General features: G+C 66.8%; 160 protein-coding genes and 4 pseudogenes (1 of these 164 only partly in view). 81 read left to right on the top strand and 83 right to left on the bottom strand.

Annotation, left to right across the window (positions count from 1 at the left end; genetic code table 11):
* The first annotated feature begins 548 nt into the window (after window positions 1-548).
* Window positions 549-986, top strand: a complete 438-nt coding sequence (locus tag IPI67_21070; GenBank protein MBK7582675.1) for a prolipoprotein diacylglyceryl transferase — start codon at window positions 549-551, stop codon at window positions 984-986.
* 8 nt (window positions 987-994) lie between these two features.
* Window positions 995-1,255 (top strand): hypothetical protein, encoded by a 261-nt coding sequence (locus IPI67_21065; protein MBK7582674.1) that lies wholly within the window; start codon window positions 995-997, stop codon window positions 1,253-1,255.
* A 497-nt stretch (window positions 1,256-1,752) separates the two neighbouring features.
* On the opposite strand, the gene IPI67_21060 is transcribed toward IPI67_21065, so the two are convergent.
* Window positions 1,753-1,959 carry a hypothetical protein gene (locus IPI67_21060; protein ID MBK7582673.1) on the bottom strand — a complete coding sequence of 69 codons (207 nt, stop codon included), beginning with the start codon at window positions 1,957-1,959 and terminating at the stop codon, window positions 1,753-1,755.
* 250 nt (window positions 1,960-2,209) lie between these two features.
* Between IPI67_21060 and IPI67_21055 the strand changes: the two genes are divergently transcribed.
* From IPI67_21055 to IPI67_21005, 11 genes and pseudogenes are all read left to right on the top strand, one after another.
* Entirely contained in the window at window positions 2,210-2,833 is a 624-nt protein-coding gene (locus tag IPI67_21055) for a hypothetical protein (protein MBK7582672.1), read from the top strand.
* A gap of 195 nt (window positions 2,834-3,028) precedes the next feature.
* Window positions 3,029-3,331, top strand: a complete 303-nt coding sequence (locus IPI67_21050) for a hypothetical protein (protein MBK7582671.1) — start codon at window positions 3,029-3,031, stop codon at window positions 3,329-3,331.
* On the top strand, window positions 3,306-3,875 hold the full coding sequence (locus IPI67_21045) for a hypothetical protein (protein MBK7582670.1): 570 nt from the start codon (window positions 3,306-3,308) through the stop codon (window positions 3,873-3,875). The genes IPI67_21050 and IPI67_21045 overlap by 26 nt, the downstream gene beginning before the upstream one ends.
* Before the next feature lie 109 nt (window positions 3,876-3,984).
* Entirely contained in the window at window positions 3,985-4,284 is a 300-nt protein-coding gene (locus tag IPI67_21040) for a hypothetical protein (protein ID MBK7582669.1), read from the top strand.
* A 14-nt stretch (window positions 4,285-4,298) separates the two neighbouring features.
* Entirely contained in the window at window positions 4,299-4,568 is a 270-nt protein-coding gene (locus IPI67_21035) for a hypothetical protein (protein ID MBK7582668.1), read from the top strand.
* Window positions 4,569-4,727: 159 nt separating this feature from the next.
* On the top strand, window positions 4,728-5,420 hold the full coding sequence (locus IPI67_21030; GenBank protein ID MBK7582667.1) for a hypothetical protein: 693 nt from the start codon (window positions 4,728-4,730) through the stop codon (window positions 5,418-5,420).
* Window positions 5,421-6,372: 952 nt separating this feature from the next.
* Window positions 6,373-6,639, top strand: a pseudogene (locus IPI67_21025) (tyrosine-type recombinase/integrase).
* Window positions 6,640-6,880: 241 nt separating this feature from the next.
* Entirely contained in the window at window positions 6,881-7,222 is a 342-nt protein-coding gene (locus IPI67_21020; GenBank protein ID MBK7582666.1) for a hypothetical protein, read from the top strand.
* Window positions 7,223-7,881: 659 nt separating this feature from the next.
* Window positions 7,882-8,169 (top strand): hypothetical protein, encoded by a 288-nt coding sequence (locus IPI67_21015; GenBank protein ID MBK7582665.1) that lies wholly within the window; start codon window positions 7,882-7,884, stop codon window positions 8,167-8,169.
* 192 nt (window positions 8,170-8,361) lie between these two features.
* A complete protein-coding gene (locus tag IPI67_21010) occupies window positions 8,362-8,961 on the top strand; it encodes a DMP19 family protein (protein ID MBK7582664.1) in 600 nt (199 codons plus the stop codon).
* A gap of 1,044 nt (window positions 8,962-10,005) precedes the next feature.
* Window positions 10,006-10,815, top strand: a complete 810-nt coding sequence (locus tag IPI67_21005; GenBank protein MBK7582663.1) for a hypothetical protein — start codon at window positions 10,006-10,008, stop codon at window positions 10,813-10,815.
* Between the two features lie 220 nt (window positions 10,816-11,035).
* On the opposite strand, the gene IPI67_21000 is transcribed toward IPI67_21005, so the two are convergent.
* Complete coding sequence (locus tag IPI67_21000; GenBank protein MBK7582662.1) at window positions 11,036-11,263, bottom strand: hypothetical protein; 228 nt, start codon at window positions 11,261-11,263, stop codon at window positions 11,036-11,038.
* Window positions 11,264-11,815: 552 nt separating this feature from the next.
* Here IPI67_21000 and IPI67_20995 point away from each other — a divergent pair.
* The 5 genes from IPI67_20995 (at window position 11,816) to IPI67_20975 (ending at window position 14,612) form a co-directional block, all read left to right on the top strand.
* On the top strand, window positions 11,816-12,022 hold the full coding sequence (locus IPI67_20995) for a type II toxin-antitoxin system HicB family antitoxin (GenBank protein MBK7582661.1): 207 nt from the start codon (window positions 11,816-11,818) through the stop codon (window positions 12,020-12,022).
* Between the two features lie 2 nt (window positions 12,023-12,024).
* Window positions 12,025-12,237, top strand: a complete 213-nt coding sequence (locus IPI67_20990) for a type II toxin-antitoxin system HicA family toxin (GenBank protein ID MBK7582660.1) — start codon at window positions 12,025-12,027, stop codon at window positions 12,235-12,237.
* Between the two features lie 1,112 nt (window positions 12,238-13,349).
* On the top strand, window positions 13,350-13,829 hold the full coding sequence (locus tag IPI67_20985; GenBank protein ID MBK7582659.1) for a hypothetical protein: 480 nt from the start codon (window positions 13,350-13,352) through the stop codon (window positions 13,827-13,829).
* A gap of 242 nt (window positions 13,830-14,071) precedes the next feature.
* Complete coding sequence (locus IPI67_20980) at window positions 14,072-14,311, top strand: addiction module protein (GenBank protein MBK7582658.1); 240 nt, start codon at window positions 14,072-14,074, stop codon at window positions 14,309-14,311.
* Complete coding sequence (locus tag IPI67_20975) at window positions 14,304-14,612, top strand: hypothetical protein (GenBank protein ID MBK7582657.1); 309 nt, start codon at window positions 14,304-14,306, stop codon at window positions 14,610-14,612. The genes IPI67_20980 and IPI67_20975 overlap by 8 nt, the downstream gene beginning before the upstream one ends.
* A 228-nt stretch (window positions 14,613-14,840) precedes the next feature.
* Here the strand turns inward: IPI67_20975 and IPI67_20970 are convergent, their stop codons facing one another.
* The gene (locus IPI67_20970; GenBank protein MBK7582656.1) at window positions 14,841-15,920 is read right to left on the bottom strand and encodes a hypothetical protein; all 1,080 of its coding nucleotides are present in this window, start codon (window positions 15,918-15,920) and stop codon (window positions 14,841-14,843) included.
* 945 nt (window positions 15,921-16,865) lie between these two features.
* Window positions 16,866-17,990: an IS110 family transposase gene (locus IPI67_20965; GenBank protein ID MBK7582655.1), complete on the bottom strand. Its 1,125-nt coding sequence runs from the start codon at window positions 17,988-17,990 to the stop codon at window positions 16,866-16,868.
* 105 nt (window positions 17,991-18,095) lie between these two features.
* Here IPI67_20965 and IPI67_20960 point away from each other — a divergent pair, with 105 nt between their 5' ends.
* Window positions 18,096-18,452, top strand: a complete 357-nt coding sequence (locus IPI67_20960) for a DUF2750 domain-containing protein (protein MBK7582654.1) — start codon at window positions 18,096-18,098, stop codon at window positions 18,450-18,452.
* A 224-nt stretch (window positions 18,453-18,676) separates the two neighbouring features.
* Window positions 18,677-18,997 carry a hypothetical protein gene (locus IPI67_20955; protein MBK7582653.1) on the top strand — a complete coding sequence of 107 codons (321 nt, stop codon included), beginning with the start codon at window positions 18,677-18,679 and terminating at the stop codon, window positions 18,995-18,997.
* 43 nt (window positions 18,998-19,040) lie between these two features.
* On the opposite strand, the gene IPI67_20950 is transcribed toward IPI67_20955, so the two are convergent.
* Complete coding sequence (locus tag IPI67_20950) at window positions 19,041-20,306, bottom strand: IS110 family transposase (GenBank protein MBK7582652.1); 1,266 nt, start codon at window positions 20,304-20,306, stop codon at window positions 19,041-19,043.
* 710 nt (window positions 20,307-21,016) lie between these two features.
* Between IPI67_20950 and tnpB (IPI67_20945) the strand changes: the two genes are divergently transcribed.
* The 5 genes from tnpB (IPI67_20945) (at window position 21,017) to IPI67_20925 (ending at window position 25,397) form a co-directional block, all read left to right on the top strand.
* Entirely contained in the window at window positions 21,017-21,385 is a 369-nt protein-coding gene (tnpB, locus tag IPI67_20945) for an IS66 family insertion sequence element accessory protein TnpB (protein MBK7582651.1), read from the top strand.
* A 201-nt stretch (window positions 21,386-21,586) separates the two neighbouring features.
* Window positions 21,587-22,327 (top strand): transposase, encoded by a 741-nt coding sequence (locus IPI67_20940; protein ID MBK7582650.1) that lies wholly within the window; start codon window positions 21,587-21,589, stop codon window positions 22,325-22,327.
* Between the two features lie 818 nt (window positions 22,328-23,145).
* On the top strand, window positions 23,146-23,331 hold the full coding sequence (locus IPI67_20935) for a type II toxin-antitoxin system HicA family toxin (GenBank protein ID MBK7582649.1): 186 nt from the start codon (window positions 23,146-23,148) through the stop codon (window positions 23,329-23,331).
* A complete protein-coding gene (locus IPI67_20930; protein MBK7582648.1) occupies window positions 23,328-23,540 on the top strand; it encodes a type II toxin-antitoxin system HicB family antitoxin in 213 nt (70 codons plus the stop codon). Before IPI67_20935 ends, IPI67_20930 begins: the two co-directional genes overlap by 4 nt.
* 381 nt (window positions 23,541-23,921) lie before the next feature.
* A complete protein-coding gene (locus tag IPI67_20925; protein ID MBK7582647.1) occupies window positions 23,922-25,397 on the top strand; it encodes a hypothetical protein in 1,476 nt (491 codons plus the stop codon).
* 802 nt (window positions 25,398-26,199) lie between these two features.
* On the opposite strand, the gene IPI67_20920 is transcribed toward IPI67_20925, so the two are convergent.
* Together IPI67_20920 and IPI67_20915 are read right to left on the bottom strand one after the other, a co-directional pair.
* Window positions 26,200-27,162, bottom strand: a complete 963-nt coding sequence (locus IPI67_20920; GenBank protein ID MBK7582646.1) for a hypothetical protein — start codon at window positions 27,160-27,162, stop codon at window positions 26,200-26,202.
* Between the two features lie 500 nt (window positions 27,163-27,662).
* Entirely contained in the window at window positions 27,663-28,787 is a 1,125-nt protein-coding gene (locus IPI67_20915; GenBank protein MBK7582645.1) for an IS110 family transposase, read from the bottom strand.
* A 191-nt stretch (window positions 28,788-28,978) separates the two neighbouring features.
* Here IPI67_20915 and IPI67_20910 point away from each other — a divergent pair, with 191 nt between their 5' ends.
* Window positions 28,979-29,794: a hypothetical protein gene (locus IPI67_20910; protein ID MBK7582644.1), complete on the top strand. Its 816-nt coding sequence runs from the start codon at window positions 28,979-28,981 to the stop codon at window positions 29,792-29,794.
* 477 nt (window positions 29,795-30,271) lie between these two features.
* Here the strand turns inward: IPI67_20910 and IPI67_20905 are convergent, their stop codons facing one another.
* The 7 genes and pseudogenes from IPI67_20905 to IPI67_20875 all read right to left on the bottom strand — a co-directional run bounded on the left by IPI67_20905 (window position 30,272) and on the right by IPI67_20875 (window position 33,888).
* Window positions 30,272-31,213, bottom strand: coding sequence for an IS21 family transposase (locus IPI67_20905; GenBank protein ID MBK7582643.1), 942 nt, complete (start codon window positions 31,211-31,213; stop codon window positions 30,272-30,274).
* A complete protein-coding gene (locus tag IPI67_20900) occupies window positions 31,213-31,500 on the bottom strand; it encodes a hypothetical protein (protein ID MBK7582642.1) in 288 nt (95 codons plus the stop codon). Before IPI67_20900 ends, IPI67_20905 begins: the two co-directional genes overlap by 1 nt.
* A gap of 640 nt (window positions 31,501-32,140) precedes the next feature.
* Window positions 32,141-32,608 (bottom strand): annotated as a pseudogene (locus IPI67_20895) (transposase).
* 99 nt (window positions 32,609-32,707) lie between these two features.
* The gene (locus tag IPI67_20890) at window positions 32,708-32,932 is read right to left on the bottom strand and encodes a type II toxin-antitoxin system HicA family toxin (GenBank protein MBK7582641.1); all 225 of its coding nucleotides are present in this window, start codon (window positions 32,930-32,932) and stop codon (window positions 32,708-32,710) included.
* Window positions 32,933-33,142, bottom strand: a complete 210-nt coding sequence (locus IPI67_20885; GenBank protein MBK7582640.1) for a type II toxin-antitoxin system HicB family antitoxin — start codon at window positions 33,140-33,142, stop codon at window positions 32,933-32,935.
* Between the two features lie 210 nt (window positions 33,143-33,352).
* Window positions 33,353-33,661, bottom strand: coding sequence for a type II toxin-antitoxin system RelE/ParE family toxin (locus tag IPI67_20880; GenBank protein MBK7582639.1), 309 nt, complete (start codon window positions 33,659-33,661; stop codon window positions 33,353-33,355).
* Window positions 33,658-33,888 carry a hypothetical protein gene (locus IPI67_20875; protein ID MBK7582638.1) on the bottom strand — a complete coding sequence of 77 codons (231 nt, stop codon included), beginning with the start codon at window positions 33,886-33,888 and terminating at the stop codon, window positions 33,658-33,660. Before IPI67_20875 ends, IPI67_20880 begins: the two co-directional genes overlap by 4 nt.
* A 1,419-nt stretch (window positions 33,889-35,307) precedes the next feature.
* Between IPI67_20875 and IPI67_20870 the strand changes: the two genes are divergently transcribed.
* The 3 genes from IPI67_20870 (at window position 35,308) to IPI67_20860 (ending at window position 36,317) form a co-directional block, all read left to right on the top strand.
* Entirely contained in the window at window positions 35,308-35,475 is a 168-nt protein-coding gene (locus IPI67_20870) for a hypothetical protein (GenBank protein ID MBK7582637.1), read from the top strand.
* 288 nt (window positions 35,476-35,763) lie between these two features.
* Window positions 35,764-35,994 carry a hypothetical protein gene (locus tag IPI67_20865; GenBank protein ID MBK7582636.1) on the top strand — a complete coding sequence of 77 codons (231 nt, stop codon included), beginning with the start codon at window positions 35,764-35,766 and terminating at the stop codon, window positions 35,992-35,994.
* A complete protein-coding gene (locus IPI67_20860; protein MBK7582635.1) occupies window positions 35,994-36,317 on the top strand; it encodes a type II toxin-antitoxin system RelE/ParE family toxin in 324 nt (107 codons plus the stop codon). The genes IPI67_20865 and IPI67_20860 overlap by 1 nt, the downstream gene beginning before the upstream one ends.
* Before the next feature lie 27 nt (window positions 36,318-36,344).
* Here IPI67_20860 and IPI67_20855 read toward each other — a convergent pair whose 3' ends face one another.
* From IPI67_20855 to tnpB (IPI67_20840), 4 genes and pseudogenes are all read right to left on the bottom strand, one after another.
* Complete coding sequence (locus IPI67_20855) at window positions 36,345-37,610, bottom strand: IS110 family transposase (GenBank protein MBK7582634.1); 1,266 nt, start codon at window positions 37,608-37,610, stop codon at window positions 36,345-36,347.
* 311 nt (window positions 37,611-37,921) lie between these two features.
* A pseudogene (locus tag IPI67_20850) lies at window positions 37,922-38,566 on the bottom strand (transposase).
* Window positions 38,520-39,446 (bottom strand): transposase, encoded by a 927-nt coding sequence (locus IPI67_20845; protein ID MBK7582633.1) that lies wholly within the window; start codon window positions 39,444-39,446, stop codon window positions 38,520-38,522. Before IPI67_20845 ends, IPI67_20850 begins: the two are co-directional and overlap by 47 nt.
* A gap of 13 nt (window positions 39,447-39,459) precedes the next feature.
* Window positions 39,460-39,828, bottom strand: coding sequence for an IS66 family insertion sequence element accessory protein TnpB (gene tnpB / locus IPI67_20840; GenBank protein MBK7582632.1), 369 nt, complete (start codon window positions 39,826-39,828; stop codon window positions 39,460-39,462).
* Window positions 39,829-40,501: 673 nt separating this feature from the next.
* Between tnpB (IPI67_20840) and IPI67_20835 the strand changes: the two genes are divergently transcribed.
* The 3 genes from IPI67_20835 to IPI67_20825 all read left to right on the top strand — a co-directional run bounded on the left by IPI67_20835 (window position 40,502) and on the right by IPI67_20825 (window position 41,482).
* On the top strand, window positions 40,502-40,771 hold the full coding sequence (locus IPI67_20835) for a hypothetical protein (GenBank protein MBK7582631.1): 270 nt from the start codon (window positions 40,502-40,504) through the stop codon (window positions 40,769-40,771).
* A 161-nt stretch (window positions 40,772-40,932) separates the two neighbouring features.
* On the top strand, window positions 40,933-41,175 hold the full coding sequence (locus tag IPI67_20830) for an addiction module protein (GenBank protein MBK7582630.1): 243 nt from the start codon (window positions 40,933-40,935) through the stop codon (window positions 41,173-41,175).
* Entirely contained in the window at window positions 41,162-41,482 is a 321-nt protein-coding gene (locus IPI67_20825; protein ID MBK7582629.1) for a type II toxin-antitoxin system RelE/ParE family toxin, read from the top strand. Before IPI67_20830 ends, IPI67_20825 begins: the two co-directional genes overlap by 14 nt.
* Before the next feature lie 579 nt (window positions 41,483-42,061).
* On the opposite strand, the gene IPI67_20820 is transcribed toward IPI67_20825, so the two are convergent.
* On the bottom strand, window positions 42,062-42,529 hold the full coding sequence (locus IPI67_20820) for a transposase (protein MBK7582628.1): 468 nt from the start codon (window positions 42,527-42,529) through the stop codon (window positions 42,062-42,064).
* Window positions 42,530-42,727: 198 nt separating this feature from the next.
* Between IPI67_20820 and IPI67_20815 the strand changes: the two genes are divergently transcribed.
* The 5 genes and pseudogenes from IPI67_20815 to IPI67_20795 all read left to right on the top strand — a co-directional run bounded on the left by IPI67_20815 (window position 42,728) and on the right by IPI67_20795 (window position 45,948).
* Window positions 42,728-43,000, top strand: a complete 273-nt coding sequence (locus tag IPI67_20815) for a BrnT family toxin (protein MBK7582627.1) — start codon at window positions 42,728-42,730, stop codon at window positions 42,998-43,000.
* The gene (locus IPI67_20810) at window positions 42,981-43,193 is read left to right on the top strand and encodes a hypothetical protein (GenBank protein ID MBK7582626.1); all 213 of its coding nucleotides are present in this window, start codon (window positions 42,981-42,983) and stop codon (window positions 43,191-43,193) included. The genes IPI67_20815 and IPI67_20810 overlap by 20 nt, the downstream gene beginning before the upstream one ends.
* A gap of 365 nt (window positions 43,194-43,558) precedes the next feature.
* Window positions 43,559-45,079, top strand: a complete 1,521-nt coding sequence (locus tag IPI67_20805; protein MBK7582625.1) for a hypothetical protein — start codon at window positions 43,559-43,561, stop codon at window positions 45,077-45,079.
* Between the two features lie 316 nt (window positions 45,080-45,395).
* Window positions 45,396-45,665, top strand: a pseudogene (locus IPI67_20800) (BrnT family toxin).
* On the top strand, window positions 45,658-45,948 hold the full coding sequence (locus IPI67_20795) for a helix-turn-helix domain-containing protein (GenBank protein MBK7582624.1): 291 nt from the start codon (window positions 45,658-45,660) through the stop codon (window positions 45,946-45,948). The pseudogene IPI67_20800 and the gene IPI67_20795 overlap by 8 nt, the downstream one beginning before the upstream one ends.
* Before the next feature lie 493 nt (window positions 45,949-46,441).
* Here the strand turns inward: IPI67_20795 and IPI67_20790 are convergent, their stop codons facing one another.
* The 4 genes from IPI67_20790 to IPI67_20775 form a co-directional block, all read right to left on the bottom strand.
* On the bottom strand, window positions 46,442-46,636 hold the full coding sequence (locus tag IPI67_20790; GenBank protein ID MBK7582623.1) for a hypothetical protein: 195 nt from the start codon (window positions 46,634-46,636) through the stop codon (window positions 46,442-46,444).
* A 119-nt stretch (window positions 46,637-46,755) separates the two neighbouring features.
* Complete coding sequence (locus IPI67_20785; protein MBK7582622.1) at window positions 46,756-47,067, bottom strand: hypothetical protein; 312 nt, start codon at window positions 47,065-47,067, stop codon at window positions 46,756-46,758.
* Window positions 47,051-47,314, bottom strand: coding sequence for a type II toxin-antitoxin system RelE/ParE family toxin (locus tag IPI67_20780; protein MBK7582621.1), 264 nt, complete (start codon window positions 47,312-47,314; stop codon window positions 47,051-47,053). The genes IPI67_20785 and IPI67_20780 overlap by 17 nt, the downstream gene beginning before the upstream one ends.
* A gap of 155 nt (window positions 47,315-47,469) precedes the next feature.
* Window positions 47,470-48,111 (bottom strand): glutathione S-transferase N-terminal domain-containing protein, encoded by a 642-nt coding sequence (locus IPI67_20775; protein ID MBK7582620.1) that lies wholly within the window; start codon window positions 48,109-48,111, stop codon window positions 47,470-47,472.
* A 172-nt stretch (window positions 48,112-48,283) separates the two neighbouring features.
* Here IPI67_20775 and IPI67_20770 point away from each other — a divergent pair, with 172 nt between their 5' ends.
* Together IPI67_20770 and IPI67_20765 are read left to right on the top strand one after the other, a co-directional pair.
* Window positions 48,284-48,802, top strand: a complete 519-nt coding sequence (locus tag IPI67_20770) for a GNAT family N-acetyltransferase (protein MBK7582619.1) — start codon at window positions 48,284-48,286, stop codon at window positions 48,800-48,802.
* Window positions 48,803-48,816: 14 nt separating this feature from the next.
* The gene (locus IPI67_20765; protein MBK7582618.1) at window positions 48,817-50,310 is read left to right on the top strand and encodes a hypothetical protein; all 1,494 of its coding nucleotides are present in this window, start codon (window positions 48,817-48,819) and stop codon (window positions 50,308-50,310) included.
* A gap of 1 nt (window position 50,311) precedes the next feature.
* Here IPI67_20765 and IPI67_20760 read toward each other — a convergent pair whose 3' ends face one another.
* From IPI67_20760 to IPI67_20740, 5 genes are all read right to left on the bottom strand, one after another.
* The gene (locus tag IPI67_20760) at window positions 50,312-50,857 is read right to left on the bottom strand and encodes a hypothetical protein (protein MBK7582617.1); all 546 of its coding nucleotides are present in this window, start codon (window positions 50,855-50,857) and stop codon (window positions 50,312-50,314) included.
* A gap of 146 nt (window positions 50,858-51,003) precedes the next feature.
* Window positions 51,004-52,005, bottom strand: a complete 1,002-nt coding sequence (locus IPI67_20755; protein MBK7582616.1) for an iron ABC transporter permease — start codon at window positions 52,003-52,005, stop codon at window positions 51,004-51,006.
* Window positions 52,006-52,095: 90 nt separating this feature from the next.
* Window positions 52,096-52,896, bottom strand: a complete 801-nt coding sequence (locus tag IPI67_20750) for a type III pantothenate kinase (GenBank protein MBK7582615.1) — start codon at window positions 52,894-52,896, stop codon at window positions 52,096-52,098.
* A gap of 70 nt (window positions 52,897-52,966) precedes the next feature.
* A complete protein-coding gene (locus tag IPI67_20745) occupies window positions 52,967-55,204 on the bottom strand; it encodes a peptidylprolyl isomerase (GenBank protein MBK7582614.1) in 2,238 nt (745 codons plus the stop codon).
* Window positions 55,201-55,683 carry a YdcF family protein gene (locus IPI67_20740; protein ID MBK7582613.1) on the bottom strand — a complete coding sequence of 161 codons (483 nt, stop codon included), beginning with the start codon at window positions 55,681-55,683 and terminating at the stop codon, window positions 55,201-55,203. The genes IPI67_20745 and IPI67_20740 overlap by 4 nt, the downstream gene beginning before the upstream one ends.
* 72 nt (window positions 55,684-55,755) lie before the next feature.
* On the opposite strand from IPI67_20740, the gene IPI67_20735 reads away from it, so the two are divergent.
* Both IPI67_20735 and pcnB read left to right on the top strand, forming a co-directional pair.
* Complete coding sequence (locus IPI67_20735; protein MBK7582612.1) at window positions 55,756-57,684, top strand: hypothetical protein; 1,929 nt, start codon at window positions 55,756-55,758, stop codon at window positions 57,682-57,684.
* A gap of 220 nt (window positions 57,685-57,904) precedes the next feature.
* Window positions 57,905-59,131: a polynucleotide adenylyltransferase PcnB gene (gene pcnB, locus IPI67_20730; GenBank protein MBK7582611.1), complete on the top strand. Its 1,227-nt coding sequence runs from the start codon at window positions 57,905-57,907 to the stop codon at window positions 59,129-59,131.
* Window positions 59,132-59,190: 59 nt separating this feature from the next.
* Here pcnB and IPI67_20725 read toward each other — a convergent pair whose 3' ends face one another.
* From IPI67_20725 to IPI67_20690, 8 genes are all read right to left on the bottom strand, one after another.
* Window positions 59,191-60,282 (bottom strand): FHA domain-containing protein, encoded by a 1,092-nt coding sequence (locus IPI67_20725; protein MBK7582610.1) that lies wholly within the window; start codon window positions 60,280-60,282, stop codon window positions 59,191-59,193.
* A 50-nt stretch (window positions 60,283-60,332) separates the two neighbouring features.
* Window positions 60,333-60,977 carry a signal peptidase I gene (lepB, locus tag IPI67_20720; GenBank protein ID MBK7582609.1) on the bottom strand — a complete coding sequence of 215 codons (645 nt, stop codon included), beginning with the start codon at window positions 60,975-60,977 and terminating at the stop codon, window positions 60,333-60,335.
* A 51-nt stretch (window positions 60,978-61,028) separates the two neighbouring features.
* On the bottom strand, window positions 61,029-61,808 hold the full coding sequence (locus tag IPI67_20715) for a trypsin-like serine protease (GenBank protein MBK7582608.1): 780 nt from the start codon (window positions 61,806-61,808) through the stop codon (window positions 61,029-61,031).
* Between the two features lie 81 nt (window positions 61,809-61,889).
* Window positions 61,890-62,411, bottom strand: coding sequence for a hypothetical protein (locus tag IPI67_20710; GenBank protein ID MBK7582607.1), 522 nt, complete (start codon window positions 62,409-62,411; stop codon window positions 61,890-61,892).
* A gap of 196 nt (window positions 62,412-62,607) precedes the next feature.
* Window positions 62,608-63,696, bottom strand: coding sequence for a glutamate 5-kinase (gene proB, locus IPI67_20705; protein ID MBK7582606.1), 1,089 nt, complete (start codon window positions 63,694-63,696; stop codon window positions 62,608-62,610).
* A 36-nt stretch (window positions 63,697-63,732) separates the two neighbouring features.
* A complete protein-coding gene (locus tag IPI67_20700) occupies window positions 63,733-64,668 on the bottom strand; it encodes a hypothetical protein (protein ID MBK7582605.1) in 936 nt (311 codons plus the stop codon).
* Window positions 64,665-67,169, bottom strand: a complete 2,505-nt coding sequence (gene sppA / locus IPI67_20695) for a signal peptide peptidase SppA (GenBank protein ID MBK7582604.1) — start codon at window positions 67,167-67,169, stop codon at window positions 64,665-64,667. The genes IPI67_20700 and sppA overlap by 4 nt, the downstream gene beginning before the upstream one ends.
* Window positions 67,166-68,296: a UTP--glucose-1-phosphate uridylyltransferase gene (locus IPI67_20690; GenBank protein ID MBK7582603.1), complete on the bottom strand. Its 1,131-nt coding sequence runs from the start codon at window positions 68,294-68,296 to the stop codon at window positions 67,166-67,168. The genes sppA and IPI67_20690 overlap by 4 nt, the downstream gene beginning before the upstream one ends.
* Window positions 68,297-68,351: 55 nt before the next feature.
* On the opposite strand from IPI67_20690, the gene IPI67_20685 reads away from it, so the two are divergent.
* On the top strand, window positions 68,352-68,675 hold the full coding sequence (locus IPI67_20685) for a YXWGXW repeat-containing protein (protein ID MBK7582602.1): 324 nt from the start codon (window positions 68,352-68,354) through the stop codon (window positions 68,673-68,675).
* 57 nt (window positions 68,676-68,732) lie between these two features.
* Here IPI67_20685 and IPI67_20680 read toward each other — a convergent pair whose 3' ends face one another.
* On the bottom strand, window positions 68,733-69,149 hold the full coding sequence (locus IPI67_20680; GenBank protein ID MBK7582601.1) for a GFA family protein: 417 nt from the start codon (window positions 69,147-69,149) through the stop codon (window positions 68,733-68,735).
* A 107-nt stretch (window positions 69,150-69,256) separates the two neighbouring features.
* Here IPI67_20680 and IPI67_20675 point away from each other — a divergent pair, with 107 nt between their 5' ends.
* Genes IPI67_20675 through IPI67_20665 form a run of 3 tightly spaced genes read left to right on the top strand, consistent with a single transcriptional unit; the run spans window position 69,257 to window position 72,965 of the window.
* Window positions 69,257-69,970 (top strand): SDR family oxidoreductase, encoded by a 714-nt coding sequence (locus IPI67_20675; GenBank protein MBK7582600.1) that lies wholly within the window; start codon window positions 69,257-69,259, stop codon window positions 69,968-69,970.
* A 42-nt stretch (window positions 69,971-70,012) separates the two neighbouring features.
* The gene (locus IPI67_20670; GenBank protein MBK7582599.1) at window positions 70,013-71,659 is read left to right on the top strand and encodes a hypothetical protein; all 1,647 of its coding nucleotides are present in this window, start codon (window positions 70,013-70,015) and stop codon (window positions 71,657-71,659) included.
* 4 nt (window positions 71,660-71,663) lie between these two features.
* Window positions 71,664-72,965, top strand: coding sequence for a hypothetical protein (locus tag IPI67_20665; GenBank protein MBK7582598.1), 1,302 nt, complete (start codon window positions 71,664-71,666; stop codon window positions 72,963-72,965).
* Between the two features lie 56 nt (window positions 72,966-73,021).
* Here the strand turns inward: IPI67_20665 and IPI67_20660 are convergent, their stop codons facing one another.
* Window positions 73,022-74,689, bottom strand: a complete 1,668-nt coding sequence (locus IPI67_20660) for a serine/threonine protein kinase (protein MBK7582597.1) — start codon at window positions 74,687-74,689, stop codon at window positions 73,022-73,024.
* A gap of 277 nt (window positions 74,690-74,966) precedes the next feature.
* Between IPI67_20660 and IPI67_20655 the strand changes: the two genes are divergently transcribed.
* From IPI67_20655 to IPI67_20645, 3 genes are all read left to right on the top strand, one after another.
* Window positions 74,967-75,671 (top strand): US12 family protein, encoded by a 705-nt coding sequence (locus tag IPI67_20655; GenBank protein ID MBK7582596.1) that lies wholly within the window; start codon window positions 74,967-74,969, stop codon window positions 75,669-75,671.
* Between the two features lie 129 nt (window positions 75,672-75,800).
* Window positions 75,801-76,760 carry a hypothetical protein gene (locus tag IPI67_20650; GenBank protein ID MBK7582595.1) on the top strand — a complete coding sequence of 320 codons (960 nt, stop codon included), beginning with the start codon at window positions 75,801-75,803 and terminating at the stop codon, window positions 76,758-76,760.
* 68 nt (window positions 76,761-76,828) lie between these two features.
* Window positions 76,829-77,275, top strand: a complete 447-nt coding sequence (locus IPI67_20645; protein MBK7582594.1) for a hypothetical protein — start codon at window positions 76,829-76,831, stop codon at window positions 77,273-77,275.
* A 24-nt stretch (window positions 77,276-77,299) separates the two neighbouring features.
* Here IPI67_20645 and IPI67_20640 read toward each other — a convergent pair whose 3' ends face one another.
* The 4 genes from IPI67_20640 to IPI67_20625 are packed head-to-tail and all read right to left on the bottom strand — an operon-like array spanning window position 77,300 to window position 80,731.
* Window positions 77,300-78,235, bottom strand: a complete 936-nt coding sequence (locus tag IPI67_20640) for a discoidin domain-containing protein (protein ID MBK7582593.1) — start codon at window positions 78,233-78,235, stop codon at window positions 77,300-77,302.
* Window positions 78,236-78,238: 3 nt separating this feature from the next.
* Window positions 78,239-78,922 carry a hypothetical protein gene (locus IPI67_20635; GenBank protein ID MBK7582592.1) on the bottom strand — a complete coding sequence of 228 codons (684 nt, stop codon included), beginning with the start codon at window positions 78,920-78,922 and terminating at the stop codon, window positions 78,239-78,241.
* Entirely contained in the window at window positions 78,885-79,880 is a 996-nt protein-coding gene (locus IPI67_20630; protein ID MBK7582591.1) for a sugar kinase, read from the bottom strand. Before IPI67_20630 ends, IPI67_20635 begins: the two co-directional genes overlap by 38 nt.
* Window positions 79,877-80,731 carry an NTP transferase domain-containing protein gene (locus IPI67_20625; GenBank protein MBK7582590.1) on the bottom strand — a complete coding sequence of 285 codons (855 nt, stop codon included), beginning with the start codon at window positions 80,729-80,731 and terminating at the stop codon, window positions 79,877-79,879. Before IPI67_20625 ends, IPI67_20630 begins: the two co-directional genes overlap by 4 nt.
* Before the next feature lie 18 nt (window positions 80,732-80,749).
* On the opposite strand from IPI67_20625, the gene IPI67_20620 reads away from it, so the two are divergent.
* From IPI67_20620 to IPI67_20610, 3 genes are all read left to right on the top strand, one after another.
* Window positions 80,750-82,054 carry a hypothetical protein gene (locus tag IPI67_20620; GenBank protein ID MBK7582589.1) on the top strand — a complete coding sequence of 435 codons (1,305 nt, stop codon included), beginning with the start codon at window positions 80,750-80,752 and terminating at the stop codon, window positions 82,052-82,054.
* Between the two features lie 94 nt (window positions 82,055-82,148).
* The gene (locus tag IPI67_20615) at window positions 82,149-83,651 is read left to right on the top strand and encodes a flippase-like domain-containing protein (GenBank protein MBK7582588.1); all 1,503 of its coding nucleotides are present in this window, start codon (window positions 82,149-82,151) and stop codon (window positions 83,649-83,651) included.
* The gene (locus IPI67_20610) at window positions 83,644-85,110 is read left to right on the top strand and encodes a GMC family oxidoreductase (GenBank protein ID MBK7582587.1); all 1,467 of its coding nucleotides are present in this window, start codon (window positions 83,644-83,646) and stop codon (window positions 85,108-85,110) included. The genes IPI67_20615 and IPI67_20610 overlap by 8 nt, the downstream gene beginning before the upstream one ends.
* A gap of 33 nt (window positions 85,111-85,143) precedes the next feature.
* On the opposite strand, the gene IPI67_20605 is transcribed toward IPI67_20610, so the two are convergent.
* The 3 genes from IPI67_20605 to IPI67_20595 all read right to left on the bottom strand — a co-directional run bounded on the left by IPI67_20605 (window position 85,144) and on the right by IPI67_20595 (window position 88,540).
* Window positions 85,144-86,082, bottom strand: coding sequence for an NAD-dependent epimerase/dehydratase family protein (locus tag IPI67_20605; GenBank protein MBK7582586.1), 939 nt, complete (start codon window positions 86,080-86,082; stop codon window positions 85,144-85,146).
* Entirely contained in the window at window positions 86,079-86,675 is a 597-nt protein-coding gene (locus IPI67_20600) for an SIS domain-containing protein (protein MBK7582585.1), read from the bottom strand. Before IPI67_20600 ends, IPI67_20605 begins: the two co-directional genes overlap by 4 nt.
* A gap of 275 nt (window positions 86,676-86,950) precedes the next feature.
* Window positions 86,951-88,540 carry a hypothetical protein gene (locus IPI67_20595; GenBank protein MBK7582584.1) on the bottom strand — a complete coding sequence of 530 codons (1,590 nt, stop codon included), beginning with the start codon at window positions 88,538-88,540 and terminating at the stop codon, window positions 86,951-86,953.
* A gap of 112 nt (window positions 88,541-88,652) precedes the next feature.
* On the opposite strand from IPI67_20595, the gene IPI67_20590 reads away from it, so the two are divergent.
* Window positions 88,653-89,564, top strand: a complete 912-nt coding sequence (locus IPI67_20590) for a hypothetical protein (GenBank protein ID MBK7582583.1) — start codon at window positions 88,653-88,655, stop codon at window positions 89,562-89,564.
* Window positions 89,561-91,273, top strand: coding sequence for a glycosyltransferase family 39 protein (locus IPI67_20585; protein ID MBK7582582.1), 1,713 nt, complete (start codon window positions 89,561-89,563; stop codon window positions 91,271-91,273). Before IPI67_20590 ends, IPI67_20585 begins: the two co-directional genes overlap by 4 nt.
* Before the next feature lie 43 nt (window positions 91,274-91,316).
* On the opposite strand, the gene IPI67_20580 is transcribed toward IPI67_20585, so the two are convergent.
* Window positions 91,317-91,661 (bottom strand): polymer-forming cytoskeletal protein, encoded by a 345-nt coding sequence (locus IPI67_20580; protein ID MBK7582581.1) that lies wholly within the window; start codon window positions 91,659-91,661, stop codon window positions 91,317-91,319.
* Window positions 91,662-91,958: 297 nt separating this feature from the next.
* Here IPI67_20580 and IPI67_20575 point away from each other — a divergent pair, with 297 nt between their 5' ends.
* Window positions 91,959-93,251, top strand: a complete 1,293-nt coding sequence (locus tag IPI67_20575) for a hypothetical protein (GenBank protein ID MBK7582580.1) — start codon at window positions 91,959-91,961, stop codon at window positions 93,249-93,251.
* Window positions 93,252-93,254: 3 nt separating this feature from the next.
* Here the strand turns inward: IPI67_20575 and IPI67_20570 are convergent, their stop codons facing one another.
* The gene (locus tag IPI67_20570; GenBank protein MBK7582579.1) at window positions 93,255-94,139 is read right to left on the bottom strand and encodes a hypothetical protein; all 885 of its coding nucleotides are present in this window, start codon (window positions 94,137-94,139) and stop codon (window positions 93,255-93,257) included.
* Here IPI67_20570 and IPI67_20565 point away from each other — a divergent pair.
* Together IPI67_20565 and IPI67_20560 are read left to right on the top strand one after the other, a co-directional pair.
* Window positions 94,125-94,730: an MBL fold metallo-hydrolase gene (locus IPI67_20565; protein ID MBK7582578.1), complete on the top strand. Its 606-nt coding sequence runs from the start codon at window positions 94,125-94,127 to the stop codon at window positions 94,728-94,730. The genes IPI67_20570 and IPI67_20565 overlap by 15 nt on opposite strands.
* A 24-nt stretch (window positions 94,731-94,754) precedes the next feature.
* Window positions 94,755-96,617: a hypothetical protein gene (locus IPI67_20560; GenBank protein ID MBK7582577.1), complete on the top strand. Its 1,863-nt coding sequence runs from the start codon at window positions 94,755-94,757 to the stop codon at window positions 96,615-96,617.
* Here IPI67_20560 and moaA read toward each other — a convergent pair.
* Window positions 96,602-97,624, bottom strand: coding sequence for a GTP 3',8-cyclase MoaA (gene moaA, locus IPI67_20555; protein ID MBK7582576.1), 1,023 nt, complete (start codon window positions 97,622-97,624; stop codon window positions 96,602-96,604). The genes IPI67_20560 and moaA overlap by 16 nt on opposite strands.
* Before the next feature lie 26 nt (window positions 97,625-97,650).
* Window positions 97,651-99,054: a DUF4403 family protein gene (locus IPI67_20550; protein MBK7582575.1), complete on the bottom strand. Its 1,404-nt coding sequence runs from the start codon at window positions 99,052-99,054 to the stop codon at window positions 97,651-97,653.
* Window positions 99,055-99,099: 45 nt separating this feature from the next.
* Between IPI67_20550 and moaC the strand changes: the two genes are divergently transcribed.
* From moaC to IPI67_20535, 3 genes are read left to right on the top strand one after another with little or no spacing between them, the layout of a single operon-like run.
* On the top strand, window positions 99,100-99,987 hold the full coding sequence (gene moaC / locus IPI67_20545) for a cyclic pyranopterin monophosphate synthase MoaC (GenBank protein MBK7582574.1): 888 nt from the start codon (window positions 99,100-99,102) through the stop codon (window positions 99,985-99,987).
* On the top strand, window positions 99,984-100,433 hold the full coding sequence (locus IPI67_20540; protein ID MBK7582573.1) for a molybdenum cofactor biosynthesis protein MoaE: 450 nt from the start codon (window positions 99,984-99,986) through the stop codon (window positions 100,431-100,433). The genes moaC and IPI67_20540 overlap by 4 nt, the downstream gene beginning before the upstream one ends.
* 57 nt (window positions 100,434-100,490) lie before the next feature.
* Entirely contained in the window at window positions 100,491-101,756 is a 1,266-nt protein-coding gene (locus IPI67_20535; GenBank protein MBK7582572.1) for a serine/threonine-protein phosphatase, read from the top strand.
* On the opposite strand, the gene IPI67_20530 is transcribed toward IPI67_20535, so the two are convergent.
* A complete protein-coding gene (locus IPI67_20530; protein ID MBK7582571.1) occupies window positions 101,724-102,335 on the bottom strand; it encodes an NTP transferase domain-containing protein in 612 nt (203 codons plus the stop codon). The genes IPI67_20535 and IPI67_20530 overlap by 33 nt on opposite strands.
* Window positions 102,335-103,525 carry a molybdopterin molybdotransferase MoeA gene (locus IPI67_20525; protein MBK7582570.1) on the bottom strand — a complete coding sequence of 397 codons (1,191 nt, stop codon included), beginning with the start codon at window positions 103,523-103,525 and terminating at the stop codon, window positions 102,335-102,337. The genes IPI67_20530 and IPI67_20525 overlap by 1 nt, the downstream gene beginning before the upstream one ends.
* A 282-nt stretch (window positions 103,526-103,807) precedes the next feature.
* Between IPI67_20525 and IPI67_20520 the strand changes: the two genes are divergently transcribed.
* Window positions 103,808-105,052 (top strand): hypothetical protein, encoded by a 1,245-nt coding sequence (locus tag IPI67_20520; protein ID MBK7582569.1) that lies wholly within the window; start codon window positions 103,808-103,810, stop codon window positions 105,050-105,052.
* Window positions 105,053-105,060: 8 nt separating this feature from the next.
* Entirely contained in the window at window positions 105,061-105,636 is a 576-nt protein-coding gene (locus tag IPI67_20515) for a hypothetical protein (protein ID MBK7582568.1), read from the top strand.
* Window positions 105,637-105,640: 4 nt separating this feature from the next.
* Here the strand turns inward: IPI67_20515 and ppk1 are convergent, their stop codons facing one another.
* Window positions 105,641-107,887 carry a polyphosphate kinase 1 gene (gene ppk1 / locus IPI67_20510; GenBank protein MBK7582567.1) on the bottom strand — a complete coding sequence of 749 codons (2,247 nt, stop codon included), beginning with the start codon at window positions 107,885-107,887 and terminating at the stop codon, window positions 105,641-105,643.
* Between the two features lie 82 nt (window positions 107,888-107,969).
* Here ppk1 and IPI67_20505 point away from each other — a divergent pair, with 82 nt between their 5' ends.
* The 3 genes from IPI67_20505 to IPI67_20495 all read left to right on the top strand — a co-directional run bounded on the left by IPI67_20505 (window position 107,970) and on the right by IPI67_20495 (window position 112,384).
* Window positions 107,970-109,226: a hypothetical protein gene (locus IPI67_20505; GenBank protein ID MBK7582566.1), complete on the top strand. Its 1,257-nt coding sequence runs from the start codon at window positions 107,970-107,972 to the stop codon at window positions 109,224-109,226.
* A gap of 103 nt (window positions 109,227-109,329) precedes the next feature.
* Window positions 109,330-111,417 (top strand): serine protein kinase, encoded by a 2,088-nt coding sequence (locus tag IPI67_20500; GenBank protein MBK7582565.1) that lies wholly within the window; start codon window positions 109,330-109,332, stop codon window positions 111,415-111,417.
* A 136-nt stretch (window positions 111,418-111,553) separates the two neighbouring features.
* Window positions 111,554-112,384 (top strand): hypothetical protein, encoded by an 831-nt coding sequence (locus tag IPI67_20495; GenBank protein MBK7582564.1) that lies wholly within the window; start codon window positions 111,554-111,556, stop codon window positions 112,382-112,384.
* Window positions 112,385-112,387: 3 nt separating this feature from the next.
* On the opposite strand, the gene msrB is transcribed toward IPI67_20495, so the two are convergent.
* Entirely contained in the window at window positions 112,388-112,786 is a 399-nt protein-coding gene (gene msrB / locus IPI67_20490) for a peptide-methionine (R)-S-oxide reductase MsrB (protein MBK7582563.1), read from the bottom strand.
* 53 nt (window positions 112,787-112,839) lie between these two features.
* On the bottom strand, window positions 112,840-113,322 hold the full coding sequence (locus tag IPI67_20485) for a hypothetical protein (GenBank protein MBK7582562.1): 483 nt from the start codon (window positions 113,320-113,322) through the stop codon (window positions 112,840-112,842).
* Between the two features lie 99 nt (window positions 113,323-113,421).
* Here IPI67_20485 and IPI67_20480 point away from each other — a divergent pair, with 99 nt between their 5' ends.
* On the top strand, window positions 113,422-113,691 hold the full coding sequence (locus IPI67_20480) for a hypothetical protein (protein MBK7582561.1): 270 nt from the start codon (window positions 113,422-113,424) through the stop codon (window positions 113,689-113,691).
* Between the two features lie 28 nt (window positions 113,692-113,719).
* Here the strand turns inward: IPI67_20480 and IPI67_20475 are convergent, their stop codons facing one another.
* Window positions 113,720-114,820, bottom strand: a complete 1,101-nt coding sequence (locus tag IPI67_20475; GenBank protein ID MBK7582560.1) for an alpha/beta hydrolase — start codon at window positions 114,818-114,820, stop codon at window positions 113,720-113,722.
* A gap of 185 nt (window positions 114,821-115,005) precedes the next feature.
* Between IPI67_20475 and IPI67_20470 the strand changes: the two genes are divergently transcribed.
* The 5 genes from IPI67_20470 to IPI67_20450 are packed head-to-tail and all read left to right on the top strand — an operon-like array spanning window position 115,006 to window position 123,100.
* Complete coding sequence (locus tag IPI67_20470; protein MBK7582559.1) at window positions 115,006-115,953, top strand: hypothetical protein; 948 nt, start codon at window positions 115,006-115,008, stop codon at window positions 115,951-115,953.
* A 12-nt stretch (window positions 115,954-115,965) separates the two neighbouring features.
* A complete protein-coding gene (locus IPI67_20465) occupies window positions 115,966-120,423 on the top strand; it encodes a sigma 54-interacting transcriptional regulator (protein ID MBK7582558.1) in 4,458 nt (1,485 codons plus the stop codon).
* A gap of 40 nt (window positions 120,424-120,463) precedes the next feature.
* Window positions 120,464-121,021: a peroxiredoxin gene (locus tag IPI67_20460; GenBank protein MBK7582557.1), complete on the top strand. Its 558-nt coding sequence runs from the start codon at window positions 120,464-120,466 to the stop codon at window positions 121,019-121,021.
* 7 nt (window positions 121,022-121,028) lie between these two features.
* On the top strand, window positions 121,029-121,568 hold the full coding sequence (locus IPI67_20455; protein ID MBK7582556.1) for a hypothetical protein: 540 nt from the start codon (window positions 121,029-121,031) through the stop codon (window positions 121,566-121,568).
* Window positions 121,565-123,100 carry a GMC family oxidoreductase gene (locus tag IPI67_20450; protein ID MBK7582555.1) on the top strand — a complete coding sequence of 512 codons (1,536 nt, stop codon included), beginning with the start codon at window positions 121,565-121,567 and terminating at the stop codon, window positions 123,098-123,100. Before IPI67_20455 ends, IPI67_20450 begins: the two co-directional genes overlap by 4 nt.
* Before the next feature lie 9 nt (window positions 123,101-123,109).
* Here IPI67_20450 and IPI67_20445 read toward each other — a convergent pair whose 3' ends face one another.
* From IPI67_20445 to IPI67_20395, 11 genes are all read right to left on the bottom strand, one after another.
* The gene (locus IPI67_20445) at window positions 123,110-123,727 is read right to left on the bottom strand and encodes a DsbA family protein (GenBank protein ID MBK7582554.1); all 618 of its coding nucleotides are present in this window, start codon (window positions 123,725-123,727) and stop codon (window positions 123,110-123,112) included.
* 26 nt (window positions 123,728-123,753) lie between these two features.
* On the bottom strand, window positions 123,754-124,119 hold the full coding sequence (locus IPI67_20440; GenBank protein ID MBK7582553.1) for a hypothetical protein: 366 nt from the start codon (window positions 124,117-124,119) through the stop codon (window positions 123,754-123,756).
* Window positions 124,120-124,186: 67 nt separating this feature from the next.
* Complete coding sequence (locus IPI67_20435) at window positions 124,187-126,142, bottom strand: sigma 54-interacting transcriptional regulator (protein MBK7582552.1); 1,956 nt, start codon at window positions 126,140-126,142, stop codon at window positions 124,187-124,189.
* A gap of 68 nt (window positions 126,143-126,210) precedes the next feature.
* Window positions 126,211-127,995, bottom strand: a complete 1,785-nt coding sequence (locus IPI67_20430) for a hypothetical protein (protein ID MBK7582551.1) — start codon at window positions 127,993-127,995, stop codon at window positions 126,211-126,213.
* 169 nt (window positions 127,996-128,164) lie between these two features.
* Window positions 128,165-129,313 carry an FAD-binding oxidoreductase gene (locus IPI67_20425; protein ID MBK7582550.1) on the bottom strand — a complete coding sequence of 383 codons (1,149 nt, stop codon included), beginning with the start codon at window positions 129,311-129,313 and terminating at the stop codon, window positions 128,165-128,167.
* A 2-nt stretch (window positions 129,314-129,315) separates the two neighbouring features.
* On the bottom strand, window positions 129,316-130,143 hold the full coding sequence (locus IPI67_20420; GenBank protein ID MBK7582549.1) for a 3'(2'),5'-bisphosphate nucleotidase CysQ: 828 nt from the start codon (window positions 130,141-130,143) through the stop codon (window positions 129,316-129,318).
* Window positions 130,140-131,084 (bottom strand): aldo/keto reductase, encoded by a 945-nt coding sequence (locus IPI67_20415; GenBank protein MBK7582548.1) that lies wholly within the window; start codon window positions 131,082-131,084, stop codon window positions 130,140-130,142. Before IPI67_20415 ends, IPI67_20420 begins: the two co-directional genes overlap by 4 nt.
* 125 nt (window positions 131,085-131,209) lie before the next feature.
* Window positions 131,210-131,950, bottom strand: coding sequence for an ABC transporter ATP-binding protein (locus IPI67_20410; protein MBK7582547.1), 741 nt, complete (start codon window positions 131,948-131,950; stop codon window positions 131,210-131,212).
* Entirely contained in the window at window positions 131,947-132,591 is a 645-nt protein-coding gene (locus tag IPI67_20405) for a hypothetical protein (GenBank protein ID MBK7582546.1), read from the bottom strand. Before IPI67_20405 ends, IPI67_20410 begins: the two co-directional genes overlap by 4 nt.
* Complete coding sequence (locus tag IPI67_20400; protein ID MBK7582545.1) at window positions 132,588-133,418, bottom strand: energy-coupling factor ABC transporter permease; 831 nt, start codon at window positions 133,416-133,418, stop codon at window positions 132,588-132,590. Before IPI67_20400 ends, IPI67_20405 begins: the two co-directional genes overlap by 4 nt.
* A 17-nt stretch (window positions 133,419-133,435) precedes the next feature.
* On the bottom strand, window positions 133,436-135,466 hold the full coding sequence (locus IPI67_20395) for a hypothetical protein (protein ID MBK7582544.1): 2,031 nt from the start codon (window positions 135,464-135,466) through the stop codon (window positions 133,436-133,438).
* A 36-nt stretch (window positions 135,467-135,502) separates the two neighbouring features.
* Here IPI67_20395 and IPI67_20390 point away from each other — a divergent pair, with 36 nt between their 5' ends.
* Window positions 135,503-136,132: a tRNA (guanine-N7)-methyltransferase gene (locus IPI67_20390; GenBank protein ID MBK7582543.1), complete on the top strand. Its 630-nt coding sequence runs from the start codon at window positions 135,503-135,505 to the stop codon at window positions 136,130-136,132.
* Window positions 136,133-136,298: 166 nt separating this feature from the next.
* Window positions 136,299-136,811, top strand: coding sequence for a hypothetical protein (locus tag IPI67_20385; GenBank protein ID MBK7582542.1), 513 nt, complete (start codon window positions 136,299-136,301; stop codon window positions 136,809-136,811).
* Between the two features lie 71 nt (window positions 136,812-136,882).
* Here IPI67_20385 and IPI67_20380 read toward each other — a convergent pair whose 3' ends face one another.
* A complete protein-coding gene (locus tag IPI67_20380) occupies window positions 136,883-137,059 on the bottom strand; it encodes a YdcH family protein (protein ID MBK7582541.1) in 177 nt (58 codons plus the stop codon).
* Between the two features lie 198 nt (window positions 137,060-137,257).
* Between IPI67_20380 and IPI67_20375 the strand changes: the two genes are divergently transcribed.
* A complete protein-coding gene (locus tag IPI67_20375; protein MBK7582540.1) occupies window positions 137,258-138,436 on the top strand; it encodes a hypothetical protein in 1,179 nt (392 codons plus the stop codon).
* Window positions 138,437-138,863: 427 nt separating this feature from the next.
* Here IPI67_20375 and IPI67_20370 read toward each other — a convergent pair whose 3' ends face one another.
* Window positions 138,864-140,210 carry a hypothetical protein gene (locus IPI67_20370; GenBank protein MBK7582539.1) on the bottom strand — a complete coding sequence of 449 codons (1,347 nt, stop codon included), beginning with the start codon at window positions 140,208-140,210 and terminating at the stop codon, window positions 138,864-138,866.
* A gap of 76 nt (window positions 140,211-140,286) precedes the next feature.
* Between IPI67_20370 and IPI67_20365 the strand changes: the two genes are divergently transcribed.
* Entirely contained in the window at window positions 140,287-141,210 is a 924-nt protein-coding gene (locus IPI67_20365; protein MBK7582538.1) for a ribose-phosphate pyrophosphokinase, read from the top strand.
* Between the two features lie 93 nt (window positions 141,211-141,303).
* Here IPI67_20365 and IPI67_20360 read toward each other — a convergent pair whose 3' ends face one another.
* The 7 genes from IPI67_20360 to IPI67_20330 are packed head-to-tail and all read right to left on the bottom strand — an operon-like array spanning window position 141,304 to window position 153,813.
* The gene (locus IPI67_20360) at window positions 141,304-143,742 is read right to left on the bottom strand and encodes a cytochrome c3 family protein (protein MBK7582537.1); all 2,439 of its coding nucleotides are present in this window, start codon (window positions 143,740-143,742) and stop codon (window positions 141,304-141,306) included.
* 9 nt (window positions 143,743-143,751) lie between these two features.
* A complete protein-coding gene (locus tag IPI67_20355) occupies window positions 143,752-145,398 on the bottom strand; it encodes a NapC/NirT family cytochrome c (protein MBK7582536.1) in 1,647 nt (548 codons plus the stop codon).
* Window positions 145,399-145,410: 12 nt separating this feature from the next.
* Complete coding sequence (locus IPI67_20350; protein ID MBK7582535.1) at window positions 145,411-147,597, bottom strand: cytochrome c3 family protein; 2,187 nt, start codon at window positions 147,595-147,597, stop codon at window positions 145,411-145,413.
* Window positions 147,594-148,304 carry an NAD(P)-binding protein gene (locus IPI67_20345; protein ID MBK7582534.1) on the bottom strand — a complete coding sequence of 237 codons (711 nt, stop codon included), beginning with the start codon at window positions 148,302-148,304 and terminating at the stop codon, window positions 147,594-147,596. The genes IPI67_20350 and IPI67_20345 overlap by 4 nt, the downstream gene beginning before the upstream one ends.
* 49 nt (window positions 148,305-148,353) lie before the next feature.
* Complete coding sequence (locus tag IPI67_20340; GenBank protein ID MBK7582533.1) at window positions 148,354-151,452, bottom strand: efflux RND transporter permease subunit; 3,099 nt, start codon at window positions 151,450-151,452, stop codon at window positions 148,354-148,356.
* Between the two features lie 4 nt (window positions 151,453-151,456).
* The gene (locus tag IPI67_20335) at window positions 151,457-152,566 is read right to left on the bottom strand and encodes an efflux RND transporter periplasmic adaptor subunit (protein MBK7582532.1); all 1,110 of its coding nucleotides are present in this window, start codon (window positions 152,564-152,566) and stop codon (window positions 151,457-151,459) included.
* Window positions 152,563-153,813 carry a TolC family protein gene (locus IPI67_20330; GenBank protein MBK7582531.1) on the bottom strand — a complete coding sequence of 417 codons (1,251 nt, stop codon included), beginning with the start codon at window positions 153,811-153,813 and terminating at the stop codon, window positions 152,563-152,565. The genes IPI67_20335 and IPI67_20330 overlap by 4 nt, the downstream gene beginning before the upstream one ends.
* Window positions 153,814-154,011: 198 nt before the next feature.
* On the opposite strand from IPI67_20330, the gene IPI67_20325 reads away from it, so the two are divergent.
* The 3 genes from IPI67_20325 to IPI67_20315 all read left to right on the top strand — a co-directional run bounded on the left by IPI67_20325 (window position 154,012) and on the right by IPI67_20315 (window position 155,466).
* Entirely contained in the window at window positions 154,012-154,863 is an 852-nt protein-coding gene (locus IPI67_20325) for a putative metal-binding motif-containing protein (GenBank protein MBK7582530.1), read from the top strand.
* A 61-nt stretch (window positions 154,864-154,924) separates the two neighbouring features.
* A complete protein-coding gene (locus IPI67_20320) occupies window positions 154,925-155,179 on the top strand; it encodes a type II toxin-antitoxin system prevent-host-death family antitoxin (GenBank protein ID MBK7582529.1) in 255 nt (84 codons plus the stop codon).
* Complete coding sequence (locus tag IPI67_20315) at window positions 155,176-155,466, top strand: hypothetical protein (GenBank protein ID MBK7582528.1); 291 nt, start codon at window positions 155,176-155,178, stop codon at window positions 155,464-155,466. Before IPI67_20320 ends, IPI67_20315 begins: the two co-directional genes overlap by 4 nt.
* A gap of 6 nt (window positions 155,467-155,472) precedes the next feature.
* On the opposite strand, the gene IPI67_20310 is transcribed toward IPI67_20315, so the two are convergent.
* From IPI67_20310 to IPI67_20300, 3 genes are all read right to left on the bottom strand, one after another.
* On the bottom strand, window positions 155,473-155,691 hold the full coding sequence (locus IPI67_20310; protein MBK7582527.1) for a hypothetical protein: 219 nt from the start codon (window positions 155,689-155,691) through the stop codon (window positions 155,473-155,475).
* 240 nt (window positions 155,692-155,931) lie between these two features.
* Window positions 155,932-156,336 carry a type II toxin-antitoxin system VapC family toxin gene (locus IPI67_20305; GenBank protein ID MBK7582526.1) on the bottom strand — a complete coding sequence of 135 codons (405 nt, stop codon included), beginning with the start codon at window positions 156,334-156,336 and terminating at the stop codon, window positions 155,932-155,934.
* Entirely contained in the window at window positions 156,336-156,590 is a 255-nt protein-coding gene (locus IPI67_20300) for a CopG family transcriptional regulator (GenBank protein MBK7582525.1), read from the bottom strand. Before IPI67_20300 ends, IPI67_20305 begins: the two co-directional genes overlap by 1 nt.
* A gap of 1,029 nt (window positions 156,591-157,619) precedes the next feature.
* On the opposite strand from IPI67_20300, the gene IPI67_20295 reads away from it, so the two are divergent.
* The 3 genes from IPI67_20295 to IPI67_20285 all read left to right on the top strand — a co-directional run bounded on the left by IPI67_20295 (window position 157,620) and on the right by IPI67_20285 (window position 159,482).
* Window positions 157,620-158,108, top strand: a complete 489-nt coding sequence (locus tag IPI67_20295; GenBank protein MBK7582524.1) for a hypothetical protein — start codon at window positions 157,620-157,622, stop codon at window positions 158,106-158,108.
* Between the two features lie 147 nt (window positions 158,109-158,255).
* On the top strand, window positions 158,256-158,432 hold the full coding sequence (locus IPI67_20290; protein MBK7582523.1) for a hypothetical protein: 177 nt from the start codon (window positions 158,256-158,258) through the stop codon (window positions 158,430-158,432).
* A 654-nt stretch (window positions 158,433-159,086) separates the two neighbouring features.
* A complete protein-coding gene (locus IPI67_20285) occupies window positions 159,087-159,482 on the top strand; it encodes a helix-turn-helix domain-containing protein (GenBank protein MBK7582522.1) in 396 nt (131 codons plus the stop codon).
* Window positions 159,483-159,968: 486 nt separating this feature from the next.
* Here the strand turns inward: IPI67_20285 and IPI67_20280 are convergent, their stop codons facing one another.
* From IPI67_20280 to IPI67_20265, 4 genes are all read right to left on the bottom strand, one after another.
* On the bottom strand, window positions 159,969-160,343 hold the full coding sequence (locus IPI67_20280; protein MBK7582521.1) for a hypothetical protein: 375 nt from the start codon (window positions 160,341-160,343) through the stop codon (window positions 159,969-159,971).
* Between the two features lie 277 nt (window positions 160,344-160,620).
* On the bottom strand, window positions 160,621-161,136 hold the full coding sequence (locus tag IPI67_20275) for a hypothetical protein (GenBank protein ID MBK7582520.1): 516 nt from the start codon (window positions 161,134-161,136) through the stop codon (window positions 160,621-160,623).
* A gap of 11 nt (window positions 161,137-161,147) precedes the next feature.
* Complete coding sequence (locus IPI67_20270; protein ID MBK7582519.1) at window positions 161,148-162,053, bottom strand: hypothetical protein; 906 nt, start codon at window positions 162,051-162,053, stop codon at window positions 161,148-161,150.
* On the bottom strand, window positions 162,050-163,141 hold the full coding sequence (locus IPI67_20265; protein ID MBK7582518.1) for a hypothetical protein: 1,092 nt from the start codon (window positions 163,139-163,141) through the stop codon (window positions 162,050-162,052). The genes IPI67_20270 and IPI67_20265 overlap by 4 nt, the downstream gene beginning before the upstream one ends.
* A 674-nt stretch (window positions 163,142-163,815) precedes the next feature.
* Here IPI67_20265 and IPI67_20260 point away from each other — a divergent pair.
* Entirely contained in the window at window positions 163,816-165,594 is a 1,779-nt protein-coding gene (locus IPI67_20260; GenBank protein ID MBK7582517.1) for a transposase, read from the top strand.
* Here the strand turns inward: IPI67_20260 and IPI67_20255 are convergent.
* Window positions 165,494-165,850 carry the 3' portion of a zinc ribbon domain-containing protein gene (locus IPI67_20255; protein ID MBK7582516.1) on the bottom strand. It continues 309 nt past the right edge of the window, so only the last 357 of its 666 coding nucleotides appear in the window; its start codon lies off the right edge, out of view; it ends in the stop codon at window positions 165,494-165,496. The genes IPI67_20260 and IPI67_20255 overlap by 101 nt on opposite strands.

Here is a 165,850-nt window from a genome sequence, read left to right as displayed (position 1 = left end):
CAGCGCGTTCAGTTACCGGGGCCAGGTCACCCTGTCGCCGCTGCCCACCACAGCTGACGGCGCGATGCTCTGCCTGTCCATCGTCGTCGGTTGGTACCTGACCTCGGCCTGCCGGAGCGACGGCTCGCCTCGGGCAAGATGGCCAACTGTTACTTCGTCACCGCGCTGGCCGCGCTCGTTGGCGCGCTGTTGCTCACGTCGCAGACGAACCCGCAAGAGTTCAGCGAGTTTTCGCGACCTGTTTGCGCCCGGCGCGGCGGCCCTGGCCTACGGCGGCTTCCTCGGCGCGGCTTCGTGGGTTCCTTTCATCTACTCTCCGCTCCCAGCGCATCCGGCTCTTGCCGTGGGCGGACGTCGCATGCCCGGCCTGGCGGCGGGCTCGTGATCACCGCATCGGTTGCTACCTGTTCGGCTGCGACTTCGGAACGCCGCTGCCTGCCGGCGCGCCGAAGTGGCTCACGAGCCTGGGTACGTTTCCGCGCGCTGGGCGGAGGGCACGCTGCTCGAGGGCGCGGGCTCACCCGCGTGGATTCAACACGTGAACCACCGTGGCCTGGCCGGACGCCGACTCTCGCTGCTGGTACCCGACCCAGCTCTACGAAAGCTGGCTGGCGCGGTGCTGCTCGTCGTGGCGTTCGTCGTGCGGAAACACCAGCGCTTGGCGCCAGGTCTTCCTCGCGTTCACCCTCGGCTACGGTTTTCTGCGTTTCATCGTGGAGGTCATGCGGGACGATCTCGAGCGCGGAGAGTTCGGACCGTTCATTCCGGTGCACGTCTTCCTGCCCGCGTCGCTGCTGATTTTTGCCGCCGCCTACATTTCGGGCCCGGCCAGGAGCTGGCACAACCTCAAGCTGCGCCGGGCCACCGAGCTGCTCGCCATCGCGCCGGCGGTCGCGCTCTATTTCCGTGCTTCGACCGGCCAGCTTCGCGCAGTCGTCGTCGATGCAGCTGTCCACCTCGCAGTGGATCGGACTCTGACCGAGTAGCCGCGGCCGTGGGCTGGTACGCGCTCGAAGAGGCAGCAAAACAACACCCTGAAGCGGCTATGAGCCCGGCCCGGGCGCCGTCGTGGAAGAAGATGATGCGGACGACGACGCGGACGCGGGACGCTGCGCCCACCAAGTCGAAAGCAGCCGACCCGGACGAAGCAGCGGTGGATGAACCCGCCGCCGAGAAGGCCGCCAAGAAGAAGCGCAAGAAGCGCAAGCAGGCCGCGCCCGCTCCCGAAGAGACCCCGAGCGACGACGACGCGTGACAATGCGACGCCCGTGCGCCAACCCCCGCTGAGCCGCCCCCGCGCGCGACGGTCGTGGTCAGCCGAGTCCTCGAACTGATAGTGCAGCGCTTCGGCGCCGCCGAGGTTCACGCTCAGGCGATGCGGTTCGAGGTCACACACTGCGAAGGCCGCAGCGGGCCTGCCGGGCGCATCGTCGTCGAGGTTCTCGGTCAGGCTCTGCAGCGTGGACGTACCGGGATGCCGCGAATGACGTCGAGGTGGTTCCAGTGTGCGTGCCCGTTGAAGACCGCAACGACCTTCCCGCTCGCCTCGATGATGCGCCTGAGCCTCCGCCGCCCGCCACCCGGCAGATGTGCGGCGCCCGCTCGAACCAGCGATTTCCGGTGAGATCTTGCTCGCTCGCCGGGTGGTGCATCAACACGACCGCGGGCCCCTTCACCGTCGCGAGATCGCGCTCGAGCCACTCGAGCTGGGACTCGGGGAGCCGCACACACACGTCCTTCTGCTCCAGGTGTTCAGCACCGCGAAGTGCACCCCGAAAATCCGCGGCTGTAGTGCAGCGCGCCGTCGTGGTTCCACATCCGCGCGAGGTCGTCCTCGGTCATGCAGATCAGATCGTGATTGCCCGCGACGTGGATCACCGGCGCATCGAGCGCCGAGTAAGATGCCGAGGAACTCCTGGTATCGCTCCATGTCCAGTGAGCGACTTCGTCCTCGACCACGTCCCCAGGTTCTCCACCAGCTCGGGTCGGTCGACGCGGTTCATGCGTTCGACGAAGGCGCGGTCAGCGCACTGGCCCGTGGCTCACCGCAGCTTGCCGGCGAAGTGAGCCCTGGGCCCGAAGTGCTGGTCGGTGATGAGAGCGAAGCGCACGCTGCAACGCTAGCGCATTTGTCCTCTGCCGCAGCGACGCTCCGCCCCCAAGCTGGGGAGCGGTAGACGCCCTCCGGTTCCACGCTAAGCTCCCGCGGGTGAGGCGCCTGGGGTCGATGCTCGTCGGGTGGGGCTTGCTGCGCGTGAGCGTGGTGCTGGGCCTGGTGTTTGCGGCGTGCGGGGGTGACGACGGCGGCAAGAGCGCCAAGGTCGACGCCGGAACGGGCGGCGCTGCGGGCAGCGGGACCGGCGGCATGGCCGGCTCCCAATCGGATGCCGGTGACGCCGCTGCCCTCTCGCGCCGGTGTGTTTGGAAATCGCCGCCACCGCCAACGTGGCCCGGGGACGCGACCTGCCCGGTGCCCAAACCCGGCGTCGCGGACTCCCTCGACGAGGCGCTGACCCAGGCTGGCGTCGATCGCTGCAGCTTCGGTTTCTCGGACGCAACGATGGCGATCTGGAAGCCGATCTTCGCCGACGACAAGTACCAGCTGCCGATCTTCCGCCCGCTGCACCTCGGACTCTTGCGCGCGCCCGGCTTCGTCAAGGCAACGGAGACCGAGCTCGACGCTGTGCTCGATGGTGAACAGGCAGTGTCGAGGGCGATCCCGCTGCCGCGACCAAGAAGGGGCCAGGCCTTGGATGCGTGCGCCAAGCTCGAAGGCGGTTCGCCGCCGCCGCCGCCGATGATTCTCCGCTCGCCGCCGCCATTGCCGCGCTGACGAGCGCCCACGGCGCAACATCACCACCGCCTGTTCGCTGCGGAAGACGGCTGGCGTCCCGCTCGAGCTACAGAAGGCCCTCGTGCCCGTGATCGCCGCGCTGAGCTACGCGGCCAGCGAAATGATCGCCGCGGTCGGCACCACCCAGAGCGACGAGCTCGATTGGCTGGAGCTGGCGCACGGATTCGCGTGATCGTGCCGACCTCGGCCTGGATCGTCGACAAGACCCAGGTCGCGCTGCTCGGCAAGCTCGATCAGCCGCGCATCTCCGCCGCGGCGGCCCTCGTCGCGCGCGCGGTCGAGCAAGCCAAGCTCGAGGCTTTCGCCGGAAAACCGCTGCCCGCTGTCGCCATCGACACACCCATTGCGCCATCGTGCTCGGTGGGCCTGGCGCCGACCAGTACGTCTCCGGTGAGACTTCGCCGAACGGAGCGCGCTCCTGCTCGACGTCGGTGGCGACGACACCTACGAGGTGCCCGTCGGCGCGGGTCGGCGTGACGTCCCGGTCTCCCTCGCGATCGATCTCGGCGGTAACGACAAGTACGGCTACGAGATCGTCGCGGATGGAAACGATGCACCGACCCGACCCCCGTCCGACGCCGCGGGGCGCGCCGTTCAGTTCGGCGTCCAGGGTCAGACCCTGTCACGGGTCGGTCGCCAGGGCAGCGGCGTGCTCGGCATCGGCCTGCTCTGGGACCGCGGCGCGGGCAACGACACGTACGCTTCCCTCGCGCTCTCGCAGGGCGCGGGCTCCGTTGGTGTTGGCGTGCTGTTCGACGACGGCGGCGACGACAAGTACGTCGCCGAGAGCACCAGTCAGGGCTCGGCCCTGTGGGGCATTGGTGCGCTCGTCGATCGCAGCGGCAAGGACGAATACCGCACGTTCTTCGCGTCCCAGGGCTTCGGTTACGTGCAGGGTGTGGGTGTCTTGGCGGAGGGCGGCGGCGACGACGTGTACTTCGCGGATCCCGGTGATCCGGTCGCGGCGGCGACCCGCTGTACGCCTCCGCGCAGCTGCCCGGCGAAGGCAACACCAGCATGAGCCAGGGCTCCGGCTTCGGTCGGCGCGACGACACCAAAGGCATCAACATGGGTGGCGGGCACGGTGTGCTCTACGACCGCGCGGGCACCGACAAGTACACGGCGAGTGTGTGTTCGCGCAGGGCGCGGGTTACTGGCTGGGGTTCGGACTCCTGCTCGACAAGGCGGGCAACGACACCTACGAAGGGCTCTGGTACGTGCAGGGCGCGAGTGCACACTTCGCCCTCGGCTTTCACTTCGATCACGCCGGCGACGACCTGTACAACAAAGGGTTTCCGATCCGCGCGACCAGCATCGGAGTCGGGCACGACTTCTCGGGCTCGTTGCAGATCGACGAAGGCGGCAACGACGAGTACCGGCACCGGGCCTCTCGCTCGGTTGTGGCAACTCACAAGGTGTCGGCGCGCTGATCAACCTGGGAGGCGTGGACAAGTACACGCCTGCGGGCAACAACACCTACGGCTGCGCGTCCCTCGGCCATGGCGCACCCTTCACCGCGCGGGACGACAAACCGACGATCGGCATCTTCGTGGACGTCGATGGGGCCGACACGTACGGCCTCCCGAGCAACGCGCCACCGGCTGCGGACGAAGCAACCTGGAGCTTTCCGGTCTTCGCGGCCAGCGCCGGGGCCCCCAAAACCGAGCACAGCGGGGCGGTCGATCGCGGGTCCGGAGCCGTCACCTTCCCCTAGTTTCCCGGCACTTTCCGGCACTTTCCGCTAAATTTCACCGGGATCCGCCGGTTGCGTGACGAGCTTTACCCCGCCGCCCGTCTAATTGTGCAGCCTTCCGCGGCCCGAGTCGCCGCGCGTGCGAAATCAGCGCGTACGAGGCCCGAGCTAGGAGTTGTCATGCGAAACGCGATTATCTTTGGTGTTGTTGGCGCAGTCGTGGTGGCGGGCGTCGTGGGTTGCAAGAAGAAGGACGAGGACGCGCAGACCGCTGGTTACCAGCAAGGCGGACAGCCTTACGGTCAGCAGCCGGGTTACGGCCAGCAGCCGCAGCCAGGCCAGCCGGGTTACGGCCAGCAGCCGGCGCCCTACGGACAGCCGCAGCCCGGTCCCGCGCCCGGTCCAGCTCCGGGTCCGGCGCCCGGTCCCGCACCCGGCCCCGCGCCGGCGGCAGGCGGCGCAGCGACGCCGATGGATCCCACGCTCGCGGGTGCCGCGACGCAGGTGTTGAACCAGATGGCGACGCAGCAAGCGGTTGCCGGCAGCAAGCCGGTGGGTTCGGCGCTCGCGGGTCAGTTCCAGCAAGGCCAGACGCTCGAGTCGCAGATCCAGCTGCAGCCGGGCAAGTGTTACACCGTGGTCGCGTCCGGTCTTCCGCCGGTCAGCGAGGTCAACGTGAAGTTCGTCGCGGTCACGCCCATTCCGGGCTCCGCGATGGTGCTCGCGACGGATCAAGACACTGGCACGCAGGCGGTGCTCGGCAAGAAGCCGAACTGCTACAAGAACGCCTTCCCGATGGCAGTGCCCGTCAAGCTGATCCTCGAGGTCGCAGGCGGCTCCGGCATCGCGGCAGCGCAGCTCTACGAAAAGTGATGCCACCCCTCGCCGGTGCTCGCCGCGCCTGAGCGCGGCTGCGCGCCGTCGGTCCCCTCCAGATTCGCGCTGACGCGCGAATGGAGGGGACAGGTTTTTTTGTGCCCGTGAGAACGCGAAAACAGGCTCTCTGCGGTTCCGCGGACGGGTCGAGGCACGCTGCTCGTCGAGCACCGACCACACGGCGGCCCGCGTCGGCGGCGTTCGCCGGCGGCCGCGCTTCGCCGGTGGGAGGCGGGCGGCGGATCCGCTGATTTCGACCCGCCGCGCAGCGGCATGCTCCCTGCACATTCGCCGGCGTGGTCCCCGCCAAGCCGAAGCTACTCGAGCGCGTTCGCGAGACGCTCCGTTCACGAGGTTACAGCCCACGCACGGCGAAGGCCTACTCGGGCTGGACTCGCCGCTACATTCTGCATCACCAGCGGCAGCACCCCGAGCTCCTCGACGCGACGCACGTGTCCGCGTTCCTGACGCACCTCGCGACACAACGCGGCGTCAGTGCGTCGACGCAGAACCAGGCGGCGGCCGCGCTGCTCTTCCTCTACGCCGAGGTGCTCGGCCGGCCGCTCGCGGCGTTCGACGAGGTCGTACGTGCGAAGCGCCCGGCGCGGCTCCCGGTGGTGCTCTCTCACGCGGAGGTCGCTGCGGTGCTCGCGCGGCTCGAGGGGCGGCCATGGCTGATGGCCTCGCTGCTGTACGGTGCCGGGCTGCGTCTATCCGAGTGTGTCAGTCTACGGATCAAGGACGTCGATCTGATCCGACATGAAATCGTGGTGCGACGCGGGAAGGGAAAGAAGGACCGCGTCACGACCCTCCCTGCCACGCTGGTCGAGCCGCTGATACATCACCTCACGGCGATGAGAGCGCAGCACGAGGCCGATTTGCGCGACGGCCTCGGCACGGTCGAGCTGCCCGACGCGCTTCGCCAGAAGTACCCGAATGCCAATCGTGAGTGGGGCTGGCAGTGGCTTTTCCCGCGGAACGTCGCTACACGGACGGCGACACGGCAGAGCGTCGGCGCCATCACACGCACCAGACGGTGTTACAGCGCGCGGTGCGTCGCGCGGGCCTTGCAGCCCGTCTTTCCAAGTCCGTGAGCTGCCACACGCTCCGCCATTCGTTCGCGACGCACCTGCTCGAGGCGGGCTACGACATCCGGACCATCCAGGAGCTACTCGGCCACCACGACGTGAGCACGACGATGATCTACACGCACGTCTTGAACCGCGGCGGCCGCGGCGTCACCAGCCCCCTCGACCAGCTCTCGGTTACCGGACGCCTAGCCGGCCCCACCCCCCTCCTCGCCCCACCCCAGCACCAATTATCCCGCTACCCCGCGACGCATAACAACGGCCCCCCACGCGGCCCAAGGGGACCAAGAGGGGGAGGTGGTCCAACAAGCGGAGGTGCTATCCCGCCCAAGTCGCAGTAGAATATTAGTTAAACAGCCGGGCGCCGACATGGAGGACGTTACCGAGGCGGCGAGACTGTGGTGTTACCAAGAGACGCACCGACTCCGCAAATTGGCATTCGGCGATCTGGCGAAGCTTGCGATCGTTCCTTCGAAGTGGACCCGTCCGTTTCGTTCCCGCTCCGTTGGTCTCGCCGCCGTGGCCGCGCCGATCGATGACGCCAGCCTTGTTGTCGGGGTGCGCGCATTCGTGCTCCCAGCCTTTCTGACGCGCTTTGTTGTGTACGACGGTTTCACCAAGTTTGCTGACGAGTCATGGCGCAAGACGATGCCTCCGGAAGCGTATGACCTGCTCCGTGCGAAGCTCGATGAACTCGTGCCGATGATCTAGCGTCTGTCCTCGCAAGCGCTTGTGACCTGCGCTGTCTAACTCACGTTGCACCCGCCGAACGCCGGCCTTGCCGGCTTCACCGTCCGTTCCGCTTCCGCGGGCGACCATTCTGATGCGGCACTCGCCCGCGTCTGTTGCGCCTTGCCGACTGACGACTTGACGCTTGGCGTTCGCGGGTGAACGTGGTTCCGTTATACCGCTGTCTTCTGACCGGAAACGATCACGCAAGATCACAGCGCCTTGTCGACTGTCTTTGCCGCGCTGCGGTCCCAGAGTTCTTCGCCCAAGCGCCACGCGCGACCCCGCGCGTCGTGTCGACCGTGGCGCGGTGAACAGAAGCCGCGCGACCTGGCACCCGAGCGCCGAGATCACAGCGTCGTGTTTCAGCGCGGCGCTCACGGTCTCCGCGCCACGAACAACCGTGGTTCCACCACGGTATAACTCGCGTTCCACCCGCCGAACGCGGGTCCTGCTGACTTCAGCGTTCGTCGCGCGGCGGCCGGCGCCCTCTCTGTCTACGGCTTGCGCCGGCCTGCGAAAACGCCGCGCTGTCTGCTACGATGTTCCTCGCGTTCGCGGGTGAACGCGTGTCTCGTTAGACGGACAGCGAAGTGCCACAAGATCCATGGGCGCCCATCGAGTTGTCGACGTGGAGGACGGTGCCGTCGCTCGTAGGCCGCGTTGCGACAGAAGACGACGTCCGAGACGGGCGCGCGGTCTTCTACGTCGATGGGCCGTGTGAGCCTCTCACCCATCCGCATGGCCTGCCCGCGCTTGCCGTTCACACGGACGAGGCCGGCGCGGCATCGCTCGTCGTCGTCATCCAGTTGGAGCGGACCGAGCAGGGCGACACCGTCGGCGCGCGTTATTTAGTCGGGGGCAACATGGTCTGCATGCTCCCCGAACTGCGCTTCGTCGATGAACTCGAGGCGCGAAGCCTGCTGTAGCGAAGCCGTCTAACTCGCATTTCACCCGCCGAGCGCCGGCCATGGCGGGTTTCACCGTCCGTTCCGCGCCCGCGGGCGACCACTCTGTCTTCGGCACTCGCCCGCGTGAGCAGCGCCCCGCGGTCTGATATGTTGGTCTCCGGCGCTCGCGGGTGAATGCGTGTGCCGTTATACGCCCGAAGGAGGCGCGCCATGGCACAGACGGTTGCCTGCTCAACTTGCGGCGCCGCGATCCTCGTGGAGACCGCTTCGCGAACTGGCGGCCTTTGCATGCCCTGCAAGAACGGAACGCGCGCGCAGATCGATGCGGGCAAGGAGTGGGCCGCAGGCCGCGCCGCCCGAGAGGCCGACCCCCTCCGTGTGCTCTGGGTTTCTCTGGTCCGCAGAGTCCATGACTCCGCATCCGGGACAGGCTTCGAGACCCTCTCCGAAGCGGAGAAGCTGTACTACGCCGTCGGCCTCGTTCACGGCGACGTCTACAACGGCGGCTTCGATCAGTACTTCTTCAACAGCTCCGGTTCCTTCTACGCGCACGCGGTTCGCGGCCTCCAAATCATCGGGGCGACTCAATCAGCGCAACTCCTCGCACAGGCCAAGCAGGCCCTTTTTGGGGACTCACCGGTGCCGACCGACATCGCGGAGCGCAGGACCTACCTTCGAACGCTCAGTCTCGAAAACGCCGTCCTCGATTCACTGGACGCGCAATTCTGGGAGGACCCGGATGATCTGGGGGCGCTCATGGAGCGCTTCGTCAACGAGCACCATCTCCTGACTCCGACGGACGGCGCATAACTCACGTTCCACCCGCCGAACGCCAGTCTTGCCGACTTCACCGTCCGTTCCGCTTCCGCGGGCGACCAAACTGATGCGGCACTCGCCCGCGTCTGTTGCGCCTTGCCGACTGACAACTTGACGCTCGGCGTTTCGCGGGTGAACGTGTGTCTCGTTATACCGCTGTCTTCTGACCGGAAACGATCACGCGAAGACCACGGCGCCTTGCCGACTGTCTTTGCCGCGCTGCGGTCTCAGAGTCCTTCGCCCAAGCGCCACGCGCGACCCCACGCGTCTTGCCGACCGTGGCGCGGTGAACAGAAGCCGCGCGAGCTGGCGCCGAACTCCGAGATCACGGCGCCGTGTTGCACGGTGGCGCTCACGGTCTCCGCGCCCCGAACAACCGTGGTTCCACCACGGTATAACTCGCGTTCCACCCGCCGAACGCGCGCCTTGCCGACTTCACCGTCCGTCCCGCGGCGGCCGGCGCCCAATTTTCAACGGCACGCGCCGGCCTCGAAAATGCCCCGCGCTCTGTTACGATTATCTCGCGCGTTCGCGGGTGAACGCGTGTCTCGTTATACCGGTGTCTCCCGAGACCCACGGCGCCTTGCCGACTGTCTTTGCGGTTTCAGAGTTCCTCCGCTTCGAACAGCCAGCGCGGCCCAAGACCCCGGCGCCCTGCCCGCGGTTGACGCCGAACGTCTCTCACGCGTCCGGTGGCGCCTTGACGACCCCGACCGTGATCGCGCTCGAAAACGAGCCGGCTGTTGAACGAGCCGCGCTGCAACCAAGACCACCAACGCCTTGCCGACTGGAGCCCATCGGCAGAAGGCGGGCGACCTGACGCCGAGCTCCGAGCTCGCGGCGCCACGCCGCACGGTGGCGCCCACGGCTCCGCGCCCTGAACCACCGTGGCACGGTATAACTCGCGTTCCACCCGACGAACGCGGGTCTTGCCGCCTTCAGCGTCCGTTCCGCGGCGGCCGGCGCCCAATTTTCTGCGGCACGCGCCGGCCTCGAAAACGCCCGGCGGTCTGGTACGATGGTCTCGCGCGTTCGCGGGTGAACGCGATGGTCGTTATGCGGCCGACAGCCAGCGCTTCGGCGCATGGCCCGGCGAGTCGGCTCCTGCCTAGCCATGATACCTTTGCCCGCATGGGTAGCGAGCAGGGCGTCGCGGTCGCGCTCATTCCATTGCTTGCGATGGCATGCGCGCAGCCGAGGCCGCACGCGCCACTCGAGACCGCGCACTTCGGTGCGATCTGCCCAACGGAACTTCTGACCATCAACCGTTCGGAACCGGTCCAGACTGCCGCTGCCAGCGCAGTGCCGATCGACCCCCTCTATCCCCCGAGCCGGATCCCTCGCGAAGCGCTCCTCGCCGACGTTTGCGCTGGCCCAAACTCCGCAGGTGATTGCGCGTCCCCGGTTTCCCCTCGACTCAGGCAGCGGGCTGAAGAGCTGCTGGCTTCCTTTGACGAGCCCGCACTCGTTCACGATGGCTGCCGATTCGTCACCTCGCCGTCCTTCGGCGCCTTGAGCATGGGCCGCATCGTGCGCTTTGGCACCGAGGCCATCGTCACGATCAAGGTCGTGGAGCGCCGTCCCGCCGAGGGGCAGCTGTCCTGGCGGCGACTCAAGCGTGTCGATCTCGCAGAGTTCAGGCGGTTTGAAGACGCCGTCGCACGCGCAGGGTTCTGGCAGATGCCGGCTCATGTCGCCGAACCGCCTAGTCACGACGGTGTGCAATACTACTTTGAATGCCGCCGCGCGCCGCAACATCGCCTCGTATCCAGGTCACACGGTGCGCTGCAATCCCTAGCGACGCAGCTCATCGCGCTCGCGGGTTGTCCGCGTGCGAACGAGCACTAGCGGTCGCCGATTCGCCGCGTGAGCCGCATAACTCACGTTGCACCCGCCGAACGCCGGCCTTGCCTCCATCACCGTCCGTTCCGCTTCCGCGGGCGCACATTCTGATGCGGCACTCGCCCGCGGCTGTTGCGCCTTGCCGCCTGACGACTTGACGCTCGGCGTTCGCGGGTGAACGTGTGTCTCGTTAAACAGCCGGAGATGACACCGGCGCGCTCACCGCTCAGTGCATACAACAACCATCAGCGAACTCTCGGCAGATCACGCGCAACATTCGCTGCTCCGACTCAGTCGCCGTGCCGTTCGCCACCTTCTTCTTGAGCGACTCCTTCGCTCTGAACATCTTTTGCCCCACCGCTGATAGCTGCCCGGGCATCCCCGCATCCGGATCGCAGGCGGCTTGTTCCTTCGCGATCCGCCCGTCGTCCGGTTGGCCTTCGTCGGATGGCATCGCGTCCTGCACGCTTTCACCGGACACGCCGACGTCCGCCCCTCGGTGTGGCCTGCTTGGCGGGTCATTCGCGCGCGGCAGCGGCCTGGCGATGTGTGGAGGCCGGGGGGAAGGAGCGGTCTCTCGCTCACCCGCGCATGCCCCCGCGACGCCGATCCCAAGTATCGGCAGCCAACTCCACCTGGTCACTCGAGCAACAGTACGCCAAAGCGCCGTCGCCCGTACCGCTGTCTAACTTGACGCTGCAGCAGACGAGCGCCGGTCAGGCGAGTTTCACCGTCCGTTCCGCGGCGGCGGGCGACCACTCTGTCTTCGGCACTCGCCCGCCTCTGCGGCGCCTCGCTGTCTGCTACGATGTTCTCCGGCGCTCGCTGCTGAGCGCAAATTCGTTAGGCGGACGGCAGAAACCCGAGCGTCGGCACGACTGCTCCGCAGCAGTCTTCGCAAGGGCTAATCATGCGCCCCGGTCCCAGGCGTGATGGCAGACCGAGCTCTCGGCTCCCCTCAGGATTTGGATCTCTCTTTGGCTCGTGGCAGACTCAACCGGTCCGAATGACGCTCACGGTTGAACTCGAGCAAGAGGCCGATGGCCGTTGGTTGGCGGAGATCCCTGAGCTGCCGGGCGTCATGGTCTACGCAGAGTCACGATCCAAAGCCACCCAGCTCGCACGCGCTCTGGCTCTCAGGGTCCTTGCAGATCGAATCGAGGCCGGGGAGCTCGAAGCTTCTTCGCTGACCACTGTCTCGTTCGCGGCGTAGACATGCCGGATTGGGGTTCGGCGAAGGCCAGCGCAGTGTTGGCAGCTCTCCTGCGCATCGGCTGGCGCGTGTTGCGCCAACGTGGGTCCCACAGAGTCCTCGGCCGTGACGGTTTCCCCAATTTCGTCTTCGCTTTTCATGATGGCGACGAGGTTGGTCCTCGCATGCTTGCGCGAATCGCGAAGCACACTGGGCTCGCTCCGAGCGACTTGTGAGCGCCGCCTAACTCACGTTGCACCCGCCGAACGCCGGCCCTGCCGACTTCACCGTCCGTTCCGCTTCCGCGGGCGAACAATTCGATGCGGCACTCGCCCGCGTCTGTTGCGCCTTGCCGACTGACGACTTGACGCTCGGCGTTCGCGGGTGAACGTGTGTCTCGTTAGGCGGACTCATGACGTGCACCAAAGCTCGCCCCGGCGTTGATCGCCCGTCGTTACGCATGCTGCACGCCCTGCTTGTTCTGTCGCTCACAGCATGCAGCTCCGTCGGTCCGCAAGGCGGCCCGTGCCCCACCTATGTCGTGACGCCGGACGCGGCGATCACCGGTTTTTCAGCTGTGCGCGAGTGGCGCCAGGACTCAGTCTGCGCTCAGTACTGCAAGAGCGACTACACCACCTGCATGTGGGAATCGGAGTTCACCGTCAGATGTCAGATGTTTTGTCCCCGATGACAAGGGCCGCCTAACTCACGTTGCACCCGCCGAACGCCAGTCTTGCCGACTTCCACGTTCGTTCCGCGCCCGCGGGCGACCAGACTGATGCGGCACTCGCCCGCGTCTGTCGCGCCTTGCCGACTGACGACTTGACGCTCGGCGTTCGCGGGTGAACGTGTGTCTCGTTATACCGGTGTATTTCGACGGGAACGATCACGCGAAATCACCGGCGCCTTGCCGACTGTCTTTGCGGTCTCAGAGTTCCTCCGCTTCCAGCCCATCGCGGCTGAGCCCGCAGCGCTGAGCCGGCTGTTGCGCTCGAAAAGTCTCCCATGCATCCGGTCGCGCCATGACGACCCCGACCGCGCTCGCGCTCGAGGACGAGCCGACTGTTGAGCACCCGTCGCCGCGCCCAAGACGCCAACGCCTTGCCGACTGGAGCCGATCAGCGGAAGGCGGGCGAGCTGGCAGCGAGCTCCGAGATCACGGCGCCGCGCCGCACGTTGGCGCTCACGGTCTCCGCTCCCCGAACAACCGTGGTTCCACCACGGTATAACTCGCGTTGCACCCGCCGAACGCGGGTCTTGCCGACTTCACCGTCCGTTCCGCGACGGCCGGCGCTCTCTCTGTCTACGGCTTGCGCCGGCCTGCGAAAACGCCGCGCTGTCTGCTACGATGTTCCTCGCGTTCGCGGGTGAACGCGCTCTCGTTAGACGGATTGCGATGCCGCGCATCAGCGTAGAACCCGAAGCCCGAGAGTTCATCGCTGAGCGGATCGCGCGCTTCAAAACCGAAGCGCCCCAAGAGCTTCAGTGGCAAACCGAGTACGTTCGCACCAACCAGGCTCTGCCACTCTACATCGGGTGGACCGAGACCTTCGCCATTCGCCCCGACGGCGACCTGGTGCGATGGTCGACGGAAGGCGAGTGGCCTGGCGTCCGACCTCTGGATGGCGCCATCTGGATCAACAGCGCGCTTGTCCAAGGTGCGAAACGGTACCCGCAGCTCAAGAGCCTGATTCCGGACCGGTCGACAGACGCCAGGACATGCGACGACTGCGGGGGCACCGGCACGATCGGGGGCGTGCCTGGCCCGTTCGACAATGTGGTCTGCAGGTGCGGCGGAATCGGCTGGCTTCCAGCCGGCACCGTCTAACTCACGTTGCACCCGCCGAACGCCGGTCTTGCCGACTTCACCGTCCGTTCCGCTTCCGCGGGCGACCACTCTGATGCGGCACTCGCCCGCGTCTGTAGCGCCTCGCCGATTGACGACTTGACGCTCGGCGTTCGCGGGTGAACGTGTGTCTCGTTATGCGGCTGCGAAGAGACGTCGCGTACTTTCAGCTCGAACGTCGACGCCCGACTTGCCCACCGGCACGGCGTGGTACGCTTGGTGCGATGTCTCGCATCGACCTCATTCTCGCGGAAGCGCTCGAGCTTCCCGACGACGAGCGCGCTCAGCTTGCCCTGCGGCTGGCCGAGAGCCTGACCCCGACACCAGCGCCGTCTGCTCACGACGCTTGGGTTGGAGAAATTGCGCGGCGGGTCGAGCGCCTTCGTGACGGCACCGCGAAGACCGTCTCCGCACGGGACGCGCTCTCGATGGCTCGAGCCGCAGTGGCTGCTCGCCGTGCCTGAAGTCCTCGACGCGGCCTCGCGTGAGCTCGCCGCGAACGCTGTCTGGTACGAGGAGAGGCGGTCCGGCTACGGCTCCCGCTTCATCGACGAAGCCGAGGACATCTTCCGGCTGCTCGACGAGTCTCCCCTGCTCGGCCCGCCTTGGGTGCTGGAGGGCGTCCCTCCCGGCGTTCGGCATGTCGTTCTGCGCACGTTCCCCCTGTCGGTCATCTACGTCACTGATCCGCGCGTCGTGGTCGTCGCGTTCTTGGGCAGCCAGGAGCCGCTGTATTGGATCGATAGACTCGAAGAGGTCAGGTGACCGGCCCCGCATAACTCACGTTGCACCCGCCGAACGCCGGCCCTGCCGACTTCACCGTCCGTTCCGCTTCCGCGGGCGACCATACTGATGCGGCACTCGCCCGCGTCTGCAGCGCCTTGCCGACTGTCGACTTGACGCTCGGCGTTCGCGGGTGAACGTGTGTCTCGTTATGCAGCGGATGAGTTCTCGGACCTTCTCGACACCGACGACCGCAAGCGACGCCCGTCGTCAGGGACAGGTTGCCGGGTCGCGCAGCGCACAGACTCCGTTCACGCACTCGTAGGGTGGGTTGCAGGTGGGACCCGAGAGCGAGCACGGTTCGCCCTTGTTGGGCTGGGGCATGCAGGTGCCGGACGAGCCGCTCAGGGCGCAATTTGTACCCGCCACGCAGTAGACCCCAGCGCCGCCGCAGCTTTCTCCGCTTCCGTGAAGCTGGATCGCCACGCACGTTGAACCTACGCAGCGCGCTCCCTGAAATGGGTCACAGTCTTGAAGGCCCGTGCACGTCGCGCCGACGCCCCCTGCCTTGATGCACTTCCCTGCCGTGCACATCAGACCGTACCCGCACTCGGCGGTGACATTGCAGGACGCGTTCAACTGCTTTGAGGCGACGCACGTGCCGCCCTGGCACCATGAGCCGCCAGAACAGTAGCCGCTACACGCGTCACCGGGCCCAGGCACGCACTTGCCGCAACCACTCGCCCCAATCGCGCATCCGCCGCTCGAACACTGGGTCCCCGTTGCGCACTTGGCGCCCGCGGTCAGGTTGCCAGGCGGGAAGCAACTCGCCAGGCCGGGGACGCCGACGAAACTTGTTCCGCCATACCAGAACTCGTCGCATGTCGCGGCCAGTGCCGTCTGTGCGCAGGACAGGAGACCGGATGACGTCACGTTGCTACCGGGAAGCGCCGAGGCGTGCAGGCACCCCACCACACCGTCGGCCTCGCAGTTTGGGTCTTTGAACAGGCTCGCGACCACCGGCATGCAAGTGGCGACCTTCTCGCACGCTGCTTTCGCGAGCAGGGTACACGCGTCGACGAGCCCGCCGCCTCCGGCCGCGCCTGCGGCGCCGGCCGCGCCCGCAGCGCCCCCGCCGTCGCTCGTGCTTCCAGTCCCCCCCGAGCCGCCGCCGTCGGCGGCCGCACCCCCGGAGCCCGATGTGCCGCCGGCTCCAGCGCCCGCTCCGCCGGTTGAACCCGCACTCCCCCCTGTCGCGCCCCCCGTGCCGCCGGTTTCATCGGCGTTGCCTCCACAGGAAGCTGCCGACACCGCAACCGAGAAGACTACGAAGATGCCCCCGCGCATCATGATGTTCAGAACCCTAGCGTGGATCGCGGCGGGCAGCGAGGAGCCGAGCGTCGCAAGGCGACGCGAGCGACAGTCCCGTGAATCACCGTAGTGGCGCCCTGCATAACTCACGTTGCACCCGACGAACGCCGGCCTTGCCGACTTCACCGTCCGTTCCGCTTCCGCGGCCGACCATTCTGATTCGGCACTCGCCCGCGTCTGTGGCGCCGCGCGGACTGACGACTTGACGCTCGGCGTTCGCGGGTGAACGTGTGTCTCGTTATGCCGCTGTCTTCTGACCGGAAACGATCACGCAAGATCACGAAGGCCTTGCCGACTGCCTTTGCCGCGCTGCGGTCTCAGAGTCCTTCGCCCAATCGCGGTGCGCGGCCCCGCGCGTTCTGCCGACCGTGGCGCGGCGAACAGAAGCCGCGCGAGCTGGCGCCCAAGTTCCGAGATCACGGCGCCGTGCTGCACGATGGCGCTCACGGTCTCCGCGCCCCGAACAACCGTGGTTCCACCACGGCATAACTCGCGTTCCACCCGCCGAACGCGGGTCATGCCGACTTCAGCGTTCGTCGCGCGACGGCCGGCGCCCTCTCTGTCTACGGCTTGCGCCGGCCTGCGAAAACGCCACGCTGTCTGATACGATGTTCCTCGCGTTCGCGGGTGAACGCGTGTCTCGTTGATATGGAACGACCCGTCAAGCTCACGAGGGTCTGTTCGGTAGGATCTGCTTTCGTTGTCGAGAGTGAAGCGGACGAGACAGTGGTCGAGGTGGGCGTTATCGACGGTTGATCACGCTGATATCCGAGGGTCGAGCTGAGCTCGCCTCATGTTCATGGTCCGTCGGGAGCTGCCTCTGACTAGACTCGCGGGTCGGAACCGCATAACGAATTCGAGGATTCTCCGTGCCGTTGCCGGCCTCGACCACTGACCGATCCGCTTCACTGTTCTGGCGCCCGTCTAGGCGCAGCGCTCCTTTCTCTTTTCGGCCTCGACGCCGATGGCCCAGATGAATCCGACGAGCTCGCGAGCAATCGCGGTGACGATCTTGCCGGCGGGCTTGCTCCTGCTGGTCAGTCGCGAAAATCGTCGGTGCAGTCGCTCTTGAGCCTTCCAGGCGATGGCAGCGACTTGTGGCGTGAGGGACCCCTGAAGCTGCTTCTGGCGCACGTTCAGCTTGGGCCGATGCCTGTAGTGCCATGCCGCTTCGACCAAGACCCGGCGAAGATGTGCGTTGCCGGCCTTGGTGATGGCACCGCGACGGTCTCGAGCGCCACTCGAGTGCTCCGAGGGCACCAGGCCGGTGTAGCTCATCACCTGGGGGGCACACGTGAACCTGGCGAACGTCCCTAGCTCGGTGGCAAGCGTGATGGCGGTGATCTTCGCAACGCCGCGCAGCGCTTGGAGCGCGTCGATGACTGCCTTCATTTCCGTCGGCGCAGTCAGCACAGCTTCGTTGATTGCGCTTTCCAAACGCACGAGCCGTTGGGCCTCGTGGTCGACGGCTAGAATGTAGTCGAGCAGAGTCACGTTTTGCGCAGCGTACGGCAGCGTCAACCCTCGAACCCATTGCCACCAAGTCACCGTCCACGGGCCGCGGCAGCCCTCTGCCTGTCGCTGGCCGTTCCGCAGCAGGTACTTGCTCAGCCGATGCTTCGCTCGCAGCTCGTCCTTCTTCGCCGCCTCACGAGCGCGAACCAAGTCCCGCAGCGCCTCGTGCTCAGCATTGGGGACCCAGACTGCTGTGAGATCTCCGCTGCGGTACGAACGCGCGAGCTTCTCGGCGTCGCGTCGATCCGTTTTGACTCGGTCGCCCGGCTTGGTCGGGATCAACGATGGCGCCACGACCTCGCATGCCACGCCCAACTTCGTGAGCTGCCAGTACAAGACGTACCCGGTCGGGCCCGCCTCGTAGCAAACGCGGAGACTGCTCGCGTCGCCGAGCTTGCCGATGAGGCGGCGGATTGCCTCGAGCCGATTCGCGATGGTCCCCAAAGACCTCGCGACACCGCGACCCTCGACGATCGCTACTGAAATCGTTTCCGCGTGGACGTCCATGCCGACGTATCGTGTAACCTTGCCCATGACCGGCTCCTTTCACGTGTAGCCCTGCGTGCTGCCCTGCACGTAACCTACGACTTCGTGAACTCGAGCCGGTCGTTCCATTCTGACTAGACGGGCAGGTGATCGGTGACGGCGTCCGCCTCCCAAGCTTCGATGTTCTATGAGCAGGTCGTCCGGGAAGGCCACGTGTTCACGTTCCTCTCCGATGATGCTTTCCTCGTTTTCCCGATGCCCGACGGCGAAACCGTTCCGTTCTGGTCCAGCCTCTCCCGCCTGAAGACCATCCAGCGCGCGCATCCAAAGTTCCGCGCTTACGCGTTCGACGACATCGCGTTGGATACCTTCCTCGACAAGGTCATTCCGCAACTGGCTGACGAAGGACTGCGAGTTGGCGTCAACTGGTCCGGCAAACGTCTGACGGGGTACGACATCGCGCCAGCCGAACTCCGGGAAAATCTCTCGTACTGGCAGTCCAAGAAGTGACCACCAACGCTTCGACATGCAGAGTTCGATTGACGGCGCCGTCTAACAGGACGTTGCAGCAGACGAACGCCGGTTTTCCTTCTGGGAATGTCGTCTCGGGCTGCCCGCGCGGGGCTAGCGCCTCCCTTCTGGCAAAGCTCGGCGCCACCCCCGCGCTTGCGTGATATTGTTGGGTGGTGTTTTTCCTGGCGCTCGCTGCTGAACGCCACAATCGTTAGGCAGACATGGAAACCAGATGCGTTCGTGCGAGGATCAAACCCGGCAGCATCGAAGCTGTCCGCGAATGGGCTCGCACGATCAACGCCCGCCGCGTCGAGGCGTTAGCGACTCTTGTGGATGAGCAGATCCAACTGGAATCCGTGTTCCTCGAATCCGCCGCAGATGGGCAGTATCTCATCTACTACACCCGCGGCGCCGACCTGTCGCAAGCTGACAAGGTCACGAAGACGTCTCAACACCCCATTGACGCTTACCACTACGAGTTCATGCGCCAGCACACCGAGAAGGGTGTTCCACTGGAGTTGCTGGTGGACCTGGAAGCATGATGCGCTCGCTGCCTAACTCACGCCCTGAGGCGGACCGCAAGCCCTACTGAGCTTGCTGCACCGCAAACGCGAGCAGGGGGGAGCCACGCTTTTGGAGTGCGGTCAGGTAGCGTGATTCGTCGTAGCGGGTTCGGTCGAGCCAGCAGCGGTGAATGATTCGGATCCATTTGAAAGCGAGGGAGCGGACTGCGGCGTTGTGTGACGAGCCCTTGGCGCGCTGCTTCTCGTAGAAGGCCTTGGCCCAAAACGAGCGCGGAATGGTCTGCTCGGTCCACTCGACGAAGGTTTGGCGGAGGAACTTGGTGCAGGCGTAGCGCCAATGGACCCAGCTCTTGTTCCCGCTGCGCTCGGTGACCGGCGCGATGCCCATGCACTTCTGGACGGCAGCGGCGGTGGGGAACCGCTCGCGACGCTCGCCGAAGGCAGTCAGCAGTCGAGGAGCCAGCGCAGGACCGGCTCCAGGGAGCGAGTCGAAGAGCTCGAAGTCGGGCAGCGACTGGGCCAAGGTCGCGATCCTGACGTCGAACTGCTCGATGGCGGCGCAGACGGCACGGAGCTGCGGCAGAAGGAGCTGGACCATGAACCGAGCGGGCTCGATGGCACCAGCGTCGGTCGTGAGCGGCCGTTCGCTGTGGAGCTCTTCGAGGCGGCGGTCGATGACGGCCTTCTGTCGAACGTTGTGGCCGTGGAAGAACGCGACCACGGTCTCGCGGCGAGCTCTCTGGGCGTCCTGGAGGGTCGGCCAGCGCTCGATGAAGTCGATGAACACGTCGGTCCACTTGTCGCGAAACCAGCCCAGAACCTGCGGGTAATAGGCCTTGAGTGCAGCCGTGATGCGGTTGGTGATGCGCACCCGGTCCTCGACGAAGGCGCGGCGTTCGGCGACGAGACGGCGGAGCTGTCGCATGGGAGCGCTTTCCCGTTTGAGTGGCGGAAGCTTCTCCGGATGGCGCAGCAGCAGCTCCAGGATCAGCTCTGCGTCGGTGGGGTCGTCCTTTGCGTTGCTGGGCACGAAGGTCTTGCGGTAGCCGGCGACGGTGCCGGGCCTCACCGGGCAGACGACGATGAAGTCGTGCTCGAGCAAGGCCGAGACGATCGGGCCTTCCTCGAGCTCGACGGCCACGGCGACCGGGGCACCGGCGAAGCGCTCACGGAGTCGAGCAATCCACGCTTCAAGAGCGGCCGGGCGGTGAGGAACGACCTCGCGCTCCAGACCCTCGTTGCCAGGGACACTGAGGCAGACATCGTGCTTCTTGTCGGCCCAGTCCAACCCGATGAATGCGGCAAATTCGTCGAGACTTTTCTGCATGCGACCTCCTCGGCTATTCTTCTGGTCGGGACATGCAGCGGCCGCGCCCAGCGAAGGCAATATGGTGAGCCGGTTCGAGCGGCTTCCCCTGAGGATTCGTTACAGGCGAGGCACACCCACGGGTTCGAATGCGAGTTAGAGAGCATCAACTGCTCGACGTTGCAGATTCGTAGCCCGCGGGTGCATGTCCCGCTTTCCATCCTCCGGTCTGAGCAGAAGTCTGAGAAGCAGAACGGAGCGGCCATATCACGTTGCACCCGCCGTGACCCATCAGCGACACCGGGATGATTTCCGCGGACGTGGCCGCCAGGCTCGGCTGCGAAGCGGAGGTTATCAGTGGCAAGTGGACGGAAGATCGAGGACGAGGCAGAGGCGCGCCGGTGCCTGGCCGCAGCGAAGCGGAAGGGCCTGAGCGCCGGAGAGTGGGCCCGGGCGCACGACATCGACGGGCGGTCTCTGAATGCGTGGCGGGTGAATCTCGAGCGACGGGACCCAGGCGCTCGGCCGCGACGGCGAAAGTCGAAGGCGGAAGCGATGGCGCGCGCTTTGGTAGAACTCGTTCCCGCTTCGCCGAGCGTCGCCGTGGCTGGCAGGGGTCGATACGTTCTCGAGGTTGCCAGGGCTCGGGTGGAGTTCGGCGACGACGTTTCGGTCGAGACGCTGCACCGGGTACTCGAGGCTTTGCGCTCGTGCTGAGCCTTCCTCCGACGGTGCGCGTGTTCGTGGCGGTGGCCCCGCTCGACATGCGCGGCTCCTTCGACGCTCTCGCCGGCGCCGTGCGCGGCATGGGGCTCGATCCGGTCGACGGCCACTTGTATCTCTTCCTCAACAAGCGCAGGCGGATCGCGAAGGCTCTGTGGTTCGACGGGTCGGGCTGGTGTGTTCTCGCCAAGCGGCTCGAGGCTGGGAGTTTTCAGCTTCCGCTGCTGGACGGCGACAAACCGCAGGTGGTGATCGACGGCTCGGCGTTCGCCTCGCTGCTGGCCGGGATCGACTTCACAGCGGCGCGGCGCGGCTGGTACCGGCGGCCTCGATTCGAAAAAGCACGCAAGGGGATCGACACGGATCTCCAGGTATGATCTCTACTCGTCCGTGGACGGCCTGGAAGCGCTGCGCAAGGAGAATGCAGAGGCTCCGCAAGCAGAGCGAGGCCCTCCGCGCGCAAGTCGCGCAGCTCATCGCCGAGCTCGCACGGCTCAACGAGCGCGTCTCGGAGCTGCTCGCCGTAGCACAGCGTAAGCAGCGAAAGGCTCCTGCCCCCGGCGCTGCAGCGCCGCCCGTTGCTCCGCCCGTCGTCGAGGGGAGAAGCCCGGCGCGCTTTCGAGGATCGCCCCAAGGCCCCCGACAAGCCCGCCATCGAGCCTCCGCCGAAGAAGAAGGCGAGGCCCACGGGGCGCAAGCCGATCCCCGGCCACCTCGAAGCCGAAGAGCACGAGCTCCGCCCCGATGCGTGCGGCGAGTGCGGCGGCGCTGCCCTGGACGTTGTCGACGAGCTCGTCGAGGAGAAGCTCCACGTCGTCAAGGAGCACCAGCGCCGGCGCGTGGTTCGTCGCTACACGTGTCGCTGCCGCGCGTGTGGCGAGCGCACGACGCTGCGCTCTCTGCCTGCGCCCTACGAGCGCTCGAAGGTCACGTGCGAGTGGCTCGCGTGGCTCGTCTACCAGAAGTTCTGGCTACTCACTCCGCTCGACCGCATTCGGCGTGACCTCGCCGAGCGCGGCATTCCCGTCGCGATGAGCACGCTCGTGACTTTCATCGAGCGCGCTGCCGACCTGCTGTCGGGTGTCGACGGCTTGCACTGGAAGCAGCTGCTCGCCGGCTCCTGGATGGCCACCGACGGCACCGGGTTGAAGGTCATCATCAAGACTCCCCGCCGCGCACAACGGCTATGTGGAGCTCTATCGAAACCACGAGGTCGCGGTCTTCCAGTACGAGCCCGACAAGAGCGGCCAGGTCGTCGCCGCGAAGCTCAGGCCCTTCCGAGGCACCCTCACCGCCGATGCCGAGCATCGCTTCAATGAAGTCTTCGCCTCAGGCCGCGTGCTCGAAGCCGGGTGCAATGCGCACGGCCGCCGCAAGTTCCGCGACGCAGAAGACACCCAGCCGGTGCTCGCTCTCGAAGGCGGCAAATTCCTGGGCGCGATCTACGGAGAAGAGGGAGAGGCGCAGAAGCTCGGCCTGGTCGGAGAGGCTCTCAGAGAACATCGCCAGCGGTGCATTCGCCCCATCGTCCAGGACTTCGAGCGCTGGCGCGACGCCGTCGAGCCGACGCTCTTGCCCTCCGAGCCGCTGGCGGCGGCGATTCGGTACTACAAGAACCATCGGGACGCGCTCTTCCGCTTCGTCGACGACCCGCTGGTCCCCATCGACAACTCTCCCACCGAGCGCGAGTTCCAGAACGTCGCCAAGCTGCGCCTCAACATGCTTTTCGCCGGCAGCACAGAAGGCGCCCACCGCGCTTGCGTGCTCCTCGGCATCATCGCCACCTGTCGGGCTCAAGGTGTTCCCGCGCAGGCCTATCTCACCTGGGCATTCGAGCGCCTCGGAACCCACCGCGATGTCTTCGCGCTTCCGCTCGAGGCCCTGACCCCGGTCGCGTTCAAGAAGACCCTCGGCTGAGCCCCACGCACGATTCCACGCGCCGCGCATCCCGGCGTCGCTGATCGGTCACCACCCGCCGAACGCCGGCCTTGCCGACTTCACCGCCCGTTCCGCTTCCGCGGGCGAACATTCTGATGCGGCACTCGCCCGCGTCTGCAGCGTCTTGCCGCCTGACGACTTGACGCTCGGCGTTCGCGGGTGAACGTGTGTCTCGTTATTCGGCGAAGAAATTCACGCGATGAAGATCCGCGACGTCATCCAACTTCTCGAGAACGATGGCTGGTCGCAGGTCCGGCAGCGCGGGTCCCACCGACAGTACAAGCACCCGACAAAGCCCGGGCTTGTCACCGTCGCTGGCAAGCCCAGCGATGACCTGGCTGCCGGAACCCTGAACAGCGTGCTAAAACAAGCTGGCCTCCGATGAGATACCTGATTGTCGTCGAGCAGACCGAGACTGGGTTCTCGGCGTATTCGCCAGATCTTCCCGGCTGCGTCGCCGCTGGCCCCACACGCGAAGACACCGAACGTGAGATGGCTGAAGCCGTGGCATTCCACATCGAGGGCCTGCAGGCTGAAGGCCTGCCCCTGCCTTCGCCACACACGTCTTCGACGTACGTTGACGTTCCCGCATAACTCACGTTGCACCCGCCGAACGCCGGCCCTGCCGACTTCGCCGTCCGTTCCGCTTCCGCGGGCGACCACTCTGCTGCGGCACTCGCCCGCGTCTGCTGTGCCGTGCCGACTGACGACTTGACGCTCGGCGTTCGCGGGTGAACGTCATCCCGTTATGCGGCCATGGGCAGGAGCGATGTCCCATCGCGTTGAATCGCTCGCCTTCATGATCTGTTCGCGCTCGCGCCAGGTTGCTTCGACCAGGCGACGCCAGGGCGATGCCGCCGGCACCGGCGGTGCACCGCGGGGGGCGAGGGCACTTGACGCGACCTCCCAGGATGCCGACGACAGCCCAGCAGATGTGGCCTCGACAATTCGGAGCCATCCAGCTACCGTTGATTGATGCGCGGGCGCGGGCGCGGTTTTGTCGGAGCCACCGTTACCCTTGCGCTGACGACCGCTGCGTGCGCGCCGGAAACACCCTTCAGCGTCACGGGAGAACCCGGCAGTCCAACCGTCGCCTACTCACAATCAGAGACAGCGATCAACGTAAGCGTGGTCCCCTCACCCGGAGCGACGGACGAGGTCATCACGATTACGTTCAACGATCAGAACCAGCTAATCAGCTACCCCGACGAGTTCTCGCGTGAGGTCTTCCGTGGCGCGAGCGCGCTTGGTTGGGCGTGGTCCGAGGATCGTGGCGCGACGTGGACGCATGTGCCCCCCATCGACCCACCTCCCGGTTGGGCAGTCCTCTGGGGCGATCCCGCCATTGCGCACGCTTCGCTCGCCCCTTCCTACGTCTTCATTTCGAACGTCGCTGTCCCGGACTCGAAGTTTCCGCAAGTGGGACCGATAGACGGCCCCCTAGACAGCTACCTCGGCGGAGCGTGCATTGCGAGGTCCACTGACGCAGGAAAGACCTTCGCGAACTACGGCTGCGTTTCTCGCAACCAGCACTTCTACGATGGCGGAGCGCTGGCCGTGGGCAACTTCCAGGTCTTCGCCGCGTATTGGGACTTCACTGATGGGCAGACCGACGTTTGGGTGGGAAGCGCCTTCGGGGATGAGCCCGGATTTCAGCTTCTCCCACGTCCGTTCGCGGGGCTTCCGGTCTCCGCTCACCCCCGCCTGGTGTTCGACAACCTGAACCGACTATGGGTTACAACCGCAGTCGGCACCGGTCCGAGCGCGATCCTGGCCGTCAGCATGTGGAACGGGGCCGCTTGGACGACACCCCAAGACGCAGCGCCTGGCGCCACCCTCGATCCCCGGGCGGACGTCCCAATGGGAAACGGATACGTTCTGCGCTCCTCGCCAGAGTTCAGCTTCGACATCGGCCAGGCCATCTCACCGGACGGGTTGCTGCAGGGCGAGGCGCGATTCGTCTTCACCAGGTTCGATCCCGCTACGAACCACCACTACCTCCAGGGTTCGCGATGTTCGTTCTTCCTCGAAACCTGTGAAGTCATTCCTTCCTGGCGAACTTCTCCGACCAGCAGCGACCAGTTCCACCCGGTCATATCCTTCGGCGGCACGAGAATCGTCGGGACGCAGCTCGAGCCGAACTGGACCGTCTCTTACTACGATCGCCTTGAGCCTGACGCGGCGACGATCGCAGTTCGGGCCGGGCGACTTGCCGTCCTCCCGAGCGGTGCACCCGCATTCGTGCCTCGGACCCTCATCGAGAGCCGCCCGGTCTGTCAGGACCGGCGCGGATACTGGGGTGACTACGACGATCTCAAGCCGCTTCCTCGCCAGTCGGTCGCGGAAGCGACGACGTACATCCGCGCTTTTTCGGATTCCACACCGCAGTGCAGTCAGCAATGGGAGTACACGCAAGATCCACTTCATGTGAGCGCGCTCCTCTTCGAATAGCGGCGCTTGTTGCTGTCGGCGCGGTGCTGTGTTCAGCGCTTAGCTGCGGCGAAACCACCACTGATCCTCGGAACGGGGCGGACGCTGGCGTTGATACCGGCGGTGGTGGTGTCGGTTCTGGAGGTTTTGCCGGAACGAGCGGCGGGTCGGGTGGCAGCTCGGCCACGTCTGGCGGAGCAGCGGGCACTGGAGGCGCCTTCAATCCGTGCGACACTGACGCCGCCTCGCCCGGCCAGTACGCTTCATGCTGTCAGGGGAGCCCCTGCTTCGGCTATTGCATCTCCGGCAAGTGCGACTGCTTCGGTGTGAGCGGCGGGTGCAGTCCGCCAGCCCTATGCTGTGCCGGACTCTCGTCCTGCACCGCAGGTTCAACGTGTGCTGGCTCAGGCGGCGGAGGGAGCTGCGCACCAGACGATGGCGTTGGCGCCATCACCGCTTGCTGCGCCGGAGCACCATGCCACGGATGGTGCAATCTCGAGCAAGGCTCAGCGTGTGAGTGTTTTGGGCTCGTCGGCGGCTGCGCGGCGGGCACAGTTTGCTGCAAACAGAAGAAAGGCTGCACATCTCCGGCGGGGTGCAGCATCGGGCGGTGAGCGCTCCTTGCACAAGTATCCGATGCGTAGCCGCATAACTCACGTTCCACCCGCCGAACGCCGGCCTCGCCGACTTCACCGCCCGTTCCGCGCCCGCGGGCGACCATTGATCAGCGGCACTCGCCCGCGTGAGCAGCGCCTTGCCGTCTGCTATGTTCCTGTCTCGGCGTTCGCGGGTGAACGTCATCCCGTTAGGCGGACTCGCCTCCTCACGGACTGAACGCCAGGACCGACCCTGTCATCGGTTCGTTCAAGCTCTCTGCGCCGCCGATGACGTACGCTCGTTCGTGCCACACTACCGTTGCCGCACCGGCACGCGCGACAGGCAGCGACTCACCGTCTTGCCACGTCTCAGTGGCTGGGTCGAACACCTCCACCGTACGCAGCGGCTGGGTGTTGTACTCCCCGACCCCGCCGATCGCGTAGATGCGTCCGCCAAGCACCGCCGCACCGAGGTGAGACCGCGGCGTGGGCATCGGTGGGAGCGTCACCCAGGTGTCGGTGGCTCGGTCGTATCTCTCGAGGGCCGCGCTCGGGTGATTCGTGCTCGCCGATTGCACGTATCCGCCTAGGGCATAGAGCCGTTCCCCGTACACCACTGCAGCAAGCGACGCGCGCGGCGTCGGGAGCACCGCGAGCTCCGACCAGGCTTTGGTCGTCGGGTCGAACTCGAGCGTCTTGCTCAGGATCTGGTTTTCGCTCGAGCCACCGACCAATATCACCCTCCCGCCGAGCGCAACGGCGGCAGCGCTGGTTCGCTGATCACCGAGGTCGGCGATGGGCGCCCACCCGGCAGCTCCAGCGGGCAGCATCCACGCGGTCGTTTGAGCGTGGGAGTCGTACCCATATGAGCCTCCCAGCGCGTACGTGTCTCCGTGCAGCACCGCCACCGCGAGATTGAACCGCGGCTCAGGCAGATCAGCGCCCGAGCTCCACGCATCTGCAGCAGGGTCGTAGATGCGCACGCCCCGATCCAACTTGTCCGTGGGCTGGCGCCCGGCAACGTACACCTGCTCCGCAACCACAGCGGCGGCGTGACCTCCGAGCAACACCGGAGCGTCGGCGCGCGACTCCCAGGCTCCAGTGGTGCCGGGCATATCGTGTTTTGAATCACTGCACCCAAGCAGCGTCACGCAGCAGAGACAGTCACGCACAAACGCCAGGCGGGCCATGATCCAATACTGTGCCCCGGAGCAGCGGCCGACAAGATTGGCGGCTGCGCAAGAACTGCCGTCTAACTGCCGTTGCACCCGCCGAACGCCAGTCTTTCCGACTTCACCGTCCGTTCCGCTTCCGCGGGCGAACATTCTGATGCTGCACACGCCCGCGTCTGCAGCGCCTTGCCGACTGACGACTTGACGCTCGGCGTTCGCGGGTGAACGTGTGTCTCGTTGATATGGAACGACCCGTCAAGCTCACGAGGGTCTGTTCGGTAGGATCTGCTTTCGTTGTCGAGAGTGAAGCGGACGAGACGGTGGTCGAGGTGGGCGTTATCGACGGTTGATCACGCTGATATCCGAGGGTCGAGCTGAGCTCGCCTCATGTTCATGGTCCGTCGGGAGCTGCCTCTGACTAGGCTCGCGGGTCGGAACCGCATAACGAATTCGAGGATTCTCCGTGCCGTTGCCGGGCTCGACCACTGACTGATCCGGTTCACCGTTCTGGCGCCCGGTTAGGCGCTGCGCTCCTTTCTCTTTTCGGCCTCGACGCCGATGGCCCAGATGAAGCCGACGAGCTCGCGGGCAATCGCGATGACGACCTTGCCGGCTGGCTTGCTCCTACTGGTCAGTCGCGAAAATCGTCGATGCAGTCGCTCTTGAGCCTTCCAGGCGATGGCAGCGACTTGTGGCGTGAGGGACCCCTGAAGCTGCTTCTGGCGCACGTTCAGCTTGGGCCGATGCCTGTAGTGCCATGCCGCTTCGACCAAGACCCGGCGAAGATGTGCGTTGCCGGCCTTGGTGATCGCACCGCGACGGTCTCGAGCGCCACTCGAGTGCTCCGAGGGCACCAGGCCGGTGTAGCTCATCACCTGGGGGGCACACGTGAACCTGGCGAACGTCCCTAGCTCGGTGGCAAGCGTAATGGCGGTGATCTTCGCAACGCCGCGCAGCGCTTGGAGCGCGTCGATGACTGCCTTCATTTCCGTCGGCGCAGTCAGCACAGCTTCGTTGATTGCGCTTTCCAAACGCACGAGCCGTTGGGCTTCGTGGTCGACGGCTAGAATGTAGTCGAGCAGAGTGACGTTCTGCGCAGCGTACGGCAGCGTCAACCCTCGAACCCATTGCCACCACGTCACTGTCCACGGGCCGCGGCAGCCCTCTGCCTGTCGCTGGCCGTTCCGCAGCAGGTACTTGCTCAGCCGATGCTTCCCTCGCAGCTCGTCCTTCTTCGCCGCCTCACGAGCGCGAACCAAGTCCCGCAGCGCCTCGTGCTCAGCATTGGGGACCCAGACCGCTGTGAGATCTCCGCTGCGGTACGAACGCGCGAGCTTTTCGGCGTCGCGTCGATCCGTTTTGACTCGGTCGCCCGGCTTGGTCGGGATCAACGATGGCGCCACCACCTCGCATGCCACGCCCAACTTCGTGAGCTGCCAGTACAAGACGTACCCGGTCGGGCCCGCCTCGTAGCAAACGCGGAGACTGCTCGCGTCGCCGAGCTTGCCGATGAGGCGGCGGATGGCCTCAGGCCGATTCGCGATGGTCCCCAAAGACCTCGCGACACCGCGACCCTCGACGATCGCTACTGAAATCGTTTCCGCGTGGACGTCCATGCCGACGTATCGTGTAACCTTGCCCATGACCGGCTCCTTTCACGTGTAGCTCTGCGTGCTGCCCTGCACGTAACCTACGACTTCGTGAACTCGAGCCGGTCGTTCCATTCTGACTAGGCGGACGCTGTGGTGGTCGTCGCTGCAACCGCGTCGCCAGGACGTTCAATGTCATAGCGACGTTTGACGAGTGGCGCGACGCGTGTCAAAGCGCGCCCGAGATGGCCTCACATCCCGAAATCGCCCTCGACACGAACGTGCTGCTCGACATTCTGTCTTGGCATGATCTCATGACGACCGTCGATCGGTTGCATGCCCACCGTGGCGACGACGTGATGCTCGACCCGGCGGTAACGTATCGGCTTGCTCGCGCACGCGAGTCCACGCTGCTCGCCATTTATCTAAACCGGACCAGGGCGAACACGTACAATCTACTGGGCGAGGGCGTGCGGTTGATGATTCAGCAAGCGCCTCCGGCAGCACCAGGGTCCCCCGCTTGCGGGTACTTCGTTCCCGTCGCACTCCATTTCGTAAAAGACTACCTGTTGCCTGACTGGACCCTGACCGTGGACCCCTATTCAATCGACGACGCGACGGTCCAAAGCGTCGAGACGCTTCCAGGCAACCAGGTCGGAAGTGCGGCTGATCGCGCGCTGCTCGAGTACGCAAAAACCCATGGCGTTCCACTCATCACGAATGAAGGCAATACGCCCCGAGGAATGGAAGCGAGCGGGTTGCGCAAGCTCGCGATCGACCAGGGAGTAGAGGTCTACTCACCACGTGAGTTCTATGAAGGCCACCTTGCCGAAGCAGACGAGATCGAGAGCTTCATCCAGCGTTTCAAGGAAGAGGCTCCGCGTTTTCTGAGAGAGAGGCCCCTCGACTGCGCTGGGGACCAAATGGGCGAGTTACTCGACTACTCACTCGGCTACTACCGGATGATCCTTCTCGGTATCGCTGCGGGCCGGGACGCCCCGGTTCCCGTGAGAACGCTTCCGGTTGCTCCTGCTGCGCCGCCTACACCTGGCGCCGTCTAACTCGCTGCTGCTCCCGCCGAGCGCGGGCATTGCCAACTTCACCGCCCATTCCGCACCGGCCGGCGACACACTGTCTGCAGCACACGGGCCGGCCTCGGTCAGCGCCCCGCCGACTTGCTGACGGCGTGGCCAACAGGTCATTGCAGCAGATGAGCCCCGCGCGCGGGCGCTCCAGGCACCTCTTGAAGTGGTAGGATGCGGCGAGCAACTTGAAATACTGCTCGCCTGTGTCACCGAAGCGATCACGAGTCGACGCGGCAGGGTCAGCGGGATTCTTCGCTTCGCGCAGACCGCGGGAGTGGGACTCCTGGCGGACGTCCTGATTGATGCTCCAGCAGCGAGCGTGCTCCGCGACGCACTTGGTGCCCAGCATCACCCGTACGGTCTCGTCGTTGGCACGGACCAGGACGCTCTGGCTGACCAGACGCCACGGGACCGAGTACCTGTTGCGGTCGCAGGGGACTCGAAACGTCTTGGTTACCGTTGCCGACTCGACATCGTCGGTATCGAAGGGCGTCGCAGGCAGCGGTCTGAGCCGCGCGCGCTCCTCGTGCTCGAAGACGAGCTCGGGCACCTTGCCGGTTTCGGCGTGCTCTCGGAGATTGCAGAGTCGTCGCGCCACGCGCTCCCCTGGGCATTGAGGTCGAGCAAGCTCGAGAAGCGTCGTCCCGTCCAGAAGCGATCTCGGACGAAGTGGATCGGGCGCTCGACTCGGCCCTTGGCCGCAGCGTGCCCCGGCGAGCAGGCGAACGACGGCAAAACCGCCGCGTGCGACGGCGTAGGAGAGCATGTGGGGGGGTTGAAGCGAGTCGGGCCCGAGCGCGGGTGCTCCAGCACCACCGTCTTCATGTTGTCGAAGATGTCGACGGTGGTGGCGCCCTGGAAGAATTCCAGCGCGCGGTCCATGCAGCGAAGGAAAGAGCCCATCTGCTGGCTGAGCACGAATTCCAGGTACAAGCGCCGCGAGTAGCAGAGCACTGCCACGAAGGCGCTGACGCGCCGAGGCACGCCCGGGATCGCGAAGCCGAAGTCTGCCCAGTCGACCTGCATGGCCTCACCCGGCGCAAAGTCCAGCGTGAGAAATGCATCTCGCGGTGTCGTTGGCCGCAGCGCTCTCACGCGGCTGCGCAAGATGCTGAGCCCGCCGGTGTAGCCCAGTGGACGAAGCCGCTCGAGGATCTGCGGCGCACGAAGCTCCGGCGAGCCTTCGATCATCGACTCGATCTTCCGAGCGAACGGATCGAGCAGCGAGGGTCGCGGCGCCGGATTGGATGTTTCACGCGGGGGCAACTTGCCCAGATGGCGCCGCACTGTACGCCTGGCGAGCCCCAGCCGGCGCGCGATCGCCCGGATGCTCAGCCGCTCCAAGTAGTGAAGGCGCATGACCTCTGCCCGCACAGCGTCAGCGTCGATGGCCATCAGAACGGGATGTCGCTGTCGTCGATGTCAGCGGGAGCGAGCGCGTCGAGCACCGCCGTGCGGTAGCTCTCGAGCGCACGGCGAAGCGGGGCGATCCGCCTCACGAGATTGCGCGCCTTGCGAACCGAGCGCGGAGCGCGACGCCAGGGCGCGGAGGCGTCGTCGATCAGAGTCGGATGCGCCGCGACGAGTGCGCGCGTCGTGATGAGCAAGAGCACTTCGAGCGACTTCAGCGTCGCGAGCTCGGGCGCTTGCGCCAGTGTCTCGGGGTGGAGGGTGGATCTCATGGGCCGATTGCACGTTGCGCCGGTCGTCCGTGACGAGCCTGGCGCGTGACATCCCGTCCACGAAAACCCGGATAATCCGCATCATCTCCGGCGGTTATGGCGCGAGGGTGGCGCGTGACACTGCCCCCGGCGGTCCGGTTTCTGTCCACGAAGAGGCAGCTGATCGAGCCAAAATCCTGGGCAATCCTCGCTCGAGGGTGGCGCGTGACAGCTCCAAAGCGCCGTCCACGAAAGCGCGCAATTCGAGCTGCAATTCCAGGGACTTCCGCCGCGAGGTGGCGCGTGACAACCCCGCTCGCGCAGCCGCTGGCGGCGCTCCTGCTGGCGCAATCGCGCATCGACCCGATGCAGCAGCGGAGCCTTGTGTCGGCGGCGTCGAGCGAGCTTGCGACGCCGAGAAGCGCGGCACGCCTTGCTACAGACTCGCTGCCCCAGCTTCGCCGAAGCCGCTGGCTGGAACCACCTGCGACACTCCGTGCACCGTTTCGCTTCTCGGCCCATGCCGACCAGCGTCGCGTCCCACCCCGAGCCCGAGCCAATTCCTGGCACCCATCACGCCACCGACGTCGCCGGACCCGGGTCCCGGTGGTCTCGGTGGGATTGGTGCTCAGTCAGGCCGCTGCTGACACTCTGCCTGTCGCTGGCCGTTCCGCAGCAGGTACTTGCTCAGCCGATGCTTCGCTCGCAGCTCGTCCTTCTTTGCCGCCTCACGAGCGCGAACCAAGTCCCGCAGCGCCTCGTGCTCAGCATTGGGGACCCAGACCGCTGTGAGATCTCCGCTGCGGTACGAACGCGCGAGCTTCTCCGCGTCGCGTCGATCCGTCTTGACTCGATCGCCCGGCTTGGTCGGGATCAACGATGGCGCCACCACCTCGCATGCCACGCCCAACTTCGTGAGCTGCCAGTACAAGACGTACCCGGTCGGGCCCGCCTCGTAGCAAACGCGGAGACTGCTCGCGTCGCCGAGCTTGCCGATGAGGCGGCGGATGGCCTCAGGCCGATTCGCGATGGTCCCCAAAGACCTCGCGACACCGCGACCCTCGACGATCGCTACTGAAATCGTTTCCGCGTGGACGTCCATGCCGACGTATCGTGTAACCTTGCCCATGACCGGCTCCTTTCACGTGTAGCTCTGCGCGCTATCCAGCGCGTAACCTACGACTTCGTGAACTCGAGCCAGTCGTTCCATTCTGACTAGGCGGTCGAGCTACCGCCGGGCGACAAAGTCACGAACGTCCATTCCGATGTCGTGAGCGATCTTCCGGAGGAGACTTGGCGAGATGTCCCGTGAGGCGTGGAACGGGACCGTCGTGACGCGCCCATCCGGGTGACGAAACTGCTTGTGCGACCCGCGCTGGCGAACTTCGGCGAAGCCAAGCCGTTCGAGAATGGCCACGACCTCGCGCGGTTTGAGAACAGGGATGTCTCCCACCTATGCGACCCGAACAGTGTGCGTCCCCACGAACTCGGATTCCAGGCTGGGCTCCCCATCCTCCAGCAGCATCGCGATGACCTCTTGCAAGTTCTCCTGGAGCTCATCCACCGTTGCGCCTTGCGAATGCGCCCCCGGCCACCCTGGCACGTACCCGACGTACAGACCCGTGTCGGCATCGCGCTCGACGACTGCGGTAAAGGCTCGCATGTAGCCGAAAACTACCATGGAAGGTTCACGCCGCCTAACTCACGTTGCACCCGTCGACCGCCGGCCCTGCCGACTTCACCGTCCGTCCCGCGCCCGCGGGCGAACATTCTGATACCGCACGCGCCCGCGTGTGAAGCGCCTCGCGAACCCACGACTTGACGCTCGGCATTCGCGGGTGAACGTGTGTCTCGTTATGCAGCTGGGGCCACGCTACAGCGGAGGCCCGGCGCCCCGACCGCCGTACCACACCGCGGTGATGGTCACCGTCTTGGAGGCCGAATCAACCTCCCAGTACACGTGATACCGGGACGCGCCGATCACGACGCGCCGCACGCCGGGTACTGGCGCAGCGGTGTACTCGGTTCCTAGCTCAGGCCAATCCTCCAGCAAACGCACGGCGGCGTGCAGCTCCTCCTTGAAGAGGCGTGGCGCGGCCGGTCGGTGCTCCACCCACCACTGCTGGATCGCCTCGACCTGCTCCTCGGCAACCAGTGCGAACTCGACCCGGTACCGGCTCATCCGCGCGTGCCGAGCTTCGACAGCACTTCATCCGCAGGTACAACCTCGCGGCGCACCATCTGCTCGTGCCCGCGCGAGAGTGCCGCGTGGAGGCGGGCGCGTGACTCGTCGTCGAGCTCGTCTCCGTCGTCGATGATCGCCACGTCGACCTCAGTGCCATCCGGCGCCTCATACGGCTCGTCCAGCCGCAAGCGTCCGTTTCGCACACGCGCTTTCATGGTCAACATCGAGGCCAAGCCTAGCGTGATGGTCGTCACATCGCCAGCGTCTGTCAGACGCCAAAGCCGAAGCGCATTTCCATGCACTGCATGACTGGCCGTTGCACCCGACGAACGCCGGCCTGGCTTTGCCCCTGCGTCCGTTCCGCTTCCGCGGGCGACCATTCTGATGCGGCACTCGCCCGCGTGAGTAGCGCCACGCGCTCTGCTATCTTAGAGGCCGGCGTTCGCGGGTGAACGTCATCCCGTTATGCAGCTCATGTTGCCCTCAGCCGGACATCGACTGCATGGTTGGGTGCGAGCCAGCGGGTGGTCGCGGCTCGCTTGGATCGGGGTGCTTGGCTGCGTTCCGCTTCCGGCTTTTTCGAACTGCGCCACACGCAGTGCTCCAGCGTGGGCCGCCAGTTCCGACGGCGGGACTGAACACGCTGCGCCGTCGGCGTCGCTCGACGCGGCTCGTGCCGAAGAACCAGGGCCTATTGTCCGTCCTGGCGACGGCGAGATGTACTCCGTCCCGTCGAAACTAGTGTCGCATCTGCTTGCGGCTCTTGGTGAAGGGCGCGCCTTCGTTCTGGAGTACCAGGCGGCGCCTTGGTGCAAGACCGGCAGCTGCCGGCGTTTCGTCGAGGCTCTGCCGGGTGCGGTCGACGCCACGGAGGCCAGGGCGCTTCGGGAATCGAACGACCGCGCACTGGCGGTGATCCAGCTCGAGTGTGAGGGGTCGACAGCGTGTGGGCACTGGTCCGTTCTCCTTCTGAGGTTTGGAGGTTTTGAGTACGGCGAATTCTGGCGGGTTGCCAGCATCACGCGCAGCACAGCCCTGGGGGCCGCCTGGTTGCGCGGTGGCCCATGGGTGCGCGCGGACGCTAGACCCGCGAGACCTGACGCGACCGCGAACGGGAACGAGTTGTCGTCAATCATTCAAGGTTGCTACCTCCGCGCTTTGATGAACGAACGATCCCCGCCGGAGGTGGTAGACTCCGTGCTGACAATTGGTCCAGGAGGCGCGGAGCTCGCCGGCGGCGCCAGCTTGTCGCAGAGCGCAGCAGACTGCCTGAAGCGCGCGCGCAGCCCTGTCCGCGTAGAGTTCGATGTCTCTGTTCGAATGTCAGGCCCGTGATGGCCATAGGGACATCGCGAATCGCCCCGCTAGTTCCCCGCACTGCATAACTCACGTTGCACCCGCCGAACGCCGGCCCTGCCGACTTCACCGTGCGTTCCGCTTCCGCGGGCGACCACTCTGATGCGGCACTCGCCCGCGTCTGTCGCGCCTTGCCGACTGACGACTTGACGCTCGGCGTTCGCGGGTGAACGTGTGTCTCGTTATCCGGCCGAAAAGGCGCCCAACTGATTATGCGCACGCGAGCTCACATCGCTGTTGCCATCGTTGCGTTCGCTGGCGCCTGCTTCAGTGCCTCCGCAATCGCCATGGTCGGTTCCTTCGCCGCGTCTCCCGGGTACTCGGCCGACCGCGCGCACCGCAACCTCTCGCTCTGGTACGGCGCCTTCTTGTTCACGACCGTTACGTTTGCCGTGTCGGCGGTGCTCGCATACCGTTCTCACGCGCGCAGTCGCGCCGCCGCAGAGCGGAAGTGATCTCCCACCACGACTGTCGCCGTGGCGACTGTCGCCGTCTAACTCGACGTTCCACCCGACGAACGCCGGCCATGGCGAGTTTCACCGTCCGTTCCGCGCCGGCGGGCGACCACTCTGTCTTCGGCACTCGCCCGCCTCTGCAGCGCCTCGCGCTCTGCTACGATGTTCCTGGCGTTCGCGGGTGAACGTCATCCCGTTAGACGGACCCAGCGACCCAGCCGCTGCGCCCGTGCTTTGGAAATGGCGCCTGCGATTGGCGGGCCGCCCACGCGGTGGTACCCTCCAGCTATGTCGTCGCTGCGCGCACGTGTTCAAAGCGGTCGACTCGTTCTCGACGAGCCCACCGAACTCCCCGAAGGCACCGTGCTCGACCTCGTGGTTGACGACGAAGGTGACGAGCTCGACGACAGCGAGCGCGCTGTGCTGAGCAAGGCAATCACCCAAGCGTGGAGCTCGGTGAGCGCCGGTCGCGCTCGTCCTGCGCACGAAATTCTCGATCGTCTCGCAGCAAAACGCTGATGGCGACCGTCGTCACGGCGCCTGAAGCCGACCGCCAACTCGAGGCCATCGACGATTGGTGGCGCTTCAATCGCCAAGCGGCACCCAATCTATTTTTCGAGGAATTCCGCGCAGCGGTTGCAAGTCTGGACGCCATGCCGCGTCTCGGGCGCCGCATCGCGCACCCGGACGTACCGTTCCTTCGCCGCACACTGCTCCGCGCAACTCGCTATCAGGTCTACTATGTAACCGACGGCGACATGGTCATGATCCTCGCCGTCTGGAGCGCCGTGCGGGGCGCCGGTCCCGATCTGGGTCAGGTCACATTTCACGGAGCCGCCTAACTCACGCCCTGAGGCGGACCGCAAGCCCTACTGAGCTTGCTGCACCGCAAACGCGAGCAGGGGGGAGCCACGCTTTTGGAGTGCGGTCAGGTAGCGTGATTCGTCGTAGCGGGTTCGGTCGAGCCAGCAGCGGTGAATGATTCGGATCCATTTGAAAGCGAGGGAGCGGACTGCGGCGTTGTGTGACGAGCCCTTGGCGCGCTGCTTCTCGTAGAAGGCCTTGGCCCAAAACGAGCGCGGAATGGTCTGCTCGGTCCACTCGACGAAGGTTTGGCGGAGGAACTTGGTGCAGGCGTAGCGCCAATGGACCCAGCTCTTGTTCCCGCTGCGCTCGGTGACCGGCGCGATGCCCATGCACTTCTGGACGGCAGCGGCGGTGGGGAACCGCTCGCGACGCTCGCCGAAGGCAGTCAGCAGTCGAGGAGCCAGCGCAGGACCGGCTCCAGGGAGCGAGTCGAAGAGCTCGAAGTCGGGCAGCGACTGGGCCAAGGTCGCGATCCTGACGTCGAACTGCTCGATGGCGGCGCAGACGGCACGGAGCTGCGGCAGAAGGAGCTGGACCATGAACCGAGCGGGCTCGATGGCACCAGCGTCGGTCGTGAGCGGCCGTTCGCTGTGGAGCTCTTCGAGGCGGCGGTCGATGACGGCCTTCTGTCGAACGTTGTGGCCGTGGAAGAACGCGACCACGGTCTCGCGGCGAGCTCTCTGGGCGTCCTGGAGGGTCGGCCAGCGCTCGATGAAGTCGATGAACACGTCGGTCCACTTGTCGCGAAACCAGCCCAGAACCTGCGGGTAATAGGCCTTGAGTGCAGCCGTGATGCGGTTGGTGATGCGCACCCGGTCCTCGACGAAGGCGCGGCGTTCGGCGACGAGACGGCGGAGCTGTCGCATGGGAGCGCTTTCCCGTTTGAGTGGCGGAAGCTTCTCCGGATGGCGCAGCAGCAGCTCCAGGATCAGCTCTGCGTCGGTGGGGTCGTCCTTTGCGTTGCTGGGCACGAAGGTCTTGCGGTAGCCGGCGACGGTGCCGGGCCTCACCGGGCAGACGACGATGAAGTCGTGCTCGAGCAAGGCCGAGACGATCGGGCCTTCCTCGAGCTCGACGGCCACGGCGACCGGGGCACCGGCGAAGCGCTCACGGAGTCGAGCAATCCACGCTTCAAGAGCGGCCGGGCGGTGAGGAACGACCTCGCGCTCCAGACCCTCGTTGCCAGGGACACTGAGGCAGACATCGTGCTTCTTGTCGGCCCAGTCCAACCCGATGAATGCGGCAAATTCGTCGAGACTTTTCTGCATGCGACCTCCTCGGCTATTCTTCTGGTCGGGACATGCAGCGGCCGCGCCCAGCGAAGGCAATATGGTGAGCCGGTTCGAGCGGCTTCCCCTGAGGATTCGTTACAGGCGAGGCACACCCACGGGTTCGAATGCGAGTTAGAGAGCATCAACTGCTCGACGTTGCAGATTCGTAGCCCGCGGGTGCATGTCCCGCTTTCCATCCTCCGGTCTGAGCAGAAGTCTGAGAAGCAGAACGGAGCGGCCATAAGGACGTTGCAGCGTGACCGATCAGCGACGCCGGGATGCGCGGCGCGTGGAATCGTGCGTGGGGCTCAGCCGAGGGTCTTCTTGAACGCGACCGGGGTCAGGGCCTCGAGCGGAAGCGCGAAGACATCGCGGTGGGTTCCGAGGCGCTCGAATGCCCAGGTGAGATAGGCCTGCGCGGGAACACCTTGAGCCCGACAGGTGGCGATGATGCCGAGGAGCACGCAAGCGCGGTGGGCGCCTTCTGTGCTGCCGGCGAAAAGCATGTTGAGGCGCAGCTTGGCGACGTTCTGGAACTCGCGCTCGGTGGGAGAGTTGTCGATGGGGACCAGCGGGTCGTCGACGAAGCGGAAGAGCGCGTCCCGATGGTTCTTGTAGTACCGAATCGCCGCCGCCAGCGGCTCGGAGGGCAAGAGCGTCGGCTCGACGGCGTCGCGCCAGCGCTCGAAGTCCTGGACGATGGGGCGAATGCACCGCTGGCGATGTTCTCTGAGAGCCTCTCCGACCAGGCCGAGCTTCTGCGCCTCTCCCTCTTCTCCGTAGATCGCGCCCAGGAATTTGCCGCCTTCGAGAGCGAGCACCGGCTGGGTGTCTTCTGCGTCGCGGAACTTGCGGCGGCCGTGCGCATTGCACCCGGCTTCGAGCACACGGCCTGAGACGAAGACTTCATTGAAGCGATGCTCGGCATCGGCGGTGAGGGTGCCTCGAAGGGCCTGAGCTTCGCGGCGACGACCTGGCCGCTCTTGTCGGGCCTGTACTGGAAGACCGCGACCTCGTGGTTTCGATAGAGCTCCACATAGCCGTTGTGCGCGGCGGGAGCTTCTTGATGATGACCTTCAACCCGGTGCCGTCGGTGGCCATCCAGGAGCCGGCGAGCAGCTGCTTCCAGTGCAAGCCGTCGACACCCGACAGCAGGTCGGCAGCGCGCTCGATGAAAGTCACGAGCGTGCTCATCGCGACGGGAATGCCGCGCTCGGCGAGGTCACGCCGAATGCGGTCGAGCGGAGTGAGTAGCCAGAACTTCTGGTAGACGAGCCACGCGAGCCACTCGCACGTGACCTTCGAGCGCTCGTAGGGCGCAGGCAGAGAGCGCAGCGTCGTGCGCTCGCCACACGCGCGGCAGCGACACGTGTAGCGACGAACCACGCGCCGGCGCTGGTGCTCCTTGACGACGTGGAGCTTCTCCTCGACGAGCTCGTCGACAACGTCCAGGGCAGCGCCGCCGCACTCGCCGCACGCATCGGGGCGGAGCTCGTGCTCTTCGGCTTCGAGGTGGCCGGGGATCGGCTTGCGCCCCGTGGGCCTCGCCTTCTTCTTCGGCGGAGGCTCGATGGCGGGCTTGTCGGGGGCCTTGGGGCGATCCTCGAAAGCGCGCCGGGCTTCTCCCTCGACGACGGGCGGAGCAACGGGCGGCGCTGCAGCGCCGGGGGCAGGAGCCTTTCGCTGCTTACGCTGTGCTACGGCGAGCAGCTCCGAGACGCGCTCGTTGAGCCGTGCGAGCTCGGCGATGAGCTGCGCGACTTGCGCGCGGAGGGCCTCGCTCTGCTTGCGGAGCTCTGCATTCTCCTTGCGCAGCGCTTCCAGGCCGTCCACGGACGAGTAGAGATCATACTTGGAGATCCGTGTCGATCCCCTTGCGTGCTTTTTCGAATCGAGGCCGCCGGTACCAGCCGCGCCGCGCCGCTGTGAAGTCGATCCCGGCCAGCAGCGAGGCGAACGCCGAGCCGTCGATCACCACCTGCGGTTTGTCGCCGTCCAGCAGCGGAAGCTGAAAACTCCCAGCCTCGAGCCGCTTGGCGAGAACACACCAGCCCGACCCGTCGAACCACAGAGCCTTCGCGATCCGCCTGCGCTTGTTGAGGAAGAGATACAAGTGGCCGTCGACCGGATCGAGCCCCATGCCGCGCACGGCGCCGGCGAGAGCGTCGAAGGAGCCGCGCATGTCGAGCGGGGCCACCGCCACGAACACGCGCACCGTCGGAGGAAGGCTCAGCACGAGCGCAAAGCCTCGAGTACCCGGTGCAGCGTCTCGACCGAAACGTCGTCGCCGAACTCCACCCGAGCCCTGGCAACCTCGAGAACGTATCGACCCCTGCCAGCCACGGCGACGCTCGGCGAAGCGGGAACGAGTTCTACCAAAGCGCGCGCCATCGCTTCCGCCTTCGACTTTCGCCGTCGCGGCCGAGCGCCTGGGTCCCGTCGCTCGAGATTCACCCGCCACGCATTCAGAGACCGCCCGTCGATGTCGTGCGCCCGGGCCCACTCTCCGGCGCTCAGGCCCTTCCGCTTCGCTGCGGCCAGGCACCGGCGCGCCTCTGCCTCGTCCTCGATCTTCCGTCCACTTGCCACTGATAACCTCCGCTTCGCAGCCGAGCCTGGCGGCCACGTCCGCGGAAATCATCCCGGTGTCGCTGATGGGTCACGTTGCAGCAGACGAACGCCGGTCTTGCCGACTTCACCGTCCGTCCCGCGTCCGCGGGCGACAACACTGATGCGGCACTCGCCCGCGTCTGTTGCGCCTTGCCGACTGACGACTTGACGCTCGGCGTTCGCGGGTGAACGTGGTTCCGTTAGGCGGACTGAAGGACCACTCGATGAGAATCGACCTTCTCTAGTCCCGCTCATAGAATGCAGCATACGGGGCACAAATGAGCGACTTCTCGAAGGCCGTCTACCACCAGCTCGTGATCAGCGCCTCAAATCCTGAGACGGAGATCTGGCTCGGCGATGACGACGGACACTTCGTCCAAAAAGCGGTCGGCGAGCTTCGAACGAGTCTGATGCCCGGCGACTACACCGTCGAGTTTGGGCTCGGCACCCAGACGTACCCGGTCTCGCTATCCGGTCCGGCCCGGTACATGCAGGCGCACCTGGTGGCGGGCCCGACATGCCCGCGGCCGATCCCGCACGGTGCATGAATCATCGTCCACGGTGATCTGGTTGCCCTCGCTGAAACCGAGGTGCTCGACGTGATTGCAGTTGGGCCCCTCGTGGTTGCACCGCTCTGGCAGCGGAGCCGCCTGACGAGTTAGCGCCTTCAGACGTTGATCGCGCGGAGATCTGAGCTATCCTGCCTGGCGTGAGTTCCGACGAGTTGCTCTCCGCCGTGCTCGCTCTACCGCGAGCAGAACGAGCCAAGCTGGCTCAGGACTTGCTCCGTAGTCTGGACGAGTCGCAAGACGCCGATCTCGACGCCGTTTGGGCCGTGGAGATCGCGCGCCGTGCACGTGAGGTTTCTGTGGGGACAGTGAAACCCGTCGATCTCGAAGTTGCCCGTGAGCGGATCGCCAATCGTCTCAAAGCGCGTCGTGCTCAGCGTTAAGCTCCATCCCGAAGCCGAAGAGGAGCTCTTTCAGGACGCTGCTTGGTACGACGACCAGCGCAGTGGTCTGGGCGACGCTTTCCTGGAAGAGGTCTACAGGTGGTTCGACATCATTTCGGGGGCGCCGCAGGTTTGGCCGCTCTGGCCGGGAATCCCAGGCGAGGTATCTCCGCCGATTCAACGCGTAGTTGCGGATCGGTTTCCCTACAAGATCGCGTACCAAGAGCTCGCCGACCATGTCTTGGTTGTCGCGGTCGCGCACAGCAGTCGTGAGCCGTTGTACTGGGCAGCTCGGATCACGCAGTGAGCTGCCGCCTAACTCACGTTGCACCCGCCGAACGCCAGCCATGGCGAATTTCACCGTCCGTTCCGCTTCCGCGGGCGACCAAACTGATGCGGCACTCGTCCGCGTCTGTTGCGCCTTGCCGACTGACGACTTGACGCTCGGCGTTCGCGGGTGAACGTGGTTCCGTTTCTATAGCGGGCGACGTCAAGGAAAGATCTGTCCGTCCGCTGGACGCTGAGGTCGCGGCGTCGCGGTGTCGACGTGTGGGGCTCGGCATGGACGTGTCGAGTAGGTCGAAGCATTCCTTCGGTGCTCCTGATTCTGCGGTCGGTGCTGGTGCTGAAGCAGTTACGCCTTCGTCTTGAAAGGAAAGCGGTTCGGTGTAACCACGACCGGAACCAGGCGTGCCACCCGAACGGGTCCGAACCCGGGAGCGGTTTCGAGGAGCCGGCTGACCGCGTGCAGACGTGACTCGGCAACCAGTTGGGCGCCGGCGGCTTCCTTCAGCTCCACCAGGTGATCGAGCTCGCGGTACAGGAGCTCGACCGCGGCCTGGTTCGCAGACGGTAGCTGTTTGACCCACTCGTGGCGGCTCGGTCCTTAGACTCGCTTTCCTTGGGTCGCGATCCCACGCGACCGGTACACGGCCTTGATGCGATTCTTCGTCCGTGCAACGTCCCCGCGAATCATCTCGTAGGTGTGAGCCAGTGCTCGAAGCCGCGAGTACTGCCGCGGCGCCTTGAACACCCGGCAGGCGTACTTGCCGAGCCGAAGCCCATCCGCCAACGCGAAGGCATCTCGCTTGTCGCTCTTTTGCCCTTGGTTGCGCTGACTCTCCTGAATCACCACGAGCTCGTCAGCGTGCGCCGACAGAACCTCGTAGAGCCACGCGCTCTGGGTTCCCTCCTCGAGGCAGACGTGTCGAGGCCGCGCGATGGCACGGATTGCCTCGATGATCGCCGCCCCGTTCGTCTCCACCACCTGCGTGCCAAGCCTGCGCCCGCTCGGTCCCACCACCGCCACCGTGCAGCTGTTGGCATGCACATCCAGACCGATGTACCTATCCATTGGCGTCCTCCTCCGGCGTTGTCGTTTTGCGTGACAACTCAACGGTGGATGTCGGGGGTTCTGGACGCCACTCTCCCCTCGCGATCATCGCCGCGGGCTCGACCTGCGACACCATCCCGCTATGATGCTTATCCGCCCGCAGTCGATGAAGCTCCACCGCTTGTCCTGCGCTATCAACCGAAGCACACTCCGCTGGCAATGCAGTTCGAGTGGGACGACGCCAAGGCTGCCGCCAACTTCGAGAAGCACGGCGTTTCTTTCGAGGAGGCATCGACGGCGTTCGGCGACCCCCTCTCGGTCACCATCGGTGACCCCTCGCACTCGATCGAGGAGCACCGATTCGTCCTCATTGGGGTGACCTTCTCCGGGAATCTGGTGGTCGTCGTCCACGCCGAGCGGGACGAGAACACCCGTCTCATCAGTGCTAGACTGGCCACACGTCGAGAGCGTCATGACTACGAAGCGGGATGACCAGGACGAAGACCTGCTGCCTGAGTACGACTTTTCGAAAGGCGTGCGCGGCAAGTACGCCAGCCGTTTTGCGGCTGGCACCAACGTCGTCGTGCTCGATCCCGAGCTCGCCAAACACTTTCCGACCGCCCAAGCGGTGAACGACGCACTTCGTCTGCAACTCGAGGCTCGCAAGAAGGCGGGCGGCGTATAACTCACGTTGCACCCGCCGAACGCCGGCCTTGCCGACTTCACCGTCCGTTCCGCTTCCGCGGGCGAACATTCTGATGCGGCACTCGCCCGCGTCTGCAGCGCCTTGCCGACTGACGACTTGGCGCTCGGCGTTCGCGGGTGAACGTGTGTCTCGTTATGCAGCCTCTGTTCCGAGCGGAGAAAGCGCAGCGCCTCGAGCGCACAGCGCCGTGCCGACGGTTGAGCTCGAACGTCTCTCGCGCATCCGGCCGCGTCTTGCCGAGCCCCAGCCGTCGTCGGCTCTGAGCGCATTCAGGTTCCGGCGCTCGCGCAGCCTCTTCGGGTTGCCCGGCGAGGAGCTCAGCCTTTATGCTGGAGATAATACCCATGGGCATCTTCCACGTTCGCTGGGCTCGCGTGACGATCATTGCGGCGGCTCTCGGGCTCGCGTTCGGCCCGGGCTGCAGTGACTCCTCGGAGCCGGACCCGGGGTCGGGCGCTTCGACGACTCGGACCGCGACCATCGGGCCCGAAGGTGGCGCGCTGACGTCCGCGGACGGTCGGCTACGCTTGGACGTACCTGCTGGGGCACTCGCGTCTGCCACGTCGCTCAGCGTGGCGTCCGCCGCCGCGCCCCCCGCTGGCGGCGTCGGGCCGGCCTACGATCTCTTGCCGCACGGCACGACGTTCGAGGCCCCCGTCTTTCTGCGCCTCCAGCTCGACGCGCCGGCTACGTCGGGCGATGCGCCGCAGCTCGCCATCGCCATCGACGGCGAGTGGGTGCTCGTTCCGGGTTCGGGCACGACGGAAGACGGGACCGCCGTCGTGGGCGCGACGAGCCACTTCTCCACGTACGGAGCCGCCAAGCCGAAGGCCGGTGAGGCGAAGACGGCGGGAGATCCTTGCGCGTGCGACCCGAAGGCGTGGATGACCTGCTGCAACTCGGCGACGCCGCAGAACCTTCTCCCGCCCTACACTTGGGGTGGCACGAGCTCCGGTGCATGCTGGTGCGCGAACGCGCCCGAGTACGGCCTGCTCGACTGTTACCAGAGCAAGGCGGGCTTCGAGTTCATGGGCGGCTGCACCAAGTGCGAGCGCGATTGCTGCAAGGCCGCCAAGGGCTTCACGTACGCGAACGCCGGAGCCTGCTACTGCAGCCAACCCACCGCGGCGAAGTGCCTGCAGGCGTGTGCCGCCTCGAAACAGGACAAGACGAAGTGCGAGCTCGCGAGCTCGGGCACCGGCGGGAGCGGCGGCACCGGCGGGAGCGGCGGCACCGGCGGGAGCGGCGGCACCGGCGGGAGCGGCGGCACCGGCGGCTTGACCGGCTCGGGCGGCAGCGGCGGAACGTCCAGCGGAGGGAGCGGCGGTGGGACTTGCGCGCTTTCTCTCAGTGAGAGCTTCGACAGCTCCCCGTTCACCGGAACGGCGTGGGGAGCCTTTGGCTCACCCCTGCCTCCCACTCAGACCTCGGACTTCAAGATCGTCTGGGACTTGGGTGCCATCGGGTCGGGCGCGGGCCACGTTCGCTTCCAGAGCGCGGGCGTCGCCACGGTCGGGTTGACCGCGGGCTTCGTGTCCCCATGGCTCGACGCTTCCGGTTGCAGCAAGGTGACCGTGTCGTTCCGACAGGTGCTGAGCGGCTCCAGCTCCGATGGCGGCGGGGGGATCATGCCCTTTTTCGGGATCGTGGATGACCTCGACCTGGTCATGGGGTGGGAGGACCAGGCCCTCTACGACTTCATGCACACGGACACGTCGCAGCCGGCGGTCGGTACATTCGTGATCCCGCAGGGCGCATTCCCGGCGAACAAGAAGTTCAGGGCGCGCTGGTATGCCGACCACGTCAGCCCGACGACGCCGGTGCTCTGGGCCATCGACGACGTGGTGATCCAGGGCACGCCCTGAGGGGCGCCGTATGGCCAGACGCAATTCGTGCGATAAGCGCCAAAGCTCACGGCTCGCATGCTGGCTCGTGTTCGGGCTCGCCATTTCTGCGTGCCAGAACGGGGCGGGAGAGCCGAAGGGCCCCGAACGCACCACGACCGACGCCTGCGCCGGGCTCTCGGTCACTGACGGCGCCCGGTGCGAGCGTGTCTCGTTATACAGCCGGAGGAAAGCCTTCCACGTGTTCACGCTCGATGCGTGGACTGCGAGCGTCAGCCCTTGACTGACTAAGCCATTGGCTTACTCTGGCTCGGTGGAGGTCACGTGAGACCCTTCGAAGGACGCAGCCAATCAAAAGAAGCACGGCGTCTCCTTCAAAGAGGCCGCCGAACTCTTCGCGTCGGGCGTCGAGTACCTCGTGATCTTCGACGAGGCGCACTCCGACGACGAGGATCGGTTCACGGCGATCGGTCCGATCAAACGCGGCTTGGTGCTCGTCGTCCACACGGAGGAAGACGAGGACATCGTTCGCATCATCAGCGCCCGATGGGCGTCCAAACGGGAACGCTCTTTGTGCCGCTCTTCTCTGAAAGGCACCCATGACTGACATCCCCGAGCTCACCGAACGGGACTTCGCACGCGCCATTCCAGCTCGCGTTCGCCGACGTCTGATTGCCGGCTTGTTCGAGTCTGGAGATGACGTGGTCGCATTACGCAAGTTCGTGGGGCTGAGCCAGTCGCAATTCGCGCGTGCTGTTGGCATCAGCGTTCATACGCTTCGCAACTGGGAGCAGGGCCGACGGCAACCTGAAGGCCCAGCGATCGCGTTGCTGCGCATCGCCGCCCGCCACCCGAGGATCATCCGGGAAAACCTCAAGTCCGCTGCGTAGTCCCGACCGCTGTCTAACTCACGTTGCACCCGCCGAACGCCGGCCCGCCGACTTCACCGTCCGTTCTGCGGCCGCGGGCGACCACTCTGTCTTCCGCACTCTCCCGCGTGCGTTGCGCCGTGCCGACTGACGACTTGACGCGCGGCGTTCGCGGGTGAACGTGTGTCTCGTTAAACAGCCGCTTCCACGCTACAGCGGTGGCCCTGCGTCCCTGCCGCCGTAGCACACAGCGGTGATCGTGACGGTTCTGGTGACGGCATCCACCTCCCAGTACACGTGATAACGGGACGCCCCGATCACGACGCGCCGGACGCCAGGCATGGGCGCAGCGTTGGACTCCGTTCCGAGTTCGGGCCAATCCTCCAGCAATCGCACGGCGGCGCGAAGCTCTTCTTTGAACATGTCCGGCGCAGCGGGCCGTTTTTCAACCACCCCTGCTGAATTGCGTCGGCCTGCTCCTGGGCGTCCCTCGCGAACTCGACCCGATACCGACTCATCCGCGCGTGCCGAGCTTCGACAACACCTCGTCTGCGGGCACGACCTCGCGGCGCGCCATCTGTTCGTGCCCACGCGTCAGCGCCGCATGCAGCCGGGCGCGCGTTTCATCGTCGAGTTCGTCCCCGTCATCGATGACCGCCAGGTCGACCTCGGTACCTTCAGGCGCCTCATACGGCTCGTCCAGCCGCAAGCGTCCGTTTCGTACGCGCGCTCTCAGGGTCAACATGCATCGGCACTCGCCCACCTCTGCGGCGCCTCGCACTCTGTTGCTCGCGGGCGAACGTGTCTCGTAGCCAGTGCGGGGAAGCGCTACGCCGCGCGGCCTTTCCGGCGCGTCTTGATCTGCGCCAATCCGATTCGGAGGCCGAAGGGCTTCAGGAGGCGCTCAAGCGTCTCCTGTGTTGGATTGTGCTTGGGGTTGATCGCGCGCAGTACATTTGGGCTGGGCATCCCGACAGTTTCTGAGAATTCCTTCACGCCGGTCGCACGAATGACCTTCGCGAGCGCAATCTTCAACGGGACGCCCTCCTCGACCGCAGACGTCAGAAACTGTCGCGCAAATTCCGGATCCTGAAGGTCCTCGGCCAGCCCCTCGTTCCAGTCTCTACTTCGTCTTGCCATGCCTCAACTCCATCGCGTACTTGCGCCAAAGTTCTCGAGCTCGCTTGATGTCCCTGTTCTGTGACTTCTTGTCGCCGCCGAGCAAGAGCAGAACCACTTCGCGACCACTCCTCCCAAAGTACAGGCGGTATCCCGGACCGAAGTCCAGTCGCGCTTCCCACACCCCGCCGCCCACTTCCTTGTGGTCGCCAAGGTTGCCGGTTTCGAACCGAAGGATCCGCGCTTGCACGCGAGCGCGAACCGCCATGTCCAGATGGCTCAGCCAATCCCTGAAGGGGATTCGGCCATCGTCCTCGACATACTCGCGGACGATGAAACTCACCAGTCAATTATTATCTTGTGCGATAACTATGTCAAGTTGCGTCCCCAGATGCGACGCTGGCTAGCCAGATCGATGACAGGTCAGCGCGGTGTGTCGCCGGCGTTTCGCAGAGCTTCGGTGGCCCCCGGATGGCCGGGAGGTGGAGCCGTCGCCGTGGCGGCGGGGCGGGCGCTCCAGACTTCGAACCAGGCGGCAAGGTCGGGCTCACGGTCACGCCAGTTCAACTCCGCGTACCGACGATCGAGGTACCACAACGCGCAACCCACGCTGATGCTGCCGATGGTGACGCTGTCGCGTAGAGCGCCCACGTGCGTGGTCAGCTCGCTCAGCGTACGCTGCACGGCGGCTTCGTAGCGCGCGATCCAGTGCGCGGAGCGCAGCGATTCGGGGCGCAGCATCTCCAGGCGCCGCAACACGGTGGCGTCCATCATGCCGTCGCCGAGCGCCTGCAGCTGGAGCGCGCGCCAGTCACCGTCCGGATGAAGCTTCGGGCCATCGTGGAGGCTGTCGAGGTAGGCGCAGATCAGCGGCGAGTCCACGAGCGTGCGGTCGTCGAGAACGAGCGCCGGGATTTTTCCGAGCGGGTTATGCCCGGCCACCACGCCGTCGTCGGCGAGCGGATTGGCGTCCACGATTTCGAGGCGGTCGGCCACCCCCACTTCGATGGCGGCAATGCGAACTTTGCGCGCGAACGGTGAGGTGGGAAAGGACACGAGTTTCATGCGGCGGGCTCTCCGTTCAGCTCCTCGAGCTTGGCGACAACTTTAGACGCGGAACCGCTGCGTGGAAGCGATGAATCTCCTTGCTGTGCGGGGGATGGCGACGTCGACGCGGGAGATGGCGACGGATAGCCCGCGGTGTCGGGCCATGCGCGACGAGTGATATGAGGAGCTCATGCCCCTGGACGACCCTCACATTCGAAGAGCACGACCGGACGACGCTCCGGGGCTCGCGGCAGCCCAGCGCACGATCGCAAGCGTTCCGGGTCTGCTCGCGGCGCGGCCCGACGAGATCGACGCCGATGGGCTTCGAGAGCTGATTCTTCAACTCAACGACGGCGGCCGCGGAAACTACCTCGTCGCAGAACACGCGGGCGAGGTCGTCGGGCATGCGTGCCTGGAGCCGCTGTCGCTCGCGGCGACGTCGCACGTCGTGCGCTTGTCGATCGCCGTGCACGACGGCCACCAACGTCGAGGCGTCGGGAGGGCCCTCATGCACGAGCTCTTGCGCTGGGCGCGCTCGAACCCGGACGTCGAAAAAGTCGAGCTCCAGGTGCGCTCGTCGAACAATCGCGCGCTCGCGCTGTATCGAGCCCTCGGCTTCGTCGAAGAGGGACGCAAGACGCGCAGGCTGAAGCTCGGCCCGAACGCGTACCTCGACGACGTCTACATGGCCCTTTGGGTCGGCCCGTAATATCCTCGCCCTCGATGCGACTCTCATCTCTCGTCTGGGTCCTTCCGTTCATCGCGCTCGCTTGCGGCTCGGATGACGGTGGCGGTGGCAGCGGCGGGTCGAGCAGCGGTGGGGCTGGCACCGGCGGCGGGAAGGGGGGAAGCGTCAACACCGGTGGGACCAACAGCGGCGGCAGCGTGAACACCGGCGGCTCGAACGTTGGGGGTGGCGCGGGCGCGGGCGCGGGCGGGGGCGGCGGTACGACTGCGACCGGCGGCGGCGCTGGCGTCGGCGGGAGCGGCGGGAGCGGTGGCGGCGCAACCGGTGGAACCGGCGGCAGCACGAACCTCGCGTGCCCCGCGTTGGCGGCCGCGACCGGCACCGTCGTGAACGCAAAACCGTCGGACGGCCCGACCCTGCACTCCCTCGTGCAAGGCGCAGCCGCGGGCAGCACCATCTTGCTCGCTGATGGCATTTACAACATCAGCTCGACGCTGCAGCTCTCCAAGAAGGGAGTCAGCCTGCGCTCCGCGTCCAACGACGCCTCGAAGGTGACCATCGACGGAAAATACGTCGTGAACGAGCTCGTTGCCGTGAGCGCGAGCGACGTCACCATCGCCCACGTGACCTTGACCCATGCGGTCGACCACGCCATCCACGCTTACCCACCCGGCGCAAACGTCGACGTGAAGAACCTGCGGGTCTACGCCGCGAAGCTCATCGACAACGGTGAGCAGTTCTTGAAGGTGAACCCCAACGGCAGCACCCCCGGTTACATCGACGAAGGCCGCGTGGAGTGCTCCGAGTTCGTGATGACCGCCGCCGGTCGGCCCAAGGTGGAGAGCTGCTGCGGCGGTTGTTACACCGGAGGCATCGACGTGCACGCCGGTTGGAAGTGGGTCGTGCGCAACAACCGCTTCGAGGGCATCTACTGCGACAACGGCGGGCTGGCCGAACACGCCATTCACTTCTGGAAGGGGGCGCGCGACACGCTGGTCGAGAACAACACCATCATCGACTGCGCGAGGGGCATTGGCTTCGGGCTCGGGGGCGGCACGGGGGACCGTGTCTACCCGGACAACCCCTACGCTGGCGCGAAGCTCGCCCACTACGATGGGGTGATCCGCAACAACGTCGTGTGGGCCAACCACGCCTATTACGACACCGGTATCGAGCTCGACATCGCCAAGAAGCCGCTGGTGTTCCACAACACCGTGCTGCACGGCACGGGAGCAACCAAGGCCTTCAGCTCCATCGACTACCGCTTTGCCGAGACGCTGGCGGTGATCCAGAACAACCTGACGAACAAGATCACCCAGCGCGACGGTGCGCAGGGCACGGTCGATCACAACCTGCAATCGACCCCGCTCGCGTACCTGATCGCCGCCGGCAGCGATTTTCATTTGAAGAGCAGCGCAGCCAACGCCATCGACCAAGGTGTCGTCGTCCCCGAAGCTGGAGTCGACCTGGACGGGAAACCGCACAGCGTCGGCGCGCCGGATCTGGGAGCGGACGAGCTGGGGCAGTGACTCAGGCGCAGTCGGCCAGCACTCGCGCCAGCTCCGCCACCGAACGGATCCCGAGCTTGCGCATGCCGCGCTGAACGAGCCGCGACGCCGTGGGCTCGCTGGTGTCGAGCGTGCTGGCGATATCGCGCAGAGTCTTCCCGAGCGCACGTAGCTCGAGCGCCTGGCGTTCTTCGGCGCGAAGCGGGTTCGAGGAGGGCCTGGCGATGACCCAGCGGCGTTCGCTGGATGCAACCTGCTCGACCAGCGTCCAGGCTCCCGTGAGCAGCTCTTTCACGGCGGCGTTGGGTTGGCCCTCGGAGCCCGAGAGGGTACGCGCGAGCTCGGAGCGTGACCGCACACCGAGTTTGCCGTAGGCGGACGACAGCTGATTCGCGACGGTGCGTTGCGAGGTCTGACGTGCCGTTGCGATGTCGCGATTGCTCGCGCCCTCGAGCACCAGGAGCACGACGGCGCGCTCGCTGGGGGTCAGGGATGACAGCGGAACTGCGGGGACGGGCAGGCGGATGAGCAGGTGGCGCGCCCCACCAAGCCGGACGAGTCGGGTCATGTGGTTGAACCAGTTGCAGGACTCATGCCGTGGGAATCCGGTCGGCAAACCCGCAAAGATCAACAAGCTCGACCGCAGTGGTACTACCAGTTCGCGGCGCGAGTCCTTCGCATCGCGTACGCGGGTGCGCGGAGAACCCCGCGTTCTCACTCGAGCGCGTGGCGGCGGCTGCGGAACAGGATCACCAGAAACAGCGGTCCGCCGATCAGCGCCGTGACGGCGCCGACGGGCGGCTCCGTCTCGAGCCAGCGGAAGAGCGCGCGCGTCACCAGATCACACAACACCAACGTGGTTGCGCCGAGCAAGAGCGACGCCGGCACGACGACGCGGTGGTCCGGACCGAGCAGGCGGCGCACGGCGTGCGGGACCACCAGACCGACAAACCCAATCAAGCCGGTGAGGCTCACGATGGCCCCGGTGATGGCCGAGGCCGCAAAGAACACTCGTCGCTCGAGCCGCGAGACGTCGACGCCCAGGTGAGCCGCGGGTTCGCGCCCCAGCGCCAGAAGGTTGAGTCGGCCGGAGTCCAGAATGATGCCGAGTACACCGGCGGTGACCCAGATGCTGCACACCACGAGCTGCGGCGTCGAGGGCACGTCGAGGAAACCCATCAGCCAGAACAGGAGCTCCTGTGCCTTGGCAGCCGACACCAGCGTCTTTATGAAGGTGATCACACTCGCCGCGATGGCGTTCACGATGACTCCGGCGAGCACAATCGCGGTGCCGCTGATCTCACCGCCGGCCCGCGCGATGGCGTACACCAGGAACGTCGCGAGCAGCCCGCCGACCAGCGCGGCGGCGGGCACGAGCGCGGCGCCGAGCAGCGAAAACGCGCTCGTGCCGGCCACGATTGCCAGCGTTGCTCCGGCTGCCGCACCGCCCGACACCCCGAGCACGTAGGGATCGGCCAGCGGATTGCGCAACAGTGCTTGAAACGCCACGCCCACCACCGACAGCGCACCGCCCGCCAGGCACGCGAGCGCGACGCGGGGCAAGCGCGCGGAAAAGAGGATGGTTGCATCGAGGCTCTGGGGATCGGTGAACGCTCGACCAAGGTCGATGGGCTCGGCGCCGAAGCGCACGGCGATGAGCACGGTGACCACGAGCAGCCCCGCGAACAGGGCGAGCGTCAGCGCCGACTTGCGCACGCGATTGCCCTCTGCCCCTCGTTGCCTGCCGAGCGGCACGAACTGTTGGGGCACCCCATCTTCGCCTGCACCCGAGTCGCCGAACTGCCGCTATTGGGCCGCGCGTCCGCGCTGCTGCCCTTCGCTCTTGGTGTTGCGCTCGTGCAAGATGCGCAGGCCCTCGAGGGTGAGGTGATCGTCGACTCCCTCGACCGTCTCGCAGTACTTGACGATCAGCGTGGCGAGGCCGCCTGTTGCGAGCACCCGGCACGGAAACCCGAGCTCCGCCTGGAGCTTTCTCACCAGACCGTCGACCAGCGATGCGTAGCCGTAGACGATGCCCGACTGCAGCGCGTGCGTCGTGTTCTGACCCACCACCCGCGGCGGTTCGGCGATCTCGATGCGCGAGAGCTTGGCGGCTTTTCCGAGCAGGGCGTCCAGGCTCACCCGCACGCCGGGGACGATCACACCGCCGAGGTACTCGGCGTTGGGTGAGATGCAGTCGAAGGTGGTTGCCGTTCCGAAGTCGACGATGATGGCCCCGCTCTGGAAACGCTCGAAGGCTGCCACCGCGTTCACGATGCGGTCGGCGCCCACGTCGCGGGGGTGATCGTAGACCACGGCGATGCCGGTCTTGGTGCCGGGGCCCACGACCAGCGGGACACGGCCGAGCGCGTGGCGGATGGCCTCGGACATCACGTCGGTCAGGGGCGGCACGACGCTGGCGATGATGGCTGCCTGCACCTTGCGCGGATCGAGCTCGCGTAGCTCGAGCATCTGTCGCAAGAGCACGCCGTACTCGTCGGCGGTGCGGGTGTGCACCGTGGCGATGCGAAACGTCTGCAGGAGCTCGTGTCCGGCGTAGAGTCCGAACACGATGTTCGTATTTCCGATGTCGACGGCGAGGAGCACGGCGCTCGCAGCGTAGACTCGGACTTGCCGGGTCGTCTACAAGACTGCGCCGGTGCGCGGCTCGCTCTGATCAGGGTGTGACACGGACTTTGTGCACGACGTCGCCCTGCGCGATTTTCTCCCAGCCGGGCTCTGCGCGTCCGATCAGCGCGTAGTCTCCGTCCAGGTGCGGGAACGCCGCGAGGGTGACGAAGAGCTGGCTCGAGCCCGTGTCCCGCCCGGCCAGCGCGACACCCACCGAGAGCGCATCGAAGGGCGCGGGGCTCGTCTCACAAGGCAGCGGTTCTTTGCCGGCTCCGCCGTAGCCATCCCCGCCCGGATCACCGAGCTGCACCACGAAGCCCGGCACCACGCGGTGGATCGGTACGTTGACGAAGAATCCCGCGCGGGCGAGCTCCACGAAGCGGGTCACGGCCACGGGCGCGAGGGCCGGATCGAGCTCGAGGGTCACTTCCCCCGCGTCGGTCTCGAACACCAGCTTCACGGGCGACGACACGGCGCCGCTCAGCTCCGCCGGGACCTTGCCGTTGGCTTCCGCCTTGCAGACCCGTCGCTTCTCACCCATCACCCGCAGCGCCTTCTCGGCGTGCTCGCGCAGGACGGGACTGTTGCCCTTGCAGAATGCGTCGAGGCGCGGCTTGAAGCTGAGGACTTGAAGTGCACCCGCAGCGTCGGCGAGTGCAGTCCAGACCTCGATCGAGTCGGCGGGGCGCTGCAGCGTGAACGCGGTCGTGAGTGCGTCGACGACGAGGGGATGGGGTTTGACCGGCTCCGGAGGTTTGTCGGTGGTCGCAGGTGTCGCGGGGTCGTCGGCGGTCTCTTCGACGTTCGGGCGCTTGGCGGGTTTCTCCGCAGCGCGATCCGGATACGCGGAGATGATCTGCGCCGCCGCCGCCACGGTGCCGGCGTCGGGAGCGCGCAGGGCTTTTGCCAATAGCGGCGCCGGCGTCTCCACCTCGGCGTGGGACGCCATCAGCTCGATGGCCGCCTGGCGCACCGTCGGCAGTTTGCTCTCGGTGAGGGGCCGCCAGCGTTTGCCGCGAGCCCCCACGAGTTTGCCGCGATCGAGCACCTTCAAGAGGGCAAGCGTGCCGAGCACCCCGTCGGGTTTTGGATCACAAGCCACGAGCTTCGGGTGTCCCGTTTGATCTCCGGCGAGTAACACCGCTGCGCGACATCTGAGCCGTACGATGCGTCGAGCGAGGCCTTCGGGATCTTTCGGAACCTCCAGGCTGGCAAGGCGCTCGAGGCTGGGTTTTGCGTCGCGCGCCGGTTGTTCGAGCGCATCGAGCAGACTCTGCAGTGGCGCGAGCTCTGCGCCCGCGAGCCGCGTCAGGGCGTCGGGTTTTGGCTCGAGGGTGGCCAGGCTCTTGCGCAAGGCTGCCTGCCCGGGCTCACCGATCCGAGCGAGCTCGCGGGCAGCATCGGAGCGCTCGGCGACCGTGAAGCTCGGGTTGCCGAGCACCTTCGCGAGAGGCTCGACGGCCTTCGGCCCCGCGCGGCCGAGGGCGCGCACAGCAAACGAGCGGCGCGCACTTGCAGGCCCGCCGAGCGCGTCCGTGGCGACATCGAGCAGACGAGCTTGGATTGCATCACCCGCGACCGAGATGCGCGTGAACGCAAACAGCGCTGACTCGACCGGTTTGTCGGGGCGACTGGCCGCGTCCAGCAGCGCAACCACTGACGCGTCGTCGAGTCGTTTGCGACGCGAGGCCATTCGGCCGAGGGCGAGCGCCGCGCCTTCGCGCCGGTCTCCGATGTCGAGCCACGCGCGCAGCGTCGCCTCACCCTCGGGGTCGCCGCAGCGCCCGAGGGCATCGGCGAGTGTGCGGGTCAGATCCAGTGATCCCGCGGCCTGCGCGTCGCCCGTGCTGGCGCTGGCCGCGCGTGAAACCAGCGCACGGACCGTCTTGGATTCGCGGCCCTTGCACGCAAAGCCGAGGCCATAAGCAGCCCAGGCCGCGACCTCGGGGTCTTCGTCGGCGAGCGCTTTTTTCAGGAGCTCCACCGCGGGATCGTCCGCGATGCGCGCCAACGCCCGCGCGGCGCGGCGACGGATCACCACGTCTCGATTCGCGAGGTCGCCCTCGGTGATCTCGCCGCTCGAGCGCCGATACTCTGCGGCGTAGATGCGCGCGAGCTCGGTGTCGCGGTTCGTCGGAGGTACTACGCTGGCGATGGGGTTTGGGGCGGCGTCGGTGGCTTGCGGACTCGGCGGCGACTTCTTGCACGCCTGAGCCAGCACGATTGCGCTCACACCGCTCATCAGCAGCCAGCCGCGGTGGCACCAGCGGCGGCTCGTGCTCATGACACTCCCCAGGTCGCGAGGCGATCGACCCACGAGCTGACCTGCTCGCGCCCCGCGCGCGCGATGCGCGTGTGCACCGCGGCTGGCGGCGTCCGCGCTGGGAACGGTTGCACGACCAACCCGGCGTGGGCGAATGCCGCGACGGCGCGCCGCATGTGCCAGTCACAGGTCACGACCCCGAGCTCGCCGAAGCCATGCTCCCGGGCCAGCGCCGCGCTGAAGCGTGCGTTCTCGCAGGTCGACAGGCTGAGCAGCTCGAGCAAGAGGGCGTCGCCCGGCACTCCGCGCGCGCGCAGCGCTTCACTCATCACCTCCGCCTCCGCGTGCCCGTTCCAGCGGCGGCCGCCACTCACGATGACACGGGGAGCCGAACCGGCCGCAAGGGCGCGGGCGGCAGCCTCGACGCGACGCTCGGCTGTCTGCGACAAAGCCCCGTCGGGACCGATGCGGCAGCCGAGCAACACGAGCGCGTCCAACACGCGGCGACAGTAACGGGGATCGCCGCGCGGAGACAAACCCAACGCGGCGGGCTAGAGTTCCTCCGGTTGTTCATGCGGCGACGTGCGCTCGGTGTCCTCCTGCTGGGAACGGCGGCGTTTTTCCTGTTCCGCGCGCGCCACACGGATTCCTCTTCCGCTGGCACACCGGGGGTGCCGAGCCCGCCCGCGTCGAGCGCCTCGGCTTTGCCTTCGGCAAGTGCCGTCGGGCAAGCACCGGTCTCCGACCCGGCCATCGATCCGGGCGACTGCGCCTCGCGTCCACTGAAGCTGCCGGCCGGCAACCCGCCTGCTCTCAGTTGCATCGAGGCACGGCGCGTCGTGGCTCAAGTTCGAGGTCGGTTGGCGATGCCCGCGGTGTCACCCGGCGCGCGCGAGTTTGCGGATCACACCGCAGACTGGCTCGACCCGCACGGGTTGTGGTCCGCCGCTCCAGACAGTCCGATCAAACATTCACTCGAGCAGCACGCGCTCGGCTTGCTCGCCGAGCTCGAGGCGGACCCGCACTCGCAGTCCGAGTGTGACGCCGCAGCGGCGGTCGCACGCGTCGTGCGCGATTGGGTCGCGGAGATCGGGCGTGAGCTGGACACCGGTCGCAAGAGCGCGCCGCGTGTGTCGCGTGAGCGTGTGTTCATGCTGGCCGAGGCGAGCGTGTTTCAGGACGACCCGGTGACACGTCCGGCTCGCGCACTCGCCCGAGAGCTCGGCGCGCGCATCGGGAGCTTTGCCTTCGAATTTGCCGATGCAGGCGCTGCGGTGGACGCCGCACGTTCACGCCTGGCGCCCGAGCTGCCGCTCGCCGAGTGGACCGGCGCAGTGCTCGCGGCGGCAGTTCGGTCCTACGTGCCGGCGGTGGATCCGCACGGTGAGTGGGCGCCCATCGACGAGGAATGGTCACTCTACTCGGCAGATCCGGGCCTTCTGTCCGAGGCGCGGCTCTGGGGGCGCATGGCTCGCACGGCGCTCGGGGTGCGTGTGCTCGACGAGGCCACTCCGCCGCTCGCTGACGGTGACCTCGTGCTCTCGGTCGCCGGTGTGTCGACCGCTGGGCTCAGCGTGGAGCAGGTGGAGCAGCTCTCGCACCTCGAGTCGATCGGTGGCGAGACGACGCGCGATGTCGTCGTGCTGCGAAGGTCGCAGCCAACGCCGGTGAAGCTGAGTGTCGAGCTCACACGAGAGGCTCCGGCGGAGGGCAACCGGCTCAGCGTGCGTCGTGTGAGCTACGGTGGCGACGCGGTGGCCGTGGTTGCGATCCCGGACGTGCCCGACGAGCTGGGTGAGGACCTCGAACAAGTGACGACCGAGCTCGCCGAACAAGGCGAGCCGCTGGCTGGCATGGTGCTGGACCTGCGCGGCAACGGCGGTGGCTCGATTGACGGCGCGGTGGCAGCCATTGGACTTCTTCTGCCCGGGGCGCCGCTGTTTCCGCTGCGGCATCGTGACGGGACAATCGAGATCCAGCGCGCCACCACTCCGCCACCCGCACACACTTGGCACGCCCCCGTCGCCGCGCTCGTGGATGGGTACACGGCGAGCGCCGCAGAGATGATCGCCGGGGCGATCGCCGGCTACCATCGCGGTCCGGTGATCGGCTCGCGTACCTTCGGCAAGGGTTGTGTGCAGGAGTACTTCGACGACGTCGCTGGTGCAGGGGTGCTGCGCCTGACCACGATGTTGTTCTCGCTGCCCGACGGGTCGCCGTTGCAGGGCGTCGGGCTCTCGCCGACCTTCAGTCTGCCGCTCTTGCCGGCCAGCGAGCGCGAGCGCGGCATCGTGGGCAGCCTGAAGCCCTGGCAGGGTCCGGACGTGCGCGCCAAGGCGAGCATGGGGGGAGCCGAGTGGCCGGCCCACCGCGGGCAGGTCGGGGTCAACGACGACCCAGTTCTGCGCTCCGCCCTGGTGCGCCTGGGCCGGGCGGCGCCCATTCGCCGGACCGCGGCGGTCTCGGCCGGGCGACCCCTCCGCCGCAGCAACACCCCCTGAGCCGTGCCTGGACTGGCTTAAACCCCGGGAGCCTGCTACCACGCGAGGCGTCGGGGCGCGCCAGCGCCGCCCCGCGATAGAGGAGTTCTTTCTGGCCGTAGACGACCGCCCTGCTCCGCACGCGGACGAAAAGAAGCGCAAACGCCCCGCACGAGGTGCGGATTCCGGGAACGTGACGCGCCGCGTAGAGCCAAAACCCTCACCTCGCGACGGTGCGAGAGTGACTGCGATCCGCAAGGAGGCGGCCGAGGCGGCGGTGCGCGCGGGTCCGACGCGGCATCCGGTCGATCTCGACGACGGTCGCCTCGATGCCGACGCCGTGAAGGTCGTGCGGCGGCTGGTCCGCCACGGTTACGAAGCGTACGTGGTCGGCGGTGGTGTGCGCGACCTGCTCCTCGATCGTTGCCCCAAAGATTTCGACATCGCGACCAGCGCTCGACCCGACGACGTGCGGACGCTGTTCCGGAACTCCCGCATCATCGGTCGACGCTTTCGGCTGGTGCACGTGCTCTTTGCCGGCGGCAAGGTGATCGAGACCGCGACCTTCCGGCGCGCGCCGGACGAGAGCGACCGCGACGGGGACGATCTGCCGATTCGCAACGACAACGTCTTCGGTGACGCGCACGAGGACGCGGCCCGTCGCGACTTCACGTTCAACGCCCTGTTCTACGACGTGGAGAACAAGGAGGTCATCGACTGGGTCGGTGGCATGCCGCACATCGAGAACCGCATCGTGCAAACGATCGGCGACCCGGTGGTGCGCTTCAAGGAAGACCCCGTGCGCATCTTGCGCGCGATCAAGTTCAGCGCGCGACTCGACCTCGGGATCACGCCGGACGTCTACGACGCCATCGTGCAGTGTCGAGGCTCGTTGGCCATGGCAGCGCGACCGCGTCTGTTCGAAGAGCTCTTGCGACTGCTGCGGGAAGGCGCCGCACATCGCTCGTTCTGGCTGGCCTGGGAGACTGGTGTGCTCGACGTGCTGTTGCCCGAGCTGTCGGCCTATCTCTCCGACTCCGAGGAGGACGACGGCCTGGTCTGGCGCCTGCTGGGTGAGCTGGACCGACGAACGAAAGAGCGTGGGGCGCCGTTCGACGACGTGGTGCTCTGGACGCTGCTCTTGCTCGAGCCCCTGCGCGAGGCGACGGCGGGTGAGCGGGACCGGGTCGAGGCCGCCTACGAGTTCCTGGAGCCGGTGATCGATCGGCTCAACGTGCCCCGCCGCATCGCCGATGCCGTGCGCCGCATCGTCGCGATCTTCCCGCGCCTCGAGGCCGGCCGGACCGGACGTTTCGCAAAGACCCCGCTCTTTGCCCTCGCTTCCGAGGTCTACGAGATCCGCCGCGGCGCCATGGGGGAGAGCACGGCGGAGTGGGGCTCACAGCCGCGCGCCGACTCCGCGGCCCTGGGCGCCACCAAACGCCGCCGCCGCCGTCGTCGTCGCTGAGCTGCGGGCGCGGCGGGCTCGAGCCCGAGCCATCACGCCGCGCCCCGCGTCCTCGCCGCTCAGTTCGAGTTCATCTCGACGCGCACGAGCTTCTTGCCGATGAACAAGTAGTCACCGTGGCTGAGTGGCTTCTCGGTCTTGATCCGGATGTACGTCCCGTTTCGGCTGTCGTGGTCCGTCAGCACGAATTTTCCGTCCTTCTCCTCGATCGAGCAGTGTTTGGCCGACATGAAGAGATCGCCGGGGAAGTTCAGGTCGCCGTCTTCACGACCGATGTCCAGGGTATTGCCCCGGGCACACACGGTCATGCCGATCGACCCGCCCTCGAGCAGCTGGTTGAGGCGGAACGCGCTCGGGTACTTGGGGGACGAATAGAAGAACGTGCCCTCCGAGTCGTTGCCGTCCGAGGCCTTGGGCGTCGGATCGAGTCGGAACAGCTGCTCGCCCGCCAAGAAGCTGTCGCCCGGGGCGACCTCGACGCTGCCGCGCACACGGAAGAAGACACCGTTCAGCGAGCCCTCGTCCCGCACCACCAGCCCGCCGTTCCGGTACAGGAAATTCGCGTGCTTCGGCGACACGAACTTGTCGTCGGAGAAATCGAGATCCTGACCGTGCCCCGCGAAGTGCTGCTCGGCCTTCAGGTGGTACGACAGGCCTTCCTGTTCCTGGCCTTGTCCGTCTTGACCGCGGATGACGATGATCCTCGCCTTCTCCGGATCCTGCATGTCGCTGAAGTAGTTGGCTTGCAGGTGCAGGATGTGGTCCGGAACCGGCGTACCGCACCGACCACAAAATTTGTGGCCGCTGGGCACAGGGCTCATGCACGATTCGCAGACGTAGTTCCTTGCTTGTTCCATCCGTTCCTCCTCGAGCGCCCCGCGGGGGACTCGACCAACGTCAACCGAGACTCGATCAATTTCGTCCAGCTGTGAACGAGCTTCGTCGAGCCCGGGCACTTCGAACGCCATGGTGGTCTCATCCTCGAACACCGGTTTGGGTGGTGCGATGGACGGGACACGCAGCGGCATCAGCGTTTGTTGCGGGAAAAGCCGAAGATCGTGGCTGCACGTCGGACAGAAGCGCGCACCGATCGGGGCCCAGACGTCGCACTGCCCGCAGACCACGCCGATTTCCAGGCCGGGCTCAATCATCGCAGATCAACCCGCACGCTAAGGAACCCGGACCGCTCGGGTCAAGCGGCCTACCGAATCACCGAAAATCGCGGCTTTTCGTCGAGGAATCCGTCCTTGCTGACCAGGCGGAAAACCACGGTTTCCAGGCAGGTCGCGGGATCCACCAGCCCGAAATCGCGAGAATCATAGGGTAATTGCCGATTGTCGCTGACCAGGAAGAGCTTCCCATCGGGGACGGTCTGGTCCACGGGGGAGGGCTGCACGCCCCCGCTCACCGCGGCCCCACGCATGTGAGAGACGCCAGCGACGGCCTCGATGTCGCAGTGCTCGTCGATCTCCTTGCCCGTGGCCGGGTGGATGACCTTGAACAAGCGCGGGTCGCAGGCGTGCTCGGTCTCGGCGGCGCGCCCATTGATCAGGACGCGCGGGCCCTCGATCTTCACCTTGTCGCCGGCGTCGCCGATGATGCGACCGATCACCATGCGCTCCGGCGCAGAAGGTTCGGGGCAGAGCACCAGGTCGCCGAATTTCGGCTTGGTCAGGCGCCACAGGATGATCAGATCGCCGCCGCGCAGCGACGGAGCGATCGAGGCCTCGAGGTAGGGATCACCCTCTGGGATCCGCCACCAGCGGATCGCAGTCGCCCGGGCCACCCCCACCAAAATGCCAACGATGATGGATGTCCAGAGCAGAAACCTGAAGAGCTTCCGCACTACCGCCTTAGCGTACCCGATAGCACGGGTGATGGCACATTTGAGGGGTTCTCAGCGCGCCGGGCAGCCGCCTATTGGGGGTAGCTCCGAGGCGCTCTGTCCGTCAGCGATCGCCTTGGCCGTGGCAAATACGGAGCGCCAGCGGTCGAGTCGCGTGAACTCTGCGCGGCCGATCGTCTCTTCGCTGCCGTCCATGACCGCGGCGGAGATCACACCCACGATCTCACCCGTTCCGTCGCTCAGTGCCGGACCGCCCGAGTCGCCCGGGCAGATGCTCGCGTTCAGACGGAAGCGGGACTCCAGCAGGCGATCGATGCGCCCGCCGGCGCGGTGCTTGCGCGAAATGGCCTCGGCCGAGAGCGCGCAGCGACCGAACCCCACGGGGTTGATCGCCTCCGCATTCTCGGGGCCATTGTCCAGCCGGGGTTTTGCCGTCGCCACGCCGATGAGCTTGCGCTCCAGCACCAAGATGGCGATGTCCCCCTCTCCGGCGGCATGACCACACGGCGGTGCGACCACGGCACGAACGCCAACGTCCCCCCAGGGCAGGTAGTCCCCGCCGAGCTCGACGTGGATGTCTTTGGGGCGCGAGTTCTTGTCCGTGAAGTCGCCGTACTTGTCCCGCTGCACGATGCAGTGGTGAGCGGTGAGGACCTGGTCCTCGTCGATCAGCGTGCCCGAGCAGCTGGTGTTCGCGACCACGACCCGCACCACGAAGTCGTCATCGCGCGCGAGTGCGAAGGGCATCTCCGGCGCGGCCAACCGGCCATCGTCGTCGGGGCGCGCTGCCGGTGACGGTGTCGGCTCGGCGGCGACGCGAAACTGGCGCATGCCAGAACAAGCGCTGCTGGCGCTGGCGGCGAGGACGGTGGCGATCACGGCGGCTCTGCGTCGGGTCACGATTTCCTCGTCTCAGCGAAGGTCCAGGCTGACTTCACGCATCGACACTCGATACGCCAGTCGGGTTCGGCTTGGGTCTTGTCTCGGGTCTTCCACACCTTGGCGGACGAGCTCCGACAGCAAACGTTCACGGCGCTGCGCACGCCCGATCAACACGGGAGCGCAGGGCGCCTCCGTGCAGGTGTCCAGCATACCGCGCTGCACCTCGAGAGCGGCCTGGGTGAAGCCGAGCTGCCACAAGGTGCGGGCGCGCGCGTCGGCAACTGCCGGCAAGCGGCGAAGCTCGGCCGGGGCGCGCTCGAGTGCGGCCTGAGCAACGCCGGGCGCTGCGCCCGCGAGGTAAGCGTCCGTCAGCTGGCAGAGTGCCTCCGCGTCCCCCGGATGTGCGCTGACTCTTGCCTCGAGCCCGGCGACCTCGGCCCCCAGGTTCCTGCCAATGGCCGCGGGCGTCGTCGGAACGGTCGACGACCGCACGGTGAGCCACAGGCCCCCGAGACCGACGAGCGCTAACGCTGTCCATCGGACGTGATGCATCGACCCTGAACTCGCTCCCGACAGCGGGACCTTGCGAAAGTTCCCGCTCGGAATGTGACGCATGAGCGATTGTACGTCTTGGGTCGGAAAATGAGTCCCCGTGCCTGACCCAAAATCCGGGACGGCGGGAGCGCGGTCAGTCGTGGGGAGCCGCTCGTACGGGGAAAACCGCCACGAAGCGCGGGGAATTCGCGGGTCAGGGCACGAGCACGAGGTCGTCCTTGTGGACCACGACGACGTCGAGGCTGCCGAACAACACGCTGAGCTCGGCCCCCTTTCGACCCGCCGCGCGGGCCACATCGACGGCCCCGAGCCGCGTGAGACCTCGCCCTACCTCGGCTCCATCCGCACCGACCAGACTCACCGCGTCGCCCGGGTGGAACTCGCCGCGCACACCCAGCACCCCGATCGGGAGCAGGCTGGTCTTGCCCGTCGCGAGGGCGCGCACTGCGCCGTTGTCCAGGATGAGCGCTCCGCGCGGGCGCAGGGTGTAGGCAATCCAGTGTTTGCGCGCCCTGAGCGGCTCGCCGACGTGCGGAAAGAAGGTGCCGACATCTTCGCCGGCGATGATGGCTTCGAGCACCTGTGGGTGTCGGGCCGAAGCGATCACCACCGCAGAGCCGGAACGGCGGGCTTTTTGCGCAGCGTCGAGCTTGCTCTGCATGCCGCCGCTGCCGAATTTTTCACCCTTCTCTTCGACGCTGCCCACCTGGCTCGAGTCGGTCATGATGGAGATCCGCTGGCCCCGAGCGTCGAGCACGCCCTCCACGTCGGTAAGGAGCACGAGCAGATCCGCGCCGACCAGCGGCACCACCATGGAAGCGAGCTGATCGTTGTCGCCGAAGCGGATCTCCTCGGTGGCCACCGTGTCGTTCTCGTTGACGATCGGCACGGCGGCGGCGTCGATGAGCGCGGCCAGTGCGTCGCGTGCGTTGTTGAGTCGCTCGCGATCCGCGAGATCGGCGTGGGTGAGCAGGACCTGCGCGACGGTGATGCCGAGCTGCCCGAAGGCCTCGTCGTAGCGCCGCATCAGCACACTCTGGCCCGCGGCAGCAGCGGCCTGCAGCTTGGCCATTTCCTTGGGCCGAGTGCGGTAACCGAGCCTGGTACACCCGATGGCAATCGCGCCGCTCGAGACCAGCACGACCGAGCGCTCTTGTTTGCGAAGGGTGTCGACTGCAGCGGCCAGCGAGCGCGGGGTGTCGTCGTCGGCGGCCAGCACGCGCGAGCCGACCTTGACGACGATGCGGCGGGCGCGAGTGAGAGTCGAGCGTTCCTGGCTCATGCGTCGGCGTACGATGGAGCCCCGGGCCCGGCAGCGTCAAGCTCGTGCAGCGGGCGACAGCGGCACGAGCTCGACGATCGGAGCTTCGACGGCCAGGGCGGCGCCGACGATGGGTTCCGTCGCGCCGGGCTCGCCGAGCGTGACGACAAACCGTGCCGCGCCCCCGAGCCCGATGAGCACCGAGGCTTCGAGCGGCGCGAAGGCGCCGCTGGGCTGCGCCACCGCGACCGCGATGCCAGCGCTCGAGAGGCGCTCCGCCAGCTCACGCCCGTTCTTCGTGACCGACACCAGGTAACGCGCTCCGGGCGCCGTGAGCGTCGCGAGGGAGCCGCGTCCGACCAGTGCGCCGGCTTCGAGCACGATCACCTCGTCGGCGTGCTCGAAGAGGCTGTGTTCGGGTCCGGTGAGGGGCAAGACTCGGGTCGAGACCAGGAGTGCCCGGCCCTCCGCGGCGCGTTCGACCACGCGACAGATGAGCTCGATGCCGCGCTCATCCAGCGAGTGCGTCGGAGCTTCGATCGCGATGATCTCGGGTGAGTCGAGCAAGGCGAGGCCGATCCCGACGGCGCGCCGTTCGGCGAGCGTGAGGGTTCCGAGGCGTCGGCCCCCGAGATGCGCGAGATCGAGGCGCTCCGCGAGCTTGCGCAGCGTGTCCTCGGCGGGGCGTTTGCCGAGCCCGCCGAGTCGAGCGCCCGCGAGCCAATAACGCTCCGCCGTCCAGTCCGCGGAGAAGGCCAGCTCCGATCGGGCCACTCCCACGAGCCCCTGAACGACCGCCGCGCGGGCGTCGTGGCCTCGCAGCGCGACGCGACCGCCCACCAGGACCGCGGTGCCGGCCAGGAGCTCGAAGAAACCCGCGAAGTCTCCGACGAAACCCAGACGAGAGCCCGACGCCGAGAGACTCAGTCCTTCCAGCAACGGCACGCCGTCGCGATCGACACGTGCCTCGTGAAGCTCGAGCAATGCCGTCACGGTTTCACCGGCATGAGCTCCATCCGCGCGAGGGGTTTGTCCGGTGCGTGGACCGTGAACGGTGCCAGCGCCTTCGCGAGATCGAGCAGCTGGCCAGGTAACACACTCTCTGCGGCGTGCGCGCTGCCCTCGAGACCGAGCAGTTTGCCGATCAGTGAGCTATCGGGCGGCGGCAGCTCGACGATGGGTGAGTAGTCCGGCAGCCCTGCCGCCTTGCGCGCGTACGCGAGGGCCTGGCGCAGGCCGCCGAGCTCGTCGACCAGCTTGCGGTCCCTGGCCTGCTCTCCCGTCCACACGCGCCCCTGACCGACGGCATCGACGGCCTTTTTGTCGAGCTTTCGTCCCTGGGCGACCCGCGTGAGAAAGACGTCGTAGAACTGCGAGACCTTCTTCTCGAGCTCCTTCTTTTCTTCGTCGGTGAAGGGTCGGTAGATGCTCTCGGCGTCGGCTCGGGGGGCCGTCTTGTAGGTCTCGACGGTGACGCCGATCTTCTTCAGCAGCTCGGACACGTCGGCCTTGCCATAGAAGATGCCGATGCTGCCCGTGATGCTGAGCGGGTTGGCGAAGACGTGATCGGCGGGTGACGAGATGTAATAACCACCGCTCGCCGCCGACGCGCCCATGCTGACAATGACGGGCTTCACCTTCGTGGTGAGCTGTACCTCGCGCCAGATCACGTCGGCCGCCATGGCGGAGCCGCCGGGGGACTCGACTCGCAGCACGACCGCGGCGATCAGGGGATTTTCCCGGGCGTCCTTCAGCGTCTTGGCGATGGTGTACGAGCCAGCGAGTTTCATGCCGACGAGTGGGACGTTCTTGCTTCGTCCATCGATCATGTCGCCGTCGACGTAGACGATGGCAACCCGCTGGCTCACGCCAAAACGCGCCGGAGCACGCGTTGCGCGCTCGTCGTCGATCAGCAACGTGCGCCGTCCAACCAGTTTGTCGATGGCGTCGCCGACCTGATCATCGAACGCGTAGCCGTCGATGAACCCGGCCGTCAGCGCCTCCGACGCAATGTACGGACCGCCGGCGATGCGCTTGCGAAGCTCGGGGACCGCAATGCGCCTCCCGCGCGAGAGGCCCTCGACCAACTGCCGTTCGTGCTGCTGCAAGAGATCGATCTTGTCGGCCTTCGCGACGTCGGTCGCCGAGTCGCGGGTGAGCCGCTCGGGTGCGCTCTTGTGCTGTCCAATCCGCACGAAATCGGCGCGAATGCCCAGCTTGCCGAGCATCGACGAGAAATACATGGCCTGGGATTTCAGTCCGGCGAAGCGCAACCCGCCGGCTGGGTTCATCAGTGTGCGGTTGGCGGCCGAGCACAGGTAGAGCTCCGCGCCGCCGGCGTCTTCGAGGTGGCAGAGCACTCGCTTGCCGTTCGCGCGCAGGAGCTCGATGGCGTCTCGCAGCTCTTGTATGTGGGCCATGGAGCCGGCCGGCGAGGTCCTGAGCTCGAGCACGACCGCATCGACGCTGGGCTCTTCGGCGATGCCCCACAGGCGCCTCAAGAGTGCGACGTGCCCGCGTGTTCCAGGTGTCTCTTCCAGGCGTATGCGCAGGGCGTAGCGCGGTCCCTCGACCCCCGCTGCTTCGCGGAACCCGCGCATCGCGATCTCGGTCTGCACGCCGTACGAACCCTTCACGCCCAGTCCGTTGCCGGTGATGGCGCCACCTGCGAGCTCGGCGCTGCCTCCGGCGCCCGACAGGTTGAAGGCCATGTTGGCCGAGGCGAGCCACGCGCGTCGGCTCACCTCGTCAGGGCGGCTGACCGAGAAGTCCCCCCGCAAGCGCCCGAGCCCCGGGACGTCCACACCCAGCGTGGCTCGCGGGATCCAGTAGCCGTCGCGCACGTCGATGTACTTGCCTTCGAGGCCCAGCTCGACCGCACGGGAGCCGGTCGGGCGAATGGCGAGCGCAATGTCGTAGGAGCGCTCGACGCCCAGACCGCGGTCATTGGTCGGCGCGTTGATGTCGTGGGCCACCAGCGAGAAGGCGAGCTGATCGAAGGGGCGCGCGCTGTAGCCGAGGGTGAACGAGGACAGGCCGTCGAGCTCGTCCGCGTCGGAGTAGCTGCGCTGCAGTGAAAAACCAAGCGAGGCGAAATCCGAGCCGCCGACGGCCACACCCCAGGTCAGCCACTGATAGTTGAACTGTCCGAAAGGCCCGCTGATGGCCGAGTACGGTGGGTCGACGAAATCGAGGCGAAGGCCCGTGCTCACCGGGATGTACGGGATGGGAAAACCGAACGCAAAGGCGTGGCCCTGCCACGGCACACGATTGGACTCGTCCAGGTAGATCGAGCTGAAGCGCAGCTCGCTGCCGGGTAGGAACGCGAGGTTCGCCGGGTTTTGCACCAGCGCCGTGGTGTCGTCGGTGCCGGCGACGCTGCGACCAAAGGCGGGCAGTCGAGTCGGCCGTTGCACCACCTCTTGGGCGGGAGCAGCCAGGCTGGCGAGCGCAACGGTGAGGGCGAGACCGAGTGAGAGCGAGCGATTTCTCATGGGAGCATTCCTCGAGCGCGGGCGACGAGCTCGATGGCGGTACGTCGCTGAGCGAGCTCGTCGTTATCCTTGACGGGCAAGAAGCGTGATTGTGCGCCGTCGCGCGGGAGTCGCACGAAGCGGGTGTCGAGGTGGCTCGTGATTTCGCCGATCAGGCGCTCGAACTGCACCACCGGGGCATCTCCGACCTTCTTCTTGGCGACGAAGAAGGTCCACTCCATTTGCAGCTCGAGCAGGGCCCGCGCATCGAAGTGAAATGTGTTGGTGTTGAACACCGGAACCTGTGTGGGGTCGAAGCTCTCGGGCAGTCGGAACTCTTCCAGCACCACCGGTCGGCCGTTCCAGCGCACGGGGATCCCGCCGCGATCGCTGGGCAGTTTGTCGACGACCTCGCAGCTCACGGGTTTGCCGTGGGCCAGGTGCCAGCCGACCAGGGCAGGGGCGAGCGTTCCGCCGAGGTTGTCGATGTTGGCCATCGTCACGACCTTGCCGCCGCGTTGCACGAAGCGCGCAAGCAGGCCACTCGCCCGCAGCGCGTCGGGCAAATCACCGTGCCCCGGGGCGTGCAAGCTCGGTTGTCCCTCGTCGTCCAGGAACAAACTGCCGTCCGGGTGGAGCCGCGGTGACAGGTGCTGGGTGAAAGTGGCGATCTTCTCACCGTCGAGGCGAGCACCCAGTGCCTCGCGGATCGGTTCGTCGGTGCTGTCGCTGGTCATCAACCAGAACGGTGGCGTACAGCCCGACATGCGTGCGAGGTTCGCGATCTCGCCCAAGCGCAGGTCGAGGAACGAAGAGCCAGGGATGGCGTCGACCAGCGCTTTGACCACCCCGCCCATGCGGGTTGCCATGCCGCCGGCCAGCACCACGAGCGCACACTCCCCGCGGGACAAGGCCGCGAGACCCAGTGCCTCGCAGCGCATGTGCTCCGGCGTTCCGACGGCAGGCAAATCGCTGACGTCACCCGGAGCGGGCGCCGCGACCGTACCCGTCACCCGGTTGCCGTCTGCGGCCCCCGCTGCGACGCCAGCGGCCAGGCGCAGGAAACGCTCGCGGTCGAAGGCGTGGCGATGAAGCAGCTCCTGAACCTCGGTGGGGAGCTGATCCAGCTGGTCCGAAAGGGCGCTCATCGGCGGGCAGCGTAACAGACTTCGGGAGTGCGAGAGGATGCACTACGGTTGGGCCATGGGTCTGCTTCGCGCGGCGAAGATTCAGTTCGTGCTCGCGGCCGCCGCGCTCATGACGAGCGGGTGCGTGACCGGCGTGGAGCGCCGCGCGACGCTGACCGAAGCTTCACACGCGCCGCCGCCACCGCCCGAAGAAGCCAGCGCGGGTCAAGTAACGGCGGGCACCCCCAAGACTCCGCCCTACGCACCCCCGGGCAAGTCGCCCGGCGCCGACTGGGTGTGGGTTCGGGGTTACTGGCACTGGGATGGAGTGCGGCACGTTTGGAAGAGGGGACGCTGGGAGCGAAGCGAACCGGACTACGTGCGCCGACTGCCGCGCTGACGCCAACTGCCCTTCGGGGCGTCTCCCGGGCGCGAACGACGCTGTGCGCTGCCTGCCTCAGCTGGGATAGGCCTCGAACTCTGGCAACGCGTTCGAGTCACAAGACCAGACCGCGCGCGAACCGGTGAAGATGCGAGCTTGCGGCGCGAACTCGGGCTCCTGGTCGAGCGAGCCCGCCGGAATGAACACCATCGAGAGCTGTTCGCTGGCCCGGGGTACACGCGCTCCGCAGTGACTGCAGAAGCTGTTGGCGAAACGCTCCGCGTCGGGCAGCTTGTACGACTTCACGAGTGCTTCGCCGTCGTCCCAGCGCAGGCTGCCGTGTACGAACAGGTTGGAGGCATGGCCAGTCCCGGTCGCCTTGCGACAGCGGGAGCAGTGGCAGTGGTAAAAACGGGTCGGCTGCCCCACTGCGGTATATCGGACCTGGCCGCACAGGCAGCTGCCGCTCAATTCGCGTGATTCGCTGGTCATTCTTTCGCTCCAGTCAGAAACCTCTGGCCGACGCCCAAGGTAGCCAAGCTCCGTCGCATGGGCAAAGGGTGGCTGGACGCAGGCGCGCGGCCGCGGCAGACAGAGGCATGAGCGAAGTCTGGTCCCTCGCGGGCAGGTCGGCGGTCGTCACGGGCGGTGCGCGCGGTATCGGGCGTACCATCGTCGAGGTGCTGATCGAACACGGCGCGCGCGTGGTCATCTTCGATCTCGAACCCGGCGACGCGATCGGCGGGACCGTCTTCTGGAAAGTGAACGTCGCGGACGCCGCCTCGGTAGCAGCGGCGGTCGAGACCTTGAGCGACGACACCACCTTGCTGGTGAACAACGCCGGGATCACCCGCGACAAGTCCCTCGGCAAGATGACGGACGATGAGTGGCAGTCAGTGATCGACGTGAACCTCACGGGTGCGTTCAACACCATCCGGGCGCTGTCACCGCGCATGCGAACGGCGGGGCATGGTCGCATCGTCAACGTCACGAGCATCAACGGACTGCGCGGCAAGTTCGGTCAGGCGAACTACTCCGCCGCCAAGGCGGGTCTGATCGGCCTGACCAAGGCCGCCGCACGTGAGCTCGGTCCGAAGGGCATCACCGTGAACGCGGTCGCCCCCGGCATGGTGCTGACCGAAATGACCCTGGCCTTGCCCCAAGAATTTCGCGACAAGGCCCAGGCGGAGGCGGTGCTGCCGAGCCTCGCGGATCCGCGCGACGTGGCGAACAGCGTGGCGTTTTTGCTCTCCGACGCAGCGCGTTGCATCACCGGCGAGGTGATCCGCGTGGACGCCGGGCAGTACATCTGAGGCGCTGACGCGCTAGCCTTCGCTCGCACCCGGGAGGCGAACATGCTCAGGCGACTCGATGGGGTTTTGATCTTCGCGCTGGCGATCGGCCTCGCCGGCGCCTGTTCCGCGACGGACGACGCCAGCTCGAGTAGCGGCGGAGCGGGTGGCGCGGGCGGCGCTGCAGGCAGTGATGCGTCGGCTGGTACCGCCGGCGCAACGAACGACGCGGGCAGCGACGGACCTGCACCGACCAAGACGGTCGTGGTGGTCGGGCCTGGCGCGGATCCGACCTCGAAGGACAAGTTCAACGGGCCAGATGATCCGTTCGCAAAACCGGAGGTCGTCTATCCCGCGAACAACATCGTGACACCGCCCAACATGCAGTCGCTGGAGGTGCACTGGAAACCGGGCGCCGGGCAGACCCTGTTCGAGATCCGCTTCGAGTCCCCCGCCATCGCCCTCGTGATCTACACCGGCTGCACTCCGGTCGGAGGCGGCTGTGTGTACCAGACAGACAAAGATTTCTGGTCGCAGCTCGTGGAGCCGAATCGCGGCGCGCCGCCCATCAGTTATCGAGTTCGCGGCGTGAACGGCAGCGCGCCGTACGGTGTTGGAACCAGTGACCCGCGGCTGCTCGCGTTTTCGAAGGAGAACATCATCGGCGGGCTCTACTACTGGAACACCAGCGGCGTGATCCAGCGCTACGACTTCGGGTTGCCCAACGCGACGGCGGAGCAGTTCATGACGCCGCCCATGGCGGGCGCGCTGACCTGCGTCGGATGCCATGCCCTCTCCCGCGATGGTAAACGCATGGCCATCGGCAACGACATCCCGGCGCCCGCGCCGTTCAAGGTCTACGACGTGGCGACCCGCACTCCGCTCACCGCCGACGGCGGCGTCGTGGGAGGTGCCGCCAACTTCTTCGCCTTCTCGCCCAATGGCGATCGGCTGCTCTACTCCGATGGTGTGAAGACCGGCCTCCAGGACGTGAACAGCGGCGCGATCTTGAACCCGAGCTTGATCCCCCTCGGCACGATGCCGGATTGGTCGCCGAACGGTGAGCTCGTCGTCTACTCGAAGGCAGCAGCGCCTCCTCCGTTTGGTTTCGGCAATCCGGGTGTGTCCGACGCTTCCCTCGAGACCATCAAGCTCTCGGGCGGTTCGTGGAGCCTCCCCACCACACTCGTGCCGTACACGGGTCAGAACAACTACTACCCGTCGTTTGCGCCGTCGCAGAAGTGGGTGGCGTTCAACCGTTCGCCCTCCAACATGGATTCCTACTCCGCCGGGCCGCCCTCCGGGGACGGAGAGTTGTGGGCGGTCCCGACCGCAGGCGGCAAGGCGGTTCGCCTCGATGCCGCCAACCAGGGCGGGAGTTGCTCGTGGGCCAAGTGGGCCCCCGACGTGGGCACCTACTACAACGGAACGATCATGTGGCTCACGCTGTCGAGCGCGCGCGCCTACGGCCTGCGGTTGCCGCAGGGGTCCAAGGTGCAGCTCTGGATGGCAGCCTTCGATCCGAAGCTGGGTGAGCAGGGCAAGGATCCGAGCTTGCCGGCGTTCTGGTTGCCTTTCCAGGACATCGCCGGCGGCAATCACATTGCGCAGTGGGTGACCACCGTCGAGCGGCAGCCATGCACGGAGAAGTCCGAGTGCCAGGTTGCTGAAGACTGCGTCAACGGCAAATGCGTTCCGGTCGTGAAGTGAGCAGATGGCAGCGGCGGTCTTTCACTACAGTGATGTCTCTCGCGACCCCACGGCGGCGGCACGCTCTGGAGTGAGTGACCGAACCCGTGCCGACCTCGAAGCGCTTGGGTTCACCAAGCTCGGGTACGCGGCGGCGGAGCACGCTGGTGGAATGATCATCAGTGAGGTGTGGCGCTGCGAAACCGGGCACGTGCTCGCCGGTGTCGCCTGCAGTCGCGGTCAGGAGCTCACCGAAATGAAGACCCTGTTCGACGACGGCCGCATCGTCAGCACCAGCCAGATGTTCCCAGGTTTGTTCGGTGTGCTCGTCGCGCACGGCGTCGCCACTCCGGCGTCCGCGGGCTATCATTTGCACCAGTGCGACAAGAGCCAGCTCGGCGAGCTCTTTGCCGAGCACCGCGCGCACGTCGCCGAGGAGCTTGCGGGTGAGGCAGCGCCGGTCCCAGCCGACATGCAGACCTATTTCGCGCTGCGGCTCCGGTACCGCGAGATCGCGGATGCGTCGCTGGAGATCAGGGAGCGCGTGGCAAAACGGGCGTTTCGTGTGGGGGTGGCCATCGCGATGCTGTGTGTGCTCGCGTCGATCAGCACGCACGAGCGCGGACTCGGCCTCGTCTGGCCGGTCCTCAGCGGGGTCGTGGCGGTCCTGATCTTGCCAGCCTCTCATGCGTTCGGGTTGCTCGTCATCGGGCCGACCGTCGCTCGTCGACGCAAGGTCGCCCGCGTCGGCGTGGAAGAAATGTTGGAGCGCGCAAAATCGATCGGGTTCGCCGACCTGCCCCCGCAAGCGCTGCCGGTGTTTCTGCCCGACGCACCCCGGCTCGACGCGGAGACCGAGCGCAACCTGGAGCAGCGCGACACCTGGGTGTTCGCCGCCAATGCTGCCGCGCCGACCTTTGCCATGGCGGTCTTGGGTCTCGCGCTGGGTTTTTCGGGATTGGCGGTAGCGCTCGGGCTCGACATGGCGTCGAACGGCTTCCTTGCCATGCGGCATCGGACCGCGCGCTTGAGCCTGTTGCGCTCGTGGTTGGTCCCAGAGCTGGTGGCGAGCGAGCCGGTGTCGGTTGGGGCCGCGTGTGTGATGGTCTCGCCGACCGTGGCCCGGTTCCAGCTTCTGCTCGGCTCCGGCTTCGCGATGTTTGCGCTCTACAACCTGGCTCAACACAAGAACGCGCCGCTGCCTGCGCTGTTCGCGCCCATCGCTCTGGGTATCGGTGTCGCCGTCGGCGCGCTGGCGATGCGCACCGCGCGACAGCGACACGCAGCTCGCCGCGAGGCGTTGGCGAATTCTCGGAGCACTGGCTGAGTCGCAGCGTGTTTGGTAGGCGGGATGCCATACCCTCCGACCGCCGAAGCATCGGCCTAGCAGTTGTCTGGAACCACGGTGATGGAGCCCGCGGCTCCCATCACGACCCAGCTCCAGGCGGACGCCTCACTCCGGAACGTGACGTTCTTTGCGCCTGCTGGCGCCTTTGCGAGCACCGCCTTCAGCGAACAGCGGGGAGCGCTGGTGACCGACTGCTTGCAATCGTAGGAGGCGTCGTCGATTGGCGCGGCGAACGTGCCGTACATCGACGCGCTGACGGACACCAGGCACCTCTTGCCGGTCTTCGACGCTGCCGGTGACCGGAAGATGTACGCGACCGACTGCTGCGGCGACTTGAGCTCGAATTCACCGCTGGGCAGGAGACCGACGACAGTGAGCGTCGCCAACTCGGCGTCGGGCAGGTGTTTGCGGGCCGCCTGGCGAGCGCTCTCGAGGTGGGATGGCAGGTCGAACCGGTTCGGGTCTGCCGGGGCCTTTGGGCCCGACTTCGTGCCGCCGCTCGGCTGCTCGAACGTCACGTTGACCGTGTCTCGCCCCATCACCAGGAAAAAGACCCCGGCTCCGATGACCGCCAGGAGCGCGATCAGCGCGCCGATCATGCCGATGATGAACCCCACCGGTGAGGAGCGAGGAGCAGGTGGCGCCTGCACGAAGCCGTGAGCCATTCCGGACACACTGGCGGTGCCCGACACGGTCCCAGCAGGTTGGGTTGGCAATAGCCGCATCGGGGTCGGCAGACCAATCCGCGGGGGCGGTGGAGCGCTGACCCCCGCGTCCGGCAGCAGTGACAGGACGGCGGCGAGCGCGTGCGCCATTTCCGTCGCCGAGTGGCAGCGGCGTTCGCGGTCCTTCTCCATCGCTTGCAAGATCAGCATCTCGAGCGCCGGGGGAAGATCCGGTCGCAACATCAGCGGGCGCGGCGGCGCGGATTCGATGTGCTGACGCAAGAGCTCGAACAGCGACTCCGCTTCGAAGGGCCGCCGACCGGTGGCGCCCTCGAACAAGATCACTCCCAGGGAGTATAGATCCGAGCGTGCGTCCACGCCTTGCCCACGGGCCTGTTCGGGCGACATGTACTGCGGCGTGCCGAGCAGCGCGCCGGTGCGCGTCGCGTCGCTCTGTCCACCGAGCTCGGGCTTCAGCTTCGCGATGCCGAAATCGAGGACCTTCACCCGACCCAGCGCGGTGATGAAGATGTTGTCCGGCTTGAGATCGCGGTGGGTGATGCCGTGACCGTGGGCGGCCTCGAGCGCAGACAGCACCTCGAGCGCGAGCCGCACCAGAAACCCTAGAGGGAAGGGCCGCGTGGACTCGAAATGGGCGGCGAGCGGCGCTCCCTCCAGATACTCCATCACGATGTAGGGGCGGCCGTTCGGGAGTACCGCGAGATCGAGCACGTTGACGATGTTCTCGTGCCGGATCAGGTTCACGGCCTTGGCTTCCGAGAAAAAGCGGTCGACCAGGCCGCTGCTCGAGCTGCCGGTCGGAGACAGCACCTTGATGGCGACGCGACTGCCGATGGACGGCTGCACGCCCAGGTAAACTTCGCCCATGCCGCCGCGCCCGATCAGGCGTGCGACGCGATAGCTGCCGACGAGCTGTCCGAGCATGGGGTCCCCGTCTGACGCGGCGAGGCTCGCCCCGTCTTCGGTGCAGAAGCCCGGCGCTCGAGCCGGAAGGCCGCAGCTGGGACACACGAACATGACAACTCGAGGCTCGCAGGCGAACACGACCCTGTAAAGGCAGAGCGCTGACAGAGCCAGGCTGTCGTGGCAGGCTGAGAGGTCGACTGTGGCGTTACGTCCGTCTGCGGCCTGCGGCACGACGCACCGCATCGACACCTGGACGCTGAGGAGCCGCGGCGGTGATTTTCGGCTGCGAGGAAAGGGCGTCAAGAAGCCCAATCCCGCGCCCTGACCCAATTTTTCCGGCGCGACTGGCCGAGTCGAGCGGGGCGTCTTATGTTCCGCGCCAAGCACCATGAGTCAGACGTATTCCTCCGCAGTCGCTCAGGGTCGTGCCGGACTGAACCCGGTCGACGCTCGCGCGAAATTCATCGTCCGCACCTACAACCACCTGTTCGGCGCCATCATCTTGTTCGCGGCGATCGAGGTCGGCCTGTTCATGTCGGGGCTCGCTTACCCCATTGCGGCGGCGCTGCTCGGGCGCAGCTGGCTGCTCGTGCTGGGCGGCTTCGTGGTGGTCAGCTGGGGGGCAAGCCACGTCGCGCATCGTTCGCTGAGCAAGCCGGCTCAATATGCGGCGCTGCTGGGGATGGTCGTGGCTCAAGCCATCATCTTCGTGCCGCTCCTGGCCATCGCGGACAAGGTCGCCCCCGGCGCCATTCAGAGCGCATCACTCGTCACCATGCTCGGTTTCGCGGGTCTCACGGCCATCGCCTTCGTGACTCGCAAGGACTTCTCGTTCCTGCGCGGCCTGTTGTTCTGGGGCGGCATCATTGCCCTCGTGGCAATCGTCGCCGGCGTCGTGTTCAGCTTTCAGCTGGGCACGTTCTTCAGCGTGCTGATGGTCGGGTTTGCGGGCGCCGCGATCCTCTACGACACCTCCAACGTCATCCGTCACTTCCCGGAAGATCGCTACGTGGCGGCGGCCCTGGAGCTGTTCGCGTCCGTCGCGATGATGCTCTGGTACGTGCTGCGCATCTTCATCTCGTCGCGGGATTGAGGCAGCGCCGCTGCCGGCGTCAGGGCGGCGGTTGGGCGGCTCCGCGCCCCGGCCGAGAGGTGAATCCGGTCGGACGACAGCCCGTCGAAGCTCTGGCATAGTCCGCCCGCCGATTCGAGGAGGAGTCCCATGCGTACGCTCGAAATGTCTTTCTTCGTGCTGCTGACCGCCGTTTCGTCACAAGCCTGCTCCATCACTTGTATCGAGGACGCCAGCGGCACCCGTTGCACGGCCAAGAGCCTGGTGCGGTACGACGGACCGCCGAGTGCGCCCCAGGCCTTCGACCGGGCGCCGGGTTCGCCGCTCATCATCGACGTGCTCTACGGCAACGTCGCCGTGCAGCGCAGCATGAGCGGCAAGCTCGAGGTGCAATTCTTCCCGTTTGCCTACGCGGGGCACGACGAAAAGGCCATCGCCGACCAGCAACTGGCCCAGAACATCCGCACCTCGGCCACCGCCACCGCCGTTACCGTAGGACGTGAGGGTGGCAGCAACGGTCTCGGCGCAAACGTCGTCGTGCGCGTGCCAGACACCTTCGACGGCCCCCTCACCGTCGTCAACAAGGGCGGCGGGCCGCTCAACAACTTCGACATCAAGGTCGACGCGGTCGGCCGAGCCACCGCACTCAGCGTGACGAATCAGTCGACGCTCGGGGCGTGTTGGATCCAGGGCGCGCCGACCGTGCGCAGCACCACGGTGCAGTGTGGCGCGGGGATCAGTGTGTTCGACGTCAGCGACGAGGTGAACCTCACCAACATCGACCAGAGCCATGACGGGCCGAACCCGGCCATCACGTTGCGCATGGCGGCGGTGAACGCGGGCTCACGCGGCGGAAGAGTCTCGACGGTCTCCGGAAGCATTGCTGTGACCTTCCCCAAGGCGGGGGGCTACGTGCTCCGAGCCAAGTCGCCCGTGAAGGGGCTGGTCCAAGAGGGGGCGTTGCCGCCGACGTGCCAGAAACAAGAGGCGGCGCCGGGTGACAAGACCGTGACCTGCGGCGCGGGTCCGGCCTACGAGTTGCTCGCGGGCAGTGGCCCCAACACGCTGGGTCAAGCGGCGGACAACAACGTCGTGCTCGCCTTCCAGTAAGCGCTCGGGCCGTGGACTCGAACGGCCAACTTGGCCGTCTGGGTCGGCTTCTGGTACCCGCCGAAGCAATGTCCGAGGGACGCGAGGCGGAAGATCTTGCGGCGCTGTTCGAGCGCACCAGCGACCTGGTATCGCTTTTGTCGGGTCAGCTGGCGGTGCTCCGGACCCAAGCCCAGGCCTTTCTCGGCATCGGCGGCATCTGCATCAGCGTGACCGGGTTCGCGGGACACAACATGGTGAACGCAGGCCCGCTCTCCGCGGGGGCGATGATCGCGGGCATCACGCTGATCCTGGTGGCTATCGTGATCACCCTGCGGAGCTTCTCCAGCATCCGCTGGGTCACCCAGGAGCTGGGGGACGGTAACGTCGAGCTCGCGCGTCGAGTGCTGTCCCACCGCAACGCGCTGCAACGACGGTTGTATCGGGCGGTGGCGCTGATCGCGGTCGGGCTGGGGTGCTACGTGATGGCCGTGGTCCTGGCGTCCATGACCCGCGGCGGTTGGACTCCGCCCTGAGCTCGGCGGGTCGAACCGCGAGGCTCAGCGTTTGCCCCAGACTTCGATCTCGGAAAATACGAGCGCGCCAGCGCCGGGGTGCCGTAGCCGGACGTAGCGCGCGCGTCGTTTGCCCAGGCCCGCCACCCAGCGCCCCTTGCTGATCGGCTCGGCGCGCACGGCGACCTCGGCGAACTTCGCGTCGTCGTCGCTGATTTCGACGATCAGCGGGACGGCGCTCTTGTCGGGTGCATACACGGCGACCCGTTCGATGGCGACCGTGTTCAACAGGTCCACGCGCACCCACGGCTGCTCCTGACGGTCGGTGGTTACGGCCTTGGTGCGTTCGCCATCCGTGATCGCTTCCGACGGAGCGCTCCCGCGCTGAAGGCTGCTGATTGCGACGGGTTTGTACGCGGCCTCGTTGGACGGCCACACGAACGCCCACAGCACGAACCAGACTGCTCCCGCCAGGCCGCCCACCAGGGTGACGACGCGCAGCGCGCGGGCGCCGCGCAGTGCCCGCGGCGTTCGGGGCTCGGCGTGCTCGAGCAACCAATCGACGACCAGCGACGCGTCGGCGCGCGCGCGCCGTGCCTCGGAGCTGGTGAGTGAGTCGAGCTGGATTGGATCGCGGGGCTCGAACATTTCCCTGACGCGGGACAAACTGGTGGGCGGCTCGGGCAGCGCGAGCTGAGCCAGGCGAGCCCAGGGTTCGGGTGGCGCCATGAGTTCCTCGGGTAGTTCGCCCCTCGCCGCGAGGAGCGCGGCGATCGCAAGCTCCGCGGCCTCGCGCGCGAGACGCAGGGCGGCGATGTCGTGTTCTTCGGCGCGGAGTGCCCGCGCCGCCGAAGCTCGCCTCACGGCGGCGTGTCCGAGGGCACGCGCTCTGGCTGCGTGCATTTCGGGCAGAGCCTGCGCGCGCTCGATTGCCGCGCGCAGCAGCAGACGTTCAACCAGACCGCGTGCCAGCCCCGTCATGGGTCACTCTCGGGTATCCAAGCCCGCGTCGCCCGCGCTCGGCGCGCCCGCGTCGCCCGCTGCGCCGCCGAGCGGCGGCGGTGCCGGCTTCGGTGGAGGCGGAGTCGCCCCCGGAGGTGCTGGCACGGGCACGGGCACGGGTGCGTAGGGTACGTACCCGGGAGGTGGCAAGCGCATCGGGGGCAGCATGATGGCGCGACGCTTCTCCAGGTTGTCGTTGTAGATGTTGATGGCGTCGTACTGATACGGGGCGCCCGAGGCCAGGAGCGCGACCCCCGTGATGAGGCCGGCGACACCACACAAGAGGCCACCCACGGCGAGCGCGTCTTTCTCCCGATGCGGCTCGCGGTCGTCGATGGTCGAGAAGCCAGCGTACATGCCGGTCAGCAGACACGCCGTGCCCACGATGTAGACGACAAACCCGCTGGTCGTCCGCGACTGATACTTCTCCGCCGCCTCCTTGGCCTCGGGATCGTCCTCGACGGCCTCGACCAGACCGCCGCCCATGAACCCGTGTTTGAACTTCTGCCCATCGCGCACGTAGGTGACCGATGCCTCATCGAGCATCACGGACAGGCGCGGGCCCAGCTGCGGTTGATACTGAGAGCTGCAGCCCGCGATCGAGATCGCGAGCAGCCCCGCCAGTAGCTCACGAGCGATGCATGTTTGCGACGATGCGTGCGCCATCTAGATCGAACCTGAAGCGAAGCGGCCGGAGGCCGCGTTTGGCCATCGTCTCGTAGACTCGTCGTTTGTCGGCGGGACGCGCGTAGAACATGAAGAACCCACCGCCGCCCGCGCCCATCAGCTTGCCGCCGATGGCCCCGGCCTCACGCGCAGCCTCGTAGTGCTCGTCGATCCGGCTGTCGGTCATCTTGCTGGCGAGCTTGCGTTTGTTGGTCCAGTGCTCGTGCAGCAGCTCGCCGTACCGATCGGTGTCCCCCGCGACCAGGAGGTCGTACACCTCGTGGCCGAGGGCCTTGATGCGGTGCATGCCGTCGAGCGTGGCTTGATCGCTCTTTTGCACGCGCGCCCCCTGTTCTTCCAGCACCGAGCTGGCCGCCCGTTCGATGCCCGACCACATGATCACCAGGTTGTTCGCGAGCTCGTCCAGGACCTCGTCCTTCACCGGTACGGGCTCGACGTGGACCGTGCCGTCCTTGTCCAGCGTGAGGGCCGTCACGTTGCCGAACGCCGCGATGTACTGGTCCTGCTTGCCGATGGGCTCGCCGAGGCGATGCATCTCGATCTCACAGGCTTCTTCGGCCAGCTGTCGTGACGACACGAACTCGCGCTTGTACGCGTGAAGTGCGTTCAAGAGCGCCACGGTGAAGCTCGAAGAAGAACCGAGACCGCTGTTGGCGGGCACATCGGCGACGCTCGTGAGCTCCATCGCTCGCCCGAGGCCCGTCATGCGCAGGGCCTCGCGGAAGATCCGATGCTGGATCGCCTCGACGTTCGGCACGATCTCGGTCTGGGAGTAGGCCAGGCGAATGTCGTCGTAAAAGCGCCGGCTCGCCGTGATGTACACGTACGAGTCGATGGCCGCGCTGACCACGAAACCGCCGAATCGCTCGTAGTAGCTCGGCAGGTCCGTGCCTCCACCGCCGAGCGAGAATCGAACGGGTGCGCGGGATACGATCACGGGGTCCTGAGTCTCTCGGTCAGCTCGGCGAGGCCGGATTCGGAGCCGATTTCGTAGAACCTTTCATGGGCGACCCAGGCGCGCAAGCGGCCGGTTCGACAAAGCGTGGCCTGCACTTGGTCGAGGCCGGCCGGCTCGTCCGCTGGTAGCTCGGCGATGACCTCGCGGCGCAGAGCGATGGCTCCGTAGTCGATGAACGTGACGTCCGCGGAGGTCGCCCGTTTGTCGTAGCTCACGACCAGCTGCCCTTCGACGCGGGTGTTGCTCGCGTCCCAGCGGCCTCTGTTCTCGAACACACTCATCGTGCCGAGGGCCTCGGGGTGCTGGTCGAGGTCGCGCAGCGGCGCGGCGTAGTCGAAGGGCAAGTAGCTATCACCGTAGGTGACCAGGAAGCTGGGCTCGAGCAGAGCAAGCGCGCGCCGAATGGCCCCAGCCGTGCCACACAACGTCGGCCCGTCCTCGGAGTATTCGACGTCGAGCCCGAACGCTGCCCCGTCCGAGACGTACTCGCGGATCTGTTCGCCCAGGTGCGCGATACAGAGCAACACCCGGGTGAAGCCCGTTCGGGCGAGGGCCTCGAGCTGCCAGGCAACGAAAGGGCGACCGGCGACCTCGAGCATCGATTTCGGGATGGTCAGCGTTCGCGGTCGCATCCGCGTCGCCAACCCGCCCGCCAGGATCACGGCCTGCACGCGCTCGGCATTATCACGACCGCCGCCCGAGCGCAGGCTCGGCGGACGGAGGCGCGATTTCAGCTGCGGTCGCCGCGCGTCCGCCCGGCGCGCGATCGCGCGCGATCGCCGTGGGTTCGCGCTTCTGATCTTTACAGCGAGCGCGCGGCGGGCATTCATGGCTCCACCCGAGCGACGATGTCCCCCCGAGTCCACGAAGCCGAGGCGGTTCCCTGCGGGCGTTGCGGCGCGCCGCTCGTGCTCGACGTCACCTCACCCTGGGTCTGGTGTCGGGTGTGTCACGCCTGGCAGGCGGTGCCGGAGGAGGTGCGGCGCGCCGCGTGGGAGCGCTGGAACGCCCTGGAAAGGGCCCGAGCTGCTCAGGACCACGAACGCACTCTCGCCGCGCAGCGCGAGCGCATGCTCGAGACCGAGCGCACCAAGAGTCGAGTGCTGAGCGCCGTGGTGGCGGGCGGGATCCTGGTCTTCGTGCTCCCGACCCTCGGGACCGTTGCGCTCTACGCGGTGGCCACCGTGCTGGTCGCCTTCGACGAGCTCGAGCTGTGGGCGGCGGTGCCACTGGTAGCGCTCCTGGTTGCCGCGGCGCTGGGGTTCTTTCTGGCTGGCCTCGGCGCTTGTTTCTTTCTGTATCGACGCGCGACGCGCCACCGACGCTGGAGTCGTATCGGCGGCGACGCCGAATGGTACGGGGCTGCGCGCCAATCGGGTTCTGCCGTGCTGGTCGGCTGCGGCGAGTGTGGCGCGCCGCTGGCGTTTCGGCCCGGTGAGCACAGCGTGCAGTGCGGTCACTGTCGCGCCGTTGTGCTCGAGCCCGAGGAGCACGCCGGCAGTGTGATGACCATGGCGCTGTCCGAGGTACAGTTGGCACGACGCGCCCGGGCCCGGCCGGAGCGCGCGCTGCTCCGAGCGCGTATCGCCACCCAGCGGCGCACCATCGCCCTGCGCGCATGGTTCATGGCAGGTTCGATGGCGTTCATCGCCATCCCGGCTCTCGCCTTTGGATACGCGGTACGTGCCATCACTCCCAGCCTGGAGGAGTTGATGCTGGAGCTCGGCAAACGTCTGAGCGGAGAGTTCGGCGCCGGGCTCGACCCGCCCTTCGAGTGGCTCGACCTCTTCTGGATCGGCGACACGCCGCCATCGTTCGACATGTGGAGTACGTTCGCCAGCCGCTGGTCCATCGCGAGCACCTTCCGGGGACGACCGGTGCTGGTCAGTGTGCTCGCGTCGTGGTCGGATCTCCGCGCCAAACGCGCGGCCCTGGTGCTCGCTTGCCCACGTCAGCGCAACGCCGCTCGGGTCATGGCGTCGCAGACGGCCCAGCGCATGCACACGTCGGGCTGGGCGGTGCACGTGGACTACGCCGGGATTGCGCTGGTCTCGGCCGACGTACCGCAGAAGAGCATGACGGTCGAGTCGCTCACGGCCCTCGTGGTCGCCGCCTACGAGCTTGCCGAAGAGGTCGAGAGCCCGGCGCGCTGAGCTCGCGTCGCCCGCTGGTTGCTCGGCCGTGCCGCCCGTGGTTGGGGGAGGCGCGTGGACTGGCGCGACAATTCGTGCGAAACCGCGGCGGGTCATGTCTACGCGATCGCCGCGGCGCCTCGTCACCGTGATCGGTGTCGTCGTCAGCGCGCTGTTCGTGTGGGTGGCGGTGCGGCACCTCGACGTGTCGACGATCCGCGCGACGTGGCGGAGCGCACGACCTCTGCCCTGGGTACCACTGGCCGTGCTCGCGTACGTGGCGGGTCACTTCGTGCGCGGCGCACGCCTGCGTTACCTCGTGCGGCGCGAGGCCAGCATGCGGCTGACGACCGCGAGCAACGTCGTGGTCGTGGGTTACGCCAGCAACAACGTGTTACCCGCGCGCCTCGGAGAGCTGGTTCGCGCGGGCATGCTGGCCGAGCGCACCGGGATCCCGCTGGCCCAGGCCCTGACGGTCACGTTCATCGAGCGACTCGTCGACGGCGTGGCCATCTTGCTGCTGCTGGTCCTCAGCACCTGGTTGACCCACACCGCCGGCTGGATCCGCGAGCTCGCGCGGGTGGGTGCCGCCGTGTTTGGGCTGGCCTTGCTCGGGCTGTGTGTGGCGGTGATCTTTCCGCGTGCGCTCGGGGCTCTTGCCTCGCGTGTGTCGCAGCCCCTCGGTCCCAAGTGGCACGACCGTGCCCTCTCACTGACGACGAGCGTGGTCAACGGTGCGGCCAGTCTCCGGCGCCCGCAAGACGCGCTGGTGATCGGCGCCCTCTCGGTCGTGGTGTGGTTGTTCGAGGCCGCGATGTTCGTGTGTGTGCTGCCTGCGCTCGGCCTACCACTCCACTTCGGCTCCGGCGTCATCGCGATGGGCGTCACGAACTTGGGGATCTTGGTGCCATCGACGCCGGGCTTCATCGGCCCATTTCATTTCTTCTGCGCGCAGGCGCTTCAGGCGCAGGGCTTCGGGCCCGAGGTCGCGCTCTCGTACGCGGTGCTGGTGCACCTGGCATTTTTTGCCCCCGTCACGCTGTGGGGCGCCGGTGCCATGCTCTGGTACGGCGTCGAGGTCGGCGCGACCGCGGCCATGGCACGTGCCGCGCGCCACTCTCCGGGCATCCGACTGATCTCGGGCGTGCCCATGCGTGTGATCAGCCGCGTCGAGAAGATGCCTGCCGCGCCCGGACCGAGTGAGTTCGACCTGGCCCTCGCCGAGGCCGTCTTGCTGCCGGACTCGTTGCCCGACCGGGAGGTGCTGACGGATGTTGCCGCGTTCCTCAGCGGGCAGATCGAGGCCCTGCCGGCGCGCATCCGCACGCTCTACCACGTTGGCATGAGTGTGTTCCGCGCCTGGGTGCGCCTGCGCTACATGCGGAGCTTCTGCGCCCTGGCAGCCGCGCGCCGGCGTGAGGCGGTGCAGGCCTGGGCGTTCGGGCGCATCCCGCCGCTCCGGCAGCTGTTTCGCGCGCCGCAGAGCACGGTGTTGCTCGCTTTCTACGAACACCCGCGGGTGATCGAGGCAATGTCGCCGCGCGAACACCGACACTTGCCGGTGGCCGAGCCCGAGCAGCAGGTGGACATCACCAAGACGGAGGGCAGCGGTGCCTGATCGCGAGCGCGTCGAGGTCATCGTGATCGGCTCGGGAGCGGGTGGCGCGGTCACCGCCCTCGAGCTCGCGCTCGTGGGTCGCAATGTCGTCGTGCTCGAGGAAGGGCGTCGTCACGCCGACGCCGATTACGGCAAGAGCTCACCCGAAGCCATGCGGTTGCTCTATCGGCGGCGTGGCATGACGCCGATTCTCGGCAAGACGCCGCTCGGGTACGTCGAGGGTGCGTGTCTCGGCGGCAGCACCGAGATCAACAGCGGATTCTGGCACCGCACACCGCGTGAGACGCTGCTGCGCTGGAAGGCGCAGTTCGATCTCGCCGACAGCGGTCCCGACGAGCTGGCGCCGCACTTCGCCTGGGCCGAGGAGATCACGCGGGTGCAGCCCTACGGCAGACCGTTGCCCATGAGCACGCAGGTGTTCGCGCGCGGCATCGAGGCCATGGGGTGGGCAGCGCAAGAGGTGCCCCGGGCTGCGGCCGGCTGTCAGAGCACCAACGCCTGCGCAGCCGGCTGTCCGACTGGCGCCAAACAGGGGATGAGCCGCGCGCTCTGGCCTCGCGCGGAACAGATGGGAGCCCGGGTGGTCACCGGGTGCCGGGTGGAGCAGCTGCTCTTCGCCGGCGATCGCTGCACCGGTGTGCTCGCCGAAGTGGAGGTCGAGCCCGGTGTCAGGTCGCTGGTGCGCATCGATGCCGAGCACGTCATCGTGTGTGCCGGACCGACCGAGACCCCGGCGTTGCTGAGGCGAAGCGGCGTGAAATTCCACGTCGGTGAGACACTCCGGGTCCACCCCATGTTGAAGCTGGTCGCGCGGTTTCCGGAGGTCATCGACGCTCAGGCCAGCGTCTTGCCGCTGTTGCAGGTCAAGGAGTTCTGGCCGGACGTCTCCCTCGGCGGCGCGTTCTTCACGGTCGGGCACCTGGCGATGCTGCTCAGTGACAACTGGCTCGAGACGTCGGGACAGGTGGCCAGGTATCGCAACATGGCGAGCTTCTACGTGGCAGTGCGCGGGGCGGGCCGCGGACGGGTGCGCCCGAGCATGCTCGGCGATGGCGCCACGCTGATGCAGTACGAGCTCGCTCCCGCCGACATCCGCAGCCTCTCGCAGGGACTTGCGCGGCTGGCGTCACTGCTCTTGGCGGCGGGCGCAGAGGAGGTGTTCCCGGCCGTGCGAGGCATTGGTTCGATCCGCAGCGAAGACGCGGCGATCCGCTGGCTGGACGAGTTGCTGCCCAGCGCGTCGCTGAGTTTGACGACGGTGCATGCGTTCTCGTCATGCCCCATCGGGGAGCGGTCGGACCGCTGTGCTGCTGACTCGTTCGGAAAAGTGCGGCGGTTCACCAACCTCTACGTCAACGACGCCAGCATGTTGCCGGACTCTCCCGGGGTGAACCCACAGGGCAGTGTGATGGCGTTCGCCCGGCGCAACGTCCGCCGCTTCATCGACGGTCTGACCTGAGTGCGCGCTCCACGTGAGCGCCGGGTGCAGGGCTCAGCCGAAGACCTCGCCGGCGAGCGCGGTCACGGCCTGCCTCACGGCTTCGTCGCTGGTGCGCGACACCCGGTAGCCCAGGGCCGCGAGTGCGTCCGGCGCAAGCCGTGATTGCGGAACGTCGCCGGGCCAACCGCGATCACCGCCGGTGTAGCGGATGCGCGCCTGCGGGTTGGGTGACGCCTCGACGCACAGCTCGGCGATGCGCCGCACGCTGGTGAAGTCCGGCGGCGCGATGTTGAGCACGTCGAGGGGACCGCGGGTGTGGTCCAGGCCGAACAGGATGCCTGCCACGCAGTCGCTGACGAAGACGTAGGGTTTGGCTTGAGCCCCGTCGCCCAACACCTCGAGCTCGTCCGGGGTGTTCTTCAGCTTCTTCAGAAAATCCAGCGCGGCGCCGTGGGTTCCCCGGGGACCGACCACATTGCCAAAGCGGTAGATCAGCCCGCGCAGGCCGAAACACTCGACGTACGAGCTGATCAGCGCCTCGCCAGCGAACTTGCTGGCGCCGTAGAGCGAGATGGGGAGGCGCCCGAGATCTGCTTCGGCGCAGACCTCCGCGGTGTCGCCGTAGACGGTCCCGGAGGACGAAAAGACGATCCTCGGAACGCCGCCGCGGCGCATGGCTTCGAGCACGTTCCAGGTGGCGATGGTGCCCTGCTCGAGATCGAGGCGCGGGTTGTCGAGGCCCCAGCGTGCCTCGGGGTTTGCTGCCAGATGAAAGACGACGTCGTGGCCTTTCACGACCTCGCACACCTGCTCCAGATCGAGCAGCTCACCCACGACCAGTCGCGCCGCGCCCGAGGCCAGGTGCCCGGCGACGAACTCGCGCTTGCCCACGCTGAGGTTGTCGAACAACGTGACCGGCCCGCGAGCGACCAGTTGATCGGTGAGGTGGCTGCCGATGAAACCGGCGCCGCCGATCACCAGCGACTTCACTGAGTGCTCTCCCACTTCATCGCCGACTTCTGGAGCAACGGATGGGACACCAAGAGGTGCCAGACCACGGCCTGAAACGCCTCGGCGTGGGGTGTGATGGCGTCGGGATTCACGGTCGGGACGATCACACACACATCCGCGACCTGGGCCGTGTATCCCCCGTCGCGCCCCACCACGCCTCCGATGCTCGCGCCCACCTTGCGCGCGAGTCCGAGCGCCCGCACCAGGTTCGGGCTGACGTTCTTCTCGAGGTTGCCGCCGCCGACGGAGAACACCAGCACCATGTCCTGTTTGGACAGACGGCTCACCTCGAGCCAGCGTTCGAACGTGGTCTCCCAGCCGTCGTCGTTGACCCGCGCGGTCAGCTCCGAGACGTTGTCGGTGGGTGTGTACGACTCGAAGCCGCAGATCTTTCTGAAATCGTTGACGGCGTGCGAGGCGTTGCCCGCGCTTCCACCCACTCCGAGAATGAACAGGCGCCCGCCTCGCGCTCGTGCCTCAGCCAGCAGGCTGGCCAGGCGCTCGACGGCGTCGGCGTCGAGCTGGTTCAGGATCTCGATTGCTTCGCCGAAGAACTTCCGTGCGTACGCCATGCCCGGGCGACTCTACGCAGGGAACAAAAAAAAACCACGGCAGGCTGGACGGGGGGGACGTTCCAACACTGCCGTGGGGTAGAAAAACACGGTGACACAAACGGAGGGGGGGGATTCGTCAGCGTCACCGTGCGGAGTGACTGGCGGAGGCGAGGTCTGTCTGGCAGGCCATCACCGACGCCGCGCTGTTAGGGTGCACGGCCCATGCCATGCAAGATTTGCCGGGTTTCAACCAGTTACAAACCACTCAACGGTCGCGCCGTGCAGATCTGAAATCAGCGCAGTGCGTCGTCGAAAACTTGTCCTGTGTCCCTCCGGTACAGCCACCAGCTCCCGCGGTGCTCCACTAGCTTGATGGTTGGGTCGTCCGCGAACAGTGGGGCCGGGTCGTCGAGGAGCCGTACCAGGAACCAGTCGAAGAACAGGCCCTGCTCTGTCACGCGAAACCAGCTTGGATTCCACTCCCAGTCTCGAGGTACCGGAGGCGGGGTGTCCGTCGAATTCGGCCGGTACCAGACCGGAAAGATGCGCCAGCCGGCGAAGTGAAACGACAACCAGCCGCCCCTCTCGGCCTGGATCCAGGCCGGCAGGTGGACCATCGGGGAGTTTCGCTTTTCCCCCGCGCTCCCCGCTAGAGCGTGGTCGATGACCAGGTACGCGAGCTTCGGAGACGGCGGCAGGTTCTGGGCGACTTCACGAAAGTCGGCCGTCTCCGCCTCGAATGCCCGCCAGCGCGTGGCGACGAACACGGCCATCGTGCTGGCGCAGACCGCGATGACAGCGGCGGCGGCCAGCAGTACCCCGCGGCGCCTCGGCAGATCCGGCAAGGCCGCGGCGAGTACGAACAGGGCGGCGGGCAGCTCGCGCGGGTAGACGTACCACCACTCGCCCACCCGGGAGGGCAACGTGAAGAATGCGAGCAGATGCCCGCCCGCGAGCAAGAGCGGGAGCAGCGCAACCCGACGCCGAAAGCGCCGACTCGAGTCATCGGCTGTCGGTTTCGAGTCGCGGAAGACCAGGGCCAAGCCGAGGACCGCGACCACACCCGCGAGCATCAACCAGGCGAGCTCGCGTTCGATGGCGCCACTCTGCCCCACGTAGCTCCCGAAGGTGAATTGGCTGAACCGCTCCGCGCGGCTGGCGTCGAAATCGATCGGTCCGAGGCCGCCGGACAACGTCTTCGGTCGAGTGACGAACCACAGCAAAAAGCCGCCCAGCGCGGCCCCCACCGGCAAGAGCACGGGTTTCACCTGGCGCGTCGCCGGGAACATCAGCAGCGTGGTGAGCGCAATGGCCAGGATCGCGTACGGAAAGCGGTACACGTGAGTGAAGAACAACAGGACCAGCGCGACGAACAGCGCGAGCTGGCGTTTGCCACTTGGCGCGTCGAGTAGTCGCAGTGTGAGCCCGATGCTCGCTGCGTAGAGCCCAAGCGCGCCAATGAAGCTGAAGAACCCCCAGTGGGTGAGGTCGGTGAAAGCGAAGCCCAGCCCGAAGAGGCCCAGCAGCGGATTTTTTCGCATGCCGCTCAGCAACACAACCAAGCCCAGCGGCAAGAGCGCGAGCATGGCGATGGCCATGACCTTCACGGCAACGTGAATGGGTACTGCCAGCGTTGCGAGGGCGCCCAGCGCGTACATGGTGACGTACGGAACGTCGAGCGGATGCAGCTCGAACTGCGCTGCGAAGTGGAACGCCGGGTCGCGATAGTTTGCGATGATCGAGGTCTGCGCAGCGTGGAACGGCAGATCCGTGATCGGTGGATACCTCGCCACCGTGAACGGGTACACCAGCACGACCACCGCTGCGGTCAGCGCGACCACCCAGGTGAGAGCGCGGAGCTGGGCGTCCGTCGGCGCTCGCACGCCGCGGTTATAGCCCACTCGCAACACCCGTGGCTCGTTTCCACTTTCGGCAGCGGAGGACGCCGAGCTGATGGAACTCGGGAAATCAATCGAGCTAAGCTGCCGCCCGCCGATGCCCTCCAAACGCCTGCTCTGGCTCGCCGTGCCGCTGGCCGGCCTCGTGGAGCTCGGCGCGCATTTTTACTTCGCGAAGCGAGCGCCGCGGGTGGAAGAGTGGGCGCGCTTGCGTGAGCCGGTTACGGCGCTGCGTCAGGCGGGGGAGCTCGTGGTGGTGGCGCCGCGCTGGGCAGAGCCTCTGGCACGGCAAGCGCTGGGCGACTCGTTGATGCCGCTCCGGGACGTAGCGCGCTCGGACGAGAGCGGCTACGCGCGAGCGATCGAGATCAGCGCGCTGGGCCAGCGCGCCCCGGAGCTCGGGGCGTGGCGCACCGTGTCGGAGACGAAGTCCGGCCGCTTCACGCTGCGCACGCTGGAGAACCCGTCGCCGGCTCGGGTGTCGTTCGACTTCGTCGATCACGTCACCCCGGAACACTTGCAGGTGTTCGAGGGCGCTCAGCCCTGCCACTGGAATGCGCATGCGCCGGTCTCGAACGGCAGTTTGGGCGGCAACCCGACCTTCCCCGCGCAGCGTTTCATGTGCCCGGGCGGGGAGTGGTTCTTTGCCGGCGTCACGGTCATCGACGACAACCACGAGTATCGAGCGCGGCGCTGCATCTGGGCGCATCCCCCGCCAGGAGGACCGCTGCACCTGAAGTTCCGCAACGTGCCACTCGGGCGCACTGTGCGCGGAAATGGCGGCATGCCGTGGCTGGTCTTCCGGGACAGCGTCGGCGCTCCGCTGATCGAGATCGAGGTGCGCGTCGGCGGAACGAGCATTGGTACCTACGTTCATCGGGACGAGGACGGCTGGGCCCCCTTCGCCTTCGAGACCGGGCGAGCCGGCGAGAGCGCGGACGTCGAGTTCGAGGTGAGGAGCTCGACCTCCCGAGATCGCCATTTCTGCTTCGAGGCGGACACTCGATGAGTCGACTTCGCCGATTTCTCGCGGCGCTCGTCGACCCGGCCATCGGCCTGGGGCTCGCGGCGCTGTATCTCGCGCTCTTGTACTCGACGACCAAGAACCTCGGTTACGCTCGAGACGAGGGCTTCTACTTCCAGGCGGCGCGCAGCTACGAAGGCTGGTTCGAGCAACTCTGGCGAGCCCCGAAGGCGGCGCTCGAGCCCGGGACCATCGACCGCTTCTGGTCGGCGAACAACGAACACCCGGCCCTGATCAAGTCGCTGTTCGCGCTCTCGCACAAGTTCCTCCACAGCGAGTGGCACCTGATCAAGGACGAGGGCACGAGCTTCCGTTTCCCCGGCATGTTGCTGTCGAGCCTGGCCGTCGCCGTCACCTATGCCTGGGGACGGCGGGTGAGTGGCCGCCTCGCCGGGCTCGTCGCGGCGCTCGCCTTCGCGATGATGCCGCGGGTCTACTACCACGCACACCTCGACTGCTTCGACATGCCAGTGGCAGCCATGTGGCTGTTCACGACCTACGCCTACTTTCGCTCGGTGACCGGCGGCGGCTGGCGCTGGGCGCTCTTCACCGGGGTGTTGTACGGGTGTCTCCTCAACACCAAACACAACTCGTGGCTGCTGCCGCCGGCCTTGATCGCCCACTTCGTGATCGCTCGCGGCGAAGGGCTGTGGCGCGAGCTACGTACTGGAACGGTGCGTGCGCCTCTCGCGCTGCTCGCGATGGCAGTGATCGGACCCGTGGTGTTCTACTCTACGTGGCCCTGGATCTGGCACGACACCGGGCGGCGACTCGCCGCCTACGTCGCGTTCCATACGGGGCACGAGTACTACAACATGGAGTTCCTCGGCCGGACCTACTGGAAGCCGCCGATGCCTCTTGGTTACGCCTGGTTGATGACGGCCGGGACCGTGCCCGGCATCACGCTGCTCTTGTTCCTGATCGGCCTGCTGGCGGCGCTGCGCCGTGGTGCGAGGGTTCGTCTGGGCATGTTCGCGCGCCTCTTGTCCAGGCTGCGCCAGAGCGCCGCGCCGTCGGCCGCGACGCGAGAGGAGCGGCAGCTCTTTTCCACCGAGCTCTTGTGGCTGCTCTGCATGCTCACCAGCTACGCGCCGTGGTTGAGCAAGACGACGCCCATTTTCGGCGGGACCAAACACTGGCTCACCGCCTATCCGTTCTTGTGCCTGTTTGCCGCTCAAGGCTTCGTGCTCGTGCGAGCCCGCATCACGGAGCTCTGCGCCGAGCGGCGGCGTTCACTGCGGTTGTTGGTGGATGCCGGGCTCGCGGCTTCGGTGATCGCCGCGCCTGCTGCCATCACCCTGACCTCGAACCCCTGGGGACTCTCGGCCTACACTCCTCTGGTCGGGGGCGCACCGGGCGCGGCAACCCTCGGCCTCAACCGCACCTTCTGGGGTTACACGACCGGCGCAGCCCAGGACTTCCTCAATCAGCGCGCGCCGCCGAACACCGTGGTCTACGTACACGATACGGCGATGCAGAGCTGGGATCAGATGGTGAAGGACGGCCGTCTGCGCGGCGACCTGCGCGGCGGCTGGACGCCAGCGCAATCGAGCTTCGCGCTCTATCACCATGAGCCGCACATGGCGCGCGTCGAGTACCAAATCTGGGTCGACTACGGCACGGTCGCGCCGGCCTACGTCGGTACGCACGACGGCGTGCCGGTGATCTGGGTCTACGAACGCCTGCCCAAGTGACACTCTCGACTCGAGAGCCGCGAGCGTGAGCCGCGGGCGAGCTTCAGAGCGGCGCCATCGTGCAGTTGCCCGAGAACTGCACACCCTTGTCCATGAAGATCTCGGGTGCGTGCAGGTTGCCGGTGACGCGTGCGGGCACGTACAGCTCGATCGAGTGGCTCGCTCGCACGTTGCCGGTGACGCTCCCACCCTTGATGATCACGGTGCCGGCCTCGATTTCGGCCTCGATCTCGGCGCCCTCACCGATGACCAGCACATCAGCACTCTTGATCTCCCCCTTGAAGCTGCCGTCGATGCGCACCCTCCCCTCGAACGCGAGCTTGCCCTCGAAGTGAGTTCCGCGCCCCAGCAGCGCGGTGATCTCGGTGGCGGGGAGGATGGGGTCCATGCGAGCGGCGCATCCTAGCCGGGGTCACGCCCGTCCGGCGCGGTCGATCGCTCGGGGCGACGCGTCCGCTTGCTAACGGCCACGGCGTTCGGCGGGTGACGCGTGGGCCTGGGGCGCGACAATTCGGTCGATCTTGCGAGTTTTTGTCAGTATCCGCCGGCGGCCCGGATCCTGCTTATGGCTCACGACCGGTGTCCCGTTGACACCCGTGTACCTCCATGGGAGCCCTCCGCTCCCGAGGCGGGCTCGGCCTAACGGCCGAGGGGTCTCATTTCGAACACGAGCTCAGGGAGAATCATGAAGCGCGAGAGCTTGGGCTGGGCCGCGATTGCAGCTGCCACTTTCCTGTTCGCTAACACGAGCTTTGCTCAGGGTGACGATCCGGAGCCGCCTCCCCCGGAGCCGCCGCCGGCCGACACCCCTCCGCCCGCCGAGCCGCCGCCCGCAACGCCGCCCCCCGCGGCCGAGCCGGCCCCCGCACCCGCGCCCGCGGCGGGGCTCTCGTTCGGTGCGAGCACCGCTCCGCAGGCCGACAGCGGCAAGAAGCCCGGCAAACCTGCCGATGCGACCAAGGCGCCCGAGAAGCTCAAGTGGCGTGGCACCAGCTTCGTCTGGGGTCATGGCGTGTCGACCGAGACCGTCGGCATCGGGCAGGACATCCAGTCCCGCAACCCGAACTACGAGATGAGCTTCAACCTGCGGCCTCGCTGGTACCTCGTGGACGACGGCCCGCACACGTTCAGCGTCCGTGCCGATCTGGGCGCGTACAAGGAGTTCACCAACAGTGACTCCACGACCAAGCGTGGCGAGTGGTCCTTCACCGACTTCCGCGTGCAAGGAGCGTACGGGCTCGAGCTCGCAAAAGACGGCGACTACAAGACGGATTTTCGCCTGCGCGCCCCGACCATCGATTTTCCAACCTCGAAGGTGAGCGCCAACAACGGTCGCTACTTCAACCTGGGTGCCAGCGTCGGCGTGGGCCAGCAGATCCCCCTTGCCGGCGGCGATCAGGAGTTCTTTCCGATGGCCAGCGGCTCCGTCACCGTGGGCTACTCGCACTGGTTCACTCGCGCGACGACCCCCACCAACTCGGAGTTGGACCGTGTGCGCATGAGCCCGGACGGCCGCGCGGTTTCGACCGACCAGCTCAGCGCTGGCGCGTTCGCCGAGCACACCGTACCGATCAGCTTCGAGGCTGCCGTTCAGATCCACGAGCGCGTCGCGCTCACCACGGGCCTGGGCTGGAGCATGTTCTGGAAGTACAAGTTCGCCGACGACCAGCAGGTCTGTTTCGTCGCCACCGGCTGTGTGACGCCGGATCGGGTGCAAGAGCCGAAGCGGTTCGGTGTGAACACACTGTTCACGACGGAGCTCAGCGTCGACGTCACCAAGGAATTCGGCGTGGCGCTCGCGTACGAGAACCTGTCACCACAGCTCGGTCCCGACAGCGAGCGGCGCAACATCCTCTACAGTCCGGAGGCGCGCTTCTTCTTCGGAGCGTCCGTGGCTCTGGATGAGCTCTACAAGACCGCGAGCGGCAGCGAGACGGCCAAGGCCGGTCGCGTCAACGTCGCCACCGTGAAGCGCTGAGCGTCATTCACCGGTTGGCACGGGCGCGGCCGACTGCCAGCGCCCGTCCTCGGCGATGACCCACTCGAGGTCGGCGCGCACACGCTCGCCGACCTCGCCTGTGTAGGTGTGGCCGGCCCGCGGGGCAAACGCGAGCCGCGCCGCGACTCCACCCTTTCTGAGCCAGTGCATGGCGCCGCGCGCGCGGTCGCGGCAATAGCTCTGTCCACACGCCAACAGCACACGTACGCCCGGTCGTTTGGCGAGCTTGCGAGCGGCGGCGACGTTCCACTCGTCGTACCCGCCTTCGATCAGGATGGCGCCGGAGAAGAGCTCGGGATGCGCTGGGATCACCAGCGCCCCCATGATGGCTCCCTGGGAGAACCCCACGAAGAGCGCGGGGCCTTCGCGAACCTGATCGCCGTGCGCGCTTCGCAGTGCCGGTAGCAGCGCCAAGAGCTCCCGCTCGAGTGCGTAGTGGTTGCGAAAGTAGAAGCCGGAATCGGGTCTGCGCGGGTACATGGCCGAGCCGCGCAGACATGCGATGACCGCGCGCGCTCCGAGCACCCGAGACCACCACTCACATTGCCACTCGGGTTTGTCGCCGGCGCCGTGCGCGACCAGGACTACGGGAAAACGGCCGGGCGCCGTGGGTAGGGACACGACGGCGGGGCCGAAACCCGGCACCGGCAACGTTCGTGTCAGCGCTGGGGCCTCCGCCGAGCTCGGCGAAGACTCGAACGGTTTTGCCGAGAGCGGCGAAGAAACCGGTCGCGGCTCCGGAGTGCCAGCGCTCCGACACGCGCCGGTGGCCAAACACGAGAGCAGAAGCCCGAGTGGTGCGGCCCGCGCACGTTGACCCGTGCCATGCCCTGCGATACCCCGGACTCGTCGATGAAGAAGCTTCACCGTCCAGATCTCTTTTCGTGGTCGTGTTTCGACGAGGCGCGCAACATCGACTTCAACAGTCTGCTCTGGGTGCGCCCCGCTGGGAACGTGGTCGTCGATCCACTCCCGCTCTCGGCCCATGATCGCGCACATTTGCTGGAGCTGGGCGGGGCGGCGCTGATCATCGTCACCAACTCGGACCACGTGAGGGAGGCGCTCGCGGTCGCGGAGCTGACCAATGCCGAGATCGCCGGGCCCGGGGCCGAGCGGGAGAAGTTCCCGATTCCGTGCGGGCGCTGGCTCGTCGCGGGGGACGAGCCCGTACCCGGAATGAAGGTGCTCGAGCTGCACGGTTCGAAGACCCCGGGGGAGCTCGCGCTCTTGATCGGTGAGCACAGCCTGGTGACCGGGGATCTGGTGCGCGCGCATCAGGCGGGCTCCCTGTGCTTGCTGCCGGATGCCAAGCTGGGAAATCGCGCTCACGCCCTCGAGTCGCTGCGAGGGCTGCTCGACCACACCCAGCTGGAGGCCGTTCTGGTCGGGGACGGCTGGCCGATCTTTCGCGATGGGCACCGGGCGCTCCGGGAGCTCGCCGCTTCCGTGGTGGCCTGACGTGCACCGCCACGAGGTCCGCGCTTGAAGCGAGAGACGTTCGTCTGGGAGCTCGTGTTCGCGGCGCTGGCCATCGCCGCCGCGGTGCCCGTGTGGGTGGTTCCGCATCCGCCGATTCAAGATCTGCCGCAGCACCTGGCGGCGATCCGCGTGCTGCACGACCACGGCAACGCTGACTTCGGATTCTCGCAGTACTTCGAGCTTCACCTCGGCCGCACGCAGTACCTCACGTACTACGTGCTCACGCATTGTTTGGCCTACCCGTTCGGCATCTTCGTCGCGAACAAACTGGTGATCACCGCGGCAATCGTGGGTCTGCCCTACTCCGTGCGCGCGTTGCTCCTGGCGTTGGGGCGAGATTTTCGCGTCGCGCTCTTCGCGCTACCGCTGGCCTGGAACGCCCATTTGATGCTCGGTTTCGTGAACTTCGTCGCCGCGATCCCCATCACCTTCGCGGCGCTCGCCGTCGCGGTTGGGCTCCGACTCCGCTGGGACGTGAACCGTGCACTGTGGCTGGCGGGTCTGGCGGTCTTCACCTTCTACACCCACGTCGTGCCATTTGGTTTCCTGGTGCTCGGCGTGGTTCTTGTCAGCGCCGGGCGCGACCTTCGAGCCATGGCGCTCCGGTTGACGCCGCTCATCCCCGCGCTCTTGGCCGTCGGCGGCTGGTTGCGCACGAGCCCCGCAGCGAAGACGTTGCTGGGCATGGGCGCCGCCGAAGGGGAAGCTCGCCCCGAGTACCACCCGTTCCGCCGTTCGGTCGCCGAGCTCGGGACCTGGTTGTTCGATGTGCTGCGATCCCGCGTCGACGAGACCCTGCTGGCGGTGTGGGTGATCCTGTTCGTGGCCGCGCTCTGGTCGAGTGAGCGGGTGGTAGAGCGCGAGGCGCCCGAAAAGAGCGCAGGCCCATCAACCCGCGACCTGGCGCTCCGGCTGGCCCTGCTCGGCCCCCTCGCGCTCGTCTGTTATTTCGTGCTCCCGGCGTCCTACGCCTGGGTCTGGCCGATCAACGCGCGTTTTCCCATCATCGGCAGCCTGTTCATTCTGCTCGCCGTCGAACAGCCACGCCGGAAGTTCGCGCTGCCGATCTATGCCGCGGTGTGTGTGCTCAGCCTGGTTTTGTTTCGCGAGGTGGGAGTCGCGTTCGTCCGCGCTCACCGCGAGGAGGGACGCGAGCTGTACGCCGCCATCGAGAGCCTGCCCAAGGGTCGGCGGGTGGTGGGTCTGGTCTGGGAGCGAGATTCGCGCTTCGTTCGCGGGAGCCCGTACCTGCACGCTGCGGCCATGTATCAGGCGGCGCGCGGGGGCGCGGTCATGTTTTCGTTCGCCGAGTACCCGCAGTCGCCATTCACGTTCAAGGCGGACAATCGACCGCCGGAGGTCCCGCCCCGCTGGGAGTGGTTTCCGATGATGGTGCGTCCGGTCCCCGATCTCGACTGGTTCGAGTACGTGATCACGGGCGGTGATCCCGGCGCGCTCCCGCTGTATCCCGATGGCTTCGAGCTCGCTCGCGACGGCGAGCGCTGGAAGGTCTGGAAGCGCCGTGACCCGAGCCTGCCGTTCGAGAACGGCCCGGCGGTGCTGCGGCTGCTCTCGGACGCGCCCGGCATCGAGCCCGCGCCGGGGTCGAGCTGTGCAATGCTGACCGAGGGGCGAGCCGGCCAGAGTTTGTCCGTCGGCATTGACCTGTTCGGGCGAGCGGGTGTCCCGCCCACCGGACGTTGCAGCGGCCTCGGCGCCGAGGGGCGCACGTGCGAGCTCGCGCTCGTCGGTCGTGCGGACGGCGCAGACCAAAAACGCCTGCGGGTCCAGTTCGTCTGGAAGGACCGCGCCGTGTCCGCTCAGTCGCTGCGGTGTGAGCTCGGCGCGGCTCAGCCGCCGATGTAGCTCATCTCGATGCGTCGAACGGCGCGGGAGCTCTCCGAGCGAAGCTCCGAGTAGCGGTCGGTCCTCGCGGCCCAGACCCCGCGGATGTGCTCCGCGAGCGCAGCGTCGTCGCAGCCACTGCGCAACGGCCCGCGCAGATCCGTGCCGGTGGTCGCGAACAAACAGGTATAGACGGTGCCTTTTGCGCTGAGCCGAGCCCGGGAACAGGCCCCACAGAACGGCTGCGTCACGCTGGTGATCACCCCAATCTCACCGTCTCCGTCCACGTATCGCCAGCGCTTGGCGACCTCGCCGGGCTGGCTGGGGCTTGCTGGCTCGAGGGGCAAATCGCGCGAGATGAGCTCGACGATCTCGCGACCACTGACGACCTGGTCCATGGCCCAGCCATTGGTGGCCCCGACGTCCATGTACTCGATGAAACGCACGATGTGGCCGCTGCCCTTGAAGTGGCGGGCCAGCGCCACGATTTCGCCGTCGTTCTGACCGCGGCGGATCACCGCGTTGATCTTGATCGGCCCGAGGCCCGCGCGCGCTGCCGCGTCGATTCCGGCGAGCACCGTGCTCGGTGAAAACTCCGTGTCGGTCATGGCCCGAAAGGTCGGCTCGTCGAGCGAGTCGAGGCTCACCGTGACACGCCGAAGGCCGGCGGCGGCGAGGTCGTCGGCTCGCTCGGCGAGCAACGCGCCATTGGTGGTCAGCGCCAGATCGACGTCGCCGATGCCGGAGAGTTGTCGAATGAGCTCGGGCAAGTCGGAGCGCAGCAGCGGTTCGCCGCCGGTCAGACGGAGTTTCTTCACGCCGAGCGTCACGAACGCTCGCGCGACGCGGGTGAGCTCCTCGAAGCTCAGGATCTCCGAGCGCGGAAGGAACTTGAAGCCCCGCCCGAAGTGCTCCTTCGGCATGCAATAACGACAGCGAAAGTTGCAGCGGTCCGTCACGCTCAAGCGCAGATCCGTCAGCGGGCGACCGCGCGCATCGACGAGAGGGGAAGCGGACTCCGGCGCCATCGCCGGAGCATTATCACGACTGGCTTTCACTGCACCCGAAGCGTGGTGCTACCCGCAAAGACTGCCAGGGCCACCAGGCCCTCCGCTTCCGGATGTACGCGTTCGACCGTGGCTTTGGCCATCTCACTCTCGATCGCGACACCCTCGGGCAAGCCCGTCCCGAAGCCTTGGACCAGGGCACCGAGCGAAGCGGGACCGGCGCTGATGTCCACCGGCAGCGCCACCGAGGCGTGCTCCTCGATGCTCCTTGCCAGCGCCGAGACCGTGGTTCCCTGGGCAGTGCCGGGTGCCGCCCGGAGGTTCCGCAGCCGCACGCGACCCGTCTTCGAATCGAACCACGGCTCGGCCAAGAACCAGAGGTCACCACAAGCACGCCCGGCGACGGTGGTGCGCAAGAGGACTGCAGGCTTCCCGTCGACGCTGACGGCGCTTGCGTCGATCTTGGTGGCCCAGATCTGGCTGCCTCTTGCGCCGCGATTCGCGATCGAGCGTGTGAGCCCGGCAGACACGTCGCCCCAGCTCGCACGGATCGGCACGCGCAGCTCGATGCCCCGCGTGGTGTCCTCGCGGGTGGTGAGGGGTGGCAACGGGGCGGGCTTCACGCTGCCGTTCGCCTCACAGGGATCCTGGATTCTCAGCGTGCCCTCGGCGCCGAGCTGAGACTCGAGCGTGCGTTTGCTCAGCTTCGGTCGGCTCTGGGTGATGCGGTCTGGCGTGATGAGCAAACAAGTGCTTCTGCCGAGCGCGATGGGGTGATGCAAGAGCTCCCACACGCCGGCGACACTGCCACGAAGATCCGGCATCGATGCGTCGATGCGCCGTTGCACGTTGCCGATCTCGCGAGCCGCCTGACTCTTGATCTGCGGAGCCGCATCGATGCCGGCGATGACGCACGAACGCTGAAGCGAGATGCCGACGCGGCTCCTGCCCACGGCGTAGTTCTCGTCGAAATAGAGAGGCACACTCGCGACCGCGGCGAGCCGCGGGCTGCAGCGGCCGTAGGTCGGGCAAAACGGCCCAAGGGGTTTACAGATCTCCACCTCGACCTCGACGGGGACGTTCACGAGCAGTCGGTCCGGGCCGAGCGAGAGCCCGAAGCGACCCCGCCGCACGACGTAGCTGACCTCGCCGGGCGCGCCGACGGGCCGCCGTTGTTCACTCGCGAGGGTCACCGGCACGGCCCGGCCCAGCTCGCGTTCCAGCGCAGACAGCTCGGCGCGCACGTCCACGCCGATGCGCGAGCGCTGCGCCGGCAGCGCAGGCGGCGGCGCGGCCGTGAAGGGTGTGGCGTCGACACGCTGCGAACATTGTTCCGATTCGCTGAGGGCACCGGAGTCCAGGTCGCGTGCCGGCGAACGCGCGCAACTGGTCGCCAGTCCGGCCAGAACGGCCGAGGCCACGGCCAGTCGCACGGGAGCGCAACGGAACATCGAGGGCGAAGTATGTCACGCCACCCCTGTGGTACGCTCGCGCCCGTGAAGGTGTACGGTTTCGACGAGGTCGACGACGGGCTCGTATTGCTGCCAATGGCGGCCCGCCGTGCGCTCGATATCGCTGGGCTGCGCTTGTCGCGGTCGAGTTGGCTCAGCCTGCCGGTCACCGCTCGTCGCGAGATTGTGGAGCTGGGCTCGGAGCCGGTGGTCGATGCAACTCGGGTGGCAGAGCTGGCCAACGAGTCGAGCCCCACACCCGAGCCCACTGCCCCACTCCCGGAGCCCCCAGCCGACGGGCCACCCGCCAGCGTCGTGACGACGTTCGGTGTCAGTCGCCCCGTCAGCGAGGCGGTATGGGTCAGCCTCTCCGCGCTCGATCGCTACGCACTCGCCAAGGTGACGAACCACGCGCGCCCCGAGCGCATCGAGGCGGTTTACGCTGAAATCGTCGGCCAGAGCGCGCTCTCGACCCACCTGTCGCCCGCCGGCGGTGTGCGCATGGTCGACGTCGGGCAGAAGACTCCGACGCTGCGCAAGGCGGTCGCTGAGAGCTTCGTCAGCATGGGTGGCGAGGCCTTCTCACGACTCGAGCACGCGACCGCCGCCAAGGGCGACGTGCTCGCCACGGCGCGCCTGGCCGGCATCATGGCGGCCAAGCGCACCTCCGAGCTGATTCCGCTCTGTCACTCCATTGCCATCACGCAGGTGAGCCTCGAGCTCGACTTGCTCCCCGAGGAGCAGCGCGTGCGCGTCACCGCCAGTGTTTCGACGCTCGACCGCACGGGCGTCGAGATGGAAGCGCTGTGCGCCGCATCCGTCGCGGCGCTCACCGTCTACGACATGCTGAAGTCCTACGACCGGGGCATGTCCTTGGGACCAACCCGATTACTCTCCAAGTCAGGCGGCCGCTCCGGAGATTTCGAGCGATGAGCCTGTTTGCTCTACGGGGCGAGGCGCTGTCCGTCGACGAGGTCACACGCGCCGTTCAGCATCCATCGGCCGGCGGCACGGCGCTGTTCATCGGCACCGTGCGTGACGAGAACGACGGCCAGCGAGTGACGCTGCTCGAGTACGAGGCGTATGCAGGTATGGCGGTCAAAGAAATGACCGCGATCGGCGACGAGATAGCGGGCGAGATCCCCGGTGCGCGGCTGGCGGTCTTGCATCGGACCGGCCGCCTCGAGGTCGGCGACATCGCCGTCATCTGCGCGGCCAGCGCGCCGCACCGGGGCGAGGCGTTTCGCGCCTGCCGCCTGCTGATTGACCGGATCAAGGAACGCGTCCCCATCTGGAAGCGCGAGCACGGGCCGGACGGGCCTCACTGGGTCGGCTTCCGTGACGCACGCTGCAGCGGTCACGAAGATCACGAGCATTGACGCTGCCCGGACATTTCCTCGGGTGGGCCGGCGACGAACTCGGGGTATCTTGCGAGCGTGAGCCACGAGGTGCCCGGTTTCGACTTCATCACTGCGTCCGCGGTGGTGACCGAAATCGGTAAGAGGAAGACGCTGGAAGATCGCTTCCTGCTCGCACCCGAGCTGGGTCTGTTTGCCGTCGCGGATGGAGTGGGTGGGCACGTCGGCGGCGAGGTGGCCGCGGAGCTTGCGCTGGCTCAGGTCAAGCTCGCGCTCGAAGCGCCGGCCGCCAGGGCGACCATCAATGCGTACGCAGAGGCGCCGGACCGCACGTTGCGGCGCCAGGTGTTCGAGACCCTGCGAGGCGCTTTTGCTCGCGCCAACGAGGCGATCGTCGAGCAGACCAAACATGAGCCACACCTGGTCGGCATGGCCACGACGCTGGACGTGATCTGGCTGGCGCGCGATCACGCTTTCATTGCCCACGCGGGCGACGGGCGTGTGTATCTCGCGCGGGATACCGCGATGCTGCAGCTGACGCAGGACCACGCCCACGGCGAGACACTCAAGGCCGAGGGCACGGTGCGCCCCTACCAGCGCAATCCGATGTTCGATCGCCTGGTCAACGGCCTGGGGCTGGCCGAGAACGTGCAGGTCGACACGCTGTTCGTGGATCTGGCACCGGGCAATCGTCTGCTCCTGTCGTCCGACGGGGTGCACGATCCGATCGGCGATGAGACGGCGCTGGCGAAGCTCTTGCGGGTTGGCAGCGTGACCGAGGCCGCTCGCGCGCTGGTCGACGCCGCGACCCGTCGCGGGCGCGACAACTCGACGGCCGTGGTCGTCGAGATTGGCGAGCGCCGCGTCCAGCGCAGCGACGCCGACCGCGGTCTCTCGGCTCACGATCTGGAGAAGGTCTGCTCGAGCGCGCTCTTGACCGACTTGAAGCGCCCACTCGTGCTGCAGGCGCTGGCGGCGGCGGTCGAGATCGAGCTCGACGCGGGGGCCATCGTGCCGCGGGTCGTCACCAACGATCTTTCGGCGTACATCGTGCTCGATGGCATCGTGAAGGTCCTGGGCGGGCGGCGTGTGGGCACCGGCGCGCTGCTCTTCGCCGAGTCGCTGGTCGGAGTCTGGGTCGATGGCGAGCTGCCCGTGGTCGAGGAGCCGGCCCGACTGCTGCGCTGGCGAGGTCACGATTTCGAAGAGGTCACGGGTCGCGATACGGCGCTCGGCGCGGAGCTCTACCGCCGCATCGCCAAGCACGTCGCGCGCGGTGCCGCCCAGGGGCTGCCACCGACACCCATGCCATCACTCATGCCCAGTCCGCCGGAGCGGGCCTGACGGTTCGTCCCCCGGAAGGTCCGAGGGTTCGTCCCAATCGCGGAGGTCGTCGTCCGGTTCCAGGGCGAGCTCGGCGGGCTTCAGAGTCACCACGACCTGCTGCAGCGAGTGTGAGCCGTCAGCGATCAGCCCGCGGGTCACGGCGAGCGCTGACATCGGCTCGAAGCGCGCACACAGAGGCTGCCAGCCCTCACCCTGCCGCGCAGCAACTGCGAGCGCGTCGGGTGCGGTGCTGGCCAAGCGCGTGAGCAGCGACGCGGTCACATACGGCAGGTCGCAGGCCAGCGCGAGCGCGAAGGGGGCTTCCCGCCGCTGCGCTTCGGCGAGCAGCGCCGACAGTCCACCGATCGGCCCGATCCCCGCAGGCTCGTCGGGCAGGCTCTCCAGGCCCAATTCCTGATACCCGGCTGCGGCACCAACCAAGACCAGCTCGGGATCGGCGAGGGCTTCGTGTGCGACGCGCACCAGCCGCGCGACCAGGGTCTCATCGTGGTCCGGTGCCAGGAGCAGCCCCTTGGCCACACCCCCCATCCGTGTGCCTCTACCTCCGACGAAGATCCCGACCAGCGGCCGCTTCATCACACGTCCACGAGTGCGAGCACGTCGACCTCTTCACCCGCTTCGAAGCCCGATGACTCCGCCGGGATCAACACCAGACAATTGGCCCAAGCGAAGCTCGTGGGAGCGCCGGAAGCTTGGTTCCCGAGCAGGGTCACACGATCGCCGTCCAGCGTTGCGCGCACGAAGCTGAGCCGCCCCGGCTTCTGCGGGGCTGGGGTCGTGAGGCGAGCGCGACGCAGCGTGGGCAACGGTCGGCGGTCACCGCTGAGCTTGCGCACCAGCGGTGCCCCGAACAGCGTGAAGGTCACTTGTGCCGAGACGGGATTGCCGGGCAACCCCAAGATCCGCGTGGCCCCGGCGCTGCCGAACACCAGGGGTTTGCCGGGGCGGATCTTCACCTTCCAGAAGTCGAGCGCAGCGCCGGCAGCCTCGAGTGCCGGGCGCACCAGATCGTGGTCACCGACGCTGACGCCTCCAACGGTGAGCAAGAGATCCGATGACGCGAGCCCTTCACGCACCGCGCGCTCGGTCGCCGCTTGCTCGTCGGCCACGTAGGGCAGGAGCACGGCATCGCCGCCCAGAGCAGTGACGTGAGCGCGCAGCGCGTAACCGTTCGATTCGGGAATGCTACCCGGTCTCGCGTTTTCACCCGGCGCGCGCAGCTCGTCACCGGTGCACAGGATGTTGACGCGCGGTCGGCGAAACACGCTCAAGACTGGGCGATCGAGCGCCGCCGCGAGCCCGATCTGCGCAGGGCCGAGCCGCGTGCCTTGCTCGAGCGCCTCGCTCCCGAGTGCGAGATCTTCTCCCGCTCGCCGCACGTGGGCGCCGGCCACGGGGCGTTCGACGAAACGCGCGTGCGCTCCCTCGCAGACGACGTTCTCCTGCATCACCACGCTGTCTGCGCCCGCCGGCAACGGAGCGCCGGTGAAGATCCGGCACGCGGTCCCGACGCTGAACGCCGGCGCGATGCGACCCGTACGACTCTCCCCTTCGATCGACAGCTGCCAGGGACCCGCGCCCACGAAGTCAGCGGCAAACACTGCGTAGCCGTCCATCGCGCTGTAGTCGAAGGCTGGCATCGGCGCTGTCGCATGCAGCGTCTCCGCGAGCACGCGGCCGAGCGCGTCCCGTAGCGAAACAGTCTCTGTCCCGAGCGGGGCCACTCCCAGCAACACGCGGTGGCGAGCTTCGTCGAAGGACAGCACGGGTCGGGAATCTAGCATCGCTCGCGCGGTCGCTGCCCCGTACGGATATCCGCGGCTTGGCGCAGAGCTTCCGCCCGGGTCGTTCGAGGGCCGAGTGTGGTGCGCCAGCAACGGCCCCTCAGTTCTCACTCGAAAATTCCTCGCTTGCCTCCCGGCCGGCCGCGAACGGCTGGAAATCGCGACAAAACCCGAGATCTGCTCGGGCGAACGCCGAGAGAATCTCCTGCTGTTCGTGGCCGTCCAAGCTAGGCACGCAGGTTGCTCGAGCAGGATCCGGAGCGCATGATTGAGCCGATGCTGAGCCGCACGACCCTTCGTTACGTGTTGATCACGCTGGTGGCGCTGCTGGCGGTTCCCGGCATCGCATCCGCACAGGCACAGTGGGATGACGCACCCGCGGACGATTCGGGCGCGATGGGCGACGAGATGGTCCCCTACGACGACACGGATCCAGCCGCGCTGGTGGACTTCAACACGGTGCTCGAGCCGAACGGTGCCTGGCGCGACGATGCCACCTATGGTCGGGTCTGGATCCCTCATCGTCACATCGTGGGTCCCGACTTCGCGCCGTATGTGACCTCGGGCCACTGGGCCGTCGCGGACGACGGGGGTTGGCTCTGGGTCAGCGACTACTCGTGGGGCTGGGCGGTCTTCCACTACGGGCGCTGGGTTTGGGTGAGCGGAGTTGGCTGGGCCTGGGTGCCCGGTCGTCGCTACGCAAACGCCTGGGTGACCTGGCGCGTAGCAGAGCCGGGCTGGGACTACGTCGGCTGGGCGCCGATGCCGCCCGACTACGTCTGGTTCAACGGCTTCGCGGTCGGGGTCGGCTTCAGTTACTACACCCCGTGGGTCTTCTGCCCGAGCGCCTACGTCTACCACTCCCACATGCACGGCTACGTCGTGCACGACCACTATCAAGTGCAGCAGATCGCCGCGCACTCGCACCGCTACTCGTCGTACCGAGGTTCACCGCGTTGGGCGGGGCCCTCGGCTCAGGCCGCACACATCCCGGCCAAGGCGGTGCCCAAGAAACACACGCCCGCGCATCCCAAGGCCGTCGCCGCCTCTAAGCAGAAGGCGAGCGAACGCCACGCAAAGATCGTGGCCTCCGGCGGGCGCGTCTACAACAACGCGCGGCGTGTGCCCGGCGGCAGGCCAGGCTCACGCACGCTGCCGGGTACGAGCGACACACCGCTGCGCTCGTATCGTCGAGCGGGTCCGGGTGCCCCTGATCCCGCGGCCCGCGGTCCGGCGCAAGGCGGGCCGAGCCGCGCGTACCGCGGCGGAGCGCCGCCCGGGGCGTCGCGCCCGCGATACGGCGCACCGCAGCGTCAACCCCCGGCGGCAGGCGCATCGCCGCCGTCACGTTCGCCGCGCACGGCCAATCCGTCACCCCCGGCACCGCGTCCATCGAACGGTGCGCGTTCACCATCACCGCGGATAGCCCCACCCCCCGTTCCCGCACCCTCGTCGCAGCCCGCGCCCGCGGCGCCCTCGCGGCGTGGTAGGGGCGGCGGTCGCCGCTGAGGTCCGTCATGAAGAATCGCTCGCTGCTCGTCCTGTGTTCGGTTGCGTCGCTCTCCGTCGCCACTTCGGCTTGCACGTACGATGACGGAATGCACGGCAGTTGCGCGGGCCCGAATTGTTACCCCACCGAGCAGCCGGGTGAGGTCCAGAAGAGCAGCATCGATACCGGCGCGACGCTGGCCGACATCGTGCCCGGGCAGGGCGCTGGCACCTTCGTGGAGTACGAGACGGGCGGGAAATGGCACGTCTTCACCGCGTGTGACACCGCTATCTCGGGCTTGCCTTGCCGCTGGGACATCATCGTCTCGGTCGGCGCCGGCGCGGAGCTCACGGACTTTCAACCGGAGGAGCTCGAGAGCGCGGACTACCTCGATTGGCGGACCAAGAAGGGTGTGAGAATGGTCGCCGAGAACAGCCTCGACTTCGACGGCTTCACCCTCGAAGCCACGCCCGAGGCCACACTCCGTGTCGACGTCTACCTGGATGACGCCCCGGCCCCCGCGTACCTGTACTGGGTTGGAAGTGGCGGCCTGCATCAGGGCGCGCCGTCGAACCCCCTCGATCTCACGCCCAGCACTCCCTGAGCGTTCAGTCGTCGACGCGGCGCTTGTTCTTCCGGCCTTTCTTCGTGCCGCGCTTGCGGAGTTTTTCCATCGCGGCCTGGGCACCCGGCGCCGGCGCCGGCGCCAACTGCCGGGAGACGGTCTTGTCGCCGTCCCGGGCGCGCTCCCGCGCGAATTCCATGAAACGGTACTGGCTCCTCAGCGGCTTTTCGTCCTTCTCGGCTTCACGTCGGAAGTACGCGCCGCTCGCTTGCAGGCTCCACCCCTTGACGTTGTCGCCGGTCACGGTGGCCAGAATCTCGTCCACGATGCGGCGTTTCAAGGCCTCGTCGAGCACCGGAAACATGACCTCGACGCGGCGTCGGAAGTTACGCGGCATCCAATCCGCGCTGGACAGGAAGACCTCGTCGTTGCCGCCGTTCTTGAAGTGGAAGATCCGCGAGTGCTCGAGGAATCGGTCGATGACCGCCCGGACTCTGATGTTCTCGCTGACCCCCTTCACACCCGGCCTGAGGCAGCAGATGCCGCGCACCATCAGATCGACCGTGATGCCAGCCTGTGAAGCCGCGTAGAGCGCGGTGATCACGTCGGCGTCCACCAGCGAGTTCATCTTCGCGGTGATCTTGGCTGGACGCTCGGCGCGCGCGTGCTCCGTCTCTCGGGCGATGAGCCCGAGAACCGCTTCGTGAAAACCCAGCGGCGCCACGATGAACTGGTTCCAGCGCGGAGGTGCGCTGTAGCCGGTGAGCAAATTGAAGAACGCCGTCGCGTCCTCGCCAATGTCCTCCCGCGCCGTGAACAGAGACAGGTCGGTGTACAGCTTCGCCGTCTGCTGGTTGTAGTTCCCCGTTGCCAGGTGCACGTAGCGCCTCAGGCCGTTCTTCTCCCTCCGCACCACCAAGAGCACCTTGGCGTGGGTCTTGAGCCCCATCAGACCGTACATGACGTTCACGCCGGAGCGCTCCAGCGCCCGAGCCCACTGCATGTTGCTCGCCTCGTCGAAGCGAGCCTTGAGCTCCACCACCGCCGTGACCTGTTTGCCTAGCTCGGCGGCGCGCTGCAGCGCGCGCACGATGGGGGATTCTCCACCGGTGCGGTAGAGGGTCTGTTTGATCGCCAGAACCTGCGGATCTTCCGCGGCTTGGGACACGAAATCGACCACCGCCTCGAATGACTCGTAGGGGTGGTGCAAGAGCACGTCCCGCTCGCGGATGGTCTCGAACAAATCGTCGCTGTCCCGCAGCGGCGGCACGTACACCGGCGAGTAACTCTCGTCGCGAAGATCGCGGCGCTCGTCGGCGGAGACCATCTCCATCATGTCGGCCAGGTACAGCGGCCCGTCGCAGTGAAAGACGTCGCGTTCGGGATCGACCTCGAGCGAGCGACACAAGAGCTGCAGCGCGTCGGGCGAGCCGACCCCGCTCACACTCAGACGCACCGCGTGTCCGCGCTCGCGACGCCGCAGCTCCGCCTGCAGCGTGAGCAGCAGGTCTTCCGCTTCATCTTCATCGAGCTCGATGTCGAAGTTGCGCGTGACCCGGAACGCGAACTGCCCCACCACACGCATCTGGGGAAAGAGCATGGCGCTCTGGCGCTGGATCAGATCCTCGAGCGCAACGTAGGCCCGCCGGAGGCCCGCGCGGGGCACACGAATCAGGCGCCGAAGCGGCATCGGCACCTGCACGACCCCGAAGCTCGGCTCGCTGCCACGCACCGGGCTATCGAACATGAACCCGACGTTGATGCTCTTGTTCCGCACGTGCGGGAACGGGTGGGCCGGGTCCACCAAGATCGGGGTCAAGACCGGAAAGATGTCCTTCTTGAAGTGTTCGTCCAGCTGCTCGCGATCTGCAGCTTCCAGCTCGTCGGGTGAAACGAGTGCAATGCCAATCTCGCGCAGCGTCGGTTGAACGGTGGTGGTCCAGATCCGATAACTCTGCTCGACCAGCTCGTGCGCTCGTGCGCTGATCGCGACCAGCTGCTCCGTCGCGGTCAAGCCATCGGGCGGGACCTCGTCCACCTGGCCCGACAGCTGCGCTTGCAGCCCGGCCACCCGGACCATGAAGAACTCGTCCAGGTTGTTGGAGAAGATCGCGAGGAACTTCAGGCGCTCGAAGAGCGGCACACGGTCGTCGGCAGCCTCGGCCAGCACGCGCGCGTTGAACTCGAGCCACGCCAGCTCACGATTGATGAACAAGCTCGGGTCGTCGAGCGGCTTGGCGCCCCGCACAGAGGTGGGAGGTCGGCTCGGGGCAGGAAGGTCCAGGCTCATGTCGGCGGTCTTGGGGAGAGGGCGCGCATCCTACCTCACCCCGGCGCAGCATCCCGAAATCCGCGCTAAGCTCGCGCATCGCATGGGTCTGAATCCGAGGCAGCTCAGCTCGCTCGCCGTCGCAGCTCTCGCCGGGTTGTGTTTGGCTCTCGCGTGTTCCGATGGTGGCAATCCGGAGGTGCACGCCTCGCACCCGGACTCCGGGGGGAGCTCCGGCAGCGGCGGAAACGGGGGCAAGCCGGACTCCGGTCCCGATGACGGCGCAACGGATGCGATGCTCGACGCGACCCCCACCGACGCAGCCCTGTCATCGCTTCGCCTTGGAATCGTCCCGGTCCCGCCCTCCTCCGGAGACGCAGGGCCTTCGCCTCTCGATGAGAAGGCGGCCACGCTCGACGTGATCGCGCTCGGCTCGCGTGGCGTCAGCATGGTCGCGCGCTGGGACCAACTGTTCGACGGACCGAACTCCCCCACGAGCGCTTGGAAGAAACTCGCCGGCAGCTCGCAGTTGTTCAAGACCTCCGGACGTCAGCTCTTGTTGTGCTTGGCGCTGGTCGATCACACGCTCGACGCGCGTCCCGCCAACCTCCCGGCGAACTGGAACGACCCGGTGAGTCGTGCCGCGATCGAGGCCTTGGTGGACGAAGTGTTCTCGAATTTCGGGGACGAGCTCTACGCGCTGTCTTTCGGCGACGAGCTCGATCGCTACCTCTCGCTGGCGACCGCCAAGAACGCGGCTGATCTCACCGCTCTGGTCGAGCACGGCATCGACTACGCCAGGAAACATCCGGCGCGTCCCCCGGACCTGGTCGTTGGGGCGACCTTCAGCGCGGACGCTCTGGTCAAGGGCGGCTCTTCGAACGTGACCCAGCTGCTCGCAAACTCCGACGTCGTCGTGGCGACCTACTACCCGCTCGATGCAGCCTTCAAGGTCCGGCCGCCAAGCACCGCGGCTCAGGACCTCGACCAGCTGATTGCTGCGGTCAGCCCCACCGATGGCGACGCAGAGGCCGGCACGCCACGTCCGATCGTGCTCCAGGAGGTCGGCTACCCGAGCGCGCTCGAGAACGGCAGCGCCATCGAGCAACAGCGCGCGTTCTACGAGGGGCTCTTCCAGGCGCTTGCCGCCCGCCGCGAGCGGTTGCCATTCGTCAGCGTGAACGGGCTTCACGATCTCGATGCCGCGCGCTGCAGCGCCAAGGCTGGAGCGCTCGGCGCACCGGGCAACGCCGCAGCAATCGCCGCGTACTGCTCGATGGGACTCAAAACCGCCGCCGGCGTCACCAAACCCGCATTCAGCAGCGTGCTCGACGCACTCGCGAAGTTCTCGACGCCCTGACACGCCGGACATTTTCGCGCTGCGGGGCCAAGCGTGCCGTCTGCCTGACGGACGCTGCGTTTTCTGGGTTATGCTCTGGCTGTCGAGTGACCGAAAGGGACCCATGACCGACTCTGGCTACACCGCGAGCGACAAAGGCGACAAAAGCATGCTGGCGACCATCGCAGCGATGCAGGACTACGATCGCTATCGCGACCTATCCTGGGACGGCAGCTTCGAGGACTACCTCGCGATCGTTCGCGACCGCCCGCACGTCACGCGCAATGCGTTTCAGCGCGTGTACGACATGGTGATCTCCTACGGAACCGAGGAGTACATCGACAACAAGAAGAAGCTGATCCGCTACAACTTCTTCCGGGACGAGGCGGACGGCGGGCGCGACGCGATCTTCGGTCTCGACATCCCCGTGATGAGACTGATGAGCGTGCTCAAGGCCGCCAGCGAGAACTACGGCCCGGAAAAGCGTGTCATCTTGCTTCACGGCCCGGTCGGCTCGAGCAAGAGCACCATCGCGCGGCTCATCAAGAAGGGGCTGGAACGCTACTGCGCCACTCCGGAGGGCGCGCTGTACACGTTCCGCTGGGTCAACCTCGAAGGCACGGGGCTGAGCAGCGGAGGCACCGATACCTTCGACTCTCCCATGCACGAGGAGCCGCTCAAGCTGATCCCGCTCGATTGGCGCGACAAAGCCATCGACAAACTCCACCTGTCGAACGACAAGTACCGAGTCCGCGTCGAGGGGGAGCTCGACCCTGCCAGCCGCTTCATCTTCAAGGGTTTGATGGACAAGTACCAGGGTGACTGGGGCAAGGCCGTGGAGAACCACGTGCGTGTGCGGCGCCTGATCTTGTCGGAGAAAGATCGCGTCGGGATCGGAACGTTCCAGCCGAAAGACGAGAAGAACCAGGACTCGACGGAGCTCACGGGTGACATCAACTATCGCAAGATCGCCGAGTACGGCTCCGACAGCGATCCCCGTGCGTTCAACTTCGACGGCGAGTTCAACATCGCAAACCGCGGCATCGTCGAGTTCGTCGAGGTGCTCAAGCTGGACGTGGCGTTCCTCTACGACCTCCTGGGCGCCTCACAAGAGCACCGCATCAAGCCCAAAAAGTTCGCGCAGACCGACATCGACGAGGTCATCATCGGCCACACCAACGAGGCCGAGTACAAACGTCTGCTGAGCAACGAGCTGATGGAGGCGTTCCGGGACCGCACGATCAAGATCGACATCCCGTACATCACCAAGCTGTCCGACGAGATCAAGATCTACGAGAAGGACTTCAACCAGGAGAAGGTCAGGGGCAAACACGTCGCGCCTCACACGCTCGAAGTGGCGGCCATGTGGGCCGTGCTCACGCGGCTCGAAGAGCCGAAGAAACACAACCTGCAGCTGATCCAGAAGCTGAAGCTCTACGACGGCAAGGTGCTGCCGGGTTACACGCAAGACACGGTCAAGGAGCTGCGCAAAGAGAGCAAGCGGGAAGGCATGGAGGGCATCAGCCCGCGGTACGTGCAGGACAAGATCTCCAACGCGCTGGTGAGCGAAGCCGGCGAAGGCACCATCAACCCGTTCATGGTGCTCAACGAGCTGGAGAAGGGCCTCACCCACCACTCACTCATCACCAGCGAAGATCAGCGCAAGCGCTTTCGGGAGACCATCGGCATGGTCAAGCGCGAGTACGAAGAGATCGTCAAGAACGAGGTCCAGCGGGCGATCAGCGCCGACGAAGAGGCCATCTCGAAGCTGGCAGCGAACTACATCGACAACATCAAGGCCTACGCGCTCAAAGAGAAGGTGAAGAACAAGTACACCGGCCAGGACGAGGAGCCGGACGAGCGCTTGATGCGGTCGATCGAGGAGAAGATCGAGGTTCCCGATAACCGCAAGGACGACTTCCGGCGGGAGATCATGAACTACATCGGTGCCCGCGCGGTCGAAGGCAAGAAGTTCGACTGGCAGTCGAACGATCGCCTGCGCCGCGCGCTGGAGCTGAAGCTGTTCGAGGACCAGAAGGACAGCATCAAGCTGAAGACCTTGGTCTCCGCCGTGGTCGACAAGGAGACGCAGGAGAAGATCGACATCATCAAGAGTCGGCTCATGCGCTACTTCGGCTACAATGAGGTCAGCGCCACCGACGTCTTGAACTACGTCGCCAGCATTTTTGCCCGCGGCGACGCCAAGAGCTGAGGCGAGGATCGGGCGCGGGCCGAGAGCTCCCGCGCCCAGCGCCCGTCAGCCGGCGTGCGCACATGTCGGATGAGCGCCCACGCCTGCCTGCGCTGGCACGGCAACTGCTACACTCCAGTGGTCAGGAGGTTCGTTCATGCGATATCGAGCGCTTGCGGGTCTGGTGTTGACGGTAGTTCTCAGTGGCTGCCCGAAAAACAAAGACAGTGACTCACTGACCTTCGCCGAGGCCCAGCAGGCAGTCGAAGAGTCTACCCTCTCCTCTCAGGCCGAGAGCCTGCAGGCGGCGTCCGTCGAAATCACGACGAATTTCAGCATCGGGCAGGCCGTTCAGAACGCCGCCCAGGAGATCCAGACCTTCGTGGCGACGCAGATGCCGTGCGCGGACATCACGCTGGCGGACGCGACGCTGACCGTCAACTACGGCGCCAAGCCGGGGAACTGCACGTACAAGGGTCACACCTTCAAAGGCAGCCACAGCATCAACGTGCAGAAGAACGAGGATGCGCAGGTCCTGGTGCACCACGAGTGGACGGACTTTTCGAATGGAAACGTCAAGCTGAACGGCACCGCGGACGTGACCTGGGACCTTCAGGTCAAGAGCCGCCACGTCGTTCACAGCGTGACGTGGACGCGCGTTCTCGATGACTTCAAGGTCACCGGCGAGGGCGACCGCACCCAGACCGTGCTGGCCGGCGGCCTCTTGGAGGGCATCAAGGTCGACGGTACCCGCTCCTGGAGCAGCACCCGGGGAGAGTGGGACATGACCATCGACGGCGTCGAGATGCGCTGGATCGATCCGGTCCCGCAAGCCGGCTCATACAAGCTGCTGACTCCAAGCAAGAAACAACTGAGCCTGTCGTTCGAGCGCGTGGACGAAGACACGATCCAGGTCACCGTGGCCAACGGTAGCCGCTCGTTTCATTTCAACGTGACCAAGCTCGGGAGCGTCAAGGGAACGAGCTGAGCCTCACTTGCGCGAGAGCCCGAGTGAGGCGCTGTTGATGCAGTAACGAAGCCCCGTCGGGTCGGGTCCGTCCTCGAAGACGTGGCCCAGATGGGCGTCGCAGCGGGCACATGTCACCTCGACCCGCCGCATGCCGTGGCTGACGTCGAAATCTTCTTCGATGGCCTCGCTCGACAGCGGCTGCCAGAAGCTCGGCCAGCCACTCCCCGACTCGTACTTCGTATCCGAAGCAAAGAGCTCGGCACCACAACAGGCGCAGACATAGGTGCCTGGCTCTTTGCAGTCGTAGAACTCTCCAGAGAAGGCTCGCTCGGTGCCCTTCTGCCGGGTGATTCGGTACTTCTCTTCGCCGAGCTCGGCTCGCCACTGGGCGTCGGTTTTCTCGACCTTGGGGCCTGTCATGGGATGCTCCTTGCCCGAAGTCTTGGAACCTCGGCGCGAGACCGCCGTCCCCGTCAGCGCGGGACCAGGGTGCGGGCGCCCCCGGGTGGGCGGTTGCCTGCGTCGTTTCTGGGTGGTGCAGGCGCGGTTGATGGGGGCTGCCGGGCGGCCAGGGCTGTGCCGTCGTCCCGTGCCGTTCTCTCGAGCTCGGTCCGCAGGCGCTGTCCGAGCTCGAACCAACCGCGGTCGAGCAAGGCTCGGCGGTCGGAGCGGAGTGCCCCGGGGGCGACCTTCTCGACTTCGTAGGCGTAGGTCAGCCAGCGGCGGGCGTGTGCCAGATCGCCGAGCACCAGCAGGGTCATTCCACGATACACGCCGTACTCGGCGCGCTCCCGCGGGGTGAACTGAGTGAGCCGATACTCGGTGCGCTCGAAGACCTCGGCCGCCTCCACGTAGCGCCCGTCCGCGTACAGGGTCGTGCCACGGCGGACGTGGCCCTCGCAGCCCGCCAGCGTGACCCCGAGTGCGAGTGTCAAAATCGGCAAAACCCAGCGCACGCGGTCCAGAATACCCGCGTTCCCCCGGCTGCGCCACGCCGAGTACGAGGCAGCCAAAATTCCGCCTCCTCGGCCCCCGAGAAACGCTAAAAGGGCGGAATGAGCATCAAAGACGATGTGAAAAAGAAGGGGCTTCAGCTGCTCGGCGATCCGCGAATTCTGAAGCTCATGCAGAACGAGCAGTTCATGAAGGCCATGATGACGGTGGTCCAGGTTCCCGGGAAGGTGGAGCACTTCACCTCGGAGCAAACGGAGCGGTTTGCAAAGATGATGCGGGTCGCGACGGCCGACGAGGTCAAGGATCTCAAACGACAGGTCAAGACCCTCGAATCGGACGTCGCGCGGCTGAAGAAGAAGCTCGACGCCTGAGTCGCTGCTGTCAGCGTGAGCTTTCTGCTCAACCCATCGCGGCCGCCCGCGCCTGGCCGGCGCGCACGCGTTTGCCGAGCCACGATTCGAGCAGGGGCCAGGTCAGTCGAGGAGCCTCGCGACCGATCAACATGTCCACGTGGCCGAACGGCAGCTCTCGGTAGCTCTTGTCGCGCGCGCTCGAGAGAGCGAAGGCCGGCTCGACCGACGCCGGCGGCGCGAGGTCGTCGTACGCCCCCGCTATCACCAACAGCGGCATGTCGAGGCCCTCGAAGCGCCGGCCATAACCAAACAGGCCATCGTCCCCCGTCTTGCGCGCGCGGGCCTCCTGCGCCCAGCCGAACATCGCACGCATGGTCGCGATGCTGCCGCGGTCCATGGCGAGCGCCATGTGTTGCTCGAGCACCTCGGGCTCGATGGCGCCGCGATGGAAGCCGCGGAAGGGGAGCGGGTACAGCCTGCTCTCCACGACCCGGCGTGCAGTACGGACGAATTTTCCGTAGGCGCGCGCGGGCACGACGAAGTTGGGGAGGTTCATGCGTTGATCGAGGGCCAAGAACGCGCTCGTCAAGCCGGCCAACCAGCGGGAGCCAACGGAGAAGTGGTACGGCGATCCCAACGTGATGATGCCGGCGACCCGAGTTGGCTGGTCGGCGGCCACGCAATAACTGACGACACCACCGAGCGAGTGTCCGACCAGAAACACGGGTCGGTCCCCGGAGAGCGACCGAATTTCTTCGAGCGCAGCGGGCACGTCCTCATGGATGAACTCGAGCACGGAGCGGGGGCGGCGTGCTCCAAAGTGTCCACTTCGCCCGCGGCCCCGCAGGTCCACGTTGAAGACGTCGTAGCCTGCTCGAGCCAGGTAGTTGACCATGCTGCGCGTCGGCAGATGGAACGCGTAGCGGTTCTGTCCGTAGCCGTGGATCAAGAGCAGCGGCGCGAGGGTCTCGGCGGCGGCCTCGCTCGGATCTCGGCGGGTGATTGCGCCCTTCGGCGTCGGGGCGAGCGCGCGCTTGCGCACCATCGCGATGGGCATCACTCCACGCGCCAGCACCAGCTCCTTCACGAAGCTCGCGCGCTCGTCGATGTCGACGTTCTGCTCGACGACCAGGCTGTGGAGGATCATGCGAGCCCTTTGCGGGACCAGGAGTGACGCCTTGGCCCCGTGCAGATACCACGGCGCCGGGGCCCGGAGCCCGCATCCGACCAATTTTCCGCGTCAGAACGAGGCTTTGCGGTCGGGGGCTGTGCCATGGCACAATCCGCGCCGTCGTGGCACGGGTGTGACACGCAAGAATGGAGGGTTTGAGGATGCGGATCTCACGAGCGCCGAGTTTGGGGTGGGTGGTGGCTTCGGCAGTGCTGGCAATTGCACCGTCGGTGTTGGCACAGGGTGAACCGCCGCCCTCGGGGGACGCGCCGCCCGCGGGCGCTGCGCCGGGCGCGGCAGAGGCCGCACCGCCCGCAGCCGCGACACCGGGCGAGGCGGACGTCAACCCAGCCGACGCTCCGCCTGCCAACGCAGCGGCAGGAACCGAAGCCAAACCGGCAACCGTTGATCCCGTCGCGGACGCACCGCAAGGCGACTCCCCGGTGGAGTTGCCGGGCCAGACCTATCGCTTCGTGGGCCTTCGCTACCGCGGCATCGTCATTCCGAAGTTCATGATCAACCTCTTCGGTGACGGTGGAAAGACCGTCTACGTGCACGCGGTCGGCCCGGAGTTCGCGATCCGTAAAGATGGCTTCGAGTACATCTTCGGCCTGTGGTGGGCCGGCTACAAGATGGACGAGACGCCGTTCAAGGCCAGCTCCGATCCCGCGAGCGCATGGGAGGTCGTCAAGAGCGATCTCAACGTCATCTACCTGACGACGGACTTCCTCTGGAGCTCGGATCTCGGCCCGCAGTTCGCCGTCAACTACGGCATGGGCGCTGGCTTCGGGTTTGTGTTCGGCGATCTCGAGCGCACTCAGGCCTATCCGCCGAACGGCAATCCAAATCAGGATCCCTACGACTGGAAGAAGTGCACCGCGCCCGGCAACCCGGCGACAGGCGACTTCTGCGGCACCGACAACGATCACTACAACGGCTACAAAGAGAAGAGCTGGGCCAACGGCGGCAGCAAACCGATCATCTTCCCGTGGCTCGTGCTGCAGACTGGCTTCCGTTACAAACCCAGCAAGAGCTTCGTTGCACGCTTGGATGCAGGCTTCGGAACCAGCGGCTTCTTCTTCGGAGTGGGCGCGGACTACGGGCTCTGAGCCCCGCATCTCGTGGCCCGTTTCGAGCTGCCCAAGCGTTATCTCCCCCTTTCCCGCCTCGGCAAGGGCGGGGGCGGGGAGGTATGGGCGGTCCGGGATCGACACGGTGAAAAGAGCCTCGCGCTCAAGGTGCTGGCGGAGGGCGCGAGCGAGCGTGAGATGGCCGCGCTCGTGCGCGAGGCGGTGGCGCTCTCGGGTCTCGAAGGGCTGGGTGTGCCGCGGGTCGTGCGCTTCGGGCGTCTGCCCGGCAGCGGACGACCGTTCATGGTGCGCGAGCTGGTCGAAGGGCAGAGCCTCGGAGATTTGATCGATGGCGGTCTCGACGTCGAGCGAACGCTCGATGCGCTCGCGCGGTCGGCCGAGCAGTTGACGCTGGTGCATCGAGCAGGGTTGCTGCACGGTGACATCAAGCCCGCCAACATCATCGTCGAGGAGAGCGGCCGCGCGACGCTGGTCGATCTGGGGCTTGCAGCCCCATGGCGGGAGACGGGCACGGCAGCCGAGGGATTGACGCCCCGCTATGCAGCGCCGGAGCTGATGGCCGGCGGCCCGCTCACGGTTCGCGCGGAGGTCTACGCACTCGGGGTTGCATTGGCCGAAGCCATCGAGCACGCGAAGTCGCTGAAGAAGGAGGTGGTCGCACGCCTGGAGTCGGTGGTGGAGCGCGCGACCCACGACGACCCGTCGCGGCGACACCCTTCAGCCGACGAGTTCGCGAGCGAGCTACGGCACGCGGCTCTACTCGGACCTCCGGAGCACGCCAGTAACGCGGCTGCGATCTGGCCCGTGGTTGGCATCGATGGTGCGGCGAGCCAGCTGCTCACGGCGATTGACCGACTGACACCTGGAGCCGTGCTTCGGCTCGCAGGGCCTCGCGGCTCGGGGCAGAGCGCGCTCATGCGGCGTTCGGCCTGGTCTCTGGGCGTGCGCGGAACTCCCGTCGCCTGGATTGACGAAGGTATCGCGGGTTCGGTCGCCGCCGTTGTCGCCGAGCTGCAAGATCAGGCTGCGGACGGCCTGATTGTGCTGGTCGACGATGCGGGACGCCTCACCCCCGAAGGCCTGGCCGCGGTGAAGCGTGCGGGGCAGGCGGGCGCACGCTTGGTGGTGGCCGGAAGTGCGGAGCTCGGCGCCGCCGAGGCCACGTTCGAGGTGCCGCCCCTGGACAAACCCGCGGCCATCGATCTGGTGCGTCGGGCAGTTCCGTCGCTCACGGACTCGATGATCGAACGCATCGTGTCGGCGTGCGGCTGTCGCCCCGGCGAGCTGCGGCGTGTGGTTGGGGTGATCGCCTCCCAGGCCGTCGCGTCTTCGGCCGACATCGAGCGCGTGTTGTCCGAAGAGCCCGAGTTCGGCGAAGCTCTGCCGAGGGATGCGCTCGAGCGCGCGCAGTTTTTTTTGGATCGGGGCCGCTACGATGATGCACGCACGGCCCTCGACGCGGTGCGCGATGCTGATCCACTGACGATGGCGGTCGCGCGTGCACGGCTCTCGGTGGGTCTGGGCGAAGCAAAACAGGCGCTCGAGGTCCTGGAGGGAGCCCGCGCGGAGGCCGAGGCCCAGCCCGACTCGGCGTCCGGCAAGGCGTGGCGCCTCTACCTCGTGCGAGCCCACGTCGGTCTCGCGGAGTATGCCAAGGTGCTCGAGCTCGTGGAGGCCATCACGGATGATGAGTCGCCGCTCGGGGTCGAAGCCTTGGCGTTCAAGGGCTCCGCATTGTCGTTCCTTGGTCGGCACGACGAGGCTCGCGAGCTCTTGACGCGCGCTGTCGTGCGGGCGCGTGAGCTGGTCTCACCGCGCGCCGAGTCCGTCGCGCTGACCTGTCTCGGGTTTGCGCTGCAGCGCCACGACCGCATGGATGAGGCCAGAAAGTTCTACGAAGAGGGCCTGGTTGCCGGGGAAAAGGCCGGCGACGCCGGCATGCTCGCGACCTTGCGGCTGAACCTCGCCGGGCTGCTCAAGATGCGCGGCGACATCGCCGGTGCCATCCAGCACTTCGAGGGCGCCGTCGACATGGGCAAACGCTCCGGGCGGCGTTCGACCACCCGGCAGGCGCTCTTGAACCTGGCCAACACGGATCTCTACCTCGGGCGCTTGGCTCGCGCGCGCGCCAGCATCGACGCGTTGACCGAGCAGCGCGACCAGTTGCCCCCGGTGATGCAGGCCCAGCTGCATGGGCTCATCGCCGAGCTGCGGTCGCTCTCGGGGCAATCCGAGGCGGCGGTCCGCGACTACGAGGCCAGTGCTGCCGCCTACGTCGCACTCGGACGCGGCATGGACGCGGCCGAGGCGCTGCTCGAGGCGGTGTTGCTCGCGACACGCTCCGGCACGCAGCCGGTCTCCGAGCTGCGCGAGTGGTTGGCTCGCGCAGAGCGTGAGCTGGGTCAGACGCCCGCCCACCGCCCGCTCGCAAAGCTGGCCCAGGGCAGGGTGGCGATGCTGGCGGAGGACGAGGCGGGGGCCCGCGACGCCTTCGACCAGGCGCTGGCGGCTTCGCGTGAGGCGGGGCAACGCGAGTGGTCCTGGCGAGCGCTGGCTGCGCGCGCTGAGCTGGAAGAGGCCGCGGGCCAGAGCATGAACGCGCGCCGCGACCGCGAAGAGGCGCTGGCCTTGCTCGAGGACATTGGCGCGCGCCTGCCGCGAGATCTGCGCGAGGTGTACTGGAACGATCCGCGCCGACGCGAGCTTCGCTCGCTCGTTCAGCGAGAGTTGGCGGTGGCGGTCACCGCTCACGCGACTGCGACCAAACTGGCCGCGCACATCGGCCGGATCTCCCAGCTCTCGCCGATCTCGTCGCACGCATCGACGCCACTCGAGCGGCGCCTGGCGCGCATTCTGGAGGTCAACAGCGAGCTGGTGGGAGAGCTCGACCTCGAGCGCCTGACCGCGCGCGTGACGGGCTACGCCATAGAGCTGACGCGCGCGGAGCGCGGCTACGTCATCTTGCAGGAGACCGACGGAACGCTCACGGTGCACAGCTCGCGCTCGCGCGTCGGTGACGAGCCGCACGCGGAGTTCTCGCGCTCCATTGCCGAGAGTGTCATCGCCAAGGGTGAGCCCATGGTGAGCACGGCTGCCGGCGACGACAAGCGCATGAAGGGCTTCGCCTCGGTGCATCAACTGCAGCTGCAGTCGGTGGCGTGTGTGCCCATCTTGGCGCCATCCGGACGCCCGATCGGCGCCCTGTACGTCGAGACCCGCAGCCGCCCGGCTTCCAACTTCGAAGAAGAGTTGCCCACGCTGCGTGCGTTTGCTGATCAGGTTGCGATTGCCATCGAGACTGCGCGCCTGGTCAACGAGAACCGCGACCGGGCCGACGACCTGGCGCTGACGAACCGTGAGCTGGAGGAGGCGCAAGGCCGGCTGCGCGAGCTGCTCGGCGACCGCACACACAAGTTGAAAGAGGCCCGCCGCAAGCTGCGCAGCGCCCGCGACACGCTCTACTCACACTTCGGTTACCACGGGCTCGTCGGCACGAGCAGCGCCATGCGCCGGGTCTACGCGCTGGTCGATCGAATCCGCGACACCGATGTCCCGATCCTCATCACGGGCGAGAGCGGGACCGGCAAGGAGGTCGTCGCTCGCGCGGTGCACGAGGCATCCCCCCGCAACAAAGCGCAGTTCATGGGCGTGAACTGCGGAGCCATCCCCGAACACCTGCTCGAGAGTGAGTTGTTCGGTCACGTCAAGGGCGCGTTCACCGGTGCCGACCGCGAGCGCAAGGGCCTGTTCCGCGAGGCTGACGGCGGCAGTGTGCTGCTCGACGAAATCGGTGAGATGCCCCAGAAGATGCAGGCCGGACTACTGCGCGTGCTCCAGGAGCGGAAGGTGCGACCGGTGGGAGGCGCCAGCGAAGAATCGGTGGACGCGCGCTTCATTTTTGCGACCAACCGCGACCTGGACCAGATGGTGAAGGCCGGGAGTTTTCGCGAAGATCTGTACTACCGCATCCACGTCGTCGAGCTGCACTTGCCCGCGCTCAGGGAGCGCGCCGAGGACATCCCTCAGCTCGTCGATCATTTCCTGGGTCTGTTCTCGGCGCGTTACAAACGCGATAAAGGCACCTTGTCCCGCGACGCCATGCGCCGCCTCATGGCCTACGATTGGCCTGGCAACGTCCGCCAACTCGAGCACGTCTTGCTCAACGCCTGGGTGCTCAGCGATCGCAGCGAGCTGCTCCCCGATGACTTCGACGTGCCGGACGGCCGGGTCTTCAGCCCGCGCACGGAGTCCTCCCACCACTCGCCCACCGGTGACTCGCGGACGACGGCCACGACCACCAATCGTCTCCCGCGCTCGAGCCAGCGCCGCCCGGCAAAGAGCACCCTGTCCCAGCACCGCTCCGACGAGCGCGACAAGATCTTGAAGGCGCTGCAGGCCTGCAACTGGAACCGGGTCAAGGCGGCGGAGCTCAGCGGAATTCCCCGACGAACCTTCTATCGTCGACTCAAGGACTACGGGATCCAGTGAGCCCTTGCGCTCGCCCGGAGTCGCCACCAAAGCTCTCGGCATGACACGCCTGATCCTGCTCGCCGTGCTGCTCGCGCTCGGGGCCTGTAACAAGAAGGAGCCAGCGCCATCCGGCACGAGCTCGGCCTCCGCCGCCGCGACCGAGCAGCGCTCCGGCTTGCTCTCCGTGGGCGACAAGGCGCCGGACATCCAGGCCACCGCGCACAACGGGACCGCCGTGAAGCTGCGCGAGCTCGCAGGCAAACCGGTGGTCGTGTACTTCTACCCGAAGGACGACACACCCGGCTGTACGGTAGAGGCTCAGGGTCTGCGCGACGAATGGTCCGGGCTCGAGACGACGGGCGCCGTCGTGATCGGCGTCTCGACGGACGACAACGCCTCACACAAAGCGTTTGCAGAGAAACACTCACTCCCGTTCCTGCTCTTGCCCGACCCCAAGGGCGAGATCGCCCAGGCGTTCGGTGTGCCCGTCACGTTGGGTTACGCCAAACGCGTCACGTTCTTGATCGGCAAGAACGGCAACATCACCAAGGTATTCTCCGACGTGAGCCCCAAGGGGCACGCCAAGGAAGTGCTGGCGGCGATCCAGGCGAGCTGACGGCACGATGGCTCCCGCGCACGGCTTTGGATTTCTGACGCGCCGGCGGGTGCTCGGCATGGGGCTCGCCGGCGTATCGGCGCTGGTCCTGGGCGGCGGGGTCGCCTCGCTGCTCGGCGGTGCGCCGCCAGTCGAGCGGCTGCTGGTGCTCAATCCGCGCGAGTACCGGACGATGGACGCCATCGCCAAGACCCTCATTCCCTCCGGTGGCCCCTTCGACGTCGGGGCGGAACGGTTTGATCTGGCGCGTTCTTTCGACGGATATCTCGCGGGTGAGCCCGACGAGAACAGCGAAAAACTGCGACGCGCGCTGCTGCTGTTCGAGCTTGGTCCGCTCTTGTTCGAGCGCCGCGCCACCATCTTTTCGAAGCTGTCCGCCGCCGAGCGCGAGCAGCACTACCTGGCCTGGGCCAGCAGCGACGTGCTCTTGCGGCGGCAGGTGGCCATCGCCTTTCGCAAGTTCACTGCGCTCGTGTTCTACGATCGCGCGGAGGTCTGGCCGCACATCGGTTATCCGGGCCCGTCGCTGGCGAGGCTGGGCAAATGAGCGGCGCGATCGTCGACCTGTCACGCGAGCCCGCGCCAACCGGTGTTCGTTGTGAGGTGCTCGTCATCGGGTCAGGGCCGGGCGGCGCCACTGCGGCGCGGGTCCTGAGCGACGCCGGCCACGAGGTCGTCGTGCTCGAAGAGGGAGGAGACTTCACCGGGACCGATCTCAACCAGCGCGATTCACAGATGTACGACCAGCTGTACATGGATCGCGGTGGGCGGGTGACCGAAGACGTGTCCATCTCGGTGCTCCAGGGACGTGCGCTCGGTGGCGGCGGCGTGGTCAACGTCTCCGATGTCGTCCCGATCGCCGATGGGGTCTTGCGGCACTGGCAGGCTCGACATGGCCTGAGTGAGTTTTCACCGGAAGCGCTGGCGCCGTACCGGGACAAGGCGCTCGCCGATCTGTCGGCCAACCGCATCACGGAAGCGGAGGTGAACCTCGCGAACCGGCTACTCAGGACGGGGGCTGAAAGACTGCGCCTGCGCGGCGAGGTGATGCTGCACAACCGGGTCGGCTGCCAGGGCCTCGGCACTTGTTTGCTCGGGTGCCCGCTCAACGCCAAGCGAAACCCACGCTTCGTCTCGATCCCCTGGGCCGTCGCGAAGGGTGCGCGGTTCTTGCTTCGAGCGCGGGCAACACGCATCTTGGACGCCGGGAAGACCTGGAAGCGCGTCAGCGTCGCCACCTTGGACGAGCGCGGGTACAAATCGGTGGGGGCCTTCGAGCTCTCCGCGCGCGTGGTGATCGTGGCGGCGAACGCCATTGGAAGCGCCGAGCTCTTGCTCGCGTCCGGCATTGGCACGAGCCACGTCGGGGAACACCTGATGTTGCAGCCGCAGCTGCCGATCACGGCGGTGTTCGAGCAGAAAGTTGCCGCCTTCGACGGCATTCCACAGGCCTATGCCGTGACCGAGTTCGAAGAAGAAGAGAACGCCGAACACGGCCTGTGGGGGTTTCGCATCGAGGCAGTCATGGGCACACCGGGCAACGTCGCGTCCCTCTTGCCTCTGCCGGGTGTGGCCGGGAAAGAGCTCATGGCGTCGTACGCGAACATCGCCGCGTCATTGCTCCTGGTGCCGGACGAACCGTCGGGCCGCGTGCGTCCGGGTCCGAGCGCGGGTCACCCGGTCATCAGCTATCGGCAGGCCGAGAACCACAAGCGCCGGCTGCGTCAGGCCATCAAGGTCGCAGCGCGAGTGTATCTCGCGGCGGGCGCCCGGCGTGTGCTCGTGCCCACCGTGCCGCCGCTCGCGATCGAATCCGAAGCTGATCTCGCTCAGGTCGACACAATCGCGTTTGCTCCCGCCACGGCGCCGCTGATCTCGGCCCATCAGCAGGGCACCGTGCGTTTTGCCCCTTCGCCGGACCTGGGCGGCGCGGATCCGACCGGGCAGGTGTTCGGGACCCGAGACGTCTACGTATTCGACTCGTCGGGTTTCCCCACGAGCGCCTCGAGCCACACGATGACACCCATCATGACCGTGTCGCACTACCTGTCGGCGCAGCTCGCGAACAAGCTCGGGTGACTCCAAGCGTCACAGCGCACGCTCGACGAATGACCTGAGATCCTCGAAGCTGTACACCCCGACGAAGACGTCGCTGCCGATGATGAACGCCGGGGTGCCGAACCCCGGCAGCTTCAGGCGGGCGATCTCGAGTTTGTCGCTCAGCACCTCGTCGCGGTGGATGCGCAGCTCGAGCGCGCGCGCAAACCGCGTGCGGTCGATGGCAAAGGCCTCGGCAAAACGCAGCAGGTCTTCCGGACCAAGCTTGCTCTGATTGGCGAACAGCACGTCGTGGTATTTCCAGAACCCGTCGTCGCCCAGCTGAGCGCGGGCTTCGAGCGCCGCTTCTGCCGCGTGGTAGGCGTGTGGGTGTCGGTCGAGGGGATAGTTGCGCCAGGCGAGCGCAATCCGCTCCCCCATCTCCGCCATCAGACGTTTCACCGCGGGCTGGACCTCGGCACAGAACGGGCACTCGTAGTCCCCGATCTCTTGCACCACCAGCTGCGGTCGCTCGGCGCCCCGCAGCGGGACGTGCGCGGGCGACGGAATCGCACCGGCCGGCGCGCAGGCCCCGGTTGCCATCAGCGAGAGGCCCGTGATGAAGGAGCGGCGGCCGATCCCAGCCTCTGGTTTTCGATGCGCGGTCACCTGAGCGTGTGGGTTTGGCGAATGACTCAGTCGCCGCGGCATACGGTCACCTGGCCGGGGCCGTGTTTCAGCTTTCGATCACGGCATGCCCAGCCGGGACCAAACGGGTCGCAGTCCCCCTTGCCTCCACACAGCGGCGCACAAACACCACCGGAAGCGTCCACGCATGCCGAGCCGGACGGACAGTCCCGATCGTCGTTGCAGGACACCGTGCACATGCCACCCGGGTAGTCGCCGCCGGTCACACAGCGCTCCTGGCAGTCCTTGTTGCCGTCACACCTGCCGCCAACCAGCGCGCTGTTTGGCCCCACCGCGCCATGGTCATCGTCGCTTCCGCACGCCCAGAAAGACGCGGACCAGAACAGCAGAACGGATGAAAAGAAAACGCGCATGGCTCATCCCTCCAAAGATTGTACCCGGATTGGTACCCAGTAGGGCGCCCGGCAGGCAAGCCGGGCTTCAACCAATGCCCAGCTGCTTGAGTTTCTTGTGCAGTCCCTCGCGGGTGATGCCGAGAACCTTGGCGGTGCTGGTCTTGTTGTTCCCGTGCTCCCGCAGCCGCTCGAGAATGAAGTATTTCTCGACCTGCTCGACCATGTCTTTGAGCGTGCCTTTGACGGCGCCGGCCTGGGTGATCAGACCCTCCATCTGACGCACGCGCGGGCTCAAGAGGTCCGGCGTGACGAAGGCGTTCGCATCCGCCTGGATCACGAGCCGTTGCACCTCGTTCTCCAGCTCGCGCACGTTGCCCGGCCAGTCGTAGGACATGAGCAGCTCCATCGTGGCCTGGGCAAACCCGGCGATCGGCCTCCCGACCTCCTTCGTGTAACGCTCCAGAAAGTGACCCGCGAGCAGAGGCACGTCGTCTCGGCGCTCGCGCAGCGGGGGCACCCGGATCGGAAATACCTTCAGCCGGTAGTAGAGGTCCTGGCGGAAGCGCCCTTCTTCGACCTCTTTCTCCAGGTTGCGGTTGCACGCGGCGACGATGCGCACGTCCACCGTCTTGGTCTGGGTGGCGCCGACCGCACGAATTTCTCCCTCTTGCAGCACACGCAGCAGCTTTGCCTGCAAGGACACGGGCATCTCCGTCACCTCGTCGAGGAACAACGTGCCGCCGTCGGCCACGTCGAACAGGCCCCGCTTCTCCTCCGTCGCACCGGTGAACGAGCCGCGTTTGTGTCCGAACAGCTCGCTCTCGAGCAGATTCTCCGGCATCGCCGCGCAGTTCTGCGCGACAAAGAGCTTGGCCCGGCGCCGTGACCGATAGTGCACCGCGGAAGCGATCAGCTCCTTGCCCGTCCCCGTCTCACCTTCGATGAGCACGGTGACGCGGGTGTCCACGACCTTGTCGAGCTGATTGAACAGCTCGCGCATCGCCTTGCTCTGACCGATGATGTCCACCGCCCCGCTCGACTTGGCGCGCTCTCGACCCTTGAGGAAGGAGTTCTCCTTCTGCAGCTGTTCTTCCGCTGCGACCAGTCGGCGAATCAGCCGGGCGTTGGCGACTGCGAGCGACGCGCTGGCGGCCAGCACGCCGAGTGCATCGAGGTCCGCAGAATCGAACATGCCCGGCGAGGCGCGGTTGTCGACCTGGACCACGCCCAAGATCTCGTCACCCTTCCAGAGTGGAACGCCGATTGTGCTGCGAATGCTCGCTCCGAGCAGTGACTCCGAGCTGAACGCCTCACTCGGAGCGTCAGCGGCCAGCACGGCGGCTCGCTCGCGGATGACCTTGCGGAACACACTGCGGGTGATCGCCACTGCTCCACCGGGAGCCGCCCCTTGGCCCTCTGGGCTGCGCAAGCGCGTCAGAACCGGCACGTAGCCCGCGTCATCGCGATCGGCGTCCGCCGCGAGATCGTCCCGCAGCACCAGCGTCGCATGGGTCGCGGTGGGCACGAGCTCCAGCGCTGCGTCGGCCACCGCGATCAAGACGTCGTCCAGGTCGACGGCTCCCCCGATGCGCTTTTCGACGCGGTACAGGGTCTTGAGCACGCCGGTGTTGCGGTCGCCCGAGGTCGTGAAGCCCGCGAGCTCGCCGATCGGGCGAATGCTCACCACGTGGGGGGGCTCGCGCTCGTCCCCGAGCTCGACCCTGATCTGCGTGCCCTCGTCTCCGCTGCCGCCCAGCTCGAGCACGTCACCGGACTCGAGCACGGCCCGCGCCGAGCTTGCCTCCCCCAGAACGATGCGTTGGCTGCCGCGCACGACGGCGCTGCCGTTGGTGGAGCGGAGGTCTTCCACCGTTACCCGCTCGGCGCCGACCACGAGGCGTGCGTGCTCAGCTGAGACGTGAGCTTCTTCGAGCACGAGCTCGTTGTGTGCGGCGCGACCGATGCGCACAACGTCTCCTTCGGGCTCGAAGGTGCGGCCTTTCAGGCTGCCGTTCTGTACTTCGAGCCGGACGCTGGCCATCGGAGCTCATGCGCTCGCGACAGCCGCGCACTCTTTTGGAAGAGAGCACGCGGCTCCCGCGGCCGCGCTCAGTCGGCGCGAGCTTCGATGCGGTACATGACCTGTTTCACCGGCGCATCGCCCGCAATCTTGTCCTTGTCGCCGCTCTCGGTGTTCTTGTCGATGACCTTGCGCAGCAGCGCGGCCGCTTCTTTCGAGCCCTTCGGCGAGAGGTGGTCGATGGTCTGCGCGGCCACGAAGCGCACCGCAGCGTTCTCGAAAGAGTCGATGCGCTTGACGAGCTCGTCGCGCTGCGTCTCGCCGCCCAAGATGGCACCCATGTAGCCGGCCTTGATGGCCACGAACTGGGTCTTCTGGTCCTGGTTCGAGCTCTTCTCCATTTCCTGGAGGTAGCAGTCCGCCTTCTCGCCGCAGTCTTTGACGAGTTTTTCGGCCTGAGCGAACAGGTCCTTCTCGAGCTTGGTTCCGTACTTGTCGACGGCGGCCTTGACCTTGTCCAGCTGGTCGGCCTTCGCGAGCTTGATCGTCGTGACCAAGATGGCGCCTTGCAGCGCCTTCAGGTCGTCGCCGCTGCCCTTGGTCTTCTCCGCGCGCTCGAGCAGCCAGTCGACCAGACCCGCGTCGTAGAACTGCCCTGCGGACTCCGCCAACATCTGCAGCGCGTTCATGCCGGGGGGAATGTTGGTCTCGAGCGAGATCTTCTCGAACGCTTCCTTGAAGGCAGTGAGCGACTCCGCCGAGTCGGGGAGCTTGACGAGCTCGCGGGCGATCAGCGCCCGGGTGGCGTCCTTCTTGGCGTTCTTGAGCGCCTCGAGCATGGCGGGTACGCCTTCACCGCGCCCGATGGTGCCCACCATGATCGCCCCGGTCATGACGTTCGGAGCGTCCGCGGGGTTCTCTTTCATCTTCTTCTCTTCGTCTTCTTTGATCTGCTTCAGCTCCTTCATGCGACGGTACATGAAGGCGATCATCTTCTCATCTTCGCCCTTGAGGATCTTGATGGCTGCCTGGGCGGCGGGTTTGCCGATCTTGACCATGGCCAGCACCGCCGTGGCCTGCACGTCGGCCTTGGCGGGGTCGAGCATGATCTTGACCATCGGCTCCACGGCCTCTGCCGCGCCGATCTCGCCCAGCACCTGGGCTGCCGTCGTCTGCCAGAACAGCTGATCGCGATAGGGATCGATCTTGTCCTTGTCCTTGGCGCCGGTCGGGCGGTCGATCGGGGCTTCCAGGGCGGCGATCAGCGGGCCAGTCCACGATTTGGACTTGAGGTTCATCATCGCGTCGTTGAAGTCGCGATAGGTGACTCCGCCGAGCATGGTGCTGGCTTTCAGCTTGAGGAACGCCTGGACCAGCGGATCGGCGAGTGAGTCGAGCTTGAGGTCAGAGGCGGCTCGGACGGCCCACTTGATGTCGGCGTCGTCCTTGCTGGTCGCAGGTTTCTTCGCGAACTCCTCGAATGCCTTCTTCAACGCCGGCTCCGTCCGTTTGTCTCGGAAAGAGGCCAGCAGCTTGATCAGCGAGACCCGCGTCTTGCCATCCATGTCGGCGTAGTTGTCGACGTAGGTCTTGGTCAGCGGATCGGCGATCTTGTTCAGCAGCGTCTGGACTTCCGGCGCGTTGTTGTCGCCCTTGGCCTTGCTGCTGGCGTCCTCGAAGAACTGTCCGAGGCGCGTCACCGAGCGCGCTCGCCAGGACGTGTCGTTCAGCTTCTCGACCCAGTAGTCAGGCTGACTTTCGTCCTTGCAGCCGACCAGAAGGACGCTGGACGCGGTGACCGCGAACGCGGTGGTGGCGGTACCGAGGAGCAGGGAGCGGATGAGCGACGCCTTGGCGCGCGAGGAGCGGAACATCTCGTAGTGCCTCCGGGATTTTCTGGGGTCGTGACCGTTGGGATGGGAGCCGCGAAGCCCGCGAAAGCCCACGAAACCGGCGGTCCAAAACCCCGCGGGACCGTACGTCGGCCCCAAAGCCGCTGTCAACGAAGCGGAAGCCATGACGCGCCGCGACATGACGGGCGGATCAGCCGATGATCATGCCCTCGTCGAGCAGCGCGCCCCCGGCAAAGCGGCGGAGGTTCCAGCGTTCGAACACGTCCGGCACGGGGCCGCCGGCGACGAGCGCCGCCAGCATCTTCCCCACTACGGGCGCCATCATGAAGCCATGTCCCATGAAACCGCAGGCCAGGAAGAAGCCTTCTACCTCGTCCACTTTGCCGACGATCGGGCTCTGATCCGGTGAAATGTCGTAGAGCCCGGCCCACTGCCGCAGGATTTTCACGGACCCCAGGATGGGACACGCCCGGAGCAACGCGCGGGAGTAGAGCGACAGGAAGCGAAACGACGAGCCGTGGTCCGGGCCCGCCGGGACCTTCGAGTTGCTGATGCCGCCGACGATCTCGCCGCGTGTGGACTGCGAGAAATAGAGGCCGTTGGTCAGGTCCGCGACCAGCGGCTCGAGCCAGGGTTTCAGGGGCTCGCTCGAGCAGATCTCGTGGCGGTGCGGGTGGGTTGGCAGATGAATGCCAACCAGCTTGGCAACCTCGGGGCTGAGCGCACCGGCGGCGTTGACGACGCGGTCGGTCCGAATGCTGCCCGCGTCGGTGAGCACCGCGCTCACCCGTCCGCCCGTCTGCTCGATGCCGGTGACCCGCGTGAAGGTGCACACCTCGACGCCGTGTGCCCGCGCGCCCTCTGCGTAGCCCCACACGAACGGCCAGGGGAAGACCACGGCGTCGTCCGCGTTGTAACAAGCGAGCTTGATGCCCTCGGTCGACAGCTCGGGAACGACCGCCTTGGCCTGCTTGGCGTCCAGCAATCGAGTCGACAACCCGAGCTGGTTTTGCAGCTTCACGTTGGCTTCGAGCGAGCGAGCGCGCTCGTCGCTGCGCACCAGAAACAGGTAACCGCCCTGACGGAACCAGGTGTTGATGCGGTGTTCTCGGGCAAACTGCCGACAGATGCTCAGTGACTCCTGCATCAAACGGATGTTGGCCTCACTCGACCACTGCGCGCGCACTCCCCCGCCGTTCCGCCCGCTGGCGCCGCCACACAGGTACGACTGGTCTAGCACCGTCACCTTGCGGACGCCGTGGTACTTGGCCAGGTTGTAGGCGATGGCGAGGCCCATGATGCCTGCGCCGATCACCACCACGTCCGCTTCTTCGCGCACGTTCACTCCTTGTCCGTGCGCCGACGTACCTCGGCCCAGCGTGCCAGAATTTCGGCGTGCACCCGGCCGTTGCTCGCGACGATCCCGCGTTCGTTGATCAAACTCTCGCTCAGGTAGTCGACCTGATCACCGTAGGCATCCGTGAGCATGCCGCCCGCTGCCAGGATGATGGCCTCGCCGGCGCAAATGTCCCAGCGACTTCCCGCTTTCGCGGGCGCGACGTAGGCCTCCGCTCCACCCGCGGCCACCTCGACGCACTTGAGCCCGGCGCTGCCGAGCGGGTCGATCTGGCGTGCTTCGAGCGCGGCCAGCGCCGCTTCGAGGGCAGGGCTTCGGTGTGAGCGAGTCGAGAGCAGTCTCGAGGCCGAGAGCAAGCTGGTCTTGCTGACCGCGAGCGGCGTGCGTGAACCGTCGGTGCCGAGCAGCTCGGCGCCGTGACCGACTTCGCCGAGCCACGTAGCGCCGGTTGCGGGCGCGTGGATCACACCGGCCTTCGGTCGCCCCGCGTCCAGCACACCGATCATCACCACGAACTCGCCGTTCTTCTTGACGAACTCGCGCGTGCCATCGAGCGGATCCACGAAAAATACACGCGACGCGCGTCGGTAGTCGGCGAACGTCGCGGGGTCACTCTCCTCCGCCACCACTGGCACCCCGGGAAACTTCTCGGCGAGCCGTGCACAGATGAGGGCGTTGGCGCGCCGGTCAGCCTCGGTCACGGGGTCGCGCGGTGACTTGTAGTCCACCTCGAACGGCGTGGAGTAGACGGCATTGATGATGCCCGCGGCCTGCCGCGCGACGTCGGTGAGGAACTCGAGCAGCTCACTCACGTGTTCACTCCAACTTGACGCAGGCGGTTGCGCAGCGCCACCAGTGCGAAGTCTTCCAGGTAAGGCGGCCCTTTGCCGGCTTCGCGCACCAGCTGATCCAGTTGCAGCGAGTTCTTGGGTCCGAGCACGACCGAGCTGAGCTTGCTACTGGCGAGAGCGAAGCGCAGCGCGGCGCCGCGCATGGTCAGTACCGGGCCGCCGACCACCGGCCGCAGGGCGTCGAGCTGCCGCACTCGCCGCCGGAGCTCGTCGCTGGTCCAGCGCTCCGCGCGGTGGTCACCCTCGGCAAAGGCCTTGTCCCCGCTCCAGTGGCCACACAAGAGCCCGTACGCCAGGACCGAGTGAGCGATCACACCCACGTCCTCGCGTTCGATGTCGCCGATCAGCTCACCGAGATCGGCAGAAGCAAAGACGTTGTAGGTGATGGACACGACTCCAGCGCCTTTGCTGATCGCCGCACGGGCGACCTCTGGTCCGCCAGCGCTGACGCCCCACGCGCGGATCTTTCCGCTCGCGGCCAGCTCGGCCAGAAACTCGCAGGCCCCGCCGGTGTTGAGCGCAACTGTCGAAGGGTTGTGCAGGAGCACAACGTCGATCACGCTGCGCGCGAGGCGCTCCTGGGAGCGCTCGAAGGCCTCTCGCAGATAAGGGACGTCAAAACGCTTGCGCGGCACGGCTGCGTCGCGATCCGTGCCCAGCTTCGTGACGATGCGAGCGCTGCCGTCGTCGGCGAGTCGCGCGCCGAGGCGGCGTTCCATCGCGCCGTTGGCGTAGCTGTCCGCGGTCTCGAACAGGTTGATCCCGAGTGCGCGCGCCCGATCGATGACCTTGTCCTGCTCGCTCTCCGTGACCGGACCGTACCCGTCACCGGACAACCCCCACGTGCCGAGGGCGAGCTCCGTCACGCTCATCCCGGATTTGCCGAGGGGTCGTTTGCGCATCTGCCTTCGGCCCGTATACCAAGGGCCGCGCGGGCGAGCGACAGCGGACCTTCGCTCGGGAGATTTGGCAGCTCACCGCGCTGGCGACCGACGCGAAGGTTGCGCTCCGAGCGGGTGAACGGCGTTCACGATCGCGAAAACCTTGCCGGTGGATCGAGCCCGGCGCGGTCCAAGAGCTCGGCGTCGCTCAGCACACTCTCTGCGGGCCCACGACCGAGCAAGAGGCCGTCCGCCATGACCAGGACCTCGGCCTCGAGCTCGAGCGCCGCGTCCAGATCGTGCGTCGCGAACACGGTCGTCGCGACGGCGCTCCGGATCGCCGCCAGCACCAACCGGCGGGCGCGCCCGTCGAGGCTCGCGGTCGGCTCGTCGAGCAAGAGCACCCCGGGCTCGGCCGACATCACACTCGCCACGGCGAGGCGCCGTTGCTCGCCCAGGCTCAACGACGTCGGCACACGCTCGGTGAGCTCGACGAGTCCGACTTGCTCGAGCGCGCGTCGTCCCCGTTCGGCTGCGTCCGACAAGCCGCGTTGGCGCGGGGCAAAGCTGACCTCGTCGAGCACGGTCGACGAGAACAACTGGTCGGCGGGCTCTGCGAAGACAAAACCCACGTCCTGGCGGACTGCGTTCAAGTTGCGTTTTTCCAGCACCAGCTCGCCGACGCGGATCCGCCCGGCGAAGCGCACGGCCCCGACCAGGGCCAACAGCAACGAGGTCTTGCCCGCGCCATTGGCGCCCACCAGCGCGACGCGTGCGCCGGGAGCGATCGACACACTGATGCCGCGCACGACCTCGGCCGGAGAGCCCCCGAGTCCATCCTCGCGCCACACCCGCAGCGCCTCCAGCTCGATGGCCTTTGCGCTCATCCGAGCCTCCGCCCGAGCCAGTGCAGCGCGACGAGCGAAGCGCAGACCGTGGCGAGTGCCGCGGCATCGCGGACGCCAAAACGTTGGCCACTCTCGTCCGCTCCGCCCCCCGGGCCGCGGAGTCGATGCGCGAGGTCGACCCGCTCCGCGCGCGCCGCCGTGCGCACCAACAGCTGCGCCAGCATCTCCGGACCAAAACCGCGCGCACCGCGCAGTTGGCGGGCCAAGAGCAGGCGTTTGCCTTCAGCGCCGACGTTCCCCACCTGCCACAACAGTGTGTGGACGAGGCTCGCGAGCTCGGCGGGCGCGCCGAGCATGCCCAGGGCTTTGCCTAGCTCCGGGAGCTCGACGGTGCTCGCGACCAGCGTCGTGATGGTCACGGCGCCGGCCGCTCGCAAGATCACCTCGACTGCGCGCTCGCTGTTCACCGACAACCCGAGCGGGAGCAACAGCAGACCCACACCGAGCAGCGCAGGCACGAGGCGCTTCAGCAAGAAGCGCGCGCGCGGTCGAGTCGCGAGCAGAACCGCCAAGCAGAGCAAGCCCAAGGCAAGCCGGCTCTCGAGCGAGCTCATGCGCGCCGTGGCGATGCCAGCCGCTAGCAGGATCAAACAGGCGATCCGCGTGGCCGGCAGGGTCACGGCGCGGGACGCGCGCTCTGGACCACGCGCTCCAGCGCATCCGGCGCGCTGCTCGCCAGGGGCAAGAGAGCGCTCGCGATGCCGAGCGCGAGGGCAGCCCAGGCGACATGCAGCGTCCGCGAGCGAGCGTGCGGGCTCACTTCGTCGAGTAGCGCCGGCAGGTGTCGTGTGTCGGGATGCCGCGTGTGGAGCAGGGCCGGCGCCTTCTTCTCGACGTGGCGGACCGCAACGCCGGTGAGCGTGCCCTCGACCAGGCCGGCGACGAGCTGAACGCCAACCAGCCAGCCCAGCGCGAGCGCCGGCGGGAAGCCGGCGCCACCAATCAGCGTGACAGCGAGGCAGAGGGCTGACAGCCCGTTCCCGAACAGCGTGCCGATCACGGCGGCCATGGCCAGACGCTTCGGGCCGAGCAAACGACGCGTCACGTGAACCGTGACCACCGGGATGACGGCAATGTCGAGCACGTTGATGCCGAGCGTCGTGATGCCGCCGTCCGCAAAGAGAAGAGCCTGGACGATCAGCACGGCGACCAACGCCAGGACGGCACGCGCCGGCCCGAGCATCAAGGTGAGCAGGCCCGCGCCAATCACGTGCGCGCTCGCGCCGGGCGCGAGCGGCACGTTCAGCGCCTGGGCCGCTAGGACAAAAGCCGCCAGCGTGCCGGTGAACGCCACGCCAAGCGTTTGTCCCTCGCGCAGCCCACGCGAGAGCAGCGCCGCGCTGCCGGCCCCGGCGGCGTTCACACCGAGGAGCCACGCCGGGCTGGTCAAGATGCCGTCCGCGAGGTGCACGTTCGAAACGTAGAGCCAGCCCCGGCCGCGTGCCACTATTTTTTCGAGTCGTGCTACGGGTGAGGCGGACCGCCCACGAACGACCAGTAGTGCAGGCTCGTGAAGCTCTCGCCGCTCGGCGCAGCGACCTCCACCCGGCTCGGCCCCGCCGCCAAATCTGCCGGCAAAGTCAGCGCTAGCTCTTCCCAGTCTCCATCGCCGCGAAGCTCGAGCTTGCCGACTTGCCGCCCACCAATCTGCACCGGCAGTGCGAGCGGTTTGTCGCTGCTGAGCCTCGCGACGAGCCGCCCTGCCGGCGCCACGTCGAGCGTGAAGCGCTCGAGGGTTCGCCCCGAGCGACCGCCGTCGGCACGGTGCCCGTCCTGGTCGAACATCTCGTGCACTCGGTTCTCGGGCTGTGTGGCCCAGAAGAGCGAGTAGCCGTGGCCCGACTCACTCTCGAGATCCGCGACGTCGAGACGATCACGAGCTGAGGCCAGCTGCTCACCCCGCGGAGCGTCGGCCGAGCCCAGGGTCTCGTAGTCGGCGACGTACGCGATCATGGTGGTGCCGCCGAGGATGCTCGCGCGGACGCTTCGGCTCGTCAGCTCTTGCCCCATCAACGGGGGCACGGCCATCCACTCCGGATAGACGATGAAGTGTGTGGGCAGCTCGGCGCGCGGCATGTGTTCGTAGTGCTCGAAGCGCGAGCCGGCACCGGCTGCCCAGTAGCGCGGCTCGCTGCGGGTGGTCAGGCCGACCACGTCGAAGGTGCGCCGCCCCGAGAAATAGGCGATGGCCCCGGTGTCATTCACGCCGATCAATGCGTCCGCCGGGAGGTTGTCCTTTGCCCAGCGGCCGAGGCTCGTCTGCTGCTCACGGATCGCGTTTGAGCTCGCCGCCAGATCATCGATGGACGGCGAGAGCTGTGCGGCGAACGCCCCGACGAACCCCGCCGCGAGCGCGAGCCCTGCGTGCTTCATGCCCTCGCCAAAGCGCAAGGTTGCCGTTCCGAAGCTCTCGGCGAGCGCGCCCAGGGCGATGAACCACGCCGGCGCGAACGGCCACAGGTAACGCAGTCGGTTGCACAACATGCAGTCGAAGCTGGCGGGGATCAGCATGCCCAGGGCGAGCAAGAGCACGAAGCTGCCACGCGTGATGCGCTTCTTGCGCAGCGACAGCCACAGCAACGCCGGCAACGCGAGCCATGCGACCCAGCGCCCACCGGTCGGCAGAAAGAGCGCACTCCAGATGCGCCCGTCGAAGAGTGTGCCGAACAGCAGCTCGATGTTGGCGAAGATCGCCGAACCCAGGCGCGAGTCCTGATGATACGGGTTCAGCGGCAGCCACTTGGCGAGGGCGGTGGTGCTGGTCGACTGCCCCGTGAGCAAGCGGTTGCATGCGGGCACGAGCAGCAATCCCAAGAGCGGCGCGAGGCCCCAGAGCCGAGCGCGGCCCTTGTTACCAACGCCGAAGGCAACCGCCGCGATGATCGAAGCGAGCACTCCTTCGGGGCGCATCAGCAGCGCCAGGCATGCCACCAGGATGAGCCATCCGGGTCTGCGCGCGGTGTGGGCTGGGTCCGCCTCCACCCACTCCGCCGACATGCGCGCGGCTAGCACCAACAGCCACGCGAACGGCACGATCTCCATGCCGCTCCCCGCGCTCCAGACCAGCCCACCAAAGGCGGGCACCATCGCCCCCGCCGCCGCAGCGATGGGGCGGCTCGTCAGCCCGTTCGCAAGTCGAAAGGTCTCGAGAGCGAGCAGCGAGAGGCTCACCCAACCGAGCAGCCAGGCGATCCAGATCAGGTTCACCCCATCGAACCCGAGGCGTACGAACGGGCTGAGCACCAGAGGCCACAGCAAACTGGTCGCGCCGGGTGTAGGCGACGACCCCGGCGTGTACACGAGCGGATGACCGGCGGCGAAGCTGCGCGCGTACTGAAAATGAATGTACGTGTCGTCGAGAGGCACGCCTGGCTCGCCGCCGGTGGCCGCCAAGATCGCTCGTGATGCCACCACGCCGAGCCCCAGCGCAATCACCGCCCACGGCAGCCACGGCAGCGCTCGGCGGGCGATCGGCGTGAGAGGCGAAGATGGCATTGTCGGAAGGGCCTTCGATCATGATATCCGGCGGCCATGCGGATCGACCCCTACGCCGATGCACCGCGTCTGCCGGAGGGCGAGCGCGTCGACCCGCGACTCTTGGTCGGGGCTGGGCCGAACCCTATCGAAATAGAGATCGGTCCGGGGCGCGGCGGGTTCTTGCTGGAGCGCCTGGCCGCCGTGCCCGAGGCGCGCATGCTCGGGCTGGAGATCCGCCGCAAATGGGCGACCATCGTCGACCGCCGCCTGGCGAAGCTGGGATACGCGCCGCGCGCGCGCGTCTTTGCCGAAGACGCTCGCTGGGCGCTGGGCCGGTTTCCCGACGCGTGCGCGAGCATCGTCTACCTGCACTTCCCCGATCCCTGGTGGAAAAAACGCCACCTGAAACGCCTCGTGCTGAACCTGGAGATGGGTCGCGAGATTGCGCGACTGCTGATCCCTGGCGGCGAGCTTTTTGTGCAGACGGACGTGCTCGAACGCGCTCAGGCCTACCAAGATCTGGTCGCCCTCGAGCCGAGCTTCGAGCCGTGGGGTGATGGCCCCCGCGTGGAGGACAATCCCTATGCGGCGCGCAGCCCCAGGGAGCACCGAGCGATCGAGGACGGCCTCCCGGTGGTCCGAATGCGCTGGCGGCGGCTGCCCGCGGCCGCGCCGACCGCCTGAATTTCCCCGTCACCAGCCGAGGGCTCCCAAGACCCTGGCCGGGGTTCGGCGGCCTGATTCGACGCCTGGCCCCGAACCCGGTCCGCCCCTCGGGTCCCCGCAGCGGACCCCAGCCACGACGCATTTTCTGTGACCACCGGCGAAAAACTGCTCTAGGCTCGCCAGCGTGATTCGCACTTGGCTCGCTGTGTCGGCGCTCGCACTGTCCGTGATCGGCTGCGCCACCTATCGCGAGGACCTGAACCGGGGGCAGCGGTTCTACGAAGAGAACGAGTACGAGCGCTCGCTGGCGATCTTCCGGGTGCTCGAGTCCGACATGGACTCCCTCGAGCTATCCGACCAGGCACGCTACGCGTACCTGCGCGGCATGGCCGACTACCGGCTCGGCTTCCGGGCCGATGCGCGGCACTGGCTCGCTGTCGCCAAAGCCATCGAGCAAGAGCATCCAGGTGGCCTCGGCGCACAATGGAAACAAAGGCTCGACGAGGCGCTGAACGACCTGAACCAAGAGGTCTACGGCGGCGGTGAGCGCTTCGACAAGAGCCGCTCGACGGCGACCGAAACGACGAAGGGCCCGGGTGAGCCCCCGCCCCCAGCGCCTGCGCCCGGCAAGTGCAATACGAACAAGGATTGTTCCGAAGGCCTGAGCTGCCAGGCCGGCGAGTGCGTCCCGCTCTGACGCCACAAAAAAAGCGAAGGAGCGCGGGCCTCGCGGCGGTGCTCCTTCGAAAGCGATGAGATGATGCCCGGCTAGACGTCGCGTTTGAGCGCGGCGATCTGATCCTTCGCGGCGAGCTTTTGTTTCTTCAGCTCTGCGATGTGGTGCTGCTCGGTGGGCGTCAAGTAAGCGCGACGTTCGAGCCTGCGGACCATGTCCTTCAACTCGTGATGTTCCTTCTCCAAACTGAAGAGGCGGTCCACTGCCATCGACTCACCCATATGCTCTGACCTCCTGGTTACGATCGATGCAACACACGACAGCGATTTCTATGCCCCCACCACGCGAGCTTCGCACTGCCGCGATCTCGACCACGGATCCAAGGTAAAGGCACGGTGCGAGGGGTCAACCGATATTTCCGGCATCTTCCGGGGAACCTCCGGCGCTCGCGCTACACTAGACCGAGTATGCGTCTTGCAGTGTACGGGGTACTCGCGACGGTCATCGGCTGCGCCCCCGCGACCCGACCCGGTGGAGCAACTCCGAAGTCTGCGGAACGCCAGGCTTCCTCCGACCCCGAGCGGGTGACGCTGGCCCGCACCGTGATTACCCCCGGCAGCGAGGGGGACATCGACGAGCTGTTCGCCAAGGCCGTCGAGGCGCAGCGTCTGGGCAAGGCGAAGGCCGCTGCCGACGGCTTCGATCGGGTCTACCGCCTGGACCCCGACGGTCCTCGGGCCGCCGAGGCTTTGTATCAAGGCGGCCTGGCTCACGAGCAGGCCGGCGATCGCACGACCAGCGTTCAGCGCTTCGAGCAGGTGACGACGCGTTTTCCGAAACACGCACTTTCTCGCGAGTCGTTGTTACGAGCCATCCGACTGTTGTGTTTTCTGGAGCGCTGGCAGCGCTGTGGCGAGGCCTCGGCGGCGATGCTGACCCGCTACGCGGATCTCGATCACATCGAGAGCATCGTCGCGTTCGGGGGCAAGGGGCTCGCGCTCGTGGCAGCCGGCGACCTCGAAGCCGCGACCTACAACATCGAGAAGGCGCGCACGATTGTCGAAGAGCACCGCCTGGACGCCGCGGGCACCCTCTCGCGGGACGTGGCGCAGCTCTACTTCGCGCTCGGCGAGGTGCGGCGCGCGCGAGCCGAGAAGATCTTGTTCAACCCGCTGCCGTCGAACTTCGGCGCGGTGCTGGAGCAGCGCTGCCAGCTCTTGCTCGACGCGCAGTCGGCGTACTCGGACACGATGCGGGCGAAGGACGCGCACTGGTCGGCGATGTCCGGTTTCCGGGTGGGCGAGCTGTACGCCAAGCTGCACGAAGATCTGATGGATGTGCGGCAACCCAAGGCCGACAACGAGAAGAAACAGCAGCTGTTCGAGGGGGCGATGCGCCTGCGCTACAGCATCTTGCTCGACAAGGCGCTGTCGATGATGGAGCACACCCTCAGCATGTCGGCGCGAACCGGCGAAAAATCCGGCTGGGTGAGCAAAGCCGAGGACGCGCGGGCGAAGCTGGCGCGCGCGCGAAAAGCCGAGAACGACGCCATCGACAAGCTGCCGTACACTCGGGCTCAGCTGCAGCAGGCGCTCGACGACCTGGCCAAGAAGGCCGAGGCCCAGGCCAAGGCAGCGGCAAAGTAGGGAGCTCGCCGAACACGGCACCAAGGCTCGTAGTCGACCCAACCATGCGGGCATCCAGTCCCGCGGGTGACAGCACAGGCTCAGCCCGCGGCCCTTCCGGGCGGTAACCCGGGTTCCTCGGCGCTCAGGCGCTGCAGCTCACGCTCGATGGCGGCGCGAAGGTCTTCTCCGCACGCCCAGGCTCGCGACGAGCAGCACGAGACCCGCTCCGAGACGCAACATCGGGGACATGTTACACCGGCAGCAGCATGGAGCGCACGGTCGGTAGGACACCTCTAGTCAAGGTCGAAGGCGTCTACGCCAAGCTCGAATGCACGAACTGATGCGGCGGAAGCGGGAGCACGGGGCGCGGCGGGGGCGCCCGGCACCGGCTCGGCTAGCGGCACCGGGGTGAGGGTGGCGGTGGGCCTCCCGCTCGGGGCCCGCATCAAGGCAGCGGATGCTGGCGCAGGAAGTCGAGCATCGCCGGCTCGTGATCGATCACACCGCCCGCAGTGCCGGCCACGCCGTCCGGCCATTCGGTGTGGATCAGCGTCGCGACCAAGTTGCCGCAGGCGGCGGCGGGCATGCACGACGTGACGATCTCACCGGTGCCTTTGATCTTGAGCCACTGGACCGTGGGTGACCCCACCTTCGCCGAGAGGTCAGCGACCCAGCCCGACATGGTCGAGCCGGGTGCAAGCTCGGTGGTCTTGCTCAGTTCGGCCGCCTGCGCGTCGTCGCACGGCATCAAGTCGCACCAGCCGCTGACGATGAAGATCGGGACGGTGCTCTTCGGGTAGGGAGAGAGCTGGCAAGAAGGTGTCTGGCCGACTTTTGGGTCGTGGAAGGGATCCGCGCCGGAGTACACGGCAGCTGCCGCGACGCGATTGCCACCGGGGCTGGGCTGCGCGTGGCGAGCGATGGCGTAGGACTGCGCGAAGCGCCCGCCGTTGGACCAACCGGTGACGTAGATCCGCTTGGGGTCGACCTTGCCACTCGATACCCAGGCATCGACGAATGCGTCGGCGTTCGCAAAATCTGGGTTGCTGGAGCAACTACCGAGATCTCGATAGTAGATGTCGTGCTTGGAGCCATCCTGATTGCTCGTGGTGGGCCAGTGCAGGTTTCGCGCTTGGAGGCTCAAGAGCACGAAACCCTGCTTCTGGGGATCGCCGCTCAGATCGAAGCTCTCGGCCTTCTGCCGCAGGAGCGAGGTGTCGTAGACATTCTCCGCACCGCCACCGCTGCCGTGGAAATAGACCAACAGCGGCAACGCGCTGCTCGGAGTCGGGGAGTAGGTGCATGCGTAGCGCTGCGTGCCGTCGAGGCCCGGCCGGCTCTCGGGTGCGCCGTCGTCGAAGCTCGGGTGTTTGGCGTTGGTGGTCTTGCAGACCGGGACGTCCGTGGGAGTGGTGATCGGTGCTGTGTAAGTGGCCAGATACTTGGTGCAGGGGCTCGCCGCGCTGCAGGTGGGCAGCGGCGCGCCGGCCCCGCTGGTCGCATTGCAGCCCAGGCCGCCGTCGCTCGCCGGCGGCTTCGGATCGCAGCCCGCGTCCCCTGCACCTGCGCTCCCTCCCGCGCCGCCCGTGGCGCCCCCGCCGGTCGCGCCGCTGCCTGCTGCACCGCCGCCGGAGCCGCCGCCGCTCGAGCCGGCAACGCCGCCAGTGGCGCCCGCGGCTCCGCCGCTCGCGAGGCCGCCGCCTCCGCCCGCGCCCCCGTTCGACTCATCGCTGCCACACGCCCAGACCAGCAGCGGGAAGAACGCGGGAATCGAGAGCCGTGCCAAGCGCATGCGCTCAGCTTACCGGGTTTGCCCCGGTTGAGGAACGGGGCGTGACGGAGCGGCGTGGGGGTGTAGCGTTCGGCCGATGTCGAACGACCGATCGCTTCTGCTCGCGACCTCCACCTACGCCTATCTCGAGCAGCGCTTCTTGGCCGCGGGCGGCTATGAGCGCGGCGAGATCGAACAGCGAGCCTTTCCCGACGGCGAGCGGTATCGCCGAATCGCGTGCGACGTGTGGGGGCGAGACGTGGTTTTGCTGGGCGGCACCCCGACAGATCTCGACTGGCTCGAGGTCTACGATCTGGGCTGCGCAATCTCGCGGGCGGGCGCGCGCTCGCTGTCCATCGTGATGCCGTATTTCGGCTACGCGACCATGGAGCGCGCCGTGCTGCCCGGGGAAGTCGTGACGGCGAAGACGCGGGCCCGATTGATCTCGGCGATCCCGCCCTGCGAGGCCGGCACGCGTGTGTTCCTGTTCGACCTTCACACCGATGGCATCGAGTTCTATTTCGGGGACGCCCACGTCACGCACCATGTCTACGGCGCGCCGATCGTGACCGAGGCGGTGAAGCGCGCGATGCAGGGGCGCGACTACGTGCTCGGTGCGACGGATGCGGGCCGGGCCAAGTGGGTGCAGAGCCTCGCGCACGAGCTGGATGTAGAGCCAGCTTTCGTCTACAAGCGCCGGGATTCGGCCTCCGGGGACCTGGCTGTGACGGGTGTCAACGCCGACGTGCGCGGGCGCGAGGTGATGATCTACGACGACATGATCCGCACGGGCGGCTCGTTGCTGCAGGCAGCGCGAGCCTACCTCGACGCGGGCGCGACGAAAGTGCACGCCATCGCCAGCCACCTGGTCTTGCCCGGTGACTCACTCGACGAACTGAGGTCTTCGGGGCTGCTCGACAGCGTGCTCGGCACAGACTCGCATCCGTCGAGCCTGAAGCTGGAGGAGGAGCATGTGGTGAGCGTGGTGGGTCTATTGGTGAGCGCCGTGGCGCGCTGCTGAGCGCCCGGGCTCGACGCGGGCGAGCCGCAGGCTCGCAGCTGGGGCAGACGATTTCGGTTCTTGTCGCCTTCGGTCTGGGACTGCTCACGCGGCTCAGTGCAACACAGCCCAGAAGATCGTCGCAGCCAGGGCCAACCCCAGCACGATGGCGGCCGCGCCGAAGATGTTGACGATGAGCTTCCACTGAGCCCACTCGCCCAGCTGTTTGTGGTTCTCCAGCTCGCCCGCGGCGGTCATGCGCTCGTACTGCGCGGCCCGCTCGTGCTTGAGCTCCTCTTCCGTGATGTGCCCCGAGAACATGACCGCGTCGTAAGGGAACTTTTCGGGGCGGAAGTGGCTGTTGAAGAAGTGGAACGTGAAGATGAAGCCGGCGGCCAGGAGCGCCTCGTCGCTGTGCACGATGTGAGCGATGTTGATCGACCAACCTGGCAGGAATCGCGTGAAGAACGCCGGGTACCAGAGCATCAACCCCGAGAGACCAATGACCGTGACGCCCCAGAACACCGCCATGTAATCGAACTTCTCCCAGTACGTGAAGCGGTCGAACTTGGGTTTGGGCCCGCGGCCGAAGAACCACTTCATGTGCCCGAGGAGGTCCTTGGCGTCCTGCCAGCGCGGGAACGGTGAGTCGGGACCAAAAGCCAGTGCCAGGAACTTCCTCAGGCTGAACGCGCCCTCATCGTTCAAGTACTTCTGGCGATTGCGCCGCACGAGGACGATCAAGCTGCCGATGTGCAGCACGAAGTAGGTGAGCGTGACGATGGCAGCAAAACGATGTACGGCGGCCGCGACCGAGGCGCCGCCGATCTGGTCGAAGAACGCGTGGGCCCAGGCCTTTTCATGGAACTTCAGCGGCATGCCGGTCATGACCAGCAGCGTGAAGCTGACGATCACCAGCACATGCACGAAGCGATCGATGGGCCGGAAGCGCCGGTACAGGCGGGCTCCCTTTTCCTCGCGGACGCGGCGCTTGGTCTCCTTGAAGGCGACGGGATCCCTGAAGCGCTCGACCAGCGAGCGCATCAGCCAGAGCAGGCTGTGGATGCCGAAGAAGCCGAATGTGCCCACGAGCAGCGCGGTCATGCCGATGAAGGCCCAGTACAACCGCGGGTAGTGCTGACGGTCATTGTGGTCGGCGTGCGACAGGAAGCCAGCGAAGTTGGCGGGCGCACCGACGTGACACTTCTGGCACGTGCCGAGCCTGTTTCCGTCCGACAGCGTGGAGGCTGGCTCCTTCGACGCCCAGATTTCGTGGGAGCCGTGGCAATCGTGGCAAGCGGCCACCACCACGTCCCCGAGGTCGTGGGCGCGACCGTGGTACGTCTCGCGGTAGCGCGCCGTCCGATCCTTGTGGCACTCGCCGCAGATGCGGTCCTCGGCCAGCTTGAAGCGCGCCCCCGGCTCGATAATCTCGTGCGCCGTGTGGCACGTGGGACAGGTGGGAGCCTCGGCCTTCTTCTCGTCGGGCGCTCCCGGGGTCGCCTTTGGCGCTGCGCTCGCGGCGGGCGCCGGTGACGGCGGCGGCGCCTGCGAAGCGGCCGAACCCGAGGCGCCTGGAGCAAGGGCGTCCTTGGCGACCGGCGCTTTGGCCGCCCCCGGCTGGGTGGGGTCCGGCTTCGCAGCGCTGGGCGCCGCCTTCGCTGCTGCGGGTTCTCCGGCCGCCCCGCCCTTGTCGGCCCCTGGCTTCGCCGCAGGATCGATCGGGGCCTTCTTCCTTTCGCGCGCGCCCCTGTCGAGCGCCTTCGCGCGAATGGCCTTGGTACGGAACTCGTAGTCGACCTTTCGCCCGGCTTTCTCGGCCTCTTCTTCCAGTGCCCGGGCGTGGACACCTTTCTCGAACTCGCGGCGTGGGCCCGTGTGGCACTGCCCGCAGGTGCCGACGACGTTGAACTTGTTCACGCTCGATCGCGGGTCCTCGGCTGCGAACAGCTTGTGAGCTTTGCCGTGGCAATCCGCGCACGACGGAGCCACGACCAGGCCGCCGGCGAGCAGGGCCTTGCCGTGGATACTCTCCACGAAGCTGCGCACGGCCCGTGGCTGCTTGATCCCGAGCTTCTTCGCGAGCTCCGGGTTCTCGTGGCACTTGCCGCAGGTGAGCGGCGTGTTGCCCACGGACACGGTCGACTTCTCGTCCGAAGGCGCGCGCACGTCATGCACGCCGTGGCAGTCTTCGCAGGTCGCGGCCTCTTCCTTCCCCTCCTTGAATTTGGTGGCGTGAATCGTCGACGCGTACGAGGCGGCCTCCTCTTCGTGGCAAGAGCTGCACTCGCCCTTGCCGACGTCACCAGGCTTGACGTCGCCCTTCGGTGGCGCGTGGCAGTCCGAGCAGTCCAGCTTGGCGTGCACCGAGTCCTTGAGCGCTTCGAGGATCTTGTCCGGATGAGTCTCGAGCGGTGGCCGAGGATCGGCGGCGGGTTTCTCGGCGGGCGGCGCGGGCCGTAGGGGCTTGCTGCGCCCACAGCCCATCAGCGCCTGAGTGGCGAACACGAGCGCCCAGCACAGGGCGGCCAGGAAGAACAGCTTGGCTTTCATCGGGGCCTCTCACTTCTCGTGGCAGTCGTCACACTCTTTGCTCGGCCGCTGCCCTGCGTTGTGGCAGGCGTGGCACTTGACGGTGTCGTGACCCTCGACGTCGAGATGCTCTTTTGGCATCTCCCACGGATGCCAATTCGGCTGAGCCTTGGGGTCCACCGCGCCGAGCTCGGTCACCGACCCGCGCACCGGCGCGGTGTGACAAGTGGATTCGCAATCGTTGGCCAGCACCTTGCCGTCCGCCGAAACGTGCTTGCCGTCGTGGCAGCGGAAACAACCCGCCCAGTAGCGGTGGCCGAGGTTCTTCGGATAGGTCTGCCAGTCGACCTTCATGTCAGGGAACACGCCGCGGTCGTAGAGCGTCTTGGCGACCTCGATGGCCGTGTCGACGTCTTTGCGGCGCTGCTCGAGGACTTCCGGCTTTTCCTTCTTGTAGTAGTCGATGATGTACTGCCCGATGCCGTCGTGGGCGGCTTGCCGACTCGGATAGACGCGGAACAGGGCCTCGACGGTTGCCTTCTTGATCCAGGGCAAATCCGCCGGGATTCGACCCTTGAGCAGCGCCTCGTCCACGCCCGAGTCTGGCGTGGGGAAGTCGTGGGCGGGCCGATTGTGGCAATCCATGCAGTCCATCTTGCGACGCGGAAGCGCGTCGATCGCCGCCGGCGACAGCTTGGTCTTCTTGGCGATGTAGACGGTCTCCTTGCCGTCGGCGTGTTTGACCTTCGTCCAGGGAATGACCTGAAGTTTATCGTCCGCGGCGGCGTAAGTGACCTCGTTGCTCACCAGCATGTGCCAGTGAATCCCCTGGCTTTGGCCGTGTGACTTGGCGCCGCCGCCCGTCTTGAGCGTCAGCGAGATCTGCTCCGGTTCGTTGTTCTCGGTGTACCGAAAGTGAGGGAGTTGCAGCAGCTTGGCGCCGAAGAACTTCTCCGGCCAGTGGCAGCGCTCGCAGGTCTCTCGGGCCGGACGCAGATGGGCGATCGGCGTCGGGATCGGGCGAGCGTACTTGTTCGTCGCGACGGCGAGCACCTGGCGGACGCCGGAGAGCTTCGAGCGCACGTACCAGCCCGCGCCTTCCCCGACGTGACACTCGGTGCATGGCACCCGCGCGTGAGCCGAGTCGGAGTAGGCGACGAACTCGGGCCGCATCGGCACGTGGCAGACCTGCCCGCAGAAGTACACCGACTCGGTGAAGTGGAACCCCTGGTAGCTGGCCCACACCATCAGCGTTGCGACGACGACGCCGCCGACGCTCGAGAACGCGAAGATCCTTCGCTGTCGGCCGTCGTTCAGATCAATCCGCGGATACGGCAGCGTCGCGAGGCTCTCGAGCTTGCGCCTTCGCCCGGCCTCCCAGCGCATGCCCAACAGGAAGAGCACCGCCCCCGAGGCGAGGACTCCGGGAAACACCATGTAGGTGAAGATGCCGACGTAGGGATTGAGGGCGCCGGACCGGACCTCCACGACCATAGAGATGGCGATGAGGATGGCGGCGAGAACCACGATCAAGCCGCCGATGTGGCTCACGATGTTGAAGTAGAGCGGCGGCCGAGCGGGACGGGCTGACTTCGGACCTGCCGACTTGGGAGACGAGGGTTCCGGGGCCTTCGCGGCTGCCGGTGCAGAGGACGGGGGAGGGGTCGGCGTCGTCATCTCACGAGTTCCTCACTTGCTGTTGAACAGGTGACACCCGTAGCAACGCTGGGCATCGGGGAAGTGGTTGGCGCGGGTCGTGTGGCACTTCAGACAGTCGCTCCGCGTTGGGTTCTTGTTGCGGTGGGTGTCGTGACAGTCCGTGCACTTCTCGTGGCCTTTTTCGGCGTGGGCTCGCGGCAGTGACTTGTGGCACGAGGCACAAGTCGGGGCCGTTGCGTCGTGCGGCTGATGGCAGGAATTGCATGCGGAGTGTTTGGCCCCTCGGGCCTTGACCGCCGCGGCTTGAGTGGTGTGGCACTTCGCGCAGGCCGTCCACAGTTGTCGCGGCGGCTGATGGGCATCGTGGCACGACGTACACAAGTGCTTGGTGCGCTGGACCTTTTGCTCTTCCTTCTTGTGGCACTGACCGCAGGGCTTCGGGCTCGCGGGGTTGTGCGTCTGGTGACACTGCGTGCAGTTCTCGTGCGAACGCGGACCCCAGAGCTGAACCGACGTGTTCTGCGAGGCATGGCACGTGCTGCAGGCCTGGGCCTTCACGGCGCCGTGCGAGCCCTTGTGGCAGGTGTTGCATTGGGCGTGTTTGCCGGCGGGTTGCGCGACTTCCTTGTGGCAGTTCCGGCACGACGCGGCCTGCCCGAGCGGTGGGCCGTGGGCCTGATGGCAGTCGTTGCATTTGCCGGTGTGCGCGCCCGTCGTTGGGTTCTGGTGGCACGAGCGGCAGACCTCGACGTCCGCCGAAAAAGCGTGAGTCTGGTGACAGCTGGAGCAGCGCGTGTGTTTGTCGATCCTGGCAGCGACGACGCTCTGCGACTCCTTCGCGTGGCACTTCTTGCAGACCGCGCCGGTGCCGGCCATGGCGTGTGGTTGGTGACACGTGAAGCAGGCTCCCGCGCGGTGCTTGGCGGGAGCACGAGCCGCCGCGTGAGCCTGCCTCTCGTGGCAACTGCCGCAGGTCTTGACCTCGGTCTTGGACTGATGCGCGTCGTGACACGTCGTGCAGGACTTGTGCTCGTGGCCAGGCTTCTTGTGGCACTTGGCGCAGGTGGTGTCCTCCTCACGCGTGCTGTGGGGCTTGTGGCAGTTGGTGCACTCGGCGTGCGTCTCGCTCTTCCAGCCCGCCAGCATCGTCACCTGGTCGGCGTGGCACTCGCGGCAACCCGCGAACGTCGCCTTGAACTCGTGAGCCTTGTGGCACTCGGAGCAGCGGTCGTGGCGTGCGGCGACCGTCTTCGTCTGCTTGGCCTGCTGCTCGTGGCACTTGTGGCAGCCCTTGCGGAGGTCTTCGCGCTCGCCGTGCGCTTCGTGGCAGGAGTCGCAGTTGAACTTCTCGGGCTGTTTCTCGTGGTGGTACTCGCCGGGGATCTTGACGTGGCAGCGCGAGCACTCGGCGCCCTTGGACCGCTTCTTGGGGTCCTCCTCGTGAGGGCTGTGACACAGGCTGCAGGCCTTCAGGTTGCCGTGAATCTGTGAGGGCGGGATGCCCTTGGCCTCGATGACCTCCGCGAAGCGCTGGCTGCGTTCACTCTTCGCGACGCCGCCGTGACAGCGACGGCAGTCGTGCGACGGAGTCTGGGCGCCACCGCCGACCTTGGCCAGGTAGTTGTGGCATGAAGTGCAGCTGATCTTCTCCTTTCGACCCTCGAGCCGGTGTTGCCCGAACACCTTTATGTCGTCATGGCACTTGCCGCACGTTGCGGGATCGGGGTCGGACCGATGCTCTTTCCAGGCATGACAGTCGAAGCACTCGAGCGGGTCTTCCGATTTGAGCACGTGTTTGGCGTGCCCGAGGCTCCGCGCCATGTGCCACGACTCGCTGTTGCCGTTCGTGTGACACTTCTTGCATGTGGTCTTGTCGAATTTCCCGTGCGGTGTCGTCTTGGTCTTGGACCACAACGAGTACGTCCACTGGCGAACGTTCTCCTCGAAGCGGTTCGCGTGACAGTCCGTGCAGCGTTGCCCGTTGTGCGCGCTGTCGTGGGCGTTCCGCGTCGACTCGATGTGACAGGAGTCGCAGAACTTCGGGTCCTTGGCGATGCGATCCAGCTTCCACGCACCGGCCGAGCTGGCGGCGGCGAGTAGCACGACGGCGACGAGCGCCCACACCCCACGGGACGTCCACCACGGGCGGCGCGTGGGAGCGTCGGCCGTGGGGCCCGGAGGCGTGGGTTCTGTATCGGGATTGGTTTCGTCGCTCAAGGTCTACCTCCTGCCGAACTCAGTGGCGGCAGGTGCAAGACCCCCTCGGAAATTCGCGGCGCTTCGGACGGCCTTTTGCCACAGGTGGTAGGCGCTTGTCTCGAACGGCGTGCATACCGTCCGCGCACGCTCGGGACATCGCCAGGGTCATCACGCTTCTCGCCTCGCCGCTTGCTTCCTGCCGCGCAATTCACGCAAGGCGCGTGCCTCTTTACCCAGCCGCGATTGTGCCCCTTCGGCCCCAATCGACGGGGCACATCGCGCAACACTTGCGGATCCATCGGCAGCCGCCGCAGATTGTGCAACGGCCCGGGCGCGCCCCGCAAGACGTGCGCGCTGCGGCGCGTTCTGCCGCCACCGGGCACACCTGCGCCACGTCGCGAGCGGTCAGCCCGCTGACCAAACTTCGGTCGCGTAGGCTGTTCGACGTCGCCAGTGAGAACGAGCACCGCGCAGCGTGGGCGTGTCGGCCTCCCGGAGCTCGCACCGCAGTGCGCGCATGCCGTCGGATCATGTGACCGTCCCGGATTCGAACCGCCGGTGCGCGGGAGACCGTCGACCGACACCCCGAGCACGCGTCCCGAGCGACGCGGCCGCGCGCGCCCGCCCACGCGGTCTGCCGCTTCGTGCAGCGTGGCCGCGACACCCTTGGCCGCGAGGCGATCGGCGCACACCAGGCCAGCGAAGCCGGCGCCGACGATGCCGATGTCCGCTCGGCCAAGCTCGCCCCCACCGACGTCGGTGTTCGCTCCGGGGTCACCCCGGCGCTTCGACCTCGCCCCCGTCCACTGCCTCGGGCTTGCCCCCGAAGCGCACGTAGAGCGCGGGCAGCGCCAGCAGCGTGACCAGCGAAGCGGTGACCAGCCCGCCGATCACGACCGTCGCGAGTGGGCGCTGCACCTCGGCACCGGTGCCGGTGGCGATGGCCATGGGGACGAAGCCCAGGGCCGCCACCAGGGCAGTGACCAGCACCGGTCGCACACGCTCGTCGGCCGCGCCCAGCACCGCGTCGCGCGTGTCGTCGCCGTGCAGCTGTCGATTCCGCACGGACGCGAGCAACACCACGCCGTTCAGCGTCGCCACGCCGAACAGCGCGAGGAACCCCACTGCCGCGCTCACGCTCAGCTCGAACCCGCGGAGCGCAAGCGCCACGAACCCACCCGTCGCCGCCGCGGGCACGTTGACGAAGATGAGCAGCGCCGGGCGGATCGAGCCGAAGGCCAGGTACAGCAGCACGAGCACCACCCCCAGCGTCAGCGGCACCACCACGGCCAGCCGCGCGGTGGCGCTAGCCAGGTTCTCGTACTCGCCGCCGAACTCCACGTAGTAGCCCGGCGGCAACTTCACGGCATCGATGCGCGAGCGTAGCTCTTGCACGAAGCTCGCCAGGTCGCGCCCTCGCACGTTCACCTCGATCAGCACGCGCCGCCGGCCTTGCTCGCGGCTCACCTGAGCGGGACCGTCCGACATCGAGACGCGGGTCACGTCGCCGAGCAGGACGGAGCGACCCTCTGCGAGCGGCACGCGTACGCGCTGGATGGGACCGTCGTCGGCAGTCGGGACGGCATTCGCCCGCAACATCACGTCGAAGCGACGCTCACCTTCGATCAGGTGACCTGCATGCCGCCCGGTCCTCAGCGTCTCGATGAACGCAGTGAGCTCCGACGAGCGGACCCCGCGGCGCCCCATCTCTCGGGTATCCGGCGTCAGGGTCAACATGCTGAGCCCACTCATCGGCTCCACGCGCACGTCTGCCGCGCCGCGCGTGGCGCTGATGACCTGCGACAGCTCCTCGGCGACCGTGCGGAGCTTGCCCAGGTCGTGACCGAAGATCTTCACGCCCACGTCGGCCTTCACGCCGCCAATCAGCTCGTCCACGCGCATCTCGATGGGCTGCGTGAAGCCGAACGCCGCGCCGGGCAGCGCCTTGTCCAGCTCGGGACCGAGCACCTCGGCGAACCCGGCGGCGTCCTTCGCGGTCTTCCACTCCTTGCGCGGCTTCAAGATCACGAGCACGTCGCTCTGCTCGGGGCCCATCACGTCCGTCGCGACGTCGGGGCTGCCGGTGCGGCTCACGACCCTTTCCACCTCCGGGTAGCGCATCAACACCTGTTCGATCGCGGTCGTGCCGCGCGTCGCCTCGGCGAGCGTGACGCTTGGCGGTCGCGTGACCTGGATCGCGAGGTCACCCTCCTCGAGCCGCGGCACGAACTCGGCGCCCCGCGTCGCGGCGACGAGAAAGCCCGCGAGGACCAGCGTGGCCACGCCGGCTGCGGCGAGCTTCCAGCGGTCCACCAGCGCGCTGACCACGGGATGGTAGACGCGCTTGAGCCACCTGACGATGCGTGGCTCGTCATGGTGCGCGCCCGTGAGCAACAGGCCGCCAACGGCCGGCACCCAGGTGAAGGTCAGGATCAGCGCGACCCCCAGGGCGAACAGCACGGTGAGCGCCATGGGCCGGAACATCTTGCCCTCCACGCCCTCGAGCAGGAGCACCGGCGCATACACGATGGCGATGATGAGCACCGCCATGGTCACCGCCCGCCCCATCTCGCCGGCGACGCGCCCCATGGCTTGCTTGCCCGAGAGATGATGCGTGGCCATCGCGGCCAGGGCGCCTTCGATGACCACCACGGAGCCGTCGACCACCAGACCGAAGTCGATGGCGCCCAGGCTGAGCAGGTTCCCGCTCACACCGAAGTAGCGCATCAGGATGAAGGCGCCGAGCATCGACAGCGGGATCACCGAGGCGACCACGAGCCCTGCGCGCAGGTGACCCAGCATCACCAGGAGCACCAGCGCCACGATGGCGCCGCCCTCGAGCAGGTTCTTCTTCACCGTGCCCAGCACCTCGTCGACGAACGCCGATCGGTCGTAGAAGGGCTCGATCACCGCGCCTTCCGGCAGGCTCTTCTCGATCTCCGAGAGCCGATCCTTGACCCGGGCGACGACCTGATGCGCGTTCCCGCCCGCGATCATCTGCACCATCGTGTAGACGGTCTCGCCCTTGCCATCTGCGGTCGCAGCGGCGAAGCGCGGCGCACTGCCATCGACCACGTTCGCGACGTCCTGCACCAGCACGGGACGGGTCGCGCCGTTCTTGCCTCGCGTCGTCACCACCTGCCGCGCCACGTCCTCTCGGGTGCGGTACGAGGCCTCGGCGCGGACGAAGGTGCCCTCCTCGCTGCGCTCCACGAAGCCTGCGCTGACGTTCTGCCCGGCGCCGAGCACGGCCTCTTCGACCATCTCGGCGGTCACGCCGTTCGCAAGCAGCGAGCGCTCCTCGAGGCGCACCTCGATCTGCCGCGTGTCGCCGCCCCACGAGTTGACCTCGACCACGCCCGGCACCGAGCGCAGCCTGTAGGCGATGTCCCAGTCGAGCAGCATGCGGATCTCGCGCAGCGAGTGACCGGGCCAGCGCACGGTGAAGTGGTAGACCTCACCCAGGCTGGTGGTCAGGGGCCCGAGCTCCGGGCGGCCCGCACTTGGTGGGATCACCTCGCGCGCCGCGGGCAGGCGCTGCGCGACCAGCTCGCGCGCCGCGCTGAGCTCGGTGGCGTCGTCGAACACCAGCGTGACCGCGCTGACGCCAGAGCGCGACACCGAACGGATGCGCGTGACGTGAGGCACACCGGTCATCGCCACCTCGACCGGCTGGGTGACCAGTCGCTCGACCTCCGTGGGTGAAAGGCCGGGGGCGCTGGTCAGGACCTGTACCTGCACGTTGGTCAGGTCAGGCACGGCATCGATGGGCAGCGTCTGGTAGCTGCGGACGCCGACGACGATCAGGGCCAACACACCCAGGATGGTCAGGAGCGGGTACTCGACGACCAGGCGCGCGAGACGGCCAATCATCGATTCACTCCAGCCGCGAGCGCATGAGCTCGCCCTTGAGCAGCAGCGCCCCACGCTCGGCGACGCTTTCGCCTTCGTTCACCCCCTGTTCCAGGAACACCCGCGGCCCGGTGTATTCAGCCACTCGCACGCTCCTTGGCTCGAACTCGCCGGGCTTGCCGGCGATGAACACGATCGGCACCTCGTCGACGCTGACCACGGCGTCGCGGGGCAGCGAGATCAGCATCTTGCCGCCGTCCGCGGCGCGTTCGATGGCGATGTCGACGAAGGCGCCCGAGTTGAAGTCGCCGCACTTCTCACCCAGGCGGACCCGGAAGGGCACGGTGCGCGTGGCGGGGTCGACGTGCGGCGAGTGAGACTCGACCGTCGCCTCGCAGCCGATCCGCTTGTCGCCGCGGGAGATCGCCGCGCTCGCGCCGACGGGCACGAGGTGCGCGTCGCTCTCCGCGACGTCCGCTCGCGCCACCAAGCGCTTGGTGTCGACGAGGCGGAACAGCGGCGCCGTGGCCTCCACGGGAGCACCCACCACTCCGTCCACGGCGACCACCGTGCCGTCGATGGGCGCCTTCAGCACCAGCTGCGCCCCGCCCGAGGCGCCAAAGCTCGTCAGCAGCGCGGAAGCAGCGCGCTCGTCGGCGCGCGCGGTGTCCAGCGCGCTCCTCGCGTCGGACAGCGCTCGCTCGCTGGTGGCCTTCTCGGCAGAGAGCTTCTCCTCTTGCGCAAGCACGCGCTCCGCGTGAACACGGCGCGCCTTGGCCCGCGCAAGGTCGGCGCGCACGCGTGCGACCTCGCCTGCATCGAGCACGGCTAGCTTGTCACCCTTCTTGACCCGGTCGCCGCGACGAACGGAGATCTCCTTCACGCGCGCGGTGATCGGCGAGGTGATGGCCGCGGCGGCGTCGGGCGGCGGCTCGATCTGGCCGGTCGCGATGATCAAGCCACCGACCGCGCGTCGCTCCGCCCGGACCACGCGGATTCGACCAGAGTCGATCAGGGCCGTGTCGACGATGATGACGTGCTTCTTCGGCTCGCTCGTCACCTGCGCGCCTTCGGGCTCCTTCTTCGAGCACGCGGTCAGGCAGGCGAATGCCAGCAGCAGCAGCTCCTTCCTCATCGTCTTCCTTTCGCGCCAAGCTCACGGGGGTCACGCCCCATCAGGCGCATCAATCGGATGTCAGCGCGGCGCACGTCCGCCGCCGCTTCGGCCCAGCGCTCCTGGGCGCCCAGAAGCTCGCGACGGGCCGCGAGCACCGACGCCGTGTCGATGCTCCCAGCCTCGTACTGCGCCAGAGACTGGCGCAGGGCTTCGCGCGCGGGTCCGATGACCCCTTCGCGCAGGGCATCGCGCAGCTCTCGCGCGTGCTGGCGTTCGTGCAGCGCCAGGTCGAGCTCGCGCTCCAGCGCAGCTCGGGCATGGCGCGCCTCGGCCCTCTGGACGGAGGCTTCGGCGCGCGCGCGCGCGGTCTCGACCGCGGCAGGGCTGACCAGGGGAAGAGGGAACGCGGCGCGGGCCAGCACGATCCAGTCACCGGTGGCCTCGCGCGTGACGCTCGGCCCGAGGGCGAGAGACGGCTTCCCGAGCGCGCGCGTCATCTCGACGGCACGCTCGCCGCGCAGCGCGGCCGCATCCGCGGCCAACACGTCGGGCTGACCGGCACGAGCCGCGGCGAGCAACTGGGGCAGCGCCAGAGGGCGGTCGGCGACATCGAGCGGGCCCACGACCTCGATGTTCTGCGTCTGGGTCCCGGTCAGATGTCGGAGGGCGGTCTCGGCGACGAAGGCCCGCCCTTCAGCGTCGATCACGTCGGTCCTGGCGCGGCCTGCCAGGGCCTTGGCCGTCGCCTCTTCCGACGGGGGCACGCTGCCCGCACGCACCCGCGCACCGGCTACCTTCGCGATGCTCTGGGCGTGCTCCAGGGACTCGCGCCGGATGCCCTCGAGCTCGCGCGCGAGCCGCATGTCGATCCACGACAGCGCGGCCTCGGCTCGCGCATCGTGCACCGTCACGACCAGACGCGCGTCAGCCTCACCGCCGACCGCCGCCGCCCAGCGCCGGCGCGCGGAGCCCACGCCCCCGAGCGGCAGGTCTTGCCAGAGCCCGAGCGTCGCATCGACACCCACACGGCTCGGGTTGGAACGGAAACGGGGCCCGACCTCGATCTCGATCCTCGGCGGCACCGAGAGCTTCTGGACCGCCGCACGCGCCAGCCCGCGCGTGCTCTGGACCGCCGCACGTCTCGGTCCGAGGGCCGGGGCATGGCGCTCGGCGCGACGCATGGCGTCCGCCAGGTCCATCCGTACAGGAGCGCCGAGCGCGGTGCTGGCCAGGGTCGAGAGCGCGAGAACCAGGAGGAGTCGCATGGGAGGAGTCAGGGCCCAGGTGGGAGCAAGCGCCGTGCGCGGCGGACGACCTGTGGTCGCTCGCGGCTCTCCGCTCAATCCCGCAAATGACGCATACGCGACGAACCACTGTAATTCTCGCTGCGTGCCGCCGGCACATCCTGCTCGAGGCACACGTCGGAGGCCGGTGCGCGACGCGGCGTGGTACCCCGCTGGCTCGTGCAAACGCGCAGAAAGTTCGTTGTCGGCCCGCTCTTCTGGATCGCTTTCGCCCCGTCTGCCTTGCTCTGGTCCTGCGGGGGCGGAGGCTCGAGCGGCACCGGGGGCTTGGGCGGTAGCAGTGGGACCGGCGGCGCCGAGGCCGGGACCTGCGTCGCGAACGACGGCGACTGCGACGGCTTCGCGGACGAGAGCGCTGGCGGCAAGGACTGCGACGACACCGATCCGAAGATCCACCCGGATGCTTCCGAGGTGGTGAAGGACGGGGTCGACCAGAACTGCGACGGCATCGACGGGGTCGACTTCGACCAGGACGGGCACGCCACGGTCCCCAGTGGCGGCGACGACTGCGACGACGCCGACGCCAAGACCTACATGGGCGCCCCGGACACGGCCGGAGATGGCAAGGACCAGAGCTGCGACGGCGCCGACGGCATCGACGCCGATGGCGACGGCGTGGCGTCGACGGCCAGCGGGGGCTCCGACTGCAACGACGCCGACGCCGCAGTCGCGCCCGGCAAGGCCGACAGCGTCGGCGACGGCGTCGATCAGAGCTGCGACGGCGTGGACGGCACCGACAAGGACGGCGACAAGCACGCCTCCAAGGCGAGCGGCGGCGACGACTGCAACGACAACCTCGCCGATACCTTCCCGGGTGCCGTCGACATGATCGGCGACGGCAAGGATCAGGACTGCAGCGGTGTCGACGGGGTCGATGCCGACAAGGACGGGTTCGCCTCCAAGGCCTCGGGGGGGCCCGACTGCGACGACGCCGACGTGGCGGTGAACCCCGGGAGCCAGGACAACGAGTGGCAGCTCCAGTCCCCAGTGACCGGAATGCCGTCGTCGTAAGCGCGCTCCCCCCGAGCTGACGGCTTGACCGAGCGCGAGGCCCGTTCTACATAGAATATCGATGAAATCTACGTATAGCGTCAGCGAGGCGCAGAGCGCGCTGCCCCGGCTGCTCAAGAGCGCAGAGCGGGGCGAGGCGGTGTGCATCCGCCGGCACAGCGAGCCAGTCGCCTACATCGTGTCGCGGGAGCGAATGGAGGCCATCGTGGAGACCATGGAGCTCTTGGCGAGCCCCGACGCGATGCGGGCCATCCGCGAGCACCGAGCGAAGAAGACGAAGTTCCTGGCGCTGTCCGAGCTCGACCGAGACGAATGAAGGTCGCGGTCTCGCTTCAAGTCGCCGAGTTCGTCCGCACTCAGGCGCCCGAAGGCCGTCGGCAGCTCCGAGGCGCGCTGCGCGCGCTGGGTCTCGGCAAGGGCGACGTGCGCGCGCTCGAGGGGCCGCTCGAGGGTTACTGTCGCCTGCGTGTGGGCGGGTACCGAGTGATCTTCTGCTACGCGGGGCGCCAGACCATTCAGTGCATTTTCGCCGAGCGACGCAGCATCATCTACGAGGTTTTCGCGCAGGTCCTGAGCAAGAAGCTGTCCGGTCTGGAGAAGTGATCCGAATCAGCGGTGCGGCCTGCCGAGCATCACGACAACGCGCTCGTCCTCCGACACCAGGAGGTCATCCACGCTGTCGCCGTTCACGTCGGCGGCACGGACCTTCTTGCCGCCCTGCTCGTCGCTGAACAGCTCGCCGAGCGTTCGACCCGAAACCGTCAGCACCAACAGCCGGCTCGCCGAGAGCACCGCGAGCTCCTTTCCAGGCGTGGCGTCGCCGTCCACGAGCGCCAGCTGCGTCCATGGTCGCGAAATTCCCCAACGCTCCGAAGGCGCAATGACGTCAACGCCTCGCGGCGCTTGCAAGTGCGCGTCGTTCCAGCGCGGATCCCCGCCGCAATTCCTCCGCTACCGCGACACGCTGGTCGCCGCACAGACACCGGGGCTGCTCGGCTTCACGCTGTCCGAGCACCAAGCCTCGTTCGAGGCGATGTCCACCGAGGACGATCAGATCAACTGGAGCGATCAGCGGCTCCAGTCCTCGAGGGACAGCCGGGGCACACGCTCGAAGTGCCGACGATTGCTCGTGACCAGCGTGGAATCGTAGGCAAGCGCGTGAGCAGCGATGATCGCGTCGAAGTCGTCGAGTCGCTCGCCTCGGCGCTCCAGCGACGCACGAAGCTCGCCGAACTCGGAGCTCACCTCGTCGTTCCACGCCACTCGCCGGATCGCGTGAAGCAAGACCGCAAGCCGTTGCTCGAGCGCCGTTCGCCGGCGACTTCGCGGCATTCGCGCCAAGCCGTAGCGCACTTCGGCGAGCACCGGCTGCGCGATTCCAACCTCAGCCGGCGCCAGCTCGAGTAGCCGGCGACCGTGTGCCGGCTCGCTGCGCATCAGTGCCGACAACGCGGAGGTGTCCAGCAAGTGCATCAAATCACCGGTGGTCGACGCCGATGCGAGCGCTTGCGCCTGACTGCTTGGAGGCTCCGCTCGAACGCGCGCCCAGCCTCGGGATCGAGCGGCTCGGCAAGCTGTGAGATGAGCTCGGCGGGCCACGTGAGCTTGCCCTCTATGGCGCCCTCTATGGCGGCGAGGATCACGCGGTTCCGACTCACGCCGAGCGCCTTGGCTCGAGCATCCACACGGACGAGGAGCTGGCGGGGTACGTGGATCGTCGTCGGCACGAATAGGAATATATTCGCTTGGCTTCGTGGGTCAAGGACTCCCTCACATCGAGCACGGCCGTGGTTGTCTGAGGCTGCGGAGCCTTGCGGCCGAGCCCCAACTCCGACGCAAGACGACCGCCACGGACCCGCGCCGGGGCGATCGAATCCTGCAGAAGGCATCGCCGACCCCAATTGTCCGAGCTACGCGCTCCGCCGCCGACGCGAGAGCGGAAGCCCGACGCGGCAGCGAAGCGCGGAGGCTAGAGGCTAGCTCGACCAAAGCGATCGTGGGAAGCTAGGCGAGCGAATGGGCGCCGGAGAATCTTACTCATCGTGCACTATGCGACGTTGTGATCCGCTGCGAGCGGAACCGAGGACTCTGTGAGACTCTGGGGCACACTTGCGCCTCGCGCGTCGGAGGAACGCTGCAGTTGCGTGCCCATCTCGCCCTCGGCTGCTGCAGTTCTGCTGCTCCTCGTCGGAGCCAGCTGCGGCCGCCCCCCCTCGTCCCCGCCCCGGATCATACAGGCGACGCCGCCGCCGGAGACGGTCCAGCAGAAGGTCGACGGCCCAGCGGGGCGCGTCGTTTCGATCCCGGTTCCGCCCGGCTTCGACCAAGAAGCCTCGTACCTTCTCACCCAGTGCCGTGCGAATTGTGGACCTTCAGCTTCGAATCGCGATTCGCTACACCTGCGAATTGCCCTCCGCTTGGAGCGCCCGGACCAGTGCAAGCTTCCCCATCCGAACCGCCCGGAGTTCGAAGACCTCGTGTCCAGCCCGTCCACAACGGACGATGACGCCGATCTAGACGCTCCGCCGAGCGTCGATGAGGATAGCCGGGAGGAGGTCCTGGAATTCGCGCCCGTGGAGCTCCTTGGCCTGCGCGGGAAGTTGTTGTCGCGCCGATCTCGCAGGTTCGGGACACGGTTCGAGGCCGTTGCCATCGGCCCAGCTCAAGAGCGCGACGGCGAGCAGCGCGTTCCTTGCGTCAGCGTCGAATTCAGTCCCTACGCTTCCGATTCCCGTGCTTCGGCGAGCTTCCACACCGTGTTGTCGAGCCTCTCGCGCTCGCCGAGCGCGGGTCCGCCGGCGGGGTTCAGCAGGTTCCCGTTTTCAACGGGCCACGTCGACATCCCAGACGGGGTTCCGTTCCATTGGCTTGGCTTCTCCGGTCGCGGCGGCTGGTTCGAAGTCAAGACCTACGGCCCAAAGCAAGAACGCGATGTTGCCCAGTACATCGTGAACAACACGCGGGACCGGAAGCCCGAGGTTGTCGAGCCCCATAGCAGTCGTCCTTTCTTGGACGGAACGATTGAGCAAGCGCGCGTTCGATTGACCGTTTCGAAGGAAGAGCGCCGCACTGCCGTGATTCGACGGCCCGGGCGTTCCATCTTGCTCATCGATGGCCACGTCAACGCGCCACACGTCGACGGCGCTCCGCTCGACGGAGCCCGCTGGGGTCAGCTCGTCGAGGTCGTCATTCCGCTGTTTCACACGAACGAAGGCCCCAAGCGGGCGATCCCGTCCTCCAAGTGAAGCGGACGGGATCGAACAGCGGGGCGGACGGGACTCGAACCCGGGTCCGAAGGCACGGATCAGCATGAATTAGGCGCGATCGGTGAACCTGGCTGTCACGAGACGCTCACCGGCATTCACCCTAACTCACCGAACCGACATGACCGTGTGACAGCTTGTGACAGCGCGCCCGACGTGATCGAGCTCGCGCTCGCGGGCGCCATCGAGCGCACCACGGACCCCGCCGCGCTGGTCGCGCTGGCCGGCGAGCTCCGGGCGCGACGCGAGGCCCGGGCCGGCGTGGTGGACCTGGCCAGCGCTCGGCGCGACCGGGGGGCGAAGTGAGCCGCTGCCGCTGCCCCGGGTGCGCTGGCCCCGTCGAGCTCGACGGCGTGACCGTTCGCTTCGGTGCGGAGCGGGGCGCGTGCGATGAGTGCGGAGCGCGACCTGCGGTGCTTCTGGCGCTCGCGCCGCTGGACCCCGGGCGCGGCGCACCGCTGACGCTCTGCGGGCCGTGCGCCGGTGCACTGCTACCAGCGCCCGCCCGGCCTGAAACCGCGCCAGCGAAGCGCCCTGGCCCCCGGCGCGCCCGGCACGCTGGGGGCTGACCTCGGACTCCGCACGGTCCGGGCGCGCACCGAAAACCGCTGGACTTCGCATCAGACTTGCGTTTTTCTCAAGCCGTGACCACGCTTGGAGGGTGACTTGCCACACCGACTTACGCCCGCGGAAGCGCTCGGCGCCGCGCAAACCGCGGTCGTCACGGATCGAACGCGCGTGTCCGACGATGCAGAAGACCAGATGGCGGAATCCTCCTGGACCGCGGCGGACGTGGAGTGCGCAATCCGAAGCGCGACGATGGCGGAGGCGATCCATCCGCCAGAGTGTTGGCGCCTCGGCGGAGGCAGAACCATTGACGGCGAGCCGATGGCAGTCGAGATCGAAGTCAGGGAGAGCGTCGTGCGGATTCTAGGACTGGCACGGGCGTAGGAGGCAATCATGGCAAAGAAGATCACGAAGGTTGGCCGCTACCGCGTGGAAGACGCATCGCGACCCTACACGCCGGGCGACGAGCTTTCCCTTCGCCAGCTCGCGGGCTATCAGCGCCGCGCGGTACGCACGGTCCTGCGTGACGTCAGAAACGTGGAGCCTGAGATTCTCAGGTTCGGCAGGAAGGCGATCGGCCTGACCCAGCCTCAGCTCGCGGAGTTGTTTGGGGTCGCCCCGGAGACCGTCTCCCGTTGGGAAACCGGCGCGGAACCATTCAAGCCTTACGTTCAGCTCGCGCTCGCGACATTGATCGACGTTGCCGAGACGGCCGGCGGCGCTGATCTAGGGAATCGGCTGGAGAATGCCCTCCCGCCGGACGGCACTATCACGCTGAAGGCGAGCTGAAAACAAGCCCCCCGCACCGCTGTCACACGGCCGGGGGGCAGACAGGAGTGACGGCTCCCGTGACGAAGAAGCTAGCACAACCCAACCACGCGCAGGAGCTTGCAAGGCTCGTCCAAGAGCTGCGGCTGGACGCGAACGCGGCGGAAAAGGCGCTGAGGAAAGGCGACCCCGAATGGATCGCCGCCGAGCTTGCGCGCGTGCGCCGAATGCTCGCGGCCCAGCTGCGGCGCCGAACATTCTAGAGCCAGCGTGGTGCAGTTGCACACCGCGAAACCATTCGCTTTTCACCTTCTTCCCGCGCGCCCATACTTCCGCGCCCGCGCGTGCTCTGCTGACGACATGGCCAGCCGCTCGCGCCGGACCTACGACCATCGCATAAAGGAGCAGATCCTCCATGCGGGGAATCCGGAACTGTTTCCGGAGCTCGAGATTCCGCGCTCCACGGCGCAGAGCTGGATCCGACGGGGCGTAGGGGACGTCGTGTCTCTAGAGGCCGAGCACGAAGTCGAGGCGGCACTTCGCGCTCGTGTCCTCGGGCTGGAGCGCCGGACCGCCATGCTCATCGCGGTCCTCCGGCTCGTCCTTGCCTTGCTCCGCGTCTCGGGGTTCACGCTCGAGCGCGGCCGCGTGGCGGACGAGAGAGGGAAGCGATTGCTGCTCGGAGCGGTCGAAGGCGCGCGGAAGATCTTGCCGTTGTCCGCCGCGCTCCGAGTCCTCCGTCTCTCGCCAGCCCGCTACCACGCGTGGGTTCGGGGCGCGCAGGCCTGCACCCTCGACGAACTTGCTGCCCGGCGACAGGAGGCGCGCAAGCGGCGGCTGGAGCACAATCGTCAGCAGGCGTGCGACCGGTGCTCTCGGCAACCCGGGGAGGACGTTGCCGCATGAAGCGTACGCCGCTTTCGAGCAGAAATTCCGCCGAATGCAATTGCACGGTGCCAGCTCCGGAATGTTTGGCGCCGCAGCTGCGCGACGTCGCATACACACCGTGCTCCCGCGCCAGCGCGACAGCCGCCGCCCACAGCTCCTCGGCCGTCACCCCGCGTCTTGCGCCAGGTTTCGACGTAGCCTGACTTGCTCCATCCGTGGCGTGCGCGACCCGTGTCCTGTCAGCTGCGCGCGTTTGCCGAAAGGACACGGCCTATCCCTCGCCGGAATCAACGCAGGTGTGACCCCCCTTTCCGGCGACCCACAGGCCGCCGCTACACGCGAATTGGAACCTGATTCCGCCCGTGCAATTGGTCCAGCACGTCGACCCCTCTGTCGTGCAAGCCCCGCCGCCTTGGACGCTACTGTCGCAACAGTCATCACCACCGGTACCGTCATCGCAGGCCACCGTGACGTCGGCGGAGGCATCCGCGCACCCACCGGTCTGGCAACTTGGTCCACACGCGTGACTGCCCTTGCCCGCGACCCACTTCGCGTCCGCGCAGGCGAGCTGGAAGCGCGACCCGTTAGTGCATGGCGTCCAGCAGGAGAGCTGGTGGGAACACGCCTTGCCCGCGGCAACTCCGCTTGGGCAACAATCCGCCAGTCCAGTCCCATCGTTGCACGCAATAGTGCCAAGTGCCGTGTTGTCCTCTATTCCGGATGAGGTGCAGGCGTCAAGCGCACTCACCGACACGATGCCGAGAATGACCGCAAGGAGAGTGCGCATCGTGTCCTCCTCTATGGCTTCTTCGTTGCACCCACGGGGGCCGACGCCAGGTTCTCATGGTCGAGAACCACGGGAACCCCGCCAGCCGCCAAGTGAACCGTGAGCGGCTTCCTACCAGCCGTGCCGACGATGGCGTCGAGGACTGCGTATGAACGGAACGCGCCGGGATACCAATAGGGGGAGTGGTGGACAACCGCGTGCAGCGAAGTCTCATCCAAGTCAGGCAGCACGGCTTTTGCGTGCGCAATGAGCCCTACCTTGACCGACGGATTGGACAGCGTCTGGTCGAGCTGAATAGCGTCATTGATCACGTTCGAGTCGAGTTCTGGCCAATAGACGCCTTCGCTCACCACCGAACCGTCCTTGGCCAAACGAGCCCACGCAAACGAGTCGGCGACCTGAACGCCCGAGACTCGCCGCTCCAACACCGTGTTGAATGCGACGAATCTGGGCGGCGCGTCCCTTCCGTCCACGAGCGTTCCGGTTCCCTCAATGACGGTAGTGACGCTGGCTGAACCCACTTGAGCAGGCGGAATGCCCGCACCCAGGAAGTAATCAAGCACCGCCTTGTTGTGCACGCCTTCATCGTCGGTGAAGGGCTCCGCCAGTTCTCTTCCTGACGCACCGTGCGGTATCGCAGTCACGGCACCGTTATGACCATCCGTCGCGAACACCCCGAACTCGCCCACCACCTTCTGAAACCCCGACTCGACCCTGGCCTGCGCCGCCGCCCCAGCAACGAATCGGCTCCTCGAAAATTCGTGCTGATACTTGGCAACCGACGACGTCAGTGGAGCGGCTTGACCGACAGAATCGGAATGCCGACTCGGACGCGGTTCGGGAATGTCTTGGGCACAACCAAACGCCGCGAACGCAGCCAGCTCCACGATGCGCGATGCGGTGGACCGCGTGATCATGGCATCACCCCCGGGTAAGCAGCGCAATTCCAGTTGCATATGCCCTTCCAGTTGAATGATGTGCCCGCCCTTGCGTCGTTGACGTTGAACTGGATGTCGTACCAACTCTCGTTGTTGAGCGCCCAGCCGGTCCAGAACGCCGATTCGGTAAGTGACGCCACGACCAGCACGCCGCACTTGATGATGCCGTGCCCGGGCGTGGTGCTCCCGTCGGCGTGAAGGCAAGGCGCCCCGCCTCCCGAAGTGTTGATCGTGTTCACCCAGGCAGAGCCAACGGAGCCATATGGGTTCACGCGAAACGAGTAGCCGAAGATCCAGCCGCGGTAATCCACGTCTGCCGTGTCAGCGCCGGTGTGGGCAGGCATGATCGTCCCGATCAAGCTGGCCCCCGCGAATGCCTGGGAGAAGTTCTGGTACATCATGTTGGGCGTTGCGCCACAGCTGACATCAAAGATCGCCATGTTGGTGTTGCCGTTTGTCCCGGCGCCGCCCCACGTTCCGGCGTTCGAACTTTCGCCGAGCTTAACATTGCCGCTCGAATAGAAAGCGTTGTGCCCAAAGGCATCGGCTGGCGAAGCGGTCACGAGTCGTCGTGGCGTGCTGTACTCGCACCGCCCGATCCAATTCATCGGCGTCCTTGTGCAAACGCCGATGTTTCCGCCCTGAGGTGGACATCCGGAGGCCCCGAAACAGGTGGTGCTGGTCTGATCGTCGCAGCTCCCATGGCCGGAGAAGAACGAGATGGCCGCGCTTGCCTGGTCGAAATTATACGTGTCGCTGCCCCCGGAAACTCGCTGAGGATCGTAAAAGTCGCTGTCGTAGACCTGCGCGTTGTACCAGGGCTGCAGGGTTGTCCACCAGATGCCAGCCGTCGGAATCATGTTGTAAAGAAAGCCATTCACGTTGTCAGCGTTGTTCTGGAGATCAGTCCAGCCAGGGTTGTAAACGGAGTACTGATCAACAGCCTCAACCATTAGGCCTCGTGCGTCTTGGCCGCTCGCCGCAGCGCCCGTGAGGGTCAGTGCGGCGGCAAGCAGGGAAGCTTCCAGCCAGCGCTCGCCGAGCAAACGAAAAGTCTTCGTCCTCATTGCCTTCACCTTCCTTCATTGCGTACGCCCGCTCGCGCCGCGCGGCTTCCGGATCGGCACTTCCCGTCGCATCGATCTTGGGTTTGGGCATGGCGACCGCTCCTTTGCGGCAACCTCCATGCCAGGCGCGGTCGGCGTCTGGGCTGCGCACGATCGCGGCGCCGGGAGTGGACGGGCACGTTTCGCGGACATAACGAGCCGCGCAATCGATGCGGTCCCTCGCCTAGTCGACGAGGGAATTGCGCACCTCCGATCCGCTCGCTTCCGCAGGGCTGCGCTGACGGCGGCGCTCCGACAGGACCGAACCCAGCCCGTGCGTCGGCGACGGGCACGTTGGTCGCGCCGAAGCGCCAAAGGCGCGGCCATGGCTCGGACGCGCTCGAGCACGGCGGCAAGATGGAAGAGCGAGCGAGCAAATGCTCCCGCTCCCGTGAAGCATCAAACCCTCACGAGCTTAGGGCTCGCAGCATGGCTTCCTCTTCGTGGAGCTTTGAGGGCGCGACCTGGACGACGCGGCAGCGCTGCGGCGACTGCCTTTCGGCAGGATGGGCGCTGAGCTTCCGTGGGCGCACGTCCTCGAGCTGGCGGTGGGGCGCGCGGAGGTCGTCGGTCTCGCCTCGCGTGAAAGAAGAGCTCGCAGCTACTTGCCACGCCGTGCCCCTCCGACACGAAGCATGAGTCTGACCGCGCGCACCATGTCGTCGACCTCCGCGTCGTCAAGGTCGCGTACGAGGGCCAACCAGGCGCGCGACGGTGTTCGCGACCTTTCCATCGTCTTCGTTGGCTACCGATTCCCACCCACGGACGCACAAGCTCGAAGCGAACTCCTCGGCGCGATCATGAAGAACGTGCAACGGCATATCGACCTGCACATTGTTCTGGGACCGACACGAAACGATGTCCATGCACTCAAAGGCGGCGACCCCGAGCAGCTGAAGCTCCAGATCGCAGACCTCGAGCAGCAGCTGGCGAAGCGCAACCACCTGCTCTTCGGCGACAAGAGCGAGAAGCGTGGGCAAGGCGACAAGCCGGAAGGCCAGAAGCCCGTCCAGACGGGTCACGGCCCGCGCGCTCAGTCGCTGCTGCCGGAAGTCGAGCAGGTCCACTTGCTCGACGAAGCGGACAAGGTCTGCACGAAGTGCGGAGGCCAGCTCGAGACCTGGGACGGGCAATTCGAGGAAAGCGAAGAGGTCGACGTCGTCGAGCTGAAGTACGTCCTGAAGAAGCACCGCCGGCAGAAGTATCGCTGTGGCTGCGGCGCGTGCATCGAGACGGCTCCGGGTCCGCTCAAGCTGTTTCCGGGCGCGCGCTACTCGGTCGCCTTCGCGATCAACGTTGCGATCGCGAAGTACGCCGACCACTTGCCGCTCGAACGACAGGTGAAAATGGCGGCGCGGCAGGGACTCGAGAGCGACTCGCAAACGCTCTGGGACCAGATCAACGCGCTCGCGAAGGTGCTTGGCCCGACGTACACGGCGCTCTGCGCGTACGTGCTCAGTCAGCCCAGCTGCGGCGCCGAACATTCTAGAGCCAGCGTGGTGCAGTTGCACACCGCGAAACCATTCGCTTTTCACCTTCTTCCCGCGCGCCCATACTTCCGCGCCCGCGCGTGCTCTGCTGACGACATGGCCAGCCGCTCGCGCCGGACCTACGACCATCGCATAAAGGAGCAGATCCTCCATGCGGGGAATCCGGAACTGTTTCCGGAGCTCGAGATTCCGCGCTCCACGGCGCAGAGCTGGATCCGACGGGGCGTAGGGGACGTCGTGTCTCTAGAGGCCGAGCACGAAGTCGAGGCGGCACTTCGCGCTCGTGTCCTCGGGCTGGAGCACCGGACCGCCATGCTCATCGCGGTCCTCCGGCTCGTCCTTGCCTTGCTCCGCGTCTCGGGGTTCACGCTCGAGCGCGGCCGCGTGGCGGACGAGAGAGGGAAGCGATTGCTGCTCGGAGCGGTCGAAGGCGCGCGGAAGATCTTGCCGTTGTCCGCCGCGCTCCGAGTCCTCCGTCTCTCGCCAGCCCGCTACCACGCGGGTTCGGGGCGCGCAGGCCTGCACCCTCGACGAACTTGCTGCCCGGCGACAGGAGGCGCGCAAGCGGCGGCTGGAGCACAATCGTCAGCAGGCGTGCGACCGGTGCTCTCGGCAACCCGGGGAGGACGTTGCCGCATGAAGCGTACGCCGCTTTCGAGCAGAAATTCCGCCGAATGCAATTGCACGGTGCCAGCTCCGGAATGTTTGGCGCCGCAGCTGCGCGCCGCCGCCCGGAGGCGACAGCCTTGCACTAGAGCGTGCGCGAGAACCTGCGACGCGGCGCGCGGACGCTGCCGTGCACCGCAGCCGGGGCGGACCGGCTTCACGCGACGGAGCCGGTCCCGTGTGCTCGCGCCTCGAGGCCTGCTCGGATCGAGCCGACAAAAAAGCCCACAAAGAACACCTTTATCACGATACCTTTGAAAAGGCTGGCTGGGTCTGCGACCGCGTCGACCAAGAGCAGAGTCGCGTACAGGACCAAAGAGGTCACAGCGGCCGGCAACAACTTCTTCGTGGCCCACCGCCATAACCCGAACTGAATCGCCGCCAGAACCATGTTGACCGCCAAGTTGAACCAACTCCCGGGGATCAGCCCGAAGACCACGCTCCAGAGGGCGTACATGAAGCTCATGATGCCCAGCCACTTCCGCCCCCTGGCCAGTCGGGGCTCGAGCTCTGT

This window comes from Myxococcales bacterium, from assembly GCA_016706225.1.
In the GTDB taxonomy this organism is placed as follows: Bacteria; Myxococcota_A; Polyangia; order Polyangiales; family Polyangiaceae; genus JADJKB01.
This window is presented reverse-complemented; position numbering and strand designations above follow the sequence as displayed.

Excerpts from the sequence above, each read along its gene's own strand:
- moaA (MBK7582576.1), bottom strand. The coding sequence starts at position 97,624 with ATGGCGCCGGAGTCCGCTTCCCCTCTCGTCGATGCGCGCGGTCGCCCG.
- IPI67_20920 (MBK7582646.1), bottom strand. The coding sequence starts at position 27,162 with ATGGCCCGCCTGGCGTTTGTGCGTGACTGTCTCTGCTGCGTGACGCTG.
- IPI67_20780 (MBK7582621.1), bottom strand. The coding sequence starts at position 47,314 with ATGGCGGTTCGCGCTCGCGTGCAAGCGCGGATCCTTCGGTTCGAAACC.
- IPI67_20995 (MBK7582661.1), top strand. The coding sequence starts at position 11,816 with ATGACGCTCACGGTTGAACTCGAGCAAGAGGCCGATGGCCGTTGGTTG.
- IPI67_20685 (MBK7582602.1), top strand. The coding sequence starts at position 68,352 with ATGGGTCTGCTTCGCGCGGCGAAGATTCAGTTCGTGCTCGCGGCCGCC.
- IPI67_20690 (MBK7582603.1), bottom strand. The coding sequence starts at position 68,296 with ATGAGCGCCCTTTCGGACCAGCTGGATCAGCTCCCCACCGAGGTTCAG.
- IPI67_20650 (MBK7582595.1), top strand. The coding sequence starts at position 75,801 with ATGCGTACGCTCGAAATGTCTTTCTTCGTGCTGCTGACCGCCGTTTCG.
- IPI67_20915 (MBK7582645.1), bottom strand. The coding sequence starts at position 28,787 with ATGGGCAAGGTTACACGATACGTCGGCATGGACGTCCACGCGGAAACG.
- IPI67_20785 (MBK7582622.1), bottom strand. The coding sequence starts at position 47,067 with ATGGCAAGACGAAGTAGAGACTGGAACGAGGGGCTGGCCGAGGACCTT.
- IPI67_20965 (MBK7582655.1), bottom strand. The coding sequence starts at position 17,990 with ATGGGCAAGGTTACACGATACGTCGGCATGGACGTCCACGCGGAAACG.
- IPI67_20480 (MBK7582561.1), top strand. The coding sequence starts at position 113,422 with ATGAGCATCAAAGACGATGTGAAAAAGAAGGGGCTTCAGCTGCTCGGC.
- IPI67_21010 (MBK7582664.1), top strand. The coding sequence starts at position 8,362 with ATGGCACAGACGGTTGCCTGCTCAACTTGCGGCGCCGCGATCCTCGTG.
- IPI67_20875 (MBK7582638.1), bottom strand. The coding sequence starts at position 33,888 with ATGTTGACCATGAAAGCGCGTGTGCGAAACGGACGCTTGCGGCTGGAC.
- IPI67_20355 (MBK7582536.1), bottom strand. The coding sequence starts at position 145,398 with ATGACGACGCCGACCCCTCCCCCGTCCTCTGCACCGGCAGCCGCGAAG.
- IPI67_20640 (MBK7582593.1), bottom strand. The coding sequence starts at position 78,235 with ATGACGGGGCTGGCACGCGGTCTGGTTGAACGTCTGCTGCTGCGCGCG.
- IPI67_20580 (MBK7582581.1), bottom strand. The coding sequence starts at position 91,661 with ATGGACCCCATCCTCCCCGCCACCGAGATCACCGCGCTGCTGGGGCGC.
- IPI67_20575 (MBK7582580.1), top strand. The coding sequence starts at position 91,959 with ATGAAGCGCGAGAGCTTGGGCTGGGCCGCGATTGCAGCTGCCACTTTC.
- IPI67_20455 (MBK7582556.1), top strand. The coding sequence starts at position 121,029 with ATGGCTCCCGCGCACGGCTTTGGATTTCTGACGCGCCGGCGGGTGCTC.
- IPI67_20500 (MBK7582565.1), top strand. The coding sequence starts at position 109,330 with ATGACCGACTCTGGCTACACCGCGAGCGACAAAGGCGACAAAAGCATG.
- IPI67_20680 (MBK7582601.1), bottom strand. The coding sequence starts at position 69,149 with ATGACCAGCGAATCACGCGAATTGAGCGGCAGCTGCCTGTGCGGCCAG.
- IPI67_20265 (MBK7582518.1), bottom strand. The coding sequence starts at position 163,141 with ATGAGGACGAAGACTTTTCGTTTGCTCGGCGAGCGCTGGCTGGAAGCT.
- IPI67_20550 (MBK7582575.1), bottom strand. The coding sequence starts at position 99,054 with ATGTTCCGTTGCGCTCCCGTGCGACTGGCCGTGGCCTCGGCCGTTCTG.
- IPI67_21030 (MBK7582667.1), top strand. The coding sequence starts at position 4,728 with ATGCGAAACGCGATTATCTTTGGTGTTGTTGGCGCAGTCGTGGTGGCG.
- IPI67_20635 (MBK7582592.1), bottom strand. The coding sequence starts at position 78,922 with ATGGCGCACGCATCGTCGCAAACATGCATCGCTCGTGAGCTACTGGCG.
- IPI67_20505 (MBK7582566.1), top strand. The coding sequence starts at position 107,970 with ATGGGTCTGAATCCGAGGCAGCTCAGCTCGCTCGCCGTCGCAGCTCTC.
- IPI67_20515 (MBK7582568.1), top strand. The coding sequence starts at position 105,061 with ATGAAGAATCGCTCGCTGCTCGTCCTGTGTTCGGTTGCGTCGCTCTCC.
- IPI67_20590 (MBK7582583.1), top strand. The coding sequence starts at position 88,653 with ATGCCCTCCAAACGCCTGCTCTGGCTCGCCGTGCCGCTGGCCGGCCTC.
- sppA (MBK7582604.1), bottom strand. The coding sequence starts at position 67,169 with ATGAGAAATCGCTCGCTCTCACTCGGTCTCGCCCTCACCGTTGCGCTC.
- IPI67_20365 (MBK7582538.1), top strand. The coding sequence starts at position 140,287 with ATGTCGAACGACCGATCGCTTCTGCTCGCGACCTCCACCTACGCCTAT.
- IPI67_20320 (MBK7582529.1), top strand. The coding sequence starts at position 154,925 with ATGAAATCTACGTATAGCGTCAGCGAGGCGCAGAGCGCGCTGCCCCGG.
- IPI67_20885 (MBK7582640.1), bottom strand. The coding sequence starts at position 33,142 with ATGCGAGCCTTTACCGCAGTCGTCGAGCGCGATGCCGACACGGGTCTG.
- IPI67_20860 (MBK7582635.1), top strand. The coding sequence starts at position 35,994 with ATGGCGACCGTCGTCACGGCGCCTGAAGCCGACCGCCAACTCGAGGCC.
- IPI67_20330 (MBK7582531.1), bottom strand. The coding sequence starts at position 153,813 with ATGCGACTCCTCCTGGTTCTCGCGCTCTCGACCCTGGCCAGCACCGCG.
- IPI67_20795 (MBK7582624.1), top strand. The coding sequence starts at position 45,658 with ATGACTGACATCCCCGAGCTCACCGAACGGGACTTCGCACGCGCCATT.
- IPI67_20735 (MBK7582612.1), top strand. The coding sequence starts at position 55,756 with ATGCGGCGACGTGCGCTCGGTGTCCTCCTGCTGGGAACGGCGGCGTTT.
- IPI67_20380 (MBK7582541.1), bottom strand. The coding sequence starts at position 137,059 with ATGGCAGTGGACCGCCTCTTCAGTTTGGAGAAGGAACATCACGAGTTG.
- IPI67_20900 (MBK7582642.1), bottom strand. The coding sequence starts at position 31,500 with ATGAGATCCACCCTCCACCCCGAGACACTGGCGCAAGCGCCCGAGCTC.
- IPI67_20990 (MBK7582660.1), top strand. The coding sequence starts at position 12,025 with ATGCCGGATTGGGGTTCGGCGAAGGCCAGCGCAGTGTTGGCAGCTCTC.
- IPI67_20765 (MBK7582618.1), top strand. The coding sequence starts at position 48,817 with ATGCGACTCTCATCTCTCGTCTGGGTCCTTCCGTTCATCGCGCTCGCT.
- IPI67_20815 (MBK7582627.1), top strand. The coding sequence starts at position 42,728 with ATGCAGTTCGAGTGGGACGACGCCAAGGCTGCCGCCAACTTCGAGAAG.
- proB (MBK7582606.1), bottom strand. The coding sequence starts at position 63,696 with ATGAGCCAGGAACGCTCGACTCTCACTCGCGCCCGCCGCATCGTCGTC.
- IPI67_20670 (MBK7582599.1), top strand. The coding sequence starts at position 70,013 with ATGCTCAGGCGACTCGATGGGGTTTTGATCTTCGCGCTGGCGATCGGC.
- IPI67_20620 (MBK7582589.1), top strand. The coding sequence starts at position 80,750 with ATGTCCCCCCGAGTCCACGAAGCCGAGGCGGTTCCCTGCGGGCGTTGC.
- IPI67_20665 (MBK7582598.1), top strand. The coding sequence starts at position 71,664 with ATGGCAGCGGCGGTCTTTCACTACAGTGATGTCTCTCGCGACCCCACG.
- IPI67_20760 (MBK7582617.1), bottom strand. The coding sequence starts at position 50,857 with ATGACCCGACTCGTCCGGCTTGGTGGGGCGCGCCACCTGCTCATCCGC.
- IPI67_20970 (MBK7582656.1), bottom strand. The coding sequence starts at position 15,920 with ATGATGCGCGGGGGCATCTTCGTAGTCTTCTCGGTTGCGGTGTCGGCA.
- IPI67_20745 (MBK7582614.1), bottom strand. The coding sequence starts at position 55,204 with ATGAGCACGAGCCGCCGCTGGTGCCACCGCGGCTGGCTGCTGATGAGC.
- ppk1 (MBK7582567.1), bottom strand. The coding sequence starts at position 107,887 with ATGAGCCTGGACCTTCCTGCCCCGAGCCGACCTCCCACCTCTGTGCGG.
- IPI67_20470 (MBK7582559.1), top strand. The coding sequence starts at position 115,006 with ATGCGGATCTCACGAGCGCCGAGTTTGGGGTGGGTGGTGGCTTCGGCA.
- IPI67_20710 (MBK7582607.1), bottom strand. The coding sequence starts at position 62,411 with ATGCATCACGTCCGATGGACAGCGTTAGCGCTCGTCGGTCTCGGGGGC.
- IPI67_20855 (MBK7582634.1), bottom strand. The coding sequence starts at position 37,610 with ATGCAGAAAAGTCTCGACGAATTTGCCGCATTCATCGGGTTGGACTGG.
- IPI67_20725 (MBK7582610.1), bottom strand. The coding sequence starts at position 60,282 with ATGATTGAGCCCGGCCTGGAAATCGGCGTGGTCTGCGGGCAGTGCGAC.
- IPI67_20980 (MBK7582658.1), top strand. The coding sequence starts at position 14,072 with ATGTCTCGCATCGACCTCATTCTCGCGGAAGCGCTCGAGCTTCCCGAC.
- IPI67_20410 (MBK7582547.1), bottom strand. The coding sequence starts at position 131,950 with ATGAGCGCAAAGGCCATCGAGCTGGAGGCGCTGCGGGTGTGGCGCGAG.
- IPI67_20955 (MBK7582653.1), top strand. The coding sequence starts at position 18,677 with ATGGAAACCAGATGCGTTCGTGCGAGGATCAAACCCGGCAGCATCGAA.
- IPI67_20930 (MBK7582648.1), top strand. The coding sequence starts at position 23,328 with ATGAGATACCTGATTGTCGTCGAGCAGACCGAGACTGGGTTCTCGGCG.
- IPI67_20305 (MBK7582526.1), bottom strand. The coding sequence starts at position 156,336 with ATGCACTTGCTGGACACCTCCGCGTTGTCGGCACTGATGCGCAGCGAG.
- IPI67_20530 (MBK7582571.1), bottom strand. The coding sequence starts at position 102,335 with ATGAAGCGGCCGCTGGTCGGGATCTTCGTCGGAGGTAGAGGCACACGG.
- IPI67_20340 (MBK7582533.1), bottom strand. The coding sequence starts at position 151,452 with ATGATTGGCCGTCTCGCGCGCCTGGTCGTCGAGTACCCGCTCCTGACC.
- IPI67_20270 (MBK7582519.1), bottom strand. The coding sequence starts at position 162,053 with ATGATCACGCGGTCCACCGCATCGCGCATCGTGGAGCTGGCTGCGTTC.
- IPI67_20520 (MBK7582569.1), top strand. The coding sequence starts at position 103,808 with ATGATTGAGCCGATGCTGAGCCGCACGACCCTTCGTTACGTGTTGATC.
- IPI67_20655 (MBK7582596.1), top strand. The coding sequence starts at position 74,967 with ATGAGTCAGACGTATTCCTCCGCAGTCGCTCAGGGTCGTGCCGGACTG.
- IPI67_20660 (MBK7582597.1), bottom strand. The coding sequence starts at position 74,689 with ATGTTCGTGTGTCCCAGCTGCGGCCTTCCGGCTCGAGCGCCGGGCTTC.
- IPI67_20430 (MBK7582551.1), bottom strand. The coding sequence starts at position 127,995 with ATGTTCCGCTCCTCGCGCGCCAAGGCGTCGCTCATCCGCTCCCTGCTC.
- IPI67_20260 (MBK7582517.1), top strand. The coding sequence starts at position 163,816 with ATGAGTCTGACCGCGCGCACCATGTCGTCGACCTCCGCGTCGTCAAGG.
- IPI67_20460 (MBK7582557.1), top strand. The coding sequence starts at position 120,464 with ATGACACGCCTGATCCTGCTCGCCGTGCTGCTCGCGCTCGGGGCCTGT.
- IPI67_20475 (MBK7582560.1), bottom strand. The coding sequence starts at position 114,820 with ATGATCCTCCACAGCCTGGTCGTCGAGCAGAACGTCGACATCGACGAG.
- IPI67_20540 (MBK7582573.1), top strand. The coding sequence starts at position 99,984 with ATGAGCCTGTTTGCTCTACGGGGCGAGGCGCTGTCCGTCGACGAGGTC.
- IPI67_20775 (MBK7582620.1), bottom strand. The coding sequence starts at position 48,111 with ATGAAACTCGTGTCCTTTCCCACCTCACCGTTCGCGCGCAAAGTTCGC.
- IPI67_20820 (MBK7582628.1), bottom strand. The coding sequence starts at position 42,529 with ATGGATAGGTACATCGGTCTGGATGTGCATGCCAACAGCTGCACGGTG.
- IPI67_21020 (MBK7582666.1), top strand. The coding sequence starts at position 6,881 with ATGGAGGACGTTACCGAGGCGGCGAGACTGTGGTGTTACCAAGAGACG.
- IPI67_20835 (MBK7582631.1), top strand. The coding sequence starts at position 40,502 with ATGAGCGACTTCTCGAAGGCCGTCTACCACCAGCTCGTGATCAGCGCC.
- IPI67_20925 (MBK7582647.1), top strand. The coding sequence starts at position 23,922 with ATGCGCGGGCGCGGGCGCGGTTTTGTCGGAGCCACCGTTACCCTTGCG.
- IPI67_20770 (MBK7582619.1), top strand. The coding sequence starts at position 48,284 with ATGCCCCTGGACGACCCTCACATTCGAAGAGCACGACCGGACGACGCT.
- IPI67_20985 (MBK7582659.1), top strand. The coding sequence starts at position 13,350 with ATGTTCCTCGCGTTCGCGGGTGAACGCGCTCTCGTTAGACGGATTGCG.
- IPI67_20910 (MBK7582644.1), top strand. The coding sequence starts at position 28,979 with ATGGCCTCACATCCCGAAATCGCCCTCGACACGAACGTGCTGCTCGAC.
- IPI67_20880 (MBK7582639.1), bottom strand. The coding sequence starts at position 33,661 with ATGAGCCGGTACCGGGTCGAGTTCGCACTGGTTGCCGAGGAGCAGGTC.
- IPI67_20275 (MBK7582520.1), bottom strand. The coding sequence starts at position 161,136 with ATGCGCACTCTCCTTGCGGTCATTCTCGGCATCGTGTCGGTGAGTGCG.
- IPI67_20335 (MBK7582532.1), bottom strand. The coding sequence starts at position 152,566 with ATGAGGAAGGAGCTGCTGCTGCTGGCATTCGCCTGCCTGACCGCGTGC.
- IPI67_20375 (MBK7582540.1), top strand. The coding sequence starts at position 137,258 with ATGCGTCTTGCAGTGTACGGGGTACTCGCGACGGTCATCGGCTGCGCC.
- IPI67_20865 (MBK7582636.1), top strand. The coding sequence starts at position 35,764 with ATGTCGTCGCTGCGCGCACGTGTTCAAAGCGGTCGACTCGTTCTCGAC.
- IPI67_20950 (MBK7582652.1), bottom strand. The coding sequence starts at position 20,306 with ATGCAGAAAAGTCTCGACGAATTTGCCGCATTCATCGGGTTGGACTGG.
- IPI67_20675 (MBK7582600.1), top strand. The coding sequence starts at position 69,257 with ATGAGCGAAGTCTGGTCCCTCGCGGGCAGGTCGGCGGTCGTCACGGGC.
- IPI67_20715 (MBK7582608.1), bottom strand. The coding sequence starts at position 61,808 with ATGCGCCAGTTTCGCGTCGCCGCCGAGCCGACACCGTCACCGGCAGCG.
- IPI67_20285 (MBK7582522.1), top strand. The coding sequence starts at position 159,087 with ATGGCAAAGAAGATCACGAAGGTTGGCCGCTACCGCGTGGAAGACGCA.
- IPI67_20625 (MBK7582590.1), bottom strand. The coding sequence starts at position 80,731 with ATGAATGCCCGCCGCGCGCTCGCTGTAAAGATCAGAAGCGCGAACCCA.
- IPI67_20390 (MBK7582543.1), top strand. The coding sequence starts at position 135,503 with ATGCGGATCGACCCCTACGCCGATGCACCGCGTCTGCCGGAGGGCGAG.
- IPI67_20615 (MBK7582588.1), top strand. The coding sequence starts at position 82,149 with ATGTCTACGCGATCGCCGCGGCGCCTCGTCACCGTGATCGGTGTCGTC.
- IPI67_20905 (MBK7582643.1), bottom strand. The coding sequence starts at position 31,213 with ATGGCCATCGACGCTGACGCTGTGCGGGCAGAGGTCATGCGCCTTCAC.
- IPI67_20565 (MBK7582578.1), top strand. The coding sequence starts at position 94,125 with ATGAAGAAGCTTCACCGTCCAGATCTCTTTTCGTGGTCGTGTTTCGAC.
- IPI67_20870 (MBK7582637.1), top strand. The coding sequence starts at position 35,308 with ATGGTCGGTTCCTTCGCCGCGTCTCCCGGGTACTCGGCCGACCGCGCG.
- IPI67_20370 (MBK7582539.1), bottom strand. The coding sequence starts at position 140,210 with ATGCGCTTGGCACGGCTCTCGATTCCCGCGTTCTTCCCGCTGCTGGTC.
- IPI67_20360 (MBK7582537.1), bottom strand. The coding sequence starts at position 143,742 with ATGAAAGCCAAGCTGTTCTTCCTGGCCGCCCTGTGCTGGGCGCTCGTG.
- IPI67_20585 (MBK7582582.1), top strand. The coding sequence starts at position 89,561 with ATGAGTCGACTTCGCCGATTTCTCGCGGCGCTCGTCGACCCGGCCATC.
- IPI67_20805 (MBK7582625.1), top strand. The coding sequence starts at position 43,559 with ATGGGCATCTTCCACGTTCGCTGGGCTCGCGTGACGATCATTGCGGCG.
- IPI67_20315 (MBK7582528.1), top strand. The coding sequence starts at position 155,176 with ATGAAGGTCGCGGTCTCGCTTCAAGTCGCCGAGTTCGTCCGCACTCAG.
- msrB (MBK7582563.1), bottom strand. The coding sequence starts at position 112,786 with ATGACAGGCCCCAAGGTCGAGAAAACCGACGCCCAGTGGCGAGCCGAG.
- IPI67_20395 (MBK7582544.1), bottom strand. The coding sequence starts at position 135,466 with ATGCCATCTTCGCCTCTCACGCCGATCGCCCGCCGAGCGCTGCCGTGG.
- IPI67_21000 (MBK7582662.1), bottom strand. The coding sequence starts at position 11,263 with ATGCCATCCGACGAAGGCCAACCGGACGACGGGCGGATCGCGAAGGAA.
- IPI67_20810 (MBK7582626.1), top strand. The coding sequence starts at position 42,981 with ATGACTACGAAGCGGGATGACCAGGACGAAGACCTGCTGCCTGAGTAC.
- IPI67_20415 (MBK7582548.1), bottom strand. The coding sequence starts at position 131,084 with ATGCGCAAACGACCCCTCGGCAAATCCGGGATGAGCGTGACGGAGCTC.
- IPI67_20600 (MBK7582585.1), bottom strand. The coding sequence starts at position 86,675 with ATGGCGTACGCACGGAAGTTCTTCGGCGAAGCAATCGAGATCCTGAAC.
- IPI67_20435 (MBK7582552.1), bottom strand. The coding sequence starts at position 126,142 with ATGGCCAGCGTCCGGCTCGAAGTACAGAACGGCAGCCTGAAAGGCCGC.
- IPI67_20450 (MBK7582555.1), top strand. The coding sequence starts at position 121,565 with ATGAGCGGCGCGATCGTCGACCTGTCACGCGAGCCCGCGCCAACCGGT.
- IPI67_20935 (MBK7582649.1), top strand. The coding sequence starts at position 23,146 with ATGAAGATCCGCGACGTCATCCAACTTCTCGAGAACGATGGCTGGTCG.
- IPI67_20495 (MBK7582564.1), top strand. The coding sequence starts at position 111,554 with ATGCGATATCGAGCGCTTGCGGGTCTGGTGTTGACGGTAGTTCTCAGT.
- IPI67_20440 (MBK7582553.1), bottom strand. The coding sequence starts at position 124,119 with ATGCGCGTTTTCTTTTCATCCGTTCTGCTGTTCTGGTCCGCGTCTTTC.
- IPI67_20645 (MBK7582594.1), top strand. The coding sequence starts at position 76,829 with ATGTCCGAGGGACGCGAGGCGGAAGATCTTGCGGCGCTGTTCGAGCGC.